This window comes from Pseudomonas sp. PDM09 (assembly GCF_014852305.1).
In the GTDB taxonomy this organism is placed as follows: Bacteria; Pseudomonadota; Gammaproteobacteria; order Pseudomonadales; family Pseudomonadaceae; genus Aquipseudomonas.
This window is the reverse complement of the sequence record NZ_JACVBI010000007.1, coordinates 170032-398177: the sequence shown is the minus strand read 5'-3', so window position 1 is coordinate 398177 and position 228146 is coordinate 170032. Positions and strand designations below refer to the sequence as shown.

General features: G+C 59.1%; 213 protein-coding genes and 2 pseudogenes (2 of these 215 only partly in view). 126 read left to right on the top strand and 89 right to left on the bottom strand.

Going from position 1 to position 228146, the window contains the following annotated elements:
* The 11 genes and pseudogenes from IB250_RS19205 to IB250_RS19155 form a co-directional block, all read left to right on the top strand.
* Positions 1-608, top strand: partial view of a LysR family transcriptional regulator gene (locus tag IB250_RS19205; protein WP_192345256.1) — the 3' portion only. It extends 292 nt beyond the left edge of the window; the window shows 608 of its 900 coding nt (coding positions 293-900); the start codon falls outside the window, past its left edge; its stop codon occupies positions 606-608.
* A 434-nt stretch (positions 609-1042) separates the two neighbouring features.
* On the top strand, positions 1043-2164 hold the full coding sequence (locus IB250_RS19200) for a Re/Si-specific NAD(P)(+) transhydrogenase subunit alpha (protein ID WP_123358427.1): 1122 nt from the start codon (positions 1043-1045) through the stop codon (positions 2162-2164).
* Between the two features lie 15 nt (positions 2165-2179).
* Complete coding sequence (locus IB250_RS19195; RefSeq protein ID WP_003187010.1) at positions 2180-2503, top strand: NAD(P) transhydrogenase subunit alpha; 324 nt, start codon at positions 2180-2182, stop codon at positions 2501-2503.
* Positions 2503-3954, top strand: coding sequence for an NAD(P)(+) transhydrogenase (Re/Si-specific) subunit beta (locus IB250_RS19190; RefSeq protein WP_192345255.1), 1452 nt, complete (start codon positions 2503-2505; stop codon positions 3952-3954). Before IB250_RS19195 ends, IB250_RS19190 begins: the two co-directional genes overlap by 1 nt.
* A 189-nt stretch (positions 3955-4143) precedes the next feature.
* The gene (locus IB250_RS19185) at positions 4144-5637 is read left to right on the top strand and encodes an acetyl-CoA hydrolase/transferase family protein (RefSeq protein WP_192345254.1); all 1494 of its coding nucleotides are present in this window, start codon (positions 4144-4146) and stop codon (positions 5635-5637) included.
* Between the two features lie 319 nt (positions 5638-5956).
* A complete protein-coding gene (locus IB250_RS19180; RefSeq protein WP_007902752.1) occupies positions 5957-6172 on the top strand; it encodes a DUF1127 domain-containing protein in 216 nt (71 codons plus the stop codon).
* 213 nt (positions 6173-6385) lie between these two features.
* Positions 6386-6494, top strand: a pseudogene (locus IB250_RS19175) (DUF1127 domain-containing protein); the annotation flags it as partial.
* Between the two features lie 137 nt (positions 6495-6631).
* Positions 6632-6949 (top strand): DUF2388 domain-containing protein, encoded by a 318-nt coding sequence (locus tag IB250_RS19170; protein ID WP_008067730.1) that lies wholly within the window; start codon positions 6632-6634, stop codon positions 6947-6949.
* A gap of 107 nt (positions 6950-7056) precedes the next feature.
* A complete protein-coding gene (locus tag IB250_RS19165; RefSeq protein ID WP_192345253.1) occupies positions 7057-7374 on the top strand; it encodes a DUF2388 domain-containing protein in 318 nt (105 codons plus the stop codon).
* Between the two features lie 28 nt (positions 7375-7402).
* Positions 7403-7723, top strand: coding sequence for a DUF2388 domain-containing protein (locus IB250_RS19160; protein ID WP_192345252.1), 321 nt, complete (start codon positions 7403-7405; stop codon positions 7721-7723).
* Positions 7720-9684, top strand: a complete 1965-nt coding sequence (locus tag IB250_RS19155) for a DUF4105 domain-containing protein (RefSeq protein WP_192345251.1) — start codon at positions 7720-7722, stop codon at positions 9682-9684. Before IB250_RS19160 ends, IB250_RS19155 begins: the two co-directional genes overlap by 4 nt.
* Before the next feature lie 173 nt (positions 9685-9857).
* Here IB250_RS19155 and trpA read toward each other — a convergent pair whose 3' ends face one another.
* Both trpA and trpB read right to left on the bottom strand, forming a co-directional pair.
* On the bottom strand, positions 9858-10670 hold the full coding sequence (gene trpA, locus IB250_RS19150; protein WP_192345250.1) for a tryptophan synthase subunit alpha: 813 nt from the start codon (positions 10668-10670) through the stop codon (positions 9858-9860).
* On the bottom strand, positions 10670-11905 hold the full coding sequence (trpB, locus tag IB250_RS19145; protein ID WP_007902766.1) for a tryptophan synthase subunit beta: 1236 nt from the start codon (positions 11903-11905) through the stop codon (positions 10670-10672). Before trpB ends, trpA begins: the two co-directional genes overlap by 1 nt.
* Before the next feature lie 112 nt (positions 11906-12017).
* Here trpB and IB250_RS19140 point away from each other — a divergent pair, with 112 nt between their 5' ends.
* Positions 12018-12911, top strand: a complete 894-nt coding sequence (locus IB250_RS19140; RefSeq protein ID WP_192345249.1) for a LysR family transcriptional regulator — start codon at positions 12018-12020, stop codon at positions 12909-12911.
* Here the strand turns inward: IB250_RS19140 and IB250_RS19135 are convergent.
* On the bottom strand, positions 12908-13234 hold the full coding sequence (locus tag IB250_RS19135) for a DUF883 family protein (RefSeq protein WP_007902771.1): 327 nt from the start codon (positions 13232-13234) through the stop codon (positions 12908-12910). The genes IB250_RS19140 and IB250_RS19135 overlap by 4 nt on opposite strands.
* A 154-nt stretch (positions 13235-13388) precedes the next feature.
* On the opposite strand from IB250_RS19135, the gene IB250_RS19130 reads away from it, so the two are divergent.
* The gene (locus IB250_RS19130) at positions 13389-13604 is read left to right on the top strand and encodes a dodecin (RefSeq protein WP_007902773.1); all 216 of its coding nucleotides are present in this window, start codon (positions 13389-13391) and stop codon (positions 13602-13604) included.
* A 130-nt stretch (positions 13605-13734) separates the two neighbouring features.
* The gene (locus IB250_RS19125) at positions 13735-13959 is read left to right on the top strand and encodes a DUF1161 domain-containing protein (RefSeq protein WP_192345248.1); all 225 of its coding nucleotides are present in this window, start codon (positions 13735-13737) and stop codon (positions 13957-13959) included.
* A gap of 63 nt (positions 13960-14022) precedes the next feature.
* Here the strand turns inward: IB250_RS19125 and IB250_RS19120 are convergent, their stop codons facing one another.
* Complete coding sequence (locus IB250_RS19120; RefSeq protein WP_192345247.1) at positions 14023-15024, bottom strand: LLM class flavin-dependent oxidoreductase; 1002 nt, start codon at positions 15022-15024, stop codon at positions 14023-14025.
* Between the two features lie 238 nt (positions 15025-15262).
* On the opposite strand from IB250_RS19120, the gene IB250_RS19115 reads away from it, so the two are divergent.
* Together IB250_RS19115 and IB250_RS19110 are read left to right on the top strand one after the other, a co-directional pair.
* Entirely contained in the window at positions 15263-15694 is a 432-nt protein-coding gene (locus tag IB250_RS19115; protein WP_007902777.1) for an OsmC family protein, read from the top strand.
* 171 nt (positions 15695-15865) lie between these two features.
* Positions 15866-16099 (top strand): DUF1161 domain-containing protein, encoded by a 234-nt coding sequence (locus tag IB250_RS19110; RefSeq protein ID WP_048397315.1) that lies wholly within the window; start codon positions 15866-15868, stop codon positions 16097-16099.
* Positions 16100-16105: 6 nt separating this feature from the next.
* On the opposite strand, the gene IB250_RS19105 is transcribed toward IB250_RS19110, so the two are convergent.
* Together IB250_RS19105 and IB250_RS19100 are read right to left on the bottom strand one after the other, a co-directional pair.
* Positions 16106-16525 carry a hypothetical protein gene (locus tag IB250_RS19105; protein WP_192345246.1) on the bottom strand — a complete coding sequence of 140 codons (420 nt, stop codon included), beginning with the start codon at positions 16523-16525 and terminating at the stop codon, positions 16106-16108.
* 40 nt (positions 16526-16565) lie between these two features.
* Entirely contained in the window at positions 16566-16982 is a 417-nt protein-coding gene (locus IB250_RS19100) for a hypothetical protein (RefSeq protein WP_123720044.1), read from the bottom strand.
* Between the two features lie 58 nt (positions 16983-17040).
* On the opposite strand from IB250_RS19100, the gene IB250_RS19095 reads away from it, so the two are divergent.
* Complete coding sequence (locus IB250_RS19095) at positions 17041-18132, top strand: aminopeptidase (RefSeq protein ID WP_192345245.1); 1092 nt, start codon at positions 17041-17043, stop codon at positions 18130-18132.
* A gap of 112 nt (positions 18133-18244) precedes the next feature.
* On the opposite strand, the gene IB250_RS19090 is transcribed toward IB250_RS19095, so the two are convergent.
* Together IB250_RS19090 and IB250_RS19085 are read right to left on the bottom strand one after the other, a co-directional pair.
* Positions 18245-18895, bottom strand: coding sequence for an HAD family hydrolase (locus IB250_RS19090; protein ID WP_192345244.1), 651 nt, complete (start codon positions 18893-18895; stop codon positions 18245-18247).
* A 45-nt stretch (positions 18896-18940) separates the two neighbouring features.
* Positions 18941-19486 (bottom strand): gamma carbonic anhydrase family protein, encoded by a 546-nt coding sequence (locus IB250_RS19085; protein WP_007902790.1) that lies wholly within the window; start codon positions 19484-19486, stop codon positions 18941-18943.
* Between the two features lie 62 nt (positions 19487-19548).
* On the opposite strand from IB250_RS19085, the gene prlC reads away from it, so the two are divergent.
* Positions 19549-21639, top strand: coding sequence for an oligopeptidase A (gene prlC / locus IB250_RS19080; RefSeq protein ID WP_192345243.1), 2091 nt, complete (start codon positions 19549-19551; stop codon positions 21637-21639).
* Positions 21636-21923 carry a YheV family putative zinc ribbon protein gene (locus tag IB250_RS19075; RefSeq protein ID WP_192345242.1) on the top strand — a complete coding sequence of 96 codons (288 nt, stop codon included), beginning with the start codon at positions 21636-21638 and terminating at the stop codon, positions 21921-21923. The genes prlC and IB250_RS19075 overlap by 4 nt, the downstream gene beginning before the upstream one ends.
* A 46-nt stretch (positions 21924-21969) precedes the next feature.
* Here the strand turns inward: IB250_RS19075 and IB250_RS19070 are convergent, their stop codons facing one another.
* The gene (locus IB250_RS19070) at positions 21970-22614 is read right to left on the bottom strand and encodes a dual specificity protein phosphatase family protein (RefSeq protein WP_192345241.1); all 645 of its coding nucleotides are present in this window, start codon (positions 22612-22614) and stop codon (positions 21970-21972) included.
* A gap of 260 nt (positions 22615-22874) precedes the next feature.
* Positions 22875-23180 (bottom strand): hypothetical protein, encoded by a 306-nt coding sequence (locus tag IB250_RS19065; protein WP_192345240.1) that lies wholly within the window; start codon positions 23178-23180, stop codon positions 22875-22877.
* Positions 23181-23410: 230 nt separating this feature from the next.
* Here IB250_RS19065 and IB250_RS19060 point away from each other — a divergent pair, with 230 nt between their 5' ends.
* The 3 genes from IB250_RS19060 to IB250_RS19050 all read left to right on the top strand — a co-directional run bounded on the left by IB250_RS19060 (position 23411) and on the right by IB250_RS19050 (position 27056).
* On the top strand, positions 23411-24469 hold the full coding sequence (locus tag IB250_RS19060) for a PA0069 family radical SAM protein (protein ID WP_192345239.1): 1059 nt from the start codon (positions 23411-23413) through the stop codon (positions 24467-24469).
* A gap of 244 nt (positions 24470-24713) precedes the next feature.
* The gene (locus tag IB250_RS19055; RefSeq protein ID WP_008076209.1) at positions 24714-25445 is read left to right on the top strand and encodes a carbonic anhydrase; all 732 of its coding nucleotides are present in this window, start codon (positions 24714-24716) and stop codon (positions 25443-25445) included.
* Between the two features lie 84 nt (positions 25446-25529).
* Positions 25530-27056, top strand: coding sequence for a SulP family inorganic anion transporter (locus IB250_RS19050; RefSeq protein WP_192345238.1), 1527 nt, complete (start codon positions 25530-25532; stop codon positions 27054-27056).
* A 119-nt stretch (positions 27057-27175) separates the two neighbouring features.
* On the opposite strand, the gene IB250_RS19045 is transcribed toward IB250_RS19050, so the two are convergent.
* The gene (locus IB250_RS19045) at positions 27176-27826 is read right to left on the bottom strand and encodes a hypothetical protein (protein WP_192345237.1); all 651 of its coding nucleotides are present in this window, start codon (positions 27824-27826) and stop codon (positions 27176-27178) included.
* Positions 27827-28196: 370 nt separating this feature from the next.
* Here IB250_RS19045 and coxB point away from each other — a divergent pair, with 370 nt between their 5' ends.
* The 4 genes from coxB to IB250_RS19025 all read left to right on the top strand — a co-directional run bounded on the left by coxB (position 28197) and on the right by IB250_RS19025 (position 32604).
* Complete coding sequence (gene coxB, locus IB250_RS19040; RefSeq protein WP_192345236.1) at positions 28197-29324, top strand: cytochrome c oxidase subunit II; 1128 nt, start codon at positions 28197-28199, stop codon at positions 29322-29324.
* 82 nt (positions 29325-29406) lie between these two features.
* Positions 29407-30999 carry a cytochrome c oxidase subunit I gene (gene ctaD / locus IB250_RS19035; RefSeq protein WP_192345235.1) on the top strand — a complete coding sequence of 531 codons (1593 nt, stop codon included), beginning with the start codon at positions 29407-29409 and terminating at the stop codon, positions 30997-30999.
* A 126-nt stretch (positions 31000-31125) separates the two neighbouring features.
* On the top strand, positions 31126-31683 hold the full coding sequence (locus tag IB250_RS19030) for a cytochrome c oxidase assembly protein (RefSeq protein ID WP_192345234.1): 558 nt from the start codon (positions 31126-31128) through the stop codon (positions 31681-31683).
* 33 nt (positions 31684-31716) lie between these two features.
* Positions 31717-32604: a cytochrome c oxidase subunit 3 gene (locus IB250_RS19025; RefSeq protein WP_008007995.1), complete on the top strand. Its 888-nt coding sequence runs from the start codon at positions 31717-31719 to the stop codon at positions 32602-32604.
* 3 nt (positions 32605-32607) lie between these two features.
* Here the strand turns inward: IB250_RS19025 and IB250_RS19020 are convergent, their stop codons facing one another.
* The gene (locus IB250_RS19020) at positions 32608-32811 is read right to left on the bottom strand and encodes a twin transmembrane helix small protein (RefSeq protein ID WP_076029131.1); all 204 of its coding nucleotides are present in this window, start codon (positions 32809-32811) and stop codon (positions 32608-32610) included.
* Positions 32812-32881: 70 nt separating this feature from the next.
* On the opposite strand from IB250_RS19020, the gene IB250_RS19015 reads away from it, so the two are divergent.
* From IB250_RS19015 to IB250_RS18995, 5 genes are read left to right on the top strand one after another with little or no spacing between them, the layout of a single operon-like run.
* Complete coding sequence (locus IB250_RS19015) at positions 32882-33622, top strand: SURF1 family protein (protein WP_192345233.1); 741 nt, start codon at positions 32882-32884, stop codon at positions 33620-33622.
* A complete protein-coding gene (locus IB250_RS19010; RefSeq protein ID WP_192345232.1) occupies positions 33588-34181 on the top strand; it encodes a hypothetical protein in 594 nt (197 codons plus the stop codon). Before IB250_RS19015 ends, IB250_RS19010 begins: the two co-directional genes overlap by 35 nt.
* A gap of 10 nt (positions 34182-34191) precedes the next feature.
* Entirely contained in the window at positions 34192-35271 is a 1080-nt protein-coding gene (locus tag IB250_RS19005; protein ID WP_192345231.1) for a COX15/CtaA family protein, read from the top strand.
* Positions 35259-36158, top strand: coding sequence for a heme o synthase (gene cyoE, locus IB250_RS19000; protein ID WP_192345230.1), 900 nt, complete (start codon positions 35259-35261; stop codon positions 36156-36158). The genes IB250_RS19005 and cyoE overlap by 13 nt, the downstream gene beginning before the upstream one ends.
* The gene (locus tag IB250_RS18995; RefSeq protein ID WP_063341991.1) at positions 36155-36790 is read left to right on the top strand and encodes an SCO family protein; all 636 of its coding nucleotides are present in this window, start codon (positions 36155-36157) and stop codon (positions 36788-36790) included. The genes cyoE and IB250_RS18995 overlap by 4 nt, the downstream gene beginning before the upstream one ends.
* 198 nt (positions 36791-36988) lie before the next feature.
* On the opposite strand, the gene IB250_RS18990 is transcribed toward IB250_RS18995, so the two are convergent.
* From IB250_RS18990 to IB250_RS18980, 3 genes are read right to left on the bottom strand one after another with little or no spacing between them, the layout of a single operon-like run.
* Entirely contained in the window at positions 36989-37762 is a 774-nt protein-coding gene (locus tag IB250_RS18990; RefSeq protein ID WP_123500530.1) for a MetQ/NlpA family ABC transporter substrate-binding protein, read from the bottom strand.
* 60 nt (positions 37763-37822) lie between these two features.
* Positions 37823-38497: a methionine ABC transporter permease gene (locus IB250_RS18985; RefSeq protein ID WP_123500528.1), complete on the bottom strand. Its 675-nt coding sequence runs from the start codon at positions 38495-38497 to the stop codon at positions 37823-37825.
* Entirely contained in the window at positions 38497-39504 is a 1008-nt protein-coding gene (locus IB250_RS18980; RefSeq protein ID WP_192345229.1) for a methionine ABC transporter ATP-binding protein, read from the bottom strand. Before IB250_RS18980 ends, IB250_RS18985 begins: the two co-directional genes overlap by 1 nt.
* A 264-nt stretch (positions 39505-39768) precedes the next feature.
* Between IB250_RS18980 and katE the strand changes: the two genes are divergently transcribed.
* Positions 39769-41907, top strand: a complete 2139-nt coding sequence (gene katE / locus IB250_RS18975; protein WP_192345228.1) for a catalase HPII — start codon at positions 39769-39771, stop codon at positions 41905-41907.
* 96 nt (positions 41908-42003) lie between these two features.
* On the opposite strand, the gene IB250_RS18970 is transcribed toward katE, so the two are convergent.
* From IB250_RS18970 to zur, 4 genes are read right to left on the bottom strand one after another with little or no spacing between them, the layout of a single operon-like run.
* Positions 42004-42720: a PA5502 family lipoprotein gene (locus IB250_RS18970; RefSeq protein ID WP_192345227.1), complete on the bottom strand. Its 717-nt coding sequence runs from the start codon at positions 42718-42720 to the stop codon at positions 42004-42006.
* Positions 42721-42757: 37 nt separating this feature from the next.
* Complete coding sequence (znuB, locus tag IB250_RS18965; RefSeq protein ID WP_192345226.1) at positions 42758-43546, bottom strand: zinc ABC transporter permease subunit ZnuB; 789 nt, start codon at positions 43544-43546, stop codon at positions 42758-42760.
* Positions 43539-44318, bottom strand: coding sequence for a zinc ABC transporter ATP-binding protein ZnuC (gene znuC / locus IB250_RS18960; protein ID WP_192345225.1), 780 nt, complete (start codon positions 44316-44318; stop codon positions 43539-43541). The genes znuB and znuC overlap by 8 nt, the downstream gene beginning before the upstream one ends.
* Positions 44318-44800, bottom strand: coding sequence for a zinc uptake transcriptional repressor Zur (zur, locus tag IB250_RS18955; protein WP_008076248.1), 483 nt, complete (start codon positions 44798-44800; stop codon positions 44318-44320). The genes znuC and zur overlap by 1 nt, the downstream gene beginning before the upstream one ends.
* A gap of 67 nt (positions 44801-44867) precedes the next feature.
* Between zur and IB250_RS18950 the strand changes: the two genes are divergently transcribed.
* A complete protein-coding gene (locus tag IB250_RS18950) occupies positions 44868-45788 on the top strand; it encodes a zinc ABC transporter substrate-binding protein (RefSeq protein WP_192345224.1) in 921 nt (306 codons plus the stop codon).
* 115 nt (positions 45789-45903) lie between these two features.
* On the opposite strand, the gene IB250_RS18945 is transcribed toward IB250_RS18950, so the two are convergent.
* Positions 45904-46854: a homoserine kinase gene (locus IB250_RS18945; protein WP_192345223.1), complete on the bottom strand. Its 951-nt coding sequence runs from the start codon at positions 46852-46854 to the stop codon at positions 45904-45906.
* A 61-nt stretch (positions 46855-46915) separates the two neighbouring features.
* Positions 46916-47203: a DUF2782 domain-containing protein gene (locus IB250_RS18940; RefSeq protein ID WP_192345222.1), complete on the bottom strand. Its 288-nt coding sequence runs from the start codon at positions 47201-47203 to the stop codon at positions 46916-46918.
* Between the two features lie 74 nt (positions 47204-47277).
* Between IB250_RS18940 and polA the strand changes: the two genes are divergently transcribed.
* On the top strand, positions 47278-50046 hold the full coding sequence (polA, locus tag IB250_RS18935) for a DNA polymerase I (RefSeq protein ID WP_192345221.1): 2769 nt from the start codon (positions 47278-47280) through the stop codon (positions 50044-50046).
* A gap of 300 nt (positions 50047-50346) precedes the next feature.
* Here polA and yihA read toward each other — a convergent pair whose 3' ends face one another.
* Positions 50347-50988: a ribosome biogenesis GTP-binding protein YihA/YsxC gene (gene yihA / locus IB250_RS18930; RefSeq protein ID WP_192345220.1), complete on the bottom strand. Its 642-nt coding sequence runs from the start codon at positions 50986-50988 to the stop codon at positions 50347-50349.
* A gap of 191 nt (positions 50989-51179) precedes the next feature.
* Between yihA and IB250_RS18925 the strand changes: the two genes are divergently transcribed.
* From IB250_RS18925 to IB250_RS18895, 7 genes are all read left to right on the top strand, one after another.
* Positions 51180-51470, top strand: a complete 291-nt coding sequence (locus tag IB250_RS18925; protein ID WP_038980343.1) for a c-type cytochrome — start codon at positions 51180-51182, stop codon at positions 51468-51470.
* Positions 51471-51516: 46 nt separating this feature from the next.
* On the top strand, positions 51517-52128 hold the full coding sequence (locus IB250_RS18920) for a c-type cytochrome (RefSeq protein ID WP_123500513.1): 612 nt from the start codon (positions 51517-51519) through the stop codon (positions 52126-52128).
* Positions 52129-52326: 198 nt separating this feature from the next.
* Positions 52327-52968: a thiol:disulfide interchange protein DsbA/DsbL gene (locus tag IB250_RS18915; RefSeq protein ID WP_192345219.1), complete on the top strand. Its 642-nt coding sequence runs from the start codon at positions 52327-52329 to the stop codon at positions 52966-52968.
* 14 nt (positions 52969-52982) lie between these two features.
* Positions 52983-53843 carry an endonuclease/exonuclease/phosphatase family protein gene (locus tag IB250_RS18910; protein ID WP_192345218.1) on the top strand — a complete coding sequence of 287 codons (861 nt, stop codon included), beginning with the start codon at positions 52983-52985 and terminating at the stop codon, positions 53841-53843.
* Positions 53844-55874 carry a GGDEF domain-containing protein gene (locus IB250_RS18905; protein ID WP_192345217.1) on the top strand — a complete coding sequence of 677 codons (2031 nt, stop codon included), beginning with the start codon at positions 53844-53846 and terminating at the stop codon, positions 55872-55874.
* A gap of 105 nt (positions 55875-55979) precedes the next feature.
* Positions 55980-56759, top strand: a complete 780-nt coding sequence (locus tag IB250_RS18900; RefSeq protein WP_123500505.1) for an N-acetylmuramoyl-L-alanine amidase — start codon at positions 55980-55982, stop codon at positions 56757-56759.
* Positions 56760-56832: 73 nt separating this feature from the next.
* The gene (locus tag IB250_RS18895) at positions 56833-58449 is read left to right on the top strand and encodes an EAL domain-containing protein (protein WP_192345216.1); all 1617 of its coding nucleotides are present in this window, start codon (positions 56833-56835) and stop codon (positions 58447-58449) included.
* Positions 58450-58461: 12 nt separating this feature from the next.
* Here the strand turns inward: IB250_RS18895 and IB250_RS18890 are convergent, their stop codons facing one another.
* Positions 58462-60252, bottom strand: coding sequence for an ATP-binding protein (locus IB250_RS18890; protein WP_192345215.1), 1791 nt, complete (start codon positions 60250-60252; stop codon positions 58462-58464).
* A gap of 10 nt (positions 60253-60262) precedes the next feature.
* The gene (gene algB / locus IB250_RS18885) at positions 60263-61609 is read right to left on the bottom strand and encodes a sigma-54-dependent response regulator transcription factor AlgB (RefSeq protein ID WP_008076269.1); all 1347 of its coding nucleotides are present in this window, start codon (positions 61607-61609) and stop codon (positions 60263-60265) included.
* A gap of 434 nt (positions 61610-62043) precedes the next feature.
* On the opposite strand from algB, the gene IB250_RS18880 reads away from it, so the two are divergent.
* The 4 genes from IB250_RS18880 to IB250_RS18865 all read left to right on the top strand — a co-directional run bounded on the left by IB250_RS18880 (position 62044) and on the right by IB250_RS18865 (position 66110).
* The gene (locus IB250_RS18880) at positions 62044-62328 is read left to right on the top strand and encodes a hypothetical protein (protein WP_192345214.1); all 285 of its coding nucleotides are present in this window, start codon (positions 62044-62046) and stop codon (positions 62326-62328) included.
* Positions 62329-62409: 81 nt separating this feature from the next.
* Positions 62410-62574, top strand: coding sequence for a DUF1328 domain-containing protein (locus IB250_RS18875; RefSeq protein WP_003177151.1), 165 nt, complete (start codon positions 62410-62412; stop codon positions 62572-62574).
* A 770-nt stretch (positions 62575-63344) separates the two neighbouring features.
* The gene (gltP, locus tag IB250_RS18870) at positions 63345-64676 is read left to right on the top strand and encodes a glutamate/aspartate:proton symporter GltP (protein WP_123500496.1); all 1332 of its coding nucleotides are present in this window, start codon (positions 63345-63347) and stop codon (positions 64674-64676) included.
* A gap of 204 nt (positions 64677-64880) precedes the next feature.
* Positions 64881-66110 (top strand): nucleoside recognition domain-containing protein, encoded by a 1230-nt coding sequence (locus IB250_RS18865; RefSeq protein ID WP_192345213.1) that lies wholly within the window; start codon positions 64881-64883, stop codon positions 66108-66110.
* A gap of 119 nt (positions 66111-66229) precedes the next feature.
* Here IB250_RS18865 and IB250_RS18860 read toward each other — a convergent pair whose 3' ends face one another.
* The 9 genes from IB250_RS18860 to IB250_RS18820 all read right to left on the bottom strand — a co-directional run bounded on the left by IB250_RS18860 (position 66230) and on the right by IB250_RS18820 (position 76413).
* Positions 66230-66856 (bottom strand): ABC-type transport auxiliary lipoprotein family protein, encoded by a 627-nt coding sequence (locus IB250_RS18860; protein WP_192345212.1) that lies wholly within the window; start codon positions 66854-66856, stop codon positions 66230-66232.
* Positions 66853-67791: an MlaD family protein gene (locus IB250_RS18855; RefSeq protein ID WP_192345211.1), complete on the bottom strand. Its 939-nt coding sequence runs from the start codon at positions 67789-67791 to the stop codon at positions 66853-66855. Before IB250_RS18855 ends, IB250_RS18860 begins: the two co-directional genes overlap by 4 nt.
* Position 67792: 1 nt before the next feature.
* On the bottom strand, positions 67793-68596 hold the full coding sequence (locus IB250_RS18850) for an ABC transporter ATP-binding protein (RefSeq protein ID WP_063342006.1): 804 nt from the start codon (positions 68594-68596) through the stop codon (positions 67793-67795).
* Positions 68593-69741, bottom strand: coding sequence for an ABC transporter permease (locus tag IB250_RS18845; protein ID WP_192345210.1), 1149 nt, complete (start codon positions 69739-69741; stop codon positions 68593-68595). The genes IB250_RS18850 and IB250_RS18845 overlap by 4 nt, the downstream gene beginning before the upstream one ends.
* A 54-nt stretch (positions 69742-69795) precedes the next feature.
* Positions 69796-70824 (bottom strand): DUF5924 family protein, encoded by a 1029-nt coding sequence (locus IB250_RS18840; RefSeq protein ID WP_192345209.1) that lies wholly within the window; start codon positions 70822-70824, stop codon positions 69796-69798.
* A gap of 126 nt (positions 70825-70950) precedes the next feature.
* Positions 70951-72330 carry a M16 family metallopeptidase gene (locus IB250_RS18835; RefSeq protein ID WP_192345208.1) on the bottom strand — a complete coding sequence of 460 codons (1380 nt, stop codon included), beginning with the start codon at positions 72328-72330 and terminating at the stop codon, positions 70951-70953.
* 56 nt (positions 72331-72386) lie between these two features.
* Entirely contained in the window at positions 72387-74045 is a 1659-nt protein-coding gene (locus IB250_RS18830; protein ID WP_192345207.1) for a Na/Pi cotransporter family protein, read from the bottom strand.
* A 206-nt stretch (positions 74046-74251) separates the two neighbouring features.
* Positions 74252-75019 (bottom strand): TerC family protein, encoded by a 768-nt coding sequence (locus IB250_RS18825; protein WP_192345206.1) that lies wholly within the window; start codon positions 75017-75019, stop codon positions 74252-74254.
* Between the two features lie 86 nt (positions 75020-75105).
* Entirely contained in the window at positions 75106-76413 is a 1308-nt protein-coding gene (locus tag IB250_RS18820; protein WP_123495544.1) for a CitMHS family transporter, read from the bottom strand.
* Positions 76414-76734: 321 nt separating this feature from the next.
* Here IB250_RS18820 and IB250_RS18815 point away from each other — a divergent pair, with 321 nt between their 5' ends.
* Positions 76735-77136, top strand: coding sequence for a GFA family protein (locus IB250_RS18815; RefSeq protein WP_192345205.1), 402 nt, complete (start codon positions 76735-76737; stop codon positions 77134-77136).
* On the opposite strand, the gene IB250_RS18810 is transcribed toward IB250_RS18815, so the two are convergent.
* Entirely contained in the window at positions 77137-77463 is a 327-nt protein-coding gene (locus tag IB250_RS18810; protein ID WP_192345204.1) for a DOPA 4,5-dioxygenase family protein, read from the bottom strand.
* 87 nt (positions 77464-77550) lie between these two features.
* On the opposite strand from IB250_RS18810, the gene IB250_RS18805 reads away from it, so the two are divergent.
* Positions 77551-78213 (top strand): NAD(P)-dependent oxidoreductase, encoded by a 663-nt coding sequence (locus IB250_RS18805; protein ID WP_192345203.1) that lies wholly within the window; start codon positions 77551-77553, stop codon positions 78211-78213.
* Between the two features lie 75 nt (positions 78214-78288).
* On the opposite strand, the gene IB250_RS18800 is transcribed toward IB250_RS18805, so the two are convergent.
* Positions 78289-79239 carry a choline sulfate utilization transcriptional regulator gene (locus tag IB250_RS18800; RefSeq protein WP_192345202.1) on the bottom strand — a complete coding sequence of 317 codons (951 nt, stop codon included), beginning with the start codon at positions 79237-79239 and terminating at the stop codon, positions 78289-78291.
* Positions 79240-79353: 114 nt separating this feature from the next.
* Between IB250_RS18800 and betC the strand changes: the two genes are divergently transcribed.
* From betC to IB250_RS18785, 3 genes are all read left to right on the top strand, one after another.
* Positions 79354-80868, top strand: coding sequence for a choline-sulfatase (gene betC, locus IB250_RS18795; RefSeq protein WP_192345201.1), 1515 nt, complete (start codon positions 79354-79356; stop codon positions 80866-80868).
* A 16-nt stretch (positions 80869-80884) separates the two neighbouring features.
* On the top strand, positions 80885-81817 hold the full coding sequence (gene choX, locus IB250_RS18790) for a choline ABC transporter substrate-binding protein (protein ID WP_192345200.1): 933 nt from the start codon (positions 80885-80887) through the stop codon (positions 81815-81817).
* A 177-nt stretch (positions 81818-81994) separates the two neighbouring features.
* Positions 81995-83563, top strand: coding sequence for a SulP family inorganic anion transporter (locus tag IB250_RS18785; RefSeq protein ID WP_192345199.1), 1569 nt, complete (start codon positions 81995-81997; stop codon positions 83561-83563).
* Between the two features lie 129 nt (positions 83564-83692).
* Here the strand turns inward: IB250_RS18785 and aroE are convergent, their stop codons facing one another.
* Both aroE and hemF read right to left on the bottom strand, forming a co-directional pair.
* On the bottom strand, positions 83693-84514 hold the full coding sequence (gene aroE / locus IB250_RS18780; protein ID WP_192345198.1) for a shikimate dehydrogenase: 822 nt from the start codon (positions 84512-84514) through the stop codon (positions 83693-83695).
* Positions 84515-84527: 13 nt separating this feature from the next.
* Positions 84528-85442 (bottom strand): oxygen-dependent coproporphyrinogen oxidase, encoded by a 915-nt coding sequence (hemF, locus tag IB250_RS18775; protein ID WP_007902928.1) that lies wholly within the window; start codon positions 85440-85442, stop codon positions 84528-84530.
* A gap of 173 nt (positions 85443-85615) precedes the next feature.
* Here hemF and IB250_RS18770 point away from each other — a divergent pair, with 173 nt between their 5' ends.
* Positions 85616-86593, top strand: coding sequence for an NADPH:quinone reductase (locus IB250_RS18770; protein WP_192345197.1), 978 nt, complete (start codon positions 85616-85618; stop codon positions 86591-86593).
* A gap of 135 nt (positions 86594-86728) precedes the next feature.
* Here IB250_RS18770 and IB250_RS18765 read toward each other — a convergent pair whose 3' ends face one another.
* The 3 genes from IB250_RS18765 to IB250_RS18755 form a co-directional block, all read right to left on the bottom strand.
* Entirely contained in the window at positions 86729-87286 is a 558-nt protein-coding gene (locus IB250_RS18765; RefSeq protein WP_192345196.1) for an L-threonylcarbamoyladenylate synthase, read from the bottom strand.
* A 54-nt stretch (positions 87287-87340) separates the two neighbouring features.
* Complete coding sequence (dprA, locus tag IB250_RS18760; protein ID WP_192345195.1) at positions 87341-88447, bottom strand: DNA-processing protein DprA; 1107 nt, start codon at positions 88445-88447, stop codon at positions 87341-87343.
* 80 nt (positions 88448-88527) lie between these two features.
* Positions 88528-89553 (bottom strand): LysM peptidoglycan-binding domain-containing protein, encoded by a 1026-nt coding sequence (locus IB250_RS18755; protein WP_063342017.1) that lies wholly within the window; start codon positions 89551-89553, stop codon positions 88528-88530.
* 169 nt (positions 89554-89722) lie between these two features.
* On the opposite strand from IB250_RS18755, the gene def reads away from it, so the two are divergent.
* The 5 genes from def to IB250_RS18730 all read left to right on the top strand — a co-directional run bounded on the left by def (position 89723) and on the right by IB250_RS18730 (position 94410).
* Positions 89723-90229 carry a peptide deformylase gene (gene def / locus IB250_RS18750; RefSeq protein ID WP_192345194.1) on the top strand — a complete coding sequence of 169 codons (507 nt, stop codon included), beginning with the start codon at positions 89723-89725 and terminating at the stop codon, positions 90227-90229.
* Between the two features lie 71 nt (positions 90230-90300).
* Positions 90301-91260, top strand: a complete 960-nt coding sequence (gene fmt / locus IB250_RS18745) for a methionyl-tRNA formyltransferase (protein WP_192345193.1) — start codon at positions 90301-90303, stop codon at positions 91258-91260.
* Positions 91257-92567, top strand: coding sequence for a 16S rRNA (cytosine(967)-C(5))-methyltransferase RsmB (rsmB, locus tag IB250_RS18740; RefSeq protein WP_192345192.1), 1311 nt, complete (start codon positions 91257-91259; stop codon positions 92565-92567). The genes fmt and rsmB overlap by 4 nt, the downstream gene beginning before the upstream one ends.
* A 23-nt stretch (positions 92568-92590) precedes the next feature.
* Entirely contained in the window at positions 92591-93964 is a 1374-nt protein-coding gene (gene trkA, locus IB250_RS18735) for a Trk system potassium transporter TrkA (protein WP_192345191.1), read from the top strand.
* A gap of 131 nt (positions 93965-94095) precedes the next feature.
* Positions 94096-94410 (top strand): tetratricopeptide repeat protein, encoded by a 315-nt coding sequence (locus tag IB250_RS18730; protein ID WP_192345190.1) that lies wholly within the window; start codon positions 94096-94098, stop codon positions 94408-94410.
* Between the two features lie 124 nt (positions 94411-94534).
* On the opposite strand, the gene IB250_RS18725 is transcribed toward IB250_RS18730, so the two are convergent.
* Complete coding sequence (locus tag IB250_RS18725; protein ID WP_008007909.1) at positions 94535-95422, bottom strand: lysophospholipid acyltransferase; 888 nt, start codon at positions 95420-95422, stop codon at positions 94535-94537.
* A gap of 40 nt (positions 95423-95462) precedes the next feature.
* Positions 95463-96020 carry a DNA-3-methyladenine glycosylase I gene (gene tag, locus IB250_RS18720; protein ID WP_063342022.1) on the bottom strand — a complete coding sequence of 186 codons (558 nt, stop codon included), beginning with the start codon at positions 96018-96020 and terminating at the stop codon, positions 95463-95465.
* Between the two features lie 81 nt (positions 96021-96101).
* Between tag and glyQ the strand changes: the two genes are divergently transcribed.
* The 4 genes from glyQ to IB250_RS18700 all read left to right on the top strand — a co-directional run bounded on the left by glyQ (position 96102) and on the right by IB250_RS18700 (position 100511).
* Positions 96102-97055 carry a glycine--tRNA ligase subunit alpha gene (glyQ, locus tag IB250_RS18715; RefSeq protein WP_003213601.1) on the top strand — a complete coding sequence of 318 codons (954 nt, stop codon included), beginning with the start codon at positions 96102-96104 and terminating at the stop codon, positions 97053-97055.
* Positions 97052-99106 carry a glycine--tRNA ligase subunit beta gene (gene glyS, locus IB250_RS18710; RefSeq protein WP_192345189.1) on the top strand — a complete coding sequence of 685 codons (2055 nt, stop codon included), beginning with the start codon at positions 97052-97054 and terminating at the stop codon, positions 99104-99106. The genes glyQ and glyS overlap by 4 nt, the downstream gene beginning before the upstream one ends.
* A 4-nt stretch (positions 99107-99110) precedes the next feature.
* Positions 99111-99650 (top strand): D-glycero-beta-D-manno-heptose 1,7-bisphosphate 7-phosphatase, encoded by a 540-nt coding sequence (gmhB, locus tag IB250_RS18705; protein ID WP_162830932.1) that lies wholly within the window; start codon positions 99111-99113, stop codon positions 99648-99650.
* An 81-nt stretch (positions 99651-99731) separates the two neighbouring features.
* Positions 99732-100511: a lysophospholipid acyltransferase family protein gene (locus IB250_RS18700; RefSeq protein WP_063342023.1), complete on the top strand. Its 780-nt coding sequence runs from the start codon at positions 99732-99734 to the stop codon at positions 100509-100511.
* A 181-nt stretch (positions 100512-100692) separates the two neighbouring features.
* Here the strand turns inward: IB250_RS18700 and IB250_RS18695 are convergent, their stop codons facing one another.
* Positions 100693-103005 carry a CHASE2 domain-containing protein gene (locus tag IB250_RS18695; RefSeq protein ID WP_192345188.1) on the bottom strand — a complete coding sequence of 771 codons (2313 nt, stop codon included), beginning with the start codon at positions 103003-103005 and terminating at the stop codon, positions 100693-100695.
* 18 nt (positions 103006-103023) lie between these two features.
* Positions 103024-104010, bottom strand: coding sequence for a FecR domain-containing protein (locus tag IB250_RS18690; RefSeq protein ID WP_412548346.1), 987 nt, complete (start codon positions 104008-104010; stop codon positions 103024-103026).
* A gap of 390 nt (positions 104011-104400) precedes the next feature.
* On the opposite strand from IB250_RS18690, the gene IB250_RS18685 reads away from it, so the two are divergent.
* On the top strand, positions 104401-105120 hold the full coding sequence (locus IB250_RS18685) for a response regulator transcription factor (protein ID WP_192345186.1): 720 nt from the start codon (positions 104401-104403) through the stop codon (positions 105118-105120).
* A gap of 72 nt (positions 105121-105192) precedes the next feature.
* Here the strand turns inward: IB250_RS18685 and gyrB are convergent, their stop codons facing one another.
* From gyrB to dnaA, 4 genes are read right to left on the bottom strand one after another with little or no spacing between them, the layout of a single operon-like run.
* Positions 105193-107610, bottom strand: a complete 2418-nt coding sequence (gene gyrB, locus IB250_RS18680; protein ID WP_007902994.1) for a DNA topoisomerase (ATP-hydrolyzing) subunit B — start codon at positions 107608-107610, stop codon at positions 105193-105195.
* Positions 107611-107615: 5 nt separating this feature from the next.
* Positions 107616-108719 (bottom strand): DNA replication/repair protein RecF, encoded by a 1104-nt coding sequence (gene recF / locus IB250_RS18675; RefSeq protein ID WP_008007898.1) that lies wholly within the window; start codon positions 108717-108719, stop codon positions 107616-107618.
* A gap of 20 nt (positions 108720-108739) precedes the next feature.
* On the bottom strand, positions 108740-109843 hold the full coding sequence (dnaN, locus tag IB250_RS18670; protein WP_007903001.1) for a DNA polymerase III subunit beta: 1104 nt from the start codon (positions 109841-109843) through the stop codon (positions 108740-108742).
* 39 nt (positions 109844-109882) lie between these two features.
* Positions 109883-111403: a chromosomal replication initiator protein DnaA gene (dnaA, locus tag IB250_RS18665; protein ID WP_192345185.1), complete on the bottom strand. Its 1521-nt coding sequence runs from the start codon at positions 111401-111403 to the stop codon at positions 109883-109885.
* Between the two features lie 567 nt (positions 111404-111970).
* On the opposite strand from dnaA, the gene rpmH reads away from it, so the two are divergent.
* The 25 genes and pseudogenes from rpmH to IB250_RS18540 all read left to right on the top strand — a co-directional run bounded on the left by rpmH (position 111971) and on the right by IB250_RS18540 (position 135809).
* Positions 111971-112105 (top strand): 50S ribosomal protein L34, encoded by a 135-nt coding sequence (gene rpmH, locus IB250_RS18660; RefSeq protein WP_003213577.1) that lies wholly within the window; start codon positions 111971-111973, stop codon positions 112103-112105.
* Positions 112106-112121: 16 nt separating this feature from the next.
* Complete coding sequence (rnpA, locus tag IB250_RS18655; protein WP_032830545.1) at positions 112122-112523, top strand: ribonuclease P protein component; 402 nt, start codon at positions 112122-112124, stop codon at positions 112521-112523.
* Positions 112516-112761 carry a membrane protein insertion efficiency factor YidD gene (gene yidD / locus IB250_RS18650; RefSeq protein WP_052966011.1) on the top strand — a complete coding sequence of 82 codons (246 nt, stop codon included), beginning with the start codon at positions 112516-112518 and terminating at the stop codon, positions 112759-112761. The genes rnpA and yidD overlap by 8 nt, the downstream gene beginning before the upstream one ends.
* 2 nt (positions 112762-112763) lie before the next feature.
* Positions 112764-114452 carry a membrane protein insertase YidC gene (gene yidC / locus IB250_RS18645; protein ID WP_192345184.1) on the top strand — a complete coding sequence of 563 codons (1689 nt, stop codon included), beginning with the start codon at positions 112764-112766 and terminating at the stop codon, positions 114450-114452.
* Between the two features lie 79 nt (positions 114453-114531).
* Entirely contained in the window at positions 114532-115902 is a 1371-nt protein-coding gene (gene mnmE / locus IB250_RS18640) for a tRNA uridine-5-carboxymethylaminomethyl(34) synthesis GTPase MnmE (RefSeq protein WP_123495590.1), read from the top strand.
* A 551-nt stretch (positions 115903-116453) separates the two neighbouring features.
* On the top strand, positions 116454-118346 hold the full coding sequence (mnmG, locus tag IB250_RS18635) for a tRNA uridine-5-carboxymethylaminomethyl(34) synthesis enzyme MnmG (RefSeq protein ID WP_192345183.1): 1893 nt from the start codon (positions 116454-116456) through the stop codon (positions 118344-118346).
* A complete protein-coding gene (gene rsmG, locus IB250_RS18630) occupies positions 118343-118987 on the top strand; it encodes a 16S rRNA (guanine(527)-N(7))-methyltransferase RsmG (RefSeq protein ID WP_038980416.1) in 645 nt (214 codons plus the stop codon). The genes mnmG and rsmG overlap by 4 nt, the downstream gene beginning before the upstream one ends.
* Positions 118988-119005: 18 nt before the next feature.
* Positions 119006-119803 carry a ParA family protein gene (locus IB250_RS18625; protein ID WP_008007890.1) on the top strand — a complete coding sequence of 266 codons (798 nt, stop codon included), beginning with the start codon at positions 119006-119008 and terminating at the stop codon, positions 119801-119803.
* Between the two features lie 9 nt (positions 119804-119812).
* Positions 119813-120685: a ParB/RepB/Spo0J family partition protein gene (locus tag IB250_RS18620; protein WP_123495596.1), complete on the top strand. Its 873-nt coding sequence runs from the start codon at positions 119813-119815 to the stop codon at positions 120683-120685.
* 148 nt (positions 120686-120833) lie between these two features.
* A complete protein-coding gene (locus IB250_RS18615; RefSeq protein ID WP_007903021.1) occupies positions 120834-121241 on the top strand; it encodes a F0F1 ATP synthase subunit I in 408 nt (135 codons plus the stop codon).
* Between the two features lie 16 nt (positions 121242-121257).
* Positions 121258-122127 (top strand): F0F1 ATP synthase subunit A, encoded by an 870-nt coding sequence (gene atpB, locus IB250_RS18610; protein WP_192345182.1) that lies wholly within the window; start codon positions 121258-121260, stop codon positions 122125-122127.
* Between the two features lie 133 nt (positions 122128-122260).
* Positions 122261-122518 (top strand): F0F1 ATP synthase subunit C, encoded by a 258-nt coding sequence (gene atpE, locus IB250_RS18605; protein ID WP_002555987.1) that lies wholly within the window; start codon positions 122261-122263, stop codon positions 122516-122518.
* Positions 122519-122575: 57 nt separating this feature from the next.
* Positions 122576-123046, top strand: coding sequence for a F0F1 ATP synthase subunit B (locus tag IB250_RS18600; protein ID WP_063342029.1), 471 nt, complete (start codon positions 122576-122578; stop codon positions 123044-123046).
* Between the two features lie 12 nt (positions 123047-123058).
* Positions 123059-123595 (top strand): F0F1 ATP synthase subunit delta, encoded by a 537-nt coding sequence (locus IB250_RS18595; protein WP_007903030.1) that lies wholly within the window; start codon positions 123059-123061, stop codon positions 123593-123595.
* A 21-nt stretch (positions 123596-123616) separates the two neighbouring features.
* Positions 123617-125161: a F0F1 ATP synthase subunit alpha gene (atpA, locus tag IB250_RS18590; RefSeq protein ID WP_007903032.1), complete on the top strand. Its 1545-nt coding sequence runs from the start codon at positions 123617-123619 to the stop codon at positions 125159-125161.
* Positions 125162-125211: 50 nt separating this feature from the next.
* A complete protein-coding gene (gene atpG / locus IB250_RS18585) occupies positions 125212-126072 on the top strand; it encodes a F0F1 ATP synthase subunit gamma (protein ID WP_007903034.1) in 861 nt (286 codons plus the stop codon).
* A gap of 27 nt (positions 126073-126099) precedes the next feature.
* Positions 126100-127479 carry a F0F1 ATP synthase subunit beta gene (gene atpD, locus IB250_RS18580; protein ID WP_008007883.1) on the top strand — a complete coding sequence of 460 codons (1380 nt, stop codon included), beginning with the start codon at positions 126100-126102 and terminating at the stop codon, positions 127477-127479.
* A 45-nt stretch (positions 127480-127524) separates the two neighbouring features.
* Positions 127525-127950 carry a F0F1 ATP synthase subunit epsilon gene (locus IB250_RS18575; protein ID WP_010465460.1) on the top strand — a complete coding sequence of 142 codons (426 nt, stop codon included), beginning with the start codon at positions 127525-127527 and terminating at the stop codon, positions 127948-127950.
* Between the two features lie 117 nt (positions 127951-128067).
* Positions 128068-129435: a bifunctional UDP-N-acetylglucosamine diphosphorylase/glucosamine-1-phosphate N-acetyltransferase GlmU gene (gene glmU, locus IB250_RS18570; protein ID WP_192345181.1), complete on the top strand. Its 1368-nt coding sequence runs from the start codon at positions 128068-128070 to the stop codon at positions 129433-129435.
* A gap of 198 nt (positions 129436-129633) precedes the next feature.
* Entirely contained in the window at positions 129634-130410 is a 777-nt protein-coding gene (locus IB250_RS18565) for a DeoR/GlpR family DNA-binding transcription regulator (protein WP_007903040.1), read from the top strand.
* A gap of 1 nt (position 130411) precedes the next feature.
* Entirely contained in the window at positions 130412-132244 is a 1833-nt protein-coding gene (gene glmS / locus IB250_RS18560) for a glutamine--fructose-6-phosphate transaminase (isomerizing) (RefSeq protein WP_192345180.1), read from the top strand.
* 77 nt (positions 132245-132321) lie between these two features.
* Entirely contained in the window at positions 132322-133224 is a 903-nt protein-coding gene (locus IB250_RS18555; protein WP_192345179.1) for a LysR family transcriptional regulator, read from the top strand.
* A 126-nt stretch (positions 133225-133350) separates the two neighbouring features.
* Positions 133351-133977: a glutathione S-transferase family protein gene (locus IB250_RS18550; RefSeq protein ID WP_192345178.1), complete on the top strand. Its 627-nt coding sequence runs from the start codon at positions 133351-133353 to the stop codon at positions 133975-133977.
* A 63-nt stretch (positions 133978-134040) separates the two neighbouring features.
* Positions 134041-134991, top strand: a pseudogene (locus tag IB250_RS18545) (pyridoxamine 5'-phosphate oxidase family protein); the annotation flags it as partial.
* A 440-nt stretch (positions 134992-135431) separates the two neighbouring features.
* Positions 135432-135809, top strand: a complete 378-nt coding sequence (locus IB250_RS18540) for a DUF6124 family protein (RefSeq protein WP_192345176.1) — start codon at positions 135432-135434, stop codon at positions 135807-135809.
* A 99-nt stretch (positions 135810-135908) separates the two neighbouring features.
* On the opposite strand, the gene IB250_RS18535 is transcribed toward IB250_RS18540, so the two are convergent.
* From IB250_RS18535 to IB250_RS18500, 8 genes are read right to left on the bottom strand one after another with little or no spacing between them, the layout of a single operon-like run.
* Positions 135909-137039, bottom strand: a complete 1131-nt coding sequence (locus tag IB250_RS18535; RefSeq protein ID WP_192345175.1) for a glycosyltransferase family 4 protein — start codon at positions 137037-137039, stop codon at positions 135909-135911.
* A complete protein-coding gene (locus tag IB250_RS18530; RefSeq protein WP_192345174.1) occupies positions 137040-138170 on the bottom strand; it encodes a glycosyltransferase family 4 protein in 1131 nt (376 codons plus the stop codon).
* Positions 138154-139521 (bottom strand): glycosyltransferase family 4 protein, encoded by a 1368-nt coding sequence (locus tag IB250_RS18525; protein WP_192345173.1) that lies wholly within the window; start codon positions 139519-139521, stop codon positions 138154-138156. The genes IB250_RS18530 and IB250_RS18525 overlap by 17 nt, the downstream gene beginning before the upstream one ends.
* The gene (locus tag IB250_RS18520) at positions 139518-140771 is read right to left on the bottom strand and encodes an ABC transporter ATP-binding protein (RefSeq protein WP_063342039.1); all 1254 of its coding nucleotides are present in this window, start codon (positions 140769-140771) and stop codon (positions 139518-139520) included. Before IB250_RS18520 ends, IB250_RS18525 begins: the two co-directional genes overlap by 4 nt.
* Complete coding sequence (locus IB250_RS18515) at positions 140771-141568, bottom strand: ABC transporter permease (protein ID WP_192345172.1); 798 nt, start codon at positions 141566-141568, stop codon at positions 140771-140773. Before IB250_RS18515 ends, IB250_RS18520 begins: the two co-directional genes overlap by 1 nt.
* Positions 141569-143011, bottom strand: a complete 1443-nt coding sequence (locus IB250_RS18510; RefSeq protein ID WP_192345171.1) for a mannose-1-phosphate guanylyltransferase/mannose-6-phosphate isomerase — start codon at positions 143009-143011, stop codon at positions 141569-141571.
* A 3-nt stretch (positions 143012-143014) separates the two neighbouring features.
* The gene (gene gmd, locus IB250_RS18505) at positions 143015-143986 is read right to left on the bottom strand and encodes a GDP-mannose 4,6-dehydratase (RefSeq protein WP_030132531.1); all 972 of its coding nucleotides are present in this window, start codon (positions 143984-143986) and stop codon (positions 143015-143017) included.
* Positions 143983-144897, bottom strand: a complete 915-nt coding sequence (locus IB250_RS18500; RefSeq protein WP_192345170.1) for a GDP-mannose 4,6-dehydratase — start codon at positions 144895-144897, stop codon at positions 143983-143985. Before IB250_RS18500 ends, gmd begins: the two co-directional genes overlap by 4 nt.
* Before the next feature lie 425 nt (positions 144898-145322).
* On the opposite strand from IB250_RS18500, the gene IB250_RS18495 reads away from it, so the two are divergent.
* The 7 genes from IB250_RS18495 to IB250_RS18465 all read left to right on the top strand — a co-directional run bounded on the left by IB250_RS18495 (position 145323) and on the right by IB250_RS18465 (position 154441).
* On the top strand, positions 145323-146888 hold the full coding sequence (locus IB250_RS18495; protein WP_225603612.1) for a glycosyltransferase: 1566 nt from the start codon (positions 145323-145325) through the stop codon (positions 146886-146888).
* A complete protein-coding gene (locus IB250_RS18490; RefSeq protein ID WP_192345168.1) occupies positions 146882-148186 on the top strand; it encodes a glycosyltransferase in 1305 nt (434 codons plus the stop codon). Before IB250_RS18495 ends, IB250_RS18490 begins: the two co-directional genes overlap by 7 nt.
* On the top strand, positions 148183-149076 hold the full coding sequence (locus tag IB250_RS18485) for a class I SAM-dependent methyltransferase (protein ID WP_192345167.1): 894 nt from the start codon (positions 148183-148185) through the stop codon (positions 149074-149076). The genes IB250_RS18490 and IB250_RS18485 overlap by 4 nt, the downstream gene beginning before the upstream one ends.
* Entirely contained in the window at positions 149073-150227 is a 1155-nt protein-coding gene (locus IB250_RS18480) for an acyltransferase family protein (RefSeq protein ID WP_192345166.1), read from the top strand. The genes IB250_RS18485 and IB250_RS18480 overlap by 4 nt, the downstream gene beginning before the upstream one ends.
* A complete protein-coding gene (locus IB250_RS18475) occupies positions 150221-151060 on the top strand; it encodes a class I SAM-dependent methyltransferase (RefSeq protein ID WP_192345165.1) in 840 nt (279 codons plus the stop codon). The genes IB250_RS18480 and IB250_RS18475 overlap by 7 nt, the downstream gene beginning before the upstream one ends.
* Before the next feature lie 65 nt (positions 151061-151125).
* Positions 151126-152319 carry a DUF3142 domain-containing protein gene (locus tag IB250_RS18470; RefSeq protein ID WP_192345164.1) on the top strand — a complete coding sequence of 398 codons (1194 nt, stop codon included), beginning with the start codon at positions 151126-151128 and terminating at the stop codon, positions 152317-152319.
* Positions 152306-154441 (top strand): hypothetical protein, encoded by a 2136-nt coding sequence (locus tag IB250_RS18465; protein ID WP_192345163.1) that lies wholly within the window; start codon positions 152306-152308, stop codon positions 154439-154441. The genes IB250_RS18470 and IB250_RS18465 overlap by 14 nt, the downstream gene beginning before the upstream one ends.
* Here IB250_RS18465 and IB250_RS18460 read toward each other — a convergent pair whose 3' ends face one another.
* Entirely contained in the window at positions 154442-155071 is a 630-nt protein-coding gene (locus IB250_RS18460; protein WP_192345162.1) for a LysE family translocator, read from the bottom strand. It abuts the gene before it with no gap.
* A 144-nt stretch (positions 155072-155215) separates the two neighbouring features.
* On the opposite strand from IB250_RS18460, the gene IB250_RS18455 reads away from it, so the two are divergent.
* Positions 155216-155689 (top strand): Lrp/AsnC family transcriptional regulator, encoded by a 474-nt coding sequence (locus IB250_RS18455; protein WP_007896573.1) that lies wholly within the window; start codon positions 155216-155218, stop codon positions 155687-155689.
* A 122-nt stretch (positions 155690-155811) separates the two neighbouring features.
* Here IB250_RS18455 and lpdA read toward each other — a convergent pair whose 3' ends face one another.
* The gene (gene lpdA / locus IB250_RS18450; RefSeq protein ID WP_192345161.1) at positions 155812-157212 is read right to left on the bottom strand and encodes a dihydrolipoyl dehydrogenase; all 1401 of its coding nucleotides are present in this window, start codon (positions 157210-157212) and stop codon (positions 155812-155814) included.
* Between the two features lie 207 nt (positions 157213-157419).
* On the opposite strand from lpdA, the gene hflK (IB250_RS18445) reads away from it, so the two are divergent.
* The 5 genes from hflK (IB250_RS18445) to cfaB all read left to right on the top strand — a co-directional run bounded on the left by hflK (IB250_RS18445) (position 157420) and on the right by cfaB (position 164779).
* The gene (gene hflK, locus IB250_RS18445; RefSeq protein WP_192345262.1) at positions 157420-159384 is read left to right on the top strand and encodes a protease modulator HflK; all 1965 of its coding nucleotides are present in this window, start codon (positions 157420-157422) and stop codon (positions 159382-159384) included.
* Positions 159381-160430: a protease modulator HflC gene (gene hflC / locus IB250_RS18440; RefSeq protein ID WP_192345160.1), complete on the top strand. Its 1050-nt coding sequence runs from the start codon at positions 159381-159383 to the stop codon at positions 160428-160430. Before hflK (IB250_RS18445) ends, hflC begins: the two co-directional genes overlap by 4 nt.
* The gene (gene hflK / locus IB250_RS18435) at positions 160427-161485 is read left to right on the top strand and encodes a protease modulator HflK (protein WP_192345159.1); all 1059 of its coding nucleotides are present in this window, start codon (positions 160427-160429) and stop codon (positions 161483-161485) included. Before hflC ends, hflK (IB250_RS18435) begins: the two co-directional genes overlap by 4 nt.
* A complete protein-coding gene (locus IB250_RS18430; RefSeq protein ID WP_192345158.1) occupies positions 161482-163392 on the top strand; it encodes a cation-translocating P-type ATPase in 1911 nt (636 codons plus the stop codon). Before hflK (IB250_RS18435) ends, IB250_RS18430 begins: the two co-directional genes overlap by 4 nt.
* A gap of 199 nt (positions 163393-163591) precedes the next feature.
* The gene (gene cfaB / locus IB250_RS18425) at positions 163592-164779 is read left to right on the top strand and encodes a C17 cyclopropane fatty acid synthase CfaB (RefSeq protein WP_192345157.1); all 1188 of its coding nucleotides are present in this window, start codon (positions 163592-163594) and stop codon (positions 164777-164779) included.
* Here the strand turns inward: cfaB and cls are convergent.
* Entirely contained in the window at positions 164776-166215 is a 1440-nt protein-coding gene (gene cls / locus IB250_RS18420) for a cardiolipin synthase (protein WP_192345156.1), read from the bottom strand. The genes cfaB and cls overlap by 4 nt on opposite strands.
* A 131-nt stretch (positions 166216-166346) precedes the next feature.
* Here cls and IB250_RS18410 point away from each other — a divergent pair, with 131 nt between their 5' ends.
* Positions 166347-166868: a DUF3617 domain-containing protein gene (locus IB250_RS18410; protein ID WP_008007839.1), complete on the top strand. Its 522-nt coding sequence runs from the start codon at positions 166347-166349 to the stop codon at positions 166866-166868.
* A gap of 99 nt (positions 166869-166967) precedes the next feature.
* Here the strand turns inward: IB250_RS18410 and IB250_RS18405 are convergent, their stop codons facing one another.
* From IB250_RS18405 to IB250_RS18370, 8 genes are all read right to left on the bottom strand, one after another.
* Positions 166968-167870 carry a His/Gly/Thr/Pro-type tRNA ligase C-terminal domain-containing protein gene (locus IB250_RS18405; RefSeq protein ID WP_192345155.1) on the bottom strand — a complete coding sequence of 301 codons (903 nt, stop codon included), beginning with the start codon at positions 167868-167870 and terminating at the stop codon, positions 166968-166970.
* A gap of 33 nt (positions 167871-167903) precedes the next feature.
* Positions 167904-169241 (bottom strand): dihydroorotase, encoded by a 1338-nt coding sequence (locus IB250_RS18400; protein ID WP_192345154.1) that lies wholly within the window; start codon positions 169239-169241, stop codon positions 167904-167906.
* Between the two features lie 2 nt (positions 169242-169243).
* A complete protein-coding gene (locus tag IB250_RS18395) occupies positions 169244-169804 on the bottom strand; it encodes a DapH/DapD/GlmU-related protein (protein ID WP_192345153.1) in 561 nt (186 codons plus the stop codon).
* The gene (locus tag IB250_RS18390) at positions 169801-170676 is read right to left on the bottom strand and encodes a metal ABC transporter substrate-binding protein (RefSeq protein ID WP_192345152.1); all 876 of its coding nucleotides are present in this window, start codon (positions 170674-170676) and stop codon (positions 169801-169803) included. The genes IB250_RS18395 and IB250_RS18390 overlap by 4 nt, the downstream gene beginning before the upstream one ends.
* A gap of 11 nt (positions 170677-170687) precedes the next feature.
* Complete coding sequence (locus IB250_RS18385) at positions 170688-171554, bottom strand: metal ABC transporter permease (protein ID WP_192345151.1); 867 nt, start codon at positions 171552-171554, stop codon at positions 170688-170690.
* Positions 171554-172222 carry a metal ABC transporter ATP-binding protein gene (locus tag IB250_RS18380; RefSeq protein ID WP_192345150.1) on the bottom strand — a complete coding sequence of 223 codons (669 nt, stop codon included), beginning with the start codon at positions 172220-172222 and terminating at the stop codon, positions 171554-171556. The genes IB250_RS18385 and IB250_RS18380 overlap by 1 nt, the downstream gene beginning before the upstream one ends.
* Positions 172219-173115, bottom strand: coding sequence for a GTP cyclohydrolase FolE2 (gene folE2, locus IB250_RS18375; RefSeq protein WP_192345149.1), 897 nt, complete (start codon positions 173113-173115; stop codon positions 172219-172221). The genes IB250_RS18380 and folE2 overlap by 4 nt, the downstream gene beginning before the upstream one ends.
* A gap of 149 nt (positions 173116-173264) precedes the next feature.
* On the bottom strand, positions 173265-173642 hold the full coding sequence (locus IB250_RS18370) for a glutamine synthetase (RefSeq protein WP_192345148.1): 378 nt from the start codon (positions 173640-173642) through the stop codon (positions 173265-173267).
* Positions 173643-173769: 127 nt separating this feature from the next.
* On the opposite strand from IB250_RS18370, the gene dksA reads away from it, so the two are divergent.
* From dksA to IB250_RS18355, 3 genes are read left to right on the top strand one after another with little or no spacing between them, the layout of a single operon-like run.
* A complete protein-coding gene (gene dksA / locus IB250_RS18365) occupies positions 173770-174174 on the top strand; it encodes an RNA polymerase-binding protein DksA (protein WP_192345147.1) in 405 nt (134 codons plus the stop codon).
* Between the two features lie 28 nt (positions 174175-174202).
* Positions 174203-175411, top strand: a complete 1209-nt coding sequence (zigA, locus tag IB250_RS18360) for a zinc metallochaperone GTPase ZigA (RefSeq protein WP_192345146.1) — start codon at positions 174203-174205, stop codon at positions 175409-175411.
* Positions 175411-176061: a DUF1826 domain-containing protein gene (locus tag IB250_RS18355; protein ID WP_192345145.1), complete on the top strand. Its 651-nt coding sequence runs from the start codon at positions 175411-175413 to the stop codon at positions 176059-176061. Before zigA ends, IB250_RS18355 begins: the two co-directional genes overlap by 1 nt.
* A 4-nt stretch (positions 176062-176065) precedes the next feature.
* Here the strand turns inward: IB250_RS18355 and IB250_RS18350 are convergent, their stop codons facing one another.
* Entirely contained in the window at positions 176066-176422 is a 357-nt protein-coding gene (locus IB250_RS18350; protein WP_192345144.1) for an NADH:ubiquinone oxidoreductase, read from the bottom strand.
* A 27-nt stretch (positions 176423-176449) separates the two neighbouring features.
* On the opposite strand from IB250_RS18350, the gene IB250_RS18345 reads away from it, so the two are divergent.
* Entirely contained in the window at positions 176450-177421 is a 972-nt protein-coding gene (locus IB250_RS18345) for a CobW family GTP-binding protein (RefSeq protein WP_192345143.1), read from the top strand.
* Between the two features lie 148 nt (positions 177422-177569).
* Here the strand turns inward: IB250_RS18345 and IB250_RS18340 are convergent, their stop codons facing one another.
* Positions 177570-177983, bottom strand: coding sequence for a DUF3301 domain-containing protein (locus tag IB250_RS18340; RefSeq protein ID WP_095052328.1), 414 nt, complete (start codon positions 177981-177983; stop codon positions 177570-177572).
* Between the two features lie 120 nt (positions 177984-178103).
* On the opposite strand from IB250_RS18340, the gene pdxY reads away from it, so the two are divergent.
* The gene (gene pdxY, locus IB250_RS18335; RefSeq protein WP_192345142.1) at positions 178104-178976 is read left to right on the top strand and encodes a pyridoxal kinase PdxY; all 873 of its coding nucleotides are present in this window, start codon (positions 178104-178106) and stop codon (positions 178974-178976) included.
* A gap of 112 nt (positions 178977-179088) precedes the next feature.
* Here pdxY and IB250_RS18330 read toward each other — a convergent pair whose 3' ends face one another.
* Positions 179089-179571 carry an acyl-CoA thioesterase gene (locus IB250_RS18330; RefSeq protein WP_007896533.1) on the bottom strand — a complete coding sequence of 161 codons (483 nt, stop codon included), beginning with the start codon at positions 179569-179571 and terminating at the stop codon, positions 179089-179091.
* A gap of 196 nt (positions 179572-179767) precedes the next feature.
* Here IB250_RS18330 and IB250_RS18325 point away from each other — a divergent pair, with 196 nt between their 5' ends.
* Positions 179768-181531 carry a cation:proton antiporter gene (locus IB250_RS18325; protein WP_192345141.1) on the top strand — a complete coding sequence of 588 codons (1764 nt, stop codon included), beginning with the start codon at positions 179768-179770 and terminating at the stop codon, positions 181529-181531.
* Between the two features lie 18 nt (positions 181532-181549).
* Here the strand turns inward: IB250_RS18325 and IB250_RS18320 are convergent, their stop codons facing one another.
* The 3 genes from IB250_RS18320 to uvrD all read right to left on the bottom strand — a co-directional run bounded on the left by IB250_RS18320 (position 181550) and on the right by uvrD (position 185465).
* Positions 181550-181957, bottom strand: a complete 408-nt coding sequence (locus tag IB250_RS18320; protein WP_008073570.1) for an SMI1/KNR4 family protein — start codon at positions 181955-181957, stop codon at positions 181550-181552.
* A 136-nt stretch (positions 181958-182093) separates the two neighbouring features.
* Positions 182094-182969, bottom strand: coding sequence for a Tim44 domain-containing protein (locus tag IB250_RS18315; RefSeq protein WP_192345140.1), 876 nt, complete (start codon positions 182967-182969; stop codon positions 182094-182096).
* 312 nt (positions 182970-183281) lie between these two features.
* On the bottom strand, positions 183282-185465 hold the full coding sequence (uvrD, locus tag IB250_RS18310; RefSeq protein WP_192345139.1) for a DNA helicase II: 2184 nt from the start codon (positions 185463-185465) through the stop codon (positions 183282-183284).
* Between the two features lie 257 nt (positions 185466-185722).
* Between uvrD and IB250_RS18305 the strand changes: the two genes are divergently transcribed.
* The 3 genes from IB250_RS18305 (at position 185723) to IB250_RS18295 (ending at position 190198) form a co-directional block, all read left to right on the top strand.
* On the top strand, positions 185723-188596 hold the full coding sequence (locus IB250_RS18305; protein WP_192345138.1) for an EAL domain-containing protein: 2874 nt from the start codon (positions 185723-185725) through the stop codon (positions 188594-188596).
* Between the two features lie 271 nt (positions 188597-188867).
* The gene (hexR, locus tag IB250_RS18300; protein ID WP_007896526.1) at positions 188868-189734 is read left to right on the top strand and encodes a transcriptional regulator HexR; all 867 of its coding nucleotides are present in this window, start codon (positions 188868-188870) and stop codon (positions 189732-189734) included.
* Between the two features lie 251 nt (positions 189735-189985).
* Positions 189986-190198 (top strand): PA3496 family putative envelope integrity protein, encoded by a 213-nt coding sequence (locus IB250_RS18295; protein ID WP_192345137.1) that lies wholly within the window; start codon positions 189986-189988, stop codon positions 190196-190198.
* Here the strand turns inward: IB250_RS18295 and IB250_RS18290 are convergent.
* Positions 190140-191102, bottom strand: a complete 963-nt coding sequence (locus IB250_RS18290) for a LysR family transcriptional regulator (RefSeq protein ID WP_192345136.1) — start codon at positions 191100-191102, stop codon at positions 190140-190142. The two genes, IB250_RS18295 and IB250_RS18290, sit on opposite strands and share 59 nt — an antisense overlap.
* 190 nt (positions 191103-191292) lie before the next feature.
* On the opposite strand from IB250_RS18290, the gene IB250_RS18285 reads away from it, so the two are divergent.
* Together IB250_RS18285 and oadA are read left to right on the top strand one after the other, a co-directional pair.
* Positions 191293-192708, top strand: a complete 1416-nt coding sequence (locus tag IB250_RS18285) for an acetyl-CoA carboxylase biotin carboxylase subunit (RefSeq protein ID WP_007896523.1) — start codon at positions 191293-191295, stop codon at positions 192706-192708.
* Between the two features lie 11 nt (positions 192709-192719).
* On the top strand, positions 192720-194528 hold the full coding sequence (gene oadA / locus IB250_RS18280) for a sodium-extruding oxaloacetate decarboxylase subunit alpha (RefSeq protein WP_192345135.1): 1809 nt from the start codon (positions 192720-192722) through the stop codon (positions 194526-194528).
* A 210-nt stretch (positions 194529-194738) separates the two neighbouring features.
* Here oadA and IB250_RS18275 read toward each other — a convergent pair whose 3' ends face one another.
* Entirely contained in the window at positions 194739-195575 is an 837-nt protein-coding gene (locus tag IB250_RS18275) for an amino acid ABC transporter permease (protein ID WP_192345134.1), read from the bottom strand.
* The gene (locus tag IB250_RS18270; protein ID WP_192345133.1) at positions 195572-196393 is read right to left on the bottom strand and encodes an ABC transporter substrate-binding protein; all 822 of its coding nucleotides are present in this window, start codon (positions 196391-196393) and stop codon (positions 195572-195574) included. The genes IB250_RS18275 and IB250_RS18270 overlap by 4 nt, the downstream gene beginning before the upstream one ends.
* Positions 196394-196505: 112 nt before the next feature.
* Here IB250_RS18270 and IB250_RS18265 point away from each other — a divergent pair, with 112 nt between their 5' ends.
* Entirely contained in the window at positions 196506-197405 is a 900-nt protein-coding gene (locus IB250_RS18265; RefSeq protein WP_192345132.1) for a homocysteine S-methyltransferase family protein, read from the top strand.
* Positions 197406-197532: 127 nt separating this feature from the next.
* Here IB250_RS18265 and IB250_RS18260 read toward each other — a convergent pair whose 3' ends face one another.
* From IB250_RS18260 to IB250_RS18250, 3 genes are read right to left on the bottom strand one after another with little or no spacing between them, the layout of a single operon-like run.
* Positions 197533-198204, bottom strand: a complete 672-nt coding sequence (locus IB250_RS18260; protein WP_192345131.1) for a GNAT family N-acetyltransferase — start codon at positions 198202-198204, stop codon at positions 197533-197535.
* A 17-nt stretch (positions 198205-198221) separates the two neighbouring features.
* Complete coding sequence (locus IB250_RS18255; protein WP_008073550.1) at positions 198222-198668, bottom strand: GNAT family N-acetyltransferase; 447 nt, start codon at positions 198666-198668, stop codon at positions 198222-198224.
* 9 nt (positions 198669-198677) lie between these two features.
* Positions 198678-199301 carry an FMN-binding negative transcriptional regulator gene (locus tag IB250_RS18250; RefSeq protein WP_192345130.1) on the bottom strand — a complete coding sequence of 208 codons (624 nt, stop codon included), beginning with the start codon at positions 199299-199301 and terminating at the stop codon, positions 198678-198680.
* 90 nt (positions 199302-199391) lie between these two features.
* Here IB250_RS18250 and IB250_RS18245 point away from each other — a divergent pair, with 90 nt between their 5' ends.
* Positions 199392-200945 carry a PLP-dependent aminotransferase family protein gene (locus IB250_RS18245; RefSeq protein ID WP_192345129.1) on the top strand — a complete coding sequence of 518 codons (1554 nt, stop codon included), beginning with the start codon at positions 199392-199394 and terminating at the stop codon, positions 200943-200945.
* A 15-nt stretch (positions 200946-200960) separates the two neighbouring features.
* On the opposite strand, the gene IB250_RS18240 is transcribed toward IB250_RS18245, so the two are convergent.
* The 6 genes from IB250_RS18240 to aspA all read right to left on the bottom strand — a co-directional run bounded on the left by IB250_RS18240 (position 200961) and on the right by aspA (position 209065).
* Positions 200961-202061 carry a polyamine ABC transporter substrate-binding protein gene (locus IB250_RS18240; RefSeq protein ID WP_192345128.1) on the bottom strand — a complete coding sequence of 367 codons (1101 nt, stop codon included), beginning with the start codon at positions 202059-202061 and terminating at the stop codon, positions 200961-200963.
* A gap of 13 nt (positions 202062-202074) precedes the next feature.
* Positions 202075-203106, bottom strand: a complete 1032-nt coding sequence (locus IB250_RS18235; RefSeq protein WP_192345127.1) for a histone deacetylase family protein — start codon at positions 203104-203106, stop codon at positions 202075-202077.
* A 263-nt stretch (positions 203107-203369) separates the two neighbouring features.
* Entirely contained in the window at positions 203370-204368 is a 999-nt protein-coding gene (locus IB250_RS18230; RefSeq protein WP_192345126.1) for an AraC family transcriptional regulator, read from the bottom strand.
* 157 nt (positions 204369-204525) lie between these two features.
* A complete protein-coding gene (locus IB250_RS18225) occupies positions 204526-205530 on the bottom strand; it encodes an asparaginase (RefSeq protein WP_192345125.1) in 1005 nt (334 codons plus the stop codon).
* Between the two features lie 174 nt (positions 205531-205704).
* On the bottom strand, positions 205705-207156 hold the full coding sequence (locus tag IB250_RS18220) for an alanine/glycine:cation symporter family protein (RefSeq protein ID WP_192345124.1): 1452 nt from the start codon (positions 207154-207156) through the stop codon (positions 205705-205707).
* A gap of 484 nt (positions 207157-207640) precedes the next feature.
* Complete coding sequence (aspA, locus tag IB250_RS18215) at positions 207641-209065, bottom strand: aspartate ammonia-lyase (RefSeq protein WP_095632848.1); 1425 nt, start codon at positions 209063-209065, stop codon at positions 207641-207643.
* A gap of 180 nt (positions 209066-209245) precedes the next feature.
* Between aspA and IB250_RS18210 the strand changes: the two genes are divergently transcribed.
* From IB250_RS18210 to IB250_RS18190, 5 genes are all read left to right on the top strand, one after another.
* On the top strand, positions 209246-210163 hold the full coding sequence (locus IB250_RS18210) for a LysR substrate-binding domain-containing protein (RefSeq protein WP_192345123.1): 918 nt from the start codon (positions 209246-209248) through the stop codon (positions 210161-210163).
* Positions 210164-210497: 334 nt separating this feature from the next.
* The gene (gene purE, locus IB250_RS18205; protein WP_003196369.1) at positions 210498-210989 is read left to right on the top strand and encodes a 5-(carboxyamino)imidazole ribonucleotide mutase; all 492 of its coding nucleotides are present in this window, start codon (positions 210498-210500) and stop codon (positions 210987-210989) included.
* Positions 210990-211000: 11 nt separating this feature from the next.
* Positions 211001-212083: a 5-(carboxyamino)imidazole ribonucleotide synthase gene (locus tag IB250_RS18200; protein ID WP_192345122.1), complete on the top strand. Its 1083-nt coding sequence runs from the start codon at positions 211001-211003 to the stop codon at positions 212081-212083.
* A 100-nt stretch (positions 212084-212183) separates the two neighbouring features.
* A complete protein-coding gene (locus IB250_RS18195) occupies positions 212184-212435 on the top strand; it encodes a GlsB/YeaQ/YmgE family stress response membrane protein (protein WP_192345121.1) in 252 nt (83 codons plus the stop codon).
* A gap of 84 nt (positions 212436-212519) precedes the next feature.
* Positions 212520-213056 carry a DUF3299 domain-containing protein gene (locus tag IB250_RS18190; protein WP_192345120.1) on the top strand — a complete coding sequence of 179 codons (537 nt, stop codon included), beginning with the start codon at positions 212520-212522 and terminating at the stop codon, positions 213054-213056.
* Between the two features lie 126 nt (positions 213057-213182).
* Here the strand turns inward: IB250_RS18190 and IB250_RS18185 are convergent, their stop codons facing one another.
* Both IB250_RS18185 and IB250_RS18180 read right to left on the bottom strand, forming a co-directional pair.
* The gene (locus tag IB250_RS18185; RefSeq protein WP_192345119.1) at positions 213183-214082 is read right to left on the bottom strand and encodes a D-hexose-6-phosphate mutarotase; all 900 of its coding nucleotides are present in this window, start codon (positions 214080-214082) and stop codon (positions 213183-213185) included.
* A gap of 102 nt (positions 214083-214184) precedes the next feature.
* Entirely contained in the window at positions 214185-214589 is a 405-nt protein-coding gene (locus IB250_RS18180; RefSeq protein WP_007896491.1) for an acyl-CoA thioesterase, read from the bottom strand.
* A gap of 508 nt (positions 214590-215097) precedes the next feature.
* Between IB250_RS18180 and IB250_RS18175 the strand changes: the two genes are divergently transcribed.
* From IB250_RS18175 to IB250_RS18140, 8 genes are all read left to right on the top strand, one after another.
* On the top strand, positions 215098-216396 hold the full coding sequence (locus IB250_RS18175) for an MFS transporter (RefSeq protein WP_192345118.1): 1299 nt from the start codon (positions 215098-215100) through the stop codon (positions 216394-216396).
* Between the two features lie 239 nt (positions 216397-216635).
* Entirely contained in the window at positions 216636-217634 is a 999-nt protein-coding gene (locus IB250_RS18170; protein WP_192345117.1) for a phosphate ABC transporter substrate-binding protein PstS, read from the top strand.
* A 501-nt stretch (positions 217635-218135) separates the two neighbouring features.
* Positions 218136-220169: an ABC transporter permease subunit gene (locus IB250_RS18165; protein ID WP_192345261.1), complete on the top strand. Its 2034-nt coding sequence runs from the start codon at positions 218136-218138 to the stop codon at positions 220167-220169.
* Between the two features lie 15 nt (positions 220170-220184).
* Positions 220185-221855, top strand: a complete 1671-nt coding sequence (gene pstA, locus IB250_RS18160; protein WP_192345116.1) for a phosphate ABC transporter permease PstA — start codon at positions 220185-220187, stop codon at positions 221853-221855.
* Positions 221856-221985: 130 nt separating this feature from the next.
* Complete coding sequence (gene pstB, locus IB250_RS18155) at positions 221986-222819, top strand: phosphate ABC transporter ATP-binding protein PstB (RefSeq protein ID WP_095052363.1); 834 nt, start codon at positions 221986-221988, stop codon at positions 222817-222819.
* 71 nt (positions 222820-222890) lie between these two features.
* Positions 222891-223652 (top strand): phosphate signaling complex protein PhoU, encoded by a 762-nt coding sequence (phoU, locus tag IB250_RS18150; protein ID WP_008073516.1) that lies wholly within the window; start codon positions 222891-222893, stop codon positions 223650-223652.
* Positions 223653-223833: 181 nt separating this feature from the next.
* A complete protein-coding gene (locus IB250_RS18145; protein WP_192345115.1) occupies positions 223834-224784 on the top strand; it encodes a response regulator in 951 nt (316 codons plus the stop codon).
* A gap of 201 nt (positions 224785-224985) precedes the next feature.
* Positions 224986-225882, top strand: coding sequence for a peptidoglycan DD-metalloendopeptidase family protein (locus tag IB250_RS18140; RefSeq protein WP_192345114.1), 897 nt, complete (start codon positions 224986-224988; stop codon positions 225880-225882).
* A 114-nt stretch (positions 225883-225996) separates the two neighbouring features.
* Here the strand turns inward: IB250_RS18140 and IB250_RS18135 are convergent, their stop codons facing one another.
* Both IB250_RS18135 and phoR read right to left on the bottom strand, forming a co-directional pair.
* A complete protein-coding gene (locus IB250_RS18135; RefSeq protein ID WP_192345113.1) occupies positions 225997-227337 on the bottom strand; it encodes a hemolysin family protein in 1341 nt (446 codons plus the stop codon).
* A 123-nt stretch (positions 227338-227460) separates the two neighbouring features.
* Positions 227461-228146, bottom strand: the 3' portion of a protein-coding gene (gene phoR / locus IB250_RS18130; protein WP_263864805.1) for a phosphate regulon sensor histidine kinase PhoR. 601 nt of this gene lie beyond the right edge of the window; the window shows 686 of its 1287 coding nt (coding positions 602-1287); the start codon falls outside the window, past its right edge; it ends in the stop codon at positions 227461-227463.

Sequence of the window (228146 nt, the reverse complement as noted above, 5' to 3'; positions counted from 1 at the left end):
TGGCGGTGGTACCCACCTTCGGCACTCAATGGCTGTTGCCGCGACTCAAGGATTTTCAGCACAAACATCCGGAAGTGACGGTCAACCTCACCAACCGCACCCGCCCCTTCCTGTTTGCCGACACCGACTTCGACGCCGCGATCTATTTCGGCGACGCCGACTGGCCGGGTACCGAATCCCATAGGCTCATGGGCGAAAATCCGATGCCGGTGTGCAGCCCCACGTTACTGGGCAAAAAAACCAACCTGAGCCCCAGGGAAATCGCCGAACTGCCCCTACTACAGCAGACCACACGCCCTTATGCCTGGCGCCAGTGGTTCAACTCTCAAAGCCTGAATATCCCGCGAGACATGACAGGGCCGCGTTACGAGCTATTCTCCATGCTTGCTCAAGCTGCAATGCACGATATGGGGATCGCGCTGATTCCACCGTTCTTGATTCAGCGCGAACTGACAGAGAAGCGTCTGGTGATTGCCAACGCCCAGGCACTATCGAGCATTAAGGCCTACTACCTGATGATTCCCGAGCGAAAGGTCGAATCAGCCTCTTTAAAGGCATTTCGCGATTGGCTGGTGAATCAGGCACAAGGCTACAGCCTAGAAGGGTAAAGGCTCACACTTATTAGCTGACCCCGTAGTCAGGAAGACAAAAGCACTACAGATATAAGTATTTGTCGCATATTGGCAGACTGTACTGAGGAGTAGCACAAACGTCCTACAAAGGCCTGAATACGTGGCCTTGAGCCTCCATTGGAAGGCAATGACACCTCATTCACCGTGCCGATGTGTAAATTCTTGAATTTTGGACAGAATCCTCACAAGCCACGGCCTGCAAGGGATTGCACTGATCGGTGCGACATTCGGTCACGGGGTGACTTGTAGTTAATTTTCCGTCACCCGTCATAATCCCTTGAAGGGCACAAAGTTCGCCTGCAAAATGCCGCGCCCCGCCCTGATTTAGCGGGATCGTGCTGATCGGCCGCCCCAGCCGCACCATCCGAAGTGCCTGGGTTTACTCAATAAGATCACGCAGGAGATTTGACGTGCACATTGGTGTTCCTCTCGAAACCCAGACGGGTGAAACACGGGTTGCTGCAACCCCGGAAACCATCAAGAAGTTGATCGGCCAGGGTCATAAAGTCACTGTGCAAAGCGGCGCCGGTATTAACGCCAGCGTTGTCGACAGTGCTTATGAAGCGGCAGGCGCGACCATTGGCAGTGCCAATGATGCATTTGGCGCAGAGCTGATTCTCAAGGTGGTCGCCCCCAGCGACAGCGAACTGACGCTGATAAAAAGCGGCACCGTTGTGGTGGGCATGCTCAATCCGTTCAGCAATGAAACCATTGCCAAGCTGGCTGAGTGCGGCATTACCGCTTTCGCACTGGAGGCCGCGCCGCGCACCTCCCGCGCTCAGAGCCTGGATGTGTTGTCCTCCCAGGCGAACATCGCCGGCTATAAAGCCGTGTTGCTGGCTGCTCACTACTATCCACGCTTCATGCCGATGCTGATGACCGCTGCGGGTACCGTGAAAGCGGCACGTGTGCTGATTCTCGGTGCTGGCGTGGCCGGTTTGCAGGCGATTGCCACGGCGAAACGTCTGGGTGCAGTCATCGAAGCGTCCGACGTGCGTCCTGCCGTGAAGGAACAGATCGAATCTCTGGGTGCGAAATTCGTCGATGTGCCGTACGAAACCGATGAAGAGCGCGAATGCGCCGTCGGTGTCGGCGGTTACGCACGCCCCATGCCGGCCAGCTGGATGCAGCGCCAGGCCTTGGCCGTGCACGAACGCGCCAAGCAGGCTGACATCGTCATTACTACTGCACTGATCCCGGGCCGCAAGGCGCCGACGCTATTGAGCGCGGAAACCGTGGCGCAGATGAAGCCAGGCTCCGTGGTCATCGACCTCGCGGCCGCTCAGGGCGGTAACTGCCCGCTGACCGTGGCTGATCAGGTGGTCGTCGAGAATGGCGTGACCATTTGCGGCCCGACCAATCTGGCCGGCGCCGTCGCGGCCGACGCTTCGGCGCTGTACGCGCGCAACCTGCTGGACTTCCTGAAGCTGGTCTTCAACAAAGAAGGCCAGTTTGAAGTGAACCTCGAAGACGACATCGTCGCCGCGTGCCTGATGTGCCGCGACGGCCAAGTCATCCGCAAAAACGCCTAAGCAGGGATTCAGACGATGGAAGAGCTTATCTCCCCCGGTATCTACAACCTGATCATCTTCGTGCTGGCGATTTATGTCGGTTATCACGTGGTATGGAACGTTACACCTGCACTGCATACGCCGTTGATGGCGGTGACCAACGCCATTTCGGCGATTGTGATCGTCGGCGCCATGCTGGCGGCCGCGCTGACCGTGACCCCACTGGGCAAGACCATGGGCACCCTGGCGGTGGCTCTGGCGGCAGTGAACGTGTTCGGTGGTTTCCTCGTAACTCGCAGAATGCTTGAGATGTTCAAGAAAAAAGCCCCGAAAGCCGTAAAAGAAGAGGCGCCCAAGTAATGAGCATGAATCTGGTAACGACGCTCTACCTGATCGCGTCGATCTGCTTCATCCAGGCCCTCAAAGGCCTGTCGCACCCAACCACATCGCGGCGCGGCAATGTCTACGGCATGCTCGGCATGGCGTTGGCGATCCTCACTACTATCGGCCTCATTTATAAGCTGGGCGCGCTCTCTTTTGAGCAAGGCAGTGCTACTGCCGGCATCGGTTACGTCATCGTCGGCCTGCTGGTCGGCGGCACCGCCGGTTCGATCATGGCCAAGCGCGTTGAAATGACCAAGATGCCGGAACTGGTCGCCTTCATGCACAGCATGATCGGTATGGCCGCAGTGTTCATCGCCATCGCGGCGGTGGTCGAGCCGCAATCGCTGGGCATCGTCAAGGAACTGGGGGATTCGATTCCTGCCGGTAACCGCCTGGAGCTGTTCCTCGGCGCTGCCATCGGTGCAATCACCTTCTCCGGTTCGGTGATCGCGTTCGGCAAACTGTCGGGCAAGTACAAGTTCCGCCTGTTCCAGGGCGCACCCGTACAGTTCAGCGGTCAGCACAAGCTGAACCTGCTGCTGGGTCTGGCGACGCTGGCACTCGGCATCACCTTCATGCTGACCGGCAATCTAAGCGCGTTTGCTCTGATGCTGGCCCTGGCCTTCGTGATGGGCGTGCTGATCATCATCCCGATCGGCGGTGCAGACATGCCCGTCGTGGTGTCGATGCTCAACAGCTACTCCGGCTGGGCAGCAGCGGGAATCGGCTTTTCGCTGAACAACTCGATGCTGATTATTGCCGGCTCGCTGGTGGGCTCAAGCGGTGCGATCCTCTCGTACATTATGTGCAAGGCGATGAACCGCTCCTTCTTCAACGTACTGCTCGGCGGTTTCGGCAATACGGCAGACGCTGCCGGCCCGGCAGGTTCGAAGGAAGCCCGCCCGGTGAAATCCGGCTCGGCCGACGACGCGACCTTCCTGCTGACCAACGCCGACACCGTGATCATCGTTCCAGGCTACGGCCTGGCGGTCGCTCGGGCACAGCACGCTCTGAAAGAGCTGACCGAGAAGCTGACCCACCGTGGTGTGACCGTGAAGTATGCGATTCACCCGGTTGCGGGTCGGATGCCTGGGCACATGAACGTACTGCTGGCCGAGGCCGAAGTGCCTTACGACCAGGTGTTCGAGATGGAAGACATCAACTCCGAGTTCGGTCAGGCCGACGTGGTGCTGGTGCTGGGTGCCAACGACGTGGTTAACCCGGCGGCCAAGAACGATCCGAAATCGCCGATTGCCGGCATGCCGATTCTCGAGGCGTTCAAAGCCAAGACCATCATCGTCAACAAGCGCTCGATGGCCAGCGGCTATGCCGGTCTGGACAACGAACTGTTCTACCTGGACAAGACCATGATGGTTTTCGGCGATGCCAAGAAAGTCATCGAAGACATGGTCAAAGCCGTCGAGTAATACCCTTCGGCAAGCTGAACGCCCCGACTCGTCGGGGCGTTTTTGTTTGTGGCTGTTACCGATCCTGTAACGGTGTTTTGTCTGAAAGGCCCAGAATAGACGGCCCGAATGCGACCTTGGTAGCGGGACGGACACTGATCAAATTCACTAGACTGCGCACCTTGCTTCCGTTGCCCGAGATAACAATCCATGTACCGTGACCGTATTCGCTTGCCTTCGTTGTTGGATAAGGTGATGAGCGCCGCCGAGGCTGCCGCTCTGATTCAGGACGGCATGACCGTCGGCATGAGCGGCTTTACCCGAGCCGGCGAAGCCAAGGCTGTGCCTCATGCCCTGGCCGAGCGTGCCAAGGTCGCGCCGCTGAAAATCACCCTGATGACCGGTGCCAGCCTGGGCAACGACCTCGACAAACAACTGACTGAAGCCGGCGTACTGTCGCGACGCATGCCGTTCCAGGTGGACAGCACCCTGCGCAAGGCGATCAATGCCGGCGAAGTCATGTTCATCGACCAGCACCTGTCGGAAACCGTAGAGCTACTGCGTAACCAACAACTCAAGCTACCGGACATCGCGGTGATCGAAGCCGTGGCAATCACTGAGCAGGGCCATATTGTGCCGACCACCTCGGTAGGCAATTCGGCCAGCTTCGCGATTTTCGCCAAGCACGTGATCGTCGAGATCAACCTGGCGCACAACCCGAATCTCGAAGGCCTGCACGACATCTATATCCCGACCTACCGGCCGACCCGCACCCCGATTCCGTTAGTGAAGGTCGACGACCGCATCGGCAGCACCGCCATCCCGATACCGCCGGAAAAAATTGTCGCGATCGTGATTACGAACCAGTCCGACTCGCCATCCACTGTCCTGCCGCCGGACAGCGACACTCAGGCCATTGCTGATCACCTGATCGATTTCTTCAAACAAGAAGTGGCTGCCGGTCGCATGACCAACAAGCTCGGCCCGCTGCAAGCCGGTATCGGCACTATCGCCAATTCAGTGATGTGCGGCTTGATCGACTCGCCGTTCGAAGAACTGACCATGTACTCCGAAGTGCTGCAGGATTCGACTTTCGACCTGATCGACGCCGGCAAGCTGAGCTTTGCGTCGGGCAGCTCGATCACTCTGTCGAGCCGGCGCAATGCCGATGTGTTCGGGAATCTGGAGCACTATAAGGACAAGCTGGTCCTGCGCCCCCAGGAAATCTCGAACCATCCCGAAGTAGTGCGGCGCCTGGGCATCATTGGCATCAACACGGCGCTGGAGTTCGACCTGTACGGCAACGTCAATTCCACCCACGTCTGCGGCACTCGGATGATGAATGGGATCGGCGGCTCCGGCGATTTCGCGCGCAATGCGCACTTGGCGATCTTTGTCACCAAGTCGATTGCCAAGGGCGGCGCGATTTCCAGCGTGGTCCCCATGGTCAGCCACGTCGACCACACAGAACATGACGTGGACATTCTCGTGACCGAAGTAGGTTTGGCCGATCTGCGTGGCCTGGCACCGCGTGAGCGCGCCAGGGTCATCATCGACAACTGCGTTCACCCGGATTATCGCCCAGCCTTGAATGACTACTTCACTGCCGCTTGCGCAGTCGGCGGGCATACCCCGCACATCCTTCGCGATGCCCTGAGTTGGCACATAAACCTGGAAGAAACCGGGCGCATGCTGACGGTGTAATTGATACAGATCGCAGCTGACGCAAACACAGTTTCGTCAGCTTGCGGTGACAACGCTCCATCACGCCAAAAACTGTACTGCTGTACCGGTCTTTTCCTACGGCATTCACCTACCTTTTGCGTTGAAATGATCAAAAACGCACCTGTTTAGTGCGCATAGGTACAGTTGCCTCAATTTAGACCAGTACACTGCCTTTTAACAGTTAACTGGTCTCTCACAATACAGGTGAACTGTATCTACAGAGACTGGCCAAACGGGAGGATCATTGGCATCAGTTAAACCACTACCTAATCCCGCCATAAGCGGAAGGATGTCAACCATGGAACGTACACTCAGTTCCGAACTGTTCTTCGAAGATACTGCTGCAAAAACCCAGGCTTCCATGCCTCTGCGCGTTATCGCCAACCTGATGCTGTGGCAGCGCCGCATCTCCAGCCGCCATCAATTGGCTCGCTTGGATTCGCGTCTGCTGGCTGACGCAGGGATTAGCGAAGCACAACGCTACGAAGAGCTGAGCAAGCCGTTCTGGCGCTAAGTTAGCGTCGCTGGCTCTGATCCTCCGGATCCACCGCCAGCAACCCGAATTGAACAAACAAGACCCGTCGTGGGAAACCACGACGGGTTTTGTCGTTTTGGAGCGTTCACATTGGGCCGTACAGAAGATATAACCCTCAATAGGTACAGTTTATACATTCAACAAATTGAACCAGTACAATTTCATCGGAGTGTGTCTGGGCCACAGGCGTAGGCTCGAACCCGACGGTTGCTGGGCCAACTCAATGATCAACAGCTCTCGGATCTGGGCATCAGCCATGCCGAGCGCCTCAACGAAGTGGACAAAACCGTTCTGGCGCTAATTTCCTCCCTTGGCAGACAGGGGCTGTTCTAACCGATATGCACAGGCCTAATATCCAGATAGAACGTGGCGATCGCTTTACGACAGGCGTCTGATCCTGAGCCACTTCTAAATCGGTCTATCCAAAGGAGCTACCCCATGTCCCGTCTTCGTTTGCTCAGCGCTGCCGCCCTGCTTGCCGTTGCTGCCAATTCCCACGCCACCAGCTTTATCGTGACCACCGATTCCATTGTCGGTGGACTGAAGGCGTCCTCTGATGCAACGTCGGATGTCTCGTCTTCCTTTCGCGACGACAAAATCGTCCGTGCAGCCCGTGACGATGCCGCTAGCTTCGTTGCCAGTGAAGGCGCCATTCGTGGTGTAAAACTGGAAAGTGCTCTCGACCATATCCGCCAACAGGCTCCACAACTGAATGCGACCGATGCACAGCTGGCCCAGGCCATCCTGACGATCTAAGCGACAGCTCTGAAGTGGGGCACGCCCGTCGTGTCCCAATGTTTCGACGCTGGCTCTAGCCCGGGCATTGCGCTAGCCTTGGGACTCGCTTTTAGCTATCGAGTCTCATGCGTTTTCTTTCAAGTATTTCGATCACTGCGGTTTTTCTGGCGGCTTGCTGGTCGGGTTCGGCCCATGCCTTCGATGCTTTCAACCTGTCTACGCAAGGCACCGTGGCCAGTGGTTATGCCACCAGCATGGTGACCTCCGCGCCCTTCGATCATAAACTGCTGATCGCCGCCCGGGATGACGCTGCCGCGTTCATAGCCAGTGATGGTCAACTGCGAGGATCGCAACTGGAGTCTGCCTTGATTTACCTGCGCCAGACCCAGCCAAAACTTCATGCCAGCGACCTTGAACTGGCACAAGCGATTCTCGTCCAATAGTTATCCCTTGTTCCTCCGGAGTCATTCCATGCGTACCCCACTGATTGCTGCCGCCCTTGGCCTGCTGTTGTTGGCTGACGTGGCCCAGGCGCACACCCTGGTAGCCACCAGTAACATCATCATCAATGCCACCCAACGCACGCTCGATTTCACATCCGATACCACCACGTCCATCCGTGACTCGAAGATCGTCCGTGAAGCCCACGACGATGCGGCCAGTTTCGTCGCCAGCGACGGTGAAATCCGCGGTGCGCACCTGGAAGCGGCCTTCGACACCTTGCGCACCCGCGTACCGGAAGCCCGCGACGCCAGTGATCAGGTTCTCGCCGAAGCCATCCTCGCACTGTGAAGTCGCTAGGCGCCTGGCTGCTGGCCGGGGTTGTGTTGCTGCTTGGCAACACGGCTCAGGCCGGCCTGCAATTACGGCTCAAGACCGACGGTCTGAGCCCCGCGCAACAGCAGGCCAGTCAGGCGCTGCTCAATGAAGCCATGCTGGCGTTACCGCCGCGCTTCATCGAGCAACTGGACCGGCGCATTGATGTCGGCTGGACCGACGAAATGCCGGGCGATGCTTACGGTCAGGCATCGCTAGTGTCCGAGCTCGACCTGAATCGCAATCTGCTCGCCAGCCTCACCAACGGCAGCGCCGCGACCCAAAAAACGTATCGTCCCCACGGCACGGTCCGCCGGGAAATGCTCGCCACAGTGTTGCACGAACTCACCCATATTTATGACCGTGCGCGCCTGTGGCCAGACGCCGAGCGCACGCTGATCCAGCGCTGCAAGCAACGTAACAGCAGCTCCGGGCTGATCGGCATCCCCGATCAATGCCGTGGGCAGACGGAGCGACGCTGGACCCTCAGCGATGATCCTCGTCTGCTGGATTTGGCCGGTTGGCCGCAATACGTCGGTCGACGCGGTGAGCGCGAACAGCACAACCGGCAGATTGCCCGCAGCCCGGACATCTACGAGACGAGCAGCCCGAAGGAGTTCGTCGCGGTCAACATGGAGTACTTCCTCCTTGACCCAAGCTATGCCTGCCGTCGTCCTGCGCTATATCGCTATTACAAAGAACATTTCGGTTGGGCGCCCGCCGCCAAAGACACATGCGCCCAATCATTCGCCTTCCTCAATGCGGGTAACGACTTCGCCAAGCAGCCCTTGGGCCAAGTCGATCCAGAGCGGGTTTACGCTGTCGACTATCTTCTGGCCGAGGCCAATCAGAACTGGGTCAGCCGCTGGGGCCACAGCATGCTGCGACTGGTGATCTGTGCACCGGGTCGGCCTCGCGGGCCGGATTGTCGACTGGATCTGGATCAACATCTGGTGTTGTCCTACCGCGCCTTCGTCGGTGACCTACAGTTGTCGAGCTGGGATGGACTGGTGGGTAAATATCCGTCGCGCCTGTTTGTCTTGCCGCTGGCCCAGGTGATCGACGAATACACCAAGACCGAACTGCGCAGCCTGGCATCGGTGCCGCTGAACCTGTCGCACAGCGAGATCGAAGACGTGGTGGAACACGCCGCGGAGATGCACTGGAGTTACGATGGCAACTATTTTTTCCTGTCCAACAATTGCGCAGTGGAAGGCCTGAAATTACTGCGCAGCAGCACCAACAATGCGCAACTGGTCGGCCTCGACAGCATCATGCCCAACGGTTTGCTGGAAGTGCTCAAGGGCCGTGGATTGGCAAACACCAGCGTGCTGGATGATCCCCGCGAAGCACTGCGCCTGGGCTATCGCTTCGACTCCTTCCGCGAGCGTTATCAAGCGATGTTCGAAGTGCTGAAAAAGTATTTGCCGATCAAGCAGGACAAGGTCGAGGACTGGCTGTCCTTGAAAGCTGAAGAGCGCCGCAAATGGATTGATCAGGCTGATTTGCGCACCAGTGCGGCGTTACTGCTGCTGGAGCAGGCCAGTTTCCGTCAGCAGATGGTGCTGGCCCAGGACGAAGTGAAGCAACGTTATCTGGGCGCTCGGGAATTGAAGAATGGCGGCATGGATAAGGCCAATGCGACCTTGCAGGAGATTCTCGCCAACAGCGGCTTCCTCAGCCGTCCGGCCGAACTGCTCGGCAGCACCGGTGGTTATGGTTTGCCGCAAGCGAACGAGTGGACGCGTCTGCAGTCGGAAAGCAACCTGCGCCAGAAGCAACTGCAAGCGCTGACCGGGGATCTGGACAAAGAAGTCAGAGCACTGCTCGAACCGAGCCGTGCCGCCGAGATGGCCGCCAACGAAGCCAACCTGAAGCAGGTTGGCGAACATTTGCGCAAGCTGCACAAGGCTGCGGGTGGGTTGGAGTTGCCCTGAAAGCAAAAGATCGCAGCCTTCGGCAGCGCCTACAGAGGTATCGCATTCCCCTGTAGGAGCTGCCGAAGGCTGCGATCTTTTTGTGGGCTCCAGAACGTAGTCCTGAAGCCCTCGGTCTTGCTGTTTAGTCTGTGCCGCGAGGCTCTAATTCCTCTGTATCAGGAACTTTACCTTCAGCTGACCCGTGCTTTACGCACGCCTTCGGACAAGGCTGCGCACAAGCTGAGTACGCCCTCCACAGCCTGATCCGGTGTTGAGGCATTAGCGATGTGATCGATCAGCGCCGACCCCACCACCACACCGTCAGCCAGACGCGCGATGGACGCCGCTTGCTCTGGAGTACGGATACCAAAACCGATGCTGATCGGCAGATCGGTATGGCGACGCAGACGGGTGACGGCTTCTTCGACATGTTCCAGAGTCGCCGCGCCCGCACCGGTCACACCCGCCACCGACACGTAGTAAACAAAGCCGGAACTGCCGTTCAAAACAGTCGGCAAGCGCACGTCATCAGTCGTCGGAGTGGTCAGGCGAATGAAGTCCAGGCCCGCCGCCTGTGCCGGGTCGCACAATTCACCGTTATGCTCGGGCGGCAAGTCGACCACGATCAGGCCATCGACACCGGCCTCTTTGGCTTCAGCGATGAAACGTGGTACGCCGTACATGTGAATCGGGTTGAAGTAACCCATCAGCACCAGCGGCGTCTCGCTATTGCCTTCGCGGAACTCGCGAACCATTTGCAGGGTTTTCGCCAGGTTTTGTTTGGCGCCCAAGGCACGAATGTTGGCCAGTTGAATCGCCGGGCCATCGGCCATTGGATCGGTGAAGGGCATGCCCAATTCGATCACGTCGGCACCCGCTCCCGGCAAGCCTTTGAGGATCGCCAGAGACGTGTCATAGCTCGGATCGCCAGCGGTCACAAAGGTCACCAGAGCGGCGCGGTTCTGTTCCTTGAGTTCGGCAAAACGCGTTTGCAGGCGGCTCATCAGTGTTTCTCCTGCTTGGATTGCTCTTGTTGAGAGTGTTCCATGTGGTGCATCACGGTCTGCATGTCTTTGTCGCCACGCCCGGACAGGTTGACCACCATCAGGTGATCTTTCGGCAGCGTCGGTGCGCGTTTGAACACTTCGGCCAGGGCATGGGCGCTTTCCAGTGCAGGAATAATCCCTTCCAGGCGGCAGCATTTGTGGAATGCGTCGAGGGCTTCGTCGTCGGTCACCGAGGTGTACTGGACGCGGCCGATGTCATGCAACCAGGCGTGTTCCGGGCCAATGCCTGGATAATCGAGGCCGGCAGAGATCGAGTGAGCGTCGATGATCTGGCCATCGTCGTCCTGCAACAGGAAAGTACGGTTGCCGTGCAGCACACCCGGTACGCCGCCGTTCAGGCTGGCCGCGTGCTTGCCGGTTTCAATGCCGTAACCGGCTGCTTCAACGCCGATGATCTCGACGCTCTTGTCATCGAGGAACGGGTGGAACAGGCCCATGGCGTTGGAACCACCACCGATGCACGCCACCAGGCTGTCGGGCAGACGGCCTTCCTGGGCTTGCAATTGCTCGCGGGTTTCCTTGCCGATCACAGCCTGGAAGTCACGAACCATGGCGGGATATGGGTGCGGGCCGGCGACGGTGCCGATCAGGTAGAAGGTGCTGTCGACGTTGGTGACCCAGTCACGCAGGGCTTCGTTCATCGCATCTTTGAGGGTGCCGGTGCCGGCGACCACCGGGATCACTTCGGCGCCCAGCAGCTTCATGCGAAACACGTTGGCTTGCTGGCGTTCGATGTCAGTGGTGCCCATGTAGATCACGCAATCGAGGCCGAAACGCGCAGCCACGGTGGCGGTCGCCACGCCGTGCATGCCGGCGCCGGTCTCGGCGATGATGCGCTTCTTGCCCATACGCCGCGCCAGCAGGATCTGGCCGATGCAGTTGTTGATCTTGTGCGCGCCGGTGTGGTTCAGCTCTTCGCGCTTGAGGTAAATCTTCGCGCCGCCGCAGAACTCTGTCAGACGCTCGGCGAAATACAGTGGGCTTGGACGTCCGACGTAATCACGCTGAAAGTAGGCCAATTCTTCTTTGAACGCCGGATCTTCCTTGGCCGCTTCGTATTCGCGGGCCAGATCGAGAATCAACGGCATCAGGGTTTCGGCGACGTAACGGCCACCGAACGCGCCGAACAGGCCGTTGGCGTCGGGGCCGTTGCGCAGATTAGTCTGGGTCATGGGTCGCTCCAGTTGTATTCGAGAGGTGACGATGGGGTTCACTCTACCCCTGACATCCCGCACTGAAAACCGATAAGATCGCCGCAACCTGTCAGGAAAACTCACAGATACCATGAGCCACGACCTTCCTCCGCTGAACGCCCTTCGCGCCTTCGAAGCCACTGCCCGCCTGAACAGCGTCAGTCAGGCCGCCGAGCAGCTGCACGTCACTCATGGTGCGGTCAGCCGACAGCTCAAGGTACTGGAAGAACACCTCGGCGTGAGCCTGTTCATCAAGGATGGGCGCGGCCTGAAACTCACAGATGCCGGTGTCCGTTTGCGCGATGTCAGCGGTGAAGCCTTCGAGCGATTGCGCAGCGTTTGCGCCGAACTGACCCAAAGCACCGCCGATGCGCCGTTCGTGCTCGGCTGCTCGGGCAGCCTGCTGGCGCGCTGGTTCATTCCGCGTTTGGGGCGGCTCAATGCGGATCTGCCGGATCTGCGTTTGCACCTGTCGGCTGGCGAAGGCGATCTCGATCCACGGCGGCCCGGCCTGGACGCTTTGCTGGTGTTTGCCGAGCCGCCATGGCCGGCGGACATGCAAGTTTATGAACTGGCCAGCGAACGCATCGGCCCGGTCATGAGCCCACGATTCGTCGGCTACGAAAGGCTGCGGAACGCACCGGCACACGTCCTGCTGACCGAACCCGTGCTGCACACCACCTCACGTCCGCAAGCCTGGCCGAGTTGGGCACAGCAAAGCGGCCTCGACGCCAAGGCGCTGAGATACGGTCAGGGTTTCGAGCATTTGTATTATTTGCTGGAGGCGGCAGTGGCCGGGCTGGGTGTGGCCATCGCGCCTGAGCCGCTGGTGGCAGAAGACTTGAAGGCCGGTCGCCTGGTTGCGCCATGGGGTTTCTGTGAAACCCCGGCGCAACTGGCGTTGTGGCTACCCAAGCGCGCAGCGGACGGGCGCGCTCGGCAATTGGCGCAGTGGCTTAAAAACGAACTGCGTCAGGCACCTTAATTACCGCGCTTGCACAACAGGTAGGCCGCCAGAAGCCCCAGCGCACCAACGGCGACGCCGGCTGTAGTCCAAGGGTGCTCCTGGGCGTAGTCACGTGTCGCGATCCCGGTTTCACGGGTTTTGACCTTGACCTCTTCATAGGCATCGGAGAGCAGATGACGCGAATGCTTCAACGCGTTTTCGGCGTTGATTTTCAGCGTTTTAAGGGTTTTACGCGATTCGTCCGAGGCGTCGTCCTTCAGGCTTTCCAACGATTTCAGCAGACTCTCGATCTCGGCTTCCATGCTTTGCAATGAGGCTTTACGTAACGAGGTGTTGGCCATGGTGAATCTCCTGCATTGTTTGAGTTGCGTGTGTTGGTTGGGACTTCAGGGGTTTGAGAAAGTGCAGTAAATCTGAAATCCCCCTCGGATTGGTCGACAGAAGAAATAAGAAAAATCACTGCTAGGCTGTATTTCACACCCTTAGGAGAACGCCATGACTGACCATCACACCTACAAGAAAGTCGAGCTGGTCGGCTCATCCACAACCAGTATTGAAGACGCCATCAACAATGCCCTGGCCGAAGCCAACAAAAGTCTGAAGTACATGGAATGGTTCGAAGTGACCGAAACCCGCGGGCACATCAAGGACGGCAAAGCGGCACACTTCCAGGTGACGCTTAAAGTCGGATTCCGGATTGCCAGTAGCTGAGCTTAAGCCAGTCTTCTGAACTTGCGCGCCGGCCGAATGCCATAGGGAATGGCAAAGCGCTACGTGGTGAGTGCGTCCGGCCGATAGCTGGATGCGCTCCCCCTATTGATCCGACCAAGGAGTGCACCCCATGAAGAAGTTTATTTTGGCGATAGGCTTGTTGAGCCTTGCGGGAACAGCCTTTGCCCAAGGCAAGTCGTGCGACGAGCTGAAAGCCGAAATCTCAGCGAAACTGGATGCCAAGGGCATTTCCAATTACACACTGGAGATCGTCGACAAAGGCGCTGCTGCTGACGGAAAAGTCGTTGGCACCTGTGAAAAAGGCTCCAGGCAAATCGTCTACAAGCAGGGCTGACCGCCCTCGAAAATGAAAAAGCCGACGCAATGGCGTCGGCTTTTTTGTGGGTGCGATTGCGCTTCAGCCCTTCATGACCTGCGCCAGCAACTCATAGGAGTGCAGGCGATCGGCATGTTCGTACAGGTCACAGGTAAAAATCAGCTCATCGGCCTGCGTCTGTTCGATCAGCACTTCCAGCTTGGCGCGAATTTTCTGCGGACTGCCGACCATGGCCAGGCCAAGGAAATCACCGACCGCTTCTTTCTCATGGGGCAGCCACAGACCGTCCATGGTCTTCACTGGCGGGCGTTGCACCAGGCTCTGGCCACGCATCAACGCAAGAATCCGCTGGTAGACCGAAGTGGCCAGGTAATCGGCCTGCTCATCAGTGTCTGCAGCCACCAGTGGCACGCCGAGCATCACGTAAGGCTTATCCAAAACCGCTGAAGGCTTGAAGTGGTTGCGGTAGACGCGAATCGCCTCATGCATGAAGCGCGGTGCGAAATGTGAAGCGAAGGCGTAGGGCAAACCGCGCTCACCCGCCAACTGCGCACTGAACAGGCTCGAACCCAACAACCAGATCGGGACATTCGTGCCGGTACCCGGCATGGCAATGATCCGCTGGTCTGGCGTACGTGGGCCGAGGTAGCGCATCAGTTCAGTCACGTCTTGCGGGAAGTCGTCGGCGCTGCCGGAACGTTCACGGCGCAAGGCGCGGGCGGTCATTTGATCGGAGCCGGGGGCGCGCCCCAGGCCCAGATCGATCCGCCCCGGATACAGGCTTTCAAGGGTGCCAAACTGCTCGGCGATCACCAGTGGCGCGTGGTTGGGCAGCATCACGCCCCCCGACCCGACACGAATGGTCGAAGTGCCGCCAGCCAGATAGCCCAGCAGAACCGAGGTCGCCGAACTGGCGATCCCGTCCATGTTGTGGTGCTCGGCGACCCAGAAGCGGTTATAGCCGAATTTTTCGACGTGTTGCGCCAGGTCCAGAGAATTGTGCAGAGACTGGGCCGCACTGCCGTTCTCCCGCACGGGCACCAGATCGAGGGTCGAGAACTTGATATCGGATAGTCGTTTCATAAACCTGCTTCTCCAATGGGTAAGCAGGTTTTTTCACGAACGAAAACCTGCCGAGTCTATAAGCGTGTTCTATGCAATGAGGGCATATACCCGAGTTTCAATAGGAGAGACAAAATTCCTACGCGATTAGAGGACCGATCAGATGAGGTGAACTTTGCCGGACGGTCTATCCTCAGAACCCTGGTAACCGAAAACCACGAAGGCGCGACGTTTCGCGCCGGATCTTGAGGAGGCAGACATGGCTATCACGAAGAAAGCATCAGCTCATTGGGAAGGTGATCTGAAAACCGGTATCGGCTCGATTTCCACGGAAACCGGCGTTCTCAGAGACGCGCCCTACGGCTTCAAGGCCCGTTTCGAAGGGGGTAAAGGCACCAATCCGGAAGAGCTGATCGGCGCGGCTCACGCGGGCTGTTTCTCCATGGCGTTTTCAATGATTCTCGGCGAGGCCAACCTTAAGGCCGACAGTATCGACACCAATGCCGAAGTTACCCTGGACCAGGTAGACGGTGGCTTTGCAATCACAGCGGTAAAACTGATTCTCAAGGCGAAAATCCCCGGGGCGACCCAGGCGCAATTCGAGGAACTGAGCAACAAAGCCAAAGAAGGCTGCCCGGTGTCCAAAGTGCTGAATGCGAAAATCAGCCTGGATGCGACGTTGGTCAGCTGATAGTGGGTTGATACGCTAGCGGGTAAAAGATCGCAGCCTTCGCGGGCTCCCTTTCGCAGGTTGCGGTCTTTTTTTGTCCTGAAACATAACCTGACTGACAAAACTGTGGTCGAATAAATGACAGCAGCTTCAGCGCATCACCATGCGCGCTGCCTCAAGGGAGCTTCAACCATGAAACGTTTTGCCTTGGCGGTTATCTGTTGCACGCTGGCCACATCGGCCCTCGCGGCACCGAAATCCTGTGAGGAACTCAAGGCCGAGATCGAAGCCAAGATCCAGGCCAATAACGTCTCGTCCTACACCCTGGAAATCGTCACCAACGACGAAGTGCACGATCAGAACATGGTCGTCGGTTCATGCGAAGGCGGCACCAAGAAAATCATCTACCAAAAAAATGACCGTTGATTCGTCTCACATGACGCAGTTGGCCAACCGATCTTCGGCGATAATTTCCCGCTTGGCATTGTAGAGCCGGGCGCTGGGGGTGAACGCTATAGAACGCGCTTCCAGCAGGTAACGCTGGCCGGCCTCGAAATGGTCGTAGTTGATGGTCAGGTAGCACAGCCGCTCCAGCGGAGCATTCATCAAGCCCGAGCCACCACCAAATACTTCAAAATCGAAACGTACTCTCAGTTCATGGCTACCCGGGGTGACCTGGAAGTAACGCCCGTCGCTCAGCCGCTGATTGTCCAGCCGATCGGCCATCAGCAGTTTCCCGCCGGGGCTCGGCGTAGCGAAGTCGACCCATGCCATTTGTGGATCGACTGCCGGCAACGGACTCGTGCAACCGACAAAGGTGCCTGCCGCGAGCAACAGCAACAACCTGCGCATGATGAATTTCCCAAGGACTGATAATTCAGCATAGCGTCGATCAAGTACGTTGGCAGCCTGCCGGTGTGCCCTGTCCAATCACTTTTCGCTGTTGATCATAGAGCTTCGCCCACGGCCGAAAGCCGATGTATCCCGCTTGCAGCTGATATCGCTGACCGGCGTTGAATTCCTTGAATTTCACATTCAACTGGCAGTCGCGCCACAGCGGCTCGGCGTTGGGGCCAATGTTGGTCGGCTGGACTGCGAACAAGTAGCGAACCGTCAGCTCATGGCTACCGGGCTGCACCTCGAAGTAACGCTTGTCGATGGAAGCCTTGTCATCGACTTCCACCGCTTGCAGCGCGGTGTCTTCCTGCCGTGAATCCAGATCGATCCATGCCTGCGAAGGATCAGGGGTGGGCAGTCCAGCACAACCGGCCAGCATCAGCAGGCCTCCCGTCAGCATCAACTTGCGCATAGCGGAGCTCCAATAGGCGGGATAGTCTTGCGGGCAGACTTTCCAGGGATGATTCATTTTGATCAGGCCGCGTCCAAGCCTTGGGTTACTTGATCGCGTTTTACGCATTTTGTTTCCGGGGATGCTTCTTTTGTTATTTAACGGCTGCACCAGCATCAGCTATTACGGCCAATTGGCCAGTGGTCAGCTGCACTTGCTGCGGGCACGGGAGCCGGTTTCCAGTGTGATTGCCGATCCGGACCGCGATCAGCAATTGCGCGCGCATCTGGCCCAATCACAAAAGGCCCGGACATTCGCCAGCCAACACCTGCACCTGCCGGACAACCAGAGCTATCGCCTGTACGCCGACATCGGCCGACCGTTTGTAGTCTGGAACGTCTTTGCTACGCCGGAGTTTTCGCTGAAGCCGCAGAACCATTGCTTCCCCATCGCTGGCTGCGTCGCCTATCGCGGGTATTACAGCCAGAGTGCTGCCCGCGGTGAGGCCGCTTTGCAACGATTGCAAGGTATGGACGTGTCGATTGGCGGCGTCGAGGCCTATTCGACGCTCGGTTGGTTCAACGACCCGATCATGAGCTCAATGATGGGCTGGGGCGACGAACGGTTGGCCACGCTGATTTTCCACGAACTCGCCCATCAACGTTTTTATGTGAAAGACGACACCGAGTTCAACGAGTCCTTCGCCACCTTCGTCGAGCAGGAGGGCACTCGTCAATGGCGTGCATTCCGTGGCCTGCCACCGGATAACCGAGCGTTGGAGCAGCAACGCGATCAGTTCATCCAATTGGTTCTGGACGCCCGCAAGAGACTGGAACAGCTTTACGCCTTGCCGCTTCCTGCCGAGCAAATGCGCAAGCGAAAAGCAGCAGAGTTCGAACAATTACGCCGTGATTACCGGACGCTACGCGACAGCCAATGGGCTGGGAACAAACGTTTCGATGCCTGGATCAACACCCCGATGAACAACGCCCGGTTGCTCCCGTTTGGTTTGTATGACCAATGGGTGCCGGCGTTTGCCGCGTTGTTCGGGCAAGTCGATGGGGATTGGGTGAGGTTTTATGCGGCGGTGGAGAAATTGGGCGCGTTACCGGTTGGGGAGCGTAAGGCGGCGTTGAAAGTGTTGGCCGGATCAGCGAGCTCCGGTGGCTGAGCGGGCCTCTTCGCGGGCAAGCCCGCTCCCACATTAGATCGGTGTATGCCAATGCCCTTTGGCCAGATATAAAACCCTGTGGGAGCGAGGCTTGCCCGCGAAGGCAATTCAACTAACGCTGCAAAAACGCCTGATGCATCTCCTCCAGCGTCTCGAAGTGATACGCCGGTGCTTCTGCGCTCAATTCCTCCCGGCTGCCAAACCCATAACCCACCGCCGCTGCGTCCAGTCCATTGCTGCGGGCGCCGATCAGATCGTGTTTACGGTCGCCAATCATCAGGGTATTGGCCGGGTCCAGGCCCTCTTCGTTCATCAAGTGCTCAATCAGCTCGACCTTGTTGGTCCGCGTGCCATCCAGCTCGCTGCCGTAAATTACGTTGAAATGCTTGGCGAAGTCGAAGTGCCGGGCGATTTCCCGGGCGAAAACCCATGGCTTGGAAGTCGCGATGTACAGCTGTCGCCCTTGCTCACCGAGGGTTTCCAGCAGCGGCGTGACGCCGTCGAACACGCGGTTTTCATACAGACCGGTGACCTTGAAGCGCTCGCGATAGAAATTCACCGCTTCCCACGCCTTGGGCTCGTCGAAGTCGTAGAACTGCATGAACGCCTGCAACAATGGCGGGCCTATGAAATGTTCAAGCCTTGTCAGGTCCGGTTCATCGATCCCTAGTTTGCTCAGGGCGAACTGGATGGAGCGGGTGATGCCTTCACGCGGGTCGGTCAGCGTGCCATCGAGGTCGAACAGTACGGTTTGGTAATGCATGAAAATTCCTGAGCAATAGGGAGGCACTTTCCATTATCAAGCGGCTTAGAGTTGGTCGTAGCCTTCGGCCAGGTGCAGATCCTTGAGCTTCACGTAGTTCGCCGCGCTGTAGGTGAAAAAGGCTTTTTCCTTGTCAGTCAGCGGCCGGATCTGTTTCACCGGGCTACCAACATAGAGGAAACCGCTTTCCAGGCGCTTGCCCGGGGGTACCAGGCTGCCAGCGCCGATGATCACATCGTCCTCGACTACCGCGCCGTCCATGACGATGCTGCCCATGCCGATCAGAATCCGGTTCCCCACGGCGCAACCATGAAGCATGACTTTATGCGCGATGGTCACATCGTCACCGATCAGCAACGGGAAGCCATCGGGGTTGAATGGTCCGGCGTGGGTAATGTGCAACACGCAGCCGTCCTGCACGCTGGTGCGCGCACCGATTCGGATGCGGTGCATGTCTCCGCGGATCACTGTCAGCGGCCAGACGGAGCTGTCTTCGCCGATTTCGACGTCGCCGATCACCACCGCCGAGCCGTCGACAAAGGCGCCTTTGCCCAGCAGCGGCGTGTGGTTCTGATACTTGCGAAGGGTCACGATAGGCTCTCTCTCTTTTGCTGATAGCTGCGGTGAGCGTCGATTGTAATTAAGATGGGGCCATGTTTCTTCCCGCATGTTTTCCAGCCAAGGTGCCAACCGTGAGCGTGAACAACCCTCTTCTGCAGTCCTACGACCTGCCTCCATTCTCGGCGATCCGTGCCGAACACGTGCAACCGGCCATTGAAAAGATCCTGGCTGACAACCGCGCTGCCATCGTCGACATCCTCAAAACCCAGGGCAAACAACCGACCTGGGCCGGCCTGGTGCTGGCGATGGATGAACTCAACGATCGTCTGGGCGCCGCCTGGAGCCCGGTCAGCCACCTCAATGCCGTGTGCAACAGCGCCGAGTTGCGCGAAGCCTACGAGTCCTGCCTGCCGGCCCTGAGCGCCTACGCCACCGAGCTGGGCCAGAACCGTGAACTGTTTCAAGCCTATGAAGCGCTGGCCAACAGCCCTGAGGCCGCCGGTTTCGATGTGGCGCAGAAAACCATCCTGGAACACGCTTTGCGCGACTTCCGTCTGTCGGGTATCGACCTGCCTGAAGCCGAACAAAAACGTTATGCCGACGTGCAGAGCAAACTGTCGGAGCTGGGCAGCCGCTTCTCCAACCAGTTGCTCGACGCCACCCAGGCCTGGACCAAGCACGTCACCGACGAAGCCGCCCTCGCCGGTCTGACCGAGTCGGCCAAGGCGCAAATGGCCGCCGCCGCACAAGCCAAAGAGCTGGATGGCTGGTTGATCACCCTGGAATTCCCGAGTTACTACGCGGTGATGACCTACGCCCAGGACCGCGCCCTGCGTGAAGAAGTCTATGCCGCCTACTGCACCCGTGCGTCGGACCAAGGCCCGAACGCCGGTCAGAATGACAACGGCCCGGTCATGGAAGAAATCCTCGACCTGCGTCAGGAACTGGCAAAACTGTTGGGTTTCTCCAGCTTCTCGGAGCTGAGCCTGGCCACCAAAATGGCCGAGTCCAACGATCAGGTACTGAGTTTCCTGCGCGACCTGGCCAAACGCAGTAAGCCGTTCGCCACCCGTGATCTGGGGCAGCTCAAGGCTTACGCCGCTGAACAAGGTTGCCCGGACCTGCAAAGCTGGGATAGCGGCTTCTACGGGGAAAAACTTCGCGAACAGCGCTACAGCGTCGCCCAGGAAACCCTTCGCGCGTACTTCCCGATCGACAAGGTGCTGGGTGGGCTGTTCAGCATCGTCCAGCGCCTGTACGGCATCGAGATCGCCGAGCTGAAGGGCTTCGACACCTGGCATCCGGACGTCCGCCTGTTCGAAATCAAGGAAAATGGCCAGCACGTCGGTCGTTTCTTCTTCGACCTGTATGCCCGCGCCAACAAACGCGGCGGCGCCTGGATGGACGGCGCCCGCGATCATCGCCGCACGATCAATGGCGTGCTGCAAAGCCCGGTGGCGAACCTGGTGTGCAATTTCACCCCGGCCGACAGCGGCAAACCGGCCCTGCTGACCCACGATGAAGTGACCACCCTGTTCCACGAATTCGGTCATGGCCTGCATCACCTGCTGACCCGCGTCGAGCATGCAGGCGTGTCTGGAATCAATGGCGTGGCCTGGGATGCGGTCGAGTTGCCAAGCCAGTTCATGGAAAACTGGTGCTGGGAGCCGGAAGGTCTGGCGCTGATTTCCGGTCACTACGAAACCGGCGAGCCGTTGCCTCAGGACCTGCTGGAGAAAATGCTCGCGGCGAAGAACTTCCAGTCCGGACTGATGATGGTTCGCCAACTGGAGTTCTCGCTGTTCGACTTCGAACTGCACGCCACCCACGGCGACGGCCGCAGCGTGCTGCAAGTGCTCGAAGGCGTGCGTGACGAGGTCTCGGTCATGCGTCCGCCGGCCTACAATCGCTTCCCCAACAGTTTCGCCCACATCTTTGCCGGTGGTTACGCGGCGGGTTACTACAGCTATAAGTGGGCTGAAGTACTGTCGGCCGATGCCTTCTCGAAATTCGAAGAAGATGGCGTGCTCAATGCCGAAACCGGTCGCGCGTTCCGCGAAGCGATCCTGGCGCGAGGCGGCTCTCAGGAACCAATGGTGCTGTTCGTCGACTTCCGTGGCCGTGCGCCATCGATTGACGCACTCTTGCGCCATAGCGGCCTGAGTGAGGACGCGGCAGCATGAGTGAGGAATCTGTGATCACCAAAAAACGCTTTATCGCCGGCGCGGTCTGCCCGGCCTGCAGCGAGCCGGACAAGTTGATGATGTGGAGCGAAAACACAGTTCCGCATCGCGAGTGCGTGGCCTGCGGTTATTCCGATACGCTGAATGAACAAGGTCTGTCGGTGCCCAAGGAATTGGGCACGCGGGTCAATACTTCGGCACTCAAGGTGCCGGACGCCAAGGTTCAGGCCGTGCAGTTTTTCCCGAACCCGAAGTTGAAGAAGAAACCAGACGAGCAACACTGAGTACCGAAAATCACCTTCCACTGCGCAATGCAGTGGGAGGTATTACTTACTCGACATGGGCCGATTTGAACCAGTTCTTCATCGAACAACTGGCAAACGGACTGGTGCTGCAATCACCATTGGCCAGCGCCGTACGAAGTTTGTCGATATCGGCCTGCATCATGTAACGCACACCATCCTTGAAATGCGTGCTGTCACCAAAGCCGCCTTGGGTCATTTCGTTCAGGGCATCTTCCTTGCTCCAGCCTTGCACCACCACCCGGTACATCGCGGCCATCAGGCCAGTGCGGTCCGAGCCGTGTTTGCAGTGCATAAGCACCGGTCCTTTTGATTCGGCAGTTTGAATCGCACGCAGCACCTTGAGTACATCCGCATCATCCACATGATTGGTGCGATAAGGCAGGTGTACTTGAGTGATACCGGGTGCGGACAACCAGCTTGAGTCCGGTTCGGGCAGGAAGTTGATTACAGTCCCGACGTTGAGTTTTTCCAGCAATTGCACCGAGCCAGCGTCAGGCAATGCGCTGCGATAGAGCATCGGGGACATCTCAAAGAGATTGTGTTGCCTCTCCACTGGTTGAGCCCACTCCGCCGGACGGGGCGAGGAGCTGTCGTCAGCGAGGGCCAACGTCAGGTTGAACAATGAGACCAGCGACAAACACATCGCAGATATATAACGCGCTAGAGGCATGTTTGGATAACTGTTCAGGAAGAGGTGGGAAGATGGCACCCAGCTTCAGTCCTGAACGGTCAAAGGTCTGTGAGCTGACTGTCAAAGAAATGTGAATCAGTCTTTTGAAGCTGCATTGGGGGGGGGGAAATCCAGGTTTAATCCGTTAATTCGGATTATCTTCAACACTTAACTAATTGCTACTTGCAATCACGCCTCTAAGCGTTAAATAAAACAAGCCAATCCTGCATGAACTTTCATGCAGGTCTGGCACTATGAAGTCAAGGATTTACAATACTGGAATAAGCCTTGGCCAAAGCTAACAGTTTTGCCTTGTCGTCGCTGTCGATATCACCATCGCCGTCCACATCGCTGTTGACCGACTTTATGCTGAACGACCCGCCGCCATCGCTGGAGACGGCCTCTACGTAGACGGAATCGACCAAGGCCTCTGTCTGTACCTCGTTGACCTCATCCCAACCCAACTCTTTACGGGCAAGTTGCATCGATACTCGCGCTTGTTGTGGATCGACAACACTGGGGGCCAGTAATTGCAAAAAGATACCACGCTGATTAAAAAACGACATAGATTAATTCCTTTTAATAAGTATCCACGAAGACTTCGTGTTCAGACGATAATACTGATCTTATTAACTACAGACTATTCGTTATATATTTCATCGAGTTGCAGCTAGATGCATTATTCAATACCTGAGGCAGGCGCTCGACGCAGATCAAATGCTCAAGTGCCGAACGGCACTGGCCGCTTTTCCTCGCCTCGTATACTGTATGCACATACAGCAAAAGGTATTAGTCGATGAACACTCCTCTGCCACCCCGCGGTCGAGGCACCGCCACCAATCCGCACAATCGCTTCGCGCCCAATCGTTCGGTGGTCGAGGATGACGGCTGGTATCAGGAAGCGCCGATCACCCAAGGCACCGAGGTGCGCATCGAGACGGCAAAAACCATCATCACCCGCAATAACTCGCCAGACCTGCCGTTCGATCGCTCGATCAACCCCTATCGCGGCTGTGAGCATGGCTGCATCTATTGCTATGCACGGCCCAGTCACGCCTATTGGGATCTGTCACCGGGGCTGGATTTCGAAACCAGACTGATCGCCAAGACCAACGCCGCCGACGTGCTGGAAGAACAACTGTCCAAACGCGGCTATCAATGCGCGCCGATCAACCTTGGCTCCAATACCGACCCTTATCAGCCGATCGAGCGCGAACACAAAATCACCCGTAAAACCCTGGAAGTGCTGCTGCGTTACCGCCACCCGGTGACCATCATCACTAAAGGCTCGCTGATTCTTCGCGATCTGGACTTGCTGGCTGAACTCGCCGAGCAAAGGCTGGTGGCTGTAATGATCAGCCTGACCACGCTGGATGATGAACTCAAACGTATCCTCGAACCGCGCGCCGCGGCACCCAAGGCACGGCTGCGGGCGATCCGGGTGATGCGCGAGGCCGGTATTCCTGTGGGAGTCTTGTGTTCCCCCATGATTCCGATGATCAACGACAGCGAACTCGAAAGCCTGCTGGCCGAAGCTCATGCTGCGGGAGCCCAGAGTGCGGCCTACATGATGTTGCGCCTGCCGCTGGAAGTGGCGCCGCTGTTCGAAGAGTGGCTGGCCGCCCACTATCCTCAGCGTGCAGCTCATGTGTTGAGCCTGATCCGCCAAAGCCGTGGGGGCGAGCTCTACGACAGCCGATTCGGTGCCAGAATGCGTGGTGAAGGGCCGTTTGCCGACCTGTTGGCACAACGCTTTGCCAAAACCATCAAACGCCTGGGGCTCAATCGTCGGGAAGGTTTCAATCTGGATTGCGAATCCTTTTGTCCGCCGGGCCGCCAAATGTCGTTGATTTAAGGACAATTGGCCCTATGGTTGAGTAGTGAACACGACACCGCGTTTCGCACCGGTCACGTTTTTTGTGACCTGGAACACTCGTTCTAGAGCGTTTTATTCAGTTTGAGTTAAGTTTCAACGGCTACCTTGTTCATCGAGTGACTGATGGGTCTGGCTCTTCGACCTGGATGTTTTTTAAACAGCCACTGGCTTCACACCGGACAAAACGGGAAAATCCCCCTGACTCCGCCAAAGAGGATGAATCATGAGTGACAAGGATAAACAGCCGTTGGCTGCGTCGGCTTCAGCCCAACCCGAGGCGGAAACCGCCGATGCAGCGCTGCAGCATATCGTTGACGGCTTTTTGCACTTTCATCACGAGATCTTTCCGCAGCAGGAAGAACTCTTCAAAAAACTCGCCACGGCCCAGCGGCCTCGGGCGATGTTCATCGCGTGTGCCGATTCACGCATCGTTCCCGAACTGATTACCCAAAGCGCTCCCGGCGACTTGTTCGTGACCCGCAACGTCGGCAATGTCGTGCCACCTTATGGGCAAATGAACGGCGGTGTTTCCACGGCCATCGAATACGCGGTGCTGGCCCTCGGCGTACAGCACATCATTATCTGCGGGCACTCTGACTGTGGCGCCATGCGTGCAGTGCTCAACCCGCAGAGCCTGGAAAAGATGCCGACGGTAAAGGCCTGGCTGCGTCATGCCGAAGTGGCGAAAACCATGGTTCAAGACAACTGCCATTGCACGGATGAAAACGAGAGCATGCACATCCTCACCGAAGAGAATGTGATTGCTCAGTTGCAACATTTGCGAACGCACCCATCAGTGGCCTCGCGCATGGCAAACGGTCAGCTGTTTATCCATGGTTGGGTCTACAACATCGAAACCAGCGAAATCCAGGCTTACGATGCGGATCAGGGTTGTTTCCTGCCGCTCGATGGCAGCCATCCCATTCCGGTGGCGACGCCCAAAGCGCGCTTCTAAATCCTCCTAAGTATGGTTTAGCCGAGGCTGCCGATCTGGCGGCACGGCTTTGCCACGCCTGAAAAAAACTCCGGGAGAGCCACAATGCGTGCCGCTCAACTAAAAGCTGTTCTGCCACGGGAGCTGCTGGCTTCGGTGGTTGTATTTCTGGTCGCCCTGCCCTTGTGCATGGGCATCGCCATCGCCTCGGGGCTGCCGCCGTCCAAAGGCCTGATCACCGGCATTATCGGGGGCCTGGTAGTCGGCTGGCTTGCCGGTTCGCCGCTGCAAGTCAGCGGCCCGGCAGCGGGTCTGGCGGTATTGGTGTTCGAACTGGTGCGCCAACATGGCATTGCCATGCTCGGGCCGATCCTGCTGCTGGCGGGTTTTCTGCAATTGGTGGCCGGGCGTTTGAAACTGGGTTGCTGGTTTCGGGTCACCGCTCCAGCGGTGGTGTACGGCATGCTTGCCGGGATTGGGGTGCTGATCGTGCTGTCACAGGTGCATGTGATGCTCGATGCCGTGCCCAAGCCTTCGGGGCTGGATAACCTGGCAGCCTTCCCCGCTGCGCTGATTCAGGCTTTGCCGTCGTTTGGCTGGCAGGCGGGTTTGCTCGGACTGTCGACCATTGCCGTGATGTGGCTGTGGGAAAAATTCCGCCCGCACTCCCTGCGTTTCGTTCCCGGAGCATTACTGGGGGTTGGTCTGGCAACGGTCGCCAGCCTGGTGCTCGCATTGCAAGTCAAACGTGTGGAAGTCCCGGCCAACCTGGCGCAAGCCATCGATTGGCTGCGCCCGGCGGACCTGCTCAACCTGGCAGACCCGGCCTTGCTGATCGCGGCCTTCGCCGTGGCCTTTATCGCCAGCGCCGAAACTCTGCTTTCGGCGGCCGCTGTGGACCGCATGCACAGCGGCCAGCGCTCGGACTTCGACCGTGAATTGTCGGCGCAAGGTGTGGGTAACATGCTCTGTGGGTTGCTCGGCGCGCTGCCGATGACTGGGGTGATCGTGCGTAGTTCGGCTAACGTTCAGGCCGGCGCCACTACCCGACTGTCAACGGTGTTTCATGGTCTGTGGTTGCTGGCTTTCGTGCTGCTACTGTCGAGCGTGCTGCAAAGCATTCCGGTGGCGAGTCTGGCGGGGGTACTGGTTTACACCGGCTTCAAACTGGTGGACATCAAGGCCTTTCGCGGCTTGGGCCGTTATGGCCGAATGCCGATGTTCACCTATGCGGCGACCGCACTGGCAATCATCTTCACCGACCTGCTGACCGGCGTGCTGATCGGCTTTGGCCTGACACTGGCCAAACTGGCCTGGAAGGCTTCGCGCCTGAAAATCAGCCTGATCGATCTGCCGGCGGACGGCGAGATGGAGCTGCGACTGGTGGGGGCGGCGACCTTCCTCAAGGTACCGGCGCTGACCCAAGTGCTGGGGAGCATTCCCGCAGGTGCGACGGTACATGTGCCGCTCAATAACCTGAGCTACATCGATCACTCGTGTCTGGAGTTGCTTGAGGAGTGGGGCCGGGCCAATGCGGCCAAGGGCTCGAAGCTGTTGATCGAAGCGCGGGGATTGAAGCGCAGGCTTGAAGGACGGTTACGTACCACAACCGGAGTAGGCTCAGCCGCTTAAAAACAATGTGGGAGCGGGCTTGCTCGCGAATGCGGTCAATCATTCAACATTAATGTCGACTGATCCGCCGCTTTCGCGAGCAAGCCCGCTCCCACAGGTGTTCAATTGCTACCGTTAAATCAAGCCGCTGGCTGATCCAGCTCAAGGCCCACGCCTAATTGGCGCGACAGGCACGGCCAGCGCTTCCACGCAGCGCCGGTGTCCGGGCTGTTGAGTTTCTCGCGGTAGGCCTCTACCGACTCCAGCGCGAAACTCTCATCGTTAAGCATCTCGTCCACAGCGTGATGCACCGCCTCATCCAGTTGATTGGCAAATTCCTCGCCGATCAGTTGGTGGGCAATCAGGTTGGCAACTGTCATGTCCAAGGGGATCAATGGCTGGCCAAAATGCTTGATGTACAGATCGTTGACCTCTTCGACCAACCGATGTGCCAGATAGGCTTCGTCCAGCAGGCTGTCCAGGCCGACGTGACCAGCCATGATTGCCGGCGGCTGGAGGAAAAACTGCTCCGCGATTGTCAGCACCGGCTTGATCTGCGACTCGATGCCCGCTTCCCTGGCGACTTCATTGGCTGCGTCCAGCAGGTCCGGCACTTGTTCTATATACGCGGCCACAAAACGCGTCATGACGCCGTTGGCATCGACATCCGGCAATTGGATGGCGGAGTGAAGGTGCGGCAGTTGGGTTTCCAGTTGTCGAGTTAACAGGCCGGTCTCGGCCTCGTGTTGTTGGGCTTTTTGGATCTGCTCGCGCAATGCGGCGGTGTTCATGAAAACTCCAGGAAACAAGGCAATGAAATAGGGAAGACATAACTTAGCTGGCTTATGAAAAAGCCTAAGACGCATTTGTCATAATTATTTCATCCTTGAGACGTCTACGTTATATCGATTTGCCACCACTCGTCTGCATCCTTCTCCATTCGTGACATGGAACGCAAGTCCAACCTGTTTCAGTCGATTTACGTCATCGCATTGCGAGGTGGCAGTCGCTGTCTATACTCGGATCTGAATGGAGTTAGCTGATGACGCCCGACTGCATATGCAGCAAGGCTCGGCGATTCAAGTTCGTAGTCTGAAAAAGCCGCTCCCTTGCCGCAGGTGAAAGCCGGCGGGATAAAAAGAACTATAAGGGGAACCCGCAATGATGCGACATCCACATGTCTGGATGGGCCTCCTGTTGTGGTCGATTTTCAGTCAGGCGCAAGCGGCCTGGACTGTGAATATGGCGCCTGGAGCGACTGAAATCAGTCACGCAGTATTCGACCTGCACATGACCATTTTCTGGATCTGTGTAGTGATCGGCATCATCGTCTTCGGCGCCATGTTCTGGTCGATGATGGTCCACCGCCGCTCTACCGGGCAGGTGGCCGCAAAATTTCATGAAAGCACCACCGTCGAAATTCTCTGGACCATCGTGCCCCTGCTCATTCTGGTGGCCATGGCGGTCCCCGCAACCGCCACCCTGATCCAGATGTACGACAACACTGAGCCGGATATCGATATCCAGGTCACCGGTTACCAGTGGAAGTGGCACTACAAGTACCTGGGTCAGGACGTCGAATTCTTCAGCAACCTGACCACCCCCGCCGATCAGATCCACAACAAGGAAACCAAGGGCGAGCATTACCTGTTGGAGGTCGACAAGCCGCTGGTGCTGCCGATCGGTGCCAAGGTGCGCTTTCTGGTGACTTCCGCCGACGTCATCCACTCCTGGTGGGTGCCGGCCTTCGCGGTCAAGCGCGATGCGATCCCGGGCTTCGTCAATGAATCCTGGACCCGTGTCGAAAAGCCCGGCATCTACCGTGGCCAATGCGCCGAACTGTGCGGCAAGGATCACGGCTTCATGCCCATCGTGGTCGAGGTCAAGGAAAAGGCCGATTACGAAACCTGGCTGGGCGAGCGCAAGGCGGAAGCTGCGCAGCTCAAAGAGCTGACCAGCAAGGAATGGACCCTCGACGAGCTCAAGGAGCGCGGCGACAAGGTCTATCACACCACCTGCGTGGCCTGTCACCAGGCTGAAGGCCAGGGCCTGCCGCCGATGTTCCCGGCACTCAAGGGCTCGAAAATCGCCACCGGACCGATCAAGGATCACCTGAGCATTGTCTTCCACGGCAAGCCCGGTACCGCCATGGCGGCCTTCGGCAAGCAACTCTCGGAAGTCGATATCGCAGCGGTCGTGACCTACGAACGTAACGCCTGGGGCAACAACAAAGGCGACATGGTCACCCCTAAAGAAGTGCTGGAGCTGAAACAGGCGGAAAGCAAATGACCCGGTCTATTGCGTGCGTAAGGAACCGCTCGGGACATGACGCCCCGGCCCGCCCAGCCCATCCGTTTGCAGGAGACAGGACATGACAGTTGTAGTCGATGACCATGTTCATACCGGCACCGCCCATGCCCACGGCCCCGCCAAAGGCCTGATGCGCTGGGTGCTGACCACCAACCATAAGGATATCGGCACGCTGTACCTGTGGTTTGCGTTCTCCATGTTCCTGCTGGGTGGCTCGTTCGCCATGGTAATCCGTGCCGAACTGTTCCAGCCGGGACTGCAAATCGTCCAGCCGGAATTCTTCAACCAGATGACCACCATGCACGGTCTGGTGATGGTGTTCGGTGCGGTGATGCCGGCTTTCGTAGGCCTCGCCAACTGGATGATCCCGTTGATGATCGGCGCGCCGGACATGGCCTTGCCGAGGATGAACAACTTCAGCTTCTGGCTGTTGCCGGCAGCATTCCTGCTACTGGTATCGACCCTCTTCACCCCTGGCGGCGGGCCGAATTTCGGCTGGACCTTCTATGCCCCGCTGTCGACGACCTACGCGCCGGAAAGCGTGACGTTCTTCATCTTCGCCATCCACTTGATGGGGATCAGTTCGATCATGGGGGCGATCAACGTGATCGCGACCATCCTCAACCTGCGTGCCCCCGGCATGACGCTGATGAAAATGCCACTGTTCGTCTGGACCTGGCTGATCACCGCGTTCCTGCTGATTGCAGTGATGCCCGTGCTGGCCGGCTGCGTGACCATGATGCTGATGGACATCCACTTCGGCACCAGTTTCTTCAGTGCCGCCGGTGGCGGAGACCCGGTGTTGTTCCAGCATGTGTTCTGGTTCTTCGGTCACCCCGAGGTGTACATCATGATCCTGCCGGCCTTTGGTGCCGTCAGCTCGATCATTCCGGCCTTTTCGCGCAAGCCATTGTTCGGCTACACCTCGATGGTCTACGCCACGGCGAGTATTGCGTTCCTGTCGTTCATCGTCTGGGCGCACCACATGTTCGTGGTCGGCATTCCGCTGGTGGGCGAGTTGTTCTTCATGTACGCCACACTGCTGATCGCGGTGCCCACCGGGGTCAAGGTGTTCAACTGGGCCAGCACTATGTGGCAAGGCTCGCTGACTTTCGAGACACCGATGCTGTTCGCCGTGGCGTTCGTCATCCTGTTCTCCATTGGCGGCTTCTCCGGGTTAATGCTGGCCATCGCCCCGGCGGACTTCCAGTACCAGGACACCTACTTCGTGGTCGCGCATTTCCACTACGTGCTGGTGCCAGGGGCGATTTTCGGGATCTTCGCCTCGGCCTACTACTGGCTGCCCAAATGGACCGGCCACATGTACGACGAAACCCTCGGCAAGCTGCACTTCTGGCTCTCGTTCATCGGCATGAACCTGGCGTTCTTCCCGATGCACTTCGTGGGCCTGGCGGGCATGCCGCGACGGATTCCGGACTACAACCTGCAATTCGCCGACTTCAACATGGTGTCGTCGATCGGTGCGTTCATGTTTGGCGCCACACAGATCTTCTTCCTGTTCATCGTGATCAAGACCATTCGTGGCGGCGAGCCGGCACCGGCCAAACCGTGGGATGGGGCCGAAGGCCTGGAGTGGAGCATTCCATCGCCGGCGCCGTATCACACCTTCACCACGCCGCCGGAAGTGAAATGAACGCGCTGGCCTTTGTGGGAGCGGGCTTGCTCGCGAAGCAGGCGACGCGGTCTGGTAGACGGACCGCGTCATCGTTCTTCGCGAGCAAGCCCGCTCCCACAGGGTTCAATGTGGAGGGCTTGCACCATGGCTGATTCGATTTCGATGAAGAAACTGGTCACTCGCCTGTTGCTGGTGGTGGTGGCGATGTTTGTCTTCGGCTTTGCCCTGGTGCCGATCTACGACGTGATGTGCAAGGCGTTCGGCATCAATGGCAAAACCTCCGGGCAGTATGAAGGCGAGCAAACGGTCGACGTCTCGCGGCAGGTTCGCGTGCAGTTTCTGTCGACCAATGCCGCCGACATGACCTGGGATTTCTATCCCAAGGGCGATGAACTGGTCGCGCACCCCGGGGCGGTGAACGAGATGATTTTTATCGCCCATAACCCGACTGATCGCCCGATGAGTGCTCAGGCAGTGCCGAGCATCGCGCCCAGCAACGCAGCCGCGTACTTCCACAAAACCGAATGTTTCTGCTTTACCCAGCAAGTGCTGCAGCCCGGTCAGCGAATCGAGATGCCGGTACGGTTCATTGTTGACCGCGACATGCCCAAGGAAGTGAAGCACCTGACGCTGTCCTACACGCTGTTCGATATCACCGCACGTCATCCGCCCGTGGCTGTTGCAGCAAGCACCGGCGGCTAGACGTTAAAGCGTGCCCGATAAGGAGAACAATAAATGGCAACTCATGAACATTATTACGTTCCGGCCCAGAGCAAATGGCCGATTATCGCCACGGTCGGCATGTTCGTCACGGTGTTCGGCCTGGGCACCTGGTTCAACGACCTGAAGGCTGCGCGGCCGGAATCCCACGGCCCGCTGATCTTTTTTGTCGGCGGACTGCTGTTGGCCTACATGCTGTTCGGCTGGTTCGGTACAGTGATCAAGGAAAGTCGCCAAGGGTTGTACAGCGCACAAATGGACCGCTCGTTCCGCTGGGGCATGAGCTGGTTCATTTTCTCCGAGGTGATGTTCTTCATCGCCTTTTTCGGTGCGCTGTTTTATGTGCGCAACATCGCAGGCCCGGCACTGGGCGGTGAAGGCACCAAAGGCATCGCTCACATGCTGTGGCCGGCGTTTGAATTCACCTGGCCTCTGCTGAACAACCCAGACTCGAAACTCTTTCCTCCCCCCAAGGAAGTCATCAGCCCCTGGGGTCTGCCGCTGCTCAATACCGTGCTGCTGGTGAGTTCCAGCGTCACCGTGACCATTGCTCACCATGCCTTGAAGAAAGGCCATCGCGGCGCACTGAAAATCTGGCTGGCGCTGACCGTGTTGCTCGGTTGCGCGTTCCTCGGTTTCCAGGCCGAAGAATACCTGCACGCCTACCACGAACTGGGCCTGACTCTGGGTTCCGGCATCTATGGCGCGACCTTCTTCATGCTCACCGGTTTCCACGGCGCCCACGTGACCATCGGCACGATCATTCTGTTCGTCATGCTGATGCGGATCATGCGCGGGCACTTCGATGCCGACCATCAATTCGCCTTCGAGGCGGCGAGCTGGTACTGGCACTTCGTGGACGTGGTGTGGATCGGTCTTTTCGTTTTCGTCTACGTGCTCTGAGGCTTACCAAGGTACGTGCGACACCAGTTGGCCGCTGAAAAAACCCCAGGCAATCAAGCCGACGGTTATGGCGGCCAGCGTGACACGAACACTCAAGGCAATGACGAGGCGGTTCGAGCTGCTGTCGTCCTTGACCAGAAAAAACAGGCCGCTGAACAGGCTGACAACCGTGGCAATCAGCATCAGGACGATGGCTGCTTTGAGCATGGTGACACTCCGGGGGACAGGCGATGCATTTGAGTATAGCTATCGCGATTACCGACTTTCTGGCAACGCCATGAAACGCTTCCGGCCGGGCCTCGTGCCGACCCTGGTGGTCGCGATGCTGCTGCCTTTGCTGGTGTCACTCGGGTTCTGGCAGTTGAGCCGGGGCGCGGAGAAAAGCGCGCTGCTGCAAAGCTACGCCGAGCGCCGGGCGGCCGAACCGATGGCCAGCACTGAACTGCAACACACCGAAGATCCGGCCTTCCGTCGGGTTCGCCTGCACGGCCAGTTCGATGCCGAACACAGCCTGCTGCTGGACAACCGTCAGCGCGACGGCAAGGTCGGGGTCGAGCTGCTGCAACCGTTTCAGGACCGGGCAACCGGGCTCTGGCTGCTGGTCAATCGCGGCTGGTTGCCGTGGCCGGATCGGCGCACACCGCCGTCATTCGCCACACCGACTCAGGCATTGAGCCTCGACGCCTGGGTCTACGTTTCCCCCGGCGCAACGTTCCAGTTGCATACCGACCCAGACGCCACGACCTGGCCACAACTGGTCACCGCCATTGAACCGGCCAGGCTCTGGGCGGCGCTTGACCGTGACGGTTTCGCCTACGAATTACGCGCACAAAGCGGCCCCGCGACCTACCAGGCCGATTGGCCGGTGGTGGCCATGGGGCCGGAAAAACACTTGGCTTATGCCGTGCAGTGGTTCGCCCTGTCGATAGCCCTGCTCGGCCTTTACCTCTATCTCGGTTGGCACAACGCAAAGGAGAACAATAATGGGAGCGGCCATGAATCCACCCGGCATGTCTGAGGCGAAAACGCCGGTAAATCGTCGGCGCGGGCGCTTGCAGTTGTTACTGATCCTGTTGGGAGTGGTGGGTCCGATGATCCTCGCCACCGGCATGTACAAATTGCAGTTCTGGGTGCCGGAGGGCCGCAGTTATCACGGCGAACTGATCGGCAACGGCCAGACCCGCACCGACATCGGCGTACCGGCGCAAGAAGACCGCTGGCAGTTACTGGTGACAGCGCCCAAGGACTGTTCAGTGGACTGCCAGCAGCTGGTGTATCTGGCGCGCCAGATCCAGATCGGCCTCGGTCGCGATGCTTCCCGCGCCAGCCATGCGCTGGCCATCGCACAGCCGCTGAACAGCGATTACGAGACTAAACTTCAACGTGAGTACCCGCAGCTGCAACGTTATTCCCTGGACCCGCCGACCTACAGCAAAGGCGCTCAGAGCAATGACACGCCGCACCTGTGGATCATCGACCCTCACGGCAACCTGGTGCTGCGCTACGACCCGACGGTGAAGGGCAAGGACCTGCTCAACGACCTGCGCCATTTGCTGAAACTGTCGAACATCGGATAAGGGCATCGTCATGGCCAAACCTGGATTTCGCCTCGCGCTGTTTGCCACCTTGCTGGCACTGATTGTGGTGTTGCTCGGCGCCTACACACGCCTGACCCATGCGGGTCTTGGTTGTCCGGACTGGCCCGGCTGCTACGGCTTTATCAGCGTGCCGAACAGCGAAGCCCAACTGGCCCATGCCGAACTGCATTTTCCCGATACGCCGGTAGAAGCCCACAAAGGCTGGAACGAGATGCTTCACCGCTACTTCGCCGGCACATTGGGGCTGCTGATCGCGGTGCTGGCGGGCCGCGCCTGGACCCATCGTCATCACCCGGAGCAGCCCGTGAAACTGCCGTTGTTTGTGCTGGCGGTGGTGTTCGCCCAAGCGGCGTTCGGCATGTGGACGGTGACGCTCAAGCTCTGGCCGCAAGTGGTCACCGGGCATTTGCTTGGCGGCTTTGCGACCTTGAGCCTGTTGTTTCTGCTGACCTTGCGCCTGTCCGGCGTGTTGCCGGCGCTGACCGTGCCACGGCGTTTGCAGCACTGGGCGACCGCCGGCTTATTGCTGGTGATCCTGCAAATTGCCCTGGGTGGCTGGGTCAGCTCCAATTACGCGGCGGTGGCCTGCATCGACTTTCCAACCTGCCACGGGCAATGGCTGCCACCGACTGATTTCGCCAACGGCTTTCACCTGACCCAACACATCGGCCCCAATTACCTGGGCGGGCAACTGGACAGCGATGCCCGCACCGCGATTCACCTGACGCACCGCATCGGCGCATTGCTGGTCACCCTCGTGCTGCTCGGTCTGGCCTGGCAACTGAAGATCGTCGGCATGACGCGCCTGGCCGCCATGGTGCTGATCGCCCTGGCCGCACAAATCACCCTGGGCATCAGCAATGTGGTGTTCCACTTGCCGCTGCCGGTGGCCGTCGCCCACAACGCCGGTGGCGCAGCGCTGTTGCTGACGATGGTGCTGGTCAATTATCACGCGCGAACCAGCCTGGTTCGGGTCAAGCATCAGCCCCCAGTACGCTGGCGTCTCAGCCTGCGTAAACACTCGGCCGGGCCCATAACAATAAAAGGAGAAATGCCATGGCGACCCTGATCGGCGAACGTCACAGTCAGGCAATCTGGCGCGATTACCTGGAGCTGACCAAGCCGAAAGTGGTGGTGCTGATGCTCATCACCTCGCTGGTCGGCATGTTCCTCGCGACGCGCGCTGGGGTGCCGTGGACGGTGTTGGTGTTCGGCAATCTGGGGATTGCCTTGTGTGCAGGCGGTGCGGCGGCGGTCAACCATGTGGTGGACCGGCGCATCGACGCGGTCATGGCCCGAACTCGCAAGCGGCCCTTGGCCGAAGGTCGGGTTTCTCCAACCGCTGCGCTGACTTTCGCTCTGGTGCTGGCAGTGCTCGGCCAAGCTCTGCTGCTGGCCTTCACCAACCCGTTGACGGCATGGCTGACCCTCGCCTCCTTGCTCGGTTATGCCGTGGTTTACACCGGCTTCCTGAAACGCGCGACGCCGCAGAACATCGTCATCGGCGGCCTCGCTGGTGCGGCCCCGCCGCTGCTCGGCTGGACCGCCGCCACCGGCCATGTCAGCGCCGAACCGTTGCTGTTGGTGCTGATTATCTTCGCCTGGACCCCGCCGCACTTCTGGGCGCTGGCGATTCACCGCAAAGAGGAATACGCCAAGGCTGACATTCCGATGCTGCCGGTGACCCATGGCGAGCACTACACCAAAGTCCACATCCTGCTTTATACCTTTGCGCTACTGGCCGTCAGCCTGATGCCCTACGTGATCCACATGAGCGGCGTGCTCTACCTGATTTGTGCCCTCGCACTGGGCGCGAGGTTTCTGCAATGGGCCGTGGTGCTGTACCGTGGCACTCGGCCGCACGCGGCGATCAACACGTTCAAGTACTCTATTTACTACTTGTTCCTGCTGTTTATCGCGCTGCTCGTAGACCACTACTTACTGTTGAACCTATGACTCGAACCCAGAAAACCGTCTTCATTCTCGTCGCCTTGATCGCGCTGATCCTGGGCCTGACCATCAATAAAGTTCTGACCGGAAAAAACCAGGGCGACCCGACGGCACTGATCGATGCGGGGATCATCCTGTTGCCCCAAAGCCGTAACCTGCCGGACGTGAAGATGACCGATCAGGACGGTAAACCGGTAGCGATCAACGAGCTGAAAGGCAAATGGAGTGTGTTGTTCTTCGGCTACACCTTCTGCCCGGACATCTGCCCGACCACCCTCGCCCAACTGCGGCAGATCAAGAGTGAACTGCCGGCGGATGCTGTGGACAAGTTGCAGGTCGTTTTGGTCAGCGTCGACCCGAACCGCGATACGCCCAAGCAACTCAAGCAATACCTGGGCTACTTCGATCCACAGTTCATCGGGCTGACGGCATCCTCGGTCGAAGACCTTCAGAAGCTGGCCAATGCGGTGAGTATTCCGTTTATTCCGGCGGACACCAGTAAGCCGAACTACACCGTCGACCACAGCGGCAACCTCGCAGTGATCGGGCCGGACGGGACTCAACGCGGGTTCATTCGTGCACCGTTGAACAATCAGAAACTGGTGGCGCAGTTGCCGGTGATGCTCAAGCGCGAGTAACCAACACCACCCTCTGTAGGAGCCAGGCTTGCCGGCGAAGGCGATCTCACGGGCGCCTTCGCCGGCAAGCCTGGCTCCTACAGGATTGGGTGTTTCAGGCATAAAAAAACGGGGACGCAATCAATGCGTCCCCGTTTTTGATCGTTCCCACGCTCCGCGTGGGAATGCAGCCAGGGACGCTCTGCGTCCCCTTCAACGTCAGAACGCCGGCACTACCGCACCTTTGTACTTCTCGAGAATGAAGGCTTTCACTTCCGGGCTGTGCAGGGCAGCAACCAGTTTCTGCATCGCGGCGCTGTCCTTGTCGTCTGGACGGGCAACGAGGATGTTCACGTACGGCGAGTCGCTACCTTCGATAACCAGTGCGTCCTTGGACGGATCAAGCTTGGCTTCCAGCGCGTAGTTGGTGTTGATCAGCGCCAAGTCTACCTGAGTCAGCACGCGCGGGATGGTCGCGGCTTCCAGTTCACGGAATTTCAGGTCCTTGGTGTTCTCAGTGATGTCCTTCACGGTCGACAGGATGTTGTTCGAATCCTTCAACTTGATCAGGCCAGCCTTCGCCAGCAGCAACAGCGCACGGCCGCCGTTGGTGGCGTCGTTCGGGATCACCACGTTGGCGCCGCCCGGCAGTTCGGTCAGCGCTTTGTACTTGCTGGAGTAAGCGCCCAGCGGTTCCAGGTGCACACCGGCAACGCTGACAAGGTTGGTGCCCTTGGCTTTGTTGAACTCATCCAGGTACGGCTGGTGCTGGAAGAAGTTGGCGTCCAGACGCTTCTCGGCCACCTGCACGTTCGGCTGGATGTAGTCAGTGAAGACTTTGACCTTCAGGTCCACGCCTTCTTTGGCCAGGGCCGGTTTAACAAACTCGAGGATTTCCGCGTGAGGCACCGGCGTGGCCGCAACGGTCAGGGTGTCGGCAGCGTGAGCGGAAAAGGCTGCAACGGCAGCGAACGCGACGAGTAGTTTTTTCATTCAGCTAACTCCTTGTGAGGCGCCCGTATGGCGCCTGCCAGCGAATGGCCGGCTCATGACTTATTTACGTGAGAAGTGGACAACCAATTTGTCACCAACGGTTTGCAACACTTGAACCAGCATCAGCAGCAACACGACCGTCACAACCATCACATCGGTCTGGAAACGCTGGTAACCGAAACGGATCGCCAGGTCGCCCAAGCCGCCAGCGCCGACCACACCGGCCATTGCCGTGTAGGACACCAGTGTAATCGCTGTCACCGTAATCGCCGCGAAGATGCCCGGGCGGGCTTCCGGCAGCAAGGCATTGATGATGATCTGACGTGTCGTCGCGCCCATGGCCTGGGTCGCCTCGATGATGCCGCGATCCACTTCACGCAGGGCGGTTTCCACCAGTCGCGCGAAGAACGGCGTGGCGCCCACCACCAAGGGTGGAATTGCGCCGGCAACACCCAGGGAGGTGCCTGTGATCAACACAGTGAACGGAATCATCACAATCAGCAAAATGATGAATGGCAGCGAACGCAGAATGTTCACCACCAGCGACAACATCGCGTACACGCCTTTGGCTTCCAGCAACTGGCGCGGGCTGCACAGGAACAACAGCACACCCAATGGCAGGCCCAGCAGCACGGTGAACAACAGCGAACCGCCGAGCATCAGCAGGGTGTCGCCGGTAGCCAGCCAGATTTCGTACCAATCGATATTGGAAAAGAAACTCATCAGGACTTCCATCAGCGCAGCACCTCCATGTGGACGTCAGCTGCGGTGAAGCGGGCAAACGCCGCTTCCATGTCGCCACCCGTAACGGCCAGGGTCAATTGCCCGTAAGGGACGTCTTTGATGCGATCGATACGACCGGCCAGGATGCTGTAGTCCACGCCCGTTTCCCGGGCGACGGTCCCCAGCAATGGCGCGTAGGTCGCGTCGCCCTGGAAGGTCAGACGCACGATGCGCCCCGGTACGTGAGCGAAGTCGTCGCGCTGTTCGCTTTCGTCGATTTGCTCGTCTTCCTGCACGAAGCGCTTGGTGGTCGGGTGCTTGGGATGCAGGAACACCTCGGCCACCGAGCCTTGCTCGACGATCTTGCCGGCATCCATCACCGCCACCTGATCGCAGACTCGACGGATCACATCCATTTCGTGGGTGATCAGGACGATGGTCAGTTTCAGCTCGCGGTTGATCTCGGCCAGCAGTTGCAGGACCGACGCCGTGGTTTGCGGGTCCAGGGCACTGGTGGCTTCATCGCACAACAGGATTTTCGGTTTGGTCGCCAGGGCGCGGGCGATGCCGACACGCTGCTTCTGACCACCGGACAATTGCGCCGGGTACTTTTTCGCATGGTCAGCCAAGCCGACCCGCGCCAGCAACTCCGCCACACGCCGGTCGATTTCGCTACGGGACAGTTCACCGGCGAGGGTCAGCGGCAGCGCGACATTGTCGGCCACGGTTTTGGACGCCAGCAGGTTGAAGTGCTGGAAAATCATCCCGACCTGCTGACGGAAGCGCCGCAGGCTATCGGCATCCAGCGCGGTGACTTCTTCGCCATCGACGATGATCTTGCCGCCACTGGCGTTCTCCAGGCGGTTGATCAGACGCAGCAGGGTACTTTTTCCCGCGCCGGAATGGCCGATCAGGCCAAAGACCTGACCATTCTCAATCGTCAGACTGGTCGGGTGCAGGGCGGGAATATCCTTACCGGCGACGCGGTAAGTTTTGTGGACGTTTTGAAACTCGATCACGTAGCGAACCTTGTGGGGCGCGTTGGAAAAGGATCAGCGGTTAGCCGGGCGCGCATTTTAGCCTGTCCGTATAGAGGTTCTTAGCATTTATTTCGTATTCAACCAGCGATTTGGCAATAACGCGATCAAAGGTCAGAAAAAGGGAACGGCGCCAACGCGCCATCGGTCACTGATTAGGCAACTCGAGAATGCCTGGATGCCGTGTATGGGCAATGGCTCATAAGCCTGGGCCCGACGGGAATCGCAACGAGGAGTTTACGTCTGATGAGTACTAAAAAGCCTGCCGCCCCCAAAAGCGCATTGGCCGGGACCGCTACCCTGGACCGCGGCAACACCAATGCCAAGCTCGACAGCCTGGAAAAATTTCGCTCCGATGCCACCGAACAGGCCTTGCGCACCAACCAGGGCGTGAAGGTCGCGGACAATCAGAACACGTTGAAGGGCGGTGCCCGCGGGCCGTCGTTGCTGGAAGATTTCATCATGCGTGAAAAGATCACGCACTTTGACCATGAACGCATTCCCGAGCGCATCGTCCATGCCCGTGGTACCGGCGCACATGGTTACTTCCAGGCATATGAAACCCATTCCGTACTGACCAAGGCTGGGTTCCTACAAGACCCAAGTCAAAAAACGCCGGTTTTTGTGAGGTTTTCCACGGTGCAAGGTCCGCGCGGGTCAGGCGATACGGTGCGAGATGTACGAGGTTTCGCGGTGAAGTTTTTCACCAACGAAGGCAACTTCGATCTGGTGGGCAACAACATGCCGGTATTCTTCATTCAGGATGCAATCAAGTTTCCTGACTTCGTACACGCGGTAAAACCCGAACCCCACAACGAGATGCCTACAGGCGGTTCGGCCCACGATACGTTCTGGGACTTTGTTTCTCTGGTGCCGGAATCCGCGCACATGGTGATGTGGACCATGTCCGACCGGGCCATCCCCAAAAGCCTGCGCACCATGCAGGGCTTCGGCGTGCACACGTTTCGCATGATCAATGCCGAAGGCAAGGCGCGCTTCGTAAAATTCCACTGGCGCCCCGCTGCCGGCACCTGCTCGCTGGTGTGGGACGAGGCGCAGAAACTAGCCGGCAAAGACACCGACTTCCACCGTCGCGATCTCTGGGAGTCCATCGAGATAGGGGACTACCCGGAATGGGAATTGGGTGTACAGGTCGTGGAGGAAGAAAGCGAGCATGCCTTTGATTTCGACCTGCTTGATCCGACCAAAATCATTCCCGAAGAAGTCGTCCCTATCACTCCGCTGGGCAAGATGGTGCTCAACCGCAACCCGGACAATTTTTTCGCCGAGACCGAGCAGGTTGCCTTCTGCCCTGGGCATATCGTGCCGGGAATCGACTTCTCCAATGACCCGTTGCTGCAAGGTCGGTTGTTTTCCTACACCGATACACAGATCAGCCGACTGGGTGGGCCGAATTTTCATGAGATCCCGATCAACCGCCCGGTCGCACCGTTCCATAACGGTCAACGGGATGCCCAACATCGCACCACCATCGACAAGGGACGCGCTTCCTACGAGCCAAACTCCATCGACAGCGGCTGGCCCAAAGAAACCCCACCGGCCGCGCAGGACGGCGGCTTCGAGACTTATCCGGAGCGCATCGACGCTGCGAAAATCCGTCAGCGCAGCGAGTCGTTCGCCGACCACTTCTCTCAGGCGCGGCTGTTCTTTCACAGCATGAGCAAGCATGAGCAGGAACACATCATTGCCGCTTACAGTTTTGAGCTGGGCAAGGTCGAGCGCGAATTTATTCGTGTGCGGCAGGTGAACGAGATCCTGGCCAATATCGATCTTGAACTGGCCAAACGCGTGGCGCTGAACCTGGGCTTGCCGGTACCGAAGGCCGGAACGGTCGAGGTGCGTAAAACGTCACTCGACCACTCCCCCGCCCTGAGCCAGGCCAACCTGCTGTCGGGGGATATCAAAACCCGAAAAGTGGCCATTCTGGCAGCCAACGGGGTGGATGGCGCGGCGATTGATGCCATGAAGAAGGCTCTGATGGCCGAAGGCGCGCACGCCAAACTGCTCGGTCTGACTTCGGCCCCTGTGACAACCGCCGACGGCAAAGCGCTGCCGGTAGATGCGTCGATGGAAGGTCTGCCTTCTGTAGCGTTCGACGCTGTATTCGTGCCGGGTGGCGCGGCGTCGATCAAGGCGCTGAGTACCGATGGTGTAGCACTGCATTACCTGCTGGAAGCCTATAAGCACTTGAAAGCGATTGCGCTGCATAGCGAGGCAAGGCAGTTGTTGGATGTGTTGAAGCTGGAAGTGGATGCGGGGTTAATCGTAGGTAACGATGCCAAACTGTTCGAGGCGTTTTTTACCGCGATCGGGCAGCATCGGATTTGGGAGAGGGAGCCTAAGGCCAAGGCGATTCCGGCTTGAGGATCTTTATCGAACAGGAGGACGCCTTCGCGGGCAAGCCTCGCTCCTACAGGTACAGCATAAACCCTGTAGGAGCGAGGCTCGCCCGCGAAGCTTTTAAGGCTTACGCGGACTCAACACCATCTGCGCCGGAATGTTGCGCAGAATCTGTTTCTCCAGCTTCAGATCAAACTCCGAATCCAGCTTCTTCACCCGTTTGGTCAGCAGCGTGGCCAGCCATGGGTAATCCTGGGTGCGCGGAGCCTGAATGCTCACGTCGCACTGATAATTCACCACATCGGCGGCGATGGCATCCAGTTGACGACGAAGCTTGCTCATATCGGTGAGGTTCAACGCCACCGTAGTACTTTCAGCCGTCGGGTCGATGACTTTTGCCTGAGGTTTGGCTTCGGCAGCCTTGAGAGCCGCTTCAGCTTTATCCAGTTCAGCCTTGCGCGCATGGACAATGGCGTTGTTGACGCCACCGGTCAGCGCCGGGGCCTTGGGCATCAATACCCGGGCGCGGCTCAGCGCCGTGGCCGCTGCATTGACATCACCTTTTTGCAGCACGATCTGGCTGCGCAGCAAATAAGCTTCGGCCAATTGCCGCTGGTATTGCTCGAGGGATTGATCATTGGGCGACTCAGCCTGCAAAGCCGCCAATTGTCCTTCGGCGGTGGCCAGTTCGCTGCTGGCCAGGCTTTGTTCAAGCTGTGCGATTGCCGTGGCCCGTGCATCGGGGACCTCGGTGGCCGCCGGTGGCGTGCTTTGGCAAGCACCCAGTAGCAGCGAAAACGCGACAAGGAGCAGATAACGGGAGGCGAACGGCTTCATTCCTGCGACTCTCTATTTGCGCAAAAAACGAGCAAGTCTACACCCCTCGACGGGGCAGGACAAAACTCAGCAGAAACAGCGCGGCGGCCGTCACCACAATCGACGGGCCGGCCGGGGTGTCCTTGAACCAGGACAACGCCAGCCCGCCACACACCGCGAGCATGCCCAGCAGGCTCGCGCCCAATGCCATCTGCTCCGGCGAGCGGGCGTGACGCTGTGCCGCAGCCGCCGGAATAATCAGTAACGAAGTAATCAGCAACACGCCGACGATTTTCATCGCCACGGCGATCACCACGGCGATCAGCAACATCAGGGCCAGACGCAACGCCGCCACCGGCAAACCTTCCACCTTGGCCAGCTCTTCGTGCACCGTGATCGCCAGCAAGGGTCGCCATAGCGTTACAAGTAATACCAGCACCGCCGCACTGCCGCCGAGGATCCAGGCCAGATCGGTCGGACTGATCGCCAGCAAATCGCCGAACAGATAGGCCATCAGGTCGATCCGCACTTCATGCATGAAGCTTAGTACCACCAAGCCAAGCGAGAGCGTACTCGGTGCGAGAATTCCCAACAGCGTGTCGGAAGCCAACGGTTGCCGTTGTTGCAACGTCACCAGCAATACCGCCAGCAACAAGCAGCCTACCGTGACGGCAACGGTCGGGCTGACATCCAGCAGAAAACCCAGTGCCACGCCGAGCAATGCGGCATGGGATAGCGTGTCGCCGAAATAGGCCATGCGTCGCCAGACCACGAACGAACCCAACGGGCCCGCGACCAGTGCCAGGGCCAGACCTGCAAGCAGGGCAAAGAGCAGAAAATCAGCCATGCTTGCAGCTATCTCCATGAACGTGAGTCGACGGGCCCGCGCTGACCACCGAGCCATGCAGGTCGTGGGCGTGGTCGTGATGGTGATGATAAATCGCCAGGCTTTGTGCGTTTTTTCCGAACAGCTCGACGAATGCGGGATCGCCGCTGACCTGCTCGGGATGTCCGGAACAGCAGACGTGGCGATTCAGGCACACCACCTGGTCGGTGGTGCTCATCACCAGATGCAAATCGTGAGAAACCATCAAAACGCCGCAACCATGACGATCACGCAAGCGTGTGATCAGGCTGTAGAGCTCGGCTTGACCGGCCACGTCGACGCCTTGTACCGGCTCGTCAAGCACCAGCAATTCTGGCTCGCGCAGCAATGCCCGCGCCAGCAGTACCCGCTGCATTTCGCCACCGGAAACACTTTGCACCGGGCTGTCGATGACCTGTTCGGCACCGACTTCCTTGAGGGCGACCAACGCCCGAGCCCGGTCCACGCCCGGCACCAGACGCAAGAAGCGCAGCACCGAAAGCGGCAGGGTTGGGTCGACATGGAGTTTTTGCGGCATGTAACCGACGCGCAACTTCGGCTTGCGCCAGACGCTGCCGCTGTCCGGTTTCAACAGGCCGAGCACCGCGCGCACCAGCGTGGTTTTGCCGGCACCATTGGGGCCGATCAAGGTCACGATCTGCCCCGGCTCGACACTCAGCTCGATGTTGTCCAGCACGTTTTGCCCGGCAAAGGTGACAGCCACCTGCTCGAGACGAATCAGCGCGTTGCTCATCAAGCCCCCTGGCAACCCGAGCAGAGACCGATGACTTCAACGGTCTGGGCTTCGACGATAAATCCGACATCTTTGGCGCTATCGATAATCGCGTCGCTGATGGATTTCTGTTCGAGTTCGATGGCGGCGTGGCATTCGCGGCAAATCAGAAACTGCCCCTGGTGGGCGTGTTCCGGGTGATTGCAGCCGACGAAGGCGTTCAACGAGGAGATGCGATGTACCAAGCCGTTTTCCAGCAGGAAATCCAGCGCGCGGTACACGGTAGGAGGCGCGGCGCGGCGGCCGTCCTGCTCGCTGAGCACCGCCAGAATGTCATAGGCACCCAACGGTTTGTGGCTTTGCCATACCAGTTCCAGCACTCGCCGACGCAAAGCGGTCAGACGCAGCCCCTGACGTGCGCACAAGACATCGGCCTCAGACAATGCGCTATGCACGCAATGAGAGTGGTCGTGGGGACGGCTGGCAATCGGTGTTTTAGGCATGAGCTGGCGACGAGTTTTGTGAGAGACGTTATTATGTTACCCGTTCTCGCCTCTTCGAGTGGTCATCGTGTCCCGACTTTTTTCTATCTTTGTCGCATTTGTCGCCAGTTTTCTGCTGATCGGCTCAGCTCAAGCCGAGGTTAAAGTCCTCACCAGCGTCAAGCCTCTGCAGCTGATAGCCGCGGCGGTGCAGGACGGCGTAGCGGTTCCGGAAGTTCTGCTGCCGCCCGGCGCCTCGCCCCATAACTATGCCTTGCGCCCATCCGATGTACGGAAAGTGCAATCGGTGGATCTTCTGTACTGGATCGGCCCGGACATGGAAGGTTTCCTGCCCCGTGTGCTGAAAGGTCGTACGTTGCCCAGCGTCGCGGTGCAAGACTTGCCTGGCCTGAAACTGCGACACTTCGCCGAAGATAACCACTCCCACGCCGAAGAAGCCGACGAGCATGACCACGATCACCGCCCTGGCAATCTGGATGCGCATTTGTGGTTGTCACCGATCAACGCCCGCGTGATCGCTACCAAAATGGCCGCCGATCTGAGTGCCGCCGATCCAGCCAACGCAGCGCGCTACCAGAGCAACCTCAAGGTGTTCGATGAGCGTCTGGATGCTTTGGACCTGCGCCTGAAGGCTCGTCTGGCGGGTATCGCGGGCAAGCCTTACTTCGTGTTTCACGAAGCCTTCGACTACTTCGAAGACGCTTACGGCCTCAAGCACACTGGCGTATTCAGTGTCGCAGCCGAAGTACAACCCGGTGCCCAGCACGTCGCGGCGATGCGCACTCGGTTGCAGGAAGTCGGCAAGACTTGCGTGTTCAGCGAACCACCGCTGCGCCCGCGCCTGGCAGAAACCCTGGTGGCCGGGCTGCCGGTGAAACTGGCGGAGCTGGATGCGCTCGGCGGGTACACGCCAGCGACCGCTCAAGGGTATGAGCAACTGCTGGAAAAGCTGGGGAATGATTTGGCGGGGTGTTTGGAGTCGTTGTAGGCGCGGGATCTGCGGCGCCCCATTCGCGGGCAAGCCTCGCTCCTACAGAATCGCGTCGTTCACAACATTGGCGAACGACGCGATTCTGTAGGAGCGAGGCTTGCCCGCGAAGCTTTTAAAGGGCGAAAGGCAGTGGTGTGTGGATCTTCTGCCGCTGCATCAGCCGCAACTGAAACTCCATCGGATCGTGAATCAACACGTCCTGCCCGGCGAAAGACTCCGCGGCGATCAACCGCGACAACCAGAACCGTACGCACGCCACGCGCAGCATGGTCGGCCATAGCTCGGCCTCGGCAGCGGTAAACGGTCTTAGCGCAGCATAAGCGCCCAGCAATGCCCGCGCCCGAGCGCCATCAAGCTGCCCTTGCTCGTCCGAACACCAATCGTTCAAGGCAATCGCCACGTCATAGAGCATCGGCCCGGAACAGGCGTTGTAGAAGTCGATCAACCCGGTCAGGTGCGTGCCTTCGAACATCGCGTTATCGCGGAACAGGTCGGCGTGGATGTTGGCCCGCGGCAGCGCCAGAATTTTCGTCTTCTGCTGTGTGATCTCATCCAGCGCCCGTTGCAGCAAATCGCTTTGCTCGGCATTCAGGTGCGAAAGCAACTGCGTGCCCTCTTCCAGCATCCAGTCCAGGCCGCGATCGGTTTTGCGTTTGATCATGTTGGCTTGGGTCGCCAGGTGCAGATGAGCCAGCAGCTCGCCGACCTGAGCGCAATGCTGCGCGTTGGCGTCTTTGATGTGCTTGCCTGCCAGACGGGGCTGCAACAGCGCAGGTTTGCCAGCCAGTTCGCGCAAGGCGACGCCGTCGGTGGTGCGCAAGGCATAAGGCACCGGCAGGTTGGCGTCGTGCAGCACGTCGAGCAGCTCAATGAAGAACGGCATCTCCTGCACCGGACCGCGCTCGACCAGAGTCAGAACAAACTCGCCCTGCTCCAGGCTGATAAAGAAATTGGTATTTTCGCTACCGGCGGCGATCCCCTGGAAATCAAGCAGGCGGCCGAGCCCGTAAGGGGCGAGAAAGGTTTCCAGCTCGGGCCGAGCCAGGGGAGTGAACACAGACATGGTTAAAACTGCCAGTACGGGCGCCGCGATTGAGCCAACGCCGATTAAAGTTAAGAACGGCTTACCACTTAAAGATTTCCCACGCAGGAATCAGCATATCCGGCTGATCCGAGCGAATGTAGTTTCCGTCCGAGCCATCAGCGCGTATCAGAAAGTACGGTTTTCCGACCTTCGGGGTGACCTTGATCGCGTACACGAAGCCGTTCTGGCGGTACTCCTGAATGGTTTTATCGCCTTCCGTGCGGATCGTTACTTCCGGGTCCGCCGAGGGCGCGTCATCCGCCGCCATGGCAGCCAATGGAGTGATTGCAAACAAGCCAGCCAGCAACAAGCGATTTAGTGTGCGCATGATAACCTTGTCCCTTTGTCGTCAACGGTCCCGCTATTCTAGCGCCGGACCCGCCGAAAAGGTTGATCCTGCTCATGAGCCAAGCCCCCCTCGTCCTGGTGGACGGTTCTTCTTATCTGTACCGCGCCTTTCACGCGCTGCCACCGCTGACCACGTCCAAAGGCCTGCCGACCGGTGCGGTCAAAGGCGTCTTGAACATGCTCAAGAGTCTGCGCAAGCAGTACCCGGACAGCCCGTTCGCCGTGGTATTCGACGCCAAGGGCGGGACATTCCGCGACGCAATGTTCGCCGAATACAAGGCCAATCGCCCAAGCATGCCCGACGACATGCGGGTTCAGATCGAACCGTTGCACGCCAGCGTCAAGGCCTTGGGCTTTCCATTGCTGTGCGTGGACAACGTCGAAGCCGACGACGTGATCGGCACCCTGGCCCGCAGCAGTGCGGCCGCCGACCGTCCGGTGGTGATCTCCACCGGCGACAAGGACATGGCGCAACTGGTCGACGGGCACATTACCTTGGTCAATACGATGACCGGTAGCGCGCTGGACGTGGAAGGCGTGAAGGAGAAATTCGGCGTCGCTCCCGAGCAGATCATCGATTATCTGGCACTGATGGGCGATTCGTCCGACAACATCCCGGGCGTTCCGGGTATCGGTCCGAAGACCGCTTCCGGCCTGCTGGTCGGCGTGAATGGCGGCCTGACCGAGCTCTATGCACAGCTCGACATCGTCCCGACCCTGCCGATTCGCGGCGCCAAAACCTTGCCGGCCAAGCTCGAAGAGCATAAGGAGATGGCGTTCCTCTCCTATCAACTAGCAACCATCAAGATCGACGTGCCGCTGGACATCGGTCTCGATGACCTGCAAATGGGCCAGCCGGATCACGACAAACTCGCCGAGCTCTACACCCTGCTGGAATTCAAAAGCTGGTTCGAAGAGAACCAGCGCGACGCGAAGCGCTCGGGTCAGGAAATTGTCGAGGTCACCCAGGAACAGCCGGGCGCCGCCGAGGCGAAGTACGAAACCATCCTCGACAAAAAGCACTTCGAGGCCTGGCTGGACAAGCTCGACAAGGCGCCGTTGATTGCCTTCGTCACCGAAACCAACGGCAGCGATGCCCAACATGCACAACTGGTGGGCCTGTCGTTTTCCGTCGCGGCCAACGAAGCGGCCTACATTCCGCTGACCCATTCCTACATGGGTGTACCGGAGCAACTGGATCGCGACACGGTGCTGTTGGCGTTGAAACCGCTACTGGAAAACCCGAATAAGCTGAAAGTCGGCCAACACGCCAAGTTCGAAACCAATATCCTCGCCAACTGCGCCATCGGCGGCGATCAGAGCAACGGGATTATTGTTCAGGGCATTGCCTACGACACCATGCTCGAGTCTTACGTCCTGGACTCGACGGCCACCCGCCACGACATGGACAGCCTGGCGCTCAAGTACCTGGGCCAAAGCAAGACCGACATTCAAGGGATCGCTGGCAAAGGCGTCAAACAACTGAGTTTCGACCAGATCTCTCTTGAGCTGGCAGGCCCCTATGCCGCCGAAGACGCTGACGTCACCTTCCGTTTGCACTTGGCATTGCAGGAAAAACTGGCAGCAACGCCAAGTCTGGGCAAAGTGCTCAACGAGATTGAAATGCCGCTGATGCCGGTTCTGGCCCGAATCGAACGCCAGGGCGCGCTCGTGGATGCCAACCTGCTGGGCATCCAGAGTGTCGAACTGGGCGAGAAACTGGTCGCCCTTGAGCGCGAGGCCTTTGCCATTGCCGGTGAAGAGTTCAACCTGGGTTCGCCGAAGCAACTGGGCGTGATCCTCTACGAAAAGCTCGGTTTGCCTGTAATCAGCAAAACCGCCAAAGGCCAGGCCTCGACTGCCGAAGCGGTGCTGGCCGAGCTGGCCGAACAGGACTACCCGCTGCCCAAGGTGCTGATGCAATACCGCTCGCTGAGCAAGCTCAAAAGCACCTACACCGACCGTTTGCCAGAGCAGATCAACACTCGCACCGGGCGCATTCATACGTCTTACCAGCAAGCCGTCGCCGCCACCGGACGTTTGTCGTCCATCGACCCGAACCTGCAGAACATTCCGATTCGCACTGCCGAAGGTCGTCGGATTCGTCAGGCGTTCGTCGCGCCGAAAGGCTACAAGCTGCTGGCCGCGGACTATTCGCAAATCGAACTGCGGATCATGGCGCATCTGGCCAAGGACGAAGGTTTGCTGCACGCCTTCCGCAACAACCTCGATGTACACCGGGCAACGGCCGCAGAGGTGTTTGGCGTCGAGCTGGACGCAGTCACCAACGATCAGCGTCGCAGCGCGAAAGCCATCAACTTCGGTTTGATCTACGGCATGAGCGCGTTTGGCCTGGCCAAGCAGATCGGCGTGGACCGTAAACAGTCCCAGGCCTACATCGACCGCTACTTCGCCCGTTATCCCGGTGTACTGGAATACATGGAGCGCACGCGCGCCCAGGCCGCCGAGCAAGGTTTCGTCGAAACCATCTTTGGTCGTCGCTTATACCTGCCGGAAATCAACGCGAAAAACCAGGCACTGCGCAAAGCTGCCGAGCGCACGGCAATCAATGCCCCAATGCAAGGCACCGCGGCGGACATCATCAAGAAAGCCATGGTAACGGTGGATAACTGGCTGACATCGTCAGGCCTGGACGCCAAAGTCATCCTGCAGGTACACGATGAATTGGTGCTTGAGGTGCGTGAGGACCTGATCGATCAGGTGCGTGAGGAGATTCGCGTGCACATGAGTAGCGCCGCACAACTGGATGTACCGCTTCTGGTCGAGGTAGGCGTAGGCAACAACTGGGATGAAGCGCACTGATCGGCCTGAACGACGCCTGTGCTGCGGCCTTATGCCGCAGCACAAAATAATGAAGGGCTATAGTGCGGAAAATGACATCGATTATTTCCAATGGTTTTTGAAAATAGTCTGAACTAAATCCGTGAACCGCCACTCAGAGATACTGAATGGCTGGTGAAGCCCTTCGATGCTCCTATGTTGTGTTAAGTGTTGGCAGATATCTGGACCCCGCCCTAGCGGTCCGGAACTTGAACCCCGGAACTTCTCCCTCCCCATATGAAGTCCGGGGTTTTTTTTGCCTGGCTTTTCACCTGTAAAGCCTTACTCGGCAGCCTCGCAGCCCTTGTCCGCCAACTCCATCCAGCCCGCCAGTACAGTGTAGGCGTCTTCCAGCCCCATTCGTTTCGGTGCCGAAAACAGCTGGATAGTGATCGTATCGCCCCAGCCCTTGCGGATTTGCGCCTGAACCTTGAGCAGCGCGTTTTTCGCCGCGCCATAGGTCAGCTTGTCTGCCTTGGTCAGCAAAATATGCATCGGCATGCCGCTGGCGACGGCCCAATCGAGCATCAGCAGGTCAAAATCGGTCATTGGATGACGGATGTCCATCATCAGAATCAAACCTTTCAAACTCTCGCGACCGCCCAGATAGGCTTCCAGGTGACGCTGCCAGTGCAGCTTCAACGGGATCGGCACTTTCGCATAACCGTAACCCGGCAGGTCGACCAGACGGCGTTCATCGTCTAGCTTGAAGAAGTTCAACAGCTGCGTGCGACCCGGGGTTTTCGAGGTCCGCGCCAGGCTGGCGTGTGTCAGGGTGTTCAATGCGCTGGACTTGCCGGCGTTGGAACGCCCGGCAAAGGCCACTTCAAAGCCTTCGTCGTCGGGGCATTGATCGACTTTGGCGGCGCTTAGCATGAATGTGGACTGTTGGCACAGACCGAGGATGGGGTTCTTGAGTTGCATGGGATTTCCGATGTGGGCGGCGCCGGGAATGGACGCGGCAAGCTGTGTCGTTTCCGTTTCAGTGACGCCAGTATATAATGCCGCAGATTTTGTGTGCGCTTTGTCCCAGCGTAGGATGAAGTTCACGAGAGCGATTAACCTTGATTGCGCATTAGAACGCAGCACGCTCTCAACCCTGAAAAGGTCGTTTTATGACGAAATGGCTGCTAGCTGCCGGTGTCTTGATGCCGCTTTACAGCGCTCAGGCTACACAGGATCCGGAAGCTGTGTACAACCGTGTTTGTGGTGCCTGTCATTCCGGCCAACTACCCATGGCGCCCCGCAAGGGCGATCAGGAAGCTTGGACGCCGAGGTTGGCGAAAGGTATGGAGACGCTGGTGCAACACGTGACCCAGGGTTTCAAGGCGATGCCGCCGCGTGGTTTGTGCATGGACTGCAGTGCCGAGGATTACCGAGCCATCATCCACTGGATGAGCGAGTAAACCCGGCCCATAACTCTTTAACCCTTAGCCGTAGTTGGATTAGCTGATGAACAAACTGATCGTGAGTCTGCTGTTGACCGTGGGGATCTCCGGCATTGCCCATGCTGCAGGTGATGCAGCCGCCGGCCAGGCGAAAGCCGCCGTATGCGGTGCCTGCCATGGCCCGGACGGCAATAGCATGGCGCCTAACTTTCCGAAACTGGCGGGCCAGGGCGAGCGTTATCTGAACAAACAGCTGCACGACATCAAGTCCGGCAAGCGCACGGTGCTGGAAATGACCGGCCTGCTGACCAACCTGAGCGATCAGGACCTGGCTGATATCTCCGCCTACTTCGCCAGCCAGAAAGGCAGCGTCGGTGCCGCCGATCCGAAAGTCGTGGCGCGCGGTGAAGCGTTGTTCCGTGGTGGCGACCTGGCCAAGGGTCTGCCAGCCTGCACCGGCTGCCACTCTCCGGACGGCAAGGGCAACGCAGCTGCGGGCTTCCCGCATCTGGGCGGCCAGCATGCTCAGTACGTCGGCAAGCAACTGACCGACTTCAGGAAAGAAGAAGGTGGCCGGACCAACGACGGCGATACCAAACCGATGCAGAGCATCGCTAAAAAGCTGAGCGACGAAGATATCGCCGCAGTCTCCAGCTATATTCAAGGCTTGCACTGAGACTGATCGAACAAGCGTTGCTGGAGATGTACATCTCTTGCAACGTTAACACTCGATTAATCCGTCGATGCAAACATAAAAAGGGTGGCTTTGGCTGCCCTTTTTTGTGGCTGCTGCCGTTACACTACAAACTCAAGCCCGCCAGGATCTGTCTGAAAACAGGTCGCGCGAGGCGACCCAATTGTCCAGGAGTAAAGCATGCGTAATCTGATCATCAGCGCCGCGCTCGTCGCTGCCAGCCTGTTCGGCATGACTGCCCAAGCCGCCGAAAAACCTGCAGCGCCCTATGTCGAGCTGAGCAATCCGGTCCCGGTGGCCGTGCCTGGCAAGATCGAAGTCGTGGAGCTGTTCTGGTACGGTTGCCCGCATTGCTATGCCTTCGAACCCGTCATTAACCCATGGGTTGAAAAACTGCCTTCCGACGTGAACTTCGTGCGCATTCCGGCCATGTTTGGCGGCCCTTGGGACGCACACGGCCAGATGTTCCTGACCCTTGAAGCCATGGGCGTCGAAAGCAAGGTTCACGCCGCAGTTTTCGAAGCAATTCAGAAAGAACACAAGAAACTGACCGACAAAGAAGACATGGCGGACTTCCTGGCGACCCAAGGTGTAGACAAGGACAAGTTCCTGGCCACCTTCGACTCCTTCGCCATCAAGGGCCAGATCAACAAAGCCAAAGAACTTGCGAAGAAATATGAAATCTCCGGCGTGCCTACCATGATCGTCAACGGCAAGTATCGCTTTGACATCGGCTCTGCCGGCGGTGCCGAACAAGCGCTGAAACTGGCCGACCAACTGGTTGCCAAAGAGCGAGCGGCAACCAAGGCCGTCGCCAACTAAGCGCGGCACCTGCCATGCGCCGCTGGGGAACTGAACGCATCGTTGGCCTGCATCATCCGCAGGTCAACGAGCATCACCTGGAATCGACGGGGTTGCCCGTGGACAGCCGTCTGCGTTTGCTCAGTTTCAATATCCAGGTTGGTATCAGTACCGAGCGCTATCGGCACTATCTGACCCGCGGCTGGCAGCATCTGTTGCCGCACACCGGGCGTGCCGACAATCTGCAAAAAATCGGTAATCTGCTGGGCGACTTCGATCTGGTCGCCTTGCAGGAAGCCGATGGCGGCAGTCTGCGATCAGGTTACGTCAATCAGGTCGAACACCTGGCGCAGCTCGGCGCCTTCCCCTACTGGTATCAACAACTCAATCGCAACCTCGGTCATCTCGGTCAGCACAGCAATGGTGTGCTCAGCCGACTGCGCCCGTGGGCGATTGAAGATCATCCGCTGCCGGGACCCAAGGGTCGCGGGGCCATTCTGGTGCGCTTCGGCGAAGGTCCGGAGGCACTCGTGGTGGTGATGATGCACTTGGCGCTGGGCGCTCGAGCCCGTAGCCTGCAACTGGCCTACATCCGCGAGTTGATTGGCGGTTATAAACACCAGGTGCTGATGGGCGACATGAATACCCATGCCAGTGACTTGCTGCAAAACTCCCCGTTGCGTGATCTAGGCCTGCTCGCGCCGCAACTGGAAGCGACCTTTCCCAGCTGGCGCCCGCAGCGTTGCCTGGACCATATTCTGCTCAGCCCCACCCTGACCCTTGAAAAGGTCGAAGTGCTGGCACAGCCCATTTCCGATCACCTGCCGGTCGCGGTAGAGATTCGTCTGCCGGGTTCGCTCACGGCCGATGCATTGCCCGCGTTGAGTCCTGCCTGAATGAGCGACGAAGCACAGCGCTGGAAAGAGAAATACCTCAAAAGCATCGAACAACAGGAAAAGCTCGAACGTCGATGGGACGCCCGGCTTGATCTGTTGCGTCGCGGGCTGGTGCGCAGCACCCTGGCCGCAGAAGGAACCGATCGCGCCGTTGATCAATGCATGAAGGAAATGCGTGAAGTCGTACGCACCGATGACATGGACGCCGGCCTGGCAGCCTTGCTGCCACGCCTGGAAAGAGCCGTGCTCGACTCCGAGCAGCGCCGGGAAACCCGGGTCAATCAAGTCAGTGCCGCCCTGACAGCGCTGGTTTCTCAGTTGCAAGCGTTGCCGCTGCCCCGGGAAGTGAGCCGGCCACTGAAGAATTTCGCCAAGCAACTGGACGGACGCGTAAGCCAGGCTCGCGAAATCCCGTTGCTGCTTAGCGAGCTGAGCGGCTTGCAAGGCAAAGCCTTGAACCTGCTGGAGAACCCTGCCGAACCTGACCGCCCGGGTTTTCTGCAGCGTTTGTTCAGCAGGGAAACGGAAGAGATCGCGCCACAGCTCGCCGTCCCCGAATCGCATATGCCTGCCCCGCAACCTGTCGAACCGGTTGCAGCCTCGCCGGCCGAGCCCCCACAAGTGACGGTCAATCTCGCGCCAGCCGCCGATAAACCGCAAGGGGTATCGGCAACCGTCGAAGCCGCGATGCCCGCCGCTGCGCCCCCCGAGCCAGCGCAAATTGAGGCGCCCATAGCAATGGCACCTGCGGCTGAAGTCGTGGCGTTTGAGCCACCCGTCCTTGAGCCAGAAGCTACGAGCAGCCAAGTCACGGAGTTTCAAACCCGACCCGATATCGAGCAACAAGAGCCGGTTCCGGCGATCGCCCTACCGGCCACTCAGGTTCTGTCGGCAATCAATCCCGATGAGCTCACTCCGGTGACCATCGATCCAGAGCCGTCCGGACACGATATTTTGTATGCCCTGCCGGACTCGCCGGAGCCGTCCTATAGCTCTGTCGCCAAGCACATCGAAGACACCCTGCTGGGCCTGCTCGATGACTTGGCGCTGCCTGAGCGCCATCGTCCGCAAGCCGAGGCGATGCGCGATCGTCTTCAAAATGGCTTGAACTGGTACGAACTGCTGCCAATTCTCGATGACCTCGCCACATTGATGCTGGCAATCACCGACAGCGGCCAGCACGAATTCGAAGCCTATTTGCAGCAACTCAACGAACGCCTCGAGTCATTCCAGAGCAACCTGCAAGCCGCGAGCGAAGGCCACGCCGACAACCGCTCGGCCGCGCGGGATATGGACACGCAGATTCGCGAGCAAGTCGACGGCTTGCAAAGCAGCATGCAGGAAGCGGCGGACCTTGATGATCTCAAGCATGTGCTGGAAAACCATCTCGAAGGCCTGCTCGGCACCATGGACCAACACCAGAAGCAGCGCGATGAGCGTGAGCAGGAAGTAGCGGCCCGTCTGCAATGCCTGGCCGAAAGGGTTGCCCACATGGAGCAGGAAGCCCTGGGCTACCGTGAGCATCTCGAAGAACAGCGTCAGAAGGCACTGATCGATCCACTGACGGGTCTACCGAATCGAGCAGCCTGGAGCGAACGCCTGGAGCACGAAATAGGTCAATGGCAACAACATGGCAATACCCTGTTGCTGGCAATGCTCGATCTCGACCATTTCAAACGCATCAACGACAACTATGGCCATCTGGCGGGCGACAAGGTGCTGAAAATCATCGCCAGTGTTCTACGCAAGCGTCTGCGTGGGTCTGATTTCATTGCCCGATTTGGCGGTGAGGAGTTTGTACTATTGATGCCTGCCACACTACCTATGGTCGGCGCAAAACTACTGGAAACCTTGCGCGCATCGATCGAAGCCTGCCCGTTCCACTTCAAGGGCGAGCGAGTCACCATCACCATTTCCATGGGATTGACCGCCTTCAGACCGGGCGAACACAGCGATCTGGTACTTAAAAGAGCCGATCAGGCGCTATATCGGGCGAAAAACAATGGCCGGAATCGAGTAGAAGCGGGCTGATAGCTAATTGTTCCATTTTGTTTAAAACAGCATTTTTTGCCATCTGCGCGCAAGGCAATACCGTTACACTGTTGCATTATTGTCTTGCGTGTACTGCCTCCCACCATGAAATGTCTTGCTCTTATTGTCTCGCTGCTTCTATTGGCCGGTTGTGCCAGCGGCCCCCGAATCGATACCAGCCACCGTTCAGCCAATTACGACAATCGTATTCAGTTCGTGGTGATGCATTACACCTCCGCATCCCTGGAAACCTCACTGCAATTGCTGACCCATGGCGAGGTCAGCAGCCACTACCTGATTAGCGACGACAAGCGCGCCACTATTTATAAGCTGATCGATGAAAATTTCCGGGCCTGGCACGCAGGCGAAAGCGAATGGCAAGGCCGGACCTGGCTGAACTCCAGTTCCATTGGTATCGAGATCGTCAATCAGGGCTTTGAGGACACCCCGAACGGGCGTCTTTGGTATCCCTACAGCGAAGCCCAGATTCAGTCGATGATCTTCCTGCTCAAAGACATCAGTAAGCGCCAAGGCATCAGCCCCCGTCATATCATTGGCCATAGCGACATCGCACCGATGCGCAAACTCGACCCCGGCCCGCTGTTTCCCTGGAAGCGCCTGGCGGCCGAAGGCTTGGGAATATGGCCGAACGAGCAGGCCGTGGCGCGGCAGCAAGCGCAGTTCGCGGTGCAATTACCCAGCATCAGTTGGTTTCAGGCGCAGCTTGCCCGCTTGGGCTATGCCACGCCGCAAACCGGCGAACTGGATGTAGCGACACGCAATGTGCTGGCGGCCTTCCAGCTGCATTTTCGCCCTTCCCGTTTCGATGGGACACCGGACGCCCAGACCGCGGCGATTCTTCAGGTGTTGAATCAGACAAAATAATGACGCCCGCCCGACGGTCAGCGCTTTTTCCAAATCAGCAGCTATAACTCATTGGTAATTCTTCGGATATTCCATGATGCCTGCTGCTCGGGAGAGACTGCATAGCTGGTTCTATCGCCCTTGGTTTTTGGCGATGCTGGCTACTGCCTTGAGCGCAACGCTTCTAACGGTTGGCAGTTTGTTCGTGGCGATGAATCAGGTCGAGCACAACGAAAGCCAGGAAATGAATGCCCAGGGAGAACGCTTTCTGGTCCGGCTGGAGCAGCTGTTCGGGCAATTGCGCGAAAGCCTCGATGACCTGGAAGCCCAACCGCTGCGAGGTTGCGATGACGAAATGATCGCCACCCTGCAGCAGGTCAGCTTCAATTACCGCTTCGTTTATGAAGCCGCCTATATGGACACGTCGCGAATCTGCTCCAACCGCCCCCGCCAGGAAGGGGTATCGCTGATCCGACCGCCGGACATCAAGGGCCCCACCTACAGCTATTGGCTGAACACCACCACCGAACCCGATGAGAACCGCGCAGCACTGATGCTTGGGCGTGGCAATTTCCGGGTTGCGACGTCCCGCGGGCATTTGACCGACATGGTCGATCTGTCTCCGGGGAGCAGCCTGTTGGTGGTGCTCGACCATGGCACCCGGGCGATTCCGGTGCTCGGTGTCGCTCAGGCCTGGCCCCCCGCGGAGCCCTGGCCCCCGAAAAGCCCCGATGCGCTGCAAGTCACCCCTACCCGCCTGATTTACCGAATGCCCACTAACACCCCCGAATACCAACTGGTACTGATCACCCCACGTACCGGAATGCATGTACCGCCGGTATGGTGGTGGCTACTGCCGGCCAGCCTGGCGCTGAGTGCCTGTGTAGGCATTCTGGTGTTTCTGCTGGTACGCCAGCGTCAGTCGCTGGATGCCGAACTGCAAGGCGCTATGCGGCGAGGTGAGCTACAGGTGTTGTATCAACCGATCTTTGACCTCGACAGCCGCAACTGCGTCGGCGCTGAAGCCCTGCTGCGCTGGCGCAGGCCGGACGGCACGCTGACCAGTCCCGACCTGTTCATTCCGATGGCGGAGAATACCGGCCAGATTCGCCAGATGACCGACTTCGTATTACAGCGCCTGCTGGAACAGCTCGGGCAACTGTTGCGGTCCAATCCGCAGCTGTACATCTCGGTCAATCTGGCGGCCTGCGATGTCATGGTGCCGCGTATCGGTCAGGTGATGGCGCGTCTGCTGAGCATGCACCGGGTGGCGGCCAGGCAAATTGCCTTTGAAGTGACCGAGCGCGGATTGGTGGACGTGGTGGTGGCCAGAGAAAACCTGCAAGCCCTGCGGGATGTCGGGCATCAAGTGCTGATCGACGATTTTGGCACCGGCTATTGCAGCCTCGCCTACCTGCAGACCCTACCGGTGGACTGCCTGAAAATCGACAAGGCGTTTATCGACGCGCTGGGGCATGACGCCGCCAGCAGCGGCGTGGCACCGCACATCATTCGCATGGCTCAGGCCCTGCAACTCAAGGTGATTGCCGAAGGCATCGAACATGAAGCCCAAGCGGTGTTTCTGAGCAGCGAAGGGGTGAAATTCGGTCAGGGTTGGCTGTTCGCCCACGCCCTGAGCGCCGTGCAGTTCATCGAACTGATTACCCGTGGCCGCCGACTGACCACGCGACGCCAGGATGACGAAGCCTGAGAGGGCACCGGCTTATATCGCCAGCGCCATGTAGAACTGCGTCCCCTGCCCCGGCCGCGAATAGACACCCATCCGTCCGCCGTGCAACTGCACGATTTCCTTGCACAGCGCCAGACCCAGCCCGGCACCGCCCTTTTTGCGACCGACCTGAACGAAGGGCTCGAAGATCCGTCCCTGCTGGCCGTAGGCAATGCCTTCGCCGTTGTCCTCGACGCTGATAATCATCCGTTCACCATGGCGCCGGGCCTGCAAACGTATCAGTCCGTCGTGGGAGGTATGGCGCAAGGCGTTGTCGATCAGGTTGTCGAGCACCCGTTCCAGCTGCGCCTGATCGGCTTGCAACCGCGGCAACGGCCCCTGCACTTCCACCAGCAGTTCGATACCCTTCTCCTGCGCCAAGCGGGCAAAACGTGTCTGGGCCTGATCCAGCAAGTCTTCGATGGAGCATGGCGCCAAGGAGAGTTTTTGCAGGCCGTTTTGATAGCGAGAGAAATTCAGCAAGTCGTTGATCAACTGCATCAGGCGCTGCATTTCTTCGTTGACGGTGTCCAGTAGGTCAGCTTCGCGGGAGTCTTCGGCAAAATGCGTCCGCTCGCGGAACAGGCCGAATGCCATGTGCATCCCGGTAACCGGTGTGCGCAACTCATGGGAGGCGCGCAAGACGAACTCGCTACGCACCCTTTCAAAGGCCCGCTGTTCGGTAACGTCATGCAACACCATCACAGCGCCGAGAATATGCCCCTGGGTATGGCTGACCGGCGTCAGGCTATATGTCAGCAATCGCGACTCTCCATCGACTTCGATGCTCAGGTCGTCCGGCGCTCGTTCCAGGGTGCCACCGCGCAATACCAGTTGCAGTTGTTCATCCAGTTCGGGACGCTCAAGCGCCGTACCCAGCCCTTGGCCGAGACGATCGGTGTCCCAGCCTAACTGACGCTGAGCCACCGGATTGAGGTGCTCAAGATGACCTTGACGATCAATGATCAGCAAACCGTCGTCGATGCTGTCGAGCACCGCTTGCAAGCGTTGCTGGCCGGCGAGCAGTTCGTCGATATTGGTAGCCTGGTGCTCACGCAAGGCCTCGGCCATGATGCCGAAACGCCGGGTCAGTTGGTTCATTTCCACCGCGGAGGAAATCGGCAGGGTCACTTCGAAATTACCCTGGCCGATGTTGTCAGCCGCTGCGGCCAAGGCCTCGATCGGAGCCCCGAACCGCCGGGCGATCGCATGGGCGGTAATGAAGCCGATGAACAACACCGCCACCCCGACCAACCCAAGCAGGCCGGCAATCAACAGTGCCCGCTCCCGTGCCTTGCGTTCGATCTCAGTGATGTTTCCCAGTGCGCGCTTCTGTTCAGAGATCAAACCATTACGCAATGCGTTGAATTTTTCCGCAAGATCCCCGTCACTACCGACTACCTGGATAGGAGCACTGGAAAAATCAAAGGACTGCAGTAGGTTCTGATAATCAGCCTTGGCCTTTTTGAAACCATACTGGGCACCTTCGCTGGACGGTTCGCGAGCAATGCCTTCGTCAAACAATTCAAGGGAATGCTGTTTGGACGCCTCAAACGCCGCAGGATCCGGTTGCTCGTCGAGCATGATGATCAGTTGATCACCCAGGGTCTGACGCAGCTTCAATCCCAGATCCAGCGTGACGAAGTTGTCACGGATCAGGGCTTCCTGAGTCCCTGCCATCTGCATCACGCCAACCAGCCCGAGCAAGAGCCCAAGCAGCGCCACCGTAATCAGTGCAGAAATACTCAGAAACAGCCGGGTGCGCAACGTCATCGCCAGTTTCATCGGTTACGACTCACAAGTTGTACTGCTTGCGTTTGCGGTACAGGGTCGAGGCATCGATACCCAAGGTTTTGGCCGCCTGATCCAGCGTGTCGGCCGTGGCGAGAACCGCGCCAATGTGAGCTTTTTCCAGTTCATCCAGGCTCAGCGCAGCACCAATGCGTGGCGTGTGGTTGGTCGGGGTTTCGGCCATGCCCAAGTGGCTGAGCTCTACCCGCTCCTGCGGACAAATAATGCTCGCGCGCTCCACCACGTTGCGCAGCTCGCGAATGTTGCCCGGCCAGCGGTAGCTGAGCAGCGCTTCGCGCGCCTCGTCGCTGAAACGCCGGGCTGGACGCGAGTATTCCTTGACGAAGCGCGCCAGGAAGCGGTCCGCCAGATTCAAAATATCTTCCCTGCGCTCGCGAAGCGGCGGCAGGTGCAAGGTGATGACGTTGAGACGATAGAGCAAGTCCTCACGAAAACGACCATCGCGAACCATGTCTTCCAGGTTGAGGTTAGTGGCGGCGAGGATTCGCACGTCGGCGCGACGGGTTACCGGGTCACCCACGCGTTCGTATTCCTTGTCCTGAATGAAACGCAGCAATTTTGGCTGTAAGGTCAGGGGAAAATCGCCGATCTCGTCGAGAAACAACGTTCCGCCGTCGGCCTGATTGACACGACCCAACGTGCTTTCGCTGGCACCGGTGAACGCCCCCCGGCTGTGGCCGAAAAGTTCGCTGTCCATTAGTTCGGCAGTCAGGGACGGGCAATTGATGGTGACGCAGGACTTCTTCTGGCGTTTGCTCCAGCCGTGAATTGCCCGTGACAGTTCACCTTTACCGGTGCCGGACTCGCCGAGAATCAGGATGTTGGCGTCAGTACTGGCGACCTGGCGTGCGGTTTCGAGCACCACTTTCATCGCCGGGCTGTGGGAATCCAGCCCCTCCTTGGGTTTGCGCACTTCACCTTCGAGGGCTTCCAGGCGCGCCGAGAGTTGCCGAACTTCCAGTTGTTTGGCAGTGGCCAGGCGTAACTGGTCGGGGCTGCAAGGTTTGACCAGGTAGTCGGCGGCACCGGCCTGAATCGCATCCACGGCAGTGTCCACGGCCGAGTGAGCAGTGACAATCACCACCCGCATCCAGGGCGCCTGGATGCGCATCTGAGCCAGCACATCAAGGCCATTATCTTCGCCCAGACGCAAATCGAGGAAGCACAGATCAAAAACCTGGCGCTGCAACAAGGCTTCAGCCTGAGCCGCGCTGGTCGCTGTAGCGACGCTATAGCCTTCGTCTTCGAGGCAATAGCGAAAGGTTCGAAGGATGGCGGACTCGTCGTCTACCAGCAGAATGCGGCCTTGATGCTCAGTGGCTGATTCCATGTTCCTACGCTCCTTTATTGTTGAAGTGGGTTAGGCCCGGAAAAATCGGGCAAGTTGCATGATTGATTGTGGCCGATTTCAGCCATATCAGCGGTGCTATCTACTTCACAACAAGATAACCCACTGATTTATTTAATTTTTTATTAATGAACCGTTCTTCGGCAATTGCCTGCGTCCCTTTCTGACATCCGCGCCCTTCCTTCAATTCCAAAAATATTGAAAGTTTTGGCGAATCCATCGTGCATTACGCACGGCCTTGAATGGGCCATCGTGCAGGATGCGTCCAAACCCATTTCCACAAACCATGTAACCAATTGATTTTAATCAGATTAAACCTGACAAAAAGGTGGCATGCAGGCTGCAGGTAACTGAGTAATCAGGGCATTTAATCAATCAGTGCCCGCCAACCTACCCCTAGAGGGAGGAACTTCAGGATGAATCGCCAAGGTGCCGCCCAATTGCGTATCTCGCCATTGCATATCCAGCAAGGTTTGTTTGCCCTGCTGGCATTGTTGATCACCTTGATTGGCGGCCAGCAGTTCTTGCGCTGGGAACAGAGCCAGCAGCCAGAGACGCCGCACCTGTCGATTCCACACGCACCCCAAACCCATTTCAGCGCGGTCAGCAGCAACCTGGCTGACAGCGACTCGATGCGAATGATGGACGTCGACCAGGCCCAGCCTGTGGACGAGACGCCTCAGGAGCGTTGGGTGTTTTAAGTAAACGAACTTGGCGCGCTCAACGCGCCGGGATAAGCACCACAAGCAACACCTTTAAATAGAAGCGTAAGGAGAATCACCATGTTGAGCTGGGCAATCACATTCCTGATCATTGCCATCATCGCTGCAGTATTGGGCTTCGGTGGTATCGCGGGCACCGCCACGGGTATCGCCAAGATTCTCTTTGTCGTATTCCTGGTGATGTTCATTGCTTCCTTCTTCTTTGGCCGCCGCGGTCGAGGCTGAACATGAGCATTTCGTTAAAGACAATGGCAGCCGCCCTGCTTCTGGGCGGCAGTGCCAATTAAAGAAGATCCAGACTGGTATTGAGTTTCGAAACACGAAAGAGGCCACAGCGCCTTTTTCCACTGCGCTACCCGAGGACGGTAGACGCATGACCAAGGGGTCGGGACGTTCTGACTGTTTCAGGGTCGGAGTGACCTACGGGTACAGGGAGTACCTGCGCAAGGGCCGGGTCAGGCAAAGCTGCGACGCAAGTTCGCCGGGGCCCAGAGCGGCTCGACGAACTTGCGGAGAGCTTCAACGTGCAAAACGTTGATCTAGAGCATTCAGCTCATCTGCTATTGGTGCATATTCCCCGCAAAACCGTTTCGCGGTGTTTCTTCGTGACCGTATATCGAGAAAGCTCCGACTTTCCCGATAAGAGAATTCGCAGCCAAACGTAGGCTTTTTCCTAAATTTCCGCTTATTTAAAAACCTTCGTCCTGCGCTGAAATGGCCGGCATACGGCACTTATGCCCGCCTGAATGTCGCATTCAAACCGCTTGGGACGCGGGTTTCAGTAAGAAAATCTCATGCCGATTCGGCATAGGGTAGGCGTTTACGGCATTAGACGGCGCTTCCCAGCATCGGAATAGTTGCGCCTTTTTCGCTGCCTGAGAGCTGTAAATGCTCGCTCGCGGGGACCTTATACGGGGGCCGATGCAAGACTTGTTCGCCATTGAGCGTTTCAGTTCATGCATCAGCCTGAGTCAAACGCAAGTAAGGGTAAAGATATGAAGAAGGCAAAGCTTAGCCTCGCCTGGCAGATCCTCATCGGTCTGGTTCTGGGGATAGCAATTGGTGCACTGCTCAACCATTTCAGTGCCGAAAAAGCCTGGTGGATCAGCAACGTACTGCAACCAGCAGGCGATATCTTTATCCGTCTGATCAAGATGATCGTGATCCCGATCGTGATCTCCTCGCTGATCGTCGGCATTGCTGGCGTGGGTGACGCGAAGAAACTCGGTCGCATCGGTCTGAAGACCATCATTTACTTCGAGATCGTCACCACCATCGCCATTCTGGTCGGTCTGGTGCTGGCCAACGTGGTCCATCCGGGCAGCGGCATCGACATGAGCACCCTGGGTACGGTGGATATTTCCAAGTACCAGGCCACTGCCGCCGAAGTTCAGCATGAACATGCGTTCATCCAGACCATCCTCAACCTGATCCCGTCGAACATCTTCGCGGCCATGGCCCGCGGCGAGATGCTGCCGATCATCTTCTTCTCCGTGTTGTTCGGTCTCGGTCTGTCGAGCCTGCAATCGGACCTGCGCGAGCCGCTGGTGAAGATGTTCCAGGGCGTATCGGAAAGCATGTTCAAGGTCACCCACATGATCATGAACTACGCCCCGATCGGCGTGTTCGCACTGATCGCTGTGACCGTGGCCAACTTCGGCTTCGCCTCTTTGCTGCCGCTGGCCAAACTGGTCGTTCTGGTTTACTTCGCCATCGCCTTCTTCGCCTTCGTGGTGCTGGGCCTGATCGCTCGCCTGTTCGGCTTCTCGGTGATCAAGCTGATGCGCATCTTCAAGGATGAGCTGGTCCTGGCCTACTCCACCGCCAGTTCCGAAACCGTGCTGCCGCGCGTGATCGAGAAGATGGAAGCCTACGGCGCGCCGAAAGCCATTTGCAGCTTCGTGGTACCGACCGGCTACTCGTTCAATCTCGACGGTTCGACGCTGTACCAAAGCATCGCGGCGATCTTCATCGCCCAGCTCTACGGCATTGACCTGTCGATCAGCCAACAGTTGTTGCTGGTGCTGACGCTGATGGTCACCTCCAAAGGCATCGCCGGCGTACCGGGCGTGTCCTTCGTGGTGCTGCTGGCCACCCTGGGCAGTGTCGGTATTCCGTTGGAAGGCCTGGCGTTCATTGCCGGTGTCGACCGCATCATGGACATGGCCCGTACCGCGCTGAACGTAATCGGTAACGCCTTGGCCGTGCTGGTCATCGCACGTTGGGAAGGTATGTACGACGACGCCAAGGGCGAGCGCTACTGGAACTCCCTGCCGCACTGGCGCAGCAAGGAAAAGTTGCCGGTTGGTGAAATCTCCAGCAACTAATGCATAACCCTGTGGGAGCGGGCTTGCTCGCGAAAGCGGTGGATCAGTCAACAAAGATGTTGAATGTTCCGGCCTCTTCGCGAGCAAGCCCGCTCCCACATTGGTCTTTTGCTAGCGGTACTAAACAAACCCCGGAGAAATCCGGGGTTTGTCGTTTCTGCCTACCCCGCTATCATTCGCCGCATCTTCCGGGGGATTTGACTGATGCTTAATGGCCTGTGGCTTGGCTTCTTCATCGTGGCGGCCGTATCGGCGCTCGCGCAGTGGCTGATCGGCGGTAACGCCGGAATCTTTGCGGCGATGGTGGAGAGCATTTTCGCCATGGCCAAACTGTCGGTCGAGGTCATGATCCTGCTGTTCGGCACCCTCACCCTCTGGCTGGGTTTTCTGCGGATTGCCGAAAAGGCCGGGATCGTCGAATGGCTGGCCAAGGCGCTGGGCCCGCTGTTCCTGCGCCTGATGCCGGAGGTGCCGCCCGGGCATCCGGCCATCGGTCTGATCACCCTCAACTTCGCCGCCAATGGCCTGGGCCTGGACAACGCCGCCACGCCGATCGGCCTCAAAGCCATGAAGGCGCTGCAAGAGCTCAATCCCAGCGACACCATCGCCAGCAACGCGCAGATCCTCTTTCTGGTACTCAACGCCTCGTCCCTGACCCTGCTGCCGGTGACGATTTTCATGTACCGCGCCCAGCAAGGTGCGCCCGATCCGACCCTGGTGTTCCTGCCAATCCTGCTGGCCACCAGTTGTTCGACCCTGGTGGGCTTGTTGTCGGTGGCGTTCATGCAGCGTCTGCGCCTGTGGGACCCGGTGGTGCTCGCCTACCTGATTCCCGGTGCCTTGGCCCTCGGTGCGTTCATGGCGCTGCTGGCGACGCTCTCGGCGACCGCTCTGGCGAGCCTGTCATCGATTCTCGGCAACGTGACGCTGTTCGGGTTGATCATGCTGTTTCTGGTGATCGGCGCATTGCGCAAAGTGAAGGTCTACGAGGCGTTCATCGAAGGCGCCAAAGAAGGCTTCGACGTGGCCAAGAACCTGCTGCCGTATCTGGTGGCGATGCTCTGCGCCGTGGGCGTGCTGCGAGCATCCGGGGCACTGGATTTCGGTCTGGACGGGATCCGTCATCTGGTGGAGTGGGCCGGTTGGGACACCCGCTTTGTCGACGCGCTGCCGACGGCCATGGTCAAACCCTTCTCCGGCAGCGCCGCACGGGCAATGCTGATCGAAACCATGAAAACCTCTGGAGTCGACAGCTTCCCGGCGCTGGTGGCGGCGACGATTCAGGGCAGTACTGAAACAACCTTTTATGTACTGGCGGTGTACTTCGGCGCGGTGGGCATTCAGCGCGCGCGACATGCGGTGGGGTGTGCGTTGCTGGCGGAGTTGGCGGGGGTTCTTGGCGCGATCGGGGTTTGCTACTGGTTCTTCGGCTAACCGAAAACCCTGTGGGAGCGGGCTTGCTCGCGAAGAGGCCGGTACATTCAACATCCCTGTTGACTGACACACCGCCTTCGCGAGCAAGCCCGCTCCCACATTAGATGTGCGTCCGACGTTTATGGCCTCAGCGGCGGCGCAACTTTCTGACCTTGCTCCACCGTCCAGGCCACCACCTGCGCCGTCAATTGATCGCTGGCCTGACCAAAACCGGTCACCACCGCCGACACCTTCACATCGCTTAACGGCTGACGCACTTCAAAGCGTCGGCTGGCGAGGATTCGCTGGTCATACCCACGCACCAACAACGCATCCAGGCGCACGACCACGCTCGCCGCCGTGCCTTGGTACTCGGTCTGGAACGCTTGCAGGTTGCCGCCCAGTTCCAGGTCCGCCTGGAAATTACTGTCATCGGTGCTGAGCAACGGCACGCGACCGTCACGCTGGAAACCATCGAGCAGACGATTGCGCAACAGCACCGGTGCCGGATCGCTCCAGCGTGAAGCCTTGTAGCTGCTGATCAGATCACCCTGAGGGATTACGACGATTTTCGGGTTGTTCAAGGCTTCGCTGGTCTGAGGCTTGGCCAGCCGCAACGACCAGCGCTGCGGCGTGCCGTGTTGGGCCGATGCGTCGCGCTGTGCCGACGGCAGTCGATAGACATCGGACGGCTCGGTCTTGGGGAAAATCGAACAGGAAGCGATCAACGCAGATCCGGCGAGGAGGGCGAGATGAGCCAGTTTCATGGCGTGAACTCCTTGTTTTTGTCGCTGCCCAGCAGGTAACCGCTGGGGTTGGCCTCAAGCCGCTGGGAAATGGTCCGCAACGAGCTCAAGGTATCGCGCAGCTCGCGCACCGCCGGCGCCAGGCCATTGAGGCCCTGCATGCCGCTGTTGAGGGAATCCTGATTGGCGGAGAGCAATGTGTTGATGGTCGCGCTGCTTTGTTCCAGGGACTTCATGGCTTGCTCGGCACTGCCAAACATCTGCTTGCCCTGATCGTTGAGCAGGCCGTTGGCGTTGCGCATCAACGCAGCGGTTTGTTCGAGTGTGGCGGAGGCCTGTTTACCGATCGACGCCAGTTGCTGCATGGCCTGACCGATGTCGCCGCGCTGGTCGGCGATGGTGCCGGTGGTTTGCTCCAGATGCTCAAGGGTCTTGCTGATGCGCTCGACGTTCTCCGAAGAAAACATCTGATTGGCGTTCTGCATCAACACGTTCACACCGGTCATCAGGTCGTTACTGTCGTTCATCAATCGAGAGATGGGCGAGGGCGATGCCACGATGGTCGGCAAATTGCCGTCCTTGCCCTTGAGCGTCGGACTTTGTGGCGTGCCGCCGCTGAGCTGGATGATCGAGGTCCCGGTGATCCCGGTTAGCGCCAGCTTGGCCTGAGTGTCTTCTTTGATCGGAGTGTCTCCGCCCAGGCGAATCCGCGCCAACACCCGGCGCGGATCGTTCGGGTCCAGACGCAGCATCACCACATCGCCGACCTTGATTCCGCTGTACTGCACGGCGCTGCCCTTGGACAGGCCGCTGACCGCCTCGTTGAAGACGATTTCGTAATCCTTGAATTCGGTATCGACGCTGGATTTGGCCAGCCACAGACCGAAGAGCAGGGCGCCTGCCACCACTATGACGGTGAACAGGCCAATCAATACGTGATGGGCTCGGGTTTCCATGTCAGACCTCGTTGAGCTGGTTAGCGGCCGTCAGCGCCGCGCGGCCGCGAGGGCCATGGAAGTATTCGTGAATCCACGCATCATCGGTTTCCGACACCTTGTCGATGGCGTCCGCCACCAGCACTTTCTTCTGCGCCAGCACCGCCACCCGGTCGGTGATGGTGTAGAGCGTGTCGAGGTCGTGGGTCACCAGAAACACGCTCAGGCCCAAGGCATCGCGCAGAGTCAGGATCAGTTGATCGAAGCCTGCGGCGCCAATTGGGTCTAGACCGGCGGTAGGCTCGTCGAGGAACAGGATGTCCGGGTCCAGCGCCAGTGCTCGGGCCAGGGCTGCGCGCTTGATCATGCCGCCGGACAGTGAAGCAGGGTATTTGTCGGCCGCCGACAACGGCAGCCCGGCCAACGCCATTTTCACTGCCGCAAGATGCTCGGCGTCGGCACGGCTCAGGCCGGCGTGTTCAATCAGGGGCAGGGCAACGTTCTCGGTCACGGTGAGCGAAGAGAACAAGGCGCCTTTCTGGAACAACACACCGAACCGCCGTTCGACCAGCGAGCGCTCGTGTTCCGACAGGCTCGGCAAGTTCTTGCCGAAGACCTTCACCAGCCCTTCGCTGGGCTGACGCAGGCCGACAATGCTGCGCAGCAGCACCGATTTGCCGCTGCCAGAACCGCCGACCACCGCCAGAATCTCACCCTTGTACAAGTCCAGGTCGAGATTCTCGTGCACGCTCTGGCGGCCGAAGCGATTGCACAGCCCACGGACTTCGATCACTGCCTCTGAAGGCGCTCGGGGTAAACGACTCACCAGTCCATCTCCATGAAAAACAACGCAGCCACGGCGTCGAGCACGATCACCACGAAAATCGACTGCACCACACTGGACGTGGTGTGCGCGCCGACGGACTCGGCGCTGCCGCTGACCTTGAAGCCCTCGAGGCAGCCGATGGCGGCAATCAGGAACGCAAAAATCGGCGCTTTGACGATCCCCACCAGAAAGTGCTGAACGCCGATGTCCGATTGCAGCAGTGACAGGAACATCGCTGGCGAGATATCCAGCGACAGCGCACAGACCACGCCACCGCCGACAATCCCTGACAACATCGCCAGAAAGGTCAGCATCGGCAGCGCCACCAGCAACGCCAGGACGCGGGGTACTACCAGCAACTCCATCGGGTCGAGGCCGAGGGTGCGGATCGCGTCGATTTCTTCGTTGGCCTTCATCGAACCGATCTGCGCGGTGAACGCGCTGGCGGTGCGGCCCGCCATCAGGATCGCCGTGAGCAACACGCCGAACTCCCGCAGAAAAGAGAACGCCACCAGGTCCACGGTGAAAATACTCGCGCCAAAACTCGCCAGCACCGTCGCCCCGAGAAACGCCACCACAGCGCCCACCAGAAAGGTCAGCAAGGCGACGATGGGGGCCGCGTCGAGGCCGGTCTGTTCGATGTGGGCGACCATCGGCGTGAGGCGCCAGCGCTTGGGACGAAACAGCCCGCGAGCGATGGTTTCCAGGATCAGGCCGACGAAACCCAACAGTTGCAACGTGTCCTGCCAAACAGCATCGACCGCGCGGCCGATGCGGGTCAGCAGTTGAATGCTGACGCTGATTTCCGGTTCTTTGATCGGCACGCAGAAATCGGTCAGCGAGCAATACACCGTCTGCAACAAGGCGCGATCCGCGGAGGAAAGGGTGCAATCGGGGTGTTCGGCAGATTGGCCCAGACGCTCGGCTCCCAGCAACTCCACCAGCAATGACGCACCCGCCGTATCGAGCGCTCCGAGGTCATTGAGATCGATGTGGGTGTTGTTGTCGTATTGGCCACGGAGCTTTTCACTCAGGCGGCTGAGGTCGGCGTAATGGGCGAGCGTCCAGTCACCCGTGACCCGCAACAGGGCAGGGCTGTGCGAGGTGTCCAGTCGGGCACTGCCAGGCGTTGTGCTGCTAGTCATAAGCTCCGTGCTTGTTCGGCTATTACGCAGATCTGACTAATAGCACGAACCGCGTTACTTTTCTTTGATGGGTGTGCTGTCCATGACTTTGAAGCGCAGCACGCCAATCAACTGACCGTCTTCAGTCAGCACCCGGACCTGCCATTTGCCTGCGGGGTTGCCGGGGAAGTTCTGCTTGTGGGTCCAGGCGCGGTAGCCTTCCTTGCGCCCGCCGTGGATGTCCAGGGGAATACGGTCGACTTCCTTACCGTTGAACATCCAGACGTGATAAATCCGTTCGGCCAGACCTCGCGGGGCGTTGATCGCGGTGTACGCGTACAGCCCACCTCCGCGAATCTGCTCGGCGCTGACTTCTTCCAGGCTCTTGCCGGGGGTACGGTCCTGCATTTGGGTGCTGATCGCCACATCGGTCATCCACAAGGTCGCCGGCGGAACCCAAGAGCGCAGCACCCAACCAGCGGCGCCGATGCCGACGGTGATGCTGAGGATCGCCAGCGCATTGCGCACAGTGCGAATCGGGAAGATCGAGGCCAGGCTCGGGAACGACAGCAGCATGGCAATGCCTAGCGCCAGCTTGAAGCTTTGGGCGGTGGTCAGGTGCAGGATGACGGGCAGGGCGGTCAACAGGGCCGCGAACAGGGTCAGTGTGTGCAGCGCCAGGAACGCCCAGCGGCGCGGTGCCAGCCATTTGTAGTAGAGCGGGTCGATGATCGAAATCAGCGCCGCCATGCTCAGTAATCCAGTGAAGAACAACTGGCCGCTGTTCCAGGTGGTGGTGATTAAAAAGAACGGCAGGACGAAGAACAGGCTTTCCTGATGGATCATCTGCGTTGCGTAACGCAGCAATGGCTGGGGTATTTCGCGCTTGAAGACCCTGGCGAACAGCTTGGTGAGGCTGTTTTCCAGCATCAACCAGACCCAGCTGATCAGCATGATGGTGGTGATCCACGTCGCCAGACCTTGTTGGCGATCCACCAGCATGAAGCTGCCGACCCCTGAAATGAAACCGCCGAGCGCAATGACCCCGGGATAGCGCTTCATCAATTCCAGGATGCGCTGTACGTACAGGGTCAGATTCGGCATTCGGCGGTTCACAATAGTCGTGGGAAAAATCCTCGACAGGTTACCGTTGGCCGAACGGTGTGGCGAGGGCCGTAGTCCGATTGCGAGTTTTTTGTAGCAGCTGCCGAACGCAGGCTGCGCCAGCTGCTACAAAGTCCTGTGGCGTAGGCGCCAACCCAGCAACATCAACACGATAAGCCCCAGCACCCCGACAATCGTCCACATCACCTGGTCATAACTCATCAGCGGCTTCTCGATCCGCAGATACCCCGGTTGCAGCAGCAATTCGCGCATTGCCTTGTTCGCCTCGGCCCGGGTCACGTCTTGCAGTGCCTTGGCCGGGTTGACGAAATGGCCATCCTCATAGTCGCCAAGGGCGCTCCAGTAATAGTCCGCCAGGGCGCTGTTGCCTTGCACGGCCCAGGCCTGGCGAGCGATGGCGGCTTGCTTGAGACGGGCGAAGGTGGCGGCATCGAGGCCGCTCTTGAGCAGATCGGCTTTAAGCTCATCCAGCACCTGTTCCGCTGCCAGCACGTCGTCGCGATCGAGGTCGGCGTTCAGGCTCATGAAGCCCACCCCGCCAAATATCTCGCGCTCGGCCGAGGGACCGTAGGACAACCCATGGGCCAGGCGCAATTGGCGATAGAGCGCCCAGTCCAGATAGTCCTTGAGCAGGTCGAAGGTTTCGTCATGCTGGTCTTCCAGCACCGGTTCCGGCACCAGCCAATGCAATTTGGCACCGCCGCCGACGAAACCGTTACTCAAATTGCGCTCGTGGGCCGCGCTGGCCTGAATGTCTGGCAGCGGCAGGTGAGCGCTAGGCTCAACCGCTTCGAGCGCACCATAGGCCCGCTCCAGATAGGCCGGCAGGAGGCGGTCCAGGTCGCCGACCACGATCAGGGTCATGTTGTTAGGCGCATACCAGTCCTTGCGCACCTTCTCCAATTGCTCGCGGGTCAGGTGATCGACTTGCGCGCGCTCGGGGCATTTGAGGCCCAGTTCCACCGCCAACTGATTACTGGCGGTATGACCCAGGTCCTGGCGATCCAACCAGCGTTGCAGGTGCGAGTAATGACCGCCGTCTTCGCGCTCGACCACTTGCTTGGCGACATTGATCGCATGGTCATCGATACGGGTCTGGGTCAACAGCGCCAACAGCAGGTCGAGGACCTTGCGCTGGTTTTTCGCCGGAGCTTCGATGACGAAGGTCGTGTCGGCATTGTTCGTATAAGCATTCCACTCGCCGCCCAGGGCCTGCATGCGCTCTTCCAGACCACCCTCGCCGGTGGCGTCGATGCCGCTGAACAGCAGATGTTCGAGTAGATGCGGCAGCTCCTTGTCGGCACAGCTGAAATCATCCCGGCCTACGCCAACCACCAACCGGATCGCCACATGCCCGCGCTCGGTGCCCGGTTTGAGGACCAATTGCAGGCCGTTGCGCAACGTGTAGCCCTCGACCTGAAAGCGATCCAGGGCAAATGAAGGCAGTGAGCCGAGCAGCAGACAAGCGAACAGCAAACAACGCATAACGAATTTCCGTACGACCCGCGTAAGTTCAACAGACTTCAGGCAACTGTGGACGTTCAGGGTGAATGAGTGATGTCAGTCAAATCGTCGACCGCCAGAGCGCCAGTATCCGAAGTACCCAACACTGCATAGGCGCTGCTGCAGAACAACGAATTCAAGCGTCTCATGTCAGCAATCAGTTCCAGGTGCAGCGAACTGGTCTCGATACTTTGTACGATCTTACGGTTTAAACGGCTGACATGAGCGTGGGCCAGACGGCGCTCCTGTGCGCGAAAGCGACGTTTCTCACGCAGTAACTGACGGGCACTTTCCAGGTCGGCACTAAGAAACACTGACAACCCCAGACGCAGATTGGAAATCAACTGACTGTGCAGCCCCGCCAACTCCTCCAGGCCCACCTCGGAAAAAGACCGGCGTTGCGAGGTTTTCTGCTGCTGAACCTTGCGCAGCATGCGCTCGATCAGATCGCTGGAGAGTTTCAGATTGATCGCCAGCTCGATGGTTTCCGCCCAGCGCCGGCTGTCCTGTTCGCTGAGGTCTTCGCGGGGCATTTGCGCCAGATAGAGTTTGATGGCGCTGTAGAGCGCTTCGACATCATCGGTCAGGCGACGAATTTCCTGGGTGACGGCGGTCTGTTTGCCGCGCAGCACGTCGAGCATGGCTTCGAGCATGCTGTCGACCAGATCGCCGATGCGCAGGGTTTCTCGGGCAGCGTTGGCCAGCGCCAGACTCGGGGTGACCAGGGCGGTCGGGTCGAGATGCCGTGGTTTGGCTGTGCCATTGATGTCCGGCCGCTCTGGCAGCAACCACGCACAGAGCTTGGCCATCGGCCCGACGCTGGGCAACAGGATCAGGCAACGCACGGTGTTGTAGAGCAGGTGGAAGCCGATGACCATTTCCTGAGGGCTGAAGTCGAGGCTGTCGATCCAGTGTACCAACGGGTCGAGCACCGGAATGATCAGTAGCAGGCCGATCAGTTTGTACAAGAGGCTGCCGAGCGCCACCTGACGGCCGGCCGCGTTCTGCATGCTGGTACTGAGGAAAGCCAGAATGCCGCTGCCGATGTTGGCGCCGATCACCAGGCCGATGGCCACTGGCAGGCTGATCACGCTGGCACCGGCGAGGGTCGCGGTCAGCAAAACGGCGGCCAGGCTGGAGTAGGAAATCATCGCAAACAGCGCGCCGACCAAGGCATCGAGCAGAATATCGCCGGTCAGGGAGGCGAAGATGACCTTCACCCCTTGCGCCTGAGTGATCGGCGCGGCGGCCTCGACGATCAGTTGCAACGCCAGAATGATCAGCCCCAGACCAATGCCGACCCGGCCCATCTGTCCGACCCGGGTTTGCTTGCGTGACAGAAAGAAAATCACCCCGAGGAAAATCAGCAGCGGCGACAGCCACGATAGATCGAGGGTCAGAACCCGCGCCATCAGCGCGGTACCCACATCGGCGCCGAGCATGGTCGCCAGGGCCGGGGTCAGCGCCATCAGGCCCTGACCGACAAACGAGGTCACGAGCATGGCGGTGGCATTGCTGCTCTGGACCATGGCGGTCACCATGATCCCGGCGACAAACGCCAGCCAGCGCCTGGACATGTTATGGGCGATCACGTGGCGCAAGTTGGAGCCATAAACCCGCAGGATGCCGGTTCGGACAATGTGCGTGCCCCAGATCAAAAGGGCCACGGCTGATAACAAATTGAGCAGGGTGAGCATACAGGCCCCCTGTGGTGGTAGCGCCCCAGTGGGGCAAGTCAACGGTGCCGCGCGTTTTTCTACGTATAAGCTGTAGTTGCCTAACGGTCTGGGCGCCAGCATCGCATAGCTAAAGAGGCGATTGAAACAAAACTGTCATGAAAACAGTTTGCTGCAGACATGACAAAGGGGCCTGAAGGCCCCTTTGTCATGGCAGAGTGTTCAGGTTACTGGCCCGGAACATCCTTGCGCAGTTTCACTGGCTCCTGCTGCTTCCTCTTTTTCATCATCGCGGTGCGCATCTTGATGTTGATCGCTTCCACCGCCAGCGAGAACGCCATGGCGAAGTAGACGTAGCCTTTTGGCAAGTGCACGTCGAGCGATTCGGCAATCAGCACGGTACCCACCAGCAACAGGAACGACAGCGCCAGCATCTTCAGCGACGGGTGCTTGTCGATGAACTCGCTGATGGTGCCAGAAGCCCACATCATCACTAGTACCGCTACGACAATCGCCGCGACCATGACCGGTACGTGGGACACCATGCCCACCGCGGTGATCACCGAGTCCAGCGAGAACACGATGTCGATGATCGCGATCTGGATGATGGTGTACAGGAAATTGCCGCCCTTGCCCGAAGGCTCGTCGCCGACTTCATCTTCACCTTCCAGCGCGTGGTACATCTCTTGCGAGCTCTTCCACAGCAGGAACAGACCACCGAAGAACAGGATCAAGTCACGCCCGGAAATACCCTGGCCGAACACTTCGAACAGGTCGGAGGTGAGACGCATGACCCAGGTGATCGACAGCAGCAACAGGATCCGCGTGATCATGGCCAGCGCCAGGCCGAAAATCCGGGTACGCGCCTGCATGTGTTTGGGCATGCGGCTGACCAGGATCGAGATCATGATGATGTTGTCGATGCCCAGGACGATCTCCAGGGCAGTCAGGGTGAAGAAGGCAACCCAGATTTCAGGGTTGGTCAGCCATTCCATGTGTATTCCTTTGAGCGAGTGTTTAAACCACAAAGGGCCCAGGCTTCAAACAACAAAGCCTGGACCCGTCATGGTGAGTCTTGGGCTTATAGAGTGCTGAACAGCGGAAAAATCCCCATCAGCAACGCAGCGACCAGTATGCACAGGCAAACCAATACTGCCCACTTCAGGGTGAACCGCTGATGATCACCGAATTCGATACCGGCCAGCGCCACCAACAGGTAAGTCGATGGTACCAGCGGGCTCAGCAAGTGGACGGGCTGACCGACGATCGAGGCACGTGCCATTTCCACCGCGGTTATACCGTAATGACTGGCGGCTTCGGCAAGTACCGGTAACACGCCGTAATAAAATGCATCGTTCGACATAAAGAACGTGAACGGCATGCTTACCAGCGCGGTAATCACAGCCAGGTACGGGCCGAGGAAATCGGGAATAACCGCCAGCAGGCTTTTCGACATGGCATCGACCATGCCGGTGCCCGACAGGATACCGGTGAAGATACCCGCGGCAAAGATCAACCCGACCACCGCCAGTACGCTACCGGCGTGGGCCGCAACGCGGTCCTTCTGCATTTGCAGGCAAGGGTAGTTGACGATCATCGCGATACTGAACGCCACCATGAACAGCACTGGCAGCGGCAACAGGCCGGCGACCAGCGTGCACATCAGTCCCAGGGTCAAGGCCCCGTTGAACCAGATCAGCTTTGGACGACGGGCATCCGGGAACTGCGAAACGCTGATTTCGCTGTGATCGACTTCATCACCGACCAGGTGCAGTTCACCCAGACGCGCACGTTCGCGTTTACCGTAGAAGTAGGCAATTGCCAGAATCGCCACCACGCCGGCCAGCATCGCCGGAATCATCGGTACGAAAATGGCGGACGGGTCGACATGCAGCGCACTGGCCGCACGAGCCGTCGGGCCACCCCAAGGGGTCATGTTCATCACGCCGCCGGCGAGGATGATCAGACCGGCCATGATCCGCGGGCTCATGCCGATGCGGCTGTAGAGCGGCAGCATGGCGGCGACGCAGATCATGTAAGTGGTCGCACCGTCACCGTCCATGGACACGATCAGCGCCAGTACGGCGGTACCGACCGAAACTTTCAACGGGTCGCCCTTGACCAGTTTGAGGATCTTGCGCACGGCCGGGTCGAACAGCCCGGAGTCGATCATCAGGGCGAAGTAGAGAATGGCGAACATCAGCATCACGCCGGTCGGCGCGAGCTTGGTGATGCCTTCAAGCATCATCGGACCGATCTTCGGCGAGAAACCGCCGAACAGGGCGAAGATAATCGGGATGATGATCAGAGCGATCAGCGCGGACAGGCGCTTGGTCATGATCAGGAACATGAACGTGATGACCATGGCGAAGCCAAGGAAAGTCAGCATAGGAATACTCCAGGCGTAGCGCGGCTAGGGAATGGCGAACCGGATGGGGGTCAGCGCAGAACGGGAAGCACGAGACGTACGGGCGGAGTGACAGCGAAGAGGCGGGTAGTAGCGGACATCAGAATCACCATTGTTGTTGTTTAATGGACCGGGCGGGCGATAAAACACTCGCATTGGCCAACCGGTCTGTTGCCGGCAGTGAGGGCGATCCTAATCGGGGAAGCTTTCAGCCAGCTTTCGCGAGTGAAAGCATTGACCGAATGTACGACCGGTCGTCGGCCGGGTTGAGGGTCCGTAAACACGGGGTCAGGAGCAAAAGACATGGGCAAACTTCACACTGGCGGCTGCCACTGCGGACAAATGCGCTATCAATTCAACGGGCCATTGCACGACATCGCGCACTGCCATTGCTCGATTTGCCGACGGGTCAGCGGAGGAATCGTGACCACCTGGATCACCGTGCCCGCCTCAGCATTTGAATGGATGGCGGGTATGCCATCCCGGTATGAGTCTTCGTCCACCTGCGTGCGGTATTTCTGCCGCAATTGTGGGGCACAACTGGCGTTGGTGACGAAGCTCAGCCCCAAGAGCATCGACGTGACCATCGCCACCCTTGACCATCCCGAGCAGGCTCCGGCCGAACGGCATATACGGACTGACAGTCGTTTGCCATGGCTGCATCTGGACGAGCATTTGCCCGGAGAGGCCCAAGAACAACTCTGATCAGAAAACAGACAGGTTCAGCGGCCGGATCGCGCCCATCCAGATCGCATGTTCGGTGTGGTCGAGCAAATCGTCGCCCGTTTCCGGGTGCAGGAATATCACTAATCCCTTGCGGTTGAGCGCCAGCCACGGCAATACCTCACCCAGGTATTGGGGCTCGAAAGCCAATTGGCAGCTCCAGTCCGGGTGCGGGCCCACCGGGCGTTCGTGCATGCGCCCCATTTTCAGTGGAAACAATTGCGCGGCCTGCTCACACAAGGCCCGTGCCTGTGGCAGGGTGCTGGCATCGAAGTAGACATGGGCGTGGTAACCCTTGATCTGTTGCATTTCAACCCCCCTCTAAAACTACTTGTCGAACCCACCCCACTTCCCGCAGGTCACACGCTATATAGGCAGCAAGTACGGAGCACATCCATGAAAAATGCCGAAACCCCAGTGGTGAAGGTGGTGCTTTATGGTGCCATGAGTAGCCTGGGCAGTGCGCTAATGGCTGAAATGCTGCGGCGCCAGCATGAAGTGATCGCGATTCTCGATGACCTGAACGCGCTCGCGCCGCGCCCTGGTTTACGCACCAAGGCGGGTGACCTGTTCGATGCCAAGCGGGTCAAGCAGAGCGTGGCCGGCTGTTCGGCGGTGATCTGCCTGCTCGATGCGCCAGGGTTGCCGATGAACAGTGAACACATCGAAAAATCCATCGTGCCCGGCCCGGTCGAGGAGGTGCTGGCGGTGGATGCACTGATCGACGGTATGCAGGCCGCAGGTATTGCCCGGCTGTTTGTGGTGGGCGATTTCGAGGTACTGGACGACCCGGAAATCGAAGACCCGTTGCAACGCCACGCCGCCGAAGAAATCCGCGAGTCTCTGCAAAGCAGCTCTTTGCACTGGACCTTGGTCAATGCACCACGGCGCGTGCCCGGGCTGACCATCGAGCATTTCAGTCACGTCAGCAGTAGCCTGGAACCTGGTCTGGCCGCAGCGCTGGAACAATTGAACAGGGTAGCCATAGGGATTGCCGATGAGCTGCACCTGAACCTGCATGTGGGTGAGCATGTGAGTTTTGTTGGGACTTCGGAATAGTAAAAGATCGCAGCCTTCGGCAGCGCCCACTGGCGCGTAGGAGCTGCCGAAGGCTGCGATCTTTTCGCTTTAGCTTTACACCGCAATCGAAGGCAAAGGAAGACCATTGAGCGATTGCGCACTGCTGGCCTGTTCCGCCATCAACCAATCCACAAACAGCTGAATCAACGCCCCACGCCGTTTGCGCTGGGGCAGGACCACGTAATAACCCAGCCTGGAAATCACCGTGTCGGCAATCGGGCGACACAACAGACCTTGCGTCAACAAGTTATCCACAAGGTGTCGCCACCCGATCGCAACGCCCTGGCCGCCAATCGCCGCCTGAATCAGCAAGGTGTAATTGTCGAAGCGCAGTTGCCCCGGAGCCGGGGCCGAGGTGATTCCCAGCTCGCGAAACACGCCGCTCCAGTCGAACCAGTTACTGCTGTGTTCGCCTCGCAAGTGCAACAACGGAAACTCCAGCAATGACTGGGCCGGCAAGGGCAGGGCGCGGTCCTTCAATAGCAGCGGGCTGCACACCGGAAACACCTCTTCGCTGAACAGCCAATAACTCTCGCCTTGCTTGAACCGGCCATCGCCGAACAGCACCGCCACATCGATATCGGTTCGCAGCATGTTGTGGCTACGCTCGCTGGTGACCAGACTGACGTCCACTTGAGGGTTGGCGCTATGGAAGCGGTGCAGGCGCGGCATCAGCCAGTACGCGGCGAAGGCAAAGTCAGTGGCCACTTGCAACACTTCGTGTTGCTGCTGTGCACTGATCGCGCTCAATCCTGCTTCGATATTCTGCAAACCGAGCTGAACTTGCTCGAACAGAATGGCCCCGGCCTCAGTCAGCTCAATCCCGCGATAGATACGATCGAACAACCGTGTAGCGAGCTGTTCTTCCAATCGCTTGATCTGCTGGCTGATGGCCGGTTGCGTGGTGCCGAGCTCTACCGCAGCGGCGGTGAAACTGCGCTGTCGAGCCGCGGCTTCAAAGGCACGCAGCAGGTCCAGAGACAAATCACCGAGAGCGTCATACATAAGCTGTGCTTATCCTAGTCATTGCCTGGCATGGGCTTTACCACAAAGATTATGGACTCCATGCTCGATCACAGCACTCTCGCATAAATATCCACTATGGAATGCCGCGATCACATGAAGCGCAAAAATATTCTTTTCATCATGGCCGATCAAATGGCCGCGCCAATGTTGCCGTTCTACGGCCCTTCGCCCATCAAACTGCCGAATCTGAGCCGCCTCGCCGCTGAAGGCGTGGTGTTCGACGCCGCTTATTGCAATAGCCCTCTTTGCGCGCCGTCGCGTTTTACTCTGGTCAGCGGTCAGTTGCCGAGCAAGATCGGCGCCTACGACAACGCGGCCGATTTCCCCGCCGATGTTCCGACCTATGCCCACTACCTGCGGCGCCTCGGTTATCGCACCGCGCTGTCGGGCAAGATGCATTTCTGCGGCCCGGACCAGTTGCACGGTTACGAAGAACGCCTGACCAGCGACATCTACCCGGCCGATTACGGTTGGGCGGTGAACTGGGACGAGCCGGACGTGCGTCCGACCTGGTACCACAACATGTCGTCGGTCCTGCAAGCCGGGCCCTGCGTGCGCACCAATCAGCTGGATTTCGACGAAGAGGTGGTGTTCAAGGCCCAGCAATACCTGTTCGACCACATACGCGAGGAGGGTGATCAGCCGTTCTGCCTGACAGTGTCGATGACTCACCCACACGACCCGTACACGATTCCCAAAGCTTTCTGGGATATGTACGACGACGCCGACATCCCTTTGCCCGAGACACCTGCACAGGATCAACTTGATCCTCACTCCCAGCGTTTGCTCAAGGTCTACGACCTGTGGGACAAGCCGCTGCCTGTGGATAAGATTCGCGATGCGCGCCGCGCCTATTTCGGTGCATGCAGCTATATCGACAGCAACGTCGGCAAACTGCTGCAAACACTCGAGGAAACCGGGCTGATCGATGACACCATCATCGTATTCTCCGGTGACCACGGCGACATGCTCGGCGAGCGCGGCCTCTGGTACAAAATGCACTGGTACGAAATGGCTGCCCGTGTACCGCTGTTGATCAGCGCACCAGGGCAATTCGGGACTGGGCGGGTCAGCGCAGCGGTGTCCACTGCCGACCTGCTACCGACCTTTGTGGAATTGGCCGGTGGCTCGCTGGAACCGGGTTTGCCGCTGGACGGCCGCTCGCTGGTTTCGCATCTGCAAGGGCAGGGCGGTCACGATGAAGTTTTCGGTGAATACATGGCTGAAGGCACCATCAGCCCGTTGATGATGATTCGCCGCGGCGCTTACAAATTCATCTACAGCGAAGACGACCCTTGCCTACTCTTCGATGTACATAACGATCCGAAGGAACAGGAAGAACTCAGCCAATCGCCGCAATATCGGCAGCTTTTCGAGGAGTTTCTCGCCGAAGCGCGAGCCAAATGGGACATCCCGGCGATCCACCGACAGGTGCTCGCCAGTCAGCGACGCCGGCGTTTCGTCGCTGATGCCCTGACGATCGGCAAGCTCAAGAGCTGGGATCACCAGCCACTGGTGGACGCCAGCCAGCAGTACATGCGCAACCACATCGACCTCGATGATCTGGAACGCAAAGCACGTTATCCACAACCCTGCCAAAACCAATAATGTTAAGGGGAAGTCCATGCAAAGGTTATCCACAGTACTGACGGTCGGGCTTCTGGCTCTGGGCAGTGCCTCGGCCTATGCCGAGCAAAGCTGCGAGACGGTAAAAATGGCCGACCCTGGCTGGAGTGACATCGCTGCAACCAACGCCATCACCGGGTTTCTGCTGGACGGCATGGGCTACAAGGCCAAGGTCGACACGCTGGCGGTGCCGATCACCTTTGGCGGTCTGAAGGATGGCCAGGTGGACGTGTTCCTGGGTAACTGGATGCCGGCACAACAAGGCTTCTATGACAAATTCGTGGCCAATGGCGACGTTACGCAACTGGCGAAGAACCTTGATGGCACCGAGTTCACCCTGGCGGTTCCGGATTACGTTTGGGACGCGGGTGTGCATAACTTTAATGATTTGAACAAGTACGCCGAGCTACACCCAAAAGAAGTCGACAAGAAGATCTATGGCATCGGCTCAGGCGCCCCGGCGAACATTTCACTGCAAGAGATCATCAAGAAGAACGACTTCGACCTGGGTCAGTGGAAGCTGATCGAGTCCAGCGAACAGGCGATGCTGGCCGAAGTGTCTCGCGCGGTGAAGAAACAGAAGTTCGTGACCTTCCTCGGCTGGACGCCGCACCCCATGAACGTTCAGCTGAAAATGCATTACCTGAAGGGCGGCGAGAAGTACTTCGGCGACACCGGCAGTGTTTATACACTGACCCGCAAAGGTTATGCACAGGCCTGCCCGAACGTCGGCAAACTGCTCACCAACCTGAGTTTTACCCAGGAAATGGAGAACAGCATCATGGCCGAAGTGGTGAACAAAAAGGTCACCAACGCCGAGGCGGCAAAGGCGTGGATCAAGGCTAATCCGGCGGTGCTGGATAAGTGGCTGGACGGGGTGAAGACCGTGGATGGAAAGGATGCTCTGGGGGCGGTGAAGGCGAAGCTGTAACTCCCTGCGCCGATCGTTCCCACGCTCCGCGTGGGAATGCATCCCGTGACGCTCCGCGTCACATTCAGAAGCGGACGCGGAGCGTCCATGGCGGCATTCCCACGCGGAGCGTGGGAACGATCAGCGATCGGTGTCTCGTCCTGCTACCCTTGCGCAAAATCCCACCCGAGAGGACCCATGGCCTTCCCCAGCCGCCATTCACTCTTTCCCTTCCTGACGTGGTTGCCCCGGCAAACCCGCGCCAGCGTCGGCCGTGACCTGATTGTCGGCCTGAGCGGTGCGATTCTCGCGTTGCCACAATCCATTGCCTACGCCCTGATCGCCGGTCTCCCACCGGAATACGGGTTGTACGCCGCGATTATCCCGGTGCTGATTGCCTGCCTCTGGGGTTCGTCGTGGCATTTGATCTGCGGTCCTACGGCAGCCATTTCCATCGTCCTGTACGCCAGCGTCAGTCCTCTGGCCGTCCCCGGGTCGCAGGACTACGTCACGCTGATCCTGCTTCTGACACTCCTGGCGGGCATTTTCCAGTGGCTGCTGGGTTTGCTGCGTTTCGGCGCCTTGGTGAATTTCGTCTCTCACTCGGTGGTGCTGGGCTTCACCCTTGGCGCAGCGGTGGTGATTGCCATTGGGCAACTGCCGAACTTGCTGGGGCTGGATGTGCCCAACCAGGCCACGGCGCTGAACAGCCTGCTGCTGTTGTTCAGTCATCTCAGTGAGGTGGACAAACCCTCGCTGGTACTGGGTCTGGCCACGGTCGGGGTGGGCATCGCGCTGAAACTACTGGTGCCGCGCTGGCCGACGTTGTTGATCGCTCTGGCCCTGAGCGGGTTGCTGGTGTGGTTGTGGCCAGCGATGTTCGGTCATGTGCAGTTGGTGAGCGCCTTTGTCGGGCGGCTGCCGCCCTTCAGCCCGCTGCCGCTGGATCTGGACCTGGTGTTGCGCCTGCTGCCCAGCGCGGTGGCGGTCGGCATGCTCGGGCTGGTGACGAGCCTGTCGATTGCCCGCTCCTTGTCGGCGCGTTCCCAGCAGTTGCTCGACGCCAATCAAGAAGTCCGCGCCCAGGGTTTTTCGAACATGGTCGGTGCGTTTTTTTCCGGCTCGCTGTCAGCTGGCTCCTTCACCCGCTCGGCCCTGAGCTACGACGCCGGTGCCTGCTCACCGCTGGCGGGCGTTTTTTCCGCGGTGTGGGTGGCGCTGTTCGCCATCTGTGGCGCGGTATTGATCGCGCATATCCCGATCCCGGCCATGGCCGGCAGCATTTTGTTGATCGCCTGGGGATTGGTTGACCATCGCGGCATTCGCGCCTTGCTGCGGGTCAGCCGTGCCGAGTTTCTGGTCATGGCGCTGACCTGTGTCGCGACGCTGTTGCTGGAGTTGCAAACAGCGATCTACGCCGGAGTGCTGGCTTCGCTGTTCTTCTACCTCAAACGCACCTCGCAACCTCGGGTGCAGCATTGGCGTGAGGGCGACGAAGACATTCTAAGAGTTGGCGGCTCGATCTTCTTCGGCGCCAGCCATTACCTGCAAGTGCGCCTGCAACGGATGCATGGTGCGCGGGTGGTGATCGAGGCGCAGCAGATCAACTTCATCGACTATTCGGGCGTGGAAATGCTGCATCAGGAAGCGCGACGGCTGCTGCGCCAGGATCGCAGCCTGACCCTGCGGCGGGCACGACCGCAGGTGGTGGAGGAATTGAGAAAGCTCGAAGGCGCAGAGAAATGCCCGATCCGATTCGAAGATTGAAACATCCCACCTTGGAATAAACACCGACCACTGTGGCGAGGGAGCTTGCTCTCGCTCGGGTGCGAAGCGCCCGCAGATTTTAGGGTCGCTTCGCAACCCAACGGGAGCAAGCTCCCTCGCCACAAAGAACTAAGCGGCCAACTGCCGGCGGAGTTCGGCCAGCACCGGCGCCGTATCCGGGCGCACACCGCGCCACAGGTAGAAAGCTTCCGCCGCCTGCTCGGCCAACATTCCCAGGCCATCCATCGCCACCGCCGCGCCGTGCTCGCTGGCCCAGCTGCAGAACGAGGTCGGGTCCTTGCCGTACATCATGTCGTAGCAAACCGTCTTGCCCGGCTCGATCAAGCTGCTGGCAATCGGCGGTACATCGCCTGACAGACTCGCCGACGTAGCGTTGATGATCAGGTCCACCGGCTCCTGCAACCAATCGAAACCACTGGCCGATACCGGCCCCAGATCCGCGAACAATTGCGCCAGCAATTCGGCCTTTTCCACCGTGCGGTTGGCGATGATCACTGACGCCGGTTGCTCCGCCAGCAACGGCTCCAGCGCCCCGCGCACTGCACCGCCGGCCCCGAGCAGCAGGATGCGTTTGCCCTTGAGACTGAAACCGGCATTGACCGTCAGGTCCCGCACCAACCCGGCGCCATCGGTGTTGTCGCCCAGCAGGCTGCCATCGGCCAGTTTGCTCAGGGTATTCACCGCGCCGGCCCGCTGCGCTCGCTTGGTCAAGCTGTTCGCCAAACGATAGGCGTCTTCCTTGAACGGCACCGTCACATTCGCCCCACGCCCTTCGCGGAAAAATGCCTGGGCACAGCCGGAAAAATCGTCAAGGGGCGCCAGCAAAGTGCTGTAGTCCAGTTTTTGCCCCGTCTGCTCGGCGAACAAACGGTGAATCAGCGGCGACTTGCTGTGGCCAATCGGGTTACCGAATACGACATAACGATCCATCAGAATTCCTCGTTCAGGCCTTGGCCAACCAATCGCGGTCTTGCAGGAAGTACTCGGTCAGACGCGCTTCTTCACTGCCCGGCTCGGCTTTCCAGTCGTAGGCCCAACGCACTTGCGGCGGCAGCGACATCAGGATCGACTCGGTACGCCCGCCCGACTGCAGGCCGAACAGCGTGCCACGGTCATAGACCAGGTTGAACTCGACATAACGACCACGGCGAAACTCCTGGAATTCACGCTGTTTGGCCGTGAACGCATCGTTCTTGCGGCGCTGCACGATCGGCAGGTAAGCGTCGATAAACGCATCGCCGATGGCGCGCATGAAGGCGAAGCTGGTATCGAAGTCCCACTCGTTCAAGTCATCGAAAAACAAGCCGCCGATGCCACGCGGCTCGTGGCGATGCTTGATGTGGAAGTAACTGTCGCACCAGGCTTTGTAGCGCGGGTAGACGTCTGGTCCGAACGGCGCGCAGGCCTGTTCGGCGACGCGGTGCCAGTGCACGCAGTCTTCTTCATTACCGTAATAAGGGGTCAGGTCGAAGCCGCCACCGAACCACCAGACCGGCTCTTCACCTTCTTTTTCAGCAATGAAAAAGCGCACATTGGCGTGGGACGTCGGTACATGGGGGTTGTGCGGGTGAATCACCAAAGACACGCCCAAGGCTTCGAAGCCTCGGCCGGCCAGTTCTGGCCGATGAGCGCTGGCGGAGGGTGGGAGACCACTGCCGAAGACGTGGGAAAAGTTGACGCCACCCTTTTCGATGACCGCGCCGTTTTCGATCACCCGGGTGCGACCGCCACCACCGGCAGGCCGGGTCCAGGCGTCTTCGACGAAACGCGCGCCGCCGTCTTCGGCTTCCAGGGCAGCGCAAATGCGGTCTTGCAGGTCGAGCAGGTAGGCTTTTACGGCCTCGGTGCGGGTAGTCATGGCATCACCTTGAATCGGGCAAAGCTACGCGGCGCTCATACAGGCCGGCGGCAAATTGCTGCGTAGGATAACACTGCACCTTGTGCCGTCGCAGTTGACGAAGATCAAGCTTGGGAGTTCGATAGAACGCTTCGCGCTACAACTCTAGAATCCAAGACCTAAGGAAAGTGCAGATGGCAAAGCGTATCCAGTTCCGCGCCCATGGCGGTCCCGAAGTGCTTGAGCACGTCGATTACCAGCCCGCCGAACCCGGCCCGCTGCAGGTGCGCGTGACCAACAAGGCTATCGGCCTGAACTTCATTGACACCTATTACCGCGGTGGCCTCTATGCGCCACCCGCCTTGCCGTCGGGCCTGGGCGCTGAAGGCGCGGGCGTGGTCGAAGCAGTCGGCAGCGAAGTCAGCCGCTTCAAGATCGGCGATCGCGTGGCGTACGGCAGCGGCCCGTTGGGCGCTTATAGCGACGTTCATGTATTGCCGGAAGCCAATCTGGTACATCTGCCAGATGCCATCAGCTTCGAACAAGCCGCCGGCGTGATGCTCAAAGGCCTGACCGTGCAGTACCTGCTGCGTCAGACATATGAACTCAAGGGTGGCGAAACCATTCTGTTCCACGCAGCAGCCGGAGGCGTCGGTTCCCTGGCCTGCCAATGGGCCAAGGCCTTGGACGTGAAGCTGATCGGCACAGTCAGTTCAGCAGAGAAAGCCGCCCTGGCGAAAGCCAATGGTGCCTGGGCGACCATCGATTACAGCCATGAAAACGTCGCACAACGCGTACTGGAATTGACTGACGGTAAAAAAGTGCCGGTGGTGTACGACGGCGTAGGCAAAGATACCTGGCTGACGTCACTCGACAGCGTCGCGCCTCGGGGGCTGGTGGTGAGTTTCGGTAATGCTTCGGGCGCAGTGGATGGCGTGAATCTGGGGATTCTCGCGGGGAAGGGTTCGCTGTACGTGACCCGACCGACTCTGGCGACCTACGCCAACAACGCTGAAAACCTGCAAAGCATGGCCGATGAGCTGTTCGAGATGATCATCACCGGGAAGCTTACGGTGGACATCAGTCAGCGGTATCCATTGGCTGAAGCGGCCAAAGCGCAGACCGAATTGTCGGCGCGGCGCACGACTGGCTCGACGGTTTTATTGCCCTGAGATTTGTGCTGCCTGTAAGGGCCTCTTCGCGAGCAAGCCCGCTCCCACACTGGATCAATGTCGAACACAAAGCCTGTGTTCACTGAAAATCTACTGTGGGAGCGGGCTTGCTCGCGAATGGGGCCACCACAGGTCTTAATCCGGGCGCACAACGTGGCCGGTCGCCAGATCGCGAATCACGCTCGGATTCTTGCGCCCGCCCAGATTGCCGCCCAGCACCCAATCAAGCTGCCCGCGAAAATACTGCTCCACGCGAAGCCGCGTCCGCGCCGCCGGCCGCCCCTGAGGGTTGGCCGAAGTTGAAACCAACGGCCCGACCAACGCACACAAATCCCGCACCAGTGGGTGATCGCTAACCCGCAACGCCACCGTTTCATGCACACCGGTAATCCACTGGGGCAACATATTCTGATGCGGCACCAGCCAGGTGTTCGGACCCGGCCAGGTGCTGGCCATGCGGTCCATCCACAATTCAGGGAAGTCTTCGAAGAGGAAGTCGAACTGGCGAATATTGTCGGCCACCAGAATCAGGCCTTTATCCACAGACCGCCCCTTGATCAGCAGCAGACGATCCACCGCCTCTTCGTTCCACGGGTCACAACCCAGGCCCCAGACAGCTTCGGTTGGATAGGCAATGACCGCCCCAGCGCGAATTTCTCGTGCGGCTTGTTGCACACGCCAACTGTTAACCATGAAAGACTCTCCGGAATAAGGCTCTGCGCAGTTTACCGATCTTCCATGCAAAACCTAGCGTCCCCGTGCAAGCCAGCGGCCACTTTCACAGACCGCACGGCCGTCCATTTCCAGTTCCGTCAGCGCTGCCAACACTTTCGACAATGCCCAGCCGCTGGTGATCGCCAAGGCTTCGCTGGTATGGGGCGCCGCGTGGAGCAACATGAGCAGCGGATGAGTCTCTGTCGTCTGCGGCGTTTCTGAGGATAACGGCAGCCGTTGCCAGCCGCGCAAGGCTTCGAGGATGTGCTCGATGGTTTCTACCAGCACCGCACCGTCGCGGATCAGTTGATGGCAACCCTTTGCCCCAGGGTGATGGATCGACCCTGGAATCGCATACACCTCACGCCCCTGTTCCGCCGCCAGCCTGGCGGTGATCAACGAACCACTGGCAACACTCGCCTCGACCACGAGCACGCCGAGGGACAAACCGCTGATGATTCGATTGCGCCGGGGGAAGTTGCTGGGGGAGGGGCCGGCGTCCAGCGGGAACTCCGAAAGGACCGTGCCTCCCGAAGCGATCATGGTGTCCGCCAGTCGCCGATTGCGCTGTGGATAAAAATTTTCCAGCCCCGTGCCAAGTACGCCGACCGTTTGCCCGCCAACATCCAGAGCCGCCTGATGCGCGGCAGCATCGATGCCCAGGGCCAGACCGCTGGTGATGACAAAACCGGCGCCGGCCAGCGTGCGGGAAAACGCGGCGGCGGTGTCCATGCCCGGTCGCGAAGCACGACGGCTGCCGACCATCGCCAGCTGTGGTTTTTCCAGTATTCCCGGATCGCCTGCGGCGAATAACAGCGGCGGCGCATCACTGATTTGCGCCAGCAACGCGGGGTAGTCAGGTTGGTCCCACATCAGTAAATGCTGGCCCGGGCGCTCTAACCAGGCCAATGCATGACTGGCGCCGTCACGAATTTCGCTGGAGCGCCGGGCTTCCGCGCAGGCGAGTGGCAGGCCCAATGCACGCCAGGCGCTAGCCGGTGCGCTGATGGCTTTGGAGGCAGAGCCGAAGGCCTCTAGCAACTTCTTGAAACGCGCAGGGCCGAGTCCCGGCAAACGGTGCAGGCGTAAACGAGCTTCCAGTTCCGCAGGGGAAATGGACGTACAGGCAGACAGCGACATAGATCATCCTTGATCGTTATAGAGTCCCATCGAATCGGGAATAAGCTGTGGATAACTCTGTTGGTAACTTGTGAGCAGGCTTAAGGATTTCGCACCTTGTCCATCACCGCCAGGGAGCGCGATGCGTTAAGGACAAGCCCGTAGCTGAGCTTGTCGTAGGTGCGAAAGACCATCAGCAAACCGGCCCGCTCGTCGGGAATTTTCAAAGGCTGACCGGTGATCCGGTCACGCACGGTTTCACCGGTTTTCATCACCACCAGCACATTGCCTTCGGCCAGGCCATCGCGCTGCCCTTTGTTCAGCGTGACGACATCCAGCGCGCCGATCTGGGTGACCCCTCGCGGTACATCAATGATCAAGCCGTTGATTTCGGTTGTCGGTGCACTGGGCATGAAGGTCGAATTGATCGAGCGCTCTTCACCGCCGAACAGCCGGTCGCCGAGTCGCACTTCCTGAGTGGTGCGTTGCAGGGCCAGGGTGGCGACGTCGCCTTCAGTGGCAATGATTTCGCCGCCCCCGATGTCGTCGGCGTTGATCCCCAGAAACTCCTTGCTCTGCGGATCGGTGTAGACCTTGCCCTGACGGAAGATGCCGTACACCGGTTGTGCCGGGTCGAAATGGCCACGCGCGAATATTCGATCACCGGTGCCGCTGAGCACCCGTTCGGCGTCGCCAGCAACGATGTAGGGCGCCTTGTCGAAATCCTCTGCCTTGTCGACGATGCGATTGCTCAGCAGAAAGCTGTTGATGGATTTCAGCGGAATGCTCGGAATGGCATCGGCCACCGGCGAGCTGCGGATTCGTGGCGAAAGCTTGATGGTGCCCCGGGAAGCGCCGCGATTGAGGGTCAGGCGTGGCTGACCGTTGACATAGACCAGCGACAGCGTATCGCCCGGATAGATGAGATTGGGGTTTTCGATCTGTGGATTGGCCTGCCAAAGCTGCGGCCACTCCCATGGCTCACGCAGGTATTTGGCGGAAATGTCCCAGAGTGTGTCCCCTGCCACCACGGTGTATTGCTGTGGAAAACCTTCCCTGAGTTGCACTTGCCCGTGCGCAAAACCGGCCGAGGCCAGAAGGAGCAAGGCGAGTAGTGATTTCCTCATGCGGTGAATCCCTTTATTATGTACGTTCGCGTGAAACGCCAGAGCCCTCGTGGCTCGCTTCCGGCTCATTATTGAAAAGCGGGAAGCTACGTTCACAACGGTAGCCTGCATCCTCGGACTCGCCAGGCCATCGACCCGACTTTACCTCACACGTGCAGCAATTGAGCTTATGGCCATTTTAGACATCCTCGAATTCCCCGACTCGCGCCTGCGCACTATCGCCAAACCAGTGGCCGTAGTGGACGACGAAGTGCGTCAGTTGGTCGATGACATGTTTGAAACAATGTATGAAGCGCCAGGCATCGGCCTCGCCGCGACCCAGGTCAACGTGCACAAACGTATCGTCGTAATGGACCTCTCCGAAGACCGCAGCGAACCGCGAGTGTTCATCAACCCAGAGTTCGAAGTCCTGACTGACGAGGTGGACCAATATCAGGAAGGCTGCCTCTCGGTGCCGGGCTTCTACGAAAACGTCGATCGCCCGCAAAAGGTCAGGATCAAGGCCCAGGACCGCGACGGCCAACCGTACGAACTGATCGCCGAAGGCCTGCTTGCGGTATGCATCCAGCATGAATGCGACCACCTCAACGGCAAATTGTTCGTTGATTACCTGTCCACGCTCAAACGCGACCGGATCAAGAAGAAACTGGAAAAGCTCCATCGCCAGAACGCTTGATGCCCTTCTTTCAAAGGCTTGCCGCGGCAAGCCTTTTTCTTTTGCGACTGCTTTGTAATTGAGAGCTTCCCATGACTGAGCCACTGCGCATTGTCTTTGCCGGTACCCCGGAATTCGCCGCCGAACACCTCAAGGCTCTGCTCGACAGTCCTTACGAGATCGTTGCGGTCTACACCCAACCGGACCGTCCGGCAGGCCGTGGGCAGAAGCTGATGCCGAGCCCGGTCAAGCAGTTGGCGCTGGAACACAACATCCAGGTGTTGCAACCTCCAACCCTGCGCAACGAAGACGCTCAGGCTGAACTGGCCGCACTGAAACCGGATTTGCTGGTGGTGGTCGCCTACGGGCTGATCCTGCCGCAAGTGGTGCTGGATATTCCGCGTCTGGGCTGCATCAACAGCCACGCTTCCTTGCTGCCACGCTGGCGCGGTGCGGCGCCGATCCAGCGCGCCGTTGAGGCGGGCGATAGCGAAAGCGGCGTGACCGTGATGCGTATGGAACTGGGTCTGGATACCGGGCCGATGTTGCTCAAAGTCACCACGCCGATCAGTGCCGAAGACACCGGCGGCAGCCTCCACGATCGCCTCGCAGAGATGGGCCCACCGGCCGTCGTGCAGGCGATTGCCGGCCTGGCTGCAGGCACTCTGGAAGGCGAAGTGCAGGACGACAGTCTCGCCACCTACGCACACAAATTGAACAAGGACGAAGCACGCATTGACTGGAGCCGCCCGGCGGTTGAGCTGGAGCGTCTGGTTCGTGCTTTCAACCCTTGGCCGATCACCCACAGCACGCTGAACGGCGAAGCGCTGAAAGTGTTGGCTGCGAGCCTGGCCGAAGGGCAGGGCGCGCCGGGTGAAATCCTCAGTGCCAGCAAGGACGGCTTGGTCGTCGCCTGCGGTGAACAGGCGCTGTGCCTGACCCGTCTGCAATTGCCCGGTGGCAAGGCGCTGAACTTCAGCGACTTGTTCAACAGCCGTCGTGAGAAATTCGCCGTCGGCACCGTTCTCGGTCAAGCGGCGGACGCTCAATGAATCCACGTCTGGCTGCCGCCAAGGCACTTGCTGCTGTTCTTAACGGAAAAGCCTCACTCAACAGTTCTCTGCCGACGCAAATGGACAAGGTCGAAGACCGTGATCGCGGCTTCACCCAGGACCTGGCGTTCGGCACGGCTCGCTGGCAGCCACGTTTGTCGGCGTTGGCGGCCAAATTGCTGCAAAAGCCGTTCAAGGCAGCTGATGCCGATGTCGAGGCGCTGTTGTTGGTCGGTCTCTACCAACTGCTCTACACCCGGGTTCCGGCCCACGCGGCCATCGGCGAAACCGTCGGTTGCGCCGACAAACTGAAAAAGCCGTGGGCCAAAGCCTTGCTCAACGCCGTTTTGCGCCGCGCCCAACGGGAAAGCGAAGCGCTGCTGGCCGAGCTGGAGCACGACCCGGTGGTGCGCACCGCTCACCCGCGCTGGCTGCAAAAATCCCTCAAAGCCTTCTGGCCCGAGCAGTGGGAAGCCATTTGCGCGGCGAACAACGCTCACCCGCCGATGATTTTGCGGGTCAACCGTCGCCATCACACCCGCGATGCTTATCTCGGGTTGCTGACTGAAGCGGGCATCGCTGCCACGCCGTGCATTTACAGTCAGGACGGCATTATCCTCGACGCCGCTGCCGACGTGCGCAGCTTGCCGGGTTTCGCCGAAGGCTGGATCAGCGTGCAGGACGAAGCCGCGCAACTGGCCGCCGATCTGCTGGACCTGGCGCCAGGCCAACGGGTGCTGGACGCCTGCTGCGCACCGGGCGGCAAGACCTGCCACATCCTTGAAGCCGAGCCCAAACTGACCGGCGTGGTGGCTGTAGATCTGGAAGCCAAGCGTCTGGTGCGGGTGCGGGAAAACCTTGCACGCCTGGGCCTGAGCGCCGAACTGATCGCCGCCGACGGCCGCGACACCGCGACCTGGTGGGACGGCAAACCGTTCCAGCGCATTTTGCTGGACGCGCCGTGCTCGGCCACCGGGGTGATCCGTCGTCACCCGGACATCAAACTGACCCGCCAACCCGATGACATCGCCGCGCTGGCGGTACTTCAGGGCGAATTGCTCGACGCTATGTGGATAACGTTGGAAATGGGCGGCATTCTGCTTTACGCCACCTGCTCCACGCTGCCGACCGAGAACACCGAAGTCATCGAAGCGTTCCTCGCTCGCACGCCGGGTGCCCGTGAACTCGATATCGCCAGTCAGGCCGGCATCAAGCAGCCCCATGGTCGCCAATTACTGGCCCAGGAGGGCGGCCACGACGGGTTCTACTACGCCAAGCTGATCAAGATTGCCGCCGCGCGCGGTTAACCGGATTTCAAGGGAGTGACTGGATGAAAATCATCATCCTCGGCGCAGGGCAGGTCGGCGGTTCGCTGGCGGAACACTTGGCCAGCGAGGCCAACGACATCACCGTGGTCGACACCGATGGCGAACGCCTGCGTGACCTCGGCGATCGGCTGGACATCCGCACCGTGCAGGGTCGCGGTTCGCTGCCGACCATCCTGCGTCAGGCCGGTGCCGACGACGCCGACATGTTGGTTGCAGTGACCAACAGTGACGAAACCAACATGGTGGCCTGTCAGGTCGCTCACACCTTGTTCCACACACCGACCAAGATCGCCCGGGTCCGCGAAGCCGCGTACCTGACCCGCGCCGAACTGTTTGATAACGAAGCGATTCCGGTCGATGTGCTGATCAGTCCGGAGCAAGTCGTTACCAACTACATCAAGCGCCTGATCCAGCATCCGGGTGCGTTGCAGGTAATCGACTTCGCCGAAGGCAAGGCGCAACTGGTGGCAGTGAAAGCCTATTACGGCGGTCCGTTGGTGGGTCAGCAACTGCGACAGCTGCGCGAACACATGCCGAATGTCGAAACGCGCGTTGCGGCGATTTTTCGTCGTGACCGACCGATCCTGCCCCAGGGCGATACGGTGATCGAAGCCGACGACGAAGTATTTTTCATCGCCGCCAAAGCGAATATTCGCGCGGTAATGAGTGAAATGCGCCGCCTCGACGAGAGCTATAAACGCATCGTCATCGCTGGCGGCGGGCAGATTGGCGAGCGTTTGGCCGAGGCCATCGAAAGCCGCTATCAGGTGAAGATCATCGAGATGAACCCGGCCCGCTGCCGCCATCTCTCAGACACCCTCGACAGCACCGTAGTGTTGCAGGGCAGTGCCTCCGACCGCGACTTGCTGATGGAAGAGAACATCGCCGACGCCGACATCTTCCTGGCACTGACCAACGACGACGAAGCCAACATCATGTCCTCGCTATTGGCCAAGCGCCTGGGCGCGAAGAAGGTGATGACGATCATCAACAACCCGGCCTACGTCGACCTGATCCAGGGCGGCGACATCGACATCGCCATCAGCCCGCAATTGGCAACCATCGGCACCTTGCTGGCCCACGTGCGGCGCGGCGATATCGTCAGCGTGCACTCATTGCGTCGAGGTGCGGCGGAAGCCATTGAGGCCATCGCCCACGGTGATTCGAAGTCGAGCAAGGTGATCGGCAAGGCCATTGAGAATATTGGCCTGCCACCAGGGACCACCATTGGCGCGATCATCCGTGATGAAGAAGTGATCATCGCCCACGACAATACAGTGATCGAAGCTGGCGACCATGTGATTCTGTTCCTTGTGGATAAGAAGCATATTCGGGATGTGGAGAAGCTATTCCATGTGGGGTTGAGCTTCTTCTGATGATCGTTCCCACGCTCTGCGTGGGAATGCCTCAACGGACGCTCCGCGTTCGGCTTTGAATGGGACGCAGAGCGTCCCGGGCTGCATTCCCACGCGGAGCGTGGGAACGATCACTGACTGAGGAAGCACCGATGATCGAATCCCTGGAAAAAATGCTCGCCAAGGGTGTGGATAACTCCCTGCTGCGTTTCGGGTTGGGCAAGGGTTATCTGGATCTGGGTGAAAATGCCAAGGCTGCAGAGCATTTCCAGCGCTGCGTCGAGTTCGATCCGAAGTATTCGGCGGCCTGGAAGCTATTGGGCAAGGCGCATCTGGCGCTGGCGGATTACGCGGCGGCGCGTCAGGCCTGGGAACAGGGCCTGGAAGCCGCCAGCAACCATGGCGACAAACAGGCCGAGAAGGAGATGACGGTGTTTCTGAAAAAGCTTGAGCGTCAGGCGCACTGATCAGAGGCCAAAGATCAAAAGATCGCAGCCTGCGGCAGCTCCTACGGGGGTGTACGCCCTGCCTTTTGTAGGAGCTGGCGAAGCCTGCGATCTTTTGATCTTACCGGGATTATCCGCAGCAGCATCAGTACCAGCGTTCTTCGCCCGGCGGACGCTTCTTGAAGCGTTTCATGCTCCACATGTACTGGCTCGGATAAGCTCGCACATAGCGCTCGACCACCTGACTCATCGCCGCACAGGAGGTTTCGGTATCGGTGCTGTACATAGCCTCCGGGGCGGCTTCGAGGATCACTTTGTAACCCGAACCGTCCGGTAGTCGCAGGGCATGCAGGAACACACCGACCGCTTTGCCGCCGGCCAGCATGTTCGGCACGAATTTACTGGTCAGGGCCTGAGTGGCGAAGAACGGCACGAAGATCCCGGCGGATTCGGCCGGTTCCGGATCAGCCGGAATGCCCACTGCCCCCCCTTTGCGCACTTCCTTGATCACGCTGAGGATGCCTTCCTTAGTGGAAGCGGCCACCCGGTTACCCAATTGCACCCGCTGCTTGCGCAGCAACTCATCCACCGCCTTGAGCTTGGGCGGACGGTAGAAAATGATCGGTTTGCACTGGTTGCAATAGAAGTGGTTCAACACTTCCCAGTTGCCCAGGTGGCTGGTGATGCCGACCACACCTTTGCCGGAGGCGAGGGCGTCTTTAAGCACATCGAGACCTTCGACTTCGCGCACCAGGTCGATGGAACGCTGAGCCGGCCAGATCCATGCGCAGGCGCTCTCGGTCAGGGACTTGCCGATGTCTTTCAGGCTCTGTCCGACCAAACGCTCGCGTTCGGCCGGGTCCATCTGCGGAAAGCATTTGGCGAGGTTGATCCGCACCACGTCGCGGGAACGGTTGGGGGTTTTCCACATGATCCAGCCAATTGCTGAACCCACCGCCTGCACTGCCCGCCATGGCAGCAGGGCAAACAGACGCAGAGCGCCTACCAGCAAGGCGCCTTTCAACTTATCCACAGGTCACTCCTGATCTTGTGCTGTGCGCGAGGCGGCTATTCTAACCGCCGTTCGCCAAGGTGGCGTAGCGATCGCAATCCCGGGTGTGGTCCATGACCATGCCGGAAGCCTGCATCAACGCGTAACAAATGGTCGGGCCGACGAACGTGAATCCGGCTTTTTTCAGGCCTTTGCTCATCTCGACGGCAACCGGTGTCACGGCCGGCACTTCACTGCGATCCTTGAAATGATTGATCACCGGCGCTCCGCCGACGAACGACCAGAGAAACGCCACCGGGTCCTCCAGCGCCAGCCAGGCCTGGGCATTGCGCCGGGCGGCATTGAGTTTGAGGCGATTGCGGATGATCCCCGGATCGAGCATCAATTCATCGATTTCCGCGTCGCTCATCTGTGCCACACGCTGCACGTCGAAGCCAAACAGCACCTCGCGATAACGCTCTCGTTTGCGCAACACAGTGATCCAGGAAAGCCCGGCCTGGAACCCTTCGAGCAAAAGCAACTCGAACAAACCCTGCGCATCGCGTAGCGGCGTGCCCCACTCCTGATCGTGATAAGCCATGTATAGCGGATCTTCGGTACACCAAAAGCAGCGTGGCATAAGGCTCCAGGGGGCGTGCGCAGGACCGAATCGGGTATACTCCCGCTCTTTAAATCGCAGCCCAAGAAACAGGTGAATTTCGTGAGCCAGCCTACGCCAGCCGTGCGTACCTTCCAAGACTTGATCCTCGCCCTCCAGCAATACTGGGCCGAGCAAGGTTGTGTGGTACTTCAGCCCTACGATATGGAAGTAGGCGCCGGCACTTTCCACACTGCCACGTTCCTGCGCGCCATTGGCCCGGAAACCTGGAACGCCGCTTATGTGCAGCCCAGTCGTCGCCCGACTGACGGCCGCTACGGCGAAAACCCGAACCGTCTGCAGCACTACTACCAGTTCCAGGTAGTCCTGAAGCCGAACCCGGACAACTTCCAGGAACTGTACCTGGGCTCCCTCAAGCACGTGGGCCTCGACCCGCTGGTGCACGACATCCGTTTCGTCGAAGACAACTGGGAGTCGCCAACGCTGGGCGCCTGGGGTCTGGGCTGGGAAGTCTGGCTCAACGGCATGGAAGTGACGCAGTTCACTTACTTCCAGCAAGCGGGCGGCATCGAGTGTTACCCGGTGACCGGCGAGATCACTTACGGTCTGGAGCGTCTGGCCATGTACCTGCAAGGCGTGGACTCGGTCTACGACCTGGTCTGGGCTGACGGTCCGTTCGGCAAAGTGACCTACGGCGACGTGTTCCACCAGAACGAAGTGGAGCAGTCGACCTACAACTTCGAACACGCCAACGTCGAGAAGCTGTTCGAGTTGTTCGACTTCTATGAAAGCGAAGCCAAGCGCCTGATCGAACTTGATCAGCCATTGCCGTTGCCGAGCTACGAAATGGTGTTGAAGGCTTCCCACACCTTCAACCTGCTGGATGCGCGCCGGGCGATCTCGGTGACCGCGCGTCAGCAATACATTCTGCGGGTCCGCACCCTGGCGCGTTCCGTTGCGCAAGCCTACCTGCTGGCTCGCGCCAAGCTGGGCTTCCCGATGGCGACCCCGGACCTGCGTGATGAAGTACTGGCCAAGCTGGAGGCTGCACAATGAGTGCTCAAGATTTTCTGGTTGAACTGGGCACCGAAGAACTGCCACCCAAAGCCCTGAATACCCTGGCCGAAGCGTTTATGGCCGGTATCGACAAAGGCCTGCAAGCTGCCGGCCTGAACTACGAAACCAAAACCGTCTACGCCGCGCCACGTCGTCTGGCCGTGCTGATTACCGCGCTGGCGACCCAACAGCCGGATCGCAGCATCAACCTCGACGGCCCGCCGCGTCAGGCCGCGTTCGATGCCGAAGGCAACCCGACTCAAGCAGCCCTGGGCTTCGCCAAGAAGTGCGGCGTCGACCTGAGCGAGATCGATCAGAGCGGTCCAAAACTGCGCTACAGCCAAAGCATCGCCGGCAAGCCGACCGCGAGCCTGATGCCGACCATCGTTGAAGACTCCCTGAACGACCTGCCTATCCCCAAGCGCATGCGCTGGGGTGCTCGCAAAGAAGAATTCGTTCGCCCGACCCAATGGCTGGTGATGCTGCTTGGTGACCATGTCATCGACTGCACCATCCTCGCCCAGAAGTCCGGCCGCGATTCCCGTGGTCACCGCTTCCACCATCCTGAAAGCGTGCGCATCACCTCGCCGGCCAACTACCTGAGCGATCTGCGTGCGGCTTATGTGCTGGCCGACGCCAACGAGCGTCGCGAGCTGATCAGCAAGCGCACCGAAGAACTGGCGACGCTGCAGGAAGGTACGGCGATCGTGCCGCCGAGCCTGCTCGACGAAGTGACCGCGCTGGTTGAATGGCCGGTGCCGCTGGTGTGCTCGTTCGAAGAACGCTTCCTGGACGTGCCGCAAGAAGCGCTGATCACCACCATGCAGGACAACCAGAAATATTTCTGCCTGCTGGATGCCGACGGCAAGTTGCTGCCTCGTTTCATTACCGTGGCCAACATCGAAAGCAAAGACCCGCAGCAGATCATCGCCGGTAACGAGAAAGTGGTTCGCCCACGCCTGACCGACGCCGAGTTCTTCTTCAAGCAAGACAAGAAGCAGAAACTCGAAGACTTCAACCTGCGTCTGCAGAATGTGGTGTTCCAGGAAAAACTCGGCAGCGTCTACGACAAGGCCGAACGTGTTTCCAGGCTCGCCGCGTTCATCGCTCAACGCATTGGTGGCAACCCGGCCTGGGCTTCCCGTGCCGGCCTGATGTCCAAGTGCGACCTGGCGACCGAAATGGTCGGCGAGTTCCCGGAGATGCAAGGTGTCGCCGGTTACTACTACGCCCTCAACGACGGCGAGCCGGAAGAAGTCGCCCTGGCGCTGAACGAGCAGTACATGCCGCGCGGTGCCGGTGCTGAACTGCCGACCACCCTGACCGGTGCGGCCGTGGCCATCGCCGACAAGCTCGACACGCTGGTGGGTATTTTCGGTATCGGCATGTTGCCAACCGGGAGCAAAGACCCATACGCCCTGCGCCGTGCTGCGCTGGGTGTGTTGCGGATCCTGATCGACAAGAAGCTCGACCTCGACCTGAACGACGCCGTGGCGTTTGCCGTGAATGCGTTCGGTACCAAGGTCAAAGCTGCCGGTCTGAATGACTCGGTGCTGGAATTCATCTTCGATCGTCTGCGTGCCCGTTATGAAGACGAAGGCGTTGATGTCGGGACTTACCTGTCGGTCCGTGCCCTGAAGCCGGGTTCGGCGCTGGATTTCGATCAGCGTGTACAAGCGGTAGAAGCGTTCCGCAAATTGCCGGAAGCCGCAGCCCTGGCCGCTGTGAACAAGCGTGTTTCGAACCTGCTGAGCAAGGTCGAAGGCTCTGTTCCTTCGGTCGTTGAAGCCAAGTACTTCGACAATGCCAACGAGTTCTCCCTGTATTCGGCGATCCAGCAGGCTGACCAGGCTGTTCAGCCAATGGCCGCTGCGCGTCAGTACAGCGAATCGCTGGCACGTCTGGCCGCCTTGCGCGAGCCGGTGGATGCGTTCTTCGAAGCGGTGATGGTCAACGCCGAAGATGCCAAGGTGCGAGCCAACCGCTATGCGCTGCTGGCGCGTCTGCGTGGCTTGTTCCTCGGCGTCGCCGACATTTCGCTGCTGGGCTAAGGGGTTGCTGTTGAAACTGCTGATTCTCGATCGGGACGGAGTGATCAATTACGACTCCGACGCATATATCAAGTCGGTGGAGGAGTGGATTCCGCTCCCCGGTTCGATCGAAGCGATCGCGCAGTTGAGCAAGGCCGGCTGGACGGTGGCGGTCGCTACCAACCAGTCGGGCATCGCTCGCGGCTATTACGACATCGCCACCCTGGATGCCATGCACGCTCGCTTGCGCGAGCTGGTGGCGGAGCAGGGTGGCGAAGTCGGGCTGATTGTCTATTGCCCGCACGGGCCAGACGATGGCTGCGATTGCCGCAAGCCAAAACCCGGGATGTTGAAAACCATCGCCGCGCATTACAACGTTTCGCTGACGAATCTATGGTTCGTCGGCGATACTCTCGGTGACCTGGAAGCCGCCAAAGCCGTCGACTGTCAGCCAGTTTTGGTAAAGACCGGGAAAGGCGAAAAGACTCAGGGCAAGACCCTACCGGCAGGCACCTTGATTTTTGACGATCTGGCGGCGATTGCCGCGGAACTTATCCACAACTAAGGCTCTTCTGACATCCTGGCCAAGGACTGATCGGGAGTGCGCTTGAATAGGCGGGCAGTGCCCGCAACGGTAAATATCGCCATGTCGATACTGCAGGCCATCAGAACTTTTCTCTTTTACCTGCTGCTGGGCACCAGCTCTTTGCTCTGGTGCACCCTGAGCTTTTTTATCGCGCCGTTTCTGCCGTTCAAGGCGCGTTATCGTTTTATCAACGTGTACTGGTGCCGCTGCGCCTTATGGCTGAGCAAAGTCTTTCTGGGTATCCGTTACGAAGTGAAGGGTGCCGAGAATGTGCCTGACCAGCCTTGCGTGATTCAGTCGAATCACCAGAGCACCTGGGAGACATTCTTTCTCTCGGCGTATTTCGAGCCGCTGAGCCAGGTGCTCAAGCGCGAACTGCTCTACGTTCCGTTCTTCGGCTGGGCCATGGCGATGCTGCGACCGATCGCCATCGATCGCGGCAATCCGAAAGCTGCGCTCAAGCATGTGGCGAAGAAGGGCGATGAGCTGCTCAAGGACAAGGTCTGGGTACTGATCTTCCCGGAAGGGACTCGCGTTCCCTATGGCACCATCGGCAAGTTTTCCCGCGGTGGCACCGCGTTGGCCGTCAATGCGTCATTACCGGTACTGCCGATTGCGCACAATGCCGGCAAGTTCTGGCCAAAAACCGGTTGGGCGAAACAGCAAGGCGTGATCACCGTGATCATTGGCGCGCCGATGTACGCCGAGGGCAGTGGGCCGCGAGCCATTGCCGACCTGAATGATCGGGTGCAGGCCTGGAACGAACAGATGCAGCGCGAGATGGGCTCGCTGCCAGCAGCCCCGGCAGCCCCGAGTGCGACCGATCAAGTGGCTGTCTGAGATTCTGTGGATAACCTGTGTACCGTTTTGTTGAAAAACGTCGTTTTTAGTTTTTAAGCTTATGATTTACATACATATTTCTTAAGCAAATAAAACGTCGAAAAAGGTGCATAAGTTTATTTCGGACGTAAAAAAACCGGCTGATATGCCGGTTTTTTTATGCTCGCTGAAAACGTCTGGATTACTCGCTCAATAGCGGTAACTGGATGCTGAACGTCGAGCCTTGCCCCACCACGCTACGACAGGAAATCCTCCCGCCATGACGATCCACCACCGCCTTGACCATGGACAAACCCAGCCCCAGGCCGTCACTGCCGTGAGCCGAGGTAAAACGCCGATACTGACTGAACAACTCAGGAAGTTCATCGACAGCAATCCCTCGCCCCTGATCGGCGATCTCGCACAGTAGCCAACCCTCGGCACAACTCACCCGCACTGAGATCCGCGAGCCCGCCGGACTGTACTTGATAGCGTTTTCCAACAGGTTGAACAGAGCCCGTGTCAGTAGCGATTGATCGGCCAGGACCAGCGCTTCAGCGTCTTCGTCGAGGTCATGCAGCAACTGAATGTTCTTCAGATGAGCGATGCTCGAGGCCTGGTCGAAGGTATCGAGTAACAACATCGCGAACATGCTCGGCTGAAACTGATAGGCCTCGGACTCGGCTTTTGCCAACTGCACAAAAGCCTCGGTCAGGTTCAGCGCCTTGCGCACTTGTAACTCGATCTGGCTGAACACTTGAGTGTCACCCGGCACCTGATGCCGCTGGACGTCGAGCAAGGCGAGTATCGCCGAATGGGGAGCCCTGAGGTCATGGGACAAAAAGCGCAGCAACACGGCTCGCTGTTCTTCGGCGTCGCGCTCGACGCTCAAGTCAGTGAGGCTCAGTAGCCAGCCAATTACAGAGTCGCCTTCGGCCGGCAACAGTGGTGCCAGGTCCAGACGCAGGCTGCGTGCCTGGGTGTCACGAAACTCCAGCGGCTCCAGGGTCGACAACGCAGATGGCATTCCGTTGGACGGCACCGGGTAACCCAAGTCGCTCAGTTGCTCGAGCATGTCCTCGCCCACCAGGCCACGACCGAATACCTCTCGAGCCTTGCGGTTGGCCAGCAGAATACGCCCGTGCGGATCGCTGATCAGCGTCGCCACCGGCAGGTATTCAAGCCCGTCGGCAATGAAACGTCGGGTATCACGGGTCCGGCTCATGGCCTGCTCCAGCGCGACGATTTGCCCTTGCAGCACATCACCGGCCGGGGCCTGGGTGCGACGACGTTCGGGAAAGACTTTTGGCTCGCCATCCAGGCGCGCCAGTTCCCAGCCGAAATAGGCGAGCACCGCGTTCAGTCTTCGCCAATTCCAGATCAGGTAGCCCAGCATCATCCCTAGCAGGCTCGCCGCCGGTGACCACCACCAGCCAAGCCTCAACAGTACACCCGAGCCCAGCAGAGCTGCCGCCATTGCACCCAAAGTCAGCCATAAGGCGCGACGCGGACGCACCAGCAACAGGCCCAGCAACTCCCCGACAATCATCATCGACAGTAACGCCGCCAAGCGCTCATCGAGCTCCACGATGTTGCGCTGTTGCAGCAGCCCGTTGAGGATATTCGCCTGAATCTCAACGCCCGGTGTGGTGCCGATGCTGGCCGATTGCGGTGTCACGTAGCGGTCGCCCAGGCCTGCAGCGGTTGAGCCGATCAGGATCAAGCGATCGCGCAGCAACTCGGGCGGAACTTCGCCGCGCAATACGCTGACGTAGGGCACCGTGGGAAACCCCACGTCGGTATGGATGAAAGGAATCCGTATTTCATGGGCTCGCTGCCAGCCTTGTGCCGATGGCAGGGCCGGGGTACCAGGCATCGGTACATTTCCCTTATCGGTAAGGGATTCTTCGTACAGCAGCCAGGCCAGTTGCGGGCGTGCTTTTTGCGCCGGGCCTTCGCTTAAATACACGCTGCGCACGATCCCATCGGCGTCCGCTTCGGCATTGATGTGCCCGACGCCTTTAGCGCAATGGCTCAGCGCAGCCACCGGTTCAATTTCTCCCAAGGGCTGCCCATAACGTGCGACGCCTTCGCGCAACAGCGGCACGAAAACATTCCCGGCCCGACAGACCGCCTGGACCAAAAGCTGATCGTTGGCGGGATGGCTATCGGGTTCGCTGAAAATAACGTCGAATAGAACGCCTTTAACGTTCGCAGCGCTGAGCCGATCCAGCAGTTGCGCGTGCATGGCCCGCGACCACGGCCATTGGCCAAGCTGCTGCAAGCTGTAGTCATCGATCGTGACGATGAGTATTCGCGGATCCACCGGCAGCGGACTCAACCGACGCAGGTTGTCATACAGCAGATTGCTCAGGGCCAGCCCCTGATTCATGGACAGCATCGCCGTCAGCGGCAACAGGATCAGACAGACCCACAGCCACTCGCGGACCATCCGCTGAAACAATCGCTGAGCCTGGGTCGGCTCGCGGTCATCCTTCCTTGGTCGTCTCTTCATCGGTCGTCGGCCAGGGCGCTATTGGACACGCGTGGTCCTGGGGTAATAGAAAATGTCATACACCCCGGTCTCTCCCTCTAAACCCTGAGCGTCATAGGCCGACAGGCGAACATGATAGAAAAACGCTTTCAGCCCGCGGAACTTGACCTCTGGTGTGCTGGAAAACTGCTCTTGCTTGATGTCCAGAAAGGCTGCGTCGGTCGCCACTTGCGCCCGGTAACGCTTAGCTCCTTCGATCGGCTTCATGATCAATTGCCAGACAGGCACATTCCCCGTCTGACCGGCCTGACCTAATAAACGTGGAGCGGGTAACAAGTCGATTGGCGTCAGCGTGCCTTGTTTCTGAATACGCAAACCCTGGCGGGCCATGACCTGGACTTCGTCAGCTTCAACGCCCTTGGGGCGTTTGGCAACGGGCCGGGCAGGGCGGAAATCCGACGTTTTTTCATCACGATTGACCGCCACTTGCCCGTTCAACACTTCCAGCAGCGCCTCGCCACCGCCATCGTTGCGCACCCGAAAGTGCGTCCCCCTCACGCCCAGTACACCGACCGGCGTGACGATCTGAAAGCGATCATGGTCGCTGGCACGTTTGATCACATACGACTCAACCTGGCCCTGCTCAAGAATGACCTGAGGGATCGAATGTTCTTCATTGAGGTGCAGGGTGATATGGGAACTGGAGGGCAACACTACCCGCGAACCATCACCCAGGGCCAGGCTGACAAATGCCGAAGGCGAGGTTTTGACGCCTTCCTGCTCGTCGATCGACATACCTTCCTGCAGCGGCGTCTGCTTGCCTTTGGCGTCCAGCTTCCAGGCTTCGCCGGTCAGATGCTCGACCGTTGCCGGCAGCGGTTGACCACGACATTGTTGGTTTTGATCGATATAAGGCAAGCGTTTTGCCAAAGAGACTGCCGCCGATGCACTCTGGGAGAGCAATCCCATCAGGCCGGCAACCAGTAAAAGACAGACGCCAGAATGGCGTGGGAGCAATAAGGTCATGGGGTTCATGGATTGGCTTTTATGCTCTTATGAAAATCACGCCGGGTAACGCACACAAGTATTTGACGCACGATACCTGAGCGGACGCTCTGGCAGATAGCCATGGGAGCAAGGATATTGGAGATGACACATCCCTGTGTCGGAGCCGAGCAGGCACTCCGTGTGTTTCCCCTGAGCAGGGTACCGCCGAAAACCGGCGATCGACGGGCCTGCAAAGTGACTTGGCGCTCCCTGCGCCGGAGCACATCCCAATGCCCCTGTGCCGCTCAGCGACAACGAATTTACCGGCATAAATGACCTTCGCAGCAATTCGCCACAATTGTTCAGATTCGATCAATCAGCCTAAACTCCCGTAGGAATTTCACTAACGAGATGAAGGAACTACTCGGCATGCGTGTCGCAATACTGGATGACGAGCCCGCTGAACTGCGCCGGGTTGAACAGACACTGCGACAGATCCCCGTCACGGGTGAGCAGGCATGGACGCTGCATTGTTTCGAGCGGGGAGAGGACTTGCGACGGCAACTCCGGCGCGAAACCTTCGATCTGCTGATCCTCGATTGGCAACTGCCCGATATCAGCGGTCTGGCTTTGTTGCGTTGGACCCGTGAACACATGGATGTGCCACCGGCCGCGATCATGCTCACCAGTCGCGATACCGAAAGCGATATCGTCCAGGCGTTGAACGCCGGGGCCGATGATTACGTGAGCAAACCGTTTCGTCCCAATGAGTTGATGGCTCGGGTCAGCGCGGTGCTTCGTCGGCATGGGCTGCAACGCGCCGCGGCCACCGAAATACTGACCTTCAATGACCTCGAATTCGATGACGCCGAACTCACCGTCACCCGCGCCGCCACCCCCATCAGCATGACCGAACGGGAATACCGTCTCGCCCGTTGCCTGTTCGCCAATCTGGGCCGACCTTTGTCCCGCGAATACTTGTATGAGCGCTTTTGGACCCACGAAGAAATAGTATCTTCCCGCCCGTTGGATACTCATATTTATCGCCTGCGCAACAAGCTGGGCCTGACGGCCGATCGCGGTTGGCAACTGCTGACGATTTACGGGTATGGGTATCGGCTTGAGAGCGTGGCCAACACTAGCGCGTGACGACTTTTCGGCGATCAATAAAAAAGGCCAACGCTAAGCGTTGGCCTTTTTCGTTTTAGCGGTCCTGCCGGATCAGAAGTCCAGGTTGGAAACCGCCAAGGCGTTACTTTCGATGAAGTCACGACGAGGTTCGACCGCATCCCCCATCAGGGTGTTGAAGATCTGGTCTGCGCCAATGGCGTCTTCGATGGTCACTTTGAGCATCCGGCGCTGGCTCGGGTCCATGGTGGTTTCCCACAGCTGATCGGGGTTCATTTCGCCCAGACCTTTGTAGCGCTGGATGGTATGACGCTTGGTGCTTTCAGCCATCAGCCATTCAAGTGCTTCCTTGAACTCGGTGACCGGCTTCTTGCGCTCGCCACGCTGGATGTACGCACCGTCGTCCAGCAAGGTGCTCAATTGAGCGCCCAACGACACGACCGTCTTGTAATCGTTGCTGCCGAAGAAATCGCGGTTGAAGGTGATGTAGTTCGACAGGCCGTGGGAGATCAGCTCGACCTCTGGCAGCCAGACGTTACGTTCACGGTCTTCACGCAGGCTGGCTTTGTAAACCAGGCCGGATTTCTCGACGGTGCGCAGGCGAACTTCGAACTGAGCCATCCAATCCTGCATCGCTGCATGATCGGACAGTTGCTCCATGCTCACCGCTGGCAGGTAGATGAAGTGCTCGGTCAGTTCCTGTGGGTACAGGCGCGACAGGCGCTTGAGGGTCTTCATCACCAGACGGAAGTCATTCACCAGACGCTCGAGGGCTTCGCCGGAGATACCCGGGGCTTCTTCGTTCAGGTGCAGGCTCGCGTCTTCCAGGGCCGACTGCGTCATGTACTCTTCCATGGCGTCGTCGTCTTTGATGTATTGCTCTTGCTTGCCTTTCTTGACCTTGTACAGCGGCGGCTGAGCGATGTAGATATAACCGCGTTCAATCAACTCCGGCAACTGACGGAAGAAGAAGGTCAGCAACAGGGTACGGATGTGCGAACCGTCGACGTCAGCATCGGTCATGATGATGATGTTGTGATAACGCAGCTTGTCGATGTTGTACTCGTCGCGGCCAATGCCGCAGCCCAGCGCGGTGATCAAGGTGCCCACTTCTTGCGAAGAGATCATCTTGTCGAAGCGTGCCTTCTCGACGTTCAGGATCTTGCCCTTGAGCGGCAGGATGGCCTGGGTGCGGCGGTTGCGTCCCTGCTTGGCGGAACCGCCAGCAGAGTCACCCTCCACGAGGTACAGTTCGGAGAGGGCAGGGTCTTTTTCCTGGCAGTCAGCCAGTTTGCCCGGCAGGCCGGCGATGTCCAGCGCGCCTTTACGGCGGGTCATCTCACGGGCCTTACGCGCCGCTTCACGCGCACGCGCCGCGTCGATCATCTTGCCGACGACCAGTTTGGCTTCGTTCGGGTTTTCCAGCAGGAAGTCAGAGAAGTACTTGCCCATTTCCTGTTCGACCGCGGTCTTCACTTCGGAAGACACCAGCTTGTCTTTGGTCTGGGAGCTGAACTTCGGATCCGGCACTTTTACCGAAATGATCGCTGTCAGGCCTTCGCGGGCATCATCACCGGTGGTGGCAACTTTGTGCTTCTTCGCCAGACCTTCAGCTTCGATGTAAGTGTTCAGGTTACGCGTCAGTGCGGAACGGAAACCCACCAGGTGAGTACCGCCATCGCGCTGAGGGATGTTGTTGGTGAAGCACAACAGATTCTCGTTGAAGCTATCGTTCCACTGCAGGGCGATTTCCACGCCGATGCCATCTTCACGCTGGATGTTGAAGTGGAACACCTGGTTGACCGCAGTCTTGTTGGTGTTCAGGTATTCAACGAACGCACGCAGGCCACCTTCATACTTGAACAACTCTTCCTTGCCGCTGCGCTCGTCCTTGAGGACGATGCCGACACCGGAGTTGAGGAAGGACAGTTCACGAATCCGCTTGGCCAGGATGTCCCAGCTGAAGTGGATGTTCTTGAAGGTTTCAGCCGAAGGCTTGAAGTGGATCTGGGTGCCGGTGGTTTCGCTTTCGCCAACGATCTTCATCGGCTCTTGCGGAACACCGTGGACGTAAGTCTGTTCCCAGATCTTGCCGCTGCGGCGAACGGTCAGGATCAGTTCTTTGGACAGTGCGTTCACCACCGACACACCTACACCGTGCAGACCGCCGGATACCTTGTAGGAGTTGTCGTCGAACTTACCGCCGGCGTGCAGCACAGTCATGATGACCTCGGCCGCCGAGACGCCTTCTTCTTTATGCACGTCTACCGGGATGCCACGACCGTTGTCGCGAACGGTGATGGACTCGTCCGGGTGGATGATGATGCTGATGTCATCGCAATGGCCGGCCAAAGCTTCGTCGATCGAGTTATCGACCACCTCGAACACCATGTGGTGCAGACCACTGCCATCGTCAGTGTCACCAATGTACATACCGGGACGTTTGCGTACGGCATCCAGGCCTTTCAGCACTTTAATGCTCGTTGAGTCGTACGTATTTTCTTCGCTCAATGCCTTCACTCCCGATGGTCGTGGGTCTGGGTGATACGGCCCTGTTCCACGTGGAACAGAGCGACTGGCGTTTCCGTCTGCCAGCCTTCCCTCAATAATTCGTGATCTACACAGGTGATAAAGACCTGGCAGCGTAAGTCTTCCAGCAAGCGGCAAAGCGCGCGACGGTGGTGCTCGTCCAGTTCGGACGGCAGGTCATCCACCAGATAAATACACTGGCCGCGACGGGCCTGGCTAACCAAGTGCCCTTGGGCGATCCGCAATGCACAGACCACCAACTTCTGCTGGCCACGAGACAAGATGTCCGCGGCGTTATGTGCGCCCAATCTAAGACGCAAATCAGCGCGTTGTGGTCCGGCTTGGGTATGACCCATTTGCTGATCCCGCTGAAGGGACCCGGCGAGCACTGCACTCAACTCACGGTCTTTGTCCCAACCTCGGTAATAGCTGAGCGTTAAGCCCTCAAGCTCAACCAGCTCGCTCAAGGTCTGTTCAAAGACTGGTTTCAAGGCTTTGATGTAAGCGCGGCGGTATTCATCTATTTCAGCGCTGGCCTGGCACAGTTCCCTGTCCCAAACCGCTTGCGAAACGGCGTCAAGTGTACCATGTCGCAGCCAAGAGTTTCTCTGGCGCAAGGCCTTCTGCAAGCGCTGCCACGTGGACATGAATCGGGGTTCCACGTGGAACACGCCCCAGTCGAGAAACTGTCGGCGAATCTTCGGCGCACCTTCCAGCAGGCGGAAGCTGTCCGGGTTGATCAACTGCAACGGCAGGATCTCTGCCAGCTGCGCAGCACTTCGGGCGTTCTGCCCATCGATGCGGATCTGGAACTCACCCTGCCGGTCACGAGATATCCCCAACGCGCTGTGTCCACCCTCGGCCAGTTCGACCTGGCCAAACACCGTGCACGCCAATTGCTCGTATTGAATGACGGGTAATAGACGGCTGCTACGAAACGAACGGGCAAGCCCCAGCAGATGAATGGCTTCCAGAACACTGGTTTTGCCGCTGCCGTTGGCGCCGTAAAGAATGTTGATTCGGGGGGAAGGGGAGAAGGTCACCGGGTGCAGATTACGCACCGCGGTGACCGAGACGCGACTTAAGGACATCTAGGTTCTGCTGAGCATGTTTACAGACGCATCGGCATGACAACGTAAGCCGAGTCGTCGTTGTCGGACTCTTGTACCAGCGCACTGCTGTTGGAGTCGGACAGAATCAAGCGAACCTGCTCTGTGGTCATCACGCCCAGTACGTCGAGCAGATAGCTCACGTTGAAGCCGATTTCCAGAGAGCCGCCGTTGTACTCAACGCCCACTTCTTCTTCCGCTTCTTCCTGCTCCGGGTTGTTCGCCTGGATCTTCAGCTGACCATTGGCCAGTTGCAGACGGATGCCACGGTACTTCTCGTTGGACAGAATCGCGGTACGGCTGAACGCCTCACGCAATGCCTGACGATCGCCGAGTACCAGCTTGTCGCCGCCTTTAGGCAGAACACGCTCGTAGTCAGGGAATTTACCGTCGACCAGTTTCGAGGTGAAAGTGAACTCGCCGGTGGTGGCGCGAATGTGGTGCTGGCCCAGCACGATGCTGACATTGCCGTCCGGTTCAGTCAGCAGACGCGCCAGCTCAAGGATACCCTTGCGTGGCACGATCACCTGATGACGATCCGGCTGACCGATATCGGCCTGCATCGAACACATGGCCAGACGGTGACCGTCGGTGGCCACAGCGCGGATAATCCCGGCCGAGACTTCCAGCAGCATGCCGTTGAGGTAGTAGCGTACGTCCTGCTGCGCCATCGCGAAGCTGGTGCGTTCAATCAGACGACGCAGTTTGCTTTGCTCAAGGCTGCAGGTCAGCGAGCCTGGGCCTTCTTCCACCGTCGGGAAGTCATTGGCTGGCAGGGTCGAAAGGGTGAAGCGGCTTCGGCCGGCCTTCACCACGAGCTTCTGCTCGTCGACCTTGATGTCGATCAGCGCATCGTTCGGCAAGCTCTTGCAGATGTCCATCAGCTTGCGCGCAGGCACAGTGATGGAACCCGGGTCCGCAGGCTCTTCGAGTTGTACACGACCGACCAGCTCGACTTCCAGGTCGGTACCGGTCAGCGACAATTGCTGGCCTTCGACAACCAGCAGCACGTTGGAGAGCACCGGCAAGGTCTGTCGGCGCTCGACGACGCCTGCGACCAGTTGCAGGGGTTTCAACAGGGCTTCGCGTTGAATGGTGAAATGCATGGTCTAGTCCCTTGCCTTAATAAGCTGCGCTGGTGTTCATCAAGTAGTCAGTGTACGCAGCAGGTTCTTATAGTCCTCGCGGATGTCCGCGTCGGATTCCTTAAGCTCGTTGATCTTGCGGCAGGCGTGCAAAACAGTCGTGTGATCGCGGCCGCCAAACACATCGCCGATTTCCGGCAGGCTGTGGTTGGTCAATTCCTTGGACAACGCCATGGCGACCTGACGCGGACGTGCTACCGAGCGTGAACGACGCTTGGACAGCAAGTCGGAGATCTTGATCTTGTAATACTCGGCGACGGTGCGCTGAATGTTATCCACAGACACCAGTTTGTCTTGCAGCGCCAACAAGTCTTTCAGGGATTCGCGAATCAGCTCGATGGTGATATCGCGGCCCATGAAGTGCGAGTGGGCGATCACGCGTTTGAGCGCGCCTTCCAGTTCGCGGACGTTGGAGCGAATACGCTGGGCAATGAAGAACGCCGCGTCGTGTGGCAGATCGACTTTGGCCTGGTCGGCCTTTTTCATCAGGATCGCCACGCGGGTTTCCAGCTCCGGCGGCTCGACGGCAACCGTCAGGCCCCAGCCGAAACGTGACTTCAGGCGTTCTTCAAGGCCTTCGATTTCTTTCGGATAGCGGTCACTGGTAAGAATGACCTGCTGGCCACCTTCAAGCAGGGCGTTGAAGGTGTGGAAAAACTCTTCCTGGGAACGTTCCTTGCGGGCGAAGAACTGAATGTCATCGATCAGCAACGCATCCACCGAGCGGTAGAAGCGCTTGAACTCGTTGATCGCATTCAGCTGCAAGGCCTTGACCATGTCCGCGACGAAACGCTCGGAATGCAGGTACACAACCTTGGCATTCGGATTCTTCTTTAACAGGTGGTTACCCACAGCGTGCATCAAGTGGGTTTTACCCAAGCCGACCCCGCCATAAAGGAAGAGCGGGTTATAGCCGTGCTTGGGGTTGTCCGCCACCTGCCAGGCCGCAGCCCGGGCCAGTTGGTTGGACTTGCCTTCGACGAAGTTCTCGAAGGTAAAGGTGCGGTTCAGGTAACTGGTGTGCTTGAGCGCGCCTTCCACCTGCACCGTCCGCTGTTCGGAGCGAACCGGGGCTTGTTGCGAACTGGCGCCTGCCATTGGATCGAAGCTGTCGCGAGACGGCTCTTCACTGACCTCAGCTACTTTTTGTGTCGCACGTTTGGTCGATGCAGCTGCCGGGGCTGGCGCCGGAGCGCTGACAGGCGCTTGAGCGGCCTGAGCCTGAGACGCCGCGGCGGCCAATGGAGCATTAGGTGCCGCACGCGGTGCCGAACTGCGTTTGCTGCCTATTAATAAGGAGAGCGCCGGCGCCAGGCCATTGCCATGCTCATCGAGCAGTTCAAGGACGCGCCCCAGGTACTTTTCATTGACCCAATCGAGAACAAAACGATTCGGCGCGTAGACACGCAGCTCGTCGCCTTCGGCTTCGACCTGTAGTGGACGGATCCAAGTGTTGAATTGTTGGGCAGGCAGCTCATCGCGCAAAAGGTCTACGCACTGCTGCCAAAGTTCCACTGACACGGATATCCCCTAAGTTGAAAGCCGGTGAGGCAAAAACAAGCGGTCATTGTAGCGACCAGTCGTCCACTTATCCACATGCAGGTTGCGCACAGGACATGATTTATCAATGCGTTAACCTTTGAAAAGAAGACCAACGGTATGTGCATAAGCTCTGTGGATAACCGCCCATGAGGGCACTGGACAAGTGGGGGCGAAACTCGGTGGATAACCTGCCTGTGGATAACTGGCCTTTCCACACACAGCTTATCCGATAGCGCAGCACAGGCTGACCACCGTTTTCCACCGTAGTTGTCATTCTCTGTACATCACGGTTTAGAAGGGCTAAAGACAGTTATCCACAGATGAACGTGCCTCTAGCTTTTATAAGCTTTACAGAAAAGCTTTAAATAATTCCCTTCTTTATTTCTATATCTGGCGAACGACCTTCGCCGGGTAAATCGTCTGGAGATCTATTTATAAGGAAACGCTGGTTGGAAATTGACCTAGAGGCTTGCTTTCTCTAGAATCCCCGGTCTCTTAAAACGGGGGCCATTCCGGCCCGTTGTGGACGAACCAGGTAACACGACAATGAAACGTACTTTCCAACCAAGCACTATCAAACGCGCTCGTACCCACGGTTTCCGTGCTCGCATGGCTACCAAGAACGGTCGTGCCGTTCTGTCGCGTCGCCGCGCCAAAGGTCGTGCGCGTCTGGCAGTTTGATAAGCCGGCACTGGAGGTGAGTCAGGACTTCAGTCGGGAAAAGCGTCTGCTTACCCCCCGGCATTTCAAGGCAGTCTTTGACTCCCCTACCGGCAAGGTTCCGGGGAAAAATCTCCTGCTCCTTGCGCGCAATAACGATCTTGATCACCCCCGTCTCGGGCTGGTTATCGGGAAAAAGAGCGTAAAGCTCTCCGTCGAGCGCAATCGCCTCAAACGTCTGATGCGCGAATCGTTTCGCCTGAACCAGGATTTACTGGTCGGTTGGGACATCGTTATCGTCGCGCGCAAAGGTTTGGGTGACGTAGAAAGCCCCGAATTGATTCAGCATTTCGACAAACTCTGGAAACGTCTGGCACGCAGCAAGCCGGTACCAGCAGTCAAAACCGAAACTGTAGGGGTAGACAGTACCGATGCGTAAACTGGCACTCGTTCCGATCCAGTTTTATCGCTATGCCATCAGTCCCCTGATGGCCAGTCACTGTCGTTTCTACCCCAGTTGTTCCTGCTACGCGTATGAAGCCATAGAAAATCATGGCCTTCTGCGCGGTGGCTGGCTGACCTTTCGTCGTTTAGGTCGCTGTCATCCGTGGAATCCCGGTGGTTATGACCCGGTTCCATCTATCCCTACCTCCCGTTCTTCTTCGATGGCCGAGTAATCATGGATATCAAACGCACGATCCTGATCGTCGCCCTGGCAATCGTGTCCTACGTTATGGTCCTTAAATGGAACCAGGACTATGGTCAGGCTGCCCTGCCGACTCAGAATGTTGCTTCCAGTACTACCGCACCGGGCCTACCGGATACGGCGACTGGCAATAATGCTTCTGTCAGTGACGACATCCCACGCGCCACAAGCGATACCAGTGCAACTGCACCTGCTGAAACACCAGTAGCTGCAAGCAAAGACCTCATCCAGATCAAAACGGATGTGCTCAACCTGGCAATCGACCCACAAGGTGGCGATGTTGCCCAGTTGACGTTGCCACTGTATCCACGTCGTCAGGATCATCCGGAAATTCCATTCCAGCTGTTTGATAACGGCAACGAGCGGACTTATCTGGCTCAGAGTGGCCTGATCGGCACCAACGGTCCGGATGCAAGTCCTGCCGGTCGTCCGGTTTACTCCTCCGAGAAGAAGATTTATCAACTGGCTGACGGTCAAGACCAATTGGTTGTTGACCTGAAGTTCAGCAAGGACGGTGTCAACTACATCAAGCGTTTCACGCTGAAACGTGGCCTGTATGACGTAACCGTTTCCTACCTGATCGACAACCAGAGCGCTCAGCCCTGGTCCGGTGCAATGTTCGCGCAATTGAAGCGTGATGCCAGCTCCGATCCTTCTTCCAGCACCGCCACCGGCACCGCGACTTACCTGGGTGCCGCCCTGTGGACAAGTAACGAGCCGTACAAGAAAGTGTCGATGAGCGACATGGACAAGGCTCAGCTGAAAGAAACCGTCACCGGTGGTTGGGTTGCCTGGTTGCAGCACTACTTCGTGACTGCGTGGATTCCGGTCAAGGGCGAAAACAACATCGTCCAGACCCGTAAAGACAGCAAAGGCAACTACATCATCGGCTACACCGCCCCGGCAATGACTGTCGCGCCAGGTGCAAAAGCCGAAACCAGTGCCGTTCTGTACGCAGGTCCGAAAAGCCAGGCTGTCCTGAAAGAGTTGTCCCCAGGTCTGGAACTGACCGTCGACTACGGCATTCTGTGGTTCATTGCCCAGCCAATCTTCTGGTTGCTGCAACATATCCACGCGCTGGTCGGTAACTGGGGCTGGTCGATCATCTTCCTGACCATGCTGATCAAGGGGATTTTCTTCCCTCTGTCGGCAGCCAGCTACAAATCCATGGCGCGCATGCGTGCAGTGGCACCGAAACTGGCCGCGCTGAAAGAGCAACATGGCGACGACCGGCAGAAAATGTCGCAAGCCATGATGGAGCTGTACAAGAAAGAGAAGATCAATCCGCTGGGTGGCTGCTTGCCAATCCTGGTGCAGATGCCGGTTTTCCTTTCGCTGTACTGGGTTCTGCTGGAAAGCGTGGAAATGCGCCAAGCGCCGTTCATGCTGTGGATTACTGACCTGTCGATCAAGGATCCGTTCTTCATTCTGCCGATCATCATGGGTGCAACCATGTTCATCCAGCAGCAGTTGAACCCGACTCCTCCGGATCCGATGCAGGCGAAGGTCATGAAAATGATGCCAATCATCTTCACCTTCTTCTTCCTGTGGTTCCCGGCGGGTCTGGTGCTGTACTGGGTTGTGAACAACTGCCTGTCCATCGCCCAACAGTGGTACATCACGCGTAAGATCGAAGCGGCTACCAAAAAAGCCGAGGCGTAACTTACTCTGTGGATAACCACTCAAAACGCCCCCTAGTGGGGCGTTTTGCTATCTGTCACTTTTGTCTGGATACCGGTTTATGAGCGTTCCTCGTGAAACCATCGCTGCCGTCGCCACCGCTCAAGGTCGCGGCGGGGTGGGCATCGTCCGTATTTCCGGGCCGCTGGCGAGTCTGGCGGCCAAAGCCATCAGCGGCCGTGAATTGAAACCGCGGTTTGCCCATTACGGCCCATTCCTCAGTGCAAACGAAGAGGTGCTGGACGAAGGCATCGCGCTTTATTTCCCTGGACCGAACTCGTTCACCGGCGAAGATGTGCTTGAACTGCAGGGCCACGGCGGGCCGATCGTTCTGGATATGCTGCTCAAGCGTTGCCTGGAACTTGGCTGTCGTCTGGCCCGGCCGGGTGAATTCAGCGAGCGTGCCTTCCTCAACGACAAGCTCGATCTGGCTCAGGCCGAAGCCATTGCCGACTTGATCGAGGCAAGTTCTGCACAGGCGGCACGAAATGCCCTGCGTTCGTTGCAGGGGGCGTTTTCCCAGCGTGTGCATAACCTCACCGAGCAACTGATAGGCCTGCGTATTTACGTCGAAGCAGCCATCGACTTCCCCGAAGAAGAAATCGACTTCCTCGCCGATGGTCATGTCCTGAGCATGCTCGACAAAGTGCGCGACGAATTATCCACAGTGCTGCGTGAAGCCGGGCAGGGGGCCTTGCTGCGTGACGGCATGACCGTGGTGATCGCCGGCCGGCCGAATGCCGGCAAGTCCAGCCTTCTGAATGCCTTGGCCGGACGCGAAGCCGCGATCGTGACCGAGATTGCCGGCACGACCCGGGATATTCTTCGCGAACATATCCACATTGATGGCATGCCGTTGCACGTGGTCGACACTGCCGGCTTGCGCGACACCGATGATCAGGTGGAAAAAATTGGCGTCGAACGGGCATTGAAAGCTATCGGCGAGGCAGATCGGGTCTTGCTGGTGGTCGATGCCACAGCTCCCGAGGCCCTTGATCCCTTTGCCTTGTGGCCTGAATTCCTCGAAACCCGCCCGGACCCGGCAAAAGTTACCCTTATCCGCAACAAGGCTGACCTGACGGGGGAAGCGATTGCCCTGGAGGTCAGTGGCGATGGCCATGTCACAATCAGTCTCAGTGCCAAATCCGCTGGCATGGGACTGGAACTGTTACGCGAACACCTCAAGGCCTGCATGGGTTACGAGCAAACCTCCGAAAGCAGCTTCAGTGCTCGCAGGCGTCACCTGGAGGCACTGCGTCATGCGAGTGCGTCCCTTGAGCATGGCCGTGCGCAGCTGACGTTAGCGGGTGCTGGTGAACTGTTGGCCGAAGATTTGCGGCAGGCGCAGCAGTCTTTGGGCGAAATCACCGGCGCATTCAGCTCCGATGATCTGCTGGGAAGGATCTTTTCCAGCTTCTGTATCGGTAAATAGTCCCTTCCGCAGTTCACAGACAGGCCATTCGGGCCTGTCTGTTCTCTCCTTTCTGAAATTTTTTCCCAGTGCCGAAGCAGATTCTTCGCTTGAGCGGATTCCCCTTGCCCGGGATTTGCTCATTCGGCGGCTTTTCTGTGGATTAAGCCCTGTGAATAAGTGCCGCTAAGGGCAGTTGATAACAGGGCCTCAAAACTGAAGATAACCACCTCTGTGGATAACAACCCCTTTCATCCACAGGCTTACACCGGTTATCCAAGGGCCTCCTTGGTACATGACCACAGGGTTTTGAATCGCTGTACATATTGAAAATAAAGGGCTGTAGCAATCTATCCACAGAAAGGTGGCTCAGTAGAAATAAACATAAAAACAAAGATTTAATAAATTTCTCTCTTTTTAATTTCTATAACCCCGACTTCTCCACAGCTGGTTAAATTTTGTGCAAAGGGTTCTTTAGGAAGGGCGAAGTCCCTATACTTGCCGACCAGGTCCAAAAACCTGAGCTCAAACTATTTCCGGATTACCTGACTGAAGCAGGCACGAGGTGCGTGGTGGATTTCCCTTCCCGTTTTGAAGTGATCGTCATCGGCGGCGGTCATGCCGGTACCGAGGCAGCACTGGCGTCAGCACGTATGGGGGCAAAAACCCTGTTGCTGACGCATAACGTGGAAACCCTCGGTGCCATGAGTTGCAACCCAGCCATTGGCGGGATCGGCAAAAGCCATCTCGTTAAAGAAATCGATGCCCTGGGCGGCGCGATGGCCATGGCTACCGATAAAGGCGGTATTCAGTTTCGCGTATTGAACAGCCGCAAAGGCCCAGCCGTGCGTGCAACCCGCGCTCAGGCAGATCGAGTTCTGTACAAGGCCGCTGTCCGCGAAGCTTTGGAAAACCAGCCGAACCTGTGGATATTTCAACAGGCTGCTGACGACCTGATCGTCGAGCAGGAACAAGTGCGCGGTGTTGTCACCCAAATGGGCCTGCGTTTCTTCGCAGATTCCGTGGTGTTGACCACCGGCACCTTCCTCGGTGGACTTATCCACATCGGCATGCAGAATTATTCCGGCGGTCGCGCCGGTGATCCGCCGTCGATTGCCCTCGCTCATCGTCTGCGTGAACTGCCATTGCGTGTCGGTCGCCTGAAAACCGGTACGCCGCCGCGTATTGACGGTCGCTCTGTGGATTTCTCGGTGATGACCGAGCAAGCGGGGGATACACCGATTCCGGTGATGTCGTTCATGGGTTCCAAAGAGCAGCATCCGAAACAGGTCAGCTGCTGGATTACCCACACTAACGCCCGTACTCACGAAATCATTGCTTCGAACCTTGATCGTTCGCCGATGTATTCCGGCGTGATCGAAGGCATCGGCCCGCGTTATTGCCCATCGATCGAAGACAAGATCCACCGCTTTGCCGACAAGGAAAGCCACCAGGTCTTCATCGAGCCGGAAGGTCTGACCACCCACGAGCTGTACCCGAATGGGATATCCACATCCTTGCCGTTCGATGTGCAATTGCAGATCGTGCAATCGATCCGTGGCATGGAAAACGCGCACATCGTTCGTCCGGGCTACGCCATCGAGTACGACTACTTCGACCCGCGTGACCTGAAGTACAGCCTGGAAACCAAAGTGATCGGCGGTCTGTTCTTCGCCGGGCAAATCAATGGCACCACCGGTTACGAAGAAGCCGGCGCCCAGGGTTTGCTGGCCGGAGCCAACGCCGCACTGCGCGCCCAAGGCAAAGATGCCTGGTGCCCGCGTCGTGACGAAGCGTATATCGGCGTTTTGGTCGATGACCTGATTACCCTGGGAACCCAGGAACCGTATCGGATGTTCACGTCCCGCGCCGAATACCGTTTGATCCTTCGCGAAGACAACGCCGACCTGCGCTTGACCGAAAAAGGTCGCGAGTTGGGTCTGGTGGATGACGTGCGTTGGGCCGCGTTCTGCAAAAAACGCGAAAGCATCGATCTGGAAGAGCAACGCCTGAAAAGTACTTGGGTTCGCCCGGGCACGGAGCAGGGCGATGCGATTTCCGAGAAATTCGGTACGCCGCTAACCCACGAATACAATTTGCTCAACCTGCTGAGCCGTCCGGAAATCGACTACGCTGGTCTGATCGCTGTGACCGGTGGGGGCGCAGAAGATCCACAGGTCGCCGAACAGGTCGAAATCAAGACCAAATATGCCGGTTACATCGATCGTCAACAGGATGAAATCGCGCGTCTGCGAGCCAGCGAAGACACCAAACTGCCTGTGGATATCGATTACACGAACATCTCCGGGCTCTCGAAAGAGATCCAGAGCAAGCTCGGCGTGACCCGTCCAGAGACCCTGGGCCAGGCGTCGCGTATTCCGGGGGTGACCCCGGCAGCGATTTCGCTGTTGATGATTCATTTGAAAAAACGCGGCGCGGGCCGTCAGTTGGAGCAAAGCGCTTGAGTTCGTTGGTCACCTCGCAACACGCCGAAGAGTTATCCACAGGTGCTCGCCAGCTCGGTGTCAACCTGACGGAAGCCCAGCATGCACAGCTGCTGGGTTATCTGGCCCTGTTGATAAAATGGAACAAGGCCTACAACCTCACGGCCGTGCGTGATCCGGACGAAATGGTTTCACGGCATTTGCTCGACAGCCTGAGCGTTATGTCCTTCATCGAAAACGGCCGTTGGCTGGATGTGGGCAGTGGCGGCGGCATGCCAGGGATTCCCCTGGCGATCCTGTTTCCCGAGTCGCAAGTGACCTGCCTGGACAGCAACGGCAAGAAAACCCGCTTCCTGACCCAGGTCAAACTCGAACTCAAACTGGATAACCTGCAAGTTATCCACAGTCGCGTCGAAGCCTTCCAACCTGAACTGCCATTCAACGGGATCATTTCCCGGGCGTTCAGCAGCATGGAGAACTTCAGCAACTGGACTCGCCATTTGGGCGACGCCGAAACACGTTGGCTGGCAATGAAGGGCGTTCATCCCGCTGATGAGCTGGTAGCATTGCCGGCAGACTTCCACCTCGATAGCGAACACGCCCTGGCCGTACCCGGTTGCCAAGGCCAACGCCATCTGCTGATACTGCGCCGCACGGCATGATTGGGAACACAAGCAAGAATGGCTAAGGTATTCGCGATAGCGAACCAAAAGGGCGGTGTGGGCAAGACCACCACCTGCATCAACCTCGCAGCTTCCCTGGTCGCTACCAAGCGTCGGGTGCTGTTGATCGATCTCGATCCACAGGGCAACGCCACCATGGGTAGCGGTGTGGATAAACACGGCCTGGAAAACTCGGTCTACGACCTGCTGATCGGCGAATGCGATCTGGCCCAGGCCATGCACTATTCCGAGCATGGCGGTTATCAATTGCTGCCGGCCAACCGCGACCTGACCGCGGCCGAAGTCGTTCTGCTGGAAATGCAGATGAAGGAAAGTCGTCTGCGCAGTGCGTTGGCGCCGATCCGTGAAAACTACGATTACATTTTGATCGACTGCCCGCCGTCGCTGTCGATGTTGACGCTCAATGCGCTGGTTGCCGCCGACGGGGTGATTATCCCCATGCAGTGCGAGTACTTCGCGCTTGAAGGGTTGAGCGACCTTGTGGATAACATCAAGCGCATTGCCGAACTGCTGAACCCGAACCTGAAAGTCGAAGGCCTGTTGCGAACCATGTACGACCCGCGCCTGAGCCTGATGAACGACGTATCGGCGCAGCTCAAGGAACACTTCGGCGATCAGCTCTACGACACCGTCATTCCACGCAACATCCGCTTGGCCGAAGCGCCAAGCTATGGCATGCCGGCGCTGGCGTACGACAAATCATCGCGGGGCGCGATTGCTTATCTGGCATTGGCTGGCGAGATGGTTCGCCGTCAGCGCAAAAACTCACGCATCGCCGCTGCTCAGGCAACTTAAGGAATCCCCATGGCCGTCAAGAAACGAGGTCTCGGACGTGGACTGGATGCACTGCTGAGTGGTCCGACTGTCAGCTCGCTGGAAGAGCAAGCGGTACAAGCCGATCAGCGTGAGCTGCAGCACCTGCCCCTGGACCTGATCCAGCGTGGCAAGTACCAGCCGCGTCGGGACATGGATCCTCAGGCGCTGGAAGAGCTGGCGCAGTCGATCAGGGCCCAGGGCGTGATGCAGCCGATCGTGGTGCGCCCGATCGGCAGCGGGCGCTTCGAAATCATCGCCGGCGAACGCCGCTGGCGTGCCAGCCAGCAGGCTGGCCAGGAAACCATCCCGGCAATGGTTCGCGATGTGCCGGATGAAACTGCCATCGCCATGGCGCTGATCGAGAACATCCAGCGTGAAGACCTCAATCCGATCGAAGAAGCGGTGGCCTTGCAGCGTTTGCAGCAGGAATTCCAGCTGACTCAGCAACAAGTTGCCGAGGCTGTGGGTAAGTCCCGCGTCACCGTGGCCAATCTGTTGCGTCTGATTGCGCTGCCGGAAGTCATCAAGACCATGCTGTCTCACGGCGACCTGGAAATGGGTCATGCCCGTGCCTTGCTCGGTTTGCCGGAAAATCAACAAGTTGAAGGGGCGCGACACGTTGTCGCACGGGGGCTGACTGTGCGCCAGACTGAAGCACTGGTTCGCCAGTGGTTGAGTGGCAAACCGGAGCCTGTGGAACCGGCAAAACCGGACCCGGATATCACCCGACTCGAGCAGCGTCTGGCCGAGCGCCTAGGCTCTGCGGTGCAGATCCGCCACGGAAAGAAGGGTAAGGGGCAGCTGGTGATCGGCTACAACTCTCTTGATGAGCTTCAAGGTGTGCTCGCACACATCCGCTGAAACAATTCCTCATGTAGCGTGAAGTCGGAAATCACTACCTGACAGTTGAATAGGGGCAGAACCGCCCCTATACTCTGCGCGCATTTTGTCGGCACAAATTATGCCAAGTTATTGAATTCTGGCAGCCGACCATTGGGGAGCAAAAGAGATGGAAAACCGCACGCCAGACCGCTTGCCGTTCCATCGCCTGGCAGTTTTTCCGGTGTTAATGGCTCAATTTGTCGTTTTGCTGATTGCCGCTTTGGCGCTCTGGCAATGGCATGGAGTCGTTGCCGGGTACTCGGGGCTCTGCGGAGGCCTGATAGCCTTGCTTCCCAATATTTATTTCGCTCACCGGGCATTTCGGTTTTCCGGCGCCCGAGCAGCTCAAGCCATCGTCCGGTCTTTTTATGCCGGCGAGGCGGGCAAACTGATTTTGACGGCAGTGCTGTTTGCATTGACGTTCGCAGGTGTGAAGCCATTGGCGCCGTTAGCAGTATTCGGCGTCTTCGTGCTGACCCAACTGGTTAGCTGGTTCGCTCCCCTGCTAATGAGAACAAGACTTTCGAGACCTTAGGGCGTTTGAGGCAACCATGGCAGAGACAACCGCTTCGGGCTATATCCAGCACCACTTGCAGAACCTGACCTTCGGTCAGCATCCAACTGGCGGGTGGGGTTTTGCCCACACCGCAGCAGAAGCCAAAGAAATGGGCTTCTGGGCTTTCCACGTCGATACGCTCGGCTGGTCGGTCGCGTTGGGTCTGATTTTCGTTCTTCTTTTCCGCATGGCGGCAAAGAAGGCGACTTCCGGTCAGCCTGGCGGCCTGCAGAACTTCGTCGAGGTTCTGATCGAGTTCGTCGACGGCAGCGTGAAAGATACTTTCCACGGCCGTAATCCATTGATCGCGCCATTGGCCCTGACGATTTTTGTCTGGGTGTTTCTGATGAACGCCGTCGACCTGGTACCGGTTGACTGGATTCCGAAGCTGGCTGCCATCATTACCGGCGACCCGCATCTGGTCTTCCGTGCCGTTCCTACCACTGACCCGAATGCGACCCTGGGTATGTCCCTGTCGGTATTCGCGTTGATCATTTTCTACAGCATCAAGGTCAAGGGCATCAGCGGTTTCATTGGCGAACTGACCCTGCACCCGTTCGGCAGCAAGAACATCTTCGTTCAAGCCCTGCTGATTCCGGTGAACTTCCTGCTTGAGTTCGTGACGCTGGTGGCCAAGCCAATCTCTCTGGCACTGCGTCTGTTCGGCAACATGTACGCCGGCGAGCTGGTCTTCATTCTGATTGCTGTGATGTTCGGCAGCGGTCTGCTCTGGCTTAGCGGCCTGGGCGTAGTTCTGCAGTGGGCGTGGGCTGTGTTCCACATCCTGATCATCACCCTGCAGGCGTTTATCTTCATGATGCTGACCATCGTCTACCTGTCGATGGCGCACGAAGAGAACCATTAAGACCAGTCTCGACTAGTCTGATGTCCCACCCGGTAAAACGGGTGGGTGCCCGAACAGGGCTATGAAACGATTTGTTTTACCGCTTTAAAATCTAAAAAACCTAAACCATACGACGTAAAAGTCGGGAGGAAAGATGGAAACTGTAGTTGGTCTAACCGCTATCGCTGTTGCACTGTTGATCGGCCTGGGCGCACTGGGTACCGCAATTGGTTTCGGCCTGTTGGGCGGCAAGTTCCTGGAAGGCGCAGCGCGTCAGCCAGAAATGGTTCCAATGCTGCAAGTCAAAATGTTCATCGTTGCCGGTCTGCTCGACGCCGTAACCATGATCGGTGTTGGTATCGCTTTGTTCTTCACCTTCGCGAACCCATTCGTTGGTCAACTCGCTGGCTAATCACTCGAACCTTCGAGTTGATTGGTGTGATGTGCAACGAACGAGCGAGGTGTTGGCGTGAACATTAATGCAACCCTGATTGGCCAGTCCGTTGCGTTCTTCATTTTTGTACTGTTTTGCATGAAGTTCGTGTGGCCTCCGGTCATCGCGGCTTTGCACGAACGTCAGAAGAAGATCGCGGATGGACTGGACGCTGCCAGCCGAGCAGCTCGCGACCTGGAGTTGGCCCATGAGAAAGTGGGTCAGCAACTGCGCGAAGCGAAAGCTCAGGCAGCTGAAATCATTGAGCAAGCCAAGAAACGCGGTAATCAGATCGTTGACGAGGCTGTTGAAAAAGCCCGTATCGACGCTGACCGTGTGAAGGTACAGGCTCAGGCCGAGATCGAGCAGGAACTGAACAGTGTCAAAGACGCGCTGCGTGCCCAACTGGGTGCACTGGCTGTCGGCGGCGCCGAGAAGATCCTGGGTGCCACAATCGATCAAAACGCGCACGCGGAGCTGGTAAACAAACTGGCTGCTGAAATTTAAGCGAGGGCGATCATGGCAGAATTGACCACGTTGGCCCGACCTTACGCTAAGGCAGCCTTCGAGCACGCCCAGGCCCACCAGCAACTGGCCTCTTGGTCAGCCATGCTCGGCCTGGCTGCAGCAGTGTCGCAAGACGACACCATGCAGCGCGTGCTCAAGGCCCCGCGACTGACGAGCGCAAACAAGGCCGCCACGTTTATTGACGTGTGCGGCGACAAGTTTGATGCCAAGGCACAGAACTTCATTAACGTCGTTGCCGAAAACGACCGTCTCCCGCTTTTGCCGGAGATATCCGCTCTGTTCGACCTGTACAAGGCTGAACAAGAGAAGTCGGTAGACGTTGAAGTGACCAGTGCTTTTGCATTGAACCAAGAACAGCAAGACAAACTCGCCAAGGTTCTCAGTGCACGACTCAACCGGGAAGTGCGCCTGCAAGTCGAGGAAGACAAATCCCTGATTGGGGGCATTGTCATCCGCGCCGGCGACCTGGTTATCGATGGCTCGGTTCGCGGCAAACTCGCGAACCTTGCCGAAGCATTGAAATCTTGAGTTTGAAGGGGCAGCAGAGCAATGCAGCAACTCAATCCTTCCGAAATAAGTGAAATTATCAAGGGCCGCATCGATAAGCTCGATGTGACCTCTCAAGCCCGTAACGAAGGCACTGTCGTCAGCGTATCTGACGGTATCGTGCGGATTCACGGTCTGGCCGACGTCATGTACGGCGAGATGATCGAGTTTCCGGGCGGCGTCTTCGGTATGGCTCTCAACCTTGAGCAAGACTCTGTAGGTGCCGTTGTATTGGGCTCCTACCAGTCTCTGGCTGAAGGCATGAGCGCCAAGTGCACCGGCCGCATCCTCGAAGTTCCGGTTGGTAAGGAACTGCTGGGTCGCGTAGTCGACGCACTGGGTAACCCAGTTGACGGCAAAGGTCCGCTGAACAACACCGAGACCGATGCGGTCGAGAAAGTTGCTCCAGGCGTGATCTGGCGTAAGTCGGTAGACCAGCCTGTACAGACTGGCTACAAGGCTGTCGATGCCATGATCCCTGTCGGCCGTGGCCAGCGTGAGCTGATCATCGGTGACCGTCAGATCGGTAAAACCGCTCTGGCGATCGACGCGATCATCAACCAGAAAGACAGCGGCATTTTCTGTGTCTACGTAGCCATCGGTCAGAAGCAATCGACCATCGCCAACGTGGTTCGCAAGCTGGAAGAAAACGGCGCACTGGCTAACACCATCGTCGTGGCGGCGAGCGCTTCGGAATCTGCAGCACTGCAGTTCCTGGCTCCGTACTCCGGTTGCACCATGGGTGAATTCTTCCGCGACCGCGGTGAAGACGCGCTGATCGTTTATGACGATCTGTCCAAGCAAGCAGTGGCTTACCGCCAGATTTCCCTGCTGCTGCGCCGTCCACCAGGCCGTGAAGCTTACCCAGGCGACGTGTTCTATCTCCACTCCCGTCTGCTGGAGCGCGCATCCCGCGTTTCGGAAGAGTACGTAGAGAAGTTCACCAACGGCGCAGTGACCGGCAAAACCGGTTCCCTGACCGCACTGCCGATCATCGAAACCCAGGCTGGCGACGTTTCCGCGTTCGTTCCGACCAACGTGATTTCCATCACCGACGGTCAGATCTTCCTGGAATCGGCCATGTTCAACTCCGGGATCCGTCCTGCAGTGAACGCCGGTGTTTCGGTATCCCGTGTGGGTGGTGCCGCTCAGACCAAGATTATCAAGAAGCTCTCCGGTGGTATCCGTACCGCTCTGGCTCAGTACCGTGAACTGGCGGCATTCGCCCAGTTCGCTTCTGACCTGGACGAAGCGACCCGTAAGCAACTTGAGCATGGTCAGCGCGTTACCGAGCTGATGAAGCAGAAGCAATACGCACCAATGTCGATCGCTGACATGGCGCTGTCGCTGTATGCCGCTGAGCGTGGGTTCCTGACTGACGTCGAAATCGCCAAGATCGGCAGCTTTGAACAAGCGCTGATTGCTTTCTTCAACCGCGATCACGCCGAATTGATGGCGAAGATCAACGTGAAGGGTGACTTCAATGACGAAATCGACGCTGGCATGAAAGCCGGTATCGAGAAGTTCAAGGCCACCCAAACCTGGTAAGCCGCAGCGGGAGCCGCAAGGCTCCCGCTTGCTAACCTGATAGGTGTTACATGGCAGGCGCAAAAGAGATTCGCAGTAAGATTGCGAGCATCAAAAGCACGCAAAAGATTACCAGCGCCATGGAAAAAGTGGCGGTCAGCAAAATGCGCAAGGCACAAATGCGCATGGCTGCTAGCCGTCCTTACGCGGAGCGCATCCGCCAGGTTATTGGCCATCTGGCCAACGCCAACCCGGAATATCGCCACCCATTCATGATCGACCGTGAAGTAAAGCGCGTCGGTTACGTTGTGGTGAGCAGTGACCGTGGTCTGTGTGGTGGCTTGAACACCAACCTGTTCAAGGCCCTGGTCAAGGACATGGCGGTAAACCGCGAAAACGGCGTCGAGATTGATCTGTGTGTAGTTGGTAGCAAAGGTGCGGCTTTCTTCCGCAACTTCGGCGGTAACGTCGTTGCAGCTATCAGCCACCTGGGTGAAGAGCCGTCGATCAATGATCTGATCGGCAGCGTCAAGGTGATGCTGGATGCCTACCTGGACGGCCGTATTGATCGCCTGTCCGTGGTGTCCAACAAGTTCATCAACACCATGACGCAATCGCCTACCGTGGAGCAGTTGATTCCACTGGTGGCAACCCCGGATCAAGAACTCAAGCACCACTGGGATTATCTGTACGAACCGGACGCCAAAGAGCTGCTTGACGGCTTGATGGTCCGTTACGTGGAGTCGCAGGTCTACCAGGCGGTGGTCGAGAACAACGCGGCTGAACAAGCTGCGCGGATGATCGCGATGAAGAACGCTACCGACAACGCCGGTGATTTGATCAGCGATTTGCAGCTGGTCTACAACAAGGCGCGTCAGGCTGCGATCACCCAAGAGATCTCGGAAATCGTCGGCGGCGCTGCCGCGGTTTAACGGTTCAAATATTCAGAGGATCCAGCTATGAGTAGCGGACGTATCGTTCAAATCATCGGCGCCGTTATCGACGTGGAATTTCCACGCGACAGCGTACCGAGCATCTACAACGCGCTGAAAGTAGTGAGCGCGGCCGAAACCACCCTGGAAGTTCAGCAGCAGCTGGGCGACGGCGTGGTTCGTACCATTGCGATGGGTTCCACCGAGGGCTTGAAGCGCGGTCTGGAAGTCAATGACTCTGGCGCAGCCATCTCCGTACCAGTCGGTAAAGCGACCCTGGGCCGGATCATGGACGTTCTGGGTAACCCGATCGACGAAGCTGGCCCGATCGACACCGAAGAGCGCTGGGGCATTCACCGTCCTGCGCCAACCTTCGCTGAACAAGCGGGCGGCAACGACCTGCTGGAAACCGGCATCAAGGTTATCGACCTGGTTTGCCCGTTCGCCAAGGGTGGTAAAGTCGGTCTGTTCGGTGGTGCCGGTGTAGGCAAAACCGTAAACATGATGGAACTGATCCGTAACATCGCCATCGAGCACAGCGGTTATTCCGTGTTCGCCGGTGTGGGTGAGCGTACTCGTGAGGGTAACGACTTCTACCACGAGATGAAGGATTCCAACGTTCTGGACAAAGTGGCACTGGTTTACGGTCAGATGAACGAGCCGCCGGGTAACCGTCTGCGCGTAGCATTGACCGGCCTGACCATGGCCGAGAAGTTCCGTGACGAAGGTAACGACGTTCTGCTGTTCGTCGACAACATCTATCGTTACACCCTGGCCGGTACTGAAGTATCCGCACTGCTGGGCCGTATGCCTTCGGCAGTAGGTTACCAGCCGACCCTGGCCGAAGAGATGGGTACTCTGCAAGAGCGTATCACTTCGACCAAAAACGGTTCGATCACCTCGATCCAGGCGGTATACGTACCGGCGGATGACTTGACTGACCCGTCGCCAGCGACCACCTTCGCCCACTTGGACGCCACCGTCGTTCTGTCCCGTGACATCGCCTCCCTGGGTATCTACCCGGCGGTCGATCCACTCGACTCGACTTCGCGTCAGCTGGACCCGAACGTAATCGGCCAGGACCACTACGACACCGCTCGCGGCGTACAGTATGTTCTGCAGCGTTACAAAGAACTGAAGGACATCATTGCGATCCTGGGTATGGACGAGCTGTCGGAAGCCGACAAGCAGTTGGTAAACCGTGCTCGTAAGATCCAGCGTTTCTTGTCGCAGCCGTTCTTCGTGGCTGAAGTCTTCACCGGTGCATCGGGTAAATACGTTTCCCTGAAAGACACCATTGCTGGCTTCAAAGGCATCCTCAACGGTGACTACGACCACCTGCCAGAACAAGCGTTCTACATGGTCGGCGGCATCGAAGAAGCGATCGAGAAAGCCAAGAAACTGTAATCCCGGCGCCCGGCAACGGGCGCTAATTTAGGTTGAGGCAATCAGATGGCTATGACAGTCCATTGCGATATCGTCAGCGCGGAAGGGGAAATCTTTTCCGGCCTGGTCGAGATGGTGGTTGCGCACGGTGCACTGGGTGATCTTGGTATCGCCCTGGGTCACGCGCCGCTGATCACTAATCTCAAGCCGGGTCCTATCCGCTTGATCAAGCAGGGCGGGGAAGAGGAGGTGTATTACATCTCCGGCGGTTTCCTCGAGGTTCAGCCGAACATGGTCAAGGTTCTTGCCGACACCGTGCAACGTGCTGCCGACCTGGACGAAGCCTCCGCTCAGGAAGCCGTTAAGGCTGCCGAGAAGGCCTTGCATGAGCGAGGCGCGGAATTCGATTACGGTTCTGCTGCCGCACGTCTGGCCGAGGCTGCAGCTCAGCTGCGCACCGTCCAGCAGATCCGCAAGAAGTTCGGCCACTAATAGGCCATCGACTTATTGCGCGATTGATTAAAAAGGGTAGCCTCGGCTACCCTTTTTTCTTTTCCGACTTTCATCACCCGGTCGCAGCCGCTGACCCCCCAGGATTAGTAGCCTGTCATGTCTCTTGAAATTGTTATCCTCGCTGCCGGCCAAGGCACGCGCATGCGTTCGGCCTTGCCTAAAGTCCTGCATCCTGTTGCCGGTAACTCAATGCTTGGCCATGTTATCCACACGGCCCGGCAACTGGATCCACAACGCATCCATGTGGTGATCGGACACGGAGCCGAAGCGGTGCGCGAGCGTCTGGCGGCCGATGACCTGAATTTCGTCCTGCAGGATCAACAGCTGGGTACCGGACATGCGGTGGCCCAGGCTGTGCCGTTCATCGAGTCCGATACCGTGCTGATTCTGTACGGCGATGTACCCTTGATCGAAGTCGAAACCCTGCAACGGTTGCTCAAGCTGGCTGCACCGCAGCAACTGGGCCTGTTGACTGTCGAGCTGGATGACCCGACGGGTTACGGCCGCATCGTCCGCGATGCCGCCGGCAAGGTTACCGCCATCGTCGAGCAGAAAGACGCCAACGACGCCGAACGCGCCATTACTGAAGGTAATACAGGCATCCTGGCAGTTCCTTTTGAGCGCTTGGGCGACTGGATGAGCCGGCTGTCCAACAATAATGCCCAAGGCGAGTACTACCTGACTGACGTGATCGCCATGGCGGTCAGTGATGGTCTGGTGGTGGCTACCGAACACCCCCATGACGCTATGGAAGTGCAGGGCGCCAACGATCGCAAGCAACTGGCCGAGCTTGAGCGTCACTATCAGCTGCGCGCCGCTCGTCGTTTGATGGCTCAGGGCGTGACCCTGCGCGACCCGGCACGTTTCGATGTGCGTGGTGAGGTCACCGTCGGTCGGGATGTTCTGATCGACATCAACGTCATCCTCGAAGGCAAAGTGGTCATCGAGGACGACGTGGTGATTGGCCCGAACTGCGTGATCAAGGACAGCACCTTGCGCAGAGGCGTGGTGATCAAGGCCAACAGCCATATTGAAGGCGCGATGCTCGGTGAAGGCAGCGATGCCGGCCCGTTCGCTCGTTTGCGCCCGGGTACGGTGCTGGAAGCTCGCGCGCATGTGGGTAACTTCGTTGAACTGAAGAACGCCCATATGGGCGAGGGCGCCAAGGCCGGTCATTTGACGTATTTGGGCGATGCCGAGATCGGTGCGCGCACCAACATTGGCGCAGGCACCATCACCTGTAACTATGACGGCGCCAACAAGTGGAAAACCGTGTTGGGCGAAGATGTATTCATCGGCTCCAATAACTCGTTGGTAGCGCCTGTGGATATCTCAGCGGGTGCGACCACGGCGGCGGGTTCGACCATTACCCAGAATGTGGATAAGGCTCAGTTGGCCGTGGGTCGGGCTCGGCAGAAGAACATCGATGGCTGGAAACGGCCGGAGAAGATCAAGAAGAGCTGAGTTATCCACAGAAAGATCAAAAGATCGCAGCCTTCGGCAGCTCCTACAAGGAATATGTGTTCATCCTGGAGGAGCTGGCGAAGGCTGCGATCTTTTTTATGGGTTATCCACACTCTTTTTTCTGACGCTGACTTGACGAAGTTTCGCTAATAGGTTTTGATTGCTTACGTTATCTTTCGAATCGAAACTTACCAAGCCATGTCAAAGCGCAACACGCCCCAACGCCGCCATAACATCCTCGCCTTGCTCAATGAGCAGGGGGAAGTCAGTGTGGATGAGTTGGCCAAGCGCTTCGAAACTTCGGAAGTTACGATTCGCAAGGACTTGGCCGCGCTTGAAAGCAACGGTCTGTTGCTGCGTCGTTATGGTGGGGCGGTCACCATGCCTCAGGAACTGGTCGCCGATCTCGGCCAACCGGTTTCCAAATACAAGCAGGCCATCGCCCGCGCCGCCGTCACGCGAATCCGCGAGCATGCGCGAATCATCATCGACAGCGGCAGCACCACCGCGGCAATGATCCCGGAACTCGGTCAGCAACCGGGTCTGGTGGTGATGACCAACTCCCTGTATGTCGCCAACGCTTTGAGCGAACTCGAGCATGAGCCGGTGCTGTTGATGACCGGCGGGACCTGGGACCCGCATTCCGAGTCCTTCCAGGGTCAGGTGGCCGAGCAAGTACTACGCTCATATGACTTTGATCAGCTATTTATCGGTGCCGATGGCATCGATCTGGTGCGCGGGACCACCACCTTCAATGAATTGCTGGGCTTGAGCCGTGTCATGGCTGAGGTTGCCCGCGAAGTGATCGTGATGGTCGAGGCCGACAAGATCGGCCGCAAAATTCCCAATCTGGAACTGCCATGGAGCAGCGTCCATACCCTCATTACCGATGATCGTCTGCCACTTGCGGCACGCGATCAGATTCAGGCCCGCGGCATTAATTTGATTTGCGCCGCCGTCAGTCAGGAGAACTAGCATGTGTGGAATTGTCGGTGCAGTCGCAGAACGTAACGTTACCGCCATCCTGCTCGAAGGCCTCAAGCGTCTGGAATACCGCGGGTATGACAGCGCCGGTGTAGCGGTGTACACCAATGATGAAAAACTCTTGCGCACGCGTCGGCCGGGCAAGGTCAGCGAGCTGGAACAGGCGCTGATCGAAGAGCCACTGGTCGGCCGTCTGGGCATTGCCCACACTCGCTGGGCGACCCATGGCGCGCCGTGCGAACGCAACGCGCACCCGCATTTTTCCGGCGATCTGGCGGTGGTGCACAACGGCATCATCGAGAACCATGAAGCCCTGCGCGAGCAACTCAAGGCTCTGGGTCACGTGTTCACGTCGGACACTGACACTGAAGTCATCGCGCATTTGCTGAACGAAAAACTCAAGCTGCAACCCGACCTGACAGTAGCCCTGAAAGCGACCGTGCAAGAGCTGCACGGTGCTTACGGTTTGGCGGTGATCAGCGCCCTTCAACCGGATCGCCTGGTGGCGGCCCGCAGTGGCAGCCCATTGGTGATCGGTCTGGGTATGGGGGAGAATTTCCTGGCTTCCGACCAATTGGCGCTACGTCAGGTCACTGACCGTTTCATGTACCTGGAAGAAGGCGATATCGCCGAAATTCGCCGCGACAGCGTGCAGATCTGGGATATCGATGGCGCGCTCGTCCAGCGTGAAAGCGTTCAGTACCGCGACGGTGCCGAAGCGGCTGACAAAGGCGAATTCCGCCATTACATGCTCAAGGAAATTCACGAGCAACCGGTCGTAGTACAGCGCACTCTCGAAGGTCGCCTGAGCCAAAACCAAGTGCTGGTCGAAGCATTCGGCCCCCAAGCTGCCGAGCTGTTCGCCAAGGTACGCAATGTACAGATCGTCGCCTGCGGCACCAGCTATCACGCCGGCATGGTTGCCCGTTACTGGCTCGAAGAACTGGCGGGTATCCCGTGTCAGGTCGAAGTCGCCAGCGAATTCCGCTACCGCAAAGTAGTGGTGCAGCCCGACACCCTGTTCGTGAGCATCTCCCAGTCAGGTGAAACCGCCGACACCTTGGCTGCGCTGCGCAATGCCAAGGAGCTCGGTTTCCTCGCCAGCCTGGCAATCTGCAACGTGGGCATCAGCTCTCTGGTACGTGAATCGGACCTGACGCTGCTGACCCAGGCCGGTCGCGAAATCGGCGTGGCCTCGACCAAAGCCTTCACCACTCAACTGGTTGGCCTGCTGTTGCTGACCCTGTCTCTGGGTCAGGTGCGCGGTACGTTGGCCGAAGGTGTCGAAGCCACACTGGTCGAAGAACTGCGTCGCCTGCCGACCCGTTTGGGCGAAGCCTTGGCCATGGACAGTACCGTGGAAAAAATCGCCGAGCTGTTCGCCGAGAAGAACCACACACTGTTCCTCGGTCGCGGCGCGCAATTCCCGGTGGCGATGGAAGGAGCCCTCAAGCTCAAGGAAATCTCCTACATTCACGCGGAAGCCTATCCGGCGGGCGAACTGAAACATGGCCCGTTGGCGCTTGTGGATAACGACATGCCCGTCGTCACTGTGGCGCCGAACAACGAATTGCTGGAGAAGTTGAAATCCAACCTCCAGGAAGTCCGCGCCCGTGGCGGTGAACTGATCGTCTTCGCCGACGAGCAGGCTGGCATGACCAATGGCGAAGGTACCCATGTCGTCCATATGCCGCACATCCATGACATTCTGTCGCCGATTCTCTACACCATTCCGCTGCAGCTGCTTTCGTACTATGTGGCCGTATTGAAAGGCACAGACGTTGACCAGCCACGTAACCTGGCGAAGTCGGTGACGGTGGAATAAGTTATCCACAGGATCGAAACAAAAAAAATCGCAGCCTACGGTTGCGATTTTTTTTATCTGAATAAAGGACATGCCCGATGGACCGCTTCCAGGAAATGCAAGTCTTCGCCACCGTCGCCCAGGAACAAGGCTTCTCGGCGGCGGCGCGGCGTTTGGGGATGTCGGCGGCCAGTGTCACCCGCGCCGTGGCGGCGCTGGAAAAACGCATTGGCACCCAATTGCTGACACGTACCACCCGCAGCGTGCATTTGAGCGAGGCGGGTCAGCGTTATCTGGAGGATTGTCGGAGAATTCTCACCGAGGTGCAGGAAGCGGAGGATTCGGCGGCCGGGAGCCACGCCCAACCCCGTGGGCAACTGACGATCACGGCGCCGGTGTTGTTCGGTGATTTGTTCGTTACCCCGGTCATGGTCGGTTACTTGTCTCAATTTCCTGAAGTCAGCATCAACGCTCTACTGGTCGACCGGGTGGTGAGCATGGTCGAGGAGGGCATCGATGTGGCTGTGCGCATCGGTGAGTTGCCTGACAGCAATCAACATGCAATTCGCGTGGGCGAAGTGCGGCGGGTGATCTGCGCGTCCCCTGGATTCCTGACTGACCATGGTCGGCCCCGGCATCCTGCAGATTTAAGCGCAGGTCCGATCATCGCTACCTCGTCCATCGGTCAGCACAGAAGCTGGCCGTTCCTTGATGCGGGAGAGCCGATCAGCATTCGTCTGGAGCCGCGTCTTGTGGTCACCGCCAATCAGGCAGCTATCACGGCCGCCGCGATGGGGCTGGGACTGACTCGAGTGCTGTCGTATCAAGTGGCGAGCAAAGTCGCGGCCGGTGAGCTGGAAATCGTTCTGGCTGACTTCGAACTGCCGCCATTGCCCATTCATGTGGTCTACCAGGGTGGACGCAAAGCCCCGGTGCGGGTCCGTAGTTTTGTGGACTTCGCGGTGAACGTACTGCGTGAACACCCGGCCCTGCATGGTTAGTTATTGCACTGGCTGAAATAATGGATTGCGTTTGCTGGTTATTCTGTTGTTTTGGTTGCGGATGGAAGATAGCCACCTATCGGCGCTGATCTTCCTGGACGGCGCCACCACCCAGCGGAGTCGACCATGCAAGCGATCAAACTCTACAACTTCCCCCGCTCTGGCCACGCTCACCGTGTGGAGTTGATGCTGTCTTTGTTGCAACTGCCGACCGAGCTGATCTTCGTCGATTTGGCCAAGGGCGCCCACAAGCAAGCGGATTTTCTGGCGCTCAACCCGTTTGGGCAGGTGCCGGTGATTGATGATCAAGGCGTGGTGCTGGCTGATTCCAATGCGATCCTGGTCTACCTTGCGCTGAAATACGGCAACGGTCGCTGGCTGCCAACCGACCCGGTCGGTGCGGCCAAGGTTCAGCGCTGGTTGTCGGTCGCCGCCGGGCCGATTGCCTTCGGCCCGGGCAGGGCAAGGCTGATCACCGTATTTGGTGCGCCTTACAACGCGCAAGAGGTGATCGCTTACGCCCACAGCTGGCTCAAAGTGATCGATCAGGAACTGGGCGCAACGCCCTATCTGGCCGGTGGCGAGCCGACCATCGCCGACATCGCCGCGTACAGCTACATCGCCCATGCTCCGGAAGGCAATGTGTCGCTGGATGACTACCCCAACATCCGCGCCTGGCTGACACGGGTTGAAGCCTTGCCAGGGTTTGTCGGCATGCCACGCACTGTCGCCGGTTTGCAAACAACTGCCTGATGTTCACGGCCCGATTCAGTCGGGCTGTTCTTGATGCGCGATGAGCGCAGGGGAGAAGCCGTTATGGAACGTTCACCTTGGCACGCAGGCGAGAAACAGTTGCAGGCTCACGTGGGTGTCGCCGAGCGAATGGACGAATTAGGTCGTAGGGTGATTCGCAGCGAGATGCCGGATCAGCACCGCACCTTCTATCAGCAACTGCCGTTCATGCTGTACGGCGCGGTGGATGCTGACGGCAACCCTTGGGCCAGTATTCTGCAAGGCGCGCCAGGTTTTGCCCATTCTCCAGAGCCTGCGCTGTTGCAGTTCGCCAGCCTGCCTGGCCACGATGACCCTGCGCCATTGCAAGACGGAATGGCGATCGGTCTGCTCGGTATCGAACTGCACACGCGACGTCGCAACCGTCTCAATGGCCGAGTTGGCGCTGTGACAGCGAGCGGCTTTGAGGTGACGGTGCAGCAATCTTTCGGCAATTGCCCGAAATACATTCAATTGCGCCAATTTCGCTCGGTGCCCTTGGCGGATCCGGCGACCCGTGTCGCGCAGCACCTCAACGGGCTGGATGACGCGGCCAAAGCCATGATCGCCGGCGCTGATACCTTCTTTGTCGCCAGTTATGTGGACGTCGATGACCAACGCTCGGTGGACGTTTCTCATCGGGGTGGCCAGGCCGGTTTCGTCCAGGTAGAGGGCAATCGCCTGACCATCCCGGACTTCGCCGGCAACCTGTTCTTCAATACGTTGGGCAACCTGCTAATCAATCCTCGAGCCGGTTTGCTGTTCATCGATTTCGATTCGGGTGACTTGCTGCACCTCAGCGGTCGCACGCAAATCATCCTCGAAGGCCCGCAGGTCGAAGCCTTTCAAGGGGCCGAGCGGTTGTGGATATTCGAGGTGGAGCGCGTGGTGCGACGGCCCGCAGCGCTGGCCTTGCGTTGGCGCTTTGACGGCGTGTCACCCACCAGTTTGCTGACCGGGACCTGGGCGCAGGCGAATGCGCGCCTGCAAGCCCAGGGTTCAGAGCCTTCGGTGCTCGACCTTTAGAAAAAGATCGCAGCCTTCGGCAGCTCCTACAGGGTGTAAACAAATCCAACGTAGGAGCTGCCGAAGGCTGCGATCTTTTGATCTTCGGGCAGTCCTACAAACAATGATTTTGGGGAATGTTTCCGACAAGTTTTGACGGTTGTCGGGTGGGAAGTGGAGTGGATAGGCTTTGGGGGTCGCTGCACATCAGCGATCGGGTCTGGAAAACCCGAAGATTAAAAGTTGCCCCATGGCATACTGCGACGCATTTTTTGCTCGCAGTTCTGAGTTATGGCGGCTGTACGTGGGAGACCTTCGGGTCTGCCGGGTTTTGACCTTTTATCTCGGTTTTTCCAGTCCGCGTACAGCTGCCACCCTTTCGTCTGGAAAACGACAGATGGCAGCCCCTTAACTCAAAAGAGGTAAATGCCATGTTCAAAGCAACACCAAATCCCCCTGAAACCGACGACGTTTCCCCCTACGAATCCCTCGATTCAAAAAAACTCCACGACGCCGCTAACCGCGCGCTCGATCACTACCTCAACCCCTCAGCCCTCAAATCCCCCGCGGTCCGCAAGCCGAGCACGATGTTTATCGTTGCGCCGGATATCAAAGACGAAGACCTGTTGGCCCACACCTGTGAATCGTTGGCCCAGGCCAGTGTGATGGCGAGTGATTTTGCGGGGTATCTGGAAGGGCCGCACCGGCACACGGCGATGGCGATTCAACAGATCGTCATGCTGGCAGAACTGGCGGTGAACCGGATGCTGGATAACGTCGCCATACCAAAACCTGCGCCACACAGCTGATTTAATGTGGGAGCGGGCTTGCTCGCGAAAGCGGAGTGTCAGACAACACAAGTGTTGAATGATAAATCGCTTTCGCGAGCAAGCCCGCTCCCACATGAGTTATGCGTAGGACAGGGATTTTTCTTCCAGCAGTTCTTCGTACAACGTCGTCCACTTGCGACCCATTTCTTCAGCCGTGAACAACTGCCGATAACGCGCCTCTGCCTTCACGCCCATTTCGGCTGCAAGCGTCGGGTTTTCCCAGAGTGTGCGCATGGCGTCACGGAACGCCTGTGGATGACTCGGCGGCACCACCAGCCCGGTTTCGTTGTGGATGTTGATGTAGCTGGTGCCGGTGCCGATTTCGCTGGAGATCATCGGTTTGCCGTACATCGCGCCTTCGAGCAGCGAAATGCCGAACGCTTCGGAGCGCAGGTGCGAAGGAAATACGATGGCGTAACTCAGTTGCAGCAGCGCGACTTTGTCTTCGTCGCCAAGACGCCCCAGAAAGTGAATATTGCGCAAACCCAACGCCGCGGCCTGGGCGTGCAGTTCGGCTTCCAGCGGCCCGGCGCCGACGATTACCACCGGGTAATCCACGTCTTTCAAGGCGTCGAGCAAAATGTGCAGGCCTTTGTAATAGCGCATCACGCCCACAAACAGGAAAAACTTATCCCCAAGCTTTTGCCGCCAATGGTCCATGCGTTCGTTATCGGCCTGTGGATAACCGGCCTTGTTCAGGCCATAGGGAATGACGCGGGTCTTTTCCTGAAACTGCTGCAACACTTCACTGGTGTGCAGATAGTTGGGGGAGGCGGCGACGATTCGGTCAGCGCTGGCGAGGAAGCGGTTCATCAGTGGCCGGTAAAGTTTGAGCAGGTGCTTCTGGCGAATGATGTCCGAGTGGTAGGTCACTACGCTGGGTTTGTTCATGGCGCTGAAGAAATGCACCAGGTCCATGAACGGCCACGGGAAGTGGTAATTGACCACGTCCGCCTCAGCGGCCATTTCGCGAAATTGCTTGAAGACGCTGTAAGAAAAGCCTGTGGAAGCGAACTGAATGTCGAGTTTGGCCCGATGGACTTCGTGCTGCCCGAGTTGCACCACCGGCGGTGTCGGATCGGCACTGAGGGTCAACACCTGGCTTTCAATGCCATGCTGGGCGCCGCTTTCACATAACTGGAAGATGACTTGTTCGATCCCGCCGACCGAGTCAGGCAGGTACGTCTTGAAAAAATGAAGAACTCGCATTCAACCTCCCATAGCCTGGCGGTAGGCGCGGGCGGTGATCTTCGCGCAGCGCTCCCAGGAAAATAGCCTTGCCTGCTGCAATCCGGCGTTCGAGCATGCCTGCCAATGTGTTTGATCGTCGATCAGACGGCGCATGGCATCGCGCAAGCCGTCTGGATCGTCAGGTTCAATATAGTTGCCCGCGACGCCTGCGACTTCGGGCATGGCCGAACGTCGGGTCAGGATGACCGGCGTGCCGCTGGCCATGGCCTCCAGCACCGGTAGGCCGAAGCCTTCATAGCGTGACGGGAAAATCAGCGCCCGGGCGCCTGCCAACAGCTGCGCGACCTGCTCGTCGGGCAGATAACCGAGCAAACACACATGACCAGTGGCCAATGCCCGGCACAGCTCATCGTTGAAGTGTTCGCGCTGCCAGCCGGCCATGCCCACGATCAACAACGGAAAGCGCTGACGCAATACCTCCGGAAGTTGGGCGTGGGCGCGCAGGGCCAGCGTCAGGTTTTTGCGTGGTTCCAGCGTGCCGACGCAGAGAAAATAATCCCGCATCTCGACCCCGTGGGCCTTGAGCATCGCATCGATGGCCTCGGGCTCGCGTGGGTGGAAACGTGCAGCCACGCCCAGCGGGGCAACTACAAAACGCTCGGCCGGCAATGCGAACCAGGCTTGAGCCTCGTCGGCAATGTACTGCGAGTCGGTGAGAATCAGCTGCGCCCGTTGCACGCCATCGGCCAGTCGCCGCTCGATTTCTCGCAGGCGTGCCGGTGGTTGCGTCTCGGGATAGTGCAGGTGTGTCAGGTCATGCAGGGTGATGACCGTCGGGCCGTCGAATGACAACGGCCACAGACTGGGTTCGTGATAAAGGTCGATCGCCTGCGCGCGGCCTTGATCAAAGCGTTTCTGCGCCAGCCAGCGTCGAGCCTGATACGCCCCCGGTATCTGCCGCAGCAACGGCGTCAGTCGCGAGTAGCCCGGCATGGCAGCATCGGGTAGCGAAGAACTCCAGCCCCAGCCATGGAACAGCGACAACTCGACATCGGGCTCACCGGCCAGGGCATTCACCAGTTCGGCGACGTAATGGCCTATGCCGGTGCGCGGGGCCTGGAGGATTCGGGCGTTAAGGGCAATTCGCATGTTGCCTCTCTTGCACGACGGGTGTTTCCACAAGGTTGCGCAGGGTTCGTTCGGCCAGTTGCGCACTGGCTTCACGCCAGCCAATCCAGCGCCAGTCCGCCACATCGCGGGCGGCCGGGAATTGTTTGCTGCTTTCGAATCGGGCAACCAGATCCGCCAGGTTTTGTGGTTCGGCCAGGTCGAAGTACGCCATGAACTCGCCGCCTATTTCGCGGAAGACCGGGATGTCACTGCCCATGGCCGGCAAACCGCGCTGCATGGCTTCCACCAGTGGCAGGCCGAAGCCTTCGACGTAGGACGGAAACACCAGCGCACTGGCGTGGGAATAGGCATGTTCGAGGCTGGTGTCGCTCAGGTCGTTAAACATGAACAACCGCCTGTTCAGCTCCGGGTGATTGCGCACCCGGGCGAGCAGGGCATCGCACTTCCAGCCAATGCGCCCGGCGATGCACAGACGGGCAGTGGAGCCTGCGGCCCAGGCGAGTTCGAAGGCGTCCAGCAAGTAGTCGTGGTTCTTGCGCGGCTCGATGGTGCTGACCATCAGGAACACCGGTTCGGGGGTATCGAACAGCCGGGTCAGGCGTGTTTCGACAGCGGCGGTTTCTTCGCGCAGGTCCAGCTCCGAGCCCAGGTGAAAGTAGTCGAACCACAAGGTGTCGGCTTTGGCAGGACCGACGCGACGATGCAATTCATCGCGCACCTGATCGCGCACCGTGGCGGAAATCGCCACGTAGCCGTCGGCGGTTTTGGCGATCCAGTCGAACCACTCGTTGAAAATCCGCACCAGTCGCGTGTCGTAGAACTGCGGGTGGGTCAGGGGAATCAGGTCGTAGATCACCGAGACAATGCCCACGCCTTCGCGTTTGAGTTGTTCGGCCAACGGGAAGAAATCGGCGTGCCAGGACGAATCCAGCAACACGAGTTGATCACCCGGTTGATGCTGCAGCGGCGAGCAACGTTTGGGCAGTTGATATTGATTGATCTGATCAATCAGGCGCAGCGGTACGCTGAAACCCGCCAGCGCCGTGAGGCGGTAAGCCGCGTACAGCGCGCGCCGGGTCCATCGCGAGGTGCAGCGTTTGTCGAGGCGCTGGTGCAGTTGCCAGAAACGATGGGCCAATCGCTCCAGGCGCCCACCGAACTCCATCAGCCCATTGAAAAGCGGTGTGTCCAAAGGGGCCAGACTCAACACCCGGTAGAGCTTGCCCTTGAGCATCACCACCGGGATGCATTCAACGCCATCGACGCGTTCAGGCAACTGATTGATGACGTTGCGCACCACCCGCTGAATGCCCGAATTGACCTTGGGGTGCTGGAACACGTACGTGCATTCCACCAGTAGACGGGTCATGGCGTGTGCTCCGAAACAATCGATTCGGCGGCGCGAGTGATGGTGGTTTTCGCCGCCAGCCACGAACAGCCGACGAAGTCTTCGTGTCGGTTGTTGATCACATGGAACACCAAGCCGTAGTCGCGCCACTCGAAATTGCGGTCCAGGTGCGAGTCCAGTCGCGACAGGCTCAGGGCCACGGAATAGTTGCCCTTGCCCAGGCCCATGACGAAGGCAAAGCGGTAGGTCAGCCGCTCGCCGGCCTGCAGATCGGTGAGGGCGAGGTCCTGACGATGGGTATTGATGCCGTACATGGCCTGGCCCAGGCGATCCTTGATCATGAAACCCAGTACCAGGCGTTCGATGTCCTGGCGCACTTCGACTTGCACCTCAAGCACTACCGGCTGGCCGACTTCGGCGGCATCGATGGCACGTTCGCGCTCATCGAGCATGCGCACGCTGAGGATCCCGGCTTCACCGGTGCCGGAAACGGTTTGCACCTGGCCGTCCGCGAGCATTTCCTGACGCACCGTCTGGCCTTCGCGCTCGGCGAGCAGGGCGTTGTAGTAGTCCATGACGGCTTCGGGCTTGCCATGCATGGCCATGCGACCGTTCTCCAGGAGAATCGCCGAGTCGCAGATCGACTGAATCGCCGAGCGGTCGTGGGACACGATCAGCAATGTGGTGCCGGCCCTGCGAAAGCTGCGGATGCGTTCGAAGCTCTTGTGCTGGAAGTAGGCGTCGCCCACTGACAGCGCTTCGTCGACGATCAGGATATCCGGGCGCCGCGCGGTGGCCACGCTGAACGCCAGGCGCATCTGCATGCCGCTGGAGTAGGTACGCACCGGGTGGTCGATGGCTTCGCCGATCTCCGCGAAATGTTCGATCTGTGGCATCAGGGCTTCGATTTCTTCGACCTGCATGCCCAGCAGTTGCCCGGCCATGATCGCGTTTTGTCGACCAGTGAACTCCGGGTGAAAGCCCATGCCCAGTTCCAGCAGGGCGGCGACGCGGCCTTCGAGCTGGATCTGTCCACAGGTGGGTTGGGTGGTGCCGGTGATCATCTTCAGCAAGGTACTTTTGCCGGCACCGTTGACCCCGACGATGCCCACCGCTTCACCGGGAGCGATTTCGAATGCCACGTCTTGCAGCACCCAGTGCTGGCGATGGCGGATCGGCGAAAACGGGATCAGCCACTCAGCCAGTCGGCTCCAGCGTGTGGGGTATTGCTTGTAGGCCTTGCCCAGGCCCGTCACGCGTATATGTCCCATCAGAGTTCATCCACCATTTCGCCGACCCGCTGACGAAACAGTCGCAGCCCGATCACGCAGAACAACACACCGATCACGAAAATCGGCAGCAGCGAACTCCAGACCGGCCATTGGCCGTAGAGGAACAGGTTCTGGTAGCTGCCGATCAGGTTCGTCAGTGGGTTGAGTTGCAACAGCCATTGCACCCACTCGGGCAGGATGCTCAACGGGTACACGATTGGGGTCAGCCAGAACCAGAATTGCAGGCAGATGCCGAAGAATTGCCCTACATCGCGAAAGAACACGTTCAGCACGCCGAGGATCATCCCCAGCCCGGCGCAGAACATGACTTGCAGCGCGATCAGCGGCAGCAACGCCAGCAGAGCCATGCCCGGCAGGCGTCCGGTGATCAGCAGAAAGCCCAGGAACAGCCCGATGATGATCGCGAAGTTGATGCCGGCATTGAACAGCACGATCACCGGCAGGCAGATTCTCGGGAAGCTGATTTTCTTCAGCAGGTTGGCGTTTTCCAGAAACATGTTCTGGCTGCGCAGAGTGATTTCCGAGAACAGACCCCAGGTCAGCAACCCGGCGCAGAGGTAGATGCTGTAGGCCATGCCGTCATCCACACCCGGCAAGCGTGCGCGCATAACGTGGGAAAAAATTACCGTGTAGACGACGATCATCGACAGCGGGTTGAGTACGGTCCACAGGGCACCGAACAGCGAATTGCGATAACGCGCTTGAAACTCTCGCTTGACGCTACCGAGGATGAAACCTCGATATCCCCACAGCGAGCGATACAGGGAAAGCAACATTCAAACCGTCCTGCCGTATTGGTCTTCGAATCGAACGATATCGTCCTCCCCCAGGTATTCACCGCTTTGCACTTCGATGATGACCAGATCGATCACACCGGGGTTTTCCAGACGGTGCCTGTGCCCGGCGGCGATGAATGTCGACTCGTTCTTGGCCACCAGGTGCGACCCGGAACCGTTGTTGGTGACCTTGGCCATGCCTTCGACCACGACCCAGTGTTCGTTGCGGTGGTGGTGCATCTGCAACGACAACTTGGCGCCGGGTTTGACCACAATACGCTTGATCTTGAAGCGCGGACCTTCCTCGAGCACGGTGTAAGTGCCCCACGGTCGGCTGACTGTGCGGTGCAGGCGATAGGCTTCGTGTTTTTTGTCCTTGAGCTGCCGGGCCACCCGGCGCACATCCTGGGCGCGGTCGGCATGGGCGACCAGCACCGCGTCGGCGGTGTCGATGATGATCAGGTTATCCACACCCACTGCGGCGACCAACCGGTCTTCGCTCTGGATGAAATTGTTGTGGCTGTCGATGAAGATCGCATCGCCGCTGGCGCGATTATTCTGCGCATCGGCCGGCACCAGTGCCGCCAAGGCGCCCCAGGAACCGATATCGCTCCAATCGAAATTGGCCGGCACCACGACCACTTTGTCGGAGCGCTCCATCAAGGCGTAGTCGATAGAGATGTCGGTGATGTCGGCGAAGTGCGTTGGCGACAGTTCCTGTTGCAGGCAACCGCCGATTTCCACCGGCGCACTGGCCGCCATGCAGGCCCGAGCCTGTTCCAGCAATGCGGGGGCGTGAAGGTGCAGCTCGGCCAGCAGCGTGGCGATCGAGAAGCAGAACATCCCCGAATTCCACAGGAAGTTACCGCTCTCCAGATAATGCGTGGCGGTTTGCAGGTCGGGTTTCTCGACGAAGCGTTGCACCTTGGCGGCGCCTTTGTCGTCCAGCGGGGCACCGGTTTCGATGTAGCCGAAGCCGGTTTCCGGGGCTGTCGGCACGACGCCGAACGTCACCAGATAACCAGACTTGGCCAGCGCCACGGCGTGCTCGACCGCGCTCTTCAATGCGTCTTCGTTGAGGATCAGATGATCGGCGGGCATCACCACCATGATCGCTTCGTCGCCGTGCAGGGCTTGTAGCGAAAGGGCTGCCGCCGCGATGGCCGGGGCTGTGTTGCGGCCCGTCGGCTCGAGCAGAAAATGCCCGCGATGGCGCTCCAGGCGCGCATCCTGATAGTGATCCTTGCTCTGGAAGTAATAGTCGCGGTTGGTCACCGTGACGATATCGCCCCAGCCATCGAGCAAGCCTGCCGCACGCCGATAGGTCTTGCTCAGCAGCGACTGACCGTCGGGCAGGGTCATGAACGGCTTGGGATGGCCTTCGCGGGACACCGGCCACAACCGGGTGCCGGCACCACCGGAGAGAATCACAGGAATCAGCATGGCCTACTCCTTGGCAACGCGTTTCATGTCCGCATCCATCATCATGCGGATCAAGGTGTCCAGATCGGTTTTTGGCTTCCAGCCCAGTACGCGCTGGGCCTTGGCCGGGTTGCCAAGCAGCACTTCCACCTCGGCCGGGCGGAAAAACGCCGGGTCGATCTTCACGTAGTCGCGGTAGTTGAGGCCAATGTGATCAAAGGCGATGCGGCACATTTCGCGCACGGTGGTGGTCACCCCGGTGGCGACCACATAATCGTCAGGCTTGTCCTGTTGCAGCATCAGCCACATGGCTTCGACGTAGTCGCCGGCAAATCCCCAATCGCGTTTGGCGTCGATGTTGCCTAGGCGCAGCTCCTGCTGTTTGCCCTGTTTGATGCGAGCGGCGGCGTCGGTGACTTTACGGGTCACGAACTCGATGCCGCGCAGCGGTGATTCGTGGTTGAACAGGATCCCGCTGCTGGCGTGCAGGTTGAAGCTTTCGCGATAGTTCACCGTGATCCAGTGGCCATAGAGTTTGGCCACGCCGTAAGGGCTGCGCGGATAAAACGGCGTGTTTTCGTCCTGCTGCTCGGCTTGAATCAAGCCGAACATTTCGCTGGTGGACGCTTGATAGAAACGGGTGTGCGGACTGAACTGACGGATCGCTTCGAGCAGGTGAGTCACACCCAGGCCATCGACGATGCCGGTGGTCACCGGTTGATCCCAGGAGGCGGCGACAAAGCTTTGCGCCGCCAGGTTGTAAACCTCATCCGGTGCCGATTTGATTACGGCGCGCTGTACCGAGCAGGCATCGGCCATATCGCCATCCAGATAGACGATATCGCCCTCGATCCCCGTCTCGCGCAGTCGCCAACGTGAATCGCTGCTGCGCCGCGCCACCAGGCCATGGACTTTATAACCTTTGTCGAGCAGCAACTTGGCCAGATAGGCGCCGTCCTGACCGGTGATCCCTGTGATCAATGCACTTTTTGTCATTCTTGTCGTACTCGCTTCTCCCAGTCGGACAGGATCGCCCGCAAGGATTGTTGTGTTGTGATTTCAGGCGTCCATCCTGTGGTCTGGGCAAGCTTGGCATGGCTGCCACAAACGCGACGCTGATCCGCGCGGCGAAGACGCGCCGGATCCTGAATCAGTTGCACATCGACCTGGGCGAGATCCCCCAGCTGTTCGATCAAACTGCGAATGCTCTGCTCGCGCCCTGAGCAAATGTTGTAGACCTGTCCCGACATGCCGTTTTCCAGCAAGGCGAAGTAGGCCGACACCACGTCGCCCACATCGAGGAAATCGCGAGTGACGTCGATGTCACCGACTTCCAGTTGCGGTGTTTGCAGGCCTTGCTTGATTCGGCTGATCTGCCGCGCCGCGCTGGCAATGACGAAGCTGTCCTTCTGCCCGGTGCCGATATGGTTGAACGGGCGAGCGACCAGCACCGGCCAGCTTTCGCTCAGGCCCCATTGCAGGCTCAGGAACTCCGCCGACAGTTTGCTCACGGCATAAGGATTGCGCGGGCAGGGTGGCTGGCGTTCGGTGATGGGCAGATCGGCTTCGTTGACCTGGCCATAGACGTCACCGGAGCTGACGTACAGGAACGTACCGGCGAAGCCACGGGCTTTTAGGGCTTGAAGCAGGTTAAGGGTGCCCAGCAGATTGATATTCAGCGTACGTGCCGGATCACGAAAGGCTTCGGGGACGAAGGTCTGGCCGGCCAGATGAATGACCGCGTCGGGCATCTCCGGCCACAGGCCTTCAAGGCTTTCTGGCTGTACGAGATCGTAACGGGAAGGGGCAGGCAGCAGTTCCCATTCCGAGGCATCAGCCTTCAGACGAGATTGGATGTGTTGTCCTACGAATCCACTCAGACCCGTTACGAACAGACGCTTTTTCAAGCCGCGGTCCCCTCAATTCTGAACTTCTGCCATTTCCCGCAGGCTTTAGGGAAAGTCTGTCAGACCGAAGAAAAACCTTCGTAGGAAGACAGGCGAAGTCGTTGTTGTAGTTGTTTGGTAGCCAATCTGTGCCAATTGCGCAGCAATTTCAATAAGTCCCACCGTGACCGGTCAGTTCTCGTTTTCGCAGGTCTATTTATTCTCGCCGAGCGGTTCACGAACCCTTAACGGATGTGTTTAGAATGCCCCTCGTCACGATCGCCCAGGGTTCGGCAGGGTTGTTCTGCAACGCCGCGAAACTGACCACTAAAACAAGAACGTAGACGGGCATGAAGACTATAGACGAGGACGACACACCGACTCGATCCGTGGCTTTGCCGTCATAGAGTGAGGTTGCCGGGATGGCGGCTTCATCGTGGGATGCCATGAATTTTATTCTTTACTCGGACGTCAACGACAGTTCCATCAGCCAGAGCCTCGGTCGTCCCGAATACAGTTACTACTTCGTGCTCAAGGCTTATCGCCCGGTGCTCGAAAGCCTTGGGCGGGTGCATGTGGTGTCCTCCACCGCCGAGGTCGATCCTCTCTACAGGCAACTGCGTGCCGCCGGCGAAAGCAGTCTGTTCCTGTCCTTCACCCCGCCGCAGAAAACCCCGAACGACCTTGAGTGCCCGACAATGTGCGTGGTGGCCTGGGAGTTCGATTCGATTCCCGATGAGCAGTGGGACAACGATCCACGGCAGGACTGGACCCGCATGCTGGCGCGCCAGGGCCGGGTGATTACGCTCTCCAGTCATACGGCCCGGGCGATCCGTCGGGCCATGGGCGAAGACTTTCCGGTGTTGGTCTTGCCGACCCCGTTGTGGGAAAACTTCGCGGCCATCCGTAGCCGCCATACCAGTGTGCCGGTCAATGCCGGTTCGACCCTCGACATCAAGGGCTGCATCCTTGATACCCGTACGCTGGGGCTGTCCGCCGACTCGCTGATTCCACCGCCGCTGACCCCTGAGCAACAGGCGGAACTCGAGGCCTTGCGCCCGCCGCCGCTAACCCTGAAGCGCCGCTTCGTCATCGCCAGGCACTACTTGCGTTTGTGGGCGCTGGACCTGGGCAAGGCGCAACCGGTGCCGGTCCATCGCACTCATTTTCTGAGCCAGTGGTACTGGGAGGGGATTCGCGATCTGTTGTCTGACCCGGCTCACTCCAGGCTCGCAAAATACTTCCCGAGCATTGCCGGTCCACAGTCGGTGCCGGTCCATGTACCGGCACCGGTGGACCTGCCAGACACTACGGACCAAGTCCAGACCCAAGTCGACGGCGTGGTCTACGTCACCGTGTTCAATCCCAAGGACGGGCGCAAGAACTGGCATCAACTGATCAGCGCATTCTGCTGGGCGTTCCGGGACACTGCGGACGCCACACTGGTGCTGAAGATTACCCAGAACGATCTGTCGTCCTATTACACCGAGTTGATGACCTTGCTGGCGCAACTGTCCCCGTTCGCCTGCCGGGTGGTGGTGATGCACGGTTACCTGGACGATCCGCAATATGCCCGGCTCTATGAGGCGGCGAGTTATTACGTCAACGCCTCGCGTTGCGAAGGTTTGTGCCTGCCGCTGATGGAGTTCATGGCCAGCGGCAAACCGGTGATCGCGCCGGATCACACGGCCATGGAGGATTACATCGATGAGCGCGTGGCGTTTGTGGTCAAGTCCAGCGAAGAGCTGACCATCTGGCCTCAGGACACCCGCATCATCTATCGGACCCTGCGTTATCGACCGGACTGGGGGTCGTTGAAAACGGCCTACGAAAACAGCTACCGGATCGCCAAGGAACAGCCGCTGGAGTATCAGCGCATGTCTCACGCCGCGGTCGAGCGCATGCACGATTACTGCGCCTTCGCTCCAGTGCAACAACGCTTGGCGGACTTTTTCGGGCTGGCGCCACACGGTGTGTCGGCAGCGATCGTCACGGATAACGCCTCATGCTGATCATCATTTATTCAGAAACCAACCAGCGGACCATTGCCCAGAACCTGGGCCGTTCGGAATACAGCTACTACTTCGTGCTCAAAGAGTATCGACCGGTGCTGGAGCGACTGGGACGGGTAGTGGAGGTCAGCGATCCACAGACCGAAGTCGACGCCCTGTACCTCGACTGTCTGTCCCGTGGCGAAGACTGCGTGTTCCTGTCGTTCTCGCCACCGCATCGCACGCCGGTTCATTTTGCCTGTCCGACCCTGGCAGTGTTTGCGTGGGAATTCAGCACCATTCCCAATGAGCCGTTCGCCGGTGAACCGCGTAATGACTGGCGCACGGTATTGCGCGCGAGCGGTGCGGCAATCACCCATTCCAGCTACACCGTCAATGCCGTGCGCGAAGCCATGGGCGTCGACTATCCGATCGTCGCGGTACCGGCACCGGTGTGGGATCGCTTTGCTGCACGCGGTGCGCAATTGCAGCGTCAGCCAAAGGCCTGCCAGGTGCGATTGAAGATCAAAGGCTTGCTGGCGGACAGTCGCCAACTTGATCTGCGGGCCTTTGGTCCTGCGCATTTGCGTGCCGGCAAGGGCATCGACTTTCACGCGCCCGCTGGTGAACAGGAGCTGGTGCTCGACGGTGTGATCTACACCTCGGTGTTCAATCCCGGCGACGGGCGCAAGAATTGGGAAGACATGCTGAGTGCTTTTTGCGTGACCTTCCGCGAGGTAGAAGACGCCACGCTGGTGCTCAAACTGACGCACCACGATGCCGAAGAAGCGCTGACCGATATCCTTCATCACTTGTACAAAAACCAGTCCTACCGCTGCCGTATCGTGTTGATTTACGGCTACCTCGCGGATGCGGATTACGAACGTCTGGTGCAGGCCACGAGTTACGTGGTGAATACGTCCTACGGCGAAGGCCAGTGCCTGCCGCTGATGGAGTTCATGTCATGCGGCAAGCCGGCAGTGGCGCCGCGCACCACGGCGATGATCGATTATCTGGACGCCGACAATGCTTTCCTCATCGACTCCACGGATGAGCTGACGGCCTGGCCCCACGACCCGCGAAAGGCGTTTCGCACCCTGCGCTACATCACCAACTGGGCCTCGTTATGCACGGCCTATCGGGCCAGCTATGACGTGGCCAAAGACGACCCGCAACGCTATGCAAGGATGTCCGCCCACGCGGTGACCAGCCTGCAAAACTTTTGCAGCCAGGGAACCGCTGAACAGCGTCTGAAAGAATTCCTTGCCCGGCTATTCGAAACCCGCGCTGCGGCTGCCGTGGAAACCCCCGAGGCATGATCCGCGCATTGATGAGGCGGCTGCGTCCGGTGGCGCAACCCAAAGCTGTGCCTGCACCGGTTGCGCAAGACAGCGTATCGCCGCGCGATGTCGGCTTGCACGACGCCATCCTCGATGGCTGGTTTTTGAACGACAGCGGCGAATTGCTCAAGGGCTTTGCGATCACGGCGGACGACACTTTGCTGGATGTCGGTTGCGGTGAGGGCGTTGCGACGCTGTTTGCGGTACGTCAGGGCGCGTCGGTGATTTTTACTGACAGTGAACATGACAAGGTCCGAGACTTGGCCCGGCAAGTGGACGCGCAGACGGACAAGCCCAACCTGGGGCTGGTCAGCAATAGCCTGCCGTTGCCGCTGGCCGATGGCTGCGCGAGCAAAGTCGTGTGCATGGAAGTGCTCGAACACATCGACCAGCCCGAGCCGTTCATGGCCGAGTTGGTGCGCATGGGCCGTCCGGGTGCGCAGTATCTGCTGAGCGTGCCGGCACCGGTGGGCGAGCATTTGCAACAGGGCATCGCCCCGGCCAGCTATTTCCAGTCGCCCAATCACGTACAGATTTTTACCCCGGAACGCTTCGCCGCGCTGGTGGAGGACGCCGGCCTGGTGATCGAGCATCGTCAGGCCACCGGATTTTTCTGGGTGATGGGCATGATTTTCTTCTGGGCCAGCGAGCGCGCAGCCGGTCGCGACCTGGGCGGCGCGGTACGTGACCGGATTCAAGCGCCCTATCCGCCGCTGATGGAGAGTTGGGCGAGAACCTGGCAAGACCTGCTGGCGCAACCCAATGGACTGGCGATCAAGCAGATGCTCGATCAGTTCATGCCCAAGAGTCAGGTGATCATTGCACGTAAACCGGTGGCGACCGATTCAAAGACCGGGACTGCGCCATGAGCAGTCGACGGATTCTCGACATCGAGTTGTTGCGCGGGATCGCTGTGCTTGGCGTGCTGGTGCATCACCTGCAAACCATGCCATTTCCGGGTGGGCTGCCGGGTTTCGAGTCGGGCACGGCCCATGGGCAATTCTGGTGGGGTGTGGACCTGTTTTTTGTCATCTCCGGGTTTGTCATCGCCCGAGGCTTGATTCCACTGCTGCGTGGTTGCCAGACACCGCAGGCCTTCTGGCTGGAAACCCGCGATTTCTGGATTCGCCGGGCCTTTCGTCTATTGCCATCCGCCTGGTTGTGGCTGCTGCTGATGTTATTGGGTGCACTGTTTTTCAATCATTCGGGTGCCTTTGGCACAGTGCAGGCCAATCTGCAGGCGACGCTGGCGGGCCTTCTGCAGTTTGCCAATTTGCGCTTCGCTGAAAGCTTCATGCGCTTCGAATACGGTGCCAGTTTCGTTTACTGGAGCCTGTCCCTTGAAGAGCAGTTCTACCTGCTGCTGCCCTTACTGATCCTCGTCTGCCGCAAGCGGTTGGTATGGGTGTTGCTGGCCTTGGTTGCCGTGCAACTGTTCACTTGGCGTTCAGCGCTGTTGATGAGTATCAGGACCGATGCCCTGGCATTGGGTGTGTTGCTGGCGATGTGGAGCTCGAGGCCGAGCTATCTGACCTGGGAGCCACGGTTGTTGCGCCGTCGTTGGTCAGGCCTGTTGATTTTGATCGGGCTGGGGGCTGCACTGAGCGTGCTGGCGAGCACACCGTTCAACCTGGCGAGCTATCGCATCGCAGCGATTGCCATGCTGTGTGCGGCGCTGGTCTGGATCGCTTCCTACAATCGCGATTACCTGCTGCCCAAGGGCAAGCTCAAGCAAATACTGGTCTGGTTGGGCGCCCGTTCCTATGGCATTTACCTGATTCACATTCCGGCGTTCTTTGCCGTGCGCGAAGGCTGGTTTCGTTTCGCGCCCGTCGGTTGGCAGGACGTGGCGATGCAGCCGGCACTGGCGCTGTTTTGCGCCATGACCCTGATCGTGCTGCTGAGTGAACTCAACTACCGATTCATCGAGCTGCCCTTGCGCAACCGGGGTGCCCATCTGGTGCAACGCTTGCGTATGTCCCCATCAGTCCTTCCATCCTCTGGAGCCACCTCATGCTGAGCCTTTTGAAGAAACTCACGGCGGGCACGTCCGCTGCCGCGCAGCCGCTGATGCCAGCAACCTCGGTGTCCGAGAAAGTCGACCCGTACATGCTCGGCCTGCACGACGCGATGCTCAGTGGCTGGTTCAACCAGCAAACCGGTGAGCTATTCACCGGTTTCCCGGTCAGCCCCGAGGACACGCTGCTGGATGTGGGCTGTGGTGATGGTGGCAACGTTCATTTCTGCGGCATGCGCGGGGCGAAGATCATCATTGCCGACATCGACGCCGCCAAGGTCGAAGCGACTCGTCAGCGCTTGAGCGACACGCCGGCTCGGGGCATCGAGTGCCACGTCACGGACTGTAATCCGCTGCCGATTGCCGACGCGACCGCGACCCGGGTGGTGTCCACCGAAGTTATCGAGCACGTCGACGATCCGGCGCAGTTCCTCGCCGAACTGGTGCGGGTCGGCAAGCCCGGGGCGCTGTATTTGCTCAGTGTTCCGCACCCCAGTTCCGAAGACCTGCAAAAAGACATCGCGGCGCCGGAGTATTTCCAGAAGCCCAACCACATTCGCATCATCAGCGAAGAGCAGTTCAAGGCGATGGTCGGCGATGCTGGGCTGGAAGTTCTCAGTCACAGCCAGTACGGGTTCTATTGGTCGATGTGGATGCTGTTGTTCTGGGAAGCCAAGGTTGACCTCAGCAACGCTGACCATCCGTTGCTTAACCATTGGGCCGAAACCTGGCAAGCCGTTCTGTCCTCGCCACGGGGGGCGCAGATTAAACAGGCACTGGATGCGGTGGTGGCGAAAAGTCAGGTGATCATTGCCCGCAAGCCAATGGCTGAGTAGGGTAATGAGCAGAGCGACAAAGGGCCTTCAGAGGCCCTTTTTGTATTTCAGGGATAAGGTTTTTCATGGCTTTTTTCACACGCTTGATCGTTTTGCTGGCAGCGGTGTTGCTCAATGGTTGCGAGCAACAGGACGCGCCGCCGCTCGATCAGCAACTCTACGTCTGGCAACGCCAATGGACGTCGGCCCATGACGCCGCGCTACGCGACAGCCGCGCCGACTTCTCGACCTTGCGTGTACTGGCCTTGCAGGCGTTTGCGCAGGCCGGCTGGAGCCGGGCGCGGATCGATCCGGCGCGGCTCAAGCGTGATGGTCGACCGCTGATAGCGGTTATTCGTCTGGACGGCCAGCTCAAGGGTCTGGATCAGGACGAGGTTACGGCGCACATCCAGCAGGTGCTCAGCGATTGGCAAGGGCAGGGGGTGATCCTCTCCGGCGTGGAAATCGACCACGATGCGGGCAACGCTCGACTACCGGCCTACCGCGAATTCCTCACGCATTTGCGCGCCGTTCTGCCCGCTTCCTTGCCACTGAGCATCACCGCGTTGCCGGCCTGGCTCGACAGCCCTGAATTGCCGGCGCTGCTGGCGACCGTCGACAGCAGCGTCTTGCAGGTGCACGCGGTGAGCGATCCACGGCGTGGGCTGTTCGACCCGGATCAGGCACGGCAGTGGGCCAAAGCCTGGGGCCGTATCACCTCGAAACCGTTTTATCTGGCGCTACCGGCTTATGGCGTGGCGCTGTTGCCGGGGGACGGTGGTGCGCCGGTCGTGGAAAGCGAAGTGCCCATCGAGCGGGGCGGCAAACGCCGGGAGTTACTGGCGGATCCGCTGCAACTGAGCAAACTCGGCGCCGAGTTGCGCGCCGATCCACCGGCTCATTTGGCCGGACTGATCTGGTTTCGTCTGCCGCTGGCCAATGATCGCAGGGCCTGGAGCCTGACGACGCTCATCGCCGTGGCGCGTGGCGATATGCTCGACAGCCGCGTGGGGCTGAAGCTCTCGGCGCAGGACGGCCTCTACGACATCAGCGTCAGCAACCAAGGCAACCTCGACAGCGCCTGGCCCGAACGCCTGACACTGGCGGTGCAGGGCTGCGATGGTGCTGATGCATTGGCCGGTTATGCATTGCAACAGCGCCCGGATCTGCTTACCTTCACCCGCCTGCGCGAGGGTCGAATCCCCGCCGGCGGGCAGCGCGCCATCGGTTGGGCCCGCTGCGCAACTATTGATCAAGGAGGTTCGAATGTTCACCCGTAACTGGCCCCGCCATCTGCTTTGCCTGAGCCTCAGCCTGCCGTTGGGTTCGGCGTTGGCCTGCGGGCCGGACTTCCCCATGCGCCTGCTGGACAACCGTGGCCAGTCGCTGGCGGAACTGCCGGAAGGCAACTTCAATTTTGAGATCAGTCGCCTCGGGCATGCCATCGCGGGACTGAAAAATGTCACTGCAGCCACCAACATTCCGGGGGACGGTTACGGCGATGCGCCGGATTACGCGGGTCAGCGGAATACCGCCGAACAGGCCGGTCTGACGCCTGAGCAGCAAGCGCTGGTGCAACAGCTGCGCAGCCTGACCGATGCCCGTCAGGTTGAAGAGCAAGGCGCCAGCCTGCCGGCCGAACACATGTTCTATCTGGCGGGCGCGGTGGCGTTCAACGCCGGTGACCATGGTTTGGCCGCTGAATATTTTCAGAAAGTGCTGGCGCTGCCGGCGGATCAACGCGCATTGCGCAGTACCTGGGCGGCTTACTCGTTGGGGCGGACACTGTTTGCCATGAGTTCAGAGGCGGGCGCAGGTCCCGACCTGTTGGCTCAATCCCGAAAGGCTTTCGAGCAAACTCGTCGGCTGAGTATCGACGGCTTCAGCGACCCGCTGGAACTGGGTGTTGCCAGCCTCGGTGAAGAAGCGCGAGTGGCCCGCACCGCTGGCGATTGGGACAGCGCCATCGAACTCTACGCCACGCAGAACCTCCATGGTTCGGCGGTGGGCTACAGCTCGTTGAAGTTGTTGATGGCCGATCTGATGGTAATGCCCGACGATCAACTGGCCGTGTTGCTCAAGGGCAAAGCGGTGCAGCAACTGGTGACGGCGTCGTTGATCAGTCGACTGGGCTGGTCATTCGGTGATCAGCCGCCAAGCGAACAGAAACTGATCAAGCTGCTGCAAAACAGCACCCGCGGCAGCCTGGATAACGCGGATCGCCTGGCGGCGATGAACTATCAGCAGGGCGATTACGCCAGTGCCAAAGCCTTCCTCGAACAGGCCGGTGACGGCGGCCTCGCGTGGTGGCTGCGGGCGAAACTGGCGTTGCGTGATGGCGACAAAGGCGCTGCCGCTGCGGCCTACGCCAAGGCCGCCCAGGCCTTCCCGCAGAACGAGTCCTGGGGTGAACGACGGACCCCGGACTGGGATTACGAAACGGTGCAGCCCAAGTGCCGGGTCGACGGCGAAAGCGCAATTCTGGCCCTGCAACGCGGCGATTATCTGCAAGCCTTTGACCAGCTCTATCGCAGCCAAAGCATTTACTGGTACGACGCGGCCACCGTTGCCGAGCGAGTGCTGACCCTCGATGAACTCAAGCAGTACGTCGACACTCAAGTGCCCGCACCGCCACCGCTCAGCCAACAGGATCGCGACAATTATGTGCCGTTGCCGGTAGCCGCGAACCTGCGCAATTTGCTCGGGCGGCGCCTGTTGCGTGAAGGGCGTTATGACGAAGCGCCGGCTTACTTCGACAACGTCGATCTGCAGAACAAGGCCAAGGCGTATGGGCAATTGCGTCAGGAGGCGGACGCTGCCTGGTGGCCGACCAAACGTGCCGCGGCGTTGTTCAATGCCGCGTGGACGACACGCCAATGGGGCATGGAGCTTCTCGGCTACGAAATGGCGCCGGATTACGCCACGTTCGGCGGTAATTACAGCCTTGAGAGCCGTGAGCTAAAGGTCGGCCCGTTAGTGGCTGAAGATGAGGTCGTGCGTCAGCAAGCCAGCGCCGCTCAACCCGATGAGCGCTATCACTATCGTTATGTCGCAACGGCTTTGGCCAGTCGTGCTGCCGATAATCTGCCTCATACCAGCCAGGCTTTTGCGGCGGTGTTGTGTGCGGCGGCGGGGTGGAACACCAGCCTTGAAGAAGAAAGTGCCTTCTACCAACGGTATGTGAAAGAAGGTCCGTACGTGGATTGGGCGGTGAACTTCGGTCACCATTGTCCTTATCCAGATTTCCAGAATGCGGACAAACGTTACGTAAGCCAGGCATTGAGTCCGGTCCGCTCGGCATTGCGACCTTATAAAAAATGGCTGCAAACGGGCGGTGTGGTGGTGTTTACAGCGGTAGCGCTGGTGCTGATCAATCGACGCCAGCGCAAGGCGCGACAGTAATCACGCTTGTTGCACAAAAGTCAGCCGCACCGCAAAACCGATCAGCAGGCTACCAAACAACCACTGTTGCACCCGCTGGGCCGAGGGACTGCGTTGCAGCCAGCGGCCCAGTGCGGCGCCGACCAGTGCGTAGGCACTGTCGAACAACAACCCGACACCGACCAGCATCACGCCCAGCGTTGCAAATTGCGCGAGCACTGGCCCGGCGTGAGGTTCGATGAACTGCGGCAACAGCACCGAACAGAACAGCAGCGCCTTGGGGTTGAGCAGATTGGTCAGCAAACCGCGCTGGATCGCCTCGCGCCAATGCGATTTTTCAGTAGTGGAACCTGCACTGTTCAAGCTCGGCAGCATCGTGGTGCGCAGGCACTGAATGCCGATCCACAGCAGGTACGCGGCCCCGACCAGGCGCACCACGTCGAAGGTCCAGGGTGCCGTCTTGAACAGCGCCGCCAAACCCAACGCAGCCAAGGCCACATGACAACCACGTGCCACACCGAGCCCCAACGCCGTGGCCAGCGCCGCGCCTTTGCCCTGACGCGCGCCGGTCTGCAACAGCAGAATCATGTCTGGGCCGGGCAACAAGTACACCACCGCCAATGCCATGAAAAACAGCCAGAGTCCTGCCATGTTGCACCCCATTCGTTGTCGATTTGGTGAGGTCAGTCTATGGCTGAAGAGCAGGGCAGGTGGTTGCGTAGTCAGCTTCTAAAGCTTCGATATTTGGCATAACCTGCCATTTGTGATGATCGAACTATCGGAATCTGCCAAACCATGAAACTGGATGCCTACGACCGCAAGATTCTCGCCGCGCTGCAACGGGACGGTCGCCTGAGCAACGTGCAATTGGCTGACGAAATCGGTTTGTCCGCCTCGCCCTGTTTGCGTCGAGTACGGATGCTGGAAGAAGCGGGAGTGATTCGCGGCTATCAGGCCAATCTGGATCGAGATGAGGTGGGCCTTGGGCTGACGGTGTTTGTCGGGGTCAAAGTTGAACGTCACAACGATGAACAGGCCGAAGCGTTTCGCCTGGCCGTGACGGCATTACCTGAGGTGATTTCGGCATTTCTGGTGTCAGGGGAATCGGATTTTCTGCTGCAAGTGGTGGTGCCGGATTTGCGCGCCTATGACCGTTTTCTCACCGGGCGATTGCTGAAACTGCCGGGTGTGAGCGACATTCGCAGCAACTTTGCGATTCACACGGTGAAGACCCCGGGGGCGTTGCCGTTGGGGCATTTGCCGCTTTAGACCGAGTCGCCCCATTCGCGAGCAAGCCCGCTCCCACATTTGATCTGTGGTGTTCACAGAACCAGTGTGGGAGCGGGCTTCCTCGCGAAAGCGCCAGTTCAGTCACCGCAAAATCATCGGCCCTACATCTGCGTCGCCATCCCCTCCACATCCATTGCCGCCTGACGCAATGCCTCGGAGCGGGTCGGGTGTGGGTGACAAGTCAGGGCGATGTCTTCGGCCGAGGCGCTGAACTCCATGGCTACGCAATATTCGCCAATCATTTCACTGACGCTCGGGCCCACAAGGTGCACGCCGAGGACTTCGTCGGTGCGCTCATCGGCCAGTACTTTGGCGAAGCCTTCGGTTTCGTGGTTGATCTTCGCCCGGCTGTTGGCGGTGAAGGGGAACTTGCCGACCTTATAGGCGCGACCTTCGGCTTTCAGCTGTTCTTCGGTCTTGCCGACGCTGGCCAGCTCCGGTTTGGTGTAGATCACGTTGGGGATCAGGTCGTAATTGACCTCGCCGGCCTTGCCGACGATTTGCTCGATGCAGGCCATGGCTTCGTCTTCGGCCTTGTGGGCGAGCATCGGCCCAGACGTGACATCACCGATCACCCAGACGCCAGCGGCCTCAGTGCGGTGGCCCTTATTGGCGAGCATGCCGCGTTTGTCCGTGGCGAGACCGACGTTTTCCAGCCCCAGGCCTTGGGTATAAGGGCGTCGACCAATGGCCACCAACACGTAATCGGCTTCAAGTAACTCGGCGGTGCCACCCGCGGCCGGTTCGACGCTGAGCTGAACACCGCTCGCCGATGTCGTGGCGCTGGTGACTTTCGAACTCAATTTGAAGCTGATGCCTTGCTTGCTCAATGAGCGCTGAAGGGTCTTGCCCGCCTCGCCATCCACACCGGGGCAGATCCGATCGAGAAATTCGACCACCGTCACCTGAGCACCCAGGCGCCGCCATACCGAGCCCAGCTCCAGGCCGATCACCCCGGCACCAATCACCACCAAGTGCTTCGGCACTTCGCCCAGTGACAGCGCGCCTGTGGAGTCGAGGATGCGTTTGTTGTCGATGTCCACGCCGGGCAGGGGAGTGGGTTCGGAACCGGTGGCGATAATGATGTCCTTGGCGTTCAGCTCGGTCTTGGTGCCCTGGCTGTCGGTCACCGTGACTTTGCCCGGCCCGTCGATGTGGCCCCAGCCCTTGATCCAGTCGACTTTGTTTTTGCGAAACAGAAACTCGATGCCCTTGGTCAGCCCGGTAACGCTTTCATCTTTCTGTTTCATCATTTGAGCAAGGTTGAGGACAGGTTTGACCTCAATCCCCAGGTTGGCGAATTCCGCCCCCATGGCCGCGTCGTAGAGTTCGGAGGCATGCAGCAGCGCCTTGGAGGGCATGCAACCGACATTCAGGCAGGTCCCGCCCAGGGTGGCGCGGCCTTCCACGCAGGCTGCTTTCAGACCCAGCTGGCCGGCGCGGATCGCTGCGTTATAACCGCCGGGGCCTGCGCCCAGAATCACGATGTCATAGGTGCTCATGATGGTACTCCTGGTGAAAGGGGCAGGATCGATAAAAGTAGTCTTTGATAAAAATTACGAACGTAATATGTGCGTTTCGAGCCATTTCGGTCAAGGCTTCAGCTTGGCGACAGGTCCGGCGCTTTTAGATAGAGCGATTTACGACGAATATTTCACCATTTTCGTTATATCGTAACGAATTGTGATGTGAGCGATGGCTGGGGTGGTATGCAAGTCGATCTCGATGGCGATGGGGCACAAATAGCAGCGCTGCCGCGCTTTCAGCAGGCGGTCATTCAAGGGCGTCGATTGTGGCAATTCGCAATGGGTTTGGGGGCATTGGCGGCGATCGGGCTGGTGCTGGCGTTTTTTGTCGGGCTATTTGCACCGCAGTCGCTCTGGCCGGCGTTATTGGTCAATCAGAGCGCCGGTTTGCTGGTGCTGGTCGCTGGCCTGCAATCGGCCTGGTGGGTAACGCAGTGGCGCGCACGGGCGATGAGTCCGGCATTGTCGGTGCCGGTGGTTGTCGCTGAGGAAGTCGTTGCCGCTGAAGGCTGGTACGAGCGGTTGCTGGACCGGATCAGCCAACGTTGGTTGCGCTTGCTGGGGCAGATCGGTGCGCCGACGCTATGGTTGGCTGGCTGGGCGTTATTGACGTTGTACAGCATCGAGCAAGTCTGGAATCTGACCTTGCCGCCCGCCGCGCTGGGATTGTCGGCCAGTGTCGGTGCCACGCTATCGTTGCTGCTGGCTTTCGGTTTGCTGGTGCTGGAGCGGCAACTGGCACAGGAAAACGTCGCCCAGTGGCCCGAAGCAGGGCCGTTGGCGCAGCTGACACGGGTCGCGATTATTTGCCTGGTGCTCAGCGCCCTGTGTTTGTTTTTCGGCAATGAAACGTCGGTCTGGCCGGTGCGTCTGGCGGTGCTGATCGGCTTGCTGCCGGGGCTGGTCGCCGTCGAGTTGCTGCTGCGGGCCGTGTTGTCGTTGTTCAGTCCCCGTCGTGAACAGCTGGAACCAACCTTGCTGGCGCGAAGCTTCGTCGCCGATATGCTGCGCTGGCCACCGCAACCTTTGCTTGCGTTGCAGCACGAATTGCACAACCGCTTCGGTATCGACCTGCGGCAAATATGGGCCTTTACCTACATGCGTCGGGCGTTTTTGCCGGTGCTGGCAGTGGTGGCTATCGTCGGTTGGTCGCTCACCGGCATTCACGAAATTCCCCTGCAAGGGCGCGGTATCTACGAGCGTTTCGGCAAACCGGTGGAGGTGTTCGGCCCTGGTTTGCACGCCGGTTTGCCATGGCCGCTGGGTCGTGTGCTGAGCGTCGAGAACGGTGTGGTCCACGAGTTGGCCACCAGCGTCGGCGAAACGTCGGCACCGGTCGAGGCCGAACCAGCCGAAGGCCCGGCACCGGCGATTGCCAATCGATTGTGGGACGCCAGCCATGTGAACGATAAATCCCAGGTCATCGCCAGCAGCCGCGCCGACAAGCAGAGCTTCCAGATCGTCAATATGGATGTGCGCTTCGTCTATCGCATCGGCCTGAGCGATCAGGCGGCGCTGGCAGCAACGTACAACAGCGCCGATGTGCCAACGCTAATCCGCAGCACCGCCAGCCGGATCCTGGTTCACGATTTTGCCTCACGAACCCTCGATGGTTTGCTCGGCGAGGACAGGGTAGGGCTGGCCGAAGAGATCGGTCGCGCCGTGCAGGCTGACCTGCAAAAACTCGACAGCGGTGTGGAAATTCTCGCCACGGTGGTCGAGGCCATCCACCCGCCAGCGGGGGCAGCCAACGCTTATCATGGCGTGCAAGCGGCGCAGATTGCTGCTCAGGCGTTGATCTCCCGCGAGCGCGGTGCCGCGGCGGAGGCGACCAACCAGGCGCAATTGCAAGCCAGCATCGCTCACGATCAAGCTACGGCCAGTGCTCATGAAATCAACTCGACCGCTCAGGCCGCCGACCTGAAATTTGCCGCCGAGCGAAAGGCTTATTCCAGCGCCGGCCAGGCCTTCGTGCTGGAGCAATACCTCAGTCAACTGACCCAAGGTTTGGCCAACGCCAAGCTGCTGGTTCTCGATCATCGTTTGGGCGGCAGCAGCAATGCGCCGACCATCGACCTACGTACCTTCACGCTGCCGGCTGATCCTGCGCCGCCGCGTAATACCGTTCAGCCAGGAGCCGTCCATTGAGCCAGCCGACGCCTACACACAATCGCGATCACGATGACCACGCTGGCCACGATCACGGCCATGGCGGACATCACCACGGCCATCACCATCATCACCACGGTGATCCACACGAAGCAGGCCCTTTCCCGTGGCGGCGAATGGGATGGGCGGCGTTGCTGGTGGTGTTTGCCATTGCGGCGGCGAGCCTGGTGCAAGTGCGTTCGGGGGAGGCCACGGTCATCACTCGCTTCGGCAATCCATCGCGAGTATTGCTGGAACCGGGCCTTGGCTGGCGCTGGCCGGCGCCGTTCGAGGCGGCGATCCCGGTGGATCTGCGGCTGCGCACCACCTCCAGCGGTTTGCAGGATGTGGGCACGCGCGATGGCCTGCGCATCATCGTGCAAGCTTACGTGGCCTGGCAGGTGCAAGGTGATCCGGACAACGTGCAACGCTTTATGCGCGCCGTACAGAACCAGCCGGACGAAGCCGCGCGGCAGATCCGCACCTTTGTCGGCTCGGCGCTGGAAACCACCGCCAGCAGTTTCGATCTGGCCAATTTGGTGAACACCGATGCCAACCAAGTGCGCATCGCCGATTTTGAAGCGCAGCTGCGTCAGCAGATCGATCAACAGTTGCTCACCACCTATGGCGTGCGAGTGCTGCAAGTCGGCATCGAGCGTTTGACCCTGCCGTCGGTGACGCTCACCGCGACGGTCGATCGCATGCGCGCCGAGCGTGAAACCATCGCCACTGAACGCACGGCCATTGGCAAGCGTGAAGCAGCGCAAATTCGCTCCGCGGCCGAACGTGATGCGCGAATTGTGCAAGCCGATGCGACGGTGAAAGCTGCGGACATCGAAGCCCAATCCCGCGTCGAAGCCGCGCAGATTTACGGCCGTGCCTACGCCGGTTCGCCGCAGCTCTACAACTTGCTGCGCTCTCTCGATACCTTGGGCACTATCGTCGCGCCAGGCACCAAACTGATTTTGCGTACCGATGCGGCGCCATTTCGGGTGTTGGTTGACGGTCCGCCGACGCTCGATAACAAGTCCGGGTCGCAGCCATGAGTTTAGTTCCACGTGGAACAAATGAGTTGAGCAGCCCCTGGATTCAGGCCGGGCACTTGGCTTTTTTGGCGCTGTACGCCGTGACCGTGCTGGCTGCGTTGGCGTGGGCATTTTCCAATGTGCGGCAAATCGACCCGCAAAATCGTGCCGTGGTGCTGCACTTCGGCGCACTGGATCGGATTCAAAATGCCGGTTTGCTGTTGGCATGGCCGCGCCCGTTCGAGCAGGTAATCTTGTTGCCGGCAGCGGATCGGGTGATCGAACGTCGGGTGGAAAGTCTGCTGCGCTCGGATGCTGCATTGCAGGCGGATCGAGTGGCGAGTTTCGCCACGCCCATCAGCGATGCGCTTGCCGGCTCCGGTTATCTGCTGACCGGTGATGCGGGCGTCGTGCAACTGGATGTGCGGGTGTTCTACAAAGTCATCGAGCCCTATGCCTTCGTCCTTCAGGGTGAACATGTGCTGCCAGCGCTGGATCGGCTGGTGACCCGCAGTGCCGTGGCACTCACCGCCGCACGAGACCTGGACACCATTCTGGTGGCTCGACCGGAACTGATCGGCGCAGACAATCAGGCCGCCGAGCGCCGCGAACGTCTACGTGGCGATCTGGTGCGGAGCATCAATCAACGCTTGGCCGAACTGACGGCGACCGGGCAGGGGTTGGGCATTGAAGTGGCGCGGGTCGATGTGCAATCGAGTCTGCCCGGCCCGGCGGTGAACGCGTTCAACGCGGTGTTAACCGCCAGCCAGCAGGCCGACAAAGCCGTGGCCAACGCGCGCACTGAAGCCGAGAAGCTGACTCAGAGCGCCAACGAACAAGCCGACCGCACGCTGCAAGTGGCTCACGCCCAAGCCAGCGAACGCCTGGCCAAAGCCTCTGCCGACACCGCCACAGTGCTGAGTTTGGCCAAGGCGCAACAGCAGGGTACCGACCCGCAAATGCTGCTGCGTATTTACCGTGAGCGGATGCCGAAGATTCTCGGGCAGGCCGGCTCGGTGACTACGGTTGATCCGAAAGACGATTCCCGCCTGATTATTCAGGGAGCAGCGCAATGACCGCCCAAACCGCCGCCGCGCCGAGCATGTTGTCCTCGGCTGAACAACGTAGCGCCGCGCGCCAGTTGACCTTGGCCATGCTTGCTCTGGGCTTGCTTGCGCTAGGCCTGATCTGGCGCTGGTTGTCGCCGGAGCAGACCGGTGTCAGTCAATTGTTGTTGGGTTTTGCTTCCTTGCTGGTAGCCGTGCCGGTCATGCGCTCGGCGTGGTACAGCCTGCGTTATCCGAGCCTGCATGGGATCACCGATCAACTGATCGCCCTGGCCATGCTCGGTGCCTGGGCCACAGGCGATCTGCTCACCGCGGCGTTGCTGCCGATCATCATGATCTTCGGCCACGTGCTGGAAGAGCGCAGTGTGATCGGTTCCCAGGAAGCGATTCATGCCCTCGGCAAACTGACTCGCAGCCATGCGCGCAAGATTCAGGCTGACGGTTGCGTCGTTGAAGTCGACAACGGCACCCTCAAGGCCGGTGACCTCGTGGAGGTGCGTGCCGGTGATCGCGTGCCAGCGGATGGCCGGGTGTTGTCCGGTCAGGCAAGCCTCGACACCGCGTCGATCACCGGTGAGTCGGTGCCAATGGAGGCGGATGTGGGCATGTCGGTATTCGGCGGGGCGATCAATCTAGATGGCCTGCTGCGCATTGAAGTGACCCGCACCGGTCACGAGTCGACGCTGGGTAAAGTCATCGCGCTGATGCAAAGCGCGGAGCGTTCCAAGCCGCCGATCACCCGTTTGCTCGAACGCTACGCCGGAAGCTATATGGTGCTGGTGTTGCTGCTGGCCGCCGTGACCTGGTTCGTCACCAACGATGCCCAAGCGATGCTCGCAGTGTTGGTCGCGGCTTGCCCTTGCGCGCTGGTGTTGTCGGCACCGGCCACGGCCATTGCCGGGGTGGCGGTGGCGGCTCGGCACGGGATTCTGATTCGCAGCTCGGCGTTCCTCGAAGAGTTGGCTGACCTGACGTCCTTGGTGGTCGACAAGACCGGAACCCTGACATTCGGCACCTTGCGCCTGCAATCCATCGACAGTCCGTTGGAAGATCGCAGTCACGTACTGAAGCTCGCCGCTAGCCTCGGTTCTGCCAGCAGTCACCCGGTCAGCCGCGCCTTGGCCGGGTTGGTCACTCAGGAACACTTTCTGCTGCTCTCTGACATTCATGAGCGTCAGGGGTTGGGTGTCGTGGCGATGACCGAACAGGGGGAAGCGGCCCTCGGTCGTCCGGAGCTGTTCGCACAATTGGGCATCGCCACATCAGCTGTGCCCGAACACGACGGCCCGATTGCCGGGCTGGCACTCAACGGTGAATTTCTAGCCTGGCTGTTGCTCGCTGACAGTATCAAACCCGAGGCACGGTTTGCCCTGAGTGAGTTGCGTGAATTGGGTCTGGGTCGTCAGTTATTGCTCACCGGGGATCGGCAAAGCGTTGCGCACACGCTGGCCCGGGATGTGGGCATCAGCGATGTCGAAGCCCAGGCCTTGCCCGAGGACAAACTCAATCGTGTGCTGAAAGAAATCGGCAGCGGATTCCGGCCGATGGTGGTGGGAGACGGCATCAACGATTCCCTGGCGCTCAAGGCTGGTGTGGTCGGCGTGGCGATGGGCGCAGGCGGTGCGGACATCGCGCTGGCTTCGGCCGATATCGTACTGATCGGCAGCGACCTGCGCCGGCTCGGGACCTGTGTACGCTTGAGTCGCCAATGCCGCCAGACCTTGCAGGTCAATGTGATTATCGGGTTGGGCTGGACCCTCGCCATCGTCGCATTCGCCGCATTCGGCTGGCTTGGGGCGGCAGGGGCGATGATTGCCGCGCTGTTACACAACTTGAGCACGTTATTAGTGCTCGGGAATGCCGGGCGTTTGCTACGCTTTCAGGAACCCCTACTCAAGCTTAAGGATGAGGTGTGAGCGTCTACAACTTTTCAGAACTGTGTACCGGATTTGTAGTCATCTAGGGTAAGGCGGTCATTTTCAACGATCGCCCGTTGGATGGTTTCAGGGTTGCAGGCAACACCGGGAATAGAAAAAGGCTATTAATTCGATAGCCTGCTATTTTTCAAGGATGGTCTACCCTCAGATTTGACGTCTGAAACAAGGGGGACTTTTCATGCTCGCGCAACTTCCACCGGCCTTACAGAATCTGCAATTACCGCTTCGCTTGCGACTCTGGGACGGCCATGAGTTCAATCTGGGGCCGACGCCCAGTGTCACCATTGTGGTCAAGGACCCCCACATGGTTACCCAGTTCACCCATCCCAGCCTCGACGCGTTGGGGGCGGCGTTCGTCGAGGGCAAGCTGGAGCTGGAAGGCTCTATCAGCGATGTGATTCGTGTCTGCGATGAGTGGAGTCAGGCGCTGATCAACGAAGACGAAGATGCACAACCGGTGCGCACGGTTCATGACAAAGAGACCGATGCCAAAGCCATCTCCTACCACTACGACCTCTCCAACGCGTTTTACCAACTGTGGCTCGACAGCGACATGGCGTATTCCTGCGCCTATTTCGAGACCGGCAGTGAAACTCTGGAGCAAGCTCAACAGGCCAAATTTCGCCACCTGTGCCGCAAGCTGCGGTTGCAACCAGGCGAATATCTGCTGGATGTCGGTTGCGGCTGGGGCGGGTTGGCGCGGTATGCGGCTCGTGAGTTCGGCGCGAAGGTGTTCGGGATTACACTGAGTAAGGAGCAATTGGAGCTGGCCCGTGAACGGGTGAAAGCCGAAGGCCTGGAGGATCAGATCGAATTGCAACTGCTCGACTACCGCGATTTGCCTCAGGACGGTCGCTTCGACAAGGTGGTCAGCGTCGGCATGTTCGAACACGTTGGCCATGCGAATCTTGCCGAGTACTGCAAAACCTTGTTCGGCGCGGTGAAAGAGGGTGGTCTGGTGATGAACCACGGGATCACCGCCAAGCACACCGATGGTCGTCCGGTTGGGCGCGGCGCTGGTGAATTCATTGAGAAGTACGTGTTCCCCAACGGCGAGCTGCCGCACTTGGCGATGATCTCGGCCGAGATCAGCGAAGCGGGGCTGGAGATTGTCGATGTCGAGAGCCTACGCCTGCATTACGCGCGAACCCTGGACCACTGGAGCGAACGCCTGGAAGATAATCTGGAAGCCGCCGGCAAACTGGTGCCAGAACAGGCTTTACGGATCTGGCGGTTGTACCTGGCGGGATGCGCCTATGCCTTTGCCAGAGGCTGGATCAACCTGCATCAAATCCTCGCGGTGAAAACCCATCCCGATGGCAGTCATGAACTGCCCTGGACCCGCGACGACATTTACAACCCTTAAAGAATCGGTGAAATAAGCCGGGCGATCCGCATGCCGATCTGTTGCAGACGGTGGGTCTCCCGGCTTTCTTCTTTGGCGATTTCGTGAGCCTGAGCGAAGTCATCGTTGAGCATCTGTTCCACTTCGGCAGCAAACGCACTGTCGACCGTCAGCAACATCACTTCGAAATTCAGCCGGAACGAACGGTTGTCCATGTTGGCGCTGCCAATGGCGCTGATTTCGCTGTCGATCAGCACCACTTTCTGATGCATGAACCCCGGCTGGTAACGGAACAGGCGTACGCCAGCACGTACGGCTTCGAAGGCGTAAAGGCTGGACGCGGCGTAGACGATCCGGTGATCCGCCCGCGACGGCAACAAAATCCGTACATCCACACCACGCAATACTGCCAGTCGTAACGCGGCGAACACCGCTTCGTCGGGGATGAAGTAAGGGGTGGTGATCCACACCCGTTCCATCGCCGCATGGATGGCTTCGACGAAGAATAGCGAACAGGTTTCGTAGGAATCCGCCGGGCCGGTGGCCAGCAATTGGCAGAGCACGCCGTCATCCGGATAAACCTCCGGCAGGATCAACGGCGGCAGCGAACGGGCCGCCCAGAACCAGTCTTCGGCAAAGGACTCCTGCATGCAGGCCACCACCGGCCCCCGCACTTGCACGTGGGTGTCGCGCCATGGCGCCAGGGGGGGGTTCTCGCCCATGTATTCGTCGCCGACGTTGAGCCCACCGACAAAACCGACAATTCCGTCGACCACGACGATCTTGCGGTGGTTGCGGAAATTGACCTGAAAGCGGTTGAGCCAGCCGCTGCGGGTGGCGAAGGCTTTGACCTCGATACCGGCATCGCGCAATGGTTGTACATAACCATGGGGCAGGGAGTGGCTGCCGATGCGGTCGTAGAGCAAGTAAATTGCCACGCCTTCGGCAGCTTTCCTGGTCAGCAAGGTGTGCAGGCGTTGGCCGAGGCGATCGTCGTGGATGATGAAGAACTGGATCAACACCGCTTGCCGGGCGTTACTGATGGCGTCGAAAATCGCATCGAAGGTGGCTTGGCCATCGATCAATAGGTGTACTTCGTTGTTCGCCAGGCACGGCATGCGCCCCAGTTTCGGCATGGCCCTCAACGACGCGTAGGCGCTGGAGGCACGAGCAGCCAGTGCCTCTTCTACCCAGGGGCGCCAGTTCAGCTCGGAGATTGCCTTGCGCATTTGCTCGTTGGCTTGCCGCCGGGCCTTGATATAGCCATCGAAGGTGCTGCGGCCGAAGACCAGATAAGGGATAAGCGTGAGGTAGGGAATGAACAGCAGTGACAGAGCCCAGGCGATCGAGCCCTGAGCGGTCCGAACGGTCAATACGGCATGGATGGCGGCAATCGAGCCCAGCGCGTGCAGCAGAGCGATCAGATAACCGAAAACATGCGGTCCAAAGTAATCCATGGGGCAGCCTTGCTCCTGAAGATTCAATGCTTAACAGACCATGTTCCGGGCAGAATGTCGCTATTTAATTGGCCCATGAACCGAAGCCCGTGGCTGACGTCTAACGGCCACTAATGATCAGGAGTTACTCGATGAACGTTCGTCTGCTGGGTTTGGCCATTGCGTTTGGTTTGACACTTCCTGTGGCTGCTCAGGCGCAGATGTTGCAGCCGGGCTTGTGGGAAATGACTTCAAGCAACATGAAGGTCGATGACCAGAACCTGCCCGATCTGCAACTGATCCTCGGCCAGATACAGAGTCAGATGACTCCTGAACAGCGTGCGCAGCTGGAGAAGCAGGGCATCACCATGGGCGGTAAAGGGATTCGGGCGTGCCTGACGCCCGAGCAGGTGAAGACCGACAACATTCCGCTGACGGACCCACAATCGGGCTGCAAGCAGCAAATCACCGAACGTACCGGCAACCAGTGGAAATTCCGCTTCAGCTGCCCGAAAGCGCAAGGTGCGGGTGTCGCCACATTCCTCAGCGATCGTGAGTTCACCACCAAGGTCAACGGCACCTTCAACGCCACCGGCATTCAGCAGAAGGGTAGCCTCGATACTCGCGCTGTGTGGTTGGGCCAGGATTGCGGGACCGTTAAACCGCGGGCCTAAAAGCTTCGCGGGCAAGCCTCGCTCCTACGGGGTATCAATGTCGATCGTGCGAACGATACAGATGCTGTAGGAGCGAGGCTTGCCCGCGAAGGCGTCCGCTCAGGCACCTCCCGTCCTGAGCGGATTCAACAATTCACACACCGCCTCAATCCCTTTCTCCCCGAAATCCTCTCCACTGCCGCTGCGCATGCTGACAAACCCGCCTTCCTTTTCCTTCTCTCCCACTACCAGCAGATACGGCACTTTCTGGCTGTGCTGGCGAATCTTGTGGCTGATTTTCTCGTTACGCAGGTCCGAGTTGGCGCGCAATCCGCGACGGCGCAGTGTCTCGGTCACCGAGTGTGCATAAGCGCTCTGACGTTCATCGATGTTCACGACCATCACCTGCGACGGGGCTCGCCAGGTGTCCAGTTCCTGTTGGCTGGACCAGCATGTACCGTAGATCCGTTGCTCAGAGGTGCCGCCAATATGATCCAGCGCAAAGGCCTGCAACACTTTGGTGGTGGGAACATGCGGACCTGCAGCAAAGCTTTCAAAATCTCCCAAGCGATACAGCGATAACCGTTCGGTTGGCGTCGCCCGGGAAGCTGTTTCCCGGCGGATCGAATGGTTCGTTGCCGCCAATGCACGCATGCGCGCTTCAATCAGGGGCAATTCGGTCAACGTTAAAGAGCGCCGGAAAGCAAACTCATAAAAGAAACCGTCACCCAGCGACGTTCCGGCTCGCAACTGCACATTCGGATGGAGCTGTTTGACGGCCATGGCCAGCATCAGTGCGCAGGAACGGCGAAGGATCTCCAGGCCATCGGGCTCCTGAGGTGTGACGATACTCACCCGGGCATCGCCCTTGATCAGGAATCCACAATCCACCAACACGCCGTCGACCCGACCGGCCACCGCCGCGTTGGCCAACCCGAGACTGATACTCGCAGCGACTTCATACACAGTCAGTGGCTGATCGTACTCACGCAATGAACCATCGGGCAGGGTGATGTGGATCATGATCGTGTTCTCGAATGTTTTCGATAACGCGCGCTAGCGCATAAACCGTAGGGCTAAACCCTGGCAGCTGTCATTAAGACGTTGGTCGTGCCAGGCAATTTGCCCCGACACGACCGTAGTGGTGACGCTGTGGCGAAAACAGTGGTGGGTGAAGGGCGTCCAGCCGCATTGAGAGAGGATCGGTTGCCGAGAAACGGCAAGGCCATCGGGCTCGGGTTTGATCAATACCAGGTCGGCCCAGTAGCCTTCGCGCAGGTAGCCGCGGTCGGGGATGGCAAACAAATCGGCGACCCGATGACTGGTCTTGGCCACGAGGGTGGTGATCGGCAATATCTCATCGGACACCAGCTCCAGCAACGCGGGCAGGGCGTGTTGCACCAACGGCAAACCGGACGGCGCCTGACAGTAGGGCTGCTGCTTTTCGGCCCAGGTATGAGGGGCGTGATCACTGCCGATCACATCCAGTCGATTGCTCAACAATGCTTTGCGCAAAGCATCGCGGTCGGCCTGAGTCTTGATCGCCGGGTTGCACTTGATCAAGTTGCCAAGGCTCGGGTAGTCGCGATCATCGAACAGCAAGTGATGCAGACAGACTTCGGCGGTGATGCGTTTCTGTGCCAGCGGCTGGTCTTCGAACAGCGCCAGTTCGCGGGCCGTGCTCAAGTGTAAAACGTGCAGTCGGGTGCCGTGTTGCCTGGCCAGATCAACGGCCATTGAGGAGGAGCGAAAGCACGCTTCGGCGTTGCGGATCAGCGGGTGAGCGGCGGGCGGAAGGTGCTCGCCGAACAGCTCTCGCAGGTTCGCGGCATTGGTTTCGATGCTGGGTGTGTGTTCGCAGTGAGCCAACAAAATGGTCGGCACCTCGGCGAAGAGCCGCTCGAGAATCCGTGGATCGTCCACCAGCATGTTGCCGGTGGAGGCGCCCATGAACACTTTGACTCCGGCCACCTCACAAGGATTGAGCGCGGCGACGGTATCGAGATTGTCGTTGCTCACGCCGAAATGAAAACCGTAATTGGCCACTGAGCTGGTCGCCGCTCGACGCTTCTTGTCGGCCAGCGCGGCGAGGGTCAGGGTGGCCGGGGAGGTGTTGGGCATGTCCATGAAGCTGGTAATGCCGCCGGCAACTGCCGCCCTGGATTCGGTATGGAAGCTGCCCTTGTCCGGCGCTCCGGGGTCGCGGAAATGTACTTGGTCATCGATCATGCCCGGCAGTAGCCATTGGCCGTCGGCGTCGATTTCCACGGCGGCCGTTTCACCTTCGATACTGCTGGCGATCTTGACGATGCGGCCGTGGCTTACCAGCAAATCACCGTCGAATTCACGACCTTCATTGACCAGCCGGGCGTTGCGAATCAGCACACTGCTCATGGTCAGAACTCGTTCTGCAGGGCTTTGTAGCCCCGCACCAAATCAACGTTGGTGCGCGCCACATCCTCGGAAAACTCCGAGGCACTGATGCTCACCGGTGGGAACTGCGACAGGTCAGTGTTGGGGCCGATGCGCGTGGTGGAGGGCACGTAGAAGTCTTCAGGCAAGTCACGACCATCGACCACCGAGTTGTGCCGCACCACGCAACCGTCGCCCACCGCGCAGTTGAACAGCACGCTGTTGAACCCGATGAATACGCGATTACCAACGGTGCAGGGGCCATGCACGATGGAGCGGTGGGCGATAGAGCTGAACTCGCCGATGGTCACCGGCGCCCCCGACTTGGAGTGAATCACCACGCCGTCCTGGATGTTCGAATTGGCGCCGATGGTGATTGGCTCCATCTCGCCCGACTCATCCACTTCATCGGCGCGAATCACCGCGTAGGGACCGACGAACACGTTCTCGCCGATCACCACTTTGCCGCAGATGATGGCGGTTTTATCCACGTACGCAGACTCCGCAATCAGCGGCAGATCGCCGGAAGGATTTTTGCGGATCATGGCTTGTTCAACGCCTCATACAAGGTGTTGAGGTTGTATTCGAACAATCCGGCGAACGTGCTCGCCGGGCCTGTCGTCGCGAGGGCATCGGAGTACAGCGTGCCGCCGATATGCGCGCCGCTTTCATCGGCGATTTGCTTGAGCAGGCGTGCGTCCTTGATGTTTTCCATGAACACCGCTTTGACCTTGGCCTGACGGATCTGGGTGATCAGCGCAGCGACTTCGGACGCCGACGGTTCACGTTCGGTGGACAGACCTTGTGGCGCCATGAAGTCGATGCCGTAAGCCTGACCGAGATAGCCGAAGGCGTCATGGGAGGTCACGATTTTGCGATTACCCGGCGGCAGCGAACCGAGCTTGGCTTTGGCCTCGGCGAGCAAGGCGTAGATCTTTTTCAGGTAGGCCTGGCTGTTGTGTTCGTAGTCGGTTCTGTTGGCAGGGTCGGCGGCGATCAGCGCTTTGGTGATGTTGCTGATGTACAGCTCGCTGTTTGCCAGGTTGTGCCAGGCGTGCGGGTCGGGAATGGTTTCGCCATCGTCATTCAGCGAGCGTGGAATGACACCGTGGCTGGCACTGATGACCGCAGCTTTGGTCTCGGTGCTGGTCACCAGACGGTCCAGCCATGGCTCGAAACCTAGCCCGTTCTTGATGATCAATTTGGCTTTGAGCAATGCCTTGGCATCGTCCGGGGTCGGCTCATAGGTGTGGGCATCGGCGTCCGGCCCGACCATGTTGGTGATCTGTATATGGTCGCCGCCGACCTGATGGGTCATGTCGGCGAGGATGCTGAAGCTGGTGACTACCTGGAGTTTTTCCGCGGCAGACAGCGACATCGACAGCACCAGACTGAACAGCACGAGTAAAGCGCGCATCGGGTAACACCTCATTGGGATGTGAGTAAAGGCGGGCGGCGCAGCAAGCCGTGCACCGGACCGAACACCACGGACAGCAGATACAAACCGCCAGCCACCAGCACGATCGCCGGGCCGCTGGGTAGCGAGTAGTAGAACGACAGCAACAAGCCGAGCCAGACCGAGAGGCAGCCGAGCAGCGCGGCGATGGCGATCAGTACCGGCAAGCGACGACTCCAGAAGCGAGAAGCCGCGGCCGGCAACATCATCAAACCGACCACCATCAAGGCACCGATAGCCTGGAAGCCGATCACCAGATTCAGCACCACCAGGGTCAGAAATGCCCCGTGAGCCAGTGGCCCGAGGCGGCTGACGGTTTGCAGAAAGAGGGGGTCGAGGGTGTCCAGCAACAGGGGTTTGTAGATGAGGGCCATGGCGATCAGGCTGAAGCCCGAGACCCAAATCATGCCGGTCAAAGTCGGCCCATCGACCGCGAGCGCCGAGCCAAACAACAGGTGCAACAGATCCAGCCGCTTGCCGGCGATACCGAGGATCAGCACGCCGCTGGCCAGCGATATCGGGTAGATCGCGGCCAGGCTCGCGTCCTCTCGCAGGCCGGTGCGGCGGGTGATCCACGCGGCCAGTCCGGCCATGCTCAGGCCAGCGCCGAGGCCACCGATGGTCAACGCGGACAAACTGAAACCGGCGAACCAGAAGCCCAATGCGGCGCCCGGCAAGATGCCGTGAGCCACCGCATCGCCGATCAGGCTCATGCGCCGTAGAATCAAAAACACCCCAAGCGGTGCTGTACTGCACGCCAGAATGAGACCACCAAGCAACGCCCGGCGCATGAATACGAATTCGTGGAACGGTTGCCAAAGCTGAGCGGCGGCGATCATCAAGCCACCTGCGTCTGGGGTTGTTGGCGAATCAGATCGGTACTGGGGCCGAGGACGCAGCCGCTGCTTTTGATCAATAGGGCTTGTGGGATGTGTTGGCGCACAGCGGCCAGGTCATGACACACCACGACCAGGGTTCGACCTTCGGCATGCCAGGCGTGGATGTGTTTCCAGAGCAGCGCCTGGCCGAGTTCGTCGAGCGCGGCGTGGGGTTCGTCGAGCAACAACAAGGGGGCTTCGGCGAGACTCAACCGGGCGAGCAGGGCACGCTGCAATTCGCCCCCGGAGAGAGCCATCAATGGGCGATGTTCCAGGCCACTCAGGCACCAGTCTTCCAGCGCAGACTTGAGGCGTTGGCTGCGAATCTCCGGAGCTTGCTTGCTGCCCCAGAAACCTGCGGCCACCAACTCTTGCAGGCTAATGGGGAACTGCCGATCCAGATGTTGTTGCTGAGGCAGGAACGAAAGGCCGCCTTTGCGTGGAACGTCAATGATGACTTTTCCAGCCAGTGGCTTTTGCAGACCGGCGATGACTTTCAGCAGGCTGGTTTTACCCGAACCGTTGGCACCGATGACAGCGGTCAGACTTCCTTTGGGTAACTGGAAATCCACCGATGGAGTGAGCGGTTGACCGGGAGCGCCCCAGCGCAAGGCTTGGCATTGGATCATGCGGCCTCCCAATTCCAGCGACTTTCGGCGACAGCATCGTGGGCATGAAGACTTTCGGCATGAACGACTCGCACCTGAAAGGCGTTGATGCCCGGGGAGCGTTTCAGGGCCAGGTTCAAGCGTCGAGCGGCGTCTTCGCAGAACATCAGGTTCTGTCCATTGGCGAGGGCGAAGGCTTGTTCATCGGCGCGTTTCACGGCGGTTTGCACTGCGGTGCCGAGGGCTGCTTCCGCATCGTTGATCGCGGCGATCAGCGGCAGGTCATCCAGATAATCGTCCAGACGCAACTGCAATCGCGCATTGCTGCGTTGGCTATGCGGTGTGGCGACGATGCCTTTCGTGGAACCGAGCCAAGCCAGAACGTCGGCGTGTTGCAGCGACTTGTTGGCAAAGTCATCCACGAATTGTTGTTGAATCAACTGCCGCGAAAGTGCCGCTGAGCACGGGCAGGTTGAGGAATAAGGAACATCGATTTTTAGTTCCACGTGGAACATCGCGTTTTTCAAACTCGCTTCGATGCTCACCGGATAAGTTTTCCAACCGGTTAGCGGACTGATGAGCGCGGGTCTTTTGAGCAATAGATCGATGTGAATTTTTAGGTAAGCGTTGCGGGAAAGTCCTTCATGGGTTTCGAGAAAATTTTGTAAGACTCGCCGCAATAACGCGGGCGAAAGATTTTCCTGCTCAAGCATTTCCAACGCCAGATACAGCCGCGACATATGGATGCCGCGCGCCTCTCCATCGTCGAGGCTAACGCCAGCGTCGGCCTTTGCGCTCAGTCGTTGGCCATCGAATAAAACAGGAAGAGCAATGCCGCACATGCCCACCCAATCGAGTGGCAGGGCTTGGCGTGAGGCCTGCGCGGCGATATCCGGCAGAGTCAGCGCATTCATGAGCAGGTCCATCGTGGGAGTTGATTTGGCATGTTATATTATAACAATCAAATCGACGATGCCTTTTTCGTGAACAGGCTTTCACTCTGCACAGACGTCAGTTGCTCATGCGGACGCGGCGTCGCGTCTCACTCGGACGGTCGTGAGGCCTAGCAGCCGGTCATCCGGCTACACGTGAACTTGCCGCTACTGCCGCCGGAGCTGGAAAACCGATTGATGGTTGTCCAGCCAACCCGGCGGTTGTAGCCGACCCAGGCTTCGCCGTCGGACGCGATGCCTGTGAAGAATGTCAGTTGCCCGTAGCGGCTGTTGGTTTGCGCCCATTGGCGTTTGCCGGCTACTTCGAAGCCGCGCAGATAGATCGTGCTACCGACGGTGTTAACGCTGTAGGCATTGCCGTCGGCATCCACGCAAGCCAGCAGATTGGCGCTGCGAGTGCAGTTGGCCAGGCTCGGGACTTGTCCCCAGGCATCGGCCGCAATCAGCAGCGAAAGGCTCAACAGCGAGAATTTCAGCGCGTTTCCCATGGCATTTCTCAAGGGGGCGGACGGGCTAAAGCATCGTGCCCTTTGTCGTGAGTAACAAGAGGGGAGTGGCTTATTTGCATTGTTATACTATAACATAAAAATACACCCGCTCTGATGATCCATCGCCATGACTGAACAAGAACTCCTCGCTCAACCCGCCGCCGATTACATGAACGACGGCCAGCAAGGCTTCTTTCGCGAGCTGTTGCTGGCTCAGCGCAGCGAGCTGCAGGAGCGCATTGCGGGCGAGTTCGACGCGCTACGCGAGCAGGAACCTCACAGCGATCCCGCCGATATCGGCAGCGCCGAAGAACAACGCCAGTGGCAGCTGCGCCTGCTGGAGCGGGAAAAGAAGCTCCTGGACAAGATCGACGAAGCCCTCGAACACCTAGCTCGCGGCGAGTACGGCTGGTGTCGCGAAACCGGTGAGCCGATCGGCCTCAAGCGCCTGCTGCTGCGACCCACCGCCACTCTGTGTATTGAAGCCAAAGAACGTGAAGAGCTGCGCGAACGCCATCAACGGGCGATTTGACCGGCCACATCCTGATGAGGAATACCTGATGCCCAATCGTCTCCCCGTGACCGTCCTGTCGGGCTTTCTCGGTGCCGGAAAAAGTACACTTCTTAATTACGTACTACGTAATCGCGAAAATTTGCGTGTCGCGGTGATCGTCAATGACATGAGTGAGATCAACATTGATGGCAGCGAAGTTCAGCGCGATGTCAGCCTGAACCGTGCCGAAGAAAAACTCGTGGAAATGAGTAACGGCTGCATCTGCTGCACCTTGAGGGAAGATTTGCTCGAAGAAGTCAGCCAACTCGCCAGAGACGGTCGTTTCGATTACCTGCTGATCGAGTCCACGGGGATTTCCGAGCCTCTGCCTGTAGCGGAAACCTTTACGTTTCGCGATGAAGAAGGGCAGAGCCTGGCGGACATAGCGCGGCTAGACACCATGGTCACCGTGGTCGACGGCATGAACTTCCTGCTCGACTATCAGGCCGCCGAAAGCCTCGCTTCCCGTGGCGAAACCCTGGGCGAGGAGGACGAACGCTCGATCACCGACCTGTTGATCGAGCAGATCGAATTCGCCGATGTGATCCTGATCAGCAAGATCGATTTGATCAGCAGCCGCGAACGCCAGGAGTTGATCGCGATCCTCGAACGGCTCAATTCCCAGGCGGAAATCATTCCGATGGTCATGGGCGAAGTGCCGCTCAAGAAAATCCTCAACACCGGGCGCTTCGACTTCGAAAAAGCCGCTCAGGCGCCGGGATGGTTGCAGGAATTGCGCGGTGAACACGTGCCGGAAACCGAGGAATACGGTATCGCCTCCACGGCTTATCGGGCGCGGCGACCGTTTCATCCACAACGCTTCTTCAGCTTCATCGACCGTCCGTGGGTGAACGGCAAATTGCTCCGTTCCAAAGGCTTTTTCTGGTTGGCCAGCAAACACAGGGATGCTGGTAGCTGGTCCCAGGCCGGCGGCTTGATGCGTCACGGTTTTGCCGGGCGCTGGTGGCGTTTCGTGCCAAAAAACCAGTGGCCGCAAGACGAAGAAAGTACCGCCGGGATCATGGAAAACTGGACGGCGACCACCGGTGATTGCCGTCAGGAGCTGGTGTTTATCGGCCAGAACATCGATTTCGCGCAACTCACCGTCGAACTCGATAGCTGCCTGCTGACGGATGCTGAGATGGCCTTGGGTGTCGAGGGCTGGCAGTTACTGCCCGATCCGTTTGGTCCTTGGCACGAAGAGGCGGCTGCTTGATGTTGGCGCCCAATCTGAAGTTGCGACCAGTCATTCGCCAGGTTGAAGGTGATACGCCAAAAGCGCTGACCGGAATTCTGGACGACGGCGTGAACCTCGCCCTCTGGCAGCGCCAACTCCCGGCGCACATTGCCGATTTCGGTCGTTTGTTGTTGTCCCTGAATGAGCCGCTGGCCGAGTCACTGTCCCTGGAAATGCCCGGCGATGACGCCGATCCCAATCTCCACGGTTTAGCCTCAGGCTTCAGCGATCTGGAAGGCTACGAAGGCTTTATCGCCGATGTTTCCTGGCTGGTCAGCGCCTTCGCCTGCCTGTTGGGCGCCCAGCGTATCGGCCTGCGCCTGCGGGTTCTGGACACAGCCATGTGCCCGCGTTTCCACGTCGATCATGTGCCGGTGCGGTTGATCACCACCTACGCAGGTATCGGCAGCCAATGGCTGAAAGAAGGGGCGATGGATCGCCGGCAATTAGGCAAACCTGAGGCCGAACCGCCGGATGAGTCGCTGATCCAGCAAATCACCAGTGGCGAAGTGGCGTTGCTAAAAGGGGAGAAGTGGCACGGCAACGAAGGCTTCGGTTTGATCCACCGCTCGCCGCAGCCGGCGTCGGGCGAGCGTCGTTTGATACTGACCCTTGACTGGCTGAGCTAGCCGCTCAAGGTTTGAGCCAGGTTCCCTGGCTCTGGGCTTCGCAAAACGGCTTCAAATACGCCGCATCGGTAGCCACGCCGTAATAGTGAATATCCTGCCGGTAAGGCATATTGGCGACTTGAGCGTTGCTGCACACCCCGAACGCGCCGGTAGGGCATTGGTCGACGTACTGCACCTCGACTTTCTGCCCGGGCAGATTCGGCTGGCAGAATCCGTCGGCGAACAGTTTTTCCGGGATGTTGCGGTTTTGCTGGCAGACCTTCACGTCGAGCCGCTCAGCCGTGCTGTGCACCACGCAGGCTTGGGCCAGCGCTTCGCCCGACGTGAGCACCAGAAGTAACCACCATCCCATCAACCGCATTCTTTACCTCCTCAGAAAACCTCGACCATGTTGCAGAACATTCCCACCCACGTCATTGCTGGCCCACTAGGCGCTGGCAAGACCAGCTTGATCAAGCACCTGCTGGCGCAACGGCCCGTGGGTGAGCGCTGGGCGGTGTTGATCAACGAGTTCGGCCAGATCGGTCTGGATGCCGCGCTGTTGACCCAGGATGCCGATGGTATCGCACTGGGGGAAGTGGCCGGGGGCTGTTTGTGTTGCGTCAATGGTGCACCGTTTCAGATCGGCCTCGGGCGGTTGCTGCGCAAGGCACGACCGGATCGACTGTTCATCGAACCCTCCGGGCTGGGACATCCGGCGCAGTTGCTCCGGCAATTGAGTGAGGCACCGTGGCAAGGTGTCCTGGCGGTGCAGCCGTGCGTGCTGGTGCTGGATGCTCAGGCGCTCGCGGCCGGAAAACCGTTGCCTGCGGCGCAACAGCAAGCCTTGGACAGTGCCGGGTTGCTGTTGCTGAACAAGGCAGAAGGCCTCGACGACAGTGATCGCCAGCGAATCGCCGCACAGTTGCCGATGCGTCCTTTGTATTGGACGCAGCAGGCAGTCTTGCCGTTGAGCGAGTTACCGGGGCTCGGGGTTCAGGCTGTCGGGGGGGTGGATAACTTTGTCGTGCCCAAGGGATTGGCGCAGATGTCAACCATCTGGACTGACCCGACGCTGCCGATTTGCTTGAGTCAGGTGCAGGAGGGTGGCTGGAGCGTTGGTTGGCGGTGGCATCCGAGTCAGATATTCGATGCCGTATTGATCGGGAAATGGCTTGAACGCCTTGAATGGCGGCGGGCGAAGCTGGTTATCCACAGCGCCGAGGGGTGGGTGTCGGCGAATGCGCTGGATAACTCGTTACTGGATTGGCAGATCAGCGAATGGCGTCGGGATTCGCGTATTGAGTTGATTTTCAGTGAGCAGCAGGCTGTTGAGGTGTTGCAGGAAGGTCTGGCGGGATGCAGGGTTCAAGCGAATTAGCTGATTTTTGCTCAGTCTGTGAAGGCCTCTTCGCGAGCAAGCCCGCTCCCACAGGGGGGCTGTGATGTGCACACAAGTTTTGCAGCACAACAGATCAAATGTGGGAGCGGGCTTGCTCGCGAATGGATTTAACTGACAACAACTACCTTCAAGGCCGCCACTTGGTGTGTTCTTGCCGCCACTGACTCAGTTCAATCACCTCGGCTCTGGGCTTCGCGATATCGACCACCGGCGGAGTGTCGTCGAACGGCATCGGGTAGGGCGCGAGCTCGATCTGTGCGCTGTGGGCGCCGAATTGGGTGATGGTGCCGGTGTGGCGGGTTTCGCCGGTCACGGTGAATTCGAAGTTATACACACGGGCCAGGCGCCGACGGCCATTGGCGTCTTTAATGAAAGCGATCTTCTTCAAGGCTACGTTGCCGTCCAGCAGCTCGATCCGAAGCTTGGCGCAATGCTGCATGACCCGCTCCAGCGCACGTTCGCGCAAGCCGTGGTTGTGCCACAGCCACGCGCCACCGGTGGCGAGCAGCATCAACACGAGGATATTTCCGAGGGTCAGCATCAACAGGGTGCTCCAACAAGATAGTGCCAGCTTAACTGTGTCGCCGGTCTGTCGTACAGGCTGCGTTTAGTCGCATACTGCGCGGCTCGAATTTCAATCGTTTGACGGAAAACTCACCGCATGAAACGTACGCCCCATGTGCTCGCCATCCAGTCCCACGTGGTGTTCGGCCACGCAGGCAACAGCGCCGCGGTTTTCCCGATGCAGCGGGTCGGGGTGAACGTGTGGCCGCTCAATACCGTGCAGTTCTCCAACCATACGCAATATGGCCAGTGGGCCGGGGAAGTGCTGGCTCCGCATCAGATTCCGGAATTGGTAGAAGGAATCGCTGCAATTGGTGAGCTGGGCAATTGCGATGCCGTGTTGTCCGGCTACCTCGGCAGCGCGGCCCAGGGCCGGGCGATTCTCGCGGGCGTGGAACGAATCAAATCGATCAATCCCAAAGCGGTATACCTCTGCGACCCGGTGATGGGCCATCCGGAGAAGGGCTGCACCGTTCCAGCCGAGGTCAGCGATTTTCTGCTGGAAGAGGCGGCAGCGGTGGCCGACTTCATGTGCCCGAACCAGTTGGAGCTGAACAGCTTCTCGGGGCGCAAGGCGCAGTCATTGTTCGATTGCCTGGCCATGGCGCGAGCGCTGCTGGCGCGCGGTCCGAAGGCGGTGCTGGTCAAGCATCTGGACTATCCCGGCAAATTGGCGGATGGCTTCGAGATGTTGCTGGTGACCGCTGAAGGCAGCTGGCACCTGCGTCGGCCTCTGCTGGCGTTTCCGCGTCAGCCGGTGGGCGTTGGCGATCTGACTGCCGGGTTGTTCCTGGCGCGCGTGCTGCAGGGTGACAATCTGGTGAGTGCCTTCGAATTCACTGCGGCGGCGGTGCATGAAGTGATGCTGGAAACCCAGGCCTGCGCCAGCTATGAGCTGGAACTGGTGCGGGCGCAGGACCGGATCGCCCATCCGCGGGTGCGGTTCGAGGCAACCTCAATCAGCCTGTAACCGGGTGGTTGTCCCAATCGCGAGCAGGCTCGCTCCCACAAGGTTATCGCTGTACCTGTGGGAGCGAGCCTGCTCGCGATAGCGATCTGAAGAGCGCTGGATAACTGTCTGCTCAGGCGTCGCCCTTGATGTCCTGATAACGCTTTTCCAGTTCCTGACGAATCTGCCGACGCTGCTGGGCCTGCATGTACCGACGCTTGTCTTCACTGTTCTGCGGTTGCAGTGGCGGGACTGCAGCTGGTTTGCGCTGGTCATCCACCGCGACCATGGTGAAAAAACAGCTGTTGGTGTGGCGCACCGAGCGCTCGCGGATGTTCTCGGTCACGACCTTGATGCCCACCTCCATCGAGGTGTTGCCGGTGTAGTTGACCGAGGCCAGAAAAGTCACCAGTTCACCAACGTGAATCGGCTCGCGGAAGATCACCTGATCCACCGACAGGGTCACCACATAGCGACCGGCATAGCGGCTGGCGCAGGCGTAAGCCACTTCATCGAGGTATTTGAGCAGGGTCCCGCCGTGGACATTGCCAGAGAAGTTGGCCATGTCGGGGGTCATCAATACCGTCATCGACAGCTGGGCGTTTCCGGGTTCCATAACGTACTCACGGGTCAAGGCAGGATTTCTGGGGTGCACCTCTGTGGGCGCTTGGTTTTTCAAACCAACAGTTATCGGGACGCCGGGCGGGGGGCTGCCGTCACGCCCGAATCTATCTGTTTCCATATATTGCACCGCCTTTCTGCCAGAAGTCGCGGTGTTACCCTTCAAAAGCCCACCCAAGGAGCCACATGCCATGCACGCCATCAGTTTCATTCAGGATCTGGCAGTGATCATGTTGATCGCGGGTGTGGTGACCGTGCTCTTTCATCGTCTCAAACAACCAGTGGTGCTCGGCTACATCGTCGCCGGCTTCATCATCGGCCCGCACACGCCGCCATTCAGCCTGATCCACGATGAAGCCACCATCAAAACCCTCGCCGAGCTCGGAGTGATTTTCCTGATGTTCTGCCTGGGCCTGGAGTTCAGCCTGCGCAAGCTGTTCAAGGTTGGCGCCACGGCGTTCATCGCAGCCTTCCTGGAAATCGTCCTGATGATCTGGATCGGCTATGAAATCGGCCGCTGGTTCGACTGGAATACCATGGACTCGCTGTTCCTCGGCGCGATCCTGGCGATTTCCTCGACCACCATCATCGTCAAGGCGCTCAACGACCTGAAGATGAAGAACGAGCGTTTTGCACAGCTGATCTTCGGCGTGCTGATCGTCGAAGACATCCTCGGCATCGGCATCATCGCGTTGTTGTCGAGCATCGCGGTCAGTGGAACAGTCAGTTCCGGCGAGGTCTTTTCCACGGTCGGCAAGCTTTCACTGTTCATGATTGTCGCACTGGTTATTGGCATTCTGCTGGTGCCCCGACTGCTGGCCTATGTGGCCAAATTCGACAGCAACGAGATGCTGCTGATCACTGTGCTGGGCCTGTGTTTCGGCTTCTGCCTGCTGGTGGTCAAGCTTGAATACAGCATGGTCCTCGGCGCGTTCCTGATCGGCGCGATCATGGCTGAATCGCGGCAACTGCTGAAGATCGAGCAGTTGATCGAGCCGGTTCGCGACTTGTTCAGTGCGATTTTCTTCGTCGCCATCGGCCTGATGCTCGACCCTATGATCCTGCTGCAATACGCCTGGCCGATCGCGGTGATCACCGTGGCTGTGGTGCTGGGCAAGATGCTTTCCTGCGGCCTCGGTGCTTTTATCGCCGGCAATGACGGACGCACCTCACTGCGAGTGGGGATGGGGCTTTCACAGATTGGCGAATTTTCTTTCATCATCGCGGCGTTGGGCATGACGCTGCAGGTCACCAGCAACTTTCTCTATCCGGTGGCGGTGGCCGTCTCGGTAATCACCACGCTGTTGACGCCGTATCTGATTCGCGCGGCCGATCCGCTCTCGATCAAGCTTGCGGCAGTGATGCCGCAGCGTCTGAGCCGTGTGCTCGGGATGTATGGCGAATGGCTGCGCAGCATTCAGCCTCAGGGCGAGGGTGCACTGTTGGCGTCGATGATCCGGCGGATTCTGTTGCAGGTAGGGGTCAATCTGGCGTTGGTGATTGCGATCTTTTTCTCGGGCGCGTTCTTCGCCGAGCGCATGTCCGTTTACCTGCAAGCCTGGATCAGCGACCCGAGCTGGCAGAAAGCGTTGATCTGGGGTGGGGCGTTGCTGTTGTCACTGCCGTTCCTGATCGCCGCCTATCGCAAGCTCAAGGCGCTGTCGATGCTGCTGGCAGAGATGGGTGTGAAGCCGGAAATGGCCGGCCGCCACACACAGCGAGTGCGTCGGGTGATCGCTGAAGTGATTCCGATCCTCTCGCTGTTAGTGATTTTCCTGCTGCTGGCAGCCTTGTCGGCCAGTATTCTGCCGACCAACAAGTTGCTGGTGCTGATCGTCATAGTCGCGGCCGCGGTGGCGGCGCTGCTATGGCGCTGGTTCATCCGTGTGCATACGCGAATGCAGGTGGCCTTGCTGGAAACGCTGGATAACCACAACGATTCGGCCGGGCATTGATTACAGCGGGCAGACGGCTCAGCTTTCCAGCCAGACGTCCCGCGCCCAGTGCCATACCGATTCCCAGGTTTCTTCGGCGAGCAACTCTTCTTCAGCCAGCCACAGCACCACGGTGCCGTCTTCTTCGACCAGGTAGTAATTGTCACCGTCCTGGCAGATCGGAATCATGCTGCGATCGACGCCTGCGTCCCAGGCGTTGGCGGCAACGTCCGGCAGGTAGGTGTGGGACTGCGGATCGGTGACAGTCACTGGCTCCAGACTGCCGTAGACCACGTCGCTGACGGTCAGCAAAAATTCTCTGAAGACGAATGGGATATCGATGAACAGTTGCTCTTCGATTTCCACAATCTGATCTTCGTCAGGCAATTCCAAGGGGACCGGTACCGGTTCGTTGGCTTCACGCAGTTGTTCGATGATTTCTTCCACGTCCGGGATCCTCTTGCTTGATGGCGCGGTTTAGTTGGGGCGGTTTATACAGTAGCTCGCTATAGATGCAACCGCGAAATAGAAAACCCCGGCCGAGGCCGGGGTTTTATTACAACAGGTGAAACGCGGGAATTGATCAGCCGTTCTGGCGGATACCGGCCACCAGCCAAGGCTGGTTTTCGCCCTGTGCACGTTCCATGTTCCAGCTTTCGCTGAACACTTCGCCCTGATCAAAGCGCGAGGACTTCGATACACCGCTGAAGGTCAGGGTGGCGACAGTCTTGTCCGCACGGTCATCAACGCCATCCAGTTGTACCTGGAGGTTATCGATGTAGGTCGACTGGAAGCCGTCGCCCAGATCGGCACGTTCGCGCTTGAGGAACTCCAGCAGTTGCGGAGTCACGAACTCGGCGATCTTGTCCATTTCGTTGGCGTCCCAATGCTGCTGCAGGGACTGGAAGTGGTTGCGGGCCGCTTCAATGAAGTTGTGTTCATTGAACCAGGCTGGCGCGTTGATCACCGGACGAGCGGCAGCAGGTGCAGCCGAACCGCCGAAGATCGAACCCATGGCTGTTGGTTTCTGTTCGAACACTTCACGCTGCATCGGCGCGCCGGCTGGAGCCATGTGCTCCTGCTGCTTGCGACGACGGGCGGCGATGAAACGGAAGACCAGGAAGGCGATGACCGCCATGATCAGGATGTCGAAGATCTGCATGCCCTGGAAGCCGTCGCCCATGAACATGGAGGCCAGCAGGCCACCGGCGGCGATACCGGCCAGAGGGCCGAGCCAGCGCGAAGCACCGCTGGCCTTGGTGGCGGCGCCAGCAGCACCGGCCGCACCCGCAGTGGCAGCAGCGCCGCCTGCAGCAGAAGAAGGAGCCATCTGGCTGGTCTGGTGAGTCGGCGCAGCGCCGGAGCTCTTGCCGCCACCAAAGCGCTTGGCGGCATTGGCGTCGAGGCTCATCGTCAGGCCAATGCACAACGCCATGGCGATGCTAAGAAAACGTTTCATAAAGGGAATTCCCAATTTGTGGAAGGCACGCGCGCCATGTTGCACAGCTGAAGTGTTGCTGGCTAGCGGCAGAGTGTTTCGGGCTTTTGCTTGACAGGTTGTGTTCAGCTTCCGGTCACGCAATAAGACTTGTTAACTTTGGTCTGTAGGACGAGTGGATTAGTTCTGTAGGAATGACCGCAGCGGGCTGAACGCAGATAGATCGTTCCCACGCTCTGCGTGGTAACGCCGCCATGGACGCTCTGCGTCCACTGTGACGCGGAGCGTCACGGGATGCATTCCCACGCAGAGCGTGGGAACGATCAGGCCTGATTAGATCGCTTCCAGCTTGGCGTAACCCAGCATCAACCACTTGCTGCCTTCGCTGAAGTTCACCTGCACCCGCGCCTGAGCGCCGGCGCCTTCGAAATTCAGGATCACACCATCGCCGAACACCGAATGCCGCACGGTCTGACCGAGGCTGAAGCCGGTGTCCGGGATCTCGCTGCCGCCGAACAGGCTGCTGGAACTCTGCTGCTGGCCACCGCCGAACGGACGGCTGACGCTGTTGGACAGCCGCACTTCCTGAATCAGGCCTTTCGGCACTTCACGTACGAAACGCGACACCTTGTTGTAGGTCTCGCTGCCGTACAGGCGGCGGGTTTCAGCATAGGTCAGCACCAGGTTCTGCATCGCCCGGGTGATACCGACGTAGGCCAGGCGGCGTTCCTCTTCAAGACGGCCGGGTTCTTCCAGGCTCATCTTGTGCGGAAACAGGCCTTCTTCCATGCCCACCAGGAACACGTAAGGGAATTCCAGGCCCTTGGCGCTGTGCAGGGTCATCAACTGAATGCTGTCTTCGTGTTCGTCGGCCTGGGTGTCTCCGGCCTCCAGCGAGGCGTGACCGAGGAACGCTGACAGTGGCGACTGTTCTTCATCCTCTTCCGGATTTTCGAAGTTGCGCGCAGCGCTGACCAGTTCCTCAAGGTTTTCTACCCGGGCCTGGCCTTTCTCGCCTTTTTCCGCCTGGTGGTAGGCGATTAACCCCGACTGCTCGATGACGGTTTGGGTCATCAAGTGCAGCGGCATTTCCAGGCACTTGGCGGCGAGGTCCTCGATCAGCTCCATAAATGCCCCTATGGCACCAGCAGCGCGACCGGTCAGACCTTTGTTGGCCACCAGCTGACGCATGGCTTCCCACATTGACACATGGCTGTGGCGTGCATGATCGCGGATCGCTTCGACGGTTTTTTCGCCAATGCCACGGGCCGGAACGTTGATCACCCGCTCAAGGGCCGCATCGTTGCCACGGCCTTCCAACAAACGCAGGTACGCCATGGCGTTCTTGATTTCTGCCCGTTCGAAGAAGCGCTGACCGCCATAAATGCGATACGGAATGCGCTCACGCAGCAAGGCTTCTTCCAAAACGCGCGATTGGGCGTTGGAACGGTACAAAATCGCGATATCGCTACGAGCCAAGCCGGTTTTCAGCGCGCTTTCGATGGTTTCCACTACGTAGCGCGCTTCATCATGCTCGTTGAACGCAGCGTACAGATTGATCGCTTCGCCTTCGCCGCCATCGGTCCACAACTCTTTGCCCATGCGCCCGGTATTGTTGGCAATCAGGGCGTTGGCGGCTTTGAGGATCCCGGCGGTAGAGCGGTAGTTTTGCTCCAGACGAATAATCTGGGCATCGGGGAAGTCGTCGGAATACTGATAAATGTTCTCGATTTTCGCGCCACGCCAGCCATAGATCGACTGATCGTCGTCGCCGACCACCATCAGACTGTCGCCACCCTTGGCCAGCAGACGCAACCAGGCGTATTGCACGGCGTTGGTGTCCTGGAATTCGTCCACCAGAATGTGCCGGAAGCGCTTCTGATAATGGGCGAGCAGGCCCGGGTTATCGCGCCACAGATCGAGGGCGCGCAACAGCAGTTCAGAGAAATCGATGACGCCGGCCCGCAGGCACGCGGCCTCGTAGGCTTCATAAATGCTGCGCATGGTCGCCAGGAACAGATCGCCGCTGGCTTGAATATGTTGCGGACGCAGACCTTCGTCTTTCTGCCCGTTGATGAACCACTGGGCCTGTCGGACCGGCCAGCGTTGCTCGTCCAGACCCAGCTCGCGGATCACCCGCTTGACCAGCCGTTGCTGGTCGTCGCTGTCGAGAATCTGGAAAGTCTGGCTCAGGCCGGCTTCCTGCCAGTGCGCCCGCAGCAAGCGGTGCGCCAGGCCGTGGAAGGTGCCGACCCACATGCCGGCCGGGTTGATACCCATCAGCTGCTCGATGCGATGACGCATCTCGGCTGCGGCCTTGTTGGTGAAGGTCACCGACAGAATGGAGTGGGGCGAGGCGTTTTCGACCTGGATCAACCAGGCGATACGGTGCACCAGCACTCGGGTTTTACCGGAGCCAGCACCGGCCAGGACCAACTGACGACCCACAGAGGCCGCTACGGCCTGACGTTGGGCATCGTTGAGGGAGTTCAGCAGAAGGGAGAGATCATCGCGCATCGGGGCATTCTAGGGTGCGCCGTCACACCGGGCAAACCGAGCTTTGCATTAGCCGATGAAAGAAGCACCGATGACGACCGGTCGGTCACCGGCTGCAAGCATTGGCGGAGCTCGTCTGGCGGCTTTTTTACCAAGGTGGGCGGCTCAAACTTTCGTCTATTTTGTGACCTGGGGCTGTTTGGTCCGGGCATTTGCTTGTGTATGCTCCGTCCACAATTCGGGCTCGCATGCTCACTATAAGAACAAGAACATTGCCTATGACCCTCAGCTCCGACCTGTCGGGCCCCTCTGTGGAGCCCCGGGTTATCCGCAAACAGTACGCCATGGAAATGGCGGTCGAACGCACGCGCCTGCTGTACCAGGGCTCGCTTTTGCCTACGCTGTTCATGCTGATCAACGGTCTGGTGTGCGCCGGCCTGCTCTGGAGCCCGCAGCGCTACTTCGTTGTGAGCGTCTGGCTGATCTGGTTATTGTCGCTGGTGGCGTTGCGGGTGATTCAAGTCGCGGCTTTCGATTCGGCGATTCCCAACCGTCAGGCCCATCCGGTCTGGCGTCGCATGTTCATGCTCGGCTCTGCGATGACTGGCCTGACCCTGGCCGGTGCCGGCATCGCGTTGGTGCCCGCGGATAATTTCATGCAGCAAGCCTGGGTGTTCGGCCTGATCGGCGCCGCGGCACTCTCGGCCAGCGTTGCTTATGCCGTCAGCCTGCCGGCTTTTCTGTCCTTTACCTTGCCCTGTCTGCTGCCGGCCATCGGCTATCTGTTCTGGGGCGGGGATGAGCAGGAACAGGGCTGGGGCTGGTTTGGGCTGATATTGCTGGGTTCGTTGAGCGTGGTCGCCTGGCAGGTCAATCGGCTGATCAACCAGGGGTTGTTGCGGCGCTTTCAAAATCAGGCCCTGATCGAGCACTTGCAGCAGGCGCAAAGTCGCAGCGATCAGCTCAACCACGAACTGGCCAAGGAAATCGACCAGCGCCGCCGCGCCGAAGACGAATTGCGCGAAACTCAGGTCGACCTCGAAAATCGCGTTGCCCAACGCAGTCTGGAGCTGGACGCCGCCAACCAGGCCTTGAGCAAGAGCGAAGCGCGACTGGCGCTGGCGTTGAAGGCGAGTGAACTCGGGTTGTGGGACTGGAACCTGCAGACAGACGAAGTCCATCACACTCAGCTTCAGGAGCTGTTCGGCCTGGAGCCGGAATACGTGACGGCGATGCTCAGCCACCTCAAGCCACGTCTGCACCCCGAAGACTTGCCATCGCTCAGGCGCGCCCTGGTCGAGCATTTGAAGGGTCGCAGCGAGGATTATCAGATCGAGTATCGGGTACGGCATGGCGATGGCCATTGGGTCTGGATCGAGGACCGCGGGCGAGCAGTTGAGCGCAGCGAAAACGGCCGGGTGATCCGCATGGTCGGCACCCGCCGCGACATCAGTGCCAGCAAGGGACAGGAAGAACAGCGTCAACTGGCGGCGACGGTGTTCGAGGCCGCTAGCGAGGGCATCGTCATTCTTGACCCTAATTACGTGCTGATCGCCGCCAATCAAGCCTTCAGTCGAGTGACTGGCTATGACATCGACGACATGCTCGGGCGCAATGTGGTCGAGTTACCCTGCAGTCGCGACGCGCGCCGGCATTACGCGGCGATTCGTCAGGCGTTGGAGCAGCACGGTAGCTGGCAGGGCGAGTTGGTTGAAACGCGCAAGAATGGCGAGTTGTATCCGCAATGGCTGCAACTGAACGCCGTGCGCGATTCACGGGGGAAAGTCAGTCATATTGTCGGCTTCTTCGCCGATCTGTCTGCTCGGCGTGAGTCCGAAGAGCGCATGCGTTACCTCGCTCATTACGACGAACTCACGGGATTGGCTAACCGATCGCTGTTCCGCGAACGGCTGCACGAGGCTCATCAGCGGGTGCGTCAGGGCGGTCGGCGCAGCCTGGCGTTGCTGCACATCAATCTGGATCGATTCAAGCTGCTCAACGATAGCCTCGGCCACGAAATCGCTGATCAGTTATTGCAGAAAATGTCCCGGCGCCTGGTCAATGCGCTGCCGGAAGCGGACACCATCGCCCGGTTGTCCGGTGATGAATTTGCAGTGCTGTTCGATGCCTACGGCAATCTGTCGAGTCTGGCGCGCATGGCAACTCGTTTGTCGACCAAACTGTGTTTGCCGATCACTGTCGACGGGCATGAGCTGGTGATGAGCGCGTCCATGGGCATCAGCCTGTTACCGGACACCGCGCGGGAGATTTCTGCGTTGGTGAGCCAGTCGAACATGGCCATGCAGCATGCCAAACACTTGGGCGGCAACAACTTCCAGTTTTATACCGACAGCCTGCAAGCCAGCACGCTCGAGCGTTTGCAGCTCGAGAACCAGTTGCGCAAAGCCATCGAAGAAAAGCAGTTGAAAGTGTTTTATCAACCGAAACTCTGCCTCGCCACCGGCCGGCTGAATGCCGCCGAGGCATTGGTACGCTGGCATCACCCGATCCTGGGCCAAGTGCCGCCGGGGGATTTCATCGGCTTGGCCGAGGAAACCGGGTTGATCGGCGCTATTGGTGAGTTCGTTTTACGCCAGGCCTGTTGGCAAGCCTGCGAGTGGCAGCGTCAGGGACTGGAGCCGATTCGGGTGTCGGTCAATCTGTCTGTGCATCAGTTGCGTCAGGGGAAACTGGTGAGCCTGGTGCGCCAAGTGCTGGAGGAAACCGGTCTGGCGCCGCACTACCTGGAACTGGAACTCACCGAAAGCCAGTTGCTGGACAGCGTCGAGCACATCATCGCGACCTTCCAGCAGTTGCGCGACCTTGGGGTGAAACTGGCCATCGACGATTTTGGTACTGGCTATTCGTCCTTGAGTTACCTCAAGCGCATTCCGGTGGATTACGTGAAGATTGATCAGGCGTTTATCCGCGGTCTGGGGGAGAGCAGCGAGGATGCGGCGATTACCCAGGCGATCATTGCCATGGCTCACGGGTTGTCGTTGAAGGTGGTGGCTGAAGGGGTGGAGCGGCCGGAGCAGCTGGAGTTTCTGAGGGCCGAGCGTTGCGATGAAGTGCAGGGGTATTTGATCAGTCGTCCGGTCGAGGCCGCCAACCTGGCCGAGCTTTTACGTCGCGACGCCAACCCTTTGTAGAAGCTAGCGAAGGCTGCGTTCGGCTGCGAAGCCGTCGTAAAACATGCTTGCCGGATTTTTCCTGTTAAACCATATCCATCTTCACGACGGCTTCGCAGCCGAACGCAGGCTTCGCCAGCTGCTACAAGGACCGAGTGGGCTACATGGAGCGCATGGCGCATGAAATGGGGACATTGAGTTACGCATTGAGCAGGCAAAAAGCCGATTCATGTAGTATAACTACAAGCGTGCTACATCCCCGGCACCTGCCAATAACAAAGAGTCCAGCCCCTTGAATCTGCTGCAACACATCGCCCAGTCCCGCCACCTGTTACGCAAGTCGGAGCTCAAAGTCGCCGACCACGTGCTGCTTGACCCTGCGGCGGTGATGCACAGCTCCATGGCCGACCTGGCCCACAGCGTGGGCATCAGCGAGCCGACCATCGTGCGGTTTTGCCGCGCCATCGGTTGCTCCGGGTTTCAGGATTTGAAGCTGAAACTGGCGCAAAGCCTGGCGGCCGGCGCGAGCTTCGGGCAGTTTGCGATCCATGAAGACGATTCGGTCGCCGATTACAGCCTGAAAATCTTCGACACCACCCTGCATACGCTGATGGAGGTTCGCGAGAAACTCGATCCGGTGGAGTTGCAGAGGGCTGTGTCGCTCATGTCTCAGGCCCAGCGTGTCGAGTTCTATGGCTTCGGTGCGTCGGGCGCAGTGGCGGCGGATGCCCAGCACAAGTTCTTCCGTCTGCTGCTGACGGCAGCGGCGTATTCCGACCCGCATATGCAGGCGATGTCGGCGGTCACCCTGAAGCCGAGTGACGTGGCGATCTGTATTTCCCAATCCGGGCGTTCCAAGGACCTGTTGATCACGGCCAATCTGGTGCGCGAGAGTGGCGCTTCGCTGATCACGTTGTGTCCGAGCCAGACACCGTTGGCCGAGTTGTCGACCGTCAATCTGGCGATCGATGTGCACGAAGACACCGAAATCTATACGCCGCTGACGTCGCGCATTGCGCATCTGGTAGTGATCGATGTGCTGGCGATGGGCGTGGCCATGGCCCGCGGTCCGAGCCTGGTCAATCACCTGAAAAGCGTCAAACGCAGCCTTCGCAGCTTGCGGCTGTCGCCCAAATCGGTGAAAGCGCTGGACGATTGATTCTGATCTGAGATTGCTGGAAGGTCGTTCCGACCTTCATTCGCGGGCAAGCCCGCTCCCACAAGGATCGGCGGTGTTGCGCAAAAGGCGTGAACACCACCGAACCCTGTGGGAGCGGGCTTGCCCACGAAGGCGTCATCAAATTCACCACATCAATCGACTACTTTCATCTCCCTGTAACCCTCCCGCCGCCAAACCGTCATCCCTCGCGCCTATCTTGAAACTCCCGTACTCGCCTTGGGAGACTCGAAATGGCTCAGCCCTACGAAGAACGCAACAGCGCCGTCAAAACCCGTCGTCAGCAAGAAGATCAGCGCCGCATGGAATTTCGCCGCGCCATCGAAGATCGCTGCGAACGCCGCCAGCTACTGGCCGAAATTGGCGAATTTCCTGACGATCTGGAACTCAATTACTGGCAGGCGGCTCCCGCAACTTCCCGTCGAAACGCTCAACCAGCGCGCTGATCTGCGCCCGCTCACTGCGGATAAACGCAAGGAATGCATGGGCCACCGGTGACAGCCGTTTGGCCTTGGCCTGCACCAGGCACCAACTGCGGTATAGCGGCAGCTCTTCGACTGGCAACTCGATCAATCCGCCGGTCGCCAATTCAAGGTTCAGGGCGTGGCGTGTCAACAGCGCCACGCCCAGACCCGCCAATACGCATTCACGCTGCGCTTCGGCCGAGGCCACCTCCTGGGTTTGGGTGAAGTGCACACGTTTCTCTTTGAAATACTCTTCGCAAGCCAGTCGCGTGCCGGAGCCGTGTTCGCGCAACAGCAACGTGTAGGGCTCAAGATCCTGCAAGCGCAGCGGGCCCATGTGACACAGTGGATGATCCGGCGGCGCCACGGCGACAATCGGGTTGTTGAGGAACGGTAGAAACTCCAGCCCCATGTCCTGTGGAACCATCGACATGATCACCAGATCATCACGGTTATCCGACAGGCGCCGGATGACCTGGCCACGGTTGACCACCGTCAGTTGCAGGTTCACCTCCGGGTGCTGGCGCTTGAACGCGGCAAACAGGTGTGGCACGAAATACTTGGCGCTGGATTCCACCGCCAGTTTCAGCTGACCCTGCAATGAGCCTTGCATGTCCGACAGCTGCATATCGAGGTTTTCCAGGCGCCCGAAAATATCCCGGCTGGCGCGCTGCAGTGCTTCGGCCGCCTCGGTCATGTAGAGTTTTTTGCCGACATAATCAAATAACGGTTGGCCGATCAGCTCTTCGAGTTGACGAATCTGTAGGCTCACGGCAGGTTGTGTGAGAGACATTTCGTCGGCTGCACGGCTGTAGGACCTTAAGTCGCACACCTCATTGAAGATCTGCAATTGACGCAACGTCATACGCATCAATGACTTACGCATTTTCTAGAGACCCTGGGCGGAGGCTGATGCCTCAACTATAAGTCTTTGCTTATGTGTAACCCAATTATTATTCATTTTTGTTAATCCCTTGCGAAGGCTAGTGTGGAGCTGCGACTGAATTGAAACATTTGGTCACGCGTCGACCTGGTGTGACAGGTCGTGGGTACCACCGGCTCAAGGGAACCTCCAAGTGATAAAAAAGATCCTGATCGCCAACCGTGGTGAGATTGCCGTACGAATCGTGCGTGCCTGCGCCGAAATGGGCATTCGCTCGGTCGCGATCTATTCCGACGCCGACCGCCATGCCTTGCATGTGAAGCGTGCGGATGAGGCCCACAGCATCGGTGCCGAGCCACTGGCCGGCTACCTCAACCCGCGCAAGCTGGTGAACCTGGCGGTGGAAACCGGTTGCGATGCGTTGCACCCCGGCTACGGCTTCCTTTCGGAAAATGCCGAGCTGGCAGACATCTGCGCCGAACGCGGTATCAAATTCATTGGTCCATCGGCTGAAGTGATTCGCCGCATGGGCGACAAGACCGAAGCACGCCGCAGCATGATCAAGGCTGGCGTACCGGTGACCCCGGGCACCGAAGGCAACGTGTCGGGCATCGAAGAAGCCCTGACCGAAGGCGACCGCATCGGTTACCCGGTGATGCTCAAGGCTACCTCCGGTGGTGGCGGACGCGGGATTCGTCGCTGCAACAGTCGCGAAGAACTCGAACAAGCCTTTCCGCGGGTCATTTCCGAAGCCACCAAGGCGTTTGGTTCGGCGGAAGTGTTCCTGGAAAAATGCATCGTAAACCCGAAACACATCGAAGCGCAGATTCTCGGTGACAGCTTTGGCAACGTGGTGCACCTGTTCGAGCGTGATTGTTCGATCCAGCGTCGCAACCAGAAGCTGATCGAGATCGCTCCGAGCCCGCAACTGACCCCGGAACAGCGCGCCTACATCGGCGACCTGTCGGTGCGCGCGGCCAAGGCCGTGGGTTATGAGAACGCCGGTACCGTGGAGTTCCTGCTCGCCGAGGGCGAGGTGTACTTCATGGAGATGAACACCCGGGTGCAGGTGGAACACACCATCACCGAAGAAATTACTGGCATCGACATTGTTCGCGAGCAAATCCGCATCGCGTCCGGCCTGCCGCTTTCGGTGAAACAGGAAGACATCCAGCACCGCGGTTTCGCGCTGCAGTTCCGGATCAACGCCGAAGACCCGAAAAACAACTTCCTGCCGAGCTTCGGCAAGATCACCCGTTACTACGCGCCCGGCGGTCCCGGCGTGCGCACCGACACGGCGATCTATACCGGCTACACCATTCCGCCATTCTACGATTCGATGTGCCTGAAACTGGTGGTCTGGGCGCTGACCTGGGAAGAGGCGATGGACCGTGGCTTGCGAGCTCTGGACGACATGCGTCTGCAAGGGGTCAAGACCACCGCCGCGTATTACCAGGAAATCCTGCGTAACCCGGAATTCCGTAGCGGCCAGTTCAACACCAGCTTCGTTGAAAGCCACCCTGAACTGACCAACTACTCGATCAAGCGCAAACCCGAAGAGCTGGCCCTGGCCATCGCCGCCGCCATCGCCGCCCACGCAGGCCTGTGAGGAATAGAACAATGAGCAAACAAATCCACGTTACTGACACAATCCTGCGCGACGCCCACCAATCGCTGCTCGCCACCCGCATGCGCACCGAAGACATGCTGCCGATCTGCGACAAGCTCGACAAAGTCGGCTACTGGTCGCTGGAATGCTGGGGCGGCGCGACCTTCGACGCCTGCGTCCGCTTCCTCAAAGAAGACCCGTGGGAGCGTCTGCGCCAACTGCGCGCGGCCTTGCCTAACACGCGTCTGCAAATGCTCCTGCGTGGCCAGAACCTGCTGGGCTACCGCCACTACAGCGACGACGTGGTCAAAGCCTTCGTCGCCAAGGCGGCAGTCAACGGCATCGACGTGTTCCGCATTTTCGATGCGATGAACGATGTGCGTAACCTGCGAGTCGCCATCGAAGCGGTGAAAGCGGCCGGTAAACACGCTCAAGGCACCATCGCCTACACCACCAGTCCAGTGCACACCATTGACGCGTTCGTGGCGCAAGCCAGGCAAATGGAAGCCATGGGATGTGATTCCGTGGCGATCAAAGACATGGCCGGCCTGCTGACCCCGTACGCCACTGGCGAACTGGTCAAGGCATTGAAATCCGAGCAATCGCTGCCTGTGTTCATTCACTCCCACGACACCGCTGGCATGGCCACCATGTGCCAACTCAAGGCCATCGAAAACGGTGCCGATCACATTGACACCGCAATCTCCAGCTTCGCTTCCGGTACCAGCCATCCAGGCACCGAATCGATGGTCGCTGCTCTTAAAGGCAGCGAGTACGACACTGGCCTGAACCTGGAACTGCTGCAGGAAATCGGCTTGTACTTCTACGCCGTGCGCAAGAAGTACCACCAGTTCGAAAGCGAGTTCACCGCCGTCGATACCCGCGTTCAAGTCAACCAGGTACCGGGCGGGATGATTTCCAACCTGGCCAACCAGTTGAAAGAGCAGGGCGCCCTGAACCGCATGAGCGAAGTGCTGGCGGAGATCCCGCGCGTTCGCGAAGACCTCGGCTTCCCGCCGCTGGTGACCCCGACCTCGCAGATCGTTGGCACCCAGGCGTTCTTCAACGTGCTGGCCGGCGAGCGCTACAAAACCATCACTAATGAAGTGAAGCTCTACCTGCAAGGCGGCTACGGCAAAGCGCCGGGCACCGTGAACGAAAAACTGCGTCGTCAGGCGATCGGCAGCGAAGAAGTGATCGACGTGCGTCCGGCCGATCTGCTCAAGCCGGAAATGACCAAGCTGCGTGCCGAAATCGGTGCCGTGGCCAAGTCTGAAGAAGACGTTCTGACCTATGCCATGTTCCCGGACATCGGCCGCAAATTCCTCGAAGAACGTGCAGCCGGCACCCTCGTACCTGAGGTGCTGTTGCCAATTCCGGAAGCGGGCGGCGTGACGTCGGCCGGCGGCGAAGGCGTGCCGACCGAGTTCGTCATCGACGTTCACGGCGAAACCTACCGCGTCGACATCACCGGTGTCGGCGTCAAATCGGAAGGCAAGCGCCACTTCTATCTGTCCATCGACGGCATGCCGGAAGAAGTGGTGTTCGAACCGCTCAACGAATTCGTCAGCGGTGGTAGCAGCAAGCGCAAGCAAGCCACTGCACCGGGCCACGTCAGCACCACCATGCCGGGCAATATCGTCGATGTGCTGGTCAAGGAAGGCGACACCGTGAAAGCCGGCCAGGCCGTGCTGATCACCGAAGCGATGAAGATGGAAACCGAAGTCCAATCGGCCATCGCCGGCAAAGTCACCGCCATCCATGTGGCCAAGGGCGACCGGGTCAACCCGGGCGAAATTCTGATCGAGATCGAAGGCTGAGTTAACAGCCTCGACATACCGCTTTAAACCTCGGGGGGGCATGTGCTCCCCTTTTTTTTTGCCCGGTATTTGGCAGTGCCACAATCCTTGTGTCGGAGCGAGCAAGCAGGATCGCCACACCGCCGCTCCCACAAGGCTTACTGTGCTGAATCAGTGAGGACAAGGCGAATGAATCCCGAGTAGGAGCTGCCGAAGGCTGCGATCTTTTCGCTAACCCCGCTTCAAATACGCCTTCCCATAATGCCGCTCCATCCGCGCCTGAATCAGCTCCAGCCCAATCGACATCAGCCAATAAATAATTGCCGCGGTCGTGAGCATTTCGATATAGCGATAGCTCGAGCGCCCATACGATTGGGCCAGGAACATCACTTCCCAAACCCCCATCACCGAGATCAGAGACGAATCTTTGAGCATGGAGATGAACTGGTTGGTGGTGGGCGGGATGATGGTGCGCATGGCCTGGGGCAGGGTGACGCGCCAGAAGATCACGGTTTCGCGCATGCCCAGGGCCAATGACGCTTCGCGTTGGCCATGGGGAACGCCGAGGATGCCGGCGCGGAAGATTTCGCTGAGGTACGCGCCGTAGTTCAGCGACAGGGCGATGATGCCCGCGGCTATGGCGCCGGGCACGATGCCGAGTTGTGGCAAGCCGAGATAGATCAGCAGAATTTGAATCAGCAGCGGTGTGCCGCGAAAGAACGAGGCATAGAAGCTCGCGATACCGAACGCCACCGCGCTTTTCGACAACCGCGCCAAAGCCGTGATGAAGCCCAGCAGTGATGACGCCACGATTGAGCACAGGCACAAAAACAACGTCAGCGCTGCGCCTTGCAGAAAGCCGTTGGGCGCCAGGTGCAGGCCGATCAGGTTCGGCAGTTTGTCGAGGATGATCGAGAACTTCAGGTCGAAGCTCAGGAAGAAACTCGCGAACAAGCCGAACATCGCTGCCCAGGTCAGGTACAGCCGTGTGCGGAAACCGAAAATCCGTTGCAGCATTGACTCAGCCACCGGTTGCGGTGGCTGAGGAGGTTTGGGGAAAGAAGTCATTTGCTGATGTCGGCGCCGATCCATTTTTGCGACAGCTTGCTCAAGGTGCCGTCCTGTTTCAACTGGGCAAACACATCACGCACTTTGGCGTCCCACTGGGCGTCGCCTTTTTCGATGGCCACCGAGTTCGGCTCCGAGTACAGCGGCTCGCCGGCGAGCTTGAAACGCTTGTCTTCGTTCAGGCGCGGTTGCGCGGTCACCAGGTTGGTGAGAATCGCGTCCAGACGCACGCCAGTGCCCAGGCCCAAATCCTGGAACGCGACGTTGTCGGTGTCATACGGGGCGATCTGCACATTCTCGAACGGGTACTGCAATTGGATGTCTTCGGCGCCTTCGATCACCAGGTTTTTGTTCAGGTAGCTTTCATAGCTGGAGGCGCTGGTGAGGCCGACTTTTTTGCCGCTCAGGTCCTTGGCGCTGTGAATGCTGTCGTCCTTGGCGTTGACCACGATCACGGCGGGGGAGGCGTAGTACTCCACCGGGAAGTCGAAGACTTCAGCGCGGGCTTTGCTCGGGGTCATGGAGCAGATGCAGATGTCGTAACGCCCGCTCCAGCGACCGGCGGCGATCACGTCCCAGGACGGCGTTTCGAGGCGCAGCTTGACGCCCAGTTTGTCCGCCACGGCCTTGGCCACGTCGACGTCGAAACCATCGAGCTGGTTTTGATCGTTGAGGAATGAGAAGGGTGGATAGCTTTCCATCAGCACGCCCACCAGTTCTTTCTTTTGCTCGATGCGGTCCAGTGTGGCGCCCGCAAAGGCTTGAGTGGAGGCAGCCAGAATCGTCAGGCCCAGGGCCAGCAGTGGTTGAAATTTCACAGTTGATCCCTGAAAAAAAAGAGGTTGTTATTAACCGTACGGTGCGTATTAAATAGTTATAAGAACGACTCTGATAGTGAGTTATTTTCATAAGCTTATGAGTGAAAAGCATATGGGCGCAGGCAGCACGGTAATTCTGGATGGCGGCATGGGTCGTGAGCTGCAACGTCGAGGGGCGCCGTTCAGGCAGCCCGAGTGGTCGGCGCTGGCTTTGAGCGAAGCACCGCAAGCGGTGGAGGCGGTGCATGCGGCTTATATCGATAGCGGTGCCAACGTGATTACCAGCAACAGTTATGCGGTGGTGCCGTTCCATATTGGTGAAGAGCGTTTTGCCGCTGAGGGTCAGGCGCTCGCGGCGTTGGCCGGTGAGCTGGCCCGGCGTGCGGTCGATGCGGCGGGCAAGCCCGTGCGCGTGGCCGGGTCATTGCCGCCGTTGTTCGGCTCCTATCGCCCGGACTTGTTCGATGCCGCGCGGGTGACTGAACTGCTGACGCCTCTGGTCAATGGCCTGGCGCCGCATGTCGACTTGTGGCTGGCTGAAACCCAGAGTTCGATTGTCGAGGCGCGGGCGATCCATGCCGGTTTGCCGAAGGACGGCAAACCGTTCTGGCTGTCGTTTACCTTGAAGGATGAAGACACCGACGAAGTGCCGCGTCTGCGTTCCGGTGAACCTGTGGCTGAGGCTGCCGCGGTGGCGGCGGAGTTGGGCGTCGAGACCTTGCTGTTCAACTGCAGCCAGCCAGAAGTGATCGGCGCTGCGATTGATGCGGCACGGGAAACCTTCGAACGCTTGGGGGTGAAGATTCACATTGGCGCGTACGCCAATGCCTTCCCGCCGCAGCCGAAAGAGGCCACGGCCAACGACGGTCTGGACCCGTTGCGCGACGATCTCGACCCGCCGGGGTATCTGCAATGGGCGGCTGATTGGCAGAAGCGCGGGGCCAGCCATTTGGGTGGGTGCTGCGGGATCGGGCCGGAGCATATTGCGGTGCTCGCCCAGAAACTGGTTTGAAAGATCGTTCCCACGCTCCGCGTGGGAATGCATCCCGCGACGCTCTGCGTCGCTTTCCGGATCGAACGCAGAGCGTCCGTGGCTGCATTCCCACGCAGGAGCGTGGGAACGATCATCACGCCGAAGATTACTGGCGGCACTCCACCAACGTTTTCACCTGCCCCGATTCCGTCTGGTTCTCATCAGACAGCCACCGCTCGAACCCCGCGCCAATCGCCGGCCATTCCGAATCCAGAATCGAATACCACGCCGTGTCACGGTTCTGCCCCTTGACCACCATGTGCTGACGGAACACCCCTTCAAAACTGAACCCCAACCGCTGCGCTGCATATTTGGAGCGGGCATTGCCGTTGTTGCATTTCCATTCCAGACGCCGGTAACCCAAGGCAAAGGATTCCCTGGCCAGCAGGTAAACCGCCTCGGTACTTTTCGGGGAACGCTGCATCGCTGCGCCGAAGGTCACATGGCCGATCTCGATGCGGCCCTGAGCAGGGACAATCGACATCAGGCTGAGGATGCCCTGGACGTCGCCGCTGGCACGGTCGATCACCGTGAAGAAGTACGGATCGCTGTTGGCCGCGTGATTGTTCAGCCAATCGTTGAAAGCGCTGCGTTCCGGGAAAGGCCCATAAGGCAAATAATCCCAGAGTTTCGGATCCGAGCCCGGGCCTTCGAGGGCTTTCCACAAGCCGTCGGCGTGACGGGCCGGGTCAAGTTTTTCCAGGCGGATGAAACGCCCTTCGATCAGTTGAACCGAGGGTGGCGGAACACCTTTCCAGTCCGCGAGTGAAGTCGACATGCTGCTCTCCTTGAACCTTATAGGGCGTGGCGAAACTGGATGAAACCGGGGCGTTCGGCGATGCGCTCATAGAGCTGGATCGCGGTGGCGTTGGTTTCGTGGGTCAGCCAATGAACCTTGCAGCAGCCATCGGCCTTGGCCGTGGTGTAGACGAATTCGATCAGTTGCCGACCGACACCGGTGCCGCGGGTTTCTGGCGTCACCAGCAAGTCTTGCAGGTAGCAGGAGTTTTCGATGCTCCAGTTCGAGCGGTGGTAGATGAAATGCACCATGCCCACCGCTTTGCCATCGGCCCAGGCCAGCGCCCCGTGAGTCGGTTCGCTCGGGTCGAGCAGGCGCTGCCAGGTGCTCTGGGTGACTGCGTCGGGCAATTCGGTGTTGTAGAAGCGCAAGTAGGCTTGCCACAGCGGCAGCCAGGCCGCGTGATCGTCGGCGGTGACTTGGCGGATGTCGATCTGACTCATATTGATTCCTTAACGCATCAAGTGGGCGAGGGTCTGGTCGTGCACATCAGGGCTGGCGGTCAGCCCCTCGCGCACACCGGCGATGTCTGCGGCACTACGGTTCTGGCTGAGCTTGCGTTTGCCCTCCAGCCGCTGGATCGGCAAGGCAAAACCGACGATGGCCTTGAGCATGCCGTCGATATAGTCGGCAGGGGCATCGGCAACCTTCCACGGCTGGGCGCGACCGGCTTCATGGCGCTCGGTCAATGCGCTGACCAGATCGCGCAGGCGATCGGTATCGGTGAACACTTCGCCAGTGCCATAAGCGTGTGCGGCCACGTAGTTCCAGGTCGGCACGACTTTCCCGTGCTCGGCTTTGCTCGGGTAAAACCCCGGGCTGACGTAAGCATCCGCACCAGCAAAAATCACCAGCGCCTCGGCGCCGTTCTGCAATTCTCGCCATTGTGGATTGGCCCGGGCGAGGTGCCCGTAGAGAGTGCCATTCGGGCCGTGGTCGACATTTAGCAGCAGCGGCAAATGACTGGCTTGCAGGCCCTGTTCACCGTGGGTGACCAAAACGCCAAGACGGGCGCCGAGGATGTGCTGATGCAGCTCATTCAAATCATTGATGGCGAAATTGCTGGGCGTATACATGGAAATATTCCTTGGCGAATGCCTGCATCCTAGGCAGGCTATTGGTCTGTTGTAAGAGCCATTAATGACCAATTTCATAGGTCCATTACCATGTCGAACACGCCGCTTCCCTCGTCGTTCAATCCGGCGGGCATCGAACTCGACCGCCGCCAGGGCCTGAGTCGTCAGCTCTATCAAGCGCTGCGGATGCGAGTGCTCGATGGACGCCTGGCCAGCGGCACACGACTGCCAGCCAGTCGCGATCTGGCGGCGGCGTTATCGATTTCCCGTAACAGCGTGGTCCGTGCCTACGATCAGCTTTACGCTGAGGGCTTCATCGAGGGGCGTGTTGGCGACGGGACTTATGTCGCGCAATTGCCTCAAGCCGTGGTGTCGGTGAAAAAATTATCCACAAAAGTATCCACAGGGTTTTCAACAGGGTTACCCACAGTCTTATCCACAAATTGGCTGGATTTACCTGTGGTTTCATCCAGTAAAGTTATCCACAGCGGTGCTTTGAGCCGGGTTGAAAAGAACCATTTGACCTTGCCTCCCAGTGGTCCACCTCGGGCATTTCGTGTCGGCGTTCCAGCCTTCGATCTATTTCCTTTCGAGGTCTGGGCCAAGCTGAATGCGGCTTTCTGGCGTAAGCCGGATTTAGAGCAACTGTGTTACGGCGACCCAGCGGGTGATGCGCGATTACGTGGGTTAATTGCTGCGTATTTGCGCAGTTCGCGGGGCATGCAGTGCTCGGCTGAGCAAATAGTGATCACTAGTGGCGCACAACAGGGGATTAGCCTTTGTGCACAGTTGCTGGTGGAGCCTGGCGATGGGGTGGGCATTGAAAATCCGGGGTATCGAGCGGCGGGTCATGCGTTCGCTGTAGCCGGCGCGCGATTGCACGGGATAGCGGTGGACAGTGAGGGCATTGATTGCACCGAATTGGCGGGGCTCAGCGATTGTCGATTGGCTTACGTCACGCCGTCGCATCAGTACCCGACCGGCGTGGTCATGAGTCTGGCGCGACGTCTTGAATTGTTGGCCTGGGCCGAACGCACCCAAGGGTGGATCGTCGAGGACGACTACGATGGCGAATACCGTTACAGCGGCGCACCGCTGGCGCCGTTGGCTGCATTGGATCGACAGGGGCGGGTGCTGTATGTCGGAACCTTCGGCAAGGTCGCATTCCCGGCATTAAGACTGGGTTATCTGGTGTTGCCGCCCGGATTGGTTGCGGCGTTCTCCCAGCGTCGTGCGGTGGACGTACGGCACTCGGAGGTCAGCACCCAGGCGGTAATGGCCGAATTCATGGCCGCCGGGCATTTCCAGCGGCATATCCGGCGTATGCGCCGCGCTGCGTTGAGTCGGCGTAACGTGTTGCTCAATGGCTGGCCTGTGGATATCCCGGGCGTCGGTAAGCTGCCCAGTGTGGCGGCCGGTTTGCACGTGACGGTACGTGTCGACAGCGTGGCTCGTGAGCGCGAATTGATTGAACAAGCCACCAGCGTCGGGGTGGAGATCAATGGTTTGAGCAGTTACTGGCTGCCAGACACGACGCTTCCCGAGGACCAGCGAGCGGGGCTGGTCCTGGGGTTCGCCGCAGTGCCGGAGACGGCTATCGAATCGGCACTGGCGAAGCTCAAAAAGATCTGGCGCCCGGTGTGAGTCGCGCCGCCCGGATCAGGTGCCGGACTTGATCTTGGTCCAGGCCCGGGTCCGCGCCCGCTCGGCATCACGCGGCAGCGGTTGCAGGGTGTAGAGCGTACTCATCGCCGCTTCGGTCGGGTACAGGTTCGGGTTGTTGCGGATCGCCGGGTCGACCATTTCCGTGGCGTCTTTGTTCGGGTTCGGGTAGCCGACGAAGTCGCTGACCGGTGCAATGACCTGAGGTTGCAGCAGGTAGTTGATGAAGTTGTAGGCATCTTCCAGGTTCTTCGCGCCTTTGGGGATCGCCAGCATGTCGAACCAGATCGGTGCGCCTTCTTTGGGCAGGCGCATGTCGACGATCACACCGTTCTTGGCTTCCTTGGCACGGTTGGCGGCCTGGGAGAAGCTGCCGGAGTAACCGACCGCGACGCAGATGTCACCGTTGGCGATATCGGCCATGTACTTGGACGAATGGAAATAGGTGATGTAGGGGCGAATCTTCATCAGCAGCGCTTCAGCCTTGGCGTAGTCCGCCGGCTTCTTGCTGTTGGGGTCCAGGCCCAGGTGCTGCAGGGCCAGCGGCAGGATTTCTGATGGCGAGTCGAGCAGGGCCACGCCGCACTGCTTGAGTTTGCTGATGTTCTCTTCCTTGAAGATCAGGTCCCAGCTGTCCACCGGTGCGTTATCGCCCAAAGCCGCCTTGACCTTGTCCGGGTTGAAGCCGATCAGAATGGTCCCGTACATGTAGGGCACGGCGAATTTATTGCCCGGGTCGTTGGCTTCGATCAACTTCATCAGCTTGGGATCGAGGTGGTTCCAGTTTGGCAGTTTGCTGCGGTCCAGCGGCTGGAACACCCCGGCTTCGATCTGCTTGGCGAGGAACACGTTGGACGGCACCACCACGTCGTAGCCGGAGTTGCCGGTCAGCAACTTGGCCTCCAGTGCTTCGTTGGTATCGAAGATGTCGTAGACCAGTTTGGTCTGGGTGTTCTGGGTCTTGAAATCTTCCAGCGCTTTGGGAGTGATGTAGTCGAACCAGTTGTACACCCGCAACGTGCGCTCTTCGGCGTGAACGGCACCACTGAATACGGTGGCGTATAGCACTGGAACGATAAAACGCTTGAGTCGGTTCATTTGTTCTAATTCCTCATTGGGCGCTTTCAAAACCTTCGAGAACGTTCACGGCATTGATGCCGATTTCTTCCACCGCGTAACCGCCTTCCATCACGAACAGCGTCGGCTTGCCGAGGCCCGCGATGCTCGCGCCCATCGCCAGGTAATCCGGGCTGTCGAGTTTGAACTGGGAGATCGGATCGTCCTTGAACGTATCGACGCCCAGGGACACGACGACGATGTCGGCGCCGTACTTTTCAATCTCTTTGCAGGCCTGCTCCAAGGCTGCGCTCCAGCGGTCCCAGCCTGAGCCGGCGGGCAAAGGGTAGTTGAAGTTGAACCCTTCGCCCGGGCCTTCACCGTGTTCGTCTTCGTAGCCGAGGAAGAACGGAAACTCGGCTTCCGGATGGCCGTGGATCGAGGTGAACAGCACGTCGCTGCGCTCGTAGAAAATCGATTGGGTGCCGTTGCCATGGTGGTAATCGACGTCGAGGATCGCGACCTTTTTGTGGCCCTGATCGAGGAATGCCTGAGCGGCGATGGCGGCGTTGTTGAGGTAGCAATAACCGCCCATCAAATCGCTGGCGGCATGGTGTCCCGGTGGACGGCACAAGGCGAAGGCACTGCGGGCACCGCGCTGGATTTGCGCTTGGGCCGTGAGCGCAACTTGCGCCGCGCTATACGCCGCTTGCCAGGTGCCGGCGGTAATCGGTGCACCGCCGTCGAAGCTGTAATAGCCGAGCTGACCGTGCAGGCTGGTGGGCATGATCCGGCGCAGGGTGCGGGCAGGCCAGGTGTAGGGCAGCAAGTCGCCGTCGGTATTGAACTCGGTCCAGCGCGCCCAGGCCCCTTTGAAGAAGTCGAGGTAGTCGCGGCTGTGGATGCGCTCGATCGGCCCGAGACCGAAATCCTGCGGCGCCTCGACCGGGCCCAGATGGCGGGACTGTACGCGTGCCAACACATGGTCGGCCCGCGAGGGCATTTCGAAGCAGGGCATCAATTGCCCGTCCATCAATTCGCAACGGCCGTGATGCAAGTGGTGATCGTCCGAGTAGATCGTCAGCATTCTTGTTCTCCGCAGGCTGATTCGGTTGCACACAGTCTTGCGGCGGGCGGCGTTTGGGAAAACGGCAGGAAAGGCCAAAAGGGGATCGATATGGCCAAAAAATTTGACCGAAATTCGCCCCTTAATGGCACACCGGTGCTTCAACATTGGGCTTGGAATGCCGAACCTGTGGGAGCGGGCTTGCCCGCGAAAGCGATGGTCCAGTCAATGGAGATGCGTCGAATGTACTGGCCTCTTCGCGGGCAAGCCCGCTCCCACAGGGGTTATCGGTGTGGCCGGAACTGACTCGGCGCCACACCACTCCAGCGCACAAACGCATGGCGGAAGCTTGCGGTTTCGCTGAACCCCAGCGCCTCGGCAATCCGATAGATCGGCAATTGATCTTCGCAGAGCAGTTGCTTGGCCTGCTCGAAGCGCAATTCATCGAGCAGTTCCTGATAGCTGCAGCCCAGGTCCTTCAGATGTCGCCGCAGGGTGCGCGCCGAGCAGTTCAACTGTTTGGCCAGCCCATCCAGGCCCGGCGCCGCGCTCAATTGCGCCGCGAGTAGTTGGCGGATACGCCCGAGCCAGGCCTGGCGCCCGGTGAACTCGGTGTTTTGCTTGCGACAGCGCTCGGCCATGGCCTGGTGCGTAATGGCGTCGGCCAGGGGTAGAGGTTGTTCGAGCCAGCGTTTGTCGAAAGCAAAGGCATTGGACACAGCATCGAACTGCAAGGGGCAGTCGAAACGCTCGGCGTAGCGCGCCTGATAATCCGGCGCCGGGTATTCGAAGCGGGCACCGAGCAGGGGCAGAGAGTGGCCGAGCAAGTCTTCGCAGGTGACTTTCATCGAGACCAGGCAAAACTCGACATTGAACGGCGCCAGAGCCGGATTTTCCCGATAGTCGCCCGCGCTGAGCCAGATGCGCTCGCCATCCTCCTCCAGGCTCAACTCGAACAGTGTTCCCAATAGCGCCGGATAGTGCAGCGCCAACCGCAAGGCGTCACCTAAAGTGGCGCTGGTGAGTAAGGCGTACCCGAGCATGCCGTAGGAAGAAACGTGCATCCGCCGGCCCAGTTCCAGGCCGATATCGCGGCGTAACGCGACGGCGTTGGCGCAAACCAGCATCTCCTGGTTGGTGGTGATGCGCGTATCCGCCCGGCTCAGATCCGCCGCGCTGATACCGCTGCCGGCCAATAACGCTTCGCTGGACAGGCCTTCGGCCTTGAAGGTGTTGAGCACCAGAGAGACGGCATTGAGGGTGGTGAGATGGGAGTGGAGCATGGGTGGTTCCAGCGTTGGGCGTGCCGGAAGGGGAGCAAGTTATATGCCTGATGGCCCCTGTAGGAGCGAGGCTTGCCCGCGAAGCTTTTGGCGCACTTAAGGACGCCTTCGCGGGCAAGCCTCGCTCCTACAGGATTTTGTGTTGTGTCAGCTCAATTCAGCTCAGTTCGCCGCACAGGTCGAGTTCAACCAGCCGTCGAACTTCAGCGGATTCAAGCCCTGCACCCAGCAGCGCATGCAACTTGCCGAATGCCGCCTCGCGAGTCATGCCGCCACCGGACAACACACCGGCGTCACGCAAGCGGCTGCCCGCCTCGTACACGTCGAGCTGCACGCCACCTTCATGACATTGCGTCACCGCGACCACCACCACACCTTTGTCCCGCGCCCGTTCCAGGCTGGTGAGAAACGCGGGGTTGTCGCTTGGCCCGGTACCGCTGCCATAACATTCCAGCACCAGACCCTGAATAGCGCTGCTGAGCAGGCCATCCAGTTGATCGGCACCGATGCCCGGGAACAGCGGCAGCACCGCGACCTTCGCCAGCTGTTTAGGCTGGTTGTAGTTCAGCTGCGTCGGCACGGAAGTCGCTTTCACGCCACCGCCCTGACGCTCCAGCCGTTTGAATGGATGACGACCGAAACTGCGAACCTTGGCGCAGCGGGTCGGATCGAGCAGTTCGCCGTGGAAGTACAGATGAACGCCCGGCGCCAGGCCCTGGCCAAGTGCAACCAATGCACCGCTGAGGTTTTCCCAGGCATCGCTGTCGGTCACGCCGGCCGGCAGCATGGAGCCGGTGAACACCACGCGGGCATGCAAGCCGAGCAGCTGAAAGCTCATGGCTGCGGCGCTGTAGGCCAGGGTGTCAGTACCGTGCAGGATCAACACGCTGTCGCAGCCCTGGACATCCACGGCATCGACCACCGCTTCACGCAGTTGCTGCCAGTAGGCGGGCGTCATGTTGGCGCTGTCGATCAGCGGCGCCATCTCGCGAAAGCGCCACTGCGGCACCACCAGTTCGGGTTGGCTGTGCAGATACTCGCGCATCCGCGCTTCGAAACCGGACGCCGGGGCCAGCCCGTGGGCACTGGCTTGCATGCCGATGGTGCCGCCGGTGTAGAGCACCATGACGTGCTGGGCAGCAGGGAAAGTCGAGGCATTCATGGAGGTTCTCCGAAAACGATGTGGGAGCGAGCCTGCTCGCGATGGCAGCGATGGGGTCTCAAGCTCGAACCAAAACGGCAGCATCAAATAGCTGCCACAACATGCGACCGAGCATGACGCCGGTCGCAAGCTGTGTCACGCCGGGCGCAGGGGATGCGCCCGGTTTTTTACCGATCAGCGTTGCGCTGCGGTCACGCCTTGCGGCTCGGCTGCGGCCGTAGGAGCGGCGGCTGGCGGATTGGCCGGCCAGGCTTTCAGGTCCAGGTCCAGATCCGGGAATTTGCTCGAATCGAACACTGGGGTCTTGATGCCGGCAGCTCGCTGGTCATCGTAGTCACGCAGGATGCGCATGCCGACCTTGAACAGCAGGAACAGCGCGATCAGGTTCACGAACGCCAGCAGGGTCATGGTGATGTCGGCGAACGCGAACACCGTGCTGAGGTTTTCGATGGCACCCCAGAAGATCAGTACCAGTACCAGCGCGCGATAGGCCATCAGTGCCTTGCGGTTTTCGCCGATCATGAAGCGCAGGTTGTTCTCGCCCAGATAGTAGTTGTAGAGGATCGAGGTGAACACAAACAACGCCAGAGCCACGGAGATGAACATCCGGCCCCAGTCACCGACCACGGCAGCCAGGGAGTTCTGGGTCAGGGCAATGCCGTCGCCTTCGAAGCCCGGGGTGTAGAAACCCGACAGCAGAATCAGCAATGCGGTGCAGGTGCAGATCACGAAGGTGTCGAGGAACACGCTGAACGCCTGAACCACGCCTTGCGAGACCGGGTGCTCGACCGAGGCCACCGCGGCCACGTTCGGCGCACTGCCCAGGCCTGCTTCGTTGGCAAACACGCCGCGCTTCACGCCCATGACGATGGCGCTGCCGATCAGGCCGCCGAACGCCTGGTCCAGACCGAAGGCGCTTTTGACGATGGTCATCAACATGCCCGGAACATGGTCGAACTGCAGCACGATCACGTAGATGGTCACGCCGATGTACACCAGGGTTTTCACTGGTACCAGCAGGTCAGCGACCTTGGCGATCCGCTTGATGCCACCGATGAACACCAGACCCAGCAATACCGCCAGGCCAAGGCCGGTGTACGTGGTGTCGAGGCCGAAGGCATTGTTCAGCGAGTGGGTGACGGCGTGGGCTTGCAGGCCGTTGAAGGCGAAGCCGAAGGTGATCAGCAGCAGGAACGCCATGATCATGCCCAACCAGCGTTTCTGCAGGCCGTGCTGAATGTAAAAGGACGGGCCGCCACGGAACTGGCCTTCGGAGTCGCAGCGCTTGTAGAGCTGGCCGAGGGAGCATTCGAAGAAGCTGCTGGACATGCCGACCAGCGCGGTCACCCACATCCAGAACACTGCACCGGGGCCACCAAGGGTCACGGCGATACCGACACCGGCGATGTTGCCCGCACCGACACGGCCGGCCAGGCTGAGCATCAGGGCCTGGAAGGAACTGAGCTGGCCAGCGCTGCTTTTGAGGCTGTCGCGGAACACCGCGAACATGTGAAAGAAATGGCGGAACTGGACGAAACGCGAGCGGATCGTGAAGTAGCTACCGAGCCCGACAATGAGCACGATCAGTACTTTCCCTGAGAGGAAGTCGTTGATGACTTCGAGCATGGATTATTCCTCGCTATTTTTTGTGTGTGCAGATAATGGTGGACCGACACATCGCGTTACACCGGCTTGCGCGTGGCACAACAAGTGGATCGAGGTTCGTTCCGGTTCCATATCGCGGGTTTTATTAGTTCGGGTTTCGCATGGGTTTGGGCCTCGTTACCGACGACCGCTCACGCGAAGAGGGCCGGCACTATACATAGGAGAGTGCCTTCCGTCTGCACGGTTGTGGTGCAAGCGATGAAACGAGAGCGCTGCAAAATCAAAAAATCGCAGCCTTCGGTAGCCTCTACAGGGGGTCTCAAACCCGGTAGGAGCTGCCGAAGGCTGCGATCTTGGCGGAACTGAAAGCATTCAGCATATTCGAAAATCCGCAAAAGGGTTAAAAAAAAGGGCTTGAGGGAATAAATCCCCAAGCCCTCAAAAGGTGAGAGGTGTCTAGTCCCTCGACCTGGTGAGCGTGCTCTTCAAAAGAGCGAGCGTTCGGTTAAGCCTTCAAAGGCACCAGACGCGGAGCGATCATGTTTTCCGGGCGCAGGATGTCGGCGAGCATTTCTTCGTCGAGCAAGCCTTCTTCGCGCACCAGTTCCAGCACGCCGCGGCCGCTTTCAAGCGCGATACGGGCAATGCGGGTGGCGTTTTCATAGCCGATGTACGGGTTCAGCGCGGTGACCAGGCCGATCGAGTGTTCGACCAGTTCACGGCAGCGCTCTTCGTTGGCGGTGATGCCGACGATGCAGTGCTCGCGCAGCATGTCCATGGCGCGCTGCAGCAGGCGGATCGAGTCGAAGATCTTGAAAGCGATCAGCGGCTCCATCACGTTCAGTTGCAGCTGGCCGCCTTCGGCCGCGATGGTCAGGGCCAGGTCGTTGCCAATGATCTGGAACGCCACCTGGTTCACGGCTTCCGGGATTACCGGGTTGACCTTGCCTGGCATGATCGAGCTGCCTGGCTGACGCGCTGGCAGGTTGATTTCGTTGATGCCGGTGCGTGGGCCGCTGGACAGCAGACGCAGGTCGTTGCAGATCTTCGACAGCTTGACCGCGGTGCGCTTGAGCATGCCGGAGAACAGCACGAAGGCGCCCATGTCGGAGGTGGCTTCGATCAGGTCGGCGGCTGGCACCAGTGGGTGACCGCTGATGGTCGCCAGGCGTTGCACGGCCAAGTGCTGGTAGCGCGGGTCGGCGTTGATGCCGGTGCCGATCGCGGTGCCGCCCAGGTTCACTTCGGTCAGCAGCTCTGGCGCCAGAGTCTTCAAGCGTGCCAGGTCTTCGCCCAATGTGGTGGCGAAGGCGCGGAATTCCTGGCCCAGGGTCATCGGCACGGCGTCTTGCAGCTGGGTACGACCCATCTTCAGAACGTGGCTGAATTCTTCACCTTTGGCGGCGAACGACTGGATCAGGCTGTCGAGGCTGGCCAGCAGCGCGTCGTGACCCAGCAGCAGACCCAGACGGATCGCGGTCGGGTAGGCGTCGTTGGTCGACTGCGCCATGTTGACGTCGTTGTTCGGGTGCAGGTACTGGTATTCGCCCTTGCTGTGGCCCATGGCCTCCAGCGCGATGTTGGCGATGACTTCGTTGGCATTCATGTTGGTCGAAGTGCCAGCGCCGCCTTGAATCATGTCCACCACGAACTCTTCGTGGAAATCGCCGCGGATCAATCGGGCACAGGCTTCGCTGATAGCAGCGTGCTTGGCTTCGCTCAGGTGACCCAACTCGCGGTTGGCGTCAGCGGCGGCCTGCTTGACCATTGCCAGACCGACAACCAGTTTCGGGTAATGCGAAATCGGAACGCCAGAGAGGCGGAAGTTGTTCACCGCTCGCAGGGTCTGGATGCCGTAATACGCTTGAGCAGGTACTTCGAGTACGCCAAGCAGGTCTTTTTCTGTGCGGAAAGATGCAGCGGAGGACATGATAGAAATCATCTCGATATGGACCCGGTCTGTGCCGGAACACTGCAAATGCTAGGCTTGTGAAGAATTTTGGGCCAATGCTGTTAAACACTAGCCTATGCACATTCGGCATAATGCCCGTGTGACGCCGCGTGTGCGGCGAGCGTGTGACCTAAATTGGTGCGTTTCCGGGAGGGCGTGATGAATCTGGAAAGTAAATGGCTCGAGGACTTCAGTGCTCTGGCCGCCACCCGCAGCTTCTCCCAGGCAGCTGAACGACGCTTCGTGACTCAGCCGGCATTCAGCCGACGGATCCGCAGCCTCGAAGCCGCGCTGGGGCTGACCCTGGTGAATCGCTCCCGCACGCCGGTCGAGCTGACGGCGGCGGGGCAGCTGTTTCTCGTTACCGCGCGAACCGTGGTCGAACAGCTGGGTGAAGTGCTGCGCCACCTTCATCACCTGGAAGGCGGGCAGGGCGAGGTGATGCAGGTTGCTGCCGCCCACTCTCTGGCACTGGGTTTCTTCCCGCGCTGGATCGCGCAGTTGCGCAACGAAGGGTTGAACATTGCCACGCGACTGGTGGCCACTAACGTTGGCGATGCGGTTCATGCATTGCGCGAAGGCGGCTGCGATTTGATGCTGGCGTTTTATGACCCGGATGCGGCCATGCAAATGGACCCGGAGATTTTCCCGTCGCTGCACTTGGGGGACACCGAAATGCTCCCGGTCTGCGCCGCCGATGCCGATGGCAAACCGTTGTTCGACCTGGAAGGCGAGGCCAGCGTGCCGCTATTGGCCTATAGCGCCGGTGCGTTTCTTGGACGTTCGGTGAACATGCTGTTGCGCCAGCGGGCGCTGCGATTCACCACTATTTACGAAACCGCCATGGCTGACAGCCTGAAAAGCATGGCGCTGGAAGGCCTGGGCATCGCCTGGGTACCGCAACTGAGCGTGCGCGCTGAACTGGCTCGCGGTGAGTTGGTAGTCTGCGGCGGTCCGCAATGGCATGTGCCACTGGAAATTCGTCTGTACCGCTGCGCATTGGTGCGTAAGGCCAACGTGCGGTTGCTCTGGCGCAAGCTTGAAGGCGGCGCGGCCCAAGGCACAACGGGTATCTGAGACCAATGAAGATCCAATGTGGGAGCGGGCTTGCTCGCGAATGCGGTGTGTCAGTCGAGATCAATGTTGCCTGACCCAGCGCTTTCGCGAGCAAGCCCGCTCCCACAGGGGGATTTGTGTCGATCTTTCGCTGACCTCCGAGTCAATAAAACCGGCACTTTGCGCCGTATGACAGATGGTCGTATCGGGGGCTGTTTATCTGCTTCATTGAGGTATACTGCGCGGCCTTCGGCCGGTTCGTCCGGCCATTTTTCGTACAATCAAGCCACGCATTTCTGCGTGGCTTGTTGTTTTTTGACGCGCCTGCGGGCGCCCAGAGAGAAGAGGCACGACGATGAGTGCACTGGTTGGCGTGATCATGGGCTCCAAGTCCGATTGGTCCACCCTTAGCCACACCGCCGATATGCTGGAAAAGCTCGGCATTCCTTACGAGGTGAAAGTGGTCTCTGCCCACCGCACCCCGGACCTGCTGTTCCAGTATGCCGAAGAGGCTGAGGCCCGTGGCATCGAGGTGATCATCGCCGGTGCCGGTGGCGCGGCCCACCTGCCAGGCATGTGTGCGGCCAAGACCCACCTGCCGGTGCTGGGCGTACCCGTACAGTCGTCGATGCTCTCGGGCGTCGATTCGCTGCTGTCTATCGTGCAAATGCCTGCAGGCATTCCGGTCGCCACCCTGGCCATCGGCAAAGCCGGCGCGATCAACGCAGCACTGCTCTCGGCGAGCATCCTGGGCGCCAAGCATCCGCAATTTCATACCGTGTTGAAGAAATTCCGCGCTGAGCAGACAGACAGCGTCCTGGACAATCCAGACCCACGCATCGCCTGAGGTTGTTGACGATGAAAATCGGTGTAATCGGTGGCGGCCAGTTGGGTCGCATGTTGGCGCTGGCGGGCACTCCGCTGGGCATGAATTTCGCTTTCCTCGACCCGGCGCCAGATGCTTGCGCAGCCGCGTTGGGCGAACACCTGCGGGCCGATTACGGCGATCAGGATCACCTGCGTCAACTGGCCGATGAAGTCGACCTGGTGACCTTCGAGTTCGAAAGCGTCCCGGCCGAAACCGTGGCTTTTCTGTCGCAATTCGTACCGGTGTACCCGAGCGCCGAAGCCCTGCGCATCGCTCGTGATCGCTGGTTCGAAAAGAGCATGTTCAAGGACCTGGGGATTCCGACGCCCGCGTTCGCCGACATCCAGTCGCAAGCCGACCTGGACGCCGCCGTGGCTTCGATCGGTCTGCCGGCCGTGCTGAAAACCCGCACCCTGGGTTACGACGGCAAGGGCCAGAAAGTCCTGCGCAAACCTGAAGACGTGATCGGCACCTTCGCCGAGCTGGGCAGCGTTGCCTGCCTGCTGGAAGGCTTCGTGCCATTCACTGGCGAAGTCTCGCTGATTGCCGTGCGTGCTCGCGATGGCGAAACCAGGTTCTATCCACTGGTTCACAACACCCACGACAGCGGCATTCTCAAGCTGTCCGTGGCCAGCACCGATCACCCGTTGCAAGCGTTGGCTGAAGATTACTCCAGTCGCGTACTCAAGCAGCTGGAGTACGTCGGCGTGATGGCGTTCGAGTTCTTTGAAGTCGACGGTGGCCTCAAGGCCAACGAAATCGCCCCGCGCGTACACAACTCCGGGCACTGGACCACCGAAGGCGCCGAGTGCAGCCAGTTCGAAAACCACCTGCGGGCTGTCGCTGGTCTGCCACTGGGTTCGACAGCCAAGGTCGGCGAGAGCGCGATGCTCAACTTCATCGGTGTCGTGCCGCCAGTAGAAAAAGTGATCGCGATCGACGACTGTCATTTGCATCACTACGGCAAGGCTTTCAAGGTCGGCCGCAAGGTCGGTCATGCCAGTCTGCGCTGTGCAGACCGTGAGACGTTGGCTGCGCAGATTCTCAAGGTCGAAGCGCTGATCGCCGAATAGTTTCATGTGGCAACGGCGGAACCTTCAGGGGCCGCCGTTCTCTGATGGCAGGATGCCAAAGTCTGTCTAGGCTATAGCCAATTAATCAGAGGGAAATGCCATGGGAATTATTGGAACCATCTTTATTGGCTTGATCGTCGGTCTGCTGGCTCGGTTTTTGAAACCGGGCGATGACAGCATGGGCTGGATCATGACCATCCTGCTCGGTATCGGGGGTTCGCTGGCGGCCACTTATGGCGGCCAGGCCCTGGGCATTTACCGCGCTGGCGAAGGCGCAGGTTTCATCGGTGCGCTGGTGGGCGCGGTGGTATTGCTGGTGATCTACGGCCTGATCAAAAAAAGAACTGATTGAAGTGACAAAGCCCTCTCTGCGCCATCGCCGGAGAGGGCTAGAATGCTCGGCGTTAAACCGTCCTTTCTTTTGCCGAGCACTTTCATGCGCCGTCTTCTGTTGACTCTTCTCTTCCTGGGCAGTGGTTTGGCCCATGCCGGCGAACTGCCGGAAACCGACTGGCTTGAACTAATGCCCAAGTCGGACCAGAAGGCCCTTGAGGCCATGCCCGAAATCGATCACAACTCACCGGAAGCCAACGGCACCTTTACCCAAAAGGGTGGCATGAAGCAGAGCAAGGGCTTGCCAGCGGTGATGTACTCGACCAAAACCGTGCCGTCGATGAACGACAAGCACATCCGCATTGGCGGTTATCCGGTACCGCTGGAATCCGACGCCAAGGGCCACAGCACACTGTTCTTCCTCGTACCGTATCCGGGCGCCTGCATCCACGTGCCGCCGCCACCACCTAATCAATTGGTGTTGGTGCGTTATCCGAAAGGCTTGAAGCTGAATGACATCTATACACCGCTGTGGGTGACCGGCACGCTGAAGATCGAGACGGTCAACAACGACTTGGCGGATGCGGCGTATGCGCTGGATGCGGCGCAGGTGCGAGTGGTCAAAGAGTCGGATTTGTAAAAACGCCAGGCGCAGATCAAAATGTGGGAGCGGGCTTGCTCGCGAAGGCGGTGTGTCAGGCAACGTTAATGTCGACTGATACGCCGCCTTCGCGAGCAAGCCCGCTCCCACATTTGTTTTGTGGTGTTAAAGGGATTTGCTGCCGACACTGACGCCCAAGGTATGACTTGCCCCCGGTGCCAGTGTCACCACATCACCCATCACATTCGCCGTTTCAATGCATAGCATGCGCTGCCAGCCATCGTCGGCCATGTCGCTGAATGCCGCGGCGCGGTCGATCCAGGGGTTCCAGATCACTGCAGAGCGCGAACCGCTGCTGGTCAGTTCGATGCGTCGTTCCCAGTGCGGGTCTACGATGCTCAGCTTCGGCGGGGTATTGAGATAGATGCGGTCGGTCTCGCCGGTAAAATGCAGATCACCGGTCTGGGTGACGGTTTTCCAGTCGTCCAGGGTTTCGATATAGCTCAAGCCATCCAGCCCTTCAACGTGTACGTTGCGCACATCGCTGACCGCGAAATAGCTATGCAGGGCCTGGCTGATGGTGACGTGTTCAGCGCCCTTGTTTTCGCTGGTCAGGCTGATGTGCAACTGCTCATCCAGACGAATGCTCAGCTTCAAGTCCACCTGATGTGGCCATCCTGGCAGGCCGCCTTCGGGGTAGGGCAGATTGAATTCCACCTTCAGGCTTTCGCCCTCGGTTTCGATGCCAACCAGTTCCCAGTCCATCGCCCGCACCAGCCCGTGGGCGGTCGGCGGTTCCTGGCTGACGCGCATGGCCTGGACACTCTGCGGGTTGCGCGACAGGTTACCAAACCACGGCCAGCACACCGGCACGCCAGCGCGGATGCTTTTGCCGGCCTTGAACACCGCCTCGTCGTTGAGCCAGATCAACGGAGGCTCGCCAGCCCGTTGATAACTGAGAATGTGCGCGCCTTGCTGGGCCACCAGCAATTCGGCCTGACCGTGGCGGATACGCCAGCAGTTCAGTTCATCCAGTTTCACGGCTTCAACGTTGGGCGTGCTCATGGGGCAACTCTCGATCAGGAACAGGACTGCAATGGACCGCAAAACGGTCGCCGGGTTTAACGCCCACTTTTTTTACGGGCTCCGGTTTTTACGAGCTTCGGTTTAACGGGCTCTAGGCGGAACCGAGCGAGTGCGGCCGCTGCCGTCGATGGCGACGAACACGAAGACGGCTTCGGTGACTTTACGCCATTCGCTGGACAGTGGATCGTCGCTCCAGACTTCGACCATCATCTGAATCGAGCTGCGACCGATTTCCAGGGCCTGGGTATAAAAGGACAGCTGCGCGCCCACCGCTACCGGCACCAGGAACGCCATGCGATCGATCGCCACGGTGGCTACGCGACCACCCGCCACCTTGCTGGCCATTGCGGTACCGGCCAAATCCATCTGCGCCACCAGCCAGCCGCCGAAAATATCGCCAAAGCCATTGGTTTCGCGCGGAAGCGCGGTGATTTGCAGGGCCAGGTCGCCTTGCGGGATTGGATCTTCTTGTTCGAGCTCTATCATGCCGGGGGTGCCTCTGACCCGTGACTCTTCATGTATGTAGCGGGTGAATAGCCGTCTTACGGCTCCGCGCGCAAAGTGCCTGCGCTCGGTCATGCTGCGTTAAAAACAGGCTCGGACGCTCATTTACAGCAGCAAACTCCGCGTCCTCGCCTGTTTTTGCCTTGCCTGACCTTCGCTCGGCGACTTTGCGCACTGGAGCCTTGGAAAAACGATTCAGCCCCGAACATACTACGTTCGTCACGTTTTTCGTAAGGCGCCTAAAGGGAAACTCTGCGAAATCGGCTGACAGGTGCCAACGACGGTTTCGCACAGCAACCCCTTACAAGCCGTTGCAATATTGGGAGTATATCGATCGGTAGACTCCGAGACGACCGTCCGGTTCTCATTTTGACCGTCAAATACGCGCCTCTATGTGCTTTTTCGAACAATTTGCTATCGTGCCGAACCTGCCCAAGCCTCCGCCAGCGTTGTTGAGGTTGCAGATCCGACTATAAGAGAAGCCCTTGCCATGACCACAGCGCCCTCGAGCATCGCGCAGCCCAGCCAATCCGCACGCCCGCTGACCCGCAACGACTATAAGACGTTATCGCTGTCTGCCCTGGGTGGCGCGCTGGAGTTTTACGACTTCATCATCTTTGTGTTCTTTGCCACGGTGGTCGGCAAACTGTTCTTTCCCGCCGACATGCCCGAGTGGCTGCGCCTGATGCAGACGTTCGGCATCTTCGCCGCCGGCTACCTGGCACGGCCATTGGGGGGCATCGTCATGGCGCACTTCGGTGATCTGCTGGGGCGCAAGAAGATGTTCACCTTGAGCATTTTCATGATGGCAGTCCCGACCCTGATCATGGGCTTGCTGCCGACTTACGCGCAGATAGGTATGTGGGCGCCGATCCTGTTGCTGTTGATGCGGGTAATTCAGGGCGCGGCGATTGGCGGTGAAGTGCCGGGAGCCTGGGTATTCGTTTCCGAACACGTGCCGCAGCGTCACATTGGTTATGCCTGCGGCACGCTGACCAGCGGCCTGACTGCCGGTATTCTTTTGGGCTCGTTGGTCGCTACCGCAATCAACAGCATTTACACGCCGGTGCAAGTGTCGGATTACGCCTGGCGCATCCCGTTCCTGCTGGGCGGCGTGTTTGGCCTGTTCTCGGTCTACCTGCGTCGCTGGCTCCACGAAACCCCGGTGTTTGCCGAACTGCAATTACGCAAAGCGCTGGCCGAAGAAGTGCCGCTGCGCGCCGTGTTGCGCGACCATCGCGGTGCGATTCTGATTTCCATGCTGCTGACCTGGCTGCTGTCCGCCGCCATCGTGGTGTTGATCCTGATGACCCCGACCGTATTGCAGACGGTCTATCACTTCGCGCCAACCACCGCCCTGCAGTCCAATAGCGTGGCGATAGTGCTGCTGAGCATTGGTTGCATCATTGCCGGCGCCCTGGCAGATCGTTTCGGCGCGGGACGAGTATTAGTGTTCGGCTGCGCCGCATTGCTGGCCAGCTCCTGGACCTTCTACCACAGTCTGGCTGAGCATCCCGACTGGCTGTTCCCGATGTACGCCATAACAGGCTTGCTGGTGGGCACCATCGGTGCGGTCCCCTATGTCATGGTCAAGGCATTCCCGCCCGTGGTGCGCTTCAGTGGCCTGTCGTTTTCCTACAACGTCGCCTACGCCATTTTCGGTGGCCTGACGCCGATGATCGTCAGCCTGCTGCTCAAGGAAAGCCCGATGGGGCCTGCGTATTACGTAGCGGTTCTGTGTGGCGTCGGGGTTCTGGTGGGGGCCTATCTTTGGAAGAAGGGTCGCTAAGCCGCCTCTTTGTACTGATCGTTCCCACGCTCTGCGTGGGAATGCCGCCATGGACGCTCTGCGTCCGCTTTTGAATGGGACGCAGAGCGTCCCGAGATGCATTCTCACGCAGAGCGTGGGAACGATCTATCGCTAGATGCTGGCCTTTCATCCAATTGTCATATTTCAGCCATAGAGTGTTCACACGGCCTGCTGATACTTGGCCCCGACTTAACACACCTATCTGCTAGGAGTAAGGCATGAAACTGAAGCGTTTGATGGCGGCAATGACTTTTGTCGCTGCTGGCGTTGCGACTGCCAACGCGGTTGCCGCTGTTGACCCTGCTATCCCGAGCTACACCAAGACCACTGGTGTGTCGGGCAACCTGTCCAGCGTCGGCTCCGATACCCTGGCCAACCTCATGACCCTGTGGGCTGAGAACTACAAAAAAGAATACCCGAACGTAAACATCCAGATTCAGGCTGCCGGTTCTTCTACCGCGCCACCTGCGTTGACTGAAGGCACCGCTAACCTGGGCCCGATGAGCCGCAAGATGAAGGACAACGAGCTGCAAGCCTTCGAAACCAAGTACGGCTACAAGCCAACCGCTATCCCGGTTGCTGTGGATGCCTTGGCGGTGTTCGTACACAAAGACAACCCGATCCAGCACCTGACCATGGAACAGGTCGATGCGATCTTCTCCTCGACACGTCTGTGCGGCGCTAAAACCGATGTGAAAACCTGGGGCGATCTGGGTGTGACTGGCGACCTGGCCAACAAGCCAGTGCAACTGTTCGGTCGTAACTCGGTATCCGGCACTTATGGCTACTTCAAAGAAGAAGCCCTGTGCAAAGGCGACTACAAGCCAAACGTCAACGAACAACCAGGCTCGGCTTCGGTCGTGCAGTCGATCAGCTCCTCGCTGAACGGCGTGGGTTACTCGGGCATCGGCTACAAGACCGCCAGCGTGAAGACCGTGGCCCTGGCCAAGAAAGGCAGCACCGAGTTCGTTGAAGACACTGAAGAAAACGCCCTGAACGGCAAGTATCCGCTGTCGCGTTTCCTCTACGTTTACGTCAACAAGGCTCCGAACAAGCCTCTGGCCCCGCTGGAAGCCGAGTTCGTGAAGCTGATTCTGTCCAAACAGGGTCAGGAAGTGGTTGTGAAAGACGGCTACATCCCGCTGCCAGCCAAGGTTGCTGCAAAAGCACTGGCTGACCTGGGTCTGCAAGAAGGCGGCAACGTCGCAAAAAAGTAAAACCCTAGGTCCGGGCTAAACCCGGACCTGTGTAGGAGCGAGGCTTGCCCGCCAAGGGATCGCCTCGTTTTCAAGGGAGAACCGAGGCGATCCCTTCGCGAGCAAGCTTCGCTCCTACAAAGGCTCAGGGTTGCCATGCTGGCAACCCGGCCCTCCCAAATTTCCGATCCACTGCCAGTTACCGCTGGCGGCGGATTTGTTGCGTCACTGCATTGTCATCTTTCTGTCATACAGGATCGCTAGGGTGTGCGCATGAATGATCTGGCCAACTCCACCATGACTACAAATCCCCCCAAGCGAATTGACTTCAATACGCCTGAGCTGCAACGCAAGCGCCGTATTCGTGCGCTGAAAGATCGCCTGACCCGCTGGTACGTCCTCGTCGGCGGCCTCGCCGTTCTTGGCGCGATCACCCTGATCTTTTTCTTCCTCGGTTACGTCGTTGCGCCGCTGTTCCAGGGGGCCGACCTGACCGCCAAAGACGCCATCACGCCCGCCTGGATGCAAGACGCCGGCAAGCCGCTGATGATCTCCATTGAAGAGCAGAACCAGGTCGCCATGCGGGTTTCCGACAAGGGCCAGGCATTGTTCTTTGATATCGACACCGGCGCCGAACTGCGCCGCGTCGACCTGCCGATCCCGGCCGGTACCAGCGTGACCTCCATCGGTGAAGATCAACCTGGCCAGCCATTAGTGGCCGTGGGCTTGTCCAACGGCCAGGTCCTGGTGTTCCGTCACACCTATAAAGTCAGCTACCCGGAAGGCAAGAAAACCATCTCGCCGGCCATTGAATATCCATACGGCGAAACGCCAATTATGCTGAACGAGGCGGGCGGCGCTCTGGAGCACGTCAGCCTCAACGCTACCGATTCGACCCTGCTGCTGGCCGGCTCCACGGCCGCGCAACTGCATGTCCTGTCGCTGACCAGCGAAGAAAACATGATGACCGGCGAAGTCACCAACGAGCAGACGCGCGTTGAGCTGCCGCAAATGACCGAGCCGGTGAAGAACATCTTCATCGACCCGCGTCAGCAGTGGTTGTACGTGGTCAATGGCCGCGCTCAGGCCGACGTTTTCAGTCTGCGCGACAAGAGCCTTAACGGGCGCTACAAATTGCTTGAAGACGGCAATACCGAAGTTACCGCTATTACCCAATTGCTGGGTGGCATCTCGCTGATCGTCGGTGACTCCAAAGGTGGTCTGGCCCAATGGTTCATGGCTCGCGACCCGGATGGCGAGCAGCGTCTGAAGCAGATTCGTACTTTCCAGATGGGCGCTGCGCCGATCGTTGAAATCACCGCTGAAGAACGTCGTAAAGGCTTCGTTGCCCTCGATGCGTCCGGCAAACTGGGGGTGTTCCACAGCACCGCTCACCGCACTTTGCTGGTGGATCAGGTGGTCGACGGCCAAGGCCTTTTCGGCATGTCGCCACGGGCCAACCGCGTGATCGTGGAGCAGGGCGGCAAGCTGCAACCGTTGCTGCTCGACAACCCGCACCCGGAAGTCTCGTGGAGCGCGTTGTGGAGCAAGGTCTGGTACGAGAACTACGACGAGCCTAAATACGTCTGGCAATCGACCGCGGCCAACACCGACTTCGAGCCCAAGCTGAGCCTCTCGCCGCTGACCTTCGGTACGCTGAAAGCTGCGTTCTACGCGATGCTGTTGGCCGCGCCACTGGCCGTTGCCGCCGCGATCTACACCGCATACTTCATGGCCCCGGGCATGCGTCGCAAGGTCAAACCGGTGATCGAGCTGATGGAAGCGATGCCGACGGTGATCCTCGGCTTCTTCGCCGGCCTGTTCCTGGCGCCGTATGTCGAAGGACATTTGCCCGGCATCTTCAGCCTGCTGATGCTCCTGCCGATCGGCATTCTGGTGGCGGGTTTCGTCTTCAGTCGCCTGCCTGAGTCCATCCGCCTGAAAGTGCCGGACGGCTGGGAAAGCGCGATCCTGATCCCGGTGATTCTGTTTGTGGGCTGGTTGTCGCTGTACATGAGCCCGTACATGGAAACCTGGTTCTTCGGCGGCGACATGCGCATGTGGATCTCCCACGACCTGGGCATCACCTACGACCAGCGCAACGCTCTGGTGGTCGGCCTGGCCATGGGCTTCGCGGTGATTCCGAACATCTACTCCATCGCCGAAGATGCCGTGTTCAGCGTGCCTCGGGGCCTGACCCTGGGCTCCCTGGCCCTCGGTGCCACACCGTGGCAGACCATGACCCGCGTGGTGATCCTCACCGCCAGCCCGGGCATTTTCTCGGCGCTGATGATCGGTATGGGCCGCGCGGTGGGTGAAACCATGATCGTGCTGATGGCCACCGGTAACACCCCGGTCATGGAAATGAACCTGTTCGAAGGCCTGCGCACCCTGGCGGCCAACGTTGCGGTGGAAATGCCTGAGTCGGAAGTCGGCGGCAGCCACTACCGCGTGCTGTTCCTCTCGGCGCTGGTGCTGCTGTTGTTCACCTTCATCATGAACACCCTCGCGGAACTGATTCGTCAGCGTCTGCGCAAGAAATACTCGTCGCTTTAAGAAAGGTAGAAGTCTGTGAAACAGAACTCCCTGAATGGATGGTTCAAGAGCGGCGCCCCCGGCGTCTGGATCAGCGGTGGCGCGGTGTCCATTGCGGTCATCATGACCATTGGCCTGCTGGCGGTGATTGCCGTGCGCGGTCTGGGTCACTTCTGGCCGGCGGACCTGATACACGCCAGTTACGACGTGCCGGGCCAGGCCAACCACCTCGTCATCGGCGAAGTGGTGCAGAAGGAAGAAGTGCCACGCGAGCGCCTGAAAAGCGCTGGGCTGCCGGTGCCCGATCAAGGCCCGGAGTTCATGACCCGCGAGCTGATCAAGGTCGGCAACCGTGATCTGAACGGCACCGACTTCACCTGGATTGTCGGCGAGTGGCTGACCAACCAGAAAACCCCGCCTGAGCTGATGGCCATCGAGCGTCGCGAGTGGGGCAATTTCTACGGCTACCTGGTCAACGTCAAACAGGATGGCAAGGTCATCGCTGAGGGCGAGGCCGCATGGCCTGAGTTGCAGGCGCGTGTCGATCGCGTCAACCAGCTCGCCGCACAGCTCAAGACCCTGGAAAAGGTCGACATCGGCGCGATCAACGCCGGTCTCGAACGTGTGCGTCTGCACGGTCGCAAACTGGAACTGGACGGCCGTCTCGACGCTGCCGCGCAAGCAGACCTGGAGTCCGAGCGCGCTGAGCTGAATGCCCGTTATCAGGAAATCGAAACGCGTCTGAATGATCTGCACGCTCAGTTCAACCGCGACAGCCTGACCGCTCGCGACGCGAACGGTAAAGAGGTCGAAATCGGCATTGGCAAAGTGGTTCACGCCTACCAGCCGAACGCCATGGGCACCTTCACCAAGATCGGCTTCTACTTCAGCAAGGTCTGGGAATTCCTCAGTGACGACCCGCGTGAAGCCAACACCGAAGGCGGGATTTTCCCGGCGATTTTCGGCACTGTGATGATGACCCTGATCATGGCGATGATCGTGACGCCGTTCGGCGTGCTGGCGGCGGTCTACCTGCGTGAATATGCACGGCAAGGGCCGATGACCCGGCTGATCCGCATCGCGGTGAACAACCTGGCGGGTGTTCCGGCCATCGTTTACGGCGTGTTCGGTCTGGGCTTCTTCGTCTACGTACTCGGCGGTTCGGTCGATCGGTTATTCTTCCCTGAAGCACTGCCGGCGCCGACATTTGGTACGCCGGGCCTGCTCTGGGCCTCGCTGACCCTGGCCCTGCTGGCAGTGCCGGTGGTGATCGTGGCCACCGAAGAAGGCCTGGCGCGGATTCCTCGCACCGTGCGCGAAGGTTCGTTGGCTCTTGGCGCGACCAAGGCCGAAACTTTGTGGAAGATCGTGCTGCCAATGGCCAGCCCGGCAATGATGACCGGCATGATCCTCGCCGTGGCCCGTGCCGCCGGTGAAGTGGCGCCGCTGATGCTGGTGGGTGTGGTGAAACTGGCGCCATCGCTGCCGCTGGATGGCAACTACCCGTACTTGCACCTGGACCAGAAGATCATGCACTTGGGCTTCCACATTTATGACGTCGGCTTCCAGAGCCCGAACGTCGAAGCCGCTCGGCCACTGGTCTACGCCACCGCATTGCTGCTGGTGCTGGTGATCGCCACGCTCAACTTGTCGGCGGTTTATATCCGTAACCATCTGCGCGAAAAATACAAAGCGCTGGATAGTTGATTTCTTATGTGGGAGCCAGCTTGCTGGCGATGGCATCACCGCGGTTTACAGATTGACCGCGTTGCCTGAATCGCCAGCAGGCTGGCTCCCACAAAAACCGAACCGAATTTGTTAGCACAGGGAGCCTCCCATGCAGCACGAAGCACATACTCACGGCATCAACATGTCGGCCCTGGGCCGCGACAAACAGAGCCTGAGCCTCGAGCAGGAAACCGTGGCCATCGAAGTACCGGGCCTGAGCCTGTTTTATGGCGACAAACAGGCGCTGTTCGACGTCAGCATGAACATCCCGAAACAGCGCGTGACCGCCTTCATCGGTCCGTCCGGCTGCGGCAAGTCCACGCTGCTGCGCACCTTCAACCGCATGAACGACCTGGTGGACGGCTGCCGCGTCGACGGCGCGATCAACCTCTATGGCAACAACATCTACCGCAAGGGCGAGGATGTGGCCGAGCTGCGTCGCCGGGTCGGCATGGTGTTCCAGAAGCCTAACCCGTTCCCGAAAACCATCTACGAAAACGTGGTTTACGGTTTGCGCATCCAGGGCATCAACAAGAAACGCATCCTCGACGAAGCCGTCGAGTGGGCGTTGAAAGGCGCGGCGCTGTGGGATGAGGTTAAAGACCGTCTGCACGAGTCGGCACTCGGCCTGTCCGGTGGTCAGCAGCAACGTCTGGTGATTGCCCGCACCATCGCCGTGGAGCCGGAAGTACTGCTGCTCGATGAACCATGCTCGGCACTCGACCCGATCTCCACGCTGAAAGTCGAAGAACTGATCTACGAACTGAAATCCAAGTTCACCATTGTTATCGTGACCCACAACATGCAACAGGCCGCGCGGGTTTCCGACTACACGGCGTTCATGTACATGGGCAAACTGGTGGAATTCGGCGACACCGATACTCTGTTCACCAATCCGGCGAAGAAGCAGACCGAAGACTACATTACCGGTCGTTACGGCTAGGAAGCTGTTGTTGCTCACTGAACTGACGCTGCGGTCCACCGCACCTTACCGGACGCTCCAAGGACGCCAACATGATTAGTAAAGAAGGCCTTACCCATCACATCTCCCAGCAGTTCAACGCTGAGCTCGAGGAAGTGCGCAGCCACCTCCTGGCCATGGGCGGGCTGGTCGAGAAGCAGGTCAATGACGCGGTCACCGCGCTGATCGAGGCCGACTCCGGCCTGGCCCAGCAAGTGCGCGAGATCGACGACCAGATCAACCAGATGGAACGCAACATCGACGAAGAATGCCTGCGCATTCTGGCCCGTCGCCAACCGGCGGCGTCGGACTTGCGTTTGATCATCAGCATCTCCAAATCGGTGATCGACCTGGAGCGCATCGGCGACGAAGCCACCAAGATCGCCCGCCGTGCCATTCAGTTGTGCGAAGAAGGCGAAGCGCCGCGCGGTTACGTCGAGGTTCGCCATATCGGCGACCAGGTGCGCAACATGGTTCGCGATGCGCTGGACGCGTTTGCCCGCTTCGACGCCGACCTGGCGTTGTCGGTGGCGCAGTACGACAAGATCATCGACCGCGAATACAAGACCGCGCTGCGCGAGCTGGCCACTTACATGATGGAAGACCCGCGCTCTATATCGCGGGTCTTGAGCATTATCTGGGTGCTGCGTTCACTGGAACGAATCGGTGACCACGCGCGCAATATCTCGGAACTGGTGATTTACCTGGTGCGCGGCACCGACGTGCGTCACTTGGGCCTCAAGCGCATGAAGGAAGAAGTTGAAGGCACAAGTGCCGAAACCGCTAATGTTCCGGGCAAAGCTGACGATAAGTAAGATTGCCCCTAGGAAAGCGCCCGGCCCTTTGGCCGGGCGTTTTTGTTTGCGTGGCCTTCGTATCGAAAAGCCGATTAGAAAAGCAGCACCCGCGAACGAAAAGTCCCGGCGTGACTGAAGAGTTTTGGCAAAGTGCCATCAGCCAGCGTTATGCTTGCCGGGATTTTTAAAGGGGTGTTGGATGAGCAAGATCAGTGTGTTGGTCGTGGACGATGCGTCGTTCATTCGTGACCTGGTGAAGAAGTGCCTGCGCAACTACTTCCCGGGGATCCGGACCGAAGATGCCGTCAACGGCAAAAAGGCCCAGGCCATGCTGGCCAAGGAGGCGTTCGACCTGGTTCTGTGCGACTGGGAAATGCCGGAAATGTCCGGTCTGGAACTGCTGACCTGGTGCCGCGAGCAGGACAACCTCAAGACCATGCCGTTCGTGATGGTCACCAGCCGTGGCGACAAAGAGAACGTCGTCCAGGCGATTCAGGCCGGGGTTTCCGGCTACGTCAGCAAGCCGTTCACCAACGAGCAACTGCTGACCAAGGTCAAGCAGGCACTGAACAAGGTCGGCAAGCTCGACACTTTGATGAACAGTGCGCCGACCAAGATGAACTCGGCATTCGGCAACGACTCCCTCAGCGCGCTCACGGGTGGCAAGGCAGCCGTGGTCACGCCATCGGCGGCACCGGTCAATCCATTCGCCAAACCAGTCGCCGCCGCGCCAGCCCCGGCCGCCGCACCGTCTCGCGGCTTGCTTAACAGCCCGCCGATCAAGGCGCCTGCTGCCTCCGCAGCATCAGCCGGCGGTCGTGGCCAAGGCCAACTGCGCCTGCCAAGCGGCACCCAGCAATGTGTGATCAAGGCCTTGAGCATCAAGGAAGCGCTGCTGGTGGTGAAACGCACCGACACGCTGCCGCAAGTCCTCGACAGCGCCGTGCTCGACCTGGAGCAGGGCGATAACGCTGAAATCGCCCGCCTCAACGGCTACCTGCACGCCATCGTCGCCTTCGAGCCGAAACCTGACAGCGAATGGCTGCAACTGACTTTCCGCTTTGTCGACCAGGATGCGCAGAAGCTCGACTACATCTCCCGCCTGATCGCCCGTGGCACCGCGCAGAAGCATTTCGTGCCGGGTGCGTAACGTGTACCGCTGATCGTTCCCACGCTCCGCGTGGGAATGCCTCCTCGGACGCTCCGCGTTCGCTTCGGATGGGACGCAGAGCGTCCCTTGCTGCATTCCCACGCAGAGCGTGGGAACGATCATTTGAAACATCTGTTGACTACGCTGGTCCATTTCAGCTGCTAGGCTCCTTTCCAGGCCTTACTCGACAGAATCTTGCCCATGCTCGCGCGCCTGCTGTTTTTCTGTGGTCTGTTCATGGCCTCCACCTCGGCTGTGGCCATGACGATTTACCGCTCCACCGACGCCAGTGGCGTGGTCTCTTACAGCGACCGCCCCACCAAAGGCGCGAAGGTGTTCGTTTTTCGCGACCGGATGGTCGAGCGCCTTGAGCGGCAGGTGTACCTCGATATCAAGAAGCAGAGGGGCATGGACAGTGTGTTCGTGCGCAACGATCTGTATGCGCCCGTCGAGATCGAGCTGAGTTTTTCCGGGCTGAATAATGTCAGCGGCGCGCCAAGCCGACCGATTCGTCGGGTCATGCCGGCACGTAGCAGCATTCGCCTTGCGCTGCTCAAGGCGACGAAGGCCGGAAGGCCGCTGGCGTATACCCCGAAGTTCGAATATTCACTGGGCGACCCTGCAGGGGCAGCCATGGCCTATCGATATCCATTGCCTTGGCGTGGCGGGCCGTTTCGGCTGAGTCAGGGCGCCAATGGCCAATACAGCCACTATGGGCCGAAGAACCGTTATGCGATGGATATCGCCATGCCCGAAGGCACGCCGATCATCGCGGCGCGCGGCGGGATGGTGGTGAAAACCGAGAATGGCCAGACCGGGCGCGGCAACGATCCGTCGGGCAATTTCGTGCGGGTACTGCACGATGACGGGACCATGGGCGTGTACCTGCACCTCAAGAAAGGTTCGCTCAGCGTGCGGGAAGGTCAGCGCGTGGTGGTGGGCAGTGCGCTGGCGCTGTCGGGCAATACCGGCAACAGCAGTGGCCCGCACCTGCACTTCGTGGTGCAGCGCAATACCGGGTTGGGGTTGGTATCGATTCCGTACCAGTTCAATCAACCGGTAGGCGCGTTGCCCAACTTTGCGTTGGGCAAGCAGTGATGGGTTGCCTGACCCAACGCCATCGCGGGCAAGCCCGCTCCCACAGGCCCTGCGCAAGTCCTTGTGGGAGCGGGCTTGCCCGCGAAGGGATCGACGCGGATCTGAATCAGTGCATCAATCCAGCATCAACACCTTCGCCAAAATGATCTTCGGCCCTTTCATCTTCTTGATGATGATCCGCAAGCCTTCGACTTCCAGCACTTCTTCCTCTTCCGGCACCCGTTTCAGGGTTTCGTAGACCAGCCCGGCGAGGGTTTCCGCTTCGATGTGGTCCAGGTCGATGCCCAGCAGGCGTTCCACCTTGAACAGCGGCGTATCGCCCCGCACCAGCAGCTTGCCGGGTTGATACGCGAGGATCCCGCGTTCGGCCTTGCGGTGTTCGTCCTGAATGTCGCCCACCAGCACTTCCAGCACGTCTTCCATGGTCAGGTAGCCGATGATGTTGCCGTCGGCTTCCTCGACCACAGCGAAATGCGAACCGCCCTTGCGGAATTGCTCCAACAACTGCGACAGCGGCATGTGGCGCGACACGCGCTCCAGCGGCCGGGTCAGTTCGGCGAGGTTGAACGACTCGGGAATGTGATCCAGCGCGGCCAGTTCCAGCAGCAAATCCTTGATGTGCAGCAGGCCGACGAACTCCTGGCGCTCGCTGTCATACACCGGGTAGCGGCTGAACTTGTGGCGACGGAACATCGCCAGAATTTCCTTGAGCGGCGCGTTGAACTCCAGTGTCACCAGGTCTTCCCGGGAGTTGGCCCAGTCGACCACTTCCAGCTCGCCCATTTCCACCGCCGAGGCCAAAACGCGCATGCCTTGGTCGCTCGGGTCCTGGCCACGGCTGGAGTGCAGGATCAGTTTCAGTTCTTCGCGGCTGTAATGGTGCTCATGGTGCGGGCCGGGTTCACCCTGGCCGGCGATGCGCAGGATTTGGTTGGCGCTGGCGTTGAGCAGGTAGATGGCCGGGTACATGGCCCAGTAGAACAGGTACAGCGGCACCGCCGTCCAGAGCGACAACAGCTCGGGTTTGCGGATGGCCCAGGATTTCGGGGCCAGTTCGCCGACCACGATGTGCAGGTACGAAATGATGAAGAACGCCGTGAAGAACGAAACTGCCTTCACCACCTCAGCGGAATCCACGCCCACGGCACTCAGTACGGGTGCCAGAAGGTGCGCGAACGCAGGTTCGCCGACCCAGCCCAGACCCAGCGAGGCGAGGGTGATACCCAATTGGCAGGCCGAGAGATAAGCATCGAGCTGACTGTGCACGGTGCGCAGGATATGCCCTCGCCAACCGTTCTTTTCAGCGATGGCTTCGACGCGGGTCGAGCGCAATTTGACCATGGCAAACTCTGCCGCAACGAAAAAGCCGTTGAGCAAAACCAGGATCAGAGCAAAAAGAATCATGCCGAAATCGGCGAATATTGTTGCGAGGGTCAAGCCAGGGGAAGGGTCCATGATGGAGTTTTGCGGGTTCCGTGTATTCGAAAGGAAAGAAAAAAGTGCGCCTGAAGGGCAGGCACAAGTCAGCCAATGTAGCGGCTGACTCTTGGCTTGCCTAGTGGCGAGTGCTGGCCGGTATCAATCGGCGGCACTGATGACGCGGGATTTTGTCACTTGGGCTGGCGCAAAATGGCAGGTAAACGTGCTGCCGTGGCCCGGCACACTGCTGATCTCCATACGTGCCCGATGGCGCAGCAATACATGTTTGACGATGGCCAGCCCCAGCCCGGTACCGCCGGTGTTGGAGTTGCGGCTGGAATCGACGCGATAGAAGCGTTCAGTCAGGCGCGGCAAGTGTTTGCTGTCGATGCCAATCCCTGAATCCTGCACGCTCAGGTGTGCGCCTTGATCGTCACCCCACCAGCGAATGCGGATATTGCCCTCGGCCGGTGTGTACTTCACTGCGTTGAACACCAGGTTGGAAAACGCGCTACGCAATTCTGCTTCGCTACCCTTGAGCAGAATCGTCGGATCGGCTTCCAGGGAGATGTGCTGATTGAGTTGACCGGACAGTTGCTGAGCGTCGCTCTTGATCGATTGCAGCAGGCTGTCGATGGACACCGGTTGGTTGTCCGACGGGTAGTCGGTGGCTTCGAGTTTGGCCAGCAGCAGCAAATCGTTAAGCAACGTCTGCATGCGTCCGCCTTGCTGCTGCATCTGCTGCAGGGCACGGGTCCAGCGCGGGTTCACTTCCTCGACGTTGTCGAGCAGGGTTTCCAGGTAGCCGCAGATCACCGTCAACGGTGTGCGCAGTTCGTGGGACA

Bases quoted from the DNA above. Each gene is read 5' to 3' on its own strand.
- IB250_RS18475 (WP_192345165.1), top strand. From the start codon at position 150,221: ATGCTGAGCCTTTTGAAGAAACTCACGGCGGGCACGTCCGCTGCCGCG.
- IB250_RS18985 (WP_123500528.1), bottom strand. From the start codon at position 38,497: ATGGAAGTCCTGATGAGTTTCTTTTCCAATATCGATTGGTACGAAATC.
- IB250_RS19100 (WP_123720044.1), bottom strand. From the start codon at position 16,982: ATGCGCAAGTTGATGCTGACGGGAGGCCTGCTGATGCTGGCCGGTTGT.
- IB250_RS18230 (WP_192345126.1), bottom strand. From the start codon at position 204,368: ATGCTCCACTCCCATCTCACCACCCTCAATGCCGTCTCTCTGGTGCTC.
- IB250_RS18805 (WP_192345203.1), top strand. From the start codon at position 77,551: ATGAAAAATGCCGAAACCCCAGTGGTGAAGGTGGTGCTTTATGGTGCC.
- IB250_RS18325 (WP_192345141.1), top strand. From the start codon at position 179,768: ATGCACGCCATCAGTTTCATTCAGGATCTGGCAGTGATCATGTTGATC.
- IB250_RS18810 (WP_192345204.1), bottom strand. From the start codon at position 77,463: ATGCAACAGATCAAGGGTTACCACGCCCATGTCTACTTCGATGCCAGC.
- IB250_RS18820 (WP_123495544.1), bottom strand. From the start codon at position 76,413: ATGCTGACTTTCCTTGGCTTCGCCATGGTCATCACGTTCATGTTCCTG.
- lpdA (WP_192345161.1), bottom strand. From the start codon at position 157,212: ATGAGCACCTATGACATCGTGATTCTGGGCGCAGGCCCCGGCGGTTAT.
- IB250_RS19135 (WP_007902771.1), bottom strand. From the start codon at position 13,234: ATGGCCAACACCTCGTTACGTAAAGCCTCATTGCAAAGCATGGAAGCC.
- IB250_RS19030 (WP_192345234.1), top strand. From the start codon at position 31,126: ATGGCTGATTCGATTTCGATGAAGAAACTGGTCACTCGCCTGTTGCTG.
- hflK (WP_192345262.1), top strand. From the start codon at position 157,420: ATGCAAGTCGATCTCGATGGCGATGGGGCACAAATAGCAGCGCTGCCG.
- IB250_RS18190 (WP_192345120.1), top strand. From the start codon at position 212,520: ATGCGCCGTCTTCTGTTGACTCTTCTCTTCCTGGGCAGTGGTTTGGCC.
- IB250_RS18530 (WP_192345174.1), bottom strand. From the start codon at position 138,170: ATGCGAATTGCCCTTAACGCCCGAATCCTCCAGGCCCCGCGCACCGGC.
- dksA (WP_192345147.1), top strand. From the start codon at position 173,770: ATGACTGAACAAGAACTCCTCGCTCAACCCGCCGCCGATTACATGAAC.
- yidC (WP_192345184.1), top strand. From the start codon at position 112,764: ATGGATATCAAACGCACGATCCTGATCGTCGCCCTGGCAATCGTGTCC.
- pstB (WP_095052363.1), top strand. From the start codon at position 221,986: ATGCAGCACGAAGCACATACTCACGGCATCAACATGTCGGCCCTGGGC.
- IB250_RS18875 (WP_003177151.1), top strand. From the start codon at position 62,410: ATGTTGAGCTGGGCAATCACATTCCTGATCATTGCCATCATCGCTGCA.
- IB250_RS18330 (WP_007896533.1), bottom strand. From the start codon at position 179,571: ATGGAACCCGGAAACGCCCAGCTGTCGATGACGGTATTGATGACCCCC.
- znuB (WP_192345226.1), bottom strand. From the start codon at position 43,546: ATGGCTGATTTTCTGCTCTTTGCCCTGCTTGCAGGTCTGGCCCTGGCA.
- IB250_RS18295 (WP_192345137.1), top strand. From the start codon at position 189,986: ATGGCTCAGCCCTACGAAGAACGCAACAGCGCCGTCAAAACCCGTCGT.
- IB250_RS18200 (WP_192345122.1), top strand. From the start codon at position 211,001: ATGAAAATCGGTGTAATCGGTGGCGGCCAGTTGGGTCGCATGTTGGCG.
- def (WP_192345194.1), top strand. From the start codon at position 89,723: ATGGCCATTTTAGACATCCTCGAATTCCCCGACTCGCGCCTGCGCACT.
- IB250_RS18525 (WP_192345173.1), bottom strand. From the start codon at position 139,521: ATGACCCGTCTACTGGTGGAATGCACGTACGTGTTCCAGCACCCCAAG.
- IB250_RS19015 (WP_192345233.1), top strand. From the start codon at position 32,882: ATGAAACGCTTCCGGCCGGGCCTCGTGCCGACCCTGGTGGTCGCGATG.
- IB250_RS18700 (WP_063342023.1), top strand. From the start codon at position 99,732: ATGTCGATACTGCAGGCCATCAGAACTTTTCTCTTTTACCTGCTGCTG.
- IB250_RS18620 (WP_123495596.1), top strand. From the start codon at position 119,813: ATGGCCGTCAAGAAACGAGGTCTCGGACGTGGACTGGATGCACTGCTG.
- oadA (WP_192345135.1), top strand. From the start codon at position 192,720: ATGAGCAAACAAATCCACGTTACTGACACAATCCTGCGCGACGCCCAC.
- IB250_RS18140 (WP_192345114.1), top strand. From the start codon at position 224,986: ATGCTCGCGCGCCTGCTGTTTTTCTGTGGTCTGTTCATGGCCTCCACC.
- IB250_RS19140 (WP_192345249.1), top strand. From the start codon at position 12,018: ATGAGCCACGACCTTCCTCCGCTGAACGCCCTTCGCGCCTTCGAAGCC.
- IB250_RS18260 (WP_192345131.1), bottom strand. From the start codon at position 198,204: ATGTCGACTTCACTCGCGGACTGGAAAGGTGTTCCGCCACCCTCGGTT.
- znuC (WP_192345225.1), bottom strand. From the start codon at position 44,318: ATGAGCAACGCGCTGATTCGTCTCGAGCAGGTGGCTGTCACCTTTGCC.
- rpmH (WP_003213577.1), top strand. From the start codon at position 111,971: ATGAAACGTACTTTCCAACCAAGCACTATCAAACGCGCTCGTACCCAC.
- IB250_RS18400 (WP_192345154.1), bottom strand. From the start codon at position 169,241: ATGAGCAGTGTGCTGATTCGCAACGCCCGGCTGGTCAATGAAGGTCGT.
- aroE (WP_192345198.1), bottom strand. From the start codon at position 84,514: ATGGATCGTTATGTCGTATTCGGTAACCCGATTGGCCACAGCAAGTCG.
- IB250_RS19050 (WP_192345238.1), top strand. From the start codon at position 25,530: ATGCGTGCCGCTCAACTAAAAGCTGTTCTGCCACGGGAGCTGCTGGCT.
- IB250_RS18465 (WP_192345163.1), top strand. From the start codon at position 152,306: ATGTTCACCCGTAACTGGCCCCGCCATCTGCTTTGCCTGAGCCTCAGC.
- cfaB (WP_192345157.1), top strand. From the start codon at position 163,592: ATGCTCGCGCAACTTCCACCGGCCTTACAGAATCTGCAATTACCGCTT.
- IB250_RS18390 (WP_192345152.1), bottom strand. From the start codon at position 170,676: ATGCGCGCTTTACTCGTGCTGTTCAGTCTGGTGCTGTCGATGTCGCTG.
- IB250_RS18135 (WP_192345113.1), bottom strand. From the start codon at position 227,337: ATGGACCCTTCCCCTGGCTTGACCCTCGCAACAATATTCGCCGATTTC.
- IB250_RS19115 (WP_007902777.1), top strand. From the start codon at position 15,263: ATGGCTATCACGAAGAAAGCATCAGCTCATTGGGAAGGTGATCTGAAA.
- IB250_RS18290 (WP_192345136.1), bottom strand. From the start codon at position 191,102: ATGCGTAAGTCATTGATGCGTATGACGTTGCGTCAATTGCAGATCTTC.
- IB250_RS18170 (WP_192345117.1), top strand. From the start codon at position 216,636: ATGAAACTGAAGCGTTTGATGGCGGCAATGACTTTTGTCGCTGCTGGC.
- pdxY (WP_192345142.1), top strand. From the start codon at position 178,104: ATGAAACGTACGCCCCATGTGCTCGCCATCCAGTCCCACGTGGTGTTC.
- IB250_RS19075 (WP_192345242.1), top strand. From the start codon at position 21,636: ATGAGTGAGGAATCTGTGATCACCAAAAAACGCTTTATCGCCGGCGCG.
- IB250_RS18565 (WP_007903040.1), top strand. From the start codon at position 129,634: ATGTCAAAGCGCAACACGCCCCAACGCCGCCATAACATCCTCGCCTTG.
- gmd (WP_030132531.1), bottom strand. From the start codon at position 143,986: ATGACAAAAAGTGCATTGATCACAGGGATCACCGGTCAGGACGGCGCC.
- IB250_RS18350 (WP_192345144.1), bottom strand. From the start codon at position 176,422: ATGCGGTTGATGGGATGGTGGTTACTTCTGGTGCTCACGTCGGGCGAA.
- atpG (WP_007903034.1), top strand. From the start codon at position 125,212: ATGGCAGGCGCAAAAGAGATTCGCAGTAAGATTGCGAGCATCAAAAGC.
- IB250_RS18305 (WP_192345138.1), top strand. From the start codon at position 185,723: ATGACCCTCAGCTCCGACCTGTCGGGCCCCTCTGTGGAGCCCCGGGTT.
- IB250_RS18245 (WP_192345129.1), top strand. From the start codon at position 199,392: ATGTCGAACACGCCGCTTCCCTCGTCGTTCAATCCGGCGGGCATCGAA.
- algB (WP_008076269.1), bottom strand. From the start codon at position 61,609: ATGGAATCAGCCACTGAGCATCAAGGCCGCATTCTGCTGGTAGACGAC.
- IB250_RS18430 (WP_192345158.1), top strand. From the start codon at position 161,482: ATGACCGCCCAAACCGCCGCCGCGCCGAGCATGTTGTCCTCGGCTGAA.
- IB250_RS19025 (WP_008007995.1), top strand. From the start codon at position 31,717: ATGGCAACTCATGAACATTATTACGTTCCGGCCCAGAGCAAATGGCCG.
- IB250_RS19020 (WP_076029131.1), bottom strand. From the start codon at position 32,811: ATGCTCAAAGCAGCCATCGTCCTGATGCTGATTGCCACGGTTGTCAGC.
- IB250_RS18405 (WP_192345155.1), bottom strand. From the start codon at position 167,870: ATGATCCACATCACCCTGCCCGATGGTTCATTGCGTGAGTACGATCAG.
- IB250_RS18825 (WP_192345206.1), bottom strand. From the start codon at position 75,019: ATGGAATGGCTGACCAACCCTGAAATCTGGGTTGCCTTCTTCACCCTG.
- atpB (WP_192345182.1), top strand. From the start codon at position 121,258: ATGGCAGAGACAACCGCTTCGGGCTATATCCAGCACCACTTGCAGAAC.
- IB250_RS19005 (WP_192345231.1), top strand. From the start codon at position 34,192: ATGGCCAAACCTGGATTTCGCCTCGCGCTGTTTGCCACCTTGCTGGCA.
- IB250_RS19090 (WP_192345244.1), bottom strand. From the start codon at position 18,895: ATGCATTACCAAACCGTACTGTTCGACCTCGATGGCACGCTGACCGAC.
- IB250_RS18210 (WP_192345123.1), top strand. From the start codon at position 209,246: ATGAATCTGGAAAGTAAATGGCTCGAGGACTTCAGTGCTCTGGCCGCC.
- zigA (WP_192345146.1), top strand. From the start codon at position 174,203: ATGCCCAATCGTCTCCCCGTGACCGTCCTGTCGGGCTTTCTCGGTGCC.
- glmS (WP_192345180.1), top strand. From the start codon at position 130,412: ATGTGTGGAATTGTCGGTGCAGTCGCAGAACGTAACGTTACCGCCATC.
- IB250_RS18860 (WP_192345212.1), bottom strand. From the start codon at position 66,856: ATGAAACTGGCTCATCTCGCCCTCCTCGCCGGATCTGCGTTGATCGCT.
- IB250_RS18345 (WP_192345143.1), top strand. From the start codon at position 176,450: ATGTTGCAGAACATTCCCACCCACGTCATTGCTGGCCCACTAGGCGCT.
- IB250_RS18685 (WP_192345186.1), top strand. From the start codon at position 104,401: ATGCGTGTCGCAATACTGGATGACGAGCCCGCTGAACTGCGCCGGGTT.
- IB250_RS18595 (WP_007903030.1), top strand. From the start codon at position 123,059: ATGGCAGAATTGACCACGTTGGCCCGACCTTACGCTAAGGCAGCCTTC.
- IB250_RS18625 (WP_008007890.1), top strand. From the start codon at position 119,006: ATGGCTAAGGTATTCGCGATAGCGAACCAAAAGGGCGGTGTGGGCAAG.
- trpB (WP_007902766.1), bottom strand. From the start codon at position 11,905: ATGACCCAGACTAATCTGCGCAACGGCCCCGACGCCAACGGCCTGTTC.
- tag (WP_063342022.1), bottom strand. From the start codon at position 96,020: ATGCCACGCTGCTTTTGGTGTACCGAAGATCCGCTATACATGGCTTAT.
- IB250_RS19105 (WP_192345246.1), bottom strand. From the start codon at position 16,525: ATGCGCAGGTTGTTGCTGTTGCTCGCGGCAGGCACCTTTGTCGGTTGC.
- IB250_RS18470 (WP_192345164.1), top strand. From the start codon at position 151,126: ATGGCTTTTTTCACACGCTTGATCGTTTTGCTGGCAGCGGTGTTGCTC.
- ctaD (WP_192345235.1), top strand. From the start codon at position 29,407: ATGACAGTTGTAGTCGATGACCATGTTCATACCGGCACCGCCCATGCC.
- IB250_RS18970 (WP_192345227.1), bottom strand. From the start codon at position 42,720: ATGAAGCCGTTCGCCTCCCGTTATCTGCTCCTTGTCGCGTTTTCGCTG.
- folE2 (WP_192345149.1), bottom strand. From the start codon at position 173,115: ATGAATGCGCTGACTCTGCCGGATATCGCCGCGCAGGCCTCACGCCAA.
- IB250_RS18165 (WP_192345261.1), top strand. From the start codon at position 218,136: ATGCAAGACGCCGGCAAGCCGCTGATGATCTCCATTGAAGAGCAGAAC.
- IB250_RS18815 (WP_192345205.1), top strand. From the start codon at position 76,735: ATGGGCAAACTTCACACTGGCGGCTGCCACTGCGGACAAATGCGCTAT.
- IB250_RS19070 (WP_192345241.1), bottom strand. From the start codon at position 22,614: ATGCCTCTAGCGCGTTATATATCTGCGATGTGTTTGTCGCTGGTCTCA.
- IB250_RS18395 (WP_192345153.1), bottom strand. From the start codon at position 169,804: ATGATCCGCAAAAATCCTTCCGGCGATCTGCCGCTGATTGCGGAGTCT.
- IB250_RS18510 (WP_192345171.1), bottom strand. From the start codon at position 143,011: ATGCTGATTCCTGTGATTCTCTCCGGTGGTGCCGGCACCCGGTTGTGG.
- mnmE (WP_123495590.1), top strand. From the start codon at position 114,532: ATGAGCGTTCCTCGTGAAACCATCGCTGCCGTCGCCACCGCTCAAGGT.
- IB250_RS19045 (WP_192345237.1), bottom strand. From the start codon at position 27,826: ATGAACACCGCCGCATTGCGCGAGCAGATCCAAAAAGCCCAACAACAC.
- IB250_RS18765 (WP_192345196.1), bottom strand. From the start codon at position 87,286: ATGGTTAACAGTTGGCGTGTGCAACAAGCCGCACGAGAAATTCGCGCT.
- aspA (WP_095632848.1), bottom strand. From the start codon at position 209,065: ATGTCCTCCGCTGCATCTTTCCGCACAGAAAAAGACCTGCTTGGCGTA.
- IB250_RS18265 (WP_192345132.1), top strand. From the start codon at position 196,506: ATGGGCGCAGGCAGCACGGTAATTCTGGATGGCGGCATGGGTCGTGAG.
- IB250_RS18185 (WP_192345119.1), bottom strand. From the start codon at position 214,082: ATGAGCACGCCCAACGTTGAAGCCGTGAAACTGGATGAACTGAACTGC.
- choX (WP_192345200.1), top strand. From the start codon at position 80,885: ATGCAAAGGTTATCCACAGTACTGACGGTCGGGCTTCTGGCTCTGGGC.
- recF (WP_008007898.1), bottom strand. From the start codon at position 108,719: ATGTCCTTAAGTCGCGTCTCGGTCACCGCGGTGCGTAATCTGCACCCG.
- IB250_RS19165 (WP_192345253.1), top strand. From the start codon at position 7,057: ATGCGTTTTCTTTCAAGTATTTCGATCACTGCGGTTTTTCTGGCGGCT.
- dnaN (WP_007903001.1), bottom strand. From the start codon at position 109,843: ATGCATTTCACCATTCAACGCGAAGCCCTGTTGAAACCCCTGCAACTG.
- IB250_RS18250 (WP_192345130.1), bottom strand. From the start codon at position 199,301: ATGTATACGCCCAGCAATTTCGCCATCAATGATTTGAATGAGCTGCAT.
- IB250_RS18550 (WP_192345178.1), top strand. From the start codon at position 133,351: ATGCAAGCGATCAAACTCTACAACTTCCCCCGCTCTGGCCACGCTCAC.
- IB250_RS18995 (WP_063341991.1), top strand. From the start codon at position 36,155: ATGACTCGAACCCAGAAAACCGTCTTCATTCTCGTCGCCTTGATCGCG.
- IB250_RS18455 (WP_007896573.1), top strand. From the start codon at position 155,216: ATGAAACTGGATGCCTACGACCGCAAGATTCTCGCCGCGCTGCAACGG.
- IB250_RS18905 (WP_192345217.1), top strand. From the start codon at position 53,844: ATGAGCGACGAAGCACAGCGCTGGAAAGAGAAATACCTCAAAAGCATC.
- yihA (WP_192345220.1), bottom strand. From the start codon at position 50,988: ATGCAACTCAAGAACCCCATCCTCGGTCTGTGCCAACAGTCCACATTC.
- IB250_RS18480 (WP_192345166.1), top strand. From the start codon at position 149,073: ATGAGCAGTCGACGGATTCTCGACATCGAGTTGTTGCGCGGGATCGCT.
- IB250_RS19060 (WP_192345239.1), top strand. From the start codon at position 23,411: ATGAACACTCCTCTGCCACCCCGCGGTCGAGGCACCGCCACCAATCCG.
- IB250_RS18380 (WP_192345150.1), bottom strand. From the start codon at position 172,222: ATGATCCAATGCCAAGCCTTGCGCTGGGGCGCTCCCGGTCAACCGCTC.
- IB250_RS18490 (WP_192345168.1), top strand. From the start codon at position 146,882: ATGCTGATCATCATTTATTCAGAAACCAACCAGCGGACCATTGCCCAG.
- IB250_RS18880 (WP_192345214.1), top strand. From the start codon at position 62,044: ATGAATCGCCAAGGTGCCGCCCAATTGCGTATCTCGCCATTGCATATC.
- IB250_RS18340 (WP_095052328.1), bottom strand. From the start codon at position 177,983: ATGCTGACCCTCGGAAATATCCTCGTGTTGATGCTGCTCGCCACCGGT.
- IB250_RS18800 (WP_192345202.1), bottom strand. From the start codon at position 79,239: ATGTATGACGCTCTCGGTGATTTGTCTCTGGACCTGCTGCGTGCCTTT.
- IB250_RS18915 (WP_192345219.1), top strand. From the start codon at position 52,327: ATGCGTAATCTGATCATCAGCGCCGCGCTCGTCGCTGCCAGCCTGTTC.
- IB250_RS19160 (WP_192345252.1), top strand. From the start codon at position 7,403: ATGCGTACCCCACTGATTGCTGCCGCCCTTGGCCTGCTGTTGTTGGCT.
- dprA (WP_192345195.1), bottom strand. From the start codon at position 88,447: ATGTCGCTGTCTGCCTGTACGTCCATTTCCCCTGCGGAACTGGAAGCT.
- IB250_RS18925 (WP_038980343.1), top strand. From the start codon at position 51,180: ATGACGAAATGGCTGCTAGCTGCCGGTGTCTTGATGCCGCTTTACAGC.
- hemF (WP_007902928.1), bottom strand. From the start codon at position 85,442: ATGACTACCCGCACCGAGGCCGTAAAAGCCTACCTGCTCGACCTGCAA.
- IB250_RS18370 (WP_192345148.1), bottom strand. From the start codon at position 173,642: ATGGGAAACGCGCTGAAATTCTCGCTGTTGAGCCTTTCGCTGCTGATT.
- IB250_RS18515 (WP_192345172.1), bottom strand. From the start codon at position 141,568: ATGTTGCTTTCCCTGTATCGCTCGCTGTGGGGATATCGAGGTTTCATC.
- IB250_RS18695 (WP_192345188.1), bottom strand. From the start codon at position 103,005: ATGAAGAGACGACCAAGGAAGGATGACCGCGAGCCGACCCAGGCTCAG.
- IB250_RS19180 (WP_007902752.1), top strand. From the start codon at position 5,957: ATGGAACGTACACTCAGTTCCGAACTGTTCTTCGAAGATACTGCTGCA.
- IB250_RS18385 (WP_192345151.1), bottom strand. From the start codon at position 171,554: ATGATCGCCGCCGCTCAGCTTTGGCAACCGTTCCACGAATTCGTATTC.
- katE (WP_192345228.1), top strand. From the start codon at position 39,769: ATGAGTACTAAAAAGCCTGCCGCCCCCAAAAGCGCATTGGCCGGGACC.
- IB250_RS18990 (WP_123500530.1), bottom strand. From the start codon at position 37,762: ATGAAAAAACTACTCGTCGCGTTCGCTGCCGTTGCAGCCTTTTCCGCT.
- IB250_RS19055 (WP_008076209.1), top strand. From the start codon at position 24,714: ATGAGTGACAAGGATAAACAGCCGTTGGCTGCGTCGGCTTCAGCCCAA.
- IB250_RS18485 (WP_192345167.1), top strand. From the start codon at position 148,183: ATGATCCGCGCATTGATGAGGCGGCTGCGTCCGGTGGCGCAACCCAAA.
- atpA (WP_007903032.1), top strand. From the start codon at position 123,617: ATGCAGCAACTCAATCCTTCCGAAATAAGTGAAATTATCAAGGGCCGC.
- IB250_RS18535 (WP_192345175.1), bottom strand. From the start codon at position 137,039: ATGCGAGTTCTTCATTTTTTCAAGACGTACCTGCCTGACTCGGTCGGC.
- trkA (WP_192345191.1), top strand. From the start codon at position 92,591: ATGAAAATCATCATCCTCGGCGCAGGGCAGGTCGGCGGTTCGCTGGCG.
- IB250_RS18540 (WP_192345176.1), top strand. From the start codon at position 135,432: ATGTTCAAAGCAACACCAAATCCCCCTGAAACCGACGACGTTTCCCCC.
- prlC (WP_192345243.1), top strand. From the start codon at position 19,549: ATGTTTCTTCCCGCATGTTTTCCAGCCAAGGTGCCAACCGTGAGCGTG.
- IB250_RS19170 (WP_008067730.1), top strand. From the start codon at position 6,632: ATGTCCCGTCTTCGTTTGCTCAGCGCTGCCGCCCTGCTTGCCGTTGCT.
- IB250_RS18910 (WP_192345218.1), top strand. From the start codon at position 52,983: ATGCGCCGCTGGGGAACTGAACGCATCGTTGGCCTGCATCATCCGCAG.
- IB250_RS18900 (WP_123500505.1), top strand. From the start codon at position 55,980: ATGAAATGTCTTGCTCTTATTGTCTCGCTGCTTCTATTGGCCGGTTGT.
- IB250_RS18220 (WP_192345124.1), bottom strand. From the start codon at position 207,156: ATGCTCGAAGTCATCAACGACTTCCTCTCAGGGAAAGTACTGATCGTG.
- IB250_RS18755 (WP_063342017.1), bottom strand. From the start codon at position 89,553: ATGAGGAAATCACTACTCGCCTTGCTCCTTCTGGCCTCGGCCGGTTTT.
- hflK (WP_192345159.1), top strand. From the start codon at position 160,427: ATGAGTTTAGTTCCACGTGGAACAAATGAGTTGAGCAGCCCCTGGATT.
- glyS (WP_192345189.1), top strand. From the start codon at position 97,052: ATGAGTGCTCAAGATTTTCTGGTTGAACTGGGCACCGAAGAACTGCCA.
- IB250_RS18410 (WP_008007839.1), top strand. From the start codon at position 166,347: ATGAACGTTCGTCTGCTGGGTTTGGCCATTGCGTTTGGTTTGACACTT.
- IB250_RS18275 (WP_192345134.1), bottom strand. From the start codon at position 195,575: ATGACTTCTTTCCCCAAACCTCCTCAGCCACCGCAACCGGTGGCTGAG.
- purE (WP_003196369.1), top strand. From the start codon at position 210,498: ATGAGTGCACTGGTTGGCGTGATCATGGGCTCCAAGTCCGATTGGTCC.
- IB250_RS18355 (WP_192345145.1), top strand. From the start codon at position 175,411: ATGTTGGCGCCCAATCTGAAGTTGCGACCAGTCATTCGCCAGGTTGAA.
- IB250_RS18255 (WP_008073550.1), bottom strand. From the start codon at position 198,668: ATGAGTCAGATCGACATCCGCCAAGTCACCGCCGACGATCACGCGGCC.
- IB250_RS18690 (WP_412548346.1), bottom strand. From the start codon at position 104,010: ATGACCTTATTGCTCCCACGCCATTCTGGCGTCTGTCTTTTACTGGTT.
- IB250_RS19110 (WP_048397315.1), top strand. From the start codon at position 15,866: ATGAAACGTTTTGCCTTGGCGGTTATCTGTTGCACGCTGGCCACATCG.
- IB250_RS18520 (WP_063342039.1), bottom strand. From the start codon at position 140,771: ATGGGACATATACGCGTGACGGGCCTGGGCAAGGCCTACAAGCAATAC.
- cyoE (WP_192345230.1), top strand. From the start codon at position 35,259: ATGGCGACCCTGATCGGCGAACGTCACAGTCAGGCAATCTGGCGCGAT.
- IB250_RS18730 (WP_192345190.1), top strand. From the start codon at position 94,096: ATGATCGAATCCCTGGAAAAAATGCTCGCCAAGGGTGTGGATAACTCC.
- IB250_RS18855 (WP_192345211.1), bottom strand. From the start codon at position 67,791: ATGGAAACCCGAGCCCATCACGTATTGATTGGCCTGTTCACCGTCATA.
- IB250_RS19130 (WP_007902773.1), top strand. From the start codon at position 13,389: ATGACTGACCATCACACCTACAAGAAAGTCGAGCTGGTCGGCTCATCC.
- trpA (WP_192345250.1), bottom strand. From the start codon at position 10,670: ATGAGCCGCCTGCAAACGCGTTTTGCCGAACTCAAGGAACAGAACCGC.
- IB250_RS18835 (WP_192345208.1), bottom strand. From the start codon at position 72,330: ATGCGTTGTTTGCTGTTCGCTTGTCTGCTGCTCGGCTCACTGCCTTCA.
- atpE (WP_002555987.1), top strand. From the start codon at position 122,261: ATGGAAACTGTAGTTGGTCTAACCGCTATCGCTGTTGCACTGTTGATC.
- yidD (WP_052966011.1), top strand. From the start codon at position 112,516: ATGCGTAAACTGGCACTCGTTCCGATCCAGTTTTATCGCTATGCCATC.
- coxB (WP_192345236.1), top strand. From the start codon at position 28,197: ATGATGCGACATCCACATGTCTGGATGGGCCTCCTGTTGTGGTCGATT.
- IB250_RS18575 (WP_010465460.1), top strand. From the start codon at position 127,525: ATGGCTATGACAGTCCATTGCGATATCGTCAGCGCGGAAGGGGAAATC.
- IB250_RS18495 (WP_225603612.1), top strand. From the start codon at position 145,323: ATGAATTTTATTCTTTACTCGGACGTCAACGACAGTTCCATCAGCCAG.
- atpD (WP_008007883.1), top strand. From the start codon at position 126,100: ATGAGTAGCGGACGTATCGTTCAAATCATCGGCGCCGTTATCGACGTG.
- zur (WP_008076248.1), bottom strand. From the start codon at position 44,800: ATGCCTAAAACACCGATTGCCAGCCGTCCCCACGACCACTCTCATTGC.
- IB250_RS18840 (WP_192345209.1), bottom strand. From the start codon at position 70,824: ATGCCGAATCTGACCCTGTACGTACAGCGCATCCTGGAATTGATGAAG.
- cls (WP_192345156.1), bottom strand. From the start codon at position 166,215: ATGGATTACTTTGGACCGCATGTTTTCGGTTATCTGATCGCTCTGCTG.
- IB250_RS18770 (WP_192345197.1), top strand. From the start codon at position 85,616: ATGGCAAAGCGTATCCAGTTCCGCGCCCATGGCGGTCCCGAAGTGCTT.
- IB250_RS19195 (WP_003187010.1), top strand. From the start codon at position 2,180: ATGGAAGAGCTTATCTCCCCCGGTATCTACAACCTGATCATCTTCGTG.
- IB250_RS18175 (WP_192345118.1), top strand. From the start codon at position 215,098: ATGACCACAGCGCCCTCGAGCATCGCGCAGCCCAGCCAATCCGCACGC.
- IB250_RS18920 (WP_123500513.1), top strand. From the start codon at position 51,517: ATGAACAAACTGATCGTGAGTCTGCTGTTGACCGTGGGGATCTCCGGC.
- IB250_RS18945 (WP_192345223.1), bottom strand. From the start codon at position 46,854: ATGTCTGTGTTCACTCCCCTGGCTCGGCCCGAGCTGGAAACCTTTCTC.
- fmt (WP_192345193.1), top strand. From the start codon at position 90,301: ATGACTGAGCCACTGCGCATTGTCTTTGCCGGTACCCCGGAATTCGCC.
- IB250_RS18460 (WP_192345162.1), bottom strand. From the start codon at position 155,071: ATGGCAGGACTCTGGCTGTTTTTCATGGCATTGGCGGTGGTGTACTTG.
- IB250_RS18785 (WP_192345199.1), top strand. From the start codon at position 81,995: ATGGCCTTCCCCAGCCGCCATTCACTCTTTCCCTTCCTGACGTGGTTG.
- IB250_RS19190 (WP_192345255.1), top strand. From the start codon at position 2,503: ATGAGCATGAATCTGGTAACGACGCTCTACCTGATCGCGTCGATCTGC.
- IB250_RS18555 (WP_192345179.1), top strand. From the start codon at position 132,322: ATGGACCGCTTCCAGGAAATGCAAGTCTTCGCCACCGTCGCCCAGGAA.
- betC (WP_192345201.1), top strand. From the start codon at position 79,354: ATGAAGCGCAAAAATATTCTTTTCATCATGGCCGATCAAATGGCCGCG.
- IB250_RS18830 (WP_192345207.1), bottom strand. From the start codon at position 74,045: ATGCTCACCCTGCTCAATTTGTTATCAGCCGTGGCCCTTTTGATCTGG.
- IB250_RS18235 (WP_192345127.1), bottom strand. From the start codon at position 203,106: ATGCTGACGATCTACTCGGACGATCACCACTTGCATCACGGCCGTTGC.
- IB250_RS18845 (WP_192345210.1), bottom strand. From the start codon at position 69,741: ATGACTAGCAGCACAACGCCTGGCAGTGCCCGACTGGACACCTCGCAC.
- IB250_RS18195 (WP_192345121.1), top strand. From the start codon at position 212,184: ATGGGAATTATTGGAACCATCTTTATTGGCTTGATCGTCGGTCTGCTG.
- IB250_RS18615 (WP_007903021.1), top strand. From the start codon at position 120,834: ATGGAAAACCGCACGCCAGACCGCTTGCCGTTCCATCGCCTGGCAGTT.
- IB250_RS19065 (WP_192345240.1), bottom strand. From the start codon at position 23,180: ATGTCGTTTTTTAATCAGCGTGGTATCTTTTTGCAATTACTGGCCCCC.
- phoU (WP_008073516.1), top strand. From the start codon at position 222,891: ATGATTAGTAAAGAAGGCCTTACCCATCACATCTCCCAGCAGTTCAAC.
- polA (WP_192345221.1), top strand. From the start codon at position 47,278: ATGAGCCAAGCCCCCCTCGTCCTGGTGGACGGTTCTTCTTATCTGTAC.
- IB250_RS18240 (WP_192345128.1), bottom strand. From the start codon at position 202,061: ATGAACCGACTCAAGCGTTTTATCGTTCCAGTGCTATACGCCACCGTA.
- IB250_RS18890 (WP_192345215.1), bottom strand. From the start codon at position 60,252: ATGAAACTGGCGATGACGTTGCGCACCCGGCTGTTTCTGAGTATTTCT.
- gltP (WP_123500496.1), top strand. From the start codon at position 63,345: ATGAAGAAGGCAAAGCTTAGCCTCGCCTGGCAGATCCTCATCGGTCTG.
- IB250_RS18180 (WP_007896491.1), bottom strand. From the start codon at position 214,589: ATGATAGAGCTCGAACAAGAAGATCCAATCCCGCAAGGCGACCTGGCC.
- IB250_RS18225 (WP_192345125.1), bottom strand. From the start codon at position 205,530: ATGAATGCCTCGACTTTCCCTGCTGCCCAGCACGTCATGGTGCTCTAC.
- glmU (WP_192345181.1), top strand. From the start codon at position 128,068: ATGTCTCTTGAAATTGTTATCCTCGCTGCCGGCCAAGGCACGCGCATG.
- IB250_RS19125 (WP_192345248.1), top strand. From the start codon at position 13,735: ATGAAGAAGTTTATTTTGGCGATAGGCTTGTTGAGCCTTGCGGGAACA.
- rsmB (WP_192345192.1), top strand. From the start codon at position 91,257: ATGAATCCACGTCTGGCTGCCGCCAAGGCACTTGCTGCTGTTCTTAAC.
- IB250_RS18940 (WP_192345222.1), bottom strand. From the start codon at position 47,203: ATGCGCACACTAAATCGCTTGTTGCTGGCTGGCTTGTTTGCAATCACT.
- IB250_RS18315 (WP_192345140.1), bottom strand. From the start codon at position 182,969: ATGAAACGTTTTCTTAGCATCGCCATGGCGTTGTGCATTGGCCTGACG.
- IB250_RS18145 (WP_192345115.1), top strand. From the start codon at position 223,834: ATGAGCAAGATCAGTGTGTTGGTCGTGGACGATGCGTCGTTCATTCGT.
- IB250_RS19185 (WP_192345254.1), top strand. From the start codon at position 4,144: ATGTACCGTGACCGTATTCGCTTGCCTTCGTTGTTGGATAAGGTGATG.
- IB250_RS19120 (WP_192345247.1), bottom strand. From the start codon at position 15,024: ATGAAACGACTATCCGATATCAAGTTCTCGACCCTCGATCTGGTGCCC.
- IB250_RS19010 (WP_192345232.1), top strand. From the start codon at position 33,588: ATGGGAGCGGCCATGAATCCACCCGGCATGTCTGAGGCGAAAACGCCG.
- IB250_RS18895 (WP_192345216.1), top strand. From the start codon at position 56,833: ATGATGCCTGCTGCTCGGGAGAGACTGCATAGCTGGTTCTATCGCCCT.
- uvrD (WP_192345139.1), bottom strand. From the start codon at position 185,465: ATGCGCGATGATCTCTCCCTTCTGCTGAACTCCCTCAACGATGCCCAA.
- IB250_RS18865 (WP_192345213.1), top strand. From the start codon at position 64,881: ATGCTTAATGGCCTGTGGCTTGGCTTCTTCATCGTGGCGGCCGTATCG.